The sequence below is a fragment of the Calidifontibacillus oryziterrae genome, assembly GCF_000331575.1.
Taxonomy (GTDB): Bacteria; Bacillota; Bacilli; order Bacillales; family Bacillaceae_J; genus Calidifontibacillus_A; species Calidifontibacillus_A oryziterrae.
This window is the reverse complement of the sequence record NZ_ANOK01000006.1, coordinates 1-183,173: the sequence shown is the minus strand read 5'-3', so window position 1 is coordinate 183,173 and position 183,173 is coordinate 1. Positions and strand designations below refer to the sequence as shown.

Sequence of the window (183,173 nt, the reverse complement as noted above, 5' to 3'; positions counted from 1 at the left end):
AAATCTATCATATCATTTTGTTTCGTGGAAGTCAATAACTTTTTTTAAAGAAACTTTCGCGCTGTCATTTTAGCGACAGTTGTGATCTTACCGTATTATTCGTGGAAGTCAACGACTTTCTTTTTTCACTCTAAAACAGCGACTCATCAAATATATCACCCTAAAGAAATGATGTCAATAACTTATTTTTTTATATTTTTTATTCTTTATTAATTTGTTTGATGATGAATGAATGAATGGGTACTATACATAATTAATTTTTTTGAAGTCAAAATAGAATATATAAATTTAGATTTGGAGGAATCCTGTTATGGATCAAAGAGAGAAACAGTATTCTGATTTTTCGAACGTTGAAATACAAAAAAAGTTCCTTACAGCCGAGGAATTTCCCGAAGGTCCTTATGGTTCACCAATCGGAAAACATGATATAGTAAAAAATAAAGAAACCCCTTGGCAGCATGGTCAACAATTTTACAGTAATTTCACCTACGAAAATCGTAACTTTCATGAAAATCTTCCAAGACAATTCCCAGGTGCCCACCCGACTCATGATGAGAATGGTAAGGATAGTGAGGAGCCCTATAAGGATGCACCTAGTGGAAATCGTTAAACAATCAGACAAACAACAGCGAGTTTTAAATTCCCACATTTAAAAAATCGCCACTTGAAATTAATTGTTAGAGTAACGACAAATTAATCTCAGGTGGACGATTTTTTTATTAGTCTATATGATCACTTTCATTAAAGTCCTTTAAAGAATCCATATTGCTTGCTATCATTGAGATAATTGTGCTGGCTTCTTCTTTACTGAAAATAAAATTTGTTTCATCTTCAATTAGCTCATTATCTGTGGTTACAATTCTGTTTACACGTCTTAAAACACCATCTCCTGTATCCTCAATTACACCAAATTGATAAGCAACCTCTACTTCATCTTTATAAGTGTAAGCTGTTACTTCGTCCGTAGTCCAATAAACATCGATCTCCTCATAATCTTCATTGTCATCAATTTCATATATACCTACTTCTTCATCATTTAAATCATCATCCAGTTCATATAATTCAATTTCCTCGTCTTCATTTAAATAGTCATGCAAGCTTTCATGAACTACATCAACAATTTCTTCAATATCAGTAAGAATTGTCCTTGCTTTTAGCTCCAGATCAAAATCTAACGTTTCAATATAAAACTCCTCATTATGCGGATCGAAAAATAATGTACAAAAATAGTCCCGGCCATTATCATCTGTCTCAACAAAGAATTCTATTCTCGGGTGTTTAGCTCCTCTGTCAATTGTCATATGACCAACTTGGTCATACTTTTCACAAATTGACTCGAGATGGTCTTGTAGCTCACTGCTAATTCGATCATACCATTCCAGTGACATATGATATTCCTCCTATCAACGTAATCAAGCTTATTGTTTCCAACTATTGTTACTAGTTTAATACCATTTAATTCCAATTTATCAAATTCAATTATTAACTCTATCAGGAATATTTTTTTTAGGATGACAGATACTTTATGTTGTAAAAAAGTTTGCAATCAACCGTCAAATGATTAACAGCTCTGTACTACCACTAGTCTAACTCTACTATGTATTCACAGGTTTTAATATGTATTAGGAGAATTTTATGAAATTAACTAAAAGTTTAAGGAGTGTTATTATGGGAATTTTAAGTGGAAATCCTCAAAACGAACCCTTGCATTATGGTGAAGTTTTTACAACATGGTCTTTTTTGCTGGCAGCTAAACATTCCATCGCCGGGTATCAAACAAAGTTAAATCATGCTGGAGATGAAGACCTCCAAAAACTATTGGAAGAGGCTATGCAACAATGTCAGCAAGAAGCTAAACAAATTGAAGCTTTGTTGAAAGAAAATGGTATTGGTTTGCCACCATCACCCCCTGAAAGACCAAAGGCTTGTATTGAAGATATTCCAGCAGGAGCAAGATTTCAAGATCCTGAAATTGCAGCACACTTATCAGCATCAATAGCTGCAGGATTAGTTGCTTGCAGTCAAGCAATTGGCCAATCTATTAGGGAGGATATTGCAATGATGTTTAGTCAATTCCATATACAAAAAGCCACATTGGGTGGTAAGGTATTAAGACTTAACAAAGAAAAAGGATGGTTAATTCCACCACCGCTTCATCATAGTAAAGCAGATGATTGCTAACTGAGACTCCCAAGACTAAAGTCACGAGTGTTCTCAGCTAATTTATAAAAATGGGTGACCCAAAAATGAATAACTTGGGCCACCCGCTTCTTATCATTTTAAAAAACCTTCTCTTTTTGCACAAGGGACACATTTTTCAGCATGTTGATTTACAGTATTATAGCTTTGCTTACATTGGTTACATATCTTCTTATATACTTTGTAATGTTGTATTTCGTAGAGAGAAATTTTTTCTCGTACTGAAATTGCTTGTTCTGGACAAATATCCTCGCATAAACCACATGTTGTACAAGGTTGAGCATTTATAGAAAATTGTGTTTCTGTTATTTCCAAACAATTTTTAGGGCAAAGAACTTGGCAAGCACTACATAACGTACACTTTTCACTATTAAAAGTTATCGCAGCAAATTGGTGGTTTTGATAGTATCTTGCTAGCTCAAGGTCCTCTTGATTAAAACGCCATTTTGCTGGAGCCATTTGTTTAACAAAACCTTGAGCGTCTTTTCGCCAAGTAAAAAATAAATCTCTTCTTGATAGTACTTCCATTCCACGATCGACTTTTTCTACTTTAACCGAAAATGATTTTTCACCAAGCTTTAGCAATATAGAATTGGCTTCATTTAATGAAGTCTGCCAATCCTTGCCTATATCTTGTTCACTGACAACTGATTTGATACCCTTTTTATAATAAATTAGGAGCTCTTTTGTTGTCGGAGGTTTTTCATCATTTGTAATGACTAAATGATTTTGAATAATTGTCCGCTTTGGAAAAATTCCTGCTACAGCTTGGACAGAACAAGCAGAAATACATTTACCACATTGTATGCAAGCTTCACCTTTTATCGATGGAACTCCACGCTTTATTGAAATCGCATCCAATTCACATGCTTCCATGCACTTTGAGCATTTTGAACGGGGACTCAGATGGCGAGTGCACGTTTCGAGAATCTCATATTCGTAATCTAAGCTTTCAATCCACATGCTAACTAACCCCATCTTCCTCACCCTTTCAAATTGGAAATATTTTACGGGGGGGCAGGCACCTCTATGGCACCTAACCTGGCCCCAACTGTTTCATTAAGCTCCTAATACATAGAACACATATCGACTCATGCCTTCTGCGACGATAATAGCAGCTAATGCAACATATGCATAAGAGTAAGAGATCTTTTTACTTGATGTCATGGATAGCACCCCTAGGAGCCCTATACCAACGACTTCGATAATCCATCGTAATGCTACTGTACCTTGATAGCCTTCTAAAGCTGCCATCGCATTCAGGCCATTAATTACATTCACTTCAGGCATAACTGTTGCAGATACTGCCATTCCGACTAACTGAATAGCAACCCCGACGATAGCAATATAAAATGAATATCTCACTAAGCCTTGTGCTTTCCCCTTCATCACAGGCGCAATCAATGTTGCTGCTAATACTGGTCCTAACACAAGTGCAGTTCCGTAAAAAGATGTATAAGTGTTGATTGAATTCCAGCCACTCACTAATGTTGTCGCATAAATTGCTGCCATACAGTATATATCAATCAATCCAATCAATGCTGAAACCAATAACAGTAACGGATTTACCCTTTTTTGAACAAAAGCTAAGCCTGTTGTTATAAAAATCACACCGATAAACAAACCTGTTACTAAAATCTCACGACTCATCCATGAAGAACCTAGATGGAGAATCGTATTGAAAGCATTACTTGGAGTACCTAAGTGTGAAAACGATGCACCTAAGCCAATAATGGATAACACTGAAATGGCAAGCAATGGAACACGCATAGCACTAAAAGTCTTTTCCTCATTATTCCCTGATATTTTCTTGTAGAACAACCATAGCATCAACACTCCACCTATGGCTGCCTGCATACAGACAGTGAATATTAATAACGCCCATTCATGCATTACAAATCCCTCCTTTAATTTGCATATTTATGTGGTGTAATCACGATATTTGGTTTTGTAAGAGCTGCACTAGGCATTGCTTTCACTTCGTTCACATTTCCATATTTCTTTCGTAGCTCATCAATAGGCCCAACCTCTATTGCCCGATAAATACAAGCCGCTTCACAAGCAGGTCTTTCACCTTTTTCCAATAAATCAATACATAGATTACATTTTGTCATCTTACCTAACTCTTCATTATATTGTGGGGCACCATAAGGGCAATTCCATTGGCAATATTTGCAACCTACACATTTGTCAGCATCAACAACAACAACACCATCTTCTTCTCGTTTATACATCGCAGTTGTTGGGCAATTCTTCACACAACCTGGGTCCTCACAATGATTACAAGAGATCGATAAAAAGTATGCTTGAACATTATTTTCAAATGTACCATCACCGTTTTTTGTAAAAGTCCCGCTTTCAAATGGATATACTCGTCGATAATTTACCCCTACAGAAGTATCATTTTTATCTTTACAGGCAATTACGCATGCCTTACACCCTACACACCGAGCCTGATTAATATAAAATCCTAGTTGTTCCATAATTAATGCACCCCTTTCCTAAGCCTTTTCTGCTTGTGCAAGATTTGTATGTTGTGGATTACAATGACCTAATGCCGTTGCTTTATGGGTAGTTAAAACGTTAATAGCTCCCCTAATGTCAACACCATTTTTATCTGGTGTAAACCATCCACCTTGCGGAATTGCAATTACGCCCGGCACTATTCTACTAGTCACTTTTACAGGTATTTTCAAGACACCGCGATCGTTAAATACTTTCACAAGATCGCCATCTTTAATGTTTCGTTCTCCGGCATCGATTGGGTTCATCCACATAATATTTCCTTCAACCTCTTCCATCCAATCACTTGTATCAAATGATGAATGCGTCCGGCGTTTACTATGCCACCCAATTAACTGAAGTGGGTATTTTCCTTTTTCGCTATTTTCTACACCTTCTTCAAGTAATACATGCTTCGGTATCGCTGGAATTTCCTCAGGATTATTCATATCCCATAAGTCTTTTGAGAAAAGTTCAATTTTCCCTGAAGGAGTATCAAATGGATTGGTTTTGATATCCTTGATTTGCTTCTCAAAAGCAACAATTGGATCAAAATCGTACTTATGAATACCTGTCTGTTGCAATTGGTCATAGGTTGGGAACCTTGGATCCTCTTTTCTTGTCTCGTCAATAATCCATTTCACCCATTCATCCTGTGTTCTACCTTCAGTAAATTCGTTTTCAATGCCTAACTCCTTAGCTAACATTGTCATCCATTCATACTCTGTTTTAGAATCAAAAAGTGGATCAATCACTTTCTGTGACAAAATAATGTGTTGCCCATAGCTCCAAGGTGGCACGAAGTCACTTTGTTCAAAGAACGTACATGTCGGTAAAATGATATCAGAGTATTTTGCAGATGGTGTCATATACAAATCTGTCGTCACAATAAATTCTATTAATGATTCATCCTCGAGCATTTTTATCGTGCGATTAATATCTGAATGCTGGTTCACTAAACAGTTACCGGCTATATTGAAAATCATTTTTATATTTGTTGGAAGTGTTTCCCCGTCATTTAGTCCAGTGACACCTTCAGCAGCACCCATTTTTGTTCCTTCGATGATTGCATCTGTAAATTTAAAAACAGGTATTTCTACGTTTGTTGGATTTTTAATAGAAGGGAACTTAACATATTTTGCAATTCCGGCTGCACCTGGCCCTGCCCAACCGCCTTTTATCCCAATATTCCCTGTTAAAGCTGCTATTAAAGAGCCTCCACGAGATAACTGTTCACCGTTCATATGACGATTAATACCGTTACCTTGAATCCAAGCCATCGGCTTTGTTGTTGCAACTTCACGAGCTAACTGACGAATTTTATTTGCTGGTAGACCAGTAATTTTCGCTGCCCATTCCGGTGTTTTTGGAGTACCATCACTAACTCCCATAACATAACTCTTATATGATTCACCTGCTGGTACGCCCTCTGGCATATGCTCCTCGTCATGACCTACACAATATTGATCTAAAAATGCCTGATCATGAAGACTCTCAGTGAACATGACATATGCCATCGCTGCAATCAACGCATTATCAGTCGTTGGTTTAATTGGGAACCATTCATCTGCAAGTCCAATTGCCGTATCTGTATTACGTGGGTCTAGAATGTAAATTTTCGCACCCGCTTTTTTTGCCATTCTTAAATAAACATTAAAATGTCCAAAAATCGTTTCTGCCGGATTAAACCCATTTAAGACAATAAGCTTTGAATCTACTAAAGTGTCCAAACTGCTACTTGCAGATCCAGTCCCAAACGTAATTGGGGTTGCCACTCCATGTTGACCTGAGCTGTAGTTTGAATATCTGCCAAGGTAACCACCATCAGCTGCTAATAGTCTTTGGATTAACGTGTCACCACTACCAACTTGACCTGATTGTCCTGTTGCATAAATTCCATATCTTGATGTTGGGCCATATTTTTCTTTAACACGGGTCATTTCACTTGCTATTTCTTTTATCGCTTCGTCCCAGCTGATTTCCTTGAATTTTCCTTCTCCTCGTTTACCTGTACGTCTTAAAGGAGTTTTGATGCGATCAGGATGATAAACATGGCGACGATAGCCACGGCCACGTACACATGCGCGAATTTGTGGGAACTTTAGTGAATCAGCATTTTTATCTCGTGGATCATCATCAGTAGATAATCTTGTAATTGTACCATCTTTGACATGTGCTTTAATTAAACATTTCCCACCACAATTCAAAGTGCCGCAAGTAGGAATAATTTTGATTTGTTCTTCTGCTTCCGCTGCTACTTCCATGGTAGGCATTAATTTTTTCGTAACAGCTACTCCACCTAATACCGCTGGAGCTGTTACAGCACCAGCCCATTTTAAAAATTTCCGTCGTGGAAGTGTGTGATCTACTATCCTTTTGAACAAATTCTCACTCATGATTGATAACCTCCTTAATATCTAACAAATATTGATAATCTTGATTAATAAAATCTCGTAATAATAAGGCAGAGCCTTTGTATAATGAACTCGTTGTCGCTGACTGGATATCATCTGTAAAAGGGTCAATCCAATTCATAAGATGATCATTTAATAGTAGAAACTGATATTCTAATGCTCTACTAAACTTGTTTTCATCACCCTCCTTAATAGACTTAATAGCTTCGTCGATAAGATAAATCATAAATTCTAATTCGATTGAAATATGATCCTCTGGCTCTTTGCTCTCATTTTGAAAATAAAGATTAAACTCTCTTAATTTTTTCCTCATTTGTAGAGTTGGTTCGCCAAAAAGAATTCGCTCTTTAGTTCTGTAAACAGATTCCCAAGGTGGTGCTGGAATATGCTCGGGTCCAAAAAATAACTGTAAAAAACTCTCTCTTTCTTTTTCCTCAACTTTCTCAATTTCAAGCGAGGATAATTCACTAAAGAAAGCAATTAAATGCTCTTGTGCTTCAAATGGATTAAAATTGCTTTGGTTTTTCCACTCTTTTAGTAATTCAATCGATAATGGGCTACTAAAAACAGTATGGAGAAATTCGTATTGAAAACTTCTTTCTTCCATTGCTTGAATTAATTGTGACGTCATGCTAGCACCTCACTTCTTTAGATATTGTGAATTCATTCACATTTTCTAGCTTACTTTCATTATAGTTTTGGTTGAAATGGTCGGGTACGGCCAGCAAGCACAAAAAAAGAGGTTACTTTTTGTACCTCATGACAAAATTTATAGAGTTTTTACAATCCTGTGACTTTCATTGCCCTTTTAAGTAAGCACCTTTATGATATTAATATAGCAAGATAACAACATAACAACGTTGATTAACTCGAAAGGTATGAGAATATGCGTGACAGTTTTATAATTCCTGACTATATTCAAGATCTACTCGAGGCATCCAATGATGGATTAGATGGAATAACAAGCAAACTATCTCATCTTTTATCTGTTCCAGTAATTATTACTGACCCATTATATAAAATTATTTCTGATTCACTGTCTCATAGTGATAGAAAAACGATTGAAATGAACCGCAGTGAAGCAGTAACACAAAATCGTGACGATCACTACTTTACATGTACTGTTTCCTATTTAAATGAAAAAAAGGAAGCGATAGGTACGATCATTACTACTGACAACCAGGAAAGTGGATATTTATTTGTACTCCTAGGCGAAAAGACTACTGAAGGTTTCGAAATATACCATTCACTCTTGAAATATGCAGCTTTGTTGTGTTCCTGTCATGTGCGAAAAGAGAAGGCGATTAGACAAGAAAGACTCAAATTGAAGGAGGCTTTCTTATTTGACTTACTTTATGGAAATTTCAAAAAGAAAATAGATATTATTCCATACGGAGAAATATGGGGTTGGGAGCTATCACAACCCCACCTAGTTGTCGTGTTTTCGATTATTGATTACGAATATTATTCGACTGATAAACCATTAATCAATACCCTTTTATATGTGATCGAAACGATGTTATTCGAGCGAAATATCAAACCGATCACTTTAATGAAGCGAAATGAAATTATTGCTATTTTGCCCGCAACTGAAGTAACAGAACTCCAAGATAAACAAAAAACAATCCAACTTGTTTCTACTATGCTAAAGCAAACAACAAAAACAAATTTGGCTAATCGTGTAACCTGCGGCATTGGTAAGATCTACGAAAATCCTGAAGAACTTTTTAGAAGCTATCAAGAAGCTAAGGTTGCATACGAATTAGGATTGCTTTTAAATATTCCGATTCCATTTTTTAGTGATTTAGGCTTAGAGCGTGTGCTTTATAAGCACGATCTTCAAGATTTAAAGGAATTTTATGATCATGTATTAGGGAAATTGCTGCAATATGACGAGCAAAATGGTGGCGATTTTATGCATACATTGGAAAATTTCGCACAACACCAATTTGATCTCAAAAAAACCTCCGAAGCATTATTTTTGCATCGAAATACATTAAGATACCGTTTGAACAAAATCGAAGAAATTTTGGAGCAAAAATTAGATGACTTTTATACAAGGTTAAATATTGTTGCTTCTTTAAAAATAAAACAGCTTCACAAATTGTAATCGAAAGGGGAGGATATTTTGGAGCTTTTTCGAAATACATGCCCCCGTAACTGCTATGGTACGTGTAGTATTATTTCCTATGTTGAGAACGGAAAATTGATAAAAGTAACAGGTGACCCGAAGCACGGCTTTACACAAGGCCGCTTATGCCCAAAGGGCTATGCTTACACACAATATGTGTATAATTCTTCCCGCTTAAAATATCCAATTATCCAAACACCACGAGGATCTGGTAATTGGCAAAGAATTTCTTGGGATGAAGCATATTCAATTATTGCCGAAAAAATGATTGAGTTATATAGCCGGTACGGCTCTAACTTGGCTAGTGGCTACAATAAGTTTTCTGGAAATATCGGGCTCCTTCATTATGCTGTCGAGGGCATGTTTAATAGTATTGGACCACATACAAAACCTGTTGGTGATCTCTGCTCCTCATCCGGTGGAGCAGCGTTGAAAAAAACGATTGGCGACGTGATTAGTCCGATACCTGAAAAAATGGCACAGGCAAAATTAATTGTGATTTGGGGCGCAAATCCTGCCGCTACAAATGTCCAGCAAATGAAATATATATTTCAAGCGAAACAAAATGGTGCGACCGTTGTTGTCATCGATCCGATTTTTTCTGAAACAGCCGCTAAGGCAGATATATATATTCAAAATAAACCTGGAACAGATGCATTATTAGCTTACGGCATCGCAAAAATTATGATCGAGAAAGAGTGTTATGAAAAGGAGTATGTCGAAACAAATTCACAAGGTTGGGCTGAATTTAAACATTATTTAATAAATGAGGTCAATTTCCCTGACATTTGTCATGTGACTGGAGTTCAGTTCGAAGTCATGAAGGAGCTTGCTTCTTTATTCTCAACAATTAAACCCGGGGTAACTTGGAGCGGTTTAGGCGTACAACGAAATAAAAACGGTGAAATAGGCATTCAGGCAATACTATCTCTAAGTGCAATGTCTGGGCATTTTTGTGAACAATATAGCGGTACGTATTACACTCATGCAGATATAAGCCACTTTCCATTAACGTTATTAAACCATCCAGAGAAAGAACACTGTTTTGTGAAAAAGTCTCGCTCTGTTAGTCATATAGATTTTGCAGCACAAGCAAAGGCATTAAATGATCCACCTTTGAAACTATTATGGATAGCTTCCCGGAGTCCGTTATCACAGGATCAAAATATCCAAGCTTGGAAGGAACTATTTAATAGTTTGGAATTGATCGTAACCGTTGATTTGTTTATGAATGAAACTACGAAGCACTCTGACATTGTATTACCCGCCGCCAGTCTTTTTGAGGAAGAAGATCTTCATGTTGGCTATTGGCATCATTGGATCTCAATTAACCAAAAAGCGATCGACCCTTTTTTTGAAGCAAAGAGTGATTTACAGATTGCTAGAGAACTAACGAAAAAACTTAATGAGCTTTCCCCGGGTTTTTCGGATTTCCATTATGAACTTGAACCGATAGATTGGATCAAAGCTGAGTTAACGCCCCATATAAAGCAGCTTTATTCACTAGATAGTTACGAGGATTTAGTATCGAGTCCTCATCCAAGAATTGATGATTATGATAAAAGAAAAAGTAAGGAATTTCATTTTATTAAACCAATAAATAAAGCTAATTTATATGATGACCAAACAAATGAAGGTGCAGTATATCCTTTTAGACTACTGTCACCACAGTCATTATTAAAAATTCATTCACAATTCGCGACATTATCATGGCTCCACCCCGAGCGAGAAATAACTGTCATTGAAATTAATGATATCGTTGCCGAAAACTTAGGAATCCATGATGAAACAATGGTTACTGTTTTTAACGACTACGGTTCAATCGAGGCAAAAGCTGTTATAAATGCTGATCTTCCCCAAGAAATAATTGTTGTCAATCAAGCCGGTGAAAAAGGAATTAATCAATTAATTGGAGATACGACAAAAGATTCTGACGAAGAATCTAGCATTAACTTCTATGATACTTATGTTGCCATTAAAAACTAAAAGAATAGTATTGAAAGCACACGTTACCGAAACGATTATTAGTACTTTATGAAAAAATTTAACTGAAATCAGGTGAAAAAATGGCAGTTCAAATGGGATTCGTTTTTAACTCCGATATTTGTATTGGCTGTATGGCATGCGAAATAGCATGTAAAAATGAAAATCAAACAAGTGATGTTGTCAGATGGCGCAGGGTCTCCAATCTTTCAAAGGACTTATATCTATCCAACTCCTGCAATCATTGCAACAGCCCGGAATGCTTCCGTGTTTGCCCTGTGAGAGCATTTACGAAACGCTCAGATGGAATCGTTCTGATCGATTCAAATCTGTGTACTGGATGTATGGTATGTGTAAGTGCATGTCCTTATGGCGCACCACAATATGATTTTGAAACTCAAAAAGTAAGTAAATGTCAAATGTGCTATCCTCGTCAAGATCAAGGCTTACTTCCAGCCTGTGTTGAATCGTGCTCAACAAAAGCATTAAACATTGTCGATTTAGAAGACTTCTATGACGAGGAAGCTTGTTCAACTATTAACGGCTTCCCAGATATTCGATTAACTAGGCCCTCAATCGTTTTTTACCCACCAAAGCCGAAAAAAAGGTATTTTCTACAAAGGTAAAGGTATTCTGAAACAGACTGCCCAATGGGCAGCCTGTTTCATAAACTGTCAAAAATACTGTAATCTGAATCTCTCATGACTAAAGTCACGGGTGTTCTAGACTAGGTCATAAATTATTGGCAACTTCGTGTTTTAGTTAAAACATTGGTAGTGGTGTGCGGCAATGGTTCACATTATTGACTATCGCTCGATATTCAAATATAATATCAACATTAAGTATATTATGGTCTGTTAGCTCAGTGGGAGAGTACTTGCTTGACAGGCAAGGTGTCACTGGTTCGAATCCAGTACAGACCATACTTATTAAGGAGCCTAAATCCATTGGTATCAAAGGGTTTAGGCTTTTTATTTGGTTTAACTAAAACTTCTTCTACTTAGCACTTCAACCTTTTCCTTTATTTCTCATCTTTTAACTAAAATCGGATTTTATTGACTGTTATTCTATAATTACTTGCAAATAAACATTTTACTTATCTAAAACATCCAAACAAATCCATTCCATCGGCTCAACAAAAAAGTTATTGTAGGGATTTGGAAATCTCTTCTTGAAAATAACCTTCTTAATTCCACTTTGGTTTAAGAGTTTTGTACAATTATCACAAGGCTCAAGGGTTACATATGCAGTTGCTCCAACTAGCTCCTCTTTCGTTCCATTCATAATTGCGTTTGTTTCGGCATGGATTTGCCTCATGCATCGTCCGTCTTCACTTAGAACATGCCCTACTTCTTCACAGGGCTTATACCCTTTTACAGCCGCATTTACTCCTGTAGAAATAACGGTTCCTTCCTTCACAATGACACAACCAACATTAACTAGATTACAAGTAGAATGTTTTGCTACCTCTTCAGCCATCTTAATAAAATAAAGATCTTTTTCATTTATCACTCGAACAACACATCCCCTCTTTTATATAGTAATGGTTTCTCCCGGCTCTAAAACGATTACGTTCATGTCAATATTCAATGCTTTTACCTCTTCCACAAAACAGTCTGCATTTCGAAGTAGTAAAGGAAAGGTTTTATAATGAATAGGAATCACATTTTTTGCACCTAACATAGTAGCTGCAATACTTCCATGCTTATAATCCATAGTAAAATGACCACCAATTGGTATAAGCGCATAATCAATACTATATAGTTCACCAAATAATTTTAAATCACCGAATATTCCTGTATCCCCTAAATGGTAAATAGTCTTACCATCAATTTTAATAATATAGCCCGCTGCAACACCGGTATCAGAAGTGTGGAAAGCTTGCACCATTATTGCTTGAAAATTATCCGCAAAAAAAGTGCCACCAATGTTTAATTTAATTCCATTTTCCTGAGGCAACCCATTGTTAACCAATTTTACAATGGTTTCAGGCTGTGCAATCACTTTGGCACCAGTACGTTTTGATAGTTCAATGGTATCACCGGTATGATCAAAATGATCATGGGTAATCAATATAAGATCTACTTTTTCAGGTAATTCCTTATCAGGATTAACCGGATTATCCTTGATCCAAGGATCAATCATTGCAACAAGCCCTTTACACGTTTCTAATTTCACTGTTGAATGACCTACCCAAGATAACTTTGTCATTTTCAACACTCTCCCATCTATATTTCTTGCTAACTAGATCTTGTTAGTCTCAGTTTGAATCCTTATTCTTCAATCTTTATTTTTGTGGATCCCATAATGATGATTCCTCCCACAATGATAAAGACAGAAAAAATACCGATCAAATGCGCTGAAAATCCTAACAATACAGGCGAAGTCATTTGAAAAAAACGGTTTAATGAAAGCCTTAACCCCAAACCCTCACCCCTTCTTTTACTTGGCAGAGAGGAAATGGTGGTTAACACTGATATCGGCTGCCCTATTCCAAGCGTTAATCCTAATAGTATAGATAACGTAACTAGGGCCAAGCCTTTCGTGAAAAATGGAAGCAAACAAAAAAACAGACCCGACATGAACGTTGTTATTAAAACAATCGTATTTTTTGAGAATCTATGAACCAATGAAGGCAAACACCATCTAGCAACAATCCCTGCACCCGCATTGAGTCCAATAATGGTTCCAATATAGGTGTCTGACAATCCGAATTCTTTTCCTAACAGCGGAAAAAAAGCGACATACATATCTTTTCCTAGTAAAATTAATATGCTTAATAATATTGAATACCTTAAATTTTTTACTTCTAATAGCTTCATCGTTTGAAGGAAATGAATCTTACTGTTTTCTTCGCCACTCCCACTATTTTTATCTTCTTCTAGGAAAAATGCAAAAAACACGGATAAAAAACTTACGAAACCTAAAATAAAAAAGGCGATTGGATAGCCACTCTGGTCTGAGCATATCCCACCAATAAAAGGTCCTAGAAAACTCCCAATCGCGACGCCTAAACTAAAAGTAAATACATTTCTTTCCCGTTCCTCGGGGTTAGACTTCCGACCAGAGTATGCTTGTGCCGCAACTACAAAAACTAATTGAGCAAATCCGGCAATTATTTGTGAAAAATAAATAAATAGTAGATTATCAAACCAAAAAGGCAAAATCAGGGCTATCGAACCGAAAATAATACTAACGATCAACGGTCTTTTATATCCAATTTTATCAATAAATATCCCTGCTTTTATTGCAGTGAAGAATGGTAAAAGTGGAAAAAGAGCAACAATAAAACCTACATTAATCGAATTCGCACCTAATTCAACAGCCAGTAAAGGAATAAGCGGTCTAGTTCCCATCATACCAACCATATAAATTAAAGAAATGAATGGAACTAAATAGCCTTTTAAAGTATTATGATAAGTCGAAGTCATTTCAAACACCTAGATATTTTTATTTTAATGAAGAAAAGATAGTTAGTTAAACCCAACTATCTTTTCTATTTAACCTAACTTTTCTTGAGATTTCGGCGCAATATGAAGATCAGAACATTTTCCTGCCTTCAAAATAAAACTATCGGAAAATTGAGGAAATCTTTCTTGTAGTAATTTCCCAATCGTAATAACTTTATCAAGATCTATACCAGTATTTATTCCCATCTCTTCGAAACCATGAATAAGATCTTCTGACGCAATATTTCCACTAGCATTTGGCGCATAAGGACAACCGCCCAAACCCGCTATTGAACTATCAAAATCAGTAATCCCTTCTTCAAGCCCCGCTATTGCATTTGCAAATGCCATCCCTCTTGTATTATGAAGATGCATTGATAATTTCATCTCTGGGAAATGTTCTTTAATTCGACCAACTATCTTTTTTACTTTTGCTGGGTTAGCCATACCAGTTGTATCAGCCAATGAAATATCATAAATACCTAAATCAATATATCTTTTACAAATCTCTGTTATTCTTTCTAAAGGAACATCCCCTTCATATGGACAACCAAAAATAACTGAAATCGAACCCGATACTGCTACTGTTGAATCCTGTGCCCGTACAATAAGTGGTTCAAATTCTTTCATGGCGTCGAAGGTCGTTCGATTTGCGTTACTTATACTATGGGAATCTGTTGCCGATAGCATTAATTTAATCTTATCAACCCTAGCTTCAATAGCTCTCTCTAAACCGCGTAAATTAGGGACAAGTGCGCGTAATTTTACACCATTCTTGCGGCTAATTCCTTGCAAAACTTCTCCTGCATCCTTTAGTTGTGGGATCGCTTTAGGATGAACAAACGAAGTAACTTCTATTTGCTTATAACCACATTCCAGTATTTGATTAATAATTTCAATCTTATCTTCTGTTGGAATAATCTCTGGTAAACTTTGAAATCCGTCACGAGGACAAACCTCTGTAATTGTTACATTTTCCGGAAAAGCCATTGACGAACCCCCCTTATATAACTTCATTTTCTCGTAATTTTGCAATATCTTCTTTACTATATTGTAATAATTCCTCAAGTATTTCATTATTATGTTCGCCTAAATCCGGTCCAATATTTTTGACAGCACCTGGAGTTTCTGAAAATTTCGGTACAATTCCTGGCATTTTAATCTTTCCAAGTCTAGGGTGATCTACCTCAATTATATTTTCTCGTTGTTTATAATGTTCATCTTCAAAAATATCCTTTATACTATAGATTGGGCTAATCGGTACACCAAAGTCGTCTAATAACTTTTGAAGTTCATCACGATTAAAAGTCTTAACCCAATCTGCTACGATTCCATTTGTCAAATCAAAGTGCTGTAGTCTTACAGAATTAGTGTGAAATCTTTCATCTGTTAACATATCCGCTCTATTCATAGCTTGAGCAAGTCGCTCAAACGTCCGATCAGAGCTTGTTACAAGCACGACCCAATGCCCATCTTTCGTCTGGAATGTACCAGCTGGACTTGAATGTCCGCTCAATCCTGGGGAACGCTCTTTAATCGTTCCATTTTGATCGTATTCCGCTACAAGAAATTCCATAAATCTAAATACAGACTCGTAAAGGCCAATGTCAATGTACTGCCCAGTACCCGCATCATTTGTATCACGATAATACAAAGCAGCTACTGATGCAAAAGCAACATATATTCCTGTTATATAATCTGTTAATGAAAATGATGGACTGATTGGCGGGCGGTCCGTAAATCCATGTAAATATGTGAATCCACTATACGCTGTTGCTGGTGTACCGAAACCAGCTTTAGGAGAATTTGGGCCTGTTTGACCATAACCAGTTACACGCGTCATAATTAAGTTTGAGTTTTCTTTTTTTAAATCTTCATACCCAATACCCCACTTTTCCAATGTTCCTGGTCGGAAATTTTCTATTACTATATCAGATTTTTCCACTAATTTTCTCAGTATTTCTTTTCCTTCTTCTTTATGCAAATCTAAAGTTAAAGATTTTTTATTTCTAGCAAGACCTGGCCATCTTAACGGCTCTTGATCATGAAAAGGTCCCATACCCCTTAAGGAATCACCTTTCCCGGGCAACTCGACCTTAATCACCTCAGCACCAAAATCCCCTAATAAAGTTGCTCCAAAGGGTGCTGCAATCATTGTTGATAAGTCTAGTATTCTTACTCCAGCTAATGGGCCAAAACTTTTGTTTGAATTACTCATATAAAAAATCTCCTTTCTCAGAAGTTATTCATTTAGTTCACTTTTTCTCCAATCTAGTCTTTCCAGTTCAAATAAATGGTCAGTTTTTGTATACCATTTTCCACCCATCCTACCAATCGCTTGAAGTGCATTCATTTGAATTCTGCCGTCACTGATCATTTCATCATTAACAGTCACGGCGATAACCTCACCAATTACTAAGCTATGTGGGGATGAGCCAATCTCCATAGTATCGTACAATTTACATTCCATATGAAGTGGGGATTCTAATATTGACGGTACCTTTACATATTTAGAAGGCACCGCTGTTAATCCTGACATTTTTATCTCATCTTCACCAAATTCAAAATCCTTTGATGTTTCATTCATCTGTTCTATATTATTTTCTGTTACAAGATTAATAACAAACTCTTTAGTGTTTTCAATATTAATAACCGTATCCTTTTTTTCACCATTTCTTCTTTCTACGGCAAATAGCACGAGTGGTGGTTCAATTGATATACCTGTAAAATAACTGAATGGTGCTGCATTATAGATCCCATCTTTACTAATTGAAGACACCCATGCAATTGGACGTGGAACTATACAATTGGTTAATAAACGATATTTATCCTTATATTCCAAGTTATTTAGTAAATAATCCATTTGTTATGAATCTCCTTTAACTGTCGTACATAATTGAAATAGTTTACTTATATCCGTTTTATGTTCAATCTCTAAAATAAAATTTATAATTTCATTTTGAATATTTTCAGAATAATAATTATTTGTCAGATTCATAAATTTTTTAATAATCTCTAGTTCTGTTAAATTCTTACCAGGACCACCTTTTGCAATATCAATTCTCTCTTTATAAATATTCCCGTTACAATCTAAAACCTCTACGACAGCAGGCATTGTTTTTGGATAATCCCTTTCTAATTCTTCTGAATTATGCACAAAAACCCTTTTCGCAAATGCTTCTATTTGTCGATCTTCGATATATTCATTTGAAAAAACGGTTTGATCAGCCACATTTTTATAAGCCCATACTGATAATGCATACGGGATACTAAATTTACATGATAGTATATTATTATAATTCTGATTTGCTAGAGTTGCTGCCCGTGAATACGTATATACATTCACCCGCTCAATTTCTTCTGGTTTAAGCTTATATGTCTCAACGATCTTAACAAAAGCATCAATTGGTGCATGAGCATATCTGCAAAATGCATATGGCTTAAAATAATTTAGTTCAATATCCCATGGTTCATTTTCCTTACGAATTAACTCCTGATAATCGAAGTTGGTTCCAATTACTGAAGCAAAAACGTGTGAAATATTATTTTCTGGTGCTAAATGGTTTGATTTTAATAATGAAACTGTTCTAATTCCCATTTCAATAGCATGACCAGCATACACATTGCGAATTAACTTACCTTTCAGTGCAGCTGTCCACATCGTTGGCAATGCAAAAGTTGCGCTTAGTTGCACCCCTTCACAAAAGTCTGAAAGCGATACATTCTCCATCAGTAAAGCTGTTGCAGCAGCACCCATCACACCCCATGTGCCATGAGCGTGAGCATCAGGCAAAAGGGTAGTTGCTCTACCGAATCTTGAACAAGCCTCGTATCCCTTTATTAAAACATCCATAAATGTTTCACCTGATACGGTCTTGCCATATTGCTGATAAAGAGTCAGTAACACAGGCACTACATGTGCGGCTGGATGACCCTTACTAAATTGATTTCCCTCATCCATTTCTGTCCCTACGGCTGCGATTCCATGAACGAAGCCGGCATCGTATAGGTTTGTCTTCAACTCAGTACCAAGCATTCGAAAGGAACCTACATCATTTAATTGTTTTGCCAATTGATAAGATTCCTTTTGATGTATGCCGGCAATCATAGACCCTAATGTATCTAATAAAACTAATTTAGCAGATTTAATTGTTTCCTCACTGTAGTCTGCCCACTTAGTATTCAATAATGAAAAGGACAAATGCTCCAAGCTTTCCATATTTACCTCCTGATAATTAGTTATAGGTAAAACAACCTAAGTGACTACTGATTGATTTCGCACTTTCAATTAACTTTTCAATTAATTCTTTTTCCCGTTTAACTGTTAGTCGTTGGATCGGCCCCGCTATCGTGATACTAGCTAATAATTCACCATTTTGTCCAAAAATTGGAGCCGCAACAGCAAAGCTACCCGGTACCCTCTCCCCTCTAGTAACACAATAACCATTGACTTTAATAGTTTTAAGTTTTTCAGCTAATTCTGAAACTTGTAGACTGTTATTTTCACTTTGTAACAGGCAAAGCATCCTTTTTACTTGATCTTCATTAAGATAAGCTAATAACACTTTTCCAGAAGCACCAAGGTGAAGTGGCTTCTGCTCACCTATCCTGACAAAGTTTCTAACATCGAGTGGACTATCAACCTTTTCAACACAAACCCTGCTTAGTCCGTCGATAATATTTAATTCCACCGTTTCACTTGTTTGTTCTACCAAAGTTTTCATAATCGGCAATGCTACCTTACGGAAATCAAGTTGATTTTGAACGATACTTCCCAATCGAAAGAAATTGAAACCAAGAGAATAACGGTGATTGTCAGGATTCCTCTCAATATAGTCAAATCTTTCCAGTGTATCTAGCATTCGGAAAACGGTACTCTTTGGATAACCTAATTCCGCTTGAATTTCACTAATAGACAAGCTTGTTCTGTCCATAGAAAATAAAGATAGAATGTTAAATAATTTTTCAAAGGACTTCATCTACTCCAAACCTCTCAAACAGTCATATTAAAATCTACTATTATATTTACCATTAGTTAAATTGACTCTCCCTAATTTGCAATACCTAAATATGTTGCTTTCAGTCTTTCATCATTTATTAAGTCATCAGTACTTCCTTGCATTACTATTTCCCCGTTTTCGATAACGTAACCACGATTAGACATTGATAATGCTTGGTGAGCATTTTGTTCAACTAATAACACCGTCACACCTTTCGCTTTTATTTCTTTGATAATATCAAACACTTGTTTTGTTAATAATGGTGATAAACCTGTTGAGGGTTCATCTAATAATAGTAGTTTCGGTTCCGACATTAGAGCCCTACCAATAGCAAGCATTTGTTGTTGTCCACCACTAAAACTTCCGGCCATCTGTTTTTGTCTTTCTTTTAAAATTGGGAAAAGTTCAAAACAATATTCAATACTTTTCTTAAGATTTTTACGTGCTTCCTTTGTATAAGCTCCTAGCTCTAAATTTTCCCGAACGGTCATATCTGTAAATAACATTCGTCCTTCCGGAACTTGAATAAGTCCTGTTTTTACAATTTCTTCAGGGCGCAATTTTTGAATTGGGGTCCCTTGAAATAGGATTTCTCCACTAGTTGCAGATATTAGACCAGATAGTGTCCTTAACAATGTTGTTTTTCCGGCTCCGTTTGTACCAAGAATACTAACTAATTCTCCTGCCTCGACTTCAAAGGAGACATTCCTTAGCACTTGGAGATTTCCATATCCAGCGTTTAGATTTGAAACCTTTAACATGTAATCTCCCCTCCTAAATAAGCCTCAACCACAAATGGGTTTTCCATTACTTCTTTTGGATTTCCATCTGCAATTTTTTCACCCAAATGCATGACTGCTAAACGGTCTGAAAGGGCCATAACAGCAGACATTAGATGTTCAATAAAAAATATTGAAATTCCACTATCTCTGATCTGCTTAATGAGTTCAATAAATTCATTTACTTCTGAAGGATTTAAACCAGACATTACTTCATCCAAAAATAATACCTCTGGTTTTGTTGCAAGCGCTCGTGCAACCTCAACTTTTTTTTGCTCAGGAAAGGTTAAATCTTTCATTCTTGAATAAGCTTGTGAAGACATTCCAATAAACTCTAATTGTTCGATGGCCATTTCTTCTGCTGTTTTAAAAGATTTTACCCGATTGAATGCTCCTACAATTACATTTTCTAATACTGTTAAATTCCCAAAAGGCTGAACGATTTGGAAAGTCCTAGCTATCCCCTTTTTACAAATCAATTCTGGCTTCTGGCCCATTATGTCTTCATCTTTAAATTTCACAGAACCTGATTCTGGTTTATGAAATCCGCAAACAGAATGGAATAATGTAGTTTTTCCTGCACCATTTGGTCCTACCAAGCCTACAATTTCTCCTTTATTTAAACTAAGATCTACTTTGTTTACAGCAACTAAACCAGAAAATCGCTTGGTTAAACCGCTAATTTTTATAAGTTCCAACTTTTTCACCCCCGCCGAAATGTTGCGTCTCAGTTGTAGCTTTCTTTTTTTCTTTGTGCTTATTAAATCTACTTTGGAACCATCCCACTATTCCTTCTGGCAGATACAAAATAACTAAAATTAATATGACACCGTATGCCATCAAATTCAAACCTACAAAATTCCCAAAAAGGGCAGTTGTTATTTCACCAATTGGTATTAGAATAAAGGAACCTACTATGGGACCTAATACAGTACCTGCTCCGCCAATTATTGTTGGTAAAATAATATTTATGGAAACATCATTACCAAATGTTGTCGGTGGTTCGATAAAAAGTATGTACTGAGCATAGAAAGTACCACCAATTGCAGTTACAGCTGAACTTAGGGCTATTGCTATCATTTTATTTTTATAGGTGTTTACACCAAGAGACTGTGCAGCATCTTCATTTTCACGAATTGCAATCAGATTGTAACCTAATCTTGAACGGCTTATCCAATGAACAAGTAAACTAACCAATAGAGTGAAAATTAATATTGTATAGTAGTACCCTACTCTGGACCCAAATTGAAACATCAAAGGATTGGGATTAAGAGGAATTAAAATTCCTAATGTTTTATTAAAAAAAGCAAAATTCTGTACAATGATTCTTAAAATTTCCGCGAAAGCTAAAGTTCCTAATGCGAAAAAAACACCTCTTAGTTTATAACGGAATGATAAAAAACCGATAAACAAACCAATCAATGCGGCAACGATGGCCCCGACGAACATGCCCAGCCAAGGGGTTATACCAAATTTAGTAAGTAGAATACTCGATACATATGCTCCTGTTCCAAAGAAAGCAGCATGGCCAAAAGAAAATTGGCCTGAAAAGCCACTTAAGATATTCCATGCTTGGCTTATAAGTGCTGTATATAAAATTAAAATCCCAATATGCATAAAATATTGATCTTTAACTACGAGAGGGAATGCAGCGAGGATTAAAATAAGCAATAAAAAGATAATATTAGATTTTTTCATCGTGATTTCCCTCCAAACAAACCATTAGGTCTAAACATTAAGACTATTATGAATATTAGATAGGTCATTAATTCCTTTAGGCTTCCGGGTAAGAACGCTCCCCCCATTGCCTCAGAAATTCCAATTAATAATCCACCTACTAAAGCACCTATGAAGTTCCCAAGTCCTCCAAGTACAACAACAACAAATCCTTTAAGAATAAACGTGGCACCTACTGTTGGTGATGTGTAAAAAAACGGAGTAATTAATGAACCCGCAACAGCAGCAAGTGCAGCCCCAAGGCCAAATGCAATATAATTGATTTTGTTTGTATTAATTCCCGACAAAGATGCACCTTGTCGGTTTATTGAGGTTGCACGAATTGCTTTACCAAGCATTGTATGTTTTAAAAACCAAAATAAAGCAAGTGAAAGAATAATTGCAAAAAGGAATGCAATTAATTTAGGAGTATTTACTCCAATAGAGCCTAGTGAAATTGTTTGTTGAAATCCTTCTATTTTTACACTTCGGAAGTCTGGACTCCATAATATAAGTGCTAAGTTTTCAATAATTAACATAATACCCAAAGTAACTAATAATTGATTATGTTCTGGTGCATCTAACATCTTGTTAAGAATAGTTTTTTGTAAAATTGCCCCAATGAAGAATAAAGCAAACGCACTAAGTGGTATTGATAAATAAGGATTGATTCCAAGTAATGTAAATGACCAATAAGTTACATACATCCCTAGCATCAGGAGTGCACCTTGTGCGAAGTTAATAATCTTCATTACACCAAATATTAAGGTAAGACCAATAGCTACTAATCCATATATCCCGCCCATTAGGATGCCATCGACTATGGATTGTGTGATAAGGATTGACATCTCTTTTCCTCCCTGTTGCTATAGTAGAGGAGGAACCAATACATAAGTTTATGGTTCCCCCCCCTGTCAAATTATTGTGCTATCGGATAAACTGGATCAGCATTTTTATAATCCTCCGGATAAACGACCATAGATTGTGCATCAATGATTTGATTTAGAACGGCTTGTGCATTTATATTTTGACCTTTTTCATCAAATACGATTGGTCCTTGAGGTAAAATATGGTCAGCCATATTTGTTTCTGTTAATGCTTTTTGAATATCTGCTCGATTTGTTGAACCTGCTCTCTCAATTGCATCCATTAATACTTTAATAGCCGTATAGGAATAAGCTGCATTTGGACCTAGGTTTCTGTTAAATTTAGTATTAAACTCTTCTTTTACTTTGTTTGCTAGTTCACTTTGAGGGTTAATGGTGTAATTTACATCCATCAAATACTGATTAATCGCTGTATCCTCATTAATAAATTTTGCATTACTAAATGCACCATTTGCTACACCAATGATAGCTTTAGGTTGATAATTTGATTCCTTAAGACCACTTACTAATAAAGTACCATCACGCAGATAGGTAGTTGTAACCACAACGTCAGGCTTTAAAGAATTAATTTTGTTGATAGTTGATGAAAGATCTGCAGTTGATGCTGCATGTGGCATATTAGCAAGAATTTCAATTCCATGGTCTTTTGCCTCTTTTTCAATTAAATCCGCAATACTTGTACCAAAAACTGAATCTTCATGAACAAGAACGACTGTTTTTAATGGTGAATCTACCAATCCATTTAAGTATTCAAAATAGCTTAAAAAGTTTGTAGCCATCGTTGATGCTGGTGGCTGTATTCTGAATGTATATTTAAATCCACGTTCAGTAATTTCATTTGCCGATGCAATATCAGCAACGAATGGAATTTGTGCTCTTTCTGCTTCCTGCGTTGCTGGAAGGGCAACTCCACTTGAATACGTACCAATGATGCCTACCACTCCTTCACGGTCTAGTCTTTGTACTTCGGATACTCCTTTTTCCGGTATACCTTCACTGTCCGCCTCAATTAATTCAACTTTTGCGCCACCAAGAGATTTAATTCCACCTGCTTCATTTATTTCTTCAATAGCTAAACGTGCTGCATCACGCATTTCTTGACCTTCACTAGCAAGTCCACCGCTCAAAGGATGTAGAGCCCCAATTTTCACAACATCTACTGACACTCCATTATCAGATCCACTAGATCCGCTAGATCCGCCTGTTTCCTTAGTTCCTCCACAACCTGCCGCAAATACAACCATTAATGCCATTACTAGAAATAATAACTTCTTCATTCCCTTTCCCCCTCAATTTTTAAATGGTTCTTGTTACAAACTTTCCTCTTCCACTTTCTTTTGTTGGTACTCCGTCTTTAACAATTACTTCCCCTCTACTTAATGTGTAAACAGGCCAGCCATTTGCTTCAAAACCGTCAAATACCGTATAATCTGAGTTTGCATGTAATACACTTGGTGATATGGTCTTCTTATTATTTAAATCAACGATTGCAAAATCGGCATCTGCTCCCACTTCAATTCTACCTTTTTGTGGTAGATTAAATGATTCTGCAACCTGATAAGAAGTAATATCAGCTATCCGTTCCAACGGAATACCACGCTTAATGTAACCCTCTGTGATCATCATAGGCAATAATGCACCCGCACTAGGGAATCCGAATTGAGCATCAAACACCCCTTCACCTTTACCAAACTTTGTAGAAAGTGAATTCGGAACATGGTCGGTACCGATAGCATTGATAAGGCCCTTCTTTATTCCATCCCACAAACGGTCTGAGTCAATTTTACCGTGTATAGGTGGACCAACCTTGGCTTTTAAACCTACTGGGGATTCTTCAGTTAAAGCTAGATAATGTGGACAAGTTTCAACTTTCACCCCTTTTTCAAGGAGCCAAGGCATTTTTTCTAAAACATCCACACTTGCACCCGATGTTAAATGCACAATAAATACATTGCCGCCAACAATATGATTAATGTATAACGTACTTAATAAAGACTCCGCTTCCGCAAATCCCGGACTAGTCAGAGACCAAGATTTCAATCCATCATTTGCACCTTCAGCTTTTAACTTCTGAGTTAAGCCACGATTGATGTCCATATTTTCGCAATGCATTGCTAATAGAAGTTTAGGAGATATAGAGTTGAATTTTTCCAGCAATCTCATCAAATCATAGGAGGATAAATTGATTCCATTTGCAATCTTGAACTTTTCATTTAATTGGCGTTCATAATTCCTAAAAAATTTAAATGATGTCAACCCGAAACGTTTTACAGTTTCTTCTAATTCATCGATATGTTGCTCGGTTAGTATGCCTAAACTATAGGTAAAATCAACATAACTATACTTTTCCCCTATTTCCTGAGCCTTTGGGAAAAACTCTAAATAACTAACTGGCTGCCGATCATAATTTACAACGGTTGTAATCCCACCAACTGCATGTTGTTTTGTATCAATGAAATCCTCTTCGATTGAGTTATAAATACCTAAATGTTGATGGGCATCTATGACACCAGGAAAAACGTGTAGGCCACTGACATCAATAACTTCAGACGCATGTATTTGATCTATCGCATCAAAAAGTCCGACTATTTTCCCATTTTGTACACCAATATGTACTTTCCTAACTCCTACCTTTGGAAATACAACAGAACCGTTTTTAATTAATAAATCAACCTTCAATCTCAGCAACTCCTTCATTATTGAATTTCATGAAATATTCAAGAATCTCATCTGATCGTACAACATCGCAATATTTCATCCATAAGTCCAGTAAACCTGCCTTATGTGAAAGTTCGATACGGTCGTAAACACAGTCTTCAACAACTGCCACGTTAAAGTTACGAGTTACTGCATCTACTGCTGTTGCTCTAACACATCCACTTGTTGATCCTCCTACGATTATCAATGAATCAACACCCATTTTAATTAAGTAACTGATTAATGGTGTGCCGTAAAATGCACTTGCATAGCTTTTATCAACTACAAGGTCATTTTCATTAGGTTTGAGCTCGTCAACGATTTGTGTTTCTGGTCTTCCATCAATATACTTTGAATTATCACGTTGCGTTTTAACTGCAAAACTATCAAAATTAATAGTCTTCTTTTGTACATTGCGTGTATAAAGGGTGGGAATGTTATGTTTGTCTGCAAATTCTTTTAATATTTTAATCTTACGAATTGCTTCCCAAGCATTTTTACCACCACCACTTGGCCATTCATCCAGTTGGTCTTCAATCGGACAGTCTTGACCAACATAGTTATGTTGAATATCAATAATTACCAATAGTGGTTTTTTCCCTAATCCCCTCTTTTTCCCATAACCTCCTTTTTCTATTACAATACGGTCTACTTCAGTTAATGCGTCCTCCCAAACTCTAACCATTAGTTTTTCATCCTTTCATTAATGATTGATTCAGCGGCATGGTCACCTGCTATTTTCCCGAAACCTAAAGCAGCTAGCAATCCATTTCCAGACATGTAACCATAGGAGTGATCGCCTGAAACACCAACAGCAGCTCCACCACCGGCATATAAATTCTTAATAACTTCTAAATTCTCATTTAATACTTGTGCATGTTTATTAATCTTCAATCCACCTTGAGTATGAAAAAGGGCGGGTGCCACTTTTATGCCGTAATAAGTAGGTTTTAGAACTTTTGCAAAATCTTTTCTTCCAAATTCATCACTACCTCTAATTGCTGAATCGTTAAATTGGTCCAATGTTTTTTTGAGATTTTTTTTATTTACCGATAATTGTTCAGCTAAATCTTCTATACTCTCAGCCTTTTTAAACGCTTTCATTTCGGCTAATTTTTTAAAATCTTCAATCGAAATTAATTGGTCGAAAATTTCTTGATCAAAAATGATATAACCATTTTTATTTGGTTGTTTTAATACTTCCACTGCAAATTCAGAATAGCCATGCGGTTCATTTCCAAAGCGGTTACCATTCAAATTGACCATAAAGCCGCCCATCATAATGGTTCCCCAAGTTACAAGAATCCCATGTGACTCAGCAACAGCTGAATGCCCTTGATAACCACTTAGAGAAGCCAATGAGGCATTTACCTTTAACCCCATTTTTATGGCATCACCAGTATTTGCTTCATATCCAAAGTAAAGAGCATCCGCGATTTCTGGTATGTATTTCTTCACAAGGTCTTTATTTGCTCCAAAACCATTTGTAGCTAGTATTACCTTTTCAGCCTTAATCCGTTGTTTACCATCAGATGAAGTTACTTCTACACCGATAATTTCATTTTCTCCATTTGTAATTAGGTCGGTTACTTCGGTCTTCATTACTAGGTAAATATTCTCTTTATTTGCTACTTTATGTTTAAGGTTTTTTATTAATTCCAATCCTGAACGAGACGGTGGTGCATGCATTCTAATATTGCGTTGCCCTGGATATTTAAATTCTTTAACAAGTGATAGTTCAATATTTAAATCGTCAACCATCCAATCAATTAGTTTTCCAGATTCTTTACAAAGAGCAAGTGTAAGTTCAGTATCACTTTCATAATGATTCTTAATTTGAATATCCTCTGCCATTTCTTCTTCTGATTCATATATACCAGCTTCTTTTTGCAATTTCGTGTCCGCTGCTGGAATCATGCCCGCACTAGCTGCGGTATTCCCCAATATAAACTCTGTCTTTTCAAATACTCCAACCTCTAAGCCCTCTTTAGCCGCTGCTAATGCAGCAATTAACCCACAACCACCTGCACCTGCAATAACAATATCCAATTCAGCATCCCACATTATTCGTACCCCCTAAGAATTTAGTAATTGTATTACGGGTCTCATGTCCTGTACTGACTCAAGATCCATAATCTGATTTATAAATACTGCTGTTTTTGAAGGTCCTATAACTGTTTCTAGTAATCTACTGCATTTTTGAATAACTTTCTCTTCAAGGTCTTCTTCGTGGGCATCTCCTCTGGCACCTTCAACCTCTACTATCAATTTTTTATTATCTTTCGTCATAACTTCTAATCTTGAATTCCTTTTGTATGGTAATAATTTTGTTAATTCATCATCTTCAAAAACGAATACTTTTTTCGCAAAACCTAAAATTTCTTCATGTTTACTTTCATTGAAGAACATACTTGATATGGCATATGGAATTGAAAATTTTCCAGCGTATTCATTATTCACTTCCTGATTTGATAGCTTTGCCGCTAAAGAATACGTATACACATTAATTTTTTCTATTGATTGTGGTGAAAATTTCTCATTTCGTAATACCTTTAGGATTCCATCAATCGGTGAATGGCAAAAACGACAGAATGGATAGAATTTAAAATATGTATTCATTAAAGAAAAAGTTTTTCCTAATCCCTCAACGATTTTTTCTTGAGAAAACTTTTCACCAAGAATTCCATTACCATATATCTCTTCGATGCTAGAAGGACTACCCGAAAAACCAGCTCGAACAAGGGATGGTACAATACAGGAATACATATTATTTAATCCAATAAATACGTCCCTTATTCGATGTCCTTCTATTACCGATTTCCACAAAGTAATATTTGGTAATGAGCCACAGAGCGATAAACCTCTTTTATACTCAATTTCAGTAAAATTATGTAATTTACCTATCGCAAACCCAGAACCAATAAGACCCCAATTCCCATGTGGATGTATATTTTCCTTTAGATTAATAGAAGCCCCTGCACGTACTCCAATTTCATAACCAACAATGAAACTTTCTAAAAATCTGTAACCGCTTACTTTATTTTGTTCAGAATAAGTTAAAAGGGATGGTATGAAGTGACAAGCGGGATGGCCTTTTGCAATCGGATTACCTTCATCCATTTCCTCAGTTACCATTGCAATCCCATTTATCATTGCTGCTACATAACTACTGAGCTTAATATTTGTTCCGTAAACACTCGATACTTGTTCACTTAGATAAGAGGAAGTCTTCATAATTTCGTTATGTAATCTTGACAACTGATCAGTTTGATTACCTGCGATAATAGCTGTTAATGAATCTAAAATTATGATTTTTGCTCTTCTCAGGACGTTTGGATTAACTTGACTTAATTTAAAATTAATAGAAAACCTAGTTAGTTCATATTGGTAACCCATTCGCTCAGCCCCTTTGTTCCGCATTACGGAACGCGTTTTGTTTTTTCGGAATTATTTTCTTAATATTAACATTATTAAAAAATATAAGTCAATATAGAAAATTTGTCTTATTTCGTAGTTTTGCCGTTTGTTTACATGTTCGAAAGAAGATACAATAAATTTAATAAACTTTTATATCCAAATGTTGATTTTAAAAAATAACTGTTTTACAATAAAACAAATTCCACTTGGTGAACTATTAGTCCGTATAGCGGAATTAGATAAGGAGACCTACATTATGAAATCAAAAGATAATGTGCAATCTGTAGAACGAGCTATTGATCTTCTATACTGCTTTTCTTTTCAAAAACCCGAATTGTCATTAAATGATTTTGTTATTCAAACAGGATTAAAACGCACAACCGTTTTCCGTTTACTATCATCATTAAAAAACAAAGGCCTAATTATTAAAGATGAACACTCAAGTACTTATAAATTAGGTCTCCCTCTTTTAGAAATGAGTCAAATAGTGAGTGAAAATTTGGACATACGAAAAGAAGCTATTCCAATTATGGAAAATCTGGCCAAAAAGACAAATGAGACCGTTAGCCTTAATCTTATTCAAGACTTGCATCGAATTTGCGTTGAAAAAGTTGAAGGAACTGAGGATATAAGACAATTTATTAGACTAGGGTTCCCATATCCAATTATAAAAGGGGCTTCAGGGAAATTGTTATTAGCCTATTCATCTAGTAATTACGTCGAACGCGTGATTTTAAACCATCAACAAGAAGATATACTTACTGAAGTATTCTTAGAAGAGTTAAAACAAATAAAAAACCAAGGATATGCATTCAGTATGAATGAAAGAGTTAAGGGTGCATATGCAATCTCAACACCAATTCTTGGTGTTAGAGGTGTATTGCATGGTGGACTATCTATTTCAGGATTATCAATTCGTTTAAATAACAAATTAAAAGAAGACTTTATTGAAGATGCAATTATCGCTGCGCAAATGATTTCAAAAAAAATGGGGTTTAACCCATAAAAATTGAAAGGTGGTTATTATGGCACAAACCGTGATTGAAAAAATTATTTCGAGCCATGCCGGAAAAAAAGTCAAACAAAATGAGATTGCTATTGTAAATGTAGATGGTGTAATGGCAACAGACACAACAGCCCCTTTAACAATAAAAGCTTTTCAAGAAATGGGCGGTACAAAAATATGGGATTCAAATAAGATGTTCCTAATTATCGACCATGCTTCTCCTGCGCCAAATGAACGAATTGCAAATCTACATGATTTAATGCGAAAATTTGCTAAAGAACAAAATATTAAGATATATGATGTTGGAGAAGGTATCTGCCATCAATTAATGATCGAAAACCATCATGTTAAACCCGGACAATTATTTTTAGGGGCTGATTCCCATACTTGTACATACGGTGCTATTGGTGCATTCGCTACAGGAGTTGGTTCTACCGACTTAGCAGGTGTTATGTTGACCGGTCAGACCTGGTTAAAAGTTCCTGAAACGATTAAAATTGTCCTGATCGGTACGATAAATGACGGAGTCTCCGCAAAAGATTTAATTCTGTATGTTGTTGGCAAGCTTGGGATAGAAGGCGCAACTTATAAAGCAATTGAATTTACTGGAACAGCAATTGAATCATTGTCCCTAGATAGCCGGATGACCCTGTCTAATATGGCAATTGAAATGGGAGCAAAAGCTTGTTTTGTAGATACAAAGGGTTTAATACTTCCTTACGAATTTGAACATATCCAAGGTGATGCCGGAGCAACCTATGAAAAAGTTCTTGAATTTGATCTATCAAATATTACACCTAATGTATCCATTCCTCACTCACCTGATAGTGTCAAACCAATTTCTGAGATAATTGGTCGACCAATTCAACAAGCTTTTATCGGAAGCTGTACAAATGGAAGATTAGAAGATTTACATGCAGCTGCTAAGGTGCTAAAAAACAAAAAGATTGATCCGAATGTAAGATTAATTATTGCACCTGCATCAAGACAGGTTTTCCTAGATGCACTAAAAGATGGGACTATTGAAATTCTTACAACAGCAGGGGCATCCTTTATCCCATCTGGATGCGGCCCTTGTGTAGGAACTCACCTAGGTATCCCAGGTAATGATGAGAATATTATCTCGTCAACAAATCGAAACTTTCAAGGAAGAATGGGAAACCGAAATTCAAATGTTTATTTAGCTTCCCCTTCAACAGTTGCTGCTTCCGCTTTATTTGGAAAAATAACAGATCCTACTACACTAAGGGAGGAAGCGTAAATGGAACTTAAAGGATTTTCCCATGTATATGGGAACAATATTGATACAGATCGAATTATTCCAGGTAAGTATACGAAAACTCTTAACCTTCAAGATCTGGCAGATCATGTATTAGAAGACTTAGACCCCGAATTTCGAATCCGAATGAAAAAAGGGGATATAGTTGTAGGCGGTGAAAATTTTGGCTGCGGTTCATCAAGAGAGCAAGCACCGCTAGCACTAAAAACTGCAGGTGTTTCAGCAGTAATTGCTCGTTCTTTTGCAAGGATCTTCTTTAGAAACGCAATTAATATTGGTCTACCTGTTATTGAAATAAATAACCATACAATTATCCAAGATGATGAAATTGAAATTAACTTATCAAAAGGTCATGTACAAAATCTAACACAAAATAAAACACATCAAGTTACACAAATGCCTGATGTAATGGTCAAAATACTGAATGAAGGGGGATTAGTAAACTATTTAAAAAAATTTAAAAACTATTAAACAACTACTTTTTTGTTACTAATAACGTACCTTGACTAAAAAATTGATATTGCTAGGTATCTGCAACTGTTAACATTTTGTAGAAGATAAAAAGAGACAGTTGTTTCTAGACATACTCTTTTTGAGTATAATGTATTTCTTTCCTTAAAAGTCGACTAATTTTTTAAAAGAACCTATAACCAAGGGGCTGTCCGTAAAGTGGAAATCTCTTAAATGAAATAATCAAGATTGTTAATATATAAAGGTTTTTAAACATAAAAGGGGCATCCATAAGTCGAAATGAACTGCCCCTTTTTATTCGTCTATTCAATTAAAGCCCCTATTCTCCTGTTTCTGCGAAATGCTTCGTCGACAGGTGCCTAGTACTTGTCGATAGGGTTTGTGTAGTAATAGCATAAATATTGATGTAGTGTTGATTAAAACCTTTATGCAATCCAGCTAAAACCCATTATTGCCTGATCTACAATATGTTCGAAGACAACATTACTTTTCTGTGAAAAAATCTCTCTCTCATAGCTTTCTGGTAAAAAGCTGTTTAACACATTAATAATTTCACTTTTCACTTTTTCTTTTGGCTGAGGATCATTTTCCCAGCCTACCACAAATAGTTCTGACTTCTTCTTTGTCAGTGTTTCATAGAGCATTTTTGCAGCAAGCTTAACCTTCTTTTCTTCTTCTTTTGAAAGCTTATCTTTTCTAAGTAAGTCAAAAATTTCTAGTTCTTCTTCGCTGAGTTCCTCCTTAATATGGCGCTCCTCTTCACGCTTTAAGTCTTCCATGAATTTTAATAGTTTTTCAAAAAAATCGTCATTCGCTGAGCCACCTGCATTATAGTTATCAATGATGTTTTGAAAAACTTCAGCAAAGTTTCCTCTTGTTACATTTCTTCTAAGCATCCTTGCAAGTTTTTCCTCAATGTACTCTCGTAAATTGGCAATTTCAATATTTTTATATTTTGTCCTTTTGATCTGTGCTCGGAGTTCGTCGATGTTAAGCTTTGAAAGATCAATTTCTTTCCCTGTCGTGACAATACTATACGTTGCTGTTTCTTCTGCTACTAACACGCTTTCGTCTAAAAGCTGATCAATTTTCTGCCTAGCAGCATCCAACTTTTCTGGGCGAATTTTTCCTTCAATGATTCCTCGTAAGTATAAAATCGCTTCCTTTAAAGAAGAGTCCCAGTCCATTTTAAAGATGTCGGGTCGCAACGATTCATAGAGCGCTTCAACAGTATTGGCATAAACTTTGAACTCATTTTTCCATTCATCATTACCAAGAATGGTATTAGCAAAGCTTTCAAAATAATCAAGCTTTTTAAACGTATCTGCTTGTCCGATTATAACGTTTAAGTCGACACCAAATGTAGAGCAAAATAAGACAGTTGCTTCTACCGTTTCATTTAACTGTTCCAATAATTTTTCAATATCCTTAACAGGCATTACACCTTCTTCTGTAATCGCATAATCAGCTAGTGCTCGTTTAAGATATTTAAATACGTCCAAATAATCGACAATAATTCCGTTCTTTTTCCCAGGGTATACACGATTTGCCCTTGCAATAGCTTGCATAAGCGTGTGCCCCTTCATTGGTTTATCCAAATACAATGTAGAGACAGCTGGTGCATCAAATCCTGTTAACCACATCGAACAAACAAACACTAGCTGTAGAGGATGCCTATCATCTTTAAAGTGGTCTTCAATATCAAAGCCATTTTCATCTACCATATCCATACGTTCTCGATGCAGTTTCACAGATAACCCTTGTTTATTAAACTTTTCTTCCTCACCATCTTCATAGCTAATGATAACAGCCATTTCCACTCTCCGCATATAATCGACAATCCGCTTAATCTTTAATTTCTCTACTTCATCCTTTAGTTTAGAAATCTCAGCATTTAGCTTTTTGATTTCTTCTTTCCAGTAAAATTGTACCTTATCATACATTTTTACGGTTGTGAACTTATCTACAGATACGACCATTCCTTTACCAAGGAAGCCTCTACGTGGGAAATGATACACGATATCTTTGGCAATCGTATCTAATCGATCATCACGCTTAATGACTTCTAATTCTTTAGCGTAATGATTTTCTAACCGTTTTTGTTCCGCATCAGTTAGATTCTCTTGTTCTAATATTTCTGAAAAATCAGAGTCCAAAAAGTCGTTTTTTAGTTCCACTTCAGGTACTCTCTTTGTGTAGTAAAGTGGTACAGTTGCCTGATCCTCGATTGATTGTGCAAAATTATATTCACTGACATAATCACCAAACCAAGCATTTGTTAGTCGTTTGTTGCCCAGTAGAGGCGTTCCTGTAAAAGCAATAAACTGAGCATTTGGCAAGCCTGTCCGCATATTTTCGCCCAAATCTTTATATTGAGTTCGGTGCGCTTCATCGACAATAACGATAATATCATCGCGGTCTGATAGAATCGGATATTTCTTTCCTTTGTCATATCTGAATTTGTGAATAAGAGTAAATAGGATCGTTTTATTCGTTGTCAGCTCCTCCCGAAGTTTTGCACTATTAGCTGGGCGGACTTCTTCTTCCTTTTTAATGAATTCCGTTCTAAGGAAGTTTTTATAGATTTGATCATCTAAATCCTCGCGGTCTGTGACGACCAAAAAAGTAAAATTGCCGCTGACCTTGTGTTTGATCTTACGCGCAAGCATTACCATTGAATAGCTTTTGCCACTGCCTTGTGTATGCCAAAAAACACCCAATTTCCCGTGTAATTCCTCACGATTTAAAAAGGCATGATAAGCATTATTTACACCTAGAAACTGATGGTTTTTGGCAATGAGCTTTGTCCGTTTCCGGTCAAAGAGAATAAAGTTTTCGATGTAATCTATTAAAGTTTCTTTTTTTAACAGTCCACGAATGAGATATTCTAAGCTAATGCCATTTTCTTTAATTTCCTTGCGGTCAGGTTTTTCTTTTTCATCCTCTACCTTCAGCCATTCAAAAAAATGCTCATAACCAGCTTTAAAGCTACCTAAACGAGTTTCCATACCATTCGACAATACACAGATTTGATTAAAGTTAAATAAATAAGGAATATCCTTTAAGTAGTCAGTGAGATTTTTGTCATAGGCATTCTTTACCAAAATATTTGAATTTTTAAGCTCGATAAATACGAGCGGTAAGCCATTAATAAAAATAATCAAATCTGGACGACGCCAATGAACCTCGCCTTTGATCCACATTTGCGTTGCGACAATGAAGCTATTGTTTAGTGGTTCGTTATAATCAATGATTATTAAGCGACCCTTCGTCTTTTTGCCATTTCGCTCATATTCTACGTTTATCCCTGTGCGGAGCATTTGATAATTTTCATAGTTTGTAAGCATTAAATCAGCCGTATTCGGGGTGGAGACTAACTTTTCTGCCACTTGTTTTACAGTATCGACCGGGATGTTGGGGTTAAGTTGGCACAACTTATTATACAGGACCTTTGGCAAGACAACCTGCTTTTTATTTTCTCGACCTGTCCCATCAGGCAACGTTTCTTTATCTGCTGTGAAGCAATTCATACTTTCGTATTGATTGACATCGACTAACATCTTGATCGCTGATTGTTCAATCATATCCTCTGTAATAATTCGTGCCATAATAAGCCCCCTTTTCTTACACTTCGATTTTCCCGCTCATAAGTCTTGGTAGTAATAGGTCACGTTGTTTGATGAGGTTGCGGTTTTGAGTTTGGAGATTGTTAATTAACAATTTGCTATTCTTAACTTTTTTGTCAAATAATTCTTGTAGATTGCCATTTGGCATCAATACCTTTTTATTCATAAATTCTGTCCAATGTCTTTTATATTCAGTAGTTTCTATAAGGCTGTTAACAAGGTAATATAAAAACAAAATCGGAATCTTATTTTGGGAGATAAAAGGAACAACATTTTCAGATAATGAAAAATCATTTATCATAAGTTGCATTTTGCAAGAATGATCACCAAATATAATAATGGGGTTATCAATACTTGCTTTATGAGATGGTTCATTGTTATGAAATCCAACATATTCTTTTCGTGATTGGTCAATTACTATAACCCTACCCTCTGCTGAGACATTATTTTCTTTGTATAAAGTTCCAAAGGGTAATCTTTTTACAATATTTTTCACCTTCGCAACTTCCCACCCTTTTGGCAAACCATTTTCAAACTTTGTTTGCTTGTAGTTTGGAAAACGGAAACGCACAAACCATTCTTTATATAAATTTTGTGCAGCTTTTTCTAACAGCTCTATTCTGCGGTTGTTGTTTTCGATAAGATCATCATATGCTGATAGAATATCAGCTATTTTTTGTTGGGTAGGAAGTGGCGGAACAAAGGTTTTTATATTTTCTATAGATTTCGGGCTAATATTTGCTTGATTAGCTGCACCATGTGCGATTATTCCAATATATTCTCTAATCCATTGAGTCCTCAAAATATAATAAATAAATTTACCCAATCCTTTATTTTTTTTGCCAATTATCTTACCAGCTCTTTGATTTAAGATGGAAGGAGATTGACTTTTGTATATTGCCGTTCTTCCTACCATAGAGTTTGGTTGAGTAATATGAGATCCTGTTAAGGAAACTAATACATCTCCAAATTTAACAGTATATTTCTCATCTAATGTTGAAACAGATTGGACATCTACATATTGAGTATTATTATCTAAATCGACATAACCGTTCCCGATATTGGAGATTTTAATTACAGGAATTTGTCCTTTACTTTTAAAATCATTACTTTTAAATGCATAACCAGAAATTACATTACATACTTCCCCTAATCTCTTCTCTTCCCAATTACTCACGCCCTTCACCGCCTTGATTAGACTCCTTCAAAAGTCTGTCAAAGTCGCTTTCAAACAGTCTATCCTGCACAATCCGATATTTTTCAAACTCACTTTCTGCAAAGGCTTTTGCTACCTCTGCTGTCACCTTACCAGAGTTATTAAGTAAGTCATATTCATTAAACTGCAAAAAAGCATTTAGCTTTTTTGCCCAATCTTCCATTGTCATCGGTATCTTTCTTTTAGCTTGATTTTCTGCATAGTCAAGGTACATTGTAACAATCCTATTAAGTGAATCTATCTCATCTAATGTTAAATAGTTTTTTGCAACAGAAACATCACTCTTCAATATTTTACCATTAGGTGAACTTTTCCAGCTAGTTAGTCCCATGTTCTCTTTTTCTGCATTTGCTCGATCAACTATAAGCTCAGCCGCTGTTTTACCATGGATTGCAAAATGAAGTTTATTTTGTACTGTTTTAAAAAATGCCTTAGTCGTTAGAGCAGTCGAAGAATAATCCATTGCCGTAGCGTAAATATCAGTTATTTTTTGATAAAACTTTCTCTCACTGGCTCTAATTTCTCTAATTTCTTCAAGCAAATGATCGAAATATTCTTCATTCAAAAATGTACCATTTTTTAGTCTTTCTTTATCAAGCACATAACCACGAATAGAAAAATCCTTTAGAACAGAAGTTGCCCACTGACGAAACTGAATGGCTCGGTTAGAATTCGTTCTAAATCCAACAGCAATTACAGCTTCTAAGTTATAAAATTTAGTATTATATTCTTTCCCGTCAGTTCCAGTTCGTCGGAATTTCCGACGCACTGAATGCTCATCCAATTCACCATCGGAAAAGATATTTTTTAAGTGTTCTGTAATAGTAGAACGACCTTTTTCGTAAAGCGTTGCAATCATATCTTGGGTTAACCATACATTTTCATCAGCAACCATAACTTCAATGGAATCTTCACCTGCTTGAGATGTGAATATTAAAAACTCTGCGGTACTATTACGTATTTGCAACTGATTGCTTTGACTCAATGAATTTTTTTTACTCATTGCCATTCACCAATAACTGCAAATTCTCCGCAATTTTCCTCTCTAATTCTTTTGCGTCATTATTTAGTTGCGCCAATTCTTCATGAAGCGTTAACATTTCTGCTTTAAATTCTTCCTCTGTTAATCCATCTTCCTCAATGACAACACCAACATAGCGCCCTGGATTTAGCGAATAGTCTTGTTCTTTTATTCCATCTTCACCATCGATTGTTGCCACTTTACAAAGACCTGTTATATCTTGATATTTTCCTTCGGGGAATCGTTCTAATAGCCAATCAAGATTACTTTGCCAGTATGCTTTATCCTCAGCAGCTTCCAATTCTGCTTTGTACTCATCTACCAATGCCCAAAATTCTTCTGATTTGCCTTCATATAACCTTGTGATGATTGCAAGATTTTTTATTTGTTCATCAGAAAATTTACGGTGTGCTCGATCAATTTGAGTGAATATATTTCTAGCATCGATAAATAGTATTTCATCTTTCTTTATCTTGGCATTATTAAAAAACCAAAGGGTTGCAGGTAATGTCACCGTACTAAACATATTGGAAGGCAATGTGACCATTTGGCTAATAATACCACTTTCAATCAACTTCATCCGAATCTCTTTTTCACTATGTCCTGCATCTGATGCAGAATTTGCCATAACTAGCGCAGCTCGTCCTTTTTCATTTAACGAAGTTGCAAACATATTAATCCATAAATAGTTTCCATTAGGTACGGTTTCTGATGCATCACCTTTTGCTTTTTTCGATTTATTTTGCGGGACACCGTAAGTATTAAAGCGAGGTTGGTTTTTCACACTGTCCAGCTCAATGCCATCGACATTAAACGGTGGATTTGCCATCACGTAATCAAAATTGCCAAAACAATCATAAGGATCATTATAATAAGAGTTTGCCTCTATAATGGTGCCACGAATATTGTTAAGAGCTAAGTTCATTTTTGCTAATTTGACTGTTGCTCCGGTTTTTTCAACACCGTAAGCACGGAGATTTATGTTATTTCCATTTTTTTTATGCTTCTCAATATAGTGGGCCGTTTGAACAAACATACCACCACTACCACATGCCGGGTCTAATATTTTCCCCTCAGTAGGCGCCAGAACTTCAACCATATAGCGAACAACCGTCGATGGTGTAAAGAATTCTCCACCGCCTTGACCTTCTGCAAGGGCAAAGTTACCAAGAAAATATTCATAAATCTCACCAAAGACATCAATGCTAATATCATCAGGAATATCCTTAAATGTTTTAAGAAGCTTTTTAAGTACAGTTTTATCATCACCGCTACTAATATTGTAATACTCATCTTTTGGCAGAGTATCTGCAAGCTCTGTAGTATATTTTTCTACAGCAACCATCGCTTCCTTTACCTTTTGCGCAAGATTTTCGCTTTCAGGCAGGTTTAATAAATAGTCATACTTTGCCTCACTAGGCAAATAAAAACCGCACTTTTCAATTGCAATTTCCTGAATAGATCTTTCCATTCTTGTTCCTCGATGTTTTTCATATTCTGCATTTATATCTGCTTCATATTGCTTATATTTACTCTCAGCAAATCTTAGAAAAATAAGCCCTAATATTGGCGTTGCATATTCAGTAGATTTAAGTCCAGAATTAGCACGAAGTTGATCTGCTGATGCCCATAGTCTAGCTTTTAGATCTTTTAATTGTTCATTATTCATCTTCTATCCTCCACATCTAGCAAATAATCACCTATATAACCAATATTACAATATAGCTCCTTGCAAATCCGCACAAGAACCTTAAAAGGAGTGACTGATGATATTCGAATTGTATTTCAACCTTATTTTTATTATCATTAGCAGCTTCCACAGATGTGATAAATAGATGTTACATTACCCCACCAAAATGTTTCGCTCGGATAATTATTCTATTGCCATTTTAAACACTAATGTACTATTAATACTCCCTTATGATATTCCATTTAAGAAAGAAACAGTAAAGTATATCACAGAGAAAAACAAGTCTGTAACCCAGCTGGCTGGAGAAGTGGGAGTTTAATGTAATTTGTAATATTCTAGTCTAAGCTAATTTAATTATATCTAATAACAGAAAGTGGGAAAACGTTTTTTACAAAAGTTCCATTATTTATAAACTGTTAAGCTTATAAAGAAATCAGTTATAATATTGAGTTCATTAAGTGAACTACGTCGCCATTAAAATGGCAAGCTTCTGGTTCTACGCAATGAACTGATGTCCATTGAACGTATACACCTTGGGGCGCCCAACACGACTACTGATTGTGCTTGAAGCACGTTCAGATACTTTTTACTAATATTTATGGCACCATTTACATCATCAAGACTACATGGCAGTCTTTACAGTGACCTCTATATTTACGATTAGATTTTTGGACATATTCTTTAGAAGGAAGCGGCTTGAATTGTGAACCGTTTTCCTTCTGTCAATTTCTTTTTCCATTGGCTACTTTTCATAACTTTCTTGCTGCTAAAACAGGAATTAAATTCGATAAATACCAATGTTTTTTCACTTACATATGGTATATAAAATGATAAAAAAATCGGATACTTGAAGTAGTCAAAGCTACTCCGTATCCGACCTTACTTTCATTTCTCCAATAAATTATACAGGATTCTCGTTCGGGTTTCCCATAGGGAGCAATCGCCCAAGTTATTCTCACTGTATTCCACATCTACAAAAGCAATTCTTCTCGCTGCTTCTGGCAATCTATCTTGTACGGGCCATCATTCTTGAAAGTCCGCCGCCATTTTCAAGGTTGGTAAAGCCGTATGTTTTGAGAATCTGCACTGCATAAGCACTTCTTGCGCCAGATTGGCAGTAAAGTATTATTTCTCTATCCTTCTTTCCTAACTTATCTACTTTAGACTGTAATTCATCTAGAGGAATATTTATCGCGCCAGGATATGCACCGAATGCAAACTCCCCAGCAGTACGCACATCAACAATCAAAGGTCCATTTGATTCTTCCTCTTTTATTTCAACTGTATCAACATTATTCTCTTCGACATTACTTTTCTCACCAATTCTTTTTGGTTCTGGTGCTGGCAGTTCTAGTTGGAAATTCGTTGGAGTCACAGCCCTTACATAGCCGGAAAGACTTGCGAATCCACCGCTTACATTAAATACATTCGTAAATCCCGCTCCAACGAGAGTACGCAATGCCTGATGTCCTTTTTTCCCAGTTTGATCATAAACAAAGATTAGTTTATTCTTCGGAAGCTCATCTAGTTTTGATAGAAGAATTTCGAGAGGGATATTAATTGCTCCCTCTACATGGGATTTGTCAAATGCAAATACATCCCTAACATCAACCCAAAGCGCTTCCTTGCCATCTAAATAGCTGTCTATTTCAGAAACTGTCAAAGCGGGTGAGTACCCTGAAATTCGGTTCTCGGCTACATATGCCGCCATATTCATGGCATCATTTGCAGTTCCAAGCGGTGGTGAGTAAGCAAAATCCATATCAGCAAGATCAGAAACTGTGAGTTTTGCTGCGGCAGCGGCTGCTAAAACATCTAGTCTTCTGTCAGCTCCGGCATAACCTGCTGTCTGTCCACCAAGCACCACTCCAGTTTCTCTATCATAAACGACAAGAACAGTAACCTGCTCTGCTCCCGGATAATAAGAAGTGTGGTGTTCTTTATGAATAACAATTGCATCTGCATTAAGCCCTGCAGCTCTAGCACCTTTTAGGGAGAGTCCAGTAGTTCCTGCAACTGCTTCAAAAACTCTGACAATAGATGTACCTATTGAGCCTTTGTATTCATGCCTTTTGCCAAGGGCATTTTCTGCTGCAATTCGTCCTTGACGATTAGCAGGTCCTGCAAGTGGAATACGTACTTTCTTGCCATGCACTCGGTGTTCAAGTTCAACCATATCCCCTGCAGCATAAATATTATCATCACTAGTTTTCAATGTTGAATCAACCAGTAAGCCACCCGCTTCACCAATATCTAGACCTGCCTCCTGAGCAAGTTTAAGGGTAGGACGCACACCTATTGATAAAAGAATCATATCGGCATCAATTGTAGATCCATCCTTAAGAGTCACACTATTTCTACCTATATCAGAAACCGCTTTATTTGTCAGAACATCTACTCCGTATGACACCATTTCTTGCTGGATGAACCCAGCTATTTCGGATTCCATAATAGCCATCACATGAGGCATCATCTCAACTACAGAAACTTTTATTCCCTTCTTAACAAGAGCTTCTACCATTTCAAGACCAATAAATCCACCACCTACAACTACCGCTGTCTTAGGCTTTCTATTTTCTATGAATGAATTGATCTTATCCATGTCTTCAAGAGTCCAAAGCTGGAAGACATGATCTTGTTCTGCTCCAGGTATTGGTGGAGCAATAGGTTTTCCACCTTGAGCAAGAATAAGCTTTGTATATTCATATGTTTTCTTTTCTCCAGTACGTGAATCTACTGCATATACAATTCTGTTTTTTCTATCAATCTCTGTTGCTGTTGTATATATGTGAACTGCTGTCTGGTACTGCTCATTAAAACTTTCAGGGCTTTGTAAAATAAGCTTTGATCTACTATCTATGTCTCCACCGATATAGTACGGAAGTCCGCAATTTGCAAATGAGATATCGGGTCCAGATTCAAGAATTGTAATTTGAGCATCTGCTGATAGTCTTCTGGCTTTTGCTGCAGCTGTAGCACCTGCCGCTACGCCACCAATAATAACAATTTTCTCCATCATTTATTGCCTCCAATAATATAATTTAGTAGGTGTTTTCTCTATACTTTGAAAAATAATCAACTAATATTACTGGGTTTTATTTTCTGAATGAATAAAAGTCATCGAATACTAATGTATTAAAACAAATTATATTTTTTACTAAGAATTTTATATCGATGCGACTACTCATTTAATTTTATACCCATGCAGGTATATATTATAGGTATTCTGTTTAGATGTCAATCCTTTGATATATGCAAATAGCTATGGCAGTGTTGATTCTAGGTGGTTCTGCATTCCGAGCTAAAATAGAGGTGAAGAAAGGGCCCAAGCCCTTGATATTACTACACTTTTCAACCATAGTACAAAATTAAATTATTTCAGATAATAATTGACTGAGAATCATTATCGTCATTTTTTCGACAATTATGGTATTTTTATCTAATTAGTCAAATTAATGGAACTTTACTAACATTATTAACGCAAATCGAAAATACGATAGATATAGAGAAAGGTGAAATGGGGGATTGGATGATACAAATATCAGGGGTTCCGTTTCAAAATAAAATCGAAAAGCTGGAGCTTGGCAATATTGAAAAAACAATCATTCATCATATGCAAGAAGCACCAGTTCATTTTTCATATTATTCCATCAATGAATTATTGTTTGAACTCAAAGTTCGAAAGAACATCATAGAAAGTGCATTAGAGATGAATCAAGGTGAAGCTCGATTTACAAGCTTTGAATATGCCCGTTGCAATCCTAAATATTGGTATTTAACAACAGCCGGTGGATTCCTGTTAAAGCCTAATGTTAAACCTTCTGATGCGATTCTGGATATTTATAAGAACAGTTCACGATATGCATTTGAATGTGCAACTGCATCTGTAATCATCTTTTATTATGCCGTACTGTATAGCATTGGCATCCGATTATTTAATTCTCTGTTTCAAAATCTATATCTTTACAGTTGGCATACTGATCCCGATCTAGCTATATACACCTTTTATTCCAATCATTTTTTACCAGGTGATGTTGTTTACTTTAATAATCCGGACTTTAATCCAAAAACACCATGGTTTCGAGGAGTTAATGCTGTTCTTCTTAACGACGGGAAATATTTTGGACATGGATTTTCAATAAGGACTTCTGAACAAATGATTCAAATTCTTAATGAAAAAAGAAAGCCGTGGGGTAATCAATCATCTTATTTAACAAGTTTAGTGACAAGGCCTTCATTTAACCATTTAGTTAGATTGGCAAATCTAGAGAGAACTTATCGTGTTTTTAAAAATCAGCTTCCTGTTGTGCACCATAACAAATGCTCCATATCCTATGTACAATACATTAATTTTTTATTACAGCCCTTCATTAAGCCCTGACAGTAACCCATTTTTTTTGTAGACGGGCTCTAATTTTCCCTTTGCGAGTATTATATAGTGATAGAAATACTAACACGAAAGGAAGTGTGAAAATGCATGCTAACGTAAACGCACCTCCTACTCTTGGTGCAAACATTCCACCAATGCCTACTTTTACCGCTCCTGCTTTTACTTATGGATATCCTACAAATCGTTACGATGATTTTATCTTGATTGTAGTCTTGTTTATTTTATTAATCATTGTAGGTGCATGTGGCTTTAACTTTTATAAATAATAGTAAATAAAAAAGGCGCAAGCGCCCTGATTCAAAAAAGACGATTCTAGCGCTTCCAAATAAAGCACTAAAATCGTCTCTTAATTACATACCCCTATTCACTTGTGAAACTTCATGCTGCCGTTTCAAAGCAGTCTCCCCTTGCTTCGAAGGAAACATTACAACTGTACCTTTGTTCCCGTGATTTATACTATAGTCTGCTAGTCTCATTTTAAAATCTTGATAACCAAATTCACGAACAATTTGGCAATCGCCATTTTTCTTTTGAACTGCGATAGTTGGTAATGGCATTCCGTTAAAAGTAGTGTTTTTCACCATTGTATAGATTGCCATGTCACCAAAAACAAGGCGATCACCACTCTCCAACGGCTTATCAAACGAATAATCCCCGATTGTATCGCCTGAAAGACACGTTTGTCCACCAAGTCGGTACGTATATGGCTTCTCTCCAGCTTCCCCAGCGCCAATAAGCGGTGGACGATAAGGCATTTCTAGCACATCAGGCATATGACAAGAAGCAGATGTATCAAGAATTGCGATATCCATTCCATTTTGAAGCGTATCTAGTACCGTGGTGACTAAGTAGCCAGCATTTAATGCAATCGCTTCACCTGGTTCAAGATAAACTTCTAACCCGTATTTCTCCTGCATTCGTTTAATACATTTTTCTAGTAATGAAATATCATAATCTTCTCTTGTAATATGATGACCACCACCGAAATTTATCCATTCCAGTTGTGAAAGCCACGGGCCAAACTTCTCTTCAACCTCTTCTAATGTCTTTGCCAAGTCGTCTGAGTTCTGTTGACAAAGCGTGTGGAAGTGAAAGCCAGAAACACCTTTTAGTAAGTCTGGACGGAAATGTCCAACTGTTACACCAAACCTTGATCCTACAGCACATGGGTTATAAATATCATGTCCAACCTGGGTAGAGCATTCAGGATTGATGCGGAGTCCGAACTTTTTCCCCGCTTTTAATACTTTGTCACCAAATTTCTCAATCTGTGAGAAAGAGTTGAAAATGATATGATCACAATAGCCAATAATTTCATCAATTTCATCTTCGCGATAGGCAGGAGCAAACACATGGTTTTCTTTGCCCATCTCCTCATAGCCTAGGCGAGCCTCATATAGCCCGCTTGCTGCTGTGCCACTCAAATATTTCCCTATCAACGGATATAGCGAATACATAGAAAATGCTTTCTGAGCTAAAATAATCTTAGCACCAGTTCGTTTCATAACTCCGTTTAGAATCTTGAGATTCTTTTCCAAAAGACCTTCATCTACGACATAACAGGGCGTTGGTAATTGTTCAAACCGCATCTTAACCCACAAGCTCCGCTTCTAAAGAATCTGAAGAATCTTCATCCTCTGGAAGTTCATCGACAAGCACTGGGTTAAAATCTTCCTTCCATGGAAGTCCCCATTTGTTCAATGCTTCCATGAATGGGTCTGGATCAAATTCTTCAATATTGTAAACGCCTGGTTTGTTCCACTTTCCAGTTAATATCATCATCGCACCAATCATTGCAGGAACGCCTGTAGTATAAGAAATTGCCTGTGAGCCCACTTCTTTGTAGCATTCTTGGTGATCACAAACATTGTAAACATAGTAAGTTTTATCTTGACCGTCTTTTTTACCTTTAAATATACAGCCAATATTTGTTTTTCCCACTGTTCTTGGGCCAAGTGAAGCTGGGTCAGGTAAGACTGCTTTCAAAAACTGAAGCGGAATAATTTGTTTTCCTTCAAATTCAATCGGCTCAATTGAAGTCATGCCCACATTTTCAAGACATTTTAGGTGAGTTAAGTAACTTTGGCCAAAAGTCATGAAGAAACGAATTCGCTTAAGTCCAGGGATGTTTTGAGCAAGTGATTCAAGCTCTTCATGATATAGCAAGTACATATCCTTCTCGCCAACTTCATCGAAGCTATATACACGTTTTATTTCCATTGGCTTTGTTTCGATCCATTCCCCATTCTCCCAATATCTTCCGTTTGCAGAAACTTCACGAATATTGATCTCCGGGTTGAAATTAGTAGCAAACGGATAACCATGATCGCCACCGTTGCAATCAAGAATGTCAATATACTCAATTTCATCAAAATAATGCTTAAGTGCATATGCAGAGAATACACCTGTAACACCAGGATCAAAGCCGCTTCCTAAAAGAGCCGTTATACCAGCCTTTTCAAAACGTTCACGATAGTCCCATTGCCATTTATATTCAAATTTTGCAGTATCTTCTGGCTCATAATTTGCAGTATCTAAATAATGTGTTTTTGTTGCAAGACAAGCATCCATAATCGTTAAATCTTGATACGGTAAAGCAAGATTCATCACGATATCTGGTTTTACTTCTTCAATTAAAGCGATTAACTCGTCTACATTATTTGCATCAACTTGCGCAGTCGTAATTTTTGTTTTTCCACCATCAAGTTTTGCTTTTAGCGCATCACATTTTGATTTTGTCCGACTTGCAATACATATTTCCTCAAAAACCTCACTGTTTTGAACACATTTGTGAATAGCTACAGAAGCAACTCCGCCGCAACCAATAATTAACGCTTTTCCCATTTTTCTCATCTCCCTTTAGATTTTTATATTTTTTCAAACTTATTAAATTTCCGACAAACTTTACATGTTATACCTTTGTTCGTACGTTATTCGGTTGATATTTTGACAAAACAAAAAAGCAAGTGAATAACGCACATTTGCGCACCACTTGCTTTGACATACTTCTACTATTAAGAACAACTAAGTTCACCAAGTCAAAATTCGACAAAATTCGTATGTATTCATTGAACACGATACAAAGTTGTTTGATGGATAGCCCTTAATATTCAAATATATCATTTCAGGTTCAGAGTCTATATAGCAAATAATTACTTTTACCACTCTTATTGACCGTTTCACAAGTTGTGTGCAAATTGCACTGGTTGTAAAGTAACCAACTTATAAAATTTGAGCTTTTAACTCAATCAATAAGGCAACGAAAGTTGCCAATCGGCATTTGACCCGGCACACCGTTGCCTTAACTTTCCTTAAATCAAAGCGGAAAGTGGTCAAAAATTATCTGCTTGGAAAGACTCATGACTTTGAATATCTGCTTTCCATTTGTAATAACTCCATTATAGTATCAACATTTCTTAAAAATATCAAGAGAAAAAAATAAAGTAATAAAAAAAATTTTTTCAAGCCACAATTTAGAACCAATCCAGTTTAAGTGATTGTTCTATTTGCTTTCAAGATCAACGACCAACTCTTCCAGATCACGTTGTTTATGCGCAATTCGAGAGGCAGCACATGCAGCTACACTCGCAACAAGATCATCTAAAAACGTATGAACACCCGCACCACTTTTCGTATCCAGCTTCTTAATAATTCCAATTTTTCGCTTGTCTAAATGTCCATATGTTGTAACAGCGATACTACCATACGTTAAAACAGCGCCTAATCCAATCGTTTCATCAATCCCAAATAACCCTTCATCTGATTCTACAATCGTCTGTAAGGGCTCCGATAAAAGCTTTTTCTCTGCCAATCTATCCAACTCAATTCCTACAAGAATCGCATGTTGAATTTCTCGTTTTGCTAAAACCGCCTCAACTGATTCGGTACAATCTTCTATTGTTAAATTATGATTATACGGTAATTGCATTTCATAAACAATTTCTGCAATTTCTTTCACTGAAACACCGCGCTCCTCAAGAAGGTTTACCGTTGCTTTTTTAACCTCGCGGCTATGAATTCTCGTGTACATTCTTACGTCAATCTCCTCTCTTATGCCAAACATACATTTTATTATAACATGTCGATTTTTGGAAATGTAATAAAAATACTTTTACATAATCTTGAGTAAAAAATGGTAATCATATGAATAACATAAATAATACTAGTGATCATTCTTCACAGTTCACAAAGTATAAAAATATTATAATATTTGTTATAATGAAAAAAATTGTACTAAAGGTCGAAAACCACCAAGGAGGCACAACCTATGAAATATGGTATCGTAATATTTCCGTCAAAAAAGCTCCAAGATTTTGCGAATTCCTATCGGAAGCGCTATGATCCTCATTATTCATTAATACCACCACATGTCACTTTAGTTCCTACCTTTGAAGCAGATGAAGATAAAATTAAACAAACCATTAAAAATCTGCATGAAATAGCAAAAAACAACTCACCATTCACTTTGGAAATTTATAAAGTAAAAACTTTTCATCCTTCAAGTAATAAAATTTATTTAGCTATCAAAAAAGAAGAGAAGCTTACAAACCTAGCTGAAAATCTAAATAAAGAAATTTTTAAAAATAATAACTTTGCAGAAAGCTATGTGCCACATATTACAATTGGACAAAAGCTTTCCAACCCTGAGCATTCCGATATCGTCGGTCAGCTTACGATGATGGACGTTACTCATTCAGATTCAATTGATCGCTTTCATTTACTTTACCAATTAGATAATGACCAATGGACGACATACGAAACATTCCATTTAGGGGAAGACTATTAATATAAATGAGGCGACCTTACGGTCGCTATTTTTGTCTGTCGATTTTATACCTCCCATATTAACTTAAAAAGGTTAGGTTATATTTTTTTCGCAGATGTACATGCTATACAAGTGATTATATCAATTGTAGGTGAATAGCATGGAATATTTGGAATTAGCAACCGAACTGGTTGTAGGTTTTATAGCATTATTTATTCTTACCAAAATCTTAGGGAAAACACAAATTACCCAAATTACCGCCTTCGATTTTATTTCGGCACTAGTATTGGGTGAACTTGTAGGGAATGCCATATATGATGAAAAGATTAATATTACAAAAATCTTGTTTGCAATTGCTTTATGGGGCATTTTAATCTATGTATTAGAAATCATTACGCAGAAATTTAGAAGGTCAAGAAAGTTATTAGAAGGGGAGCCTTCGATCGTTATTCGCAAAGGAAAAATCCAAAGGGATGTATTAAAGAAAAATAAATTAGATATTAATCAACTCCAACACCTTTTACGTGCAAAAAATGCTTTCTCCATACAAGATGTTGAATTTGCCATCCTAGAAACTGATGGCCAAGTTAGTGTTTTAAAAACCTCTGAAGCGGCAAACCCTAGCCGGAAGGATTTGCATTTACCGCAGCAAAATGTCATTCTCCCAGTAACAATAATTACTGACGGAGAGCTAATTAGTGAGAACTTAAAATCGATTGGCCGTAATGAAAACTGGCTTGACCAGCAAATAAAATCCCATGGGGCTGAAAGTATACGTGAAGTTTTGTATGCAGAATACAAACAAGGAGAGTCCCTGTATATTCAAAAATATGAAAAGGCGCGGTAAGCTCCCTACCGCGCCAGTTTATTAGGCAATTGGTGATCCATTTGGTATCTCTATATCAGGCCGAAGTAAAACGACATCTCCTTTTTCTGGAACCCCACCTAGAACTAATACCTCGGAATTAAAGCCCGCAATTCGGCGAGGTGGAAAGTTCACGACTCCAACTACTTGACGACCAATTAACTCATCCGCTTTATACCTTTTTGTAATTTGCGCACTAGTTTGTTTTACGCCAATTTCTGCTCCAAAGTCAATCTTCATCTTAATTGCTGGAATTCTCGCTTCAGGAAAAGGCTCTGCAGTTAAAACTGTCCCAACTCGAATATCTAATTTCAGAAAATCATCAATCGTTGCCATTTAGTAACTCCCTTTTCAAATTACTTCGTTAAAAAGCGTTCCCTTACCAGTCAGCTCTGCTAAATCTTTTTCGTCAAGGTCGTCTCGCTCGAAACCAGTCGTTTCGACCCTTTCAATTTCCTTACTATTACCATCCTGTAGCTGTTTGATTTCCTCATACTTGTCCTCATAGTTCGTTTTACCCTTAAGCTTCGTACGAATGGTAACCCTTTGAACAGGAGCAAGTTTAAAACCAGATGTGTCTTTTCGAATTGTACGATTTGCATATTGAGTATATTGCTCGTGATTTAACGGTAAAATATAGCCCATGACTTCCACCTCCTTGTGGAATAAGAAAAGTTATCTTGACTATAGCATCCTTGCCAAAAGTATCTTTTTATCATGCTGCTACCTATAATCTCTATCTACCCTTTATATCGGCAAAATAAACCAATTATATAGCTAATCCTCATAAAAATAAAAAAATTACAAATCACACCTGAGATAATGTGAAATCATTCCGTTGTTTCAGCCTAAGAATATCGCTCCGTATACGAGTGCGGCTACAATTACATAAGCGGGATGTATTTTTAATTTTTGCAAAAAAACATAACTTAAAATAATTAATAGAACAGTTTGGAATGTTCCCGAACCTTCATAAGACGTGGCAAAAAAACGAAACGACATTAATCCTAACAGTATGGCAATTGTTGGTCGTATTAACACCGTCATCTGCTTAACCTTTTGCGAATCTTTAAATTTATATAATACACTTAAGAGCGCAATCATTAGAATAAGGGATGGTGCTACTGTTGCAAACACTCCAACAATTGCCCCCAAAATACCACCTTCTACATATCCAATATATCCTGCCATTTTTGTTGCAATTGGTCCAGGTAGAGCATTCCCTAACGCTAGTACTTCACTAAATTCGTGAACGGTTAACCATCCATAATGATGGACAACTTCATTTTCAACTAAAGGGATAGAAGCAGGACCGCCACCATAGCCAACGATTCCCGGAATAAAGAAAGCAAGGAAAATTTGCCAGTATATCATACCCGACCTCCACCTTCCTTTTTCTGTTTTTGCTTTTGGTTATGAGAAGGATTAAAAATTGCAAACAGCAATAGTGCTGCGATCACAATACCCGGATGAAGGTGTAAATATTCCAGCAAAAATAGCGTCAAAAGTGTTAACGCAATGGTTCGCATCCAGCCAAGATCGACGGAAGCCTTCGAAAAAAAATCCCATGTTAACACCGCCAACATCACACCTACGACAGGAACAACTGCCTTCGTCATCCCGGCAACCCATGATTGATCTCTCAAAGATGAAAGTGAAGTCAATAAGATAATCATAAGCAAAATAGTAGGTATAATTGATGCACAAACAGCATTTATCATGCCAAAGACGCCTCCAACTCGATATCCAATGTAGCCTGCAATCTTCGTCGCAATTGGTCCGGGCAGCGTATTAGCTAGCGCTATAATGTCTGAAAACTCATCATCAGTAAGCCAACGATATTTTTTTACAACCTCATTATGTACGAGTGGAATTGATGAAGGTCCGCCCCCATAGCCGAGTAGGCCGACACGTGAAAATGCCATAAATAGTTGCCCTTGCACCATTTTACGTTCATCCTCTTTGGAATTATTGTTATCATTTTTTTAGCAGTAACTTAAAGGTTGATACAGAGGGAATTGTATCCGTTTATTATATCATATTTCCATAGCCTAATATGAACATACATAGGGCCACTAACCAAGAAGGCCAGAGCTTGAATTACAAGCCCTGGCCCTGAGCCTTAGATAAAATTTAGTGTACTACTACGATTCCTGCTTCATCAAGTCTTGCGACAACATGTGTCATATCCTTCGTAAACGTATATTTCTTCTTACCAATTTGAACAGTAGTATCAGCTAAAGCATTTTTAATTTTAATGGATTGATCATGCGGAACGCTAATTAAAGTTGGTGTCCCACCCTTACTTCCAACCTCATCAATTTCCGCACCTTGACCAGCAAACACTTGTCCACCGCGAATAAATCCGTGAACCTCTAACGTTCCTTGTGCATAAATATTTGAGTTATAGCACCCTTGTTTATTTACAATTACATCACCAGATGAATAAATTTCACTATTCATTGCAGAAGGTAACACGATAGAAGCACCATGTTCAGCAGGAATGTTCGATGCCTCAATTAATTGTTCAACTTTATGAACTAGCTTTCCATAATCGTCAATTGACAAAAGAGCACTTGGATCCATCATTATAAAGCAATCATGGAGGTCTTTAATAATTGATTGCCAAGCACCATTAAGCATTTCTATATCATCTTTTACAGCAATGATAAATTGGCGTATTTCTTTAACAAGTGCTGAATATTTCGTTTGTATCAGTACCTTTACTAATCGCATAATCCCTGTCTGTAAATCAACATTTGCAAACGAAGGATTTTTACTAATTTGGTGGAGATCATTATTCATTGCTACGAGTTGTTCATGAATGTTCGTTAACTCGTTTATTTTTTCAATGATAATTTTATTGCTATTTCCTGCAATAATTTCACTTGATATAACATTACTATAAAGAAGAACTGACTGCCCTGCATTAATCTTAGCCTTACTAGTAGTCCCTCTAATTTCTATATTACCCGATGCCGTAATGCTCATATTTTCGTCAACATTTCCACTAACAGTAATGTCACCATGGAACTTCAAATTACCAGATGCGAGATTGACGTCACCTTTATGGTCAAATTTCGGAACAACATCAACAATTACACTTGTGCCACGTTTCTCAATAGATGGTCTACCTATTGAGGTTGAAACAAGAGTTTTTTCATCATTCTCTTTAAACGAAGCTCCTGGTCCAAGATTAACTTGAATAGGGTGAACAGGCTTTGGCGGGATTTCTTCTCCAGTAATAGCTTTCCCTGGTGTTCCTTCCTCTGGTTCATGAATGATAGCTATTACAATCCCTTCATCAACTGAAGGAATATCCCTTCCTTCGCGATAATCGATTGTTCCATCCTCACGTTCTTTAAATCTCTTCCCTTCATTTATTTCAACCTTATACTCTAACCATCCATTTTTCCCTTCAATTGGTTTTTCACCTATTGCAATTACAAATTCTGCTTTTTCTCTTGATTTACATGCAGCTTCTATTTGTTCTTCGAGAATGCCAAAAACGATTGATAAATCTTTTAGTTTGGCATGGACTTCTTCACGAGTTAATGTAAGATTAATCTCACGGGATTCGACAGTATCTAAAAATAGTTCCTTTGCAGGTCTTTTATCTTTTAGAGAATAGGTGAGCCTAAAACCAGGTTCTACCTTAATCTTGGCTTCTAACTTATCCTTACTTTGTTCAATCACCCATTTTGTTGGGGTTTCTTCTGTTTTAAATTCAATTGATATTTCATCTTTTTGCAAGATTGAGATTTTTTCCTCTTTAACGAGTTCACTATTTTTATATAGAAGAACTGTTCGCGGAATGTGGATAATAAGTTCACCTTCATCAGGGTCAACACAATGAATCATACCACCTTTTACCCAAACCTTCCCTTTTACATTGTCTGTTGTTTCAATCGTATTCTCGGTTTCTTTCGTTTCAATATTAGTAAATGTATGATCCACGTCAGTTAATTGTGTTTGTGACTCAACCTTTTTTGTAATTCGAACCTCAGCAGGCTTAGAGCCTATTTTTAATAGTCCCTTTCGTCCTTCCTCAAGAACTTCAATTGAAGCATCATCCTTCGTTAAACCAAGTTTTTGTAATCCTATTTCAATTGCTTCTTCAACTGTTTTCCCTGTAAAAATATTGGCATCCATTTTATCTCCACCTCCTGATCAATATTCCTAGTATTTTGTTTGAAATCGTTTGCAGTATATACTTTTTTAAAAGTCAATTTGATTATTAGAGTAGTATAATATTTATATACTACTTTAAATTAATTATATCGTTTAATAGCTTGTCCCTCAATAAATAGTTAGTCCTATATAACAAAAAAAAGCTCAGGGAGCTTTAATTTTACATGTATCATTTTCTTTTCCCACAGCCGCAGCCACTTTTTTTCTTAGCTATGCTTGTTTTTCTTTTCGTTTGCGTTTGTGAGGCTTTTTTCACTTTTTTCAACATATTAAAACCTCCATCTCTATTACTATAAACAGTATATTCTTAACGGGAAAGTATGGTTACGGCTAGCACTGTCTAATTTTCTGAATCGATCATTTTTTGCAGGAGAGCTTCAAAAAACGAAGCACTCCCAGCTATAGCTAAAATTATGATGACTGGTGAACTGTAAATCGGAAGAAAAAAATAGCCACAATATAAAATAATTGCACACCAAATTCCGGTACACCAATAACAACTTAACAATTCCCCGAAGATTTTTCGTAAGCCTTTTCCTCTCACTTCAAAGTATGTTTCAATTGTCCCATCGTCAAGGATAATTTCATATTCGTGATGGAAGGGCTTTCGGATAACGGAAGCAAGCTTGTCGTAAACAAAAAATCTTGTTAATCGAAATGTTGCTAAACAAATTAAAATAAAATCTAGTACACTGCTAATCATTTGAACCTACTCCTTTTATATAGCTTATACCCTATGAAAAGACGGCCATTCATAACTGAATAGCCGCCTTTTATACTACTAATTCGATAGTTAGAAGAAAATTGGGAAATAGAAGCCGCCAATTGTGTAAAAAGGAAAACGACGTCTTCTAAATCGACGGAAACGACGCGGATAACCAAAACCATAGCCACCAAAACCGCCATAGCCTCCAAACCCTGGACCGACTCCAAATCTTTCATCAATTTCATCTTCATCTTCTCTTGTATCTCCATCTGGAACAAGCATATACATATTATCCTCATCTGTTCCTTCTACAATTCCTTCATGTTGCATTCCGTCAGATGTTTGTACTCCTACAAGATGGTGCATATGTCTCTTACAGAAATCCTTCCAGTTTGTTTCTGTCCCCATAGGTACTCCCGGCATTTGACCAGCACCCATCATTCCCGGCTGCATCGCTTGATCATATGGCAGTGGTTGCCCGTAAGACGCCGGCTGCCCGTACATAGGTTGTTGAATATACGGCATTGTTCCAGCATAGGGAGCTTGTTGTCCATAAGGCATTTGTGGGTTCATATAATAATTCATTTTTTCTCCTCCTTGTGCAAATTCAATTCTATGATATTCAAACTAACAAATTTGGTTCATTGTCCATAACAGAAAACATGCTATTAGCCAAATGGAGGGCTCCCTTATTTTCTAGTAATCAATTCGTTACTTGATTGTAGATATTTTCGGTAAAATCTCTTAATTACTAATGCTTCTGCCCATAAGGGTAAACTTGCTTCTATATCCTTTTTCCACTCTTCAGAAGAAAGAAGACCTTCTTGATAGAACCAATCAATATAATCCTTTTTCCACTTAGGTGAATCTATAAATCCCTGGGAGTCTGGTAAACTTGCTCTTCCTGCCTTTACTTGCTCTAAAAACCAATCCTTAGTTATCCCTGTGCCCGGACATGTTTTACTTGAATACTCCCGATGGAAGATAATGTTATCCAACTTTAAATTAAATTTAGAGATGATTAATCTTACAGCCCCGATTATTGCCTCTAATTGTTTGCCCTCTAGCTGTTCCTCTCCTTTATCAAAGTTACCAATAATTTCAAACATAACTCCACCTTTATTATGTCCGCTTATCCCTGCAGGATCACTCTCTAACGAACGCCCGTCCCAAATAAGGCCATCTGGTGCCACGCTAAAATGTTGGCCAATATCATGCCATCCTCGTGTTTGAGTATGATAGCGCCACATCCCAACAATTGTTGCTTCACCACGATAATCAATTTTCCGAGGCTTCCAAGTATGATGAATTTGAATATGGGTAATCTTGCGATTTATACTTATAGATTGAATGAACGACTGAAATTGTAACAACGTATACGATTTAAAGGTTTGTTGATCTTCCATTTTCTGCTCCACCTCTTAATTTTTGAAATAAGCGATTATATACTGCTGCTTGTGCCCATAATGGCAGAGGTTGATCAATTTTTGACTTCCAATTCTCATCAGAGAGTAACCCTTCTGCAAAAAGCCATTCGACCGCACTTTTTTTCCACTCTGCTGTACCAACTGGATAACCAGATTTTTCTGTCATCTTTTTTCTCCTTTCTTATTGTTTCTTCCTCATATTAGAAATATATGATTCTCCCCTAAAAGTGACTGGACAAGCGTAATCATAAAAAAGATGTTGATGTTGATGTTGATTTATTATGGTCATCCTAGAACCACACAAAAAACCTTAGCAGTTCACTTCACTAAGGTTTTGGTGGTTCGATAAAAAGGAATTCAATTGGAAATCGCTAGCATTTTGGTTCAATAATAGGGAGTGGACGGTTGACAAGGATTGGTGAAAGCGGGCTTATGGCACAAAAGCATCGCAAATCAACAACAACACAGCATTTCGTTTTTATTAACGAGTAGATTTTGTCACAGTCTTCAACTTGACACCCATCCATATCAACTGCCTTAAGTAGTGACAAAACTGCACAACACCCTTTAAGATTAAGCTTTTCCAAACGAAAGAAAGAGGTTTTAATACACTCCTCTCCAGTAATACAGAAAGTTGTAAAAGCCTGGCCGCATCCATTATCACCAAATAGCATAAAAGGTATCGTATCTGGTTTAGGTGGCATATGAATAAATTGAAACTCCTTTTCATTCTCTGACATATAGTTTTGTTCCATTAATAGCTTTTCCATTGCCGAACAAATATTCATCTTTTTTTCCATTACTAGCTCACCCCTCCCATTGTAAATGGAAATTGTTACAATATCTTATTTTTATTGTATAGCGGAATGTGTACAATGGTGTGGGTATTTCAATTTTAATTTTGCTACACATCTAAAATGCTTCTAAATAAAATTTTATATGGCGTGCAGCTCTTAAAGCATTTTCCCTTGCCTCTTCGGAAGTTTTTCCAGTTGCCATAACGTACCCATAACGGTGCCCCATTGTCGTCGGCGGTGTCAGCATATCGCCTATGGAAGGCTTTATATAAACCTCTTTTACGCCTATCTCATTAATTGCATGGTTCGTACCTGCAACTTTTAACAACCTACCGGTGGATCCTATTGTAATATAATGGGTAAAAATATGTTTCTCAAACTTTCTTTCCAAATTAGGAGCATTTCCTGTATATAGCTTAATGGTTTCTTCAACCAGATTAATTCCAAAAGCTTCTTCAATCATCCGATTCATTGCTCCACCGGAAATTCTGGGATTTATCTCAATTAACATCCATTTCCCGTTAATATGCCTGAATTCAAAATGGCATCCACCATTTTCAAGCTTTATATCCTCAATAATTGAATGGACAGAATCCTCTAATGTATTGAATAATTCCTTCTCCAACTCCACTCGGATTTCGTACCCGGTAATAATAAACGCTGTCTTTTTCGTAATTTCTTGCTTAACAATTGCGATAATATTTACTTTCCCTTTACTTACTACTACCTCTACTAAGTATTGAGGACCTATTAAATATTCCTCTACTAATATTTTTTCAGTCGGATAGGTTTTCAATAACCGTCGCATCATCTTTTCCATTTCAATTTTATTCTCAGCTAAATAAACATCTCTCGAAGCCTTTGAAAAGGGTGATTTTAATATAATTGGGAAATGATCATGATAGTTGTCTACGAAAGATACTAGTTGCCCTTTCGGATCGTAAATATGAAACTTTGGTGTAGCACTATTATATTTCAGTGTCTCGCGGGTTAATGTTTTATCCTCCATTTTTTCGATTGCTGAAACAGAAAGGTCTGTTCCACAAAATTCGTTGGATAATTTTGCTGCTTTTGAAACAAATGGATCAATTAAACTAATTACTGTTTGGATCACTCTACCTTGTTGTTGAAGCTTCCTTATTTCTTCACTTATTCCTTCTACAGTTATGGTATCTAGATGTATCATTTTATTAACCTCTGGAAATTCCTCCGGTTGAGTAACAAATCTTTTGTTTTCCGTTATTAAGACAGTAAAGAAACATAAACGGTGAGCCGCCTTTAAAGCTTCCCTACTCGAACCTGATTTTGTTGTTTCAACAAAGACAATGGTTTTTGTCATTTGTTTGATCAATCCTCTTAAAATATTTGAGTTCATGAAATCTATAGGTACTCTTTTTATCATTATGCTGAAAGTCTCATTTATGTATGGGCAGTTTAATTAATTGCATCGATAACCTGAACGTTACTTTATTATTTTTACATACCCATATTTATAATGAAGTAGACAACTCCCCATACATGTACGAACTAATTACATATTCTAGTAAGTGACAACAAGTGAAAATGGTCAAATCATTTATAAAGGAGGAACTTAATTTATGAAGAGAAAAAACAGTGATTTTGATCAATTCATTGATGATCACCATCACGATTATTTCTTTGAAGACGACGATCATCATGATCATGAACACGAGCACGAGCACGATCACGAGCATGATGATGATATCCATTGTGTCTGCAAAGTTGTCCGAAAAATCCACAAAGCTCAATTAGCAGCAGAAGAACGACGTAACGATTGTTGTAAAGTAAGCTGCGAAAGATCCATTCAGCAGCTCCTTTCTCCAAAAAAGTTTGCACCAGTAGCAAATACAATCCCTTTTAGTTTAGAATGCGGATGTAAATCATGTAACAATTCACCGTTCCTCGGGAAAGCACCACTATATGGTAAGAACGGAAAGTTTTGTCTTATCTTTAGTCCATTCTTTAAGGTCAAAAAAATAAAGGACGATTGTTGTGCTGTATTGGAATTATTATGGCCTACCTGTAATGGTGAACCCTTTGCAGGCAAATTTACAGGTGATCACAAAAAATCATTCCCATGCTTCGACTTTAATGGTTTTATTGAAACAGGCGCATGCATAACAGTTGACCTTGAATGTTTCTGCGGTATCTCTTGTCACCAACCAACTATGACGGAAAACGCTACAGCTTCACAAATACACGATATTTTAAAAGCTCATAAGTGTACGTCTAAATAAATCACCCGAATCTTATACCCCTTTTTTCTATTATTAAATCGCTCCTTATCCTAATTTAATTGTCAAAAAATTAGACGAATACCCACACAATACATTAACCCACACATATTCTGTTAGAGACGAAAGTCATAAAATATAAATTTATAAAAAGGAGAGATTGAGGGTATGAGTTGTGGAAAAGGGGACCATCATCATCATAGTGGGAATTGCGTTTGTGATGTTGTAAGAGCTATCGCCGATGCACAAAACGAAGTTGTAGAAAATTGTTGCGATGTAAGTTGCGAAAATTCAATTGAAAGCTTATTAGATCCTAGTGCAGCAAACAATTTAAATACAGTTCCATTTATTCTTTATGGAAAGAAATTAAAACCTTTTAAAGGTTTTGGCGTAGATTTCCAAACACCAATGAATTTCAATGAACAAGTATTCCAATGTATTGAAAGCTTTATTTTCCGCGTAAAAACAGTTGATGATGATTGCTGTGCAGTTCTAGAGCTTCTAACCTTTGAGGAAACAAATGGTAATGGTAATGGTGATGCAGAACCAATGGAATTTGACGATCCATGCGAGCAAATTAATAACGAAAATTTAGCTGATCTTACAGCCACTGGAATTTGCCTTACAGTTGATCTAACATGCTTCTGTGCTATTACTTGTTTACCAGCTGTTTCTTTATCGTAAGGATCTGTTATCGATTAATGGTGGGAGTAACAAGCTGTAACACAATGCTAATAAAGGAGACTACCAAACAAACGTAGTCTCCTTTATTGTTTTTCATATATATTTTGATATAAGATCACACCTTTCCAGCTTAAAATTGTAAAAAAAAAGACTACAAATGTAATCCTCGGGAGTTAGTTTCTATTCCTCAGGGTTAAAAACTTTTACGATTGATCGAAATGATATCCTCTATTTTTAAGCTAAGTTTATTTGGCTTTTTCTTTTGAAAAATGTGAACAATCCCGTCAGCATATCCGATAACAATACCATGATACTTCTCTTCTTTTGTCTCGAATTCACATTTGATTTTTGGCACCCCAGGTGGTAAATGAAGCAAATATTCCACTTTTTCTTCCATTGAAAGTTCTTTGAAACGTTTTGTGACTGTTGCTTTTCCTTCCACCACCTCGGCTTGTTGCATATTGGTATTTTGCAAGGATGGTTCCTGTTTTTCATGTTTTTGTATATATTCTTGGTTTTGGTTCGTTTCTTGACGCTCATTTTCAATGGTATCCGAAGCCATAGCTGTTGAATCGTTTGTCTCCTTTACTTTTTTCAAATTGGGGTTTGCAGCTAACAACGCTAAAGGATTGATGCTTTTATGCTTTATCTCTTTACGTTTATTTGAAGCTTTAATTCCTTTTTCAAAACTTGATTTAATACCGTATGCTACAATTTTTTTTCTTTTTGCTTTTTTTTCTTCAACCTTAGCAAGATCATCATTTAGATCATGGTTAGATAATACTTTCGGAGCTATATTGTTTTCGACCTTAATCGGACTTTTACCTATAGGTTCTTCGGCTTGCAACGGTTTTTCAATTTTATTTCCAAAATGCATAGGTTTATCAAAAAAGGCTAGCTTATTTTCGTTAGGCTTTTCATCCATTTTAATCTCAATTGGAGCAATTTTTTCTTCGATTTTATTTTCAATTGGTGCTAACTTTTCTTCGATATTATTTTCAATTGGTGTTAGTTTTTCTTCGATTTGCTTCGGATTTTCGTCCAGCATGCTTTCGATTGATGTTTTTTTTTCACGGTCATTACTTTCAACTTCTGAGACGACAGGCTGTTTTTCAATTACATGTGTCTTTGGCCTTACTATACACATCTCCTGCATTTTTGGTTTTACTTCTCCAAAGACAGGCTGTGATATATACAAAAGTGGACTATTTACAGTAGCAGCAATTTTTTTCTCCATATTCATCCCCTCCCTCCTTCAAGTCATCTCTTACTTATCTTATGCAACACCTTAGGTAATGTGCCTACAAAAAAGGCGCAAGCGCCCCGCTTAGCGACGTATAAACTAAGAGCGCATCGATCGAGATAAAGGAAACACGACTAGGGACGAGTCGATATTGACTTATCGCAAAAGAGATGAGCGAAGTTTACTAGTCGCTGGGCGCTGGAGCTGGATTCCAAAGCGCAAAATTATATACTTTTTTATCTTTTACAAAAAAAACGCTTGAAAAGAAGCGTTTTTGCTCTCCGATCATCGTTCATGATATATAATCCGGATTTTTTGTCCCTCATACAACTATATTTTAATAGCCGATAATATGATACCCTGAATCGACATGAATGTTTTCTCCCGTTACACCTCTTGAAAGGTCGCTAAATAAGTATAGAGCTGTATCCCCAACCTCTTCCTGGGTTGTAGTTCGACGTAAAGGTGCTTTTTCTTCAATTTCTTTCAAGATAACATTAAAATCACTTACACCTTTTGCAGATAACGTCCGGATTGGTCCAGCTGAAATCGAATTGACACGAATGCCATACTTGCCAAGGTCCGATGCCAAGTATTTAACACTTGCATCGAGAGAGGCTTTTGCAACACCCATCACATTATAATTGGTCATCACACGTTCGCCGCCCAAATACGTTAATGTTACGATACTTCTGCCTTCAGTCATTAAATCTTTTGCAACCTTTGCAATAGCTGTTAAAGAATAAGAACTAATGTTGTGTGCTAATAAAAAGCCGTCCCTTGTTGTATTCATGTATTCACCTTTAAGCTCCTCTGTTTTGGCGAATGCAATACAATGAGCGAGACCGTGGATTGTACCTATTTCATCCTTTATTTGCTTGAATGCTCTTTCTATATCTTCATCACTTGTTACGTCACATGGCAATACTATGGAATCTTTTCGATTCAATGTATCTGCTAGCTCCCGCACACTCTTTTCTAGGCGCTCACCTGCATATGTAAAAACTAATCTAGCACCTGCTTTATCTAAGGCCTGAGCAATCCCCCATGCTATACTACGCTTGTTTGCAACACCCATCACCACATATGTACGTTCTTTTAAAGATAACATTTCTAGTTCCCCCTTAAATTAAAATTATTTAATATTTTTTAGTATATGATATTAGTACCTAGTGCTATAATTTGATTATATCATAATTTTTCACTTTTCTAAAGGTTGTGTAAACGTACACTGTTGATTTTTTTAATAGAAAATCGTTTTTTCTATTAGCCCCCTTATTTAGCACCACTCACAATACTCAAATAATTTTCGCAATTGTTCAACATATTCCCTTGATCCTGTTACAATTAAGCGATCATTTAGTTTTAATTCCGTATCACCATGAGGAACAATTGAGTCCTTCCCCCTAAACACACGGACAATAATGACGTCTCCTGTAAACGGAAATTTGCGTAGCATTATACCATGATATTTATGGTTATTCATATTGATTTCATATAGGGCGCTTTCTTCTTTAGTTAGTAGCGTTAATACACTCGGCGATTCGATCAGTGCTTTTAGGAGGATATTTGCAGACAAGATGACTGAAATGACCTCAATGTTATAATTTCGAAGTTGTTTTTCAATATCAGGTGTTTCCGCTCGAGCAATGATCCGTTCAATCCCATGCTGCTCCTTCGCGTAAATCGCAATTGTTGCATTCGTTTGTTCATCACCAGTTGATACAACAAGAATATCTACATTAAAAACTTTTTGTCTTTCTAGATTCTCGACCGCATAGCTGTCAACTTCTTGAATGTGAAACAATGACGTAGATTGTTGCTTATCAATTTTGTCTTGTCTTGTATGATAAATAAAGGTTTCATAATGGTCGTCTTCTAGCTCTCTTGAAACAGATAATGTCAAAGTGTTTGCGCCAATAAACGCTACTTTCTCCCGATGAGTTGTAATCGCATGTTTTGGAAAGATCTTCTTAAAAATGATCGGCGAAATAATACATGAAATTACTGCAACTAAAATTAAAGCACCAGAAACCTCATTAGAAATCATCTCCATCCGTTCACCTATTGTTGCAGCAGCAATAACTAATGATAAAGTGGATGTTAGAATGAAGCCTGATGCAAATACTGTTTTCCAGTCATACCATTTCCTCAAAACTAAAGCGGGAAGTAGCTTAGATAAGTATAATGCAATTAGTAAAAGAGGCATTAACAGCAACACTTTTTCATCTCTAAAGAGTGCCCAGATATCTAACTCTACACCGATCATAACGAAAAATATCGGGATTAAAAACCCATAACCAAATGAATCTAATTTATGTACCATTTCGGGGTTTGGAGATAATAGTGATACTAAAACTCCCGCTAAAAACGCACCTAATATATTTTCCGCACCAACTGATTCAGATAATGCTACTAATAAAATAATCAGTGTAAATATTGCTCTCGTATCAATTTGAATCGTTCCCTTAGACATCGTTTCAATAAAAGATAGCTGTCGGAAACGCTTTCCAAGAAAGTATAAAAAGACACCTACACCAAATAAAACTAATAAAAGCCACATGTTTCCATGTTCTTCACCATATAACGAAACAAAGACTGCAAGAAGCACCATCGTGACTAAGTCTGCAATTACTGCAACTAATAAAATGGTTTGCCCAATGGTAGTTTTCATAATTTGGGCTTCCTTTAATGTGGGAACGACAACACCAAGTGAAATCGTCGAAATAATTAATGTCATTAACATTGCATTATCGATAAAGCCAAACCATACAAATACAAGTGATAAAAGATAAGATATAACTAAAATACCGAAAAAGTAGACTGAGGCAATAAGAAAAGCGTTAGGTGTATGTCCGTTTCTTTTCTTACCGCCTGCAAATGCTGAGAAATCAATTTCAAGGCCACTTAAAAACATGAGGAATATAAAACCTAAAAGGGAAAGAGTTTCAAGCCACATATCAGGTTGTACAAGCTCGAAACCACTTTTCCCTAGTATTAATCCAACAATGATCTCCGCAACGACTACTGGAATAATATTCATCTTAAAGCGATGTAAAAAAATCGGGGTAAGAAATGCTGCTAAAATGACTATAACAAGTGATGTAACTGCAACATGACCTTCCATCAATCGACCCCCTTTATATTGCTTTCATAAAGTTTATCATATTAAATAATTCATGAGGAATGTTGCTAAACCGAAATAAATTAAAATACTAATAATATCATTTATTGTTGTAATAAAAGGGCCGGATGCAACCGCTGGATCGATCTTAAAACGATGCATAACTAATGGTACAACAGCTCCCGCGAATGTTGATACTGTAACAGTAAGAAAAATCGAAATACCAACTAGAAGACCTAAGGCAAAATTATGTTGCCATACATTTACAGTGATCATTACTAATATTCCACATATTAAGCCAACTATGATTCCTGTTCCAATTTCTTTTTTCAATATCCGAAATGTTCCGGTTTGGCCAATATCACCTGTTGCAATCCCACGAACTGCGACTGCTAATGCTTGTGTTCCAGTATTTCCAGCCATGCCAGCAATTAAAGGAATAAAAACTGCCAATATCGATAATTGACTTAAAGCTGACTCGAAACGACCAATTAAACTTGCAGTAAACATCCCTAAAAAAAGTAGGATAATTAGCCATGGTAATCGTTTTCTAGCTGCAGATATAGATGAATAATCAGAGCTATCAATTTCAGGGACACCAGCTAGTTTTGAGTAGTCATCTGATGCTTCTTCTTCCATAACATCAATGATATCATCAACAGTAATAATCCCAAGTAAATGTCTTTGAAAATCAACCACCGGAAGAGCTAGGAAATCGTAATCCTTCATCATTTTCGCAACATTTTCCTGGTCTTCACTAACTGAAACTGAAACCACACGATCATTCATTGCTTCTGAAATAAGTTTATCTTCATCGGATATTATTAAATCACGCAAGGAGATAACACCTACAAGCCGTTCCTCATCATCAGTTACGTATAGATAATAAATGGTTTCTGCATCAGGTGCTTCTGTTTTTAAAATTTTCATCGCATTTCGTACAGTTTGATTTGCAGAAATTGACACGAATTCAGTTGTCATAATACTACCAGCTGTTTTTTCCTCATAATGAAGCAAGTCTTTGATTTCTTGTGCTGCCTCATTATCCATAATTGTTAAATAGCTGACAACCTGATCTTTTTGAAGCTCATTTAAGACATCTACCGCGTCATCCGCATACATTTCTGCAAGCATATCTGCTGCATACGCTGGTTCCATATCATGCAAAATATCCTCTTGCTCTTCTACGTCAATATTATGAAACAATTCAGCCATTTCAGCAGGCGTTAAATAGGAATTAATTAATATCCTAACATCCTTTTCCTGCTTAACATAGAATTTTGCTTGATCATATGGATGGAATTCAAGGAATTCTTGCCGAAAAAGATCAATATCCTTTTTTTGAATTGCATCAAAAACAAAAGCTTCGAATTGCTCATCCATTCTTTTTTTTAGATCTGACATGCGGGTGTCCCCCCTTTAGGGATTTTTTACAGTTTTTATAGTTAAATAGTATATATAAGGCCTTTTTAATCGTAAATTGCCACATATTATTTGTCAAACAGATTCTGGTGGTTTTCAATCGTACAAAATTTCGATAAGATTATATAGGATATGATTTAATCCATTAGGTTATTTTTATCATCTTGAAAGGAATCAAACATATGGAAATGGAAAAGGAAAAAACTCCTTATCAACAAATAGATGTGGCCTTGATTATGATTGTTATTTTGCTAGGTGTTGTTAGCTTAATTGCTATCTATAGTATTCAACCATCTTTGCCGGCGAAATTACAAAATATTAATTTTGTTGCTAAACAAATACAGTGGTATGTAATTGGCTTTGTTGCAATTGTTGTAACAATGATCATTGATTTTGATCGCTTTAAAAATTTCTCCTGGTACCTTTATGGCTTGGGGATTTTACTATTGGTTGGACTTGAAGTGTTTGAGGGTACGGACCTTGCTCCGGTAAAAAATGGCGCTGTAAGCTGGTATGATCTTCCGTTTATTGGTAACTTCCAACCAGCGGAACTCATGAAAATCTTTTTAATAATTTTACTAAGCAAAATTATTGCAAAACATAATGAAATACATCCAACAAATCGAACAGTGAAGGATGATCTTTATTTAGTAGGTAAGCTTCTGGGTGTATCGATCATCCCATTAGCATTAATTCTTCGGCAACCAGATTTGGGGACGTCAATTGTTTTAGCCGCAATTATCGGTTCACTACTTTTAGTTTCTGGGATTCGGTGGCGCGTATTATTCGGCATGGTATCTACCGTTATTGCGTTTATCGGAGTGTTAGTGTTTATTTATTTTAAAAATCCCGACTTTATCTTGACCTATATATTAAAGAAGCACCAAATGGATCGCTTTTACGGCTGGCTTGCTCCCCACGAGTTTGCAAGCAGTTATGGGTTCCAACTTATTAAATCTTTAGTTGCGATCGGTTCCGGTCAACTAGAAGGAAAGGGTTTGATGAACGGCCAAGTTTATTTCCCCGAAGCCCATACTGACTTTATTTTTGCGGTTATTGGAGAACAATTTGGCTTCATCGGAGCAAGCATAGTAATTTCTTTATACTTCTTATTAATATATAGAATGATTCATACGGCACTTGAAAGCCACGATCCGTATGGTAGTTATTTATGTACAGGTGTAATTGGTATGATTACGTTTCAAGTGTTTCAAAATATAGGTATGACTGTACAATTAATGCCGATTACAGGGTTAACTCTCCCATTTATAAGCTATGGGGGAAGTTCGTTGTTAACGAGTATGATCGCCATTGGTATCGTCTTAAATGTTCGTTCTAGAACGAAAAAATATATGTTCAGTGACTAAGAAGAATAACGGAAATTTCCGTTTAACAACTTCTTATGGAATTGAATATGCCGTAGGAGACAAGGGAAATATGGTCGACTTCTGTGAGGTGGTAACATAATATGTTTGACGTAATAGGTGATATTCATGGTTGTTATAATGAATTCATCACTCTGACACAAGAGCTTGGATATAGTTGGACTAATGGATTTCCTGTTCATCCAAAGGGGAGACAGCTTGTGTTTTTGGGTGATTTGACTGATCGAGGACCTGCATCAATTGAAGTTGTAGAAATTGTATATAAGCTTGTAATCGAAGAAAAACAAGCACATTACACACCTGGAAATCATTGCGACAAGCTTTATCGGTTTTTCCTTGGTCGTAACGTTCAACATACACATGGCCTTGAAACAACTGTTGCAGAATATGGAAATCTATCAACAAAAGGTCAAGCAAGAGTTAGGTCCCATTTTATGAAGCTTTTTGAACAGGCACCTTTGTATCTGCAAATGGATAACGGTAATTTAGTGGTTGCTCATGCAGGAATTCGCCATGATTATATTGGCAAAACTAGCAAAAAGGTTAAGACATTCGTCCTATATGGTGATATAACAGGTGAAACAAATCCGGACGGTACCCCTGTAAGACGAGATTGGGCGAAGGATTATAATGGAGATCCTTGTATTGTCTATGGCCATACACCAGTTGAAAAGCCAAGGAAGATCAACAATACATGGAATATTGATACAGGCTGTGTGTTTGGCGGGATGCTCACAGCCCTTCGTTATCCGGAAATGGAGACAATCTCAGTTCCGTCCACAATGCCAAAGGTACCAGAGAAATTCCGATCCTTCAACGATTAACAAAAGCGCCGACACGGCGCTTTTTCCATTTTTTGCCGGGGTCAGGAACCTCTATGGACACCTCTATGGGCACCCCCCTGGCACCTTTATATCGTAAGTAGTTGCATATCCTCAGGTAATGGTGCTGTGAATTGCACGTTCTCCTTCAATAAAGGATGATAAAACTGTAGCGACTTACTATGTAAGGCTTGTCTTGTAATTAATTGTTGGGTCCCGCCGTATAGAACATCTCCTAATAAGGGATATCCTATATGTGCCATATGGACACGTATTTGGTGGGTTCTGCCAGTCTCAAGCTTTAATGCCACCCATGTTCTATTATTAAATGTTCGAACTACTTCATAATGTGTCACAGCCAATTGCCCATCTGCTCGAACCTCTCGCTCAATAATACTTGTTTGTTTTCGGCCAATTGGCGCGTTAATAATCCCATTTTTTTCCTCTATTATTCCGTGTACGATTGCCTCATATTGCCGGTCGATTGTACCTTGTTTTTGCTCTAAAGAGAACAAATGATGAACATGACGATTTTTTGCGACAATTAGCAATCCTGACGTATCTCGGTCAAGACGATTCACAATATGGATGGTTGCCGCTAACCCAATCTCGTCATAATAATATTGTAATCCATTTGCTACCGTTTGATTGGGATGTTCTCTAGAAGGAATCGTCGCCATATAAGGCTCTTTATCAATAACAAGGATATACTCATCCTCATAGACAATATTTAAAGGTATATTTTCTGGTATTATTGATTCATTACGCTGTTCGGGTGGAAATTTCACTGTTACCAAATCGCCCACATTAAGTCGTTCCCGAACCGTGACATGATTATCATTAATAAGAATGTCACCACCAGAAAATTTAATATCTGTTAATGCCCTCCTTGAAATTCCTAGCTCTTTAAACAGGAATTCTCGAATTAGCATACCATTATGTTCCTCTGTAATAACCCGTTGAATTTGAAATAAATTATCCATTTTACACAAACTTTCATTGCGCTTCTTAATTGAGTTTTCATTGCGCTTCTTAATTATGAACTTTTAATTATGATCAGCTATAAACGAATCACGTACTCGTTTCCAAAACGGGAATGGTCGGAATCTCGCAAAACGAATTTTCTGATCGGCAACACGACATTGAATTGATTTTACGTCCTTATGTATAAAAGTTTTGTGATCAACAGTAATTAGCAAGTCTGTTTCTTTCTTTGGTTTTAGCATTAACGTATGATGTCCAGGTAAGATCAAAGGCGAACCAATTGTTCGAAACACACGGTTGTTAATCGATGCCATTTCTGCTACCTGTAATGCTTCTATCGACGGATGGATAATCGCACCGCCTAACGCTTTATTATATGCAGTACTACCCGAAGGAGTAGAGATACATAAGCCGTCTCCACGAAAAGTTTCAAATTTTTGCCCTTTAACTTCAACATCAATCACAAGGGATCCATCGGACGACTTGACTGTGGCTTCATTTAAAGCTAAATAACAAACTTCCTGTCCCCCATCAATATGGCGGACAATTGTTTCAAGAATCGGATACTCGACAACAGAAAATGGAGTTTTGGCAATTTCAATAACTAGTTTCTCTATCTCACTAGGCATCCAATCTGCATAAAACCCAAGATGTCCTGTGTGAACACCAACAAACGCGGTTTTATCTAGTCGGTTTATATATTGATGAAATGCATAAAGTAACGTTCCATCTCCACCGATTGAAATTACAATATCCGGTTCTTGCTCATCATGAACTAAATCAAAATCGAGGAGGTAATTTTTCATTTTCATTTGCAGTGAGTTAGAGATTTGATCTCCCCTAGATATGATCGCAAACTTCATTTTCTATCGACTTCCTATTCTATATAAAATATGTCAGTACATAATTCTATCTTTCATTAGTATACAATAATCATTCGTTTTCTTCTTTATGCAAAAAAATCCTTTGTGCCTCTTGAACCTCTTCACGAATGATAGACATTTCTTCATCAAGCTGTGACGCAGCTTCTGATGCTCGCAGAAGTCGATTCTGGATATCTTTTGGAATTTGTCCATGATATTTATAGTTTAATGAATGCTCAATTGTAGCCCAGAAATTCATCGCAAGCGTTCTAATTTGGATTTCAACGAAAATATGTTTTGTACCATTTATTGTTTCTACCGGATAACGTATGACAATATGATAGGAACGGTAGCCGCTGTCTTTTTTATGGTGGATGTAATCTCGCTCTTCTACAATTTCAAAATCTTTCCTTTTTCGAAGCAAATGAATTACATAGTCAATATCGTCCTTAAACTGGCACACCATGCGAACACCAGCAATATCATATAAGTTTTCTTCTATATCATCAAGTGAAATATTTTTTCTTTTTGCTTTTTCTATAATGCTATGTATTGGTTTTACTCGACCCGTGATATATTCAATCGGAGAGTGGATAGATTGAATTTTATATTGTTCCCTAATCCCTTTTAACTTTATTTTAAGTTCTTCAACCGCTTGTGAATAAGGTGCTAAAAATAGTTTCCAATCTTGCATATACTACCGTCACCACCAAAATATATTCTTCTACTTCCTTTATTTAAATACTAGTTTACCACAGAAATTCCTTCCTTTTTAGTTGATTGATTTTAAAAGCATTTTCCTGCATAATAATAGATGTTATAAATTTCAATTTTTGGGAGTTTTATAAAATATGACTCAAGAAATAGAAATAGAATATAAAAATTTACTTACGAAAGAAGAATTTGAACGCTTAATAAAAGAGTTTCATATTAACCAACGAGATTTTATTACTCATTATAACTATTATTTTGACACATTAAATTTTTCACTAAAAGCTAAAGGTTCTGCTTTGAGAATCAGAAAAAAACAAGGGATTTACACCCTTACATTGAAACAACCACATTCAGCCGGGATACTAGAAACACACCAACAGATGACCGAAAACCAAGCTTTGTCATTAGTAGCTGGAGAATCCCTACAATTATTTAAAGGTGAAGTAACAAATGCTATTAAAAATTTAGGGATTGACTTAGATGATATCGTATATTTAGGTTCATTAAAAACAGATAGAGTAGAACTTGAGCATGAAGATAATCTCCTTATTTTAGATCATAGTTCTTATCTTGGTCATGAAGATTATGAGCTAGAATATGAAGTAAAGGATGCAATTAAAGGAAAACAAAGATTCATTCAGCTTTTAGGCGAATATGATATAATAATAAAATCGACTGATAATAAAATAGCACGGTTCTTTAAACTAAAGAATAATCAATTACCGAGATCCTAAGCCCTATCTTTAATGGGAAAGATATTATTGGGGGACGTATGAATTATGAAATTGACTGCAGATCATCTAAAAACATTAATGGAAATACAAGCATTGCGTAGTTTCAATCAAACTAATAGCTCTTCAAGTTCATCTATTGATGATCCTTTTTCTGAACTATTAGCTTTAGAGATTGCAAAACTGCAAAGTCTCACCACATCCGAACCAACGTCAACACCAGCTAATTTAGCGATAAAGGAACTGCAGGCTTTACAGCCTGGCTTTAATATTACAAAGTATACATTACCAATTCCAAATAAAACAAACCAATCATCAAACTACGATGATATCATTGAATTAGCGGCAAAAAAATATGACGTCGATGCCAATCTTATTCGTGCTGTTATTAAACATGAATCGAATTTTGATCCAAAAGCAAAAAGCCATGCAGGTGCAGCGGGATTAATGCAGTTAATGCCTGCTACAGCAAAATGGCTAGGCGTAGAAGATGTTTACGACCCAAAGGAAAACATTGAAGCCGGAACAAAATATTTAAAAAAAATGTTGGACAAGTATAATGGTGACCTAAAGCTAGCCTTAGCTGCATATAACGCGGGTCCTGGGAATGTAGATAAATATAATGGAATTCCACCATTCAAAGAAACGCAAAACTATGTTAAAAAGGTTACGGATTCCTTTTACGCATAAACTAAATATTTCCGAAGGGCATGCCTTCTAAAAGGGGTATGTTTTTCTTTTTATGTGGAAAAATCTTCATAAGCACTTTATTTGCCCCCCTATTTTAAGGTTGTTAAAATAAATAGTATAATATGCGTCTTTAGAAAGGAGATACTCATGGTTCTGAACGGTTATGATACCGGCAACGAATCTGGGAAGATCGGCTGGAAAAACCTTTTTACAAAACCTATCGAGATTTATGTATTTATAGACCCGCTTTACCCAGACTGTTGGGCATTAGAGCCTATTCTTAAAAAACTATTAATCGAATATGGAGACAAATTTAGCATCCGTCACGTTCTTACTGGTCGATTAACTTCTTTAAACATAACAAAGACTGCTCCATCTGAAATTGCCAAAGTATGGGAACGTACTGCTAGCCGGTCTGGGATGTCTTGTGATGGTGATGTCTGGTTCGAGGATCCTTTATCTACACCTTACGCTGCATCAATTGCCGTAAAAGCAGCTGAACTGCAAGGAAAAAAATCTGGGTTGAAATTTTTAAGGAAACTTCAAGAATGGCTTTTTCTTGATAAACAAAACATAACGAAGGAAGATGTATTAATACAACTTGCAAAAGAAACAATGTTAGATATACATGAATTTAAGAGTGATCTTCACTCGGAAACGGCTGCAAAAGCTTTTCAATGTGATCTAAAAATAACTAGGGAAATGGATGTTGAGGAAAGTCCCACTTTAGTATTTTTTAATAATATTAATGTTGAAGAAGAAGGGATTAAACTTACGGGATCTTATCCGTATGAAATCTATGTTCAAGTTTTATCAGAAATATTACAGAGAAAGCTAAATGCTAACACACCACCCCCGATTGAAGAGTTTTTATCTTATTTTAAATTTGTTGCGACAAAAGAAATTGCCGTGGTCTATAACATATCCTGCCAAGAAGTTGAAAAGCAAATGAAAAAGCTATTATTAAAGCAAAGCGTAGAACGTGTACCTGTAAAATATGGTACGTTTTGGAGATATCTTGGCGAATGAAAAGTAAACTTCTAGTTTTATCAGAGGATACTAGAATAATCAAGAGTTAATAAAAAGAAGGTTAGGCGGGATACCTAACCTTCTTTTTATGTCTCATTCGACAGGGGGGTGGGAGAAAGTTTCACGGTCAAACAAAGGGGTTATGTTTGTTTGTGATTAACTTTACAAACATATATTATCAATATTGCAGTTGTCTGACAATCTCTATGTTACGTTTTTCACAAAACTGTCACTTTCTTCAACATCAATCGACACATTTTGTTCAACATCTTTTTATGTAATAAAAATATATATAGTAATAATTATTTTTCAGGGAAAAAGACTTACTATCTACCTAGGAGGATACTTATATGTACAGATATTTTATTGGTGTTGGAATTATTCTAATCATTTTTTCTTTTGTATTTTACCTACTAGGCCTAATGAGAATTGTTCCACTTATTTTTACAATAATTCCGATGTTTTTATCGATATTATTTACAGTACACAGCTGGAACAATCGTAATCGATTTCGTGGGGCAAAACATAAGGTGGTCAAGCAATAATAGATGGAAAAAGAAGCGAACGCAAGGTTCGCTTCAAAACTTTAAGTTTGCTTCTTTTTTAAATTATGCATTCAACAACTGTTCCATTTCGGTTAACTTTTCTTCAAATACCATCAATGCTTGTTTGATTGGTTCACTAGATGTCATATCGACACCAGCGCGTTTTAAAACTTCAATTGGATAATCGGAGCTTCCAGCTTTCAAGAAATCAATATAACGATCTACAGCTGGCTTTCCTTCTTCTAAAATTTGTTTAGCTAACGCTGCCGCCGCACTAAATCCAGTTGCGTATTGGTAAACATAGTAGTTGTAATAAAAATGTGGAATTCTCGACCATTCCAAACCGATTTCCTCATCAATTATGATATCTTTGCTGCCAAAATACTTTTTATTTAAATCATAATATAGCTTTGTAAGTAGCTCTGCAGTTAAAGGCTCCCCCTCACGTGCTTTTTCATGAATCATATGTTCAAATTCAGCAAACATTGTTTGCCTGAACACTGTGCCACGGAAACCCTCCAAGTAATGATTCAAAATATAAAGTTTCTTTTGCTTATCATCTTCGGTTTTTAACAAGTAATCATTTAATAAAGCCTCATTGCACGTTGAAGCAACTTCAGCAACGAAAATGGAATAATTCGCATACGGATAAGGTTGCGTCTTTCTCGTATAATAGCTATGAACGGAATGACCTAACTCATGCGCTAATGTAAATAAGTTGTTTACATTATCCTGCCAGTTCATCAATACATAAGGATTTGTGCCATATGTCCCAGAAGAATAAGCACCGCTTCGTTTCCCTTGATTTTCATAAACATCAATCCAACGGTTATCGTATGCCTCTTGTAAAATGTTTTGATATTCCTCTCCTAGGGGAGCTAAACCTTTTTTCACGATATGAGTTGCCTGTTCATAAGGAATTTCCATTTTCACGTCTTTAACTAACGGTGTATAAAGGTCGTACATATGTAGTTCTTCAACACCAAGTACTTTTTTCCGTAAAGCCACATAACGCTGCAATAAATGAAGATGGTCGTTTATTGTATCAACTAAAGTATCGTATACACTTTCAGGAATGTTATTACTATCAAGTGCTGCTTCACGAGCTGATTTATATTTACGTACTTTTGCATAGAAATTATCTTTTTTAACTGTACCACTCAACGTGCTTGAGAAAGTATTTTTAAATTTGCCATACGTTTCATAAACCGCTTTAAAAGCGTCTTGACGAACACGGCGATCGTCACTTTCAAGAAAACGAATATATCGGCCATGGGTAATCTCAACCTCTTCACCATTTTCATCCTTGATTGTCGGAAATTTTAGGTCTGCGTTGTTTAGCATTCCAAATGTATTGCTCGAGTTACCTGTAACTTCAGAAACTTGAGCAAGCAATGCTTCTTCATTGGCAGATAAGATGTGTGGTCTGCCGCGATTTAGCTCATCCAAAATATGCTCATAAAGCTTTAAGCCCTCATGTTGTTCAATAAACGATTTAATTTTCTCTTCCTCTGCAGACAAAATCTCGGGATCAATATACGAAAAAGCACTCCCTGCCTCAGTTAATAAATTCGTCGCCCGATCATTTAGACCTTGATAAAAATTATTAGTTGTATCCTGATCATAGCGCATATGTGCATAAGTATATAAAATTCCTAGCCTTCTAGAAATATCATATTGGCTTTCTAATGCCTTATATAGACTATCAGCAGATTCAGTTAGTTTCCCTCTATATTGATCGATAGTTGGAAGCACTGCCTTTACCTCATTAAACTCCTTCTCCCACTCCTCATCAGATGAAAAAACATCTTCTAACCGCCATGTATACTCAGAATCAATTTCACTACGCTTTGGTAAAGACTTCGGCTTTTTCTCTTCCACCATAGAATCAAACCTCCAAATGAAAAATTTACCTCTATCCATAGTATATCATTTGAAAGTAAAAATAAAACTAAAGTGAATGGTTTGGTGCCTTACACTGTTTAGGTGCCAGGGTGGTGTCCATAGAGGTGTCCATAGAGGTTCCTGACCCCTCCATATAGTGGAAAAATCACCTTTATATTAAGGTGATTTTTCTATATTCAACATATTTATTATGCTTCGGATAATGCCAGCATGGCCTTCATATCCTCTTGTGCATTTCCGATTAGTTTTAATCCAAACGTATTCACTAACACATCAAGTACACCTTCCGATATGAACGCAGGTGGTTTTGGTCCGATGCGGATATCCTTAATTCCTAAGCTGAATAATCCAAGTAAGATCGCTACAGCCTTTTGTTCAAACCATGATAGGACAATGCTTACTGGCAAATCATTTACTTCGCAACCAAATGCATCAGCTAAGGCAAGCGCAATTTTTACGGCTGACCCTGAATTGTTACATTGACCTAAATCAATATAACGTGGAATTTCTGTCCCTGGTACGACACCATAGTCGACATCGTTAAAGCGGAATTTACCACATGATGTTGTTAGGATAACTGTTTCTGGTGGCAAGGATGTTGCCAACTCACGGTAATAGTCGTTCCCTTTACCAGGTGCATCACACCCTGCAATCACGAAGAAACGCTTTATCTTTCCATCTTTTACAGCTTGGATAACTTCTGGAGCCAATCCTAGAACAGTTTCATGGTGAAATCCAGTTAATAATGTTTCATCTGATTCTATATTTGCTTCAGGTAATTCCAATGCTCTATTAATTAATGGACTAAAATCATCCTCGCTAATTTTTGCAACACCCTCTAATCCCGCTACTTCATAGGTCCACATCCGGTCTGCATAAGAACCTTTAATTGGCATGACACAATTAGTAGTCGCTAGTATGGCACCAGGGAATTGCTCAAATAATCGACGTTGATCAAACCATGCTTTACCTACATTCCCCTTTAAATGTGAATATTTTTTTAAGTGCGGATAACCATGGGCTGGAAGCATTTCTGAATGTGTATAAATATTAATACCTTTACCTTCTGTTTGTTTTAAAAGTTCCTCTAACGCAAACAAATTGTGGCCTGTTACTAGAATACATTTCCCTTCAATTTTATTTTGGGAAACACGTATAGGCTGTGGGATACCTAACCGTTCTGTATGTGCCTTGTCTAAAACGTCCATGATTCTAACAGCCGCTTGCCCTACTTGCATAGCCATATCAATATGCTGTTGCACATTAAAATTTGAGTTTGTTAATGTCATGTATAAAGCTTCATGTGTTGTCCGATCTACAAACTCATCTGTAAAACCTAATTGTCTTGCATGAGTACGATACGCAGCAATCCCTTTTAACCCAAAGATCATTGTATCCTGTAGACTTGCTATCGTTTCATCCTTCCCACATACCCCAACTACTGTACAGCCGCTTGGAGCGACTTGCATGCATTGATGACAATACATCTTTCCACTCTCCCTTTTCTAATGTTTTTCCACATGTTTCAGATTAAGGGAAATTTAGTAATAGAAGTGTGATTTAAATCACAGTTGGTGGAAAGTTCAAAAAATATCCAAAATTCCGTATAATTACCATAAATATGTTACTTATGATTGTATCCAGTTTTTTTAAAAATTAGAAACATCCCGGAATGGAGCCTAGAACGTGCCTGAGTAGTGTCCAAAGTAGTAGCCATAGTAGTAGCCATAGTGGTAGCCAGTGTGGTAGCCATAGTAGTAGCCATAGAGGAGCCATAGAGGAGCCAGGAACCGAAAAAGGAATCAAAAATGTTATTGTTTCAATCGGTTTACTATTTCTCGATCGAGATCGCAGGCTTCTTCAATATTTTTTGGCAAAACTATAGCGTGTATCTTTCGAAAAACAGGTGGATTACCGGATTTACATAACAGGCCTGCTTTAACTAATTGTAGTAAATATTCCATAACTGCAAAGGAATAATGACTTTTTTCCATAGTGGGAAGCTTCCTTATTTTAAAAATTCCTTTTTCAATCTCAGTTCTAAAACGGTCATATACGTCATGAAAGGTAAATGGCAACCCTTCCTTAATCGGTACAATGAAATTCATTATAATCCAGCCCTGCCAAAGAATTGCATCCGTTTTTATCCATATCAACGATTTAGTCGGAATTCCCGCTTCAGCTGGTAAAAGACATAGTGGCACACCTTGTTCATAAAACAACCTTTTATAAAAATCACTTGTATATACATAAGATTTTTTACGCCATCTTTCTTTCATGAACAGCCAATCATCATAATAATCAGGATTAATGTTATTTATAGACTTCAACATCATTGGGAAAGAAAATTGAGTAGGTTTATAGAAGTGAATTTTGGCAAGGAATTTACTCGTGGAGAATGGTACAAGTAACGAAGCCTGTAAGAAACGATTTGTTGAGGGACAATAGTAGATCATACAAATATCTTTATTTTCGATTGCAAGAGCCATAAGCAAATCAAATGAAGAGAGGGTTATTGTATGGTTTGTATTCCTTTTTAACCGATTACCACCTACAATCCACAAAGGTATAATTTTTGCTTTTTGATAACAACGAGTTCGTTTTAAGAGTAACTCCGTATCAATTGTTGAACACTGATATTCAATTGCATATCTTTTATTTTCAACGTAAACAAGTAAATCCGGTCGTTGTTTAATTTCTGGTATATAAACTTCTATTTCAACCTTATAACCTTGGCGTTTGAACCATTCGTATAGATTTTTCTTTCCACTCATATGGTAATATGATTCATTTTCAATACTATTCAAACACCCTTTCTTAGCAGCATGCGCAAAATGCCATAAACGACATGATCCTAACTTAGGTAAAACAATACTCCCACATACAGGACAAAATAACGGTTCATTGTGAATATAAGACTCAAGCTTACTTTTGTCCCACCCATTAAGCAGAGAAATAACTGTTCCATCCTTCATTTTCGCTGTAAACAAAAAAACCACTCCTTTCATCGAATTGTCTTCGACATATGAAATGGTTTTTCCTCTTTATCTTCCAATCTTTTAAAGTTCATCAATTCGAATATCTTTACAATAATGGCGAAAATAATCGTGCCGTCGATTCGATAATCCGTTGATAAATCGAGCGGGTTTGAAATTCTTCGAAATAAATTTCATTTGAAGCATGAAGATCATTTAAAAAATCAACAACTAGTTTTTCCGTACTATTCGTTTTATACAAGAAAGCATTCACTTCAAAATTCAGATGAAAGCTACGCATATCCATATTAGCCGTTCCAATAGAGGCTAGCTCCTGATCAACAATAATCACCTTGCTATGCAAAAACCCATTCCCGTATTCAAATATTTTAACACCTGCCTCCAATAATTCTATAAAATACGACCTTGAAGCATGAAATACTAACCGCTTATCAGGCTTGTTTGGAACGATAATTCTCACATCTATTCCACTTAATGCAGCGGTCCGTAAAGCAGAAAAAATATCCTCATCCGGGATAAAATATGGCGATTCAATCCAAATACTCTTTTTTGCAGAGATTATCATAGAAAAAAATACATTTTTGATAACATTCCAATTATTATCGGGACCACCCGCTAACAATTGAACTCCACCTGAACCGTCAATATCAACTAATTCAGGGGATAAATAATCAGGAGTTAATAAGGTCTCTCCCGTCATATAATACCAATCTTGTAGAAAGATGATCTGTAAGCTCCTTACAGCTTCCCCCCTTACATAAAGGTGGGTATCACGCCAAAAACCAAAATACTCACTCTTACCTAAATATTCGTCTCCAATATTTAACCCACCAACAAACCCTATATTTCCGTCAACTACGCAAATTTTGCGGTGATTACGAAAATTTATTTGATTATTCATCACCGGAAAACGAACAGGTGAAAATGGTACCATCATAACACCGGCATTGCTTAACTCATCAATGTAGCTGCTTGGTAGCTTCCAGCAACCAACTGCATCAAACAGAAAGCGAACTTCCACCCCAGCTTTTGCTTTTTGGATTAAAATTCCCTTTATTTGGTTGCCAATAACATCATCTCGAACAATGTAATACTCTAAATGGATATGATGCTTTGCATTCTTCATTTCCTTAAGCAAAAATGCAAATTTTTCATCACCATTCGTCAACACTTTTGTTTCAGTAGAAAAAGATATAGGACTATTTCCAATACGATGGGCTAATCGAAAAAGATTTTTCTGATGATCACCCATTTGATTAAGCTCTGGCTCACTTATCTGTCTATTACCTTCAATTTTCAAGAAAGCCTGCTCGTCCAACCAAGCTTTTTTCGCAAATCGCTTCTTCTTTCGAAAGCTTTGCCCAAATAATAAATAAAAAATAAATCCTAAAATTGGAAAAGCCGCTAATACAATCATCCAAGCAATAGTACCAGTAGGGTTTCTATTTTCTAAGAAAATAACAATTCCTATTAGTATAGCCGAGATCGGTATAATAATACTAAATGTACCTAAAATCCAGCCTTCCCAGTAATTGTGGGTTAGAGATAAAATGAGTGTAAGCCCAATGATAAAGACACCTATTTGCAGCCTCTTCTTCATATGTAACTCCTTAAAGTAAATATTAATTGTTTTACAGTTTGTTAATATCTAAATTATAACCGATCATTGAAAGTATTTCATATTTGGAAGAACTTTCGTTAGAAAATCACGTAAATCACTCATCATAACAAAATACGATTGCCCTTTCTTATATTGTTATTAATTGGTCAGAAAAAAACCGATACCACATAATGTGAAATCGGTTATCTATTTAACGGAAAATGTTGTTTAATTTGTTGTAAAGCATTTTCATGAAGTATTTCTTTACCATATTCTTGGACCCTGTGAATTGACAATCTAGATTCAAAACCAAATTCTAGAATTTGACACAATAAATCATCTTCAAATTCCTCTTCAATTTTCTCTTCGTCAAATTGTATATATAAATAGTATTTATCATCAAATGAATATAAGCTGCTAAACAAACCTTCAATTTCAATACTATAACTTAATGTTATTATGTCTTCAAAGTCATGGAATCCGATTAAGATATGAAGATCCTCATAGTCTAAATCTTCTTCAATAATTTGATAATCTTCGTAATGATTACTTTGATCTTTTTCTGAATGGTACGTTTGCTCTAGAAAAGATTCAATCTTTTCACCTACTGGCAAATCAATATGCTTTTCATTACCAATTGGTAGTTCAAGTCTTTGGCCATCTTTTGAGAACTGTGCTTTTGTAACTACTACCTCTAAGCCCTTTTCCAATGCTTGAACTTGAATCCACAGCGGTCCTTCCACCAAGAATTCTCCAGTACTATTGACTTCATCCATCATTTCCCAGAATAACTCTTCGCTACGTTCACGATTATACCAAATCTCGTCTCGGTCAAAACCCCTGTCCTCGATATCACGGTAAGTTACATAAAACTTTACAGTGTGATCATTGATTCTTTCGATTTCCATATTGTTCTCTCCCTTCTATTCCATAGTTATAAATCCGAAGGGACAATACCTACCCCCGAGCATGCGCTCTTTGAACAGTTATTAGTATAAAAACAACATTTCCTAAAATAAATAAAGTAATACCTTGTACTTCTATTCTATGACAAAAGTGAGCATATTGGAAATAAAAAATCCGACCACGAGAAAAAAAGGGCATTTTATTTCCAAAAGTGATTTATTGTCCATCCCTGCATATATATGATACTGACTGATGTTGGATAAGGGAGGCATTTTATTGGATTTTGAACTTATTAGTCAAATACTATTAATTATTGGGATTGACATCATACTTGGTGGCGATAACGCAATTGTTATAGCTCTTGCGTGCCGAAATCTACCGACTTCTAAACGAAATCGAGCCATTATTCTCGGTACACTTCTAGCCATTGTTGTCCGTGTCTTCTTAACTGTTGTTGCCGTTTATTTACTTATGATCCCATATCTTCAATTAATAGGTGGTTTATTTCTATTATGGATTGCCTATAATTTACTGGCTCAAAATGCAGATAACACAACTAAAGTTAGGGGTGGTACAACATTATTTCAGGCGGTCAGAACCATTGTAGTGGCTGATATTGTAATGGGTTTCGATAATGTTTTGGCAGTTGCCGGGGCATCACAAGGAAATATTCTCTTAGTTATGACTGGTTTGCTTATATCCATTCCGATTATTGTATGGGGGAGTAAGATCATTTTGAAATTGATGGAACAATTTTCAATTATAATTTATATTGGAGCTGGAGTTCTTGCCTATACCGCAGGAAAAATGGTGTTAAATGACGACAAAATAAATCCCCTATTAGAAGCGTATCATTACATTAATTATATTATTCCAATAATAGCAATAATTATTGTCCTTTTTTCAGGATGGTTTAAAAAAACTTCTACGGTTTAATCGCAGAAGTTTTTCTTTTTCGTAATGATATTTTCATTAATTTACTAAGCGTTGTGCTTCACGAAGCTGAAATGTACGTACTTTCCTAGGTAAAAAACGACGAATTTCATCTTCGTTATAACCCACCTGTAACCGTTTCTCATCAATCATAATTGGACGTCTTAATAGCCCAGGGTGCTCACTAATTAGCTTGATTAAATCCTGTAATGGCATTGTCTCTAAGTCAACATCTAATTCTTGAAATATTTTTGACCTTGTCGAAATAATTTCATCTGTCCCATTCTCAGTCATTCTCAATATTTGTTTTGCTTCCTCAATTGTTAAAGGTTCCGTAAATATATTTCTTTCCTGATAAGCAATTTCATGTTCTTCAAGCCACGCCTTAGCTTTTCGGCAAGATGTACAGCTTGGAGAGGTAAATAATGTAACCATCAAACGCTCACTCCTATCATCCTTAAAATCTTTATATAAACACTGACTATTACTTTAAAATTATTTTAAATAACTTATTTGCTATAATTATACAATAAAATTAATTAGAAATATATAGTTTTTAAAAATAAATGTTTAAAAAGTTGCATATAATTTCTTCTTGTTTTATGTATGAGATTTAGTCGCCCTTTTTTACCCCCTCGTGAAAATATTTCCACTTATTTAGACGATTATTTCTTGTAAAGGTTGCAAAAAAAAGAATAGGTGTCAAAAAAATTTTCTTTTATAGCTATATACGACTAAAGTATGCGATTGGTTTCATACAACACAATAAAATTTAAAAATTATTTATTTCCATAAAATTTACAAAGAAATCTTTGCTCTTTTCTTTCTGACGATTATTTTATAGAATAGTAGTTAGGAAATAAAACTTGGGGGTTATAACGTGGGAGAATATATCATTGATTTTAGTATAGTTGCTGCCCTAATTATTGGGATTACAGCTTTAAATGGCGTACTGTCAAATGCAATTGGTACTCGAATTTTTGGTAGAGGAAAGCAAAATTTACATGTTGAACAGACAGCGAAAACTCAAGCTGGTTGGAAAGCTGTTGGGGGTAGAAAACAATATTAAGAACAAAATCTATAGGCGCCCTGATTAGCGACGTACAAACTAGAGCGCATCGACTGAGATAAAGGAAACACGTCGAGAGACGAGTCGATGTTGACTTTTCGCAAAAGAGATGAGCGAAGTTTACTAGTCGCTGGGCGCTTGCGCTGGACGACTACTCTCTGTGCTATAGTATTTATCCACAGAATCAAATTTTATAATTTCCTAAACAATAAACAAAAGGTGGCAATTAAGCCACCTTTTATTTTTTTATTTTTGATCAATTCATTTAATTTGACGGTGTGTAATCGACACCTGTAGTATACGTATTTGCTGCATCCCACAATAGAAATTCCTTTATACCATTTTCATTCAATGCGCGAATTTGCGCTTCAACCTCATTTTTCCCATAAGTTAAATAGTTTCCTCTACCTAAATAACTGGCAGTAAAATCTTGAATCCAAGGTCGTGAAATAGGACGGTTTTCTAATTGATTAAGCTTTTCATTTTCAACCTTTGTATATTCTGTAACGAGACGATACGGTTCTAAATCTGGTTTAGCAATTCCAAAATAAGATGTCCAATGGCTTGGATAGATCATCGAAGAAATAACATCAACATTCTCGGAAATTTTAGTAAAATTTTGTCCAATCCCTGGTGCCTCAGGTAATGTTGCCGTATAACCAAAAATATCAACGGAAAGATCGACATCATATGATTGTAGTTGTTCTTTTGCATAGGCGACAAAATCTGTTACTGCTTTTACGCGCTTTTGAATATTATCCATCTCAATATCCTTATAATCCCCCATATTATAAGTTAAAGTAGCATCTCTCTTTTCAAATCCTTCTGGAAAGCGAACATAATCAAATTGGATTTCTTTAAACCCTAGCTTTGCGGCATCAATCGCAATCTGAATGTTATGATCCCATACCTCTTTAAGAAATGGATTTACAAAGGACTCACCACGTCCATTTTCCCAAACAGTTCCATTTTCTAAAAATGATAGGTCTGGTCGTTGTTTTGCCCAAACAGTGTCTTTAAATACGACAATTCTTGCAATTGGATAAACCTGTTTTTCTTCCAACAACTCTAACATTTCTCGCGGGTCTTTTATATATGGTTTACTAATACTTGTAAGTGGAGATCCTTCTTCAGGAACATATGTTAAATTTCCCCAATCATCTTTTATATCTATAACAACAGCATTTAAATCCGTATTGTCCATTAAATTCATAATACCTGCGAAGTTTTTTCCTGAGGAATATAGTGGCACTGTATTATCATTTTGATGATTCATATAGTTTTTGTAGCCACCTGCTGTATGTGCTGTTAAGTAAACGCCTCTAACAGCGTCAGGGTATGTAAACGTTAAGCCAGTATTATATTTAAATCTTGGCATAGCAGAAGGTAATTCAACTTGTTTTAGTTCAATTAATTTTTTTGTATGATATGCAACTAATTTATTATTTTCTGCAGAAACAGAACCGGTGAAGAACATGCTGATTATGACTAAGACAACAATTGTGTTACAGATGACTCTTTTCCTTGTAGTTAAAATTCCCATCGCTGAATACTCCTATCATTTTTTTCTCTCTTTTTTATTATAGGACATTTTCATACAGGAAACAGGCTTTTTTGACATTTTTCATTTTTATTTTATGTAGTAAAAAAAACCAGCTAATAGAAATATTAGCTAAGATTAACTAATTATATTCTAAAGAACACTTATTATACTTTGTTAATATAGGTGACATGCAACCCACTGATCTTCTTTTATATTTAATAATTTTGGTTCGGATGTCTTACAAATATTCATAGCAAGCGGACATCTAGTATGAAAGCGACACCCACTTGGTGGGTTAATTGGGCTTGGAATATCACCTTTTGGAATAATTCGCTCCCTTCTCCGTTCCGTGACAGGATCTGGTTGTGGAATTGCTGATAGCAGCACCTTTGTATAGGGATGCAGTGGTTCTTCATAAAGACGATTGCTTTCAGCTAATTCTACAATACTACCTAAATACATCACACCAATCCGATCACTAATAAACTTCACCATTGATAAATCGTGCGCGATAAATAAATAGGTTATATTCCGTTCTTGCTGTAATTCTTTCATCAGATTTACAACCTGTGCTTGGATTGATACATCCAACGCAGAAATAGGCTCATCAGCAATTATAAAGTCCGGCTCTACAGCAAGTGCCCGTGCGATTCCAATCCGCTGACGTTGTCCGCCGGAGAACTCATGGGGATAACGATTGGCATGCTCACGGTTTAACCCTACCGTCTCTAACAGATTAAATACTTTCTTCAATCGATCATCAAAATTTCTTGCCAAACCATGAATATCTATACCTTCAGCGATTATATCAGAAACTGTCATACGTGGATTCAAGGATGCGTAGGGATCTTGAAATATCATTTGCATTTTACGATAAAGCTCTTTACGATTCCTTTTAGACTTTTTCCCATGTTGTACATCCTTTCCTTCATAAAGAACGTAGCCTGATGTAGCTTCAATAAGACCCATAATCGTACGACCGGTAGTTGATTTTCCACAACCAGATTCCCCCACTAGACCAAATGTCTCTCCTTTATATATTTCAAAGGAAACATTATCAACAGCTTTTAATGTTTGACTATTACCTACATGAAAGTATTTTTTTAAATTTTTCACTTCGATCAATGCTTCACAATTTTTAACCATCACCTGTGCCTCCTCTTGCAATGAAAGGTTGTTCAATCCTCGGTGCTCGATCATCTAGTAACCAACAGGCAACAAGATGTGTATCTGTTAAATTTGAATAATCTGGCATATGATTTATACAAACTTCCATAACATATTGGCAACGCGAAGCAAACGGACATCCTTTTGGTGGGGATATTAAATCTGGTGGTGTTCCAGGTATTGCAACAAGTCTTGTAGACTTTGTTTGTAACGTTGGCATTGAAGTTAATAACCCCCAAGTATATGGATGGTTAGATCGATAGAAAATTTCATCTACGGTTCCTGTTTCAATAATGATTCCTGCATACATTACTGCAACACGATCGGCAACATTAGCCACAACTCCAAGGTCATGTGTAATGATAATAATGGATGTATGCATCTTCACTTGTAAATCCTTCATTAACTCAAGGATCTGAGATTGTATCGTTACATCGAGTGCGGTCGTAGGTTCATCCGCAATTAATATTTTTGGATTACATGCTATCGCCATAGCAATTACAACACGCTGTCTCATACCACCCGAAAATTGATGAGGGTATTGGTTGACTCTTTTTTCAGGATTAGGAAGCCCAACAAGCGTTAACAGCTGTATTGCACGCATCTTAGTTTCTTTTTTACTTAAGTTTTGATGCTTCATTAAACCTTCTGTGATTTGCTTCCCTATTGTCATTGTAGGATTCAAAGATGTCATTGGGTCCTGAAAAATCATTGATATTTCTGAACCACGAACAGTTTGCATTTCTTTTTCCTTCAATTTAATAACATTTTTTCCTTTATAAAGTATTTCACCCTTAGGGATTCGACTTAGTGGAGTAGGAAGAAGCCGCATAATACATTTTGTCATTACCGATTTACCCGAACCCGATTCGCCGACAATAGCTAGCGTTTCCCCCTCTTCCAAGTAGAAATCCACACCACGAACTGCATGTACCTCCCCACTAAAGGTATCAAAACAAACATGTAAATCTCGTACTTCAAGAATCTTTCCCATCCTACCACCACCCTATCTTCGCATTCTTGGATCTAACGCATCGCGGAGACCATCACCTAAAAGGTTAAAGCTAATCATAATTAAACTGATCACAACAGAAGATATGGCCATTAAGTGTGGGTATATTCGCATAGTTTTAAAGCCGTCATTTACAAGGGTTCCTAAGGATGCAGACGGCGGGCGTAGCCCAAGGCCAATAAAGCTCAAAAAAGCTTCTGTAAAAATCGCACTTGGGATTGTAAACATCGCAGTTATGATAATAGGTCCGATCGTATTGGGTATTAGCTGTTTCCAGAGTAAACGACTATCACTAGCACCTAACGTTTTTGATGCTAAAACAAACTCTTGATCTTTTAATTTTAATATTTGTCCCCGTACTACTCTTGCCATTCCAACCCACCCCGTTATTACCATCGCGATTGTTATCGAAATTATGCCAGGCTCAAGCACAAGAATGAATAGTATAACAACAATTAAACTGGGAATACCGACTAGAATTTCAATCATGCGCTGCATAATATTATCAATCCGACCACCATAAAAACCTGAAATTCCTCCATAGACAACCCCGATAACAATGTCTATCACTGCCGCTAAAAAAGCAATGTATAAAGAGATTCGTGTCCCGTGCCACGTTCTTGTCCAAATGTCACGCCCTAAGTCATCTGTTCCAAACCAAAAATATTCGTCTATACTCTTTCTTTCGTACTGATCAATACCACGAGTATCTACTCCATCAAGGCCTAGAAATGGTATATACTCCAAAACAGGTATTTTTGGTGGCAAATTAGCACGTCCCAAATCCTGGTCTTTATAGGAGTATTCACTTAATGAAGGCCCAATAATAGCTAGAATCATTATGATACAAATAATAACAAGTCCGGTAAACGCTGCCCTATTTCTCCTTAATCGCATCCAGGTATCCTGCCAGTACGTAAAGCTTCTCCTATCAATCCCTTCATTAAAACTATTATTTACAAAAACCGGCTTGAATAGCTCAATGCTTTCTCGACTCCTCTGGTCACTCATTGAACCTTCCCCCAGCAATGCGAATTCTTGGATCAATGATCCCATACAAAATATCAATAATAAAAACAATACAAATGAATAATGCACTGTAAAACAATGTTGTCCCCATAATTACAGGGTAGTCATTTGTCATAATCGACATAACAAATTGCTCCCCCAGACCTGGAATTCCAAATATTTTTTCAATTACTAATGAACCAGTCATCACATTCACAGTTAGAGGCCCGAGTATGGTAACTACAGGTATTAACGCATTCCGAATTGTATGTTTAATAACAACGGCTCCTTGACTAATCCCTTTCGCCCTCGCCGTTATAATATAATCTTGTCCTAACACTTCAAGCATTTCTGTTCTCATAAAACGAGCAACAGTTGCGATAACGAAAACAGAAAGTGCTATCGTTGGAAGGATTGTATAAGTATAACCATCCCAAAACGCGACAGGGAACAGCCCCAATCTTACACTAAACCAATATTGCAATAAACCTGCAAATACAAACGATGGAACCGAAACTCCTAAAACAGCTACTACCATCGATCCATAATCAATAAATGTATTATGTTTGAGTGCAGATATAATACCTAGGAATACTCCAATAACAGTTCCAAATAGTAAAGCCTGTCCTCCTAAAAAAGCAGAAGCTGGGATTCTTTCTCCAATAATTTCAGTGACAGGTCGTCCATCAAATTGAAAGGAAACACCTAAGTCGCCATGAAGTAAATTCTTCATATATAAAATATACTGAATCGCTACATGACGATCTAAACCATATTTTTCATTTAACAGCTCTACTTGGGTATCAGTTAATTTTTCGTCATTAAACGGCGACCCTGGTAATGTTTGCATTAAAAAAAATGTTAACGACGCAATAATTAACAATGTTAAAAGCATGTAAAGTAAGCGTGTACCGATATAACGGATCAACTTTACCACTTCCTTCCTTTATTACCGCTCTTCTTTCGATTTGTTTGGAAAGAAAAAAGAGAGGGGCTATCCTCCAATGGAATCGCAACCTCTACAGTCTAGGCTCTGACGTTTATCTTATTCCTTCCCTTCGATATACGCCCACTTGAAGCTATATTCTGGTCCGAACGGATGTACAATTAAGTTTTTTACATAGCTTTTCTGTAGGACCGCACGACCTCGCTGATAAAGAGGTGCAAGTACAGCATCCTGTTCAAGCAAAATTCGTTCTGCGTCCTGTAGATTCTCAAAGCGAGCACCTAAGTCATTAAGATTTACTAAAGCATCTTCAATAATTTTGTCATACTCACGGTTAGAATAATTTGTTTTATTGTTTCCACCATTTGTGATCCATAAATCCATAAAAGTCAATGGATCTTGATAATCAGGTCCCCATCCAGTGAACTGAATATCATAATCTATTTCATCATCTAATGCTAACCTTTGTTTAAAAGGTTGAACATTAATATTAATTGTTAATCCCGGAAGGTTTGTTTCTAACTGGTTTTTTATATACTCAGCAATTCTTTTTATTTCGTCACGATCATTTATTAACAACTCCCAAGTTACAATTGGAGAACCAGCTTCCACCCAATATCTTTTCGCCTCCACAACACTATAGGAAATGATGTTGCCGTGCTTTGCCCGAAAATCTTCTCCCGTATCAGGATGAGTTACAAAATCAGCAGGGTGGAAATAATCAGCAACTAACGAGCCATTGTTTAACATTGTATGAACGAAATCCTCTTTGTTAATAGCTCGTTGTATCGCTTTTCGTTGTGCCAAAGGTACCCGGTCAATATTAAACTTTAAATACCACATCGTTGGTTCGCTATAGGTCATAAAATCAGGATGATCTTGATATAGATCAACTAACTCAGCACTTAAAATGGCACGGTCCGCCTGGCCTCTTTCAAAAAGGTTGGACTCAGTAGCAGCATCTTTAATTACTTTATAATTGATTTGTTCTAGCTTCACAGAATCCTTATCCCAATACTCATTGTTTTTTCTAAATGTCCACCCGCTCGCATTCCATTCAGACATCACAAATGGTCCATTATAAATCATTTTATCTGCATAAAGTGCAAAATCACTTCCTTGGGTTTCAACAAACTCTTGTTTTTGCGGGAAGAAAGTTGCAAATGAGGTTAAGCTTACAAAGTAAGGAACCGGTATTTCAAGGGTCACCTCAAGAGTTTTGTCATCAATTGCTTTCACACCTAGCTCATCAACTTTCCCGAATAAGGGATCATCTTTTGTAATAATTGCCATCGCATTTTTTATCGGTTTCATAAGATGAGCATAAGGAGAAAGTGTTTCAGGATGTAAAGCCTTTTGCCAAGCATAAACAAAATCATTGGCGGTTACTGGTGTACCATCACTCCAGTTTGCATTTTCATTTAATATAAATGTAAGGACTGCTCCACTTTCACTTTTAATTACCTCCTTAGCGACACCAGGGACAGGTGTATTATCAGGGCCAAGACGGTATAATCCTTCAAAAACTTGGTTCATTGCAACAAATGAGGCAGAATCATCAGCTTGGGTTGTATCCATAGTTGGTAGTTCAGCAGCCTCTAACAAGTTAAGAACTTGCTCTTCCGCCGTTGCTTCAGCAGTCTGTCCATCCTCAGTTGCTTTTTCTTTCTTTTCACCGCACCCAGCTAATAGACTGCTCAACAATAGTAATAAAACTAGGAATAACAACTTCATTTTCATAACAACGACCTCCATCATTTTTGCAATACGATAGATTGCAGAACTGAAACAAACACATTAGGCCAATAAGAATTTACTTTTATATCGATCATACTCACGAAATAATTATATAAATATTCTAATTATTATGTATATAAATTATCCTAGTATTCAAAAAATAGTCATAGATAGGTACCATCTTATAATTTATACTATCCCTTCCAGATTAATTTAATTATGCTTAAATAGAAATCAGATACATTTTTCAAGGTGGACTATTTAATGGTATTATTTACAGTTTTAGTTAATTTTATTAAATCGACAAACGCGTTTCTGGCCTTTACTTTTTTATGATTAACAGACTTGCTTTTTAATTGCCCCTTGTCTATAATAAAATTCAAAATTAATTGAATATGTAAATTGCGATGATAAAGATAAGTACATATCAGGAAGCTTTTAGAGAGCTTGTGGTTGGTGAAAACAAGTAGTGAAATGTTATGGAATGGGCTTTAGAGCAAATATATTTAAAGTGATTCCAAGCTTGGAATAACAAGGGTGGCACCGCGGTCCATTCGTCCCTTATTTAGGGGATGAATGGCCTTTTTTGTATGACCTAGTTAAAATTTGGGTAAAGTCGAAAAGAGAGCAGGTTTTAACGGAATTCAAATATTAAGAACTTACAAAGATAAATTGGAGGAATGAACATGGTGAAAATTTTTTCAGGTATTCAACCAAGTGGAACATTAACACTTGGAAACTATTTAGGTGCGATGAAGCAATTTGTCGAACTACAAGACAATAATGAATGTTATTTTTGTATCGTTGATCAGCATGCAATTACAGTCCCACAAGACCCGAAAGAGCTACGAAAAAACATCCGTAGTTTAGCGGCATTATATATTGCGGTCGGCATTGATCCAGTAAAATCAACATTATTTATTCAATCAGAGGTCCCTGCACACGCCCAGCTCGGTTGGATGATGCAATGTGTAAGCTATATTGGTGAATTAGAAAGAATGACTCAATTTAAAGATAAATCTGCTGGTAAAGAAAGTGTATCAGCTGGTTTATTGACTTATCCACCGTTAATGGTTGCAGATATTTTATTATATGGTACTGACATTGTTCCAGTCGGCGAAGACCAAAAGCAACATCTTGAGCTGACACGCGATTTAGCTGAACGATTTAATAAAAAATACAAAGAAATATTTACTATTCCTGAAATCAGCATTCCTAAAGTTGGCGCACGAATCATGTCACTACAAGAGCCTACTAAAAAAATGAGCAAATCGGATGCAAACACAAAGGCATTTGTATCGATGCTTGACTCCGAAAAGCAAATTGAGAAAAAAATAAAAAGTGCCGTTACAGATTCAGATGGGATTGTAAAATACGATCCTGTAAATAAGCCTGGAGTTTCAAATTTATTGACGATTTATTCAAGCTGCTCTGGACAATCTATTGGAGCGTTAGAAGACCAATATGCAGGTAAAGGCTATGGTGAGTTTAAAGCAGATGTTGCCGCAGCTGTTGTCGAAACATTAAAACCAATCCAAGAAAAGTACTTTGACCTTATTGAGTCTGCAAAGCTAGACGACTATCTCAATCTTGGAGCAGAAAAAGCAAATGCCGTTGCAACAAAAATGCTTAAAAAAGCTGAAAATGCAATGGGACTAGGCAGAAAAAGAAGATAATCAAATAAGAGGCTAACTGAGGTAGGGGGCTAGCTACTCCGGAATTGTAACATTTAGCGAAAAATACTTTTTTCTTAGCTAAACGTAGTACCAGAGGTGCTTGTTCCCCCTATGTTTGAGTCAGCCTCTAATTTACTCTCGTTCCATGCTCTAATTCCCACAATTTTTCAAAGAACGGATGCCCTTTGACGAGACGTTCACAAAGATTTTCATGCCTTGGTGACCAGCCGTACATTGTTTCTTCATACAGTTGTTTCCAGACATATTCAAAATCTTGCTTTTGAGTTTCTTGATATTTAGCTGGGTTCCACTCAGTATACCAATAGCGAATTTCAGCAGGATTTCCCGTCGTTTGAAGCTGATCCAATGTCATAAACAATAATTGTTTTAATTGTCGTTCTTTTCTGGTTAACCCCTTCATTACTAGAGGATCTGGTGATAGTATGTGATATTCCTTATTTGTTGGGCTTTCAAAGTCGTATGTAGTTGCTTCGATTCCCTCTGCCATATCGTATACTAATTGTTCCTGTCTTGGAATTAAGCGGCTTTTTCTGATTGGCAGATGATAGCCCAATGTATCTATAGCAATAATTCCAATTCCATCCGTTGCGATAAAGCAATAATCTTGTTGGATTCGTTCGTGGTTTTTGCGAATATAGCTTTTCTGATATACATCCTTTAATAAAGATTGAGGCAGGTCTGCTAAATCATTTTCAATGTAATTGAATAATGGTCTTTCTACCTTTATTAATGGGGCTTGGTCTAAAAGTTCAACAGTATCGTCCTTCCGCCATTCATGAAAATGACAAACGTTATAGCCATTTTCTTCTCCCTCAAACCAATTCACCCAAACATCGTGCAGATATAACATTTCTTAACCCCTCACTTCAAATCTCATTGTTAGGAATCAGTATAGGCAGTTAAAAACTAAATTATTCCAATTCAACTAAATTATTTGGAAGGAAAATAAACGCTCAAGGTGATCAGTAGGATCCCAATTAATAATAGGTAACACTCGATTTTTTTACTTATAAATAAGAAGTACTCTATAAAATTTTGACCGGTTGCTAAAATGTTTAAAAATGCAATGACACTTACCCCACCTACCACAGCAAGTCCAAATCCAATCAAAAAAATAAACAGTCTAAATATCATTGACCGAGTACCCCCTGTTTTGATACAAATTATGATTACTGCTGCTTGTCCGGATCCCTTTCTACCATTAATATGAAATAAAAAAATATTTATGAATAAAAGACAATTTAAAGTGATAATCTTCAAGTAGGAATATAATAAGACTATTCATGTCATGGAAAACACTGTAATTTTCGCTAGAGTTCTATATTTATGTTAATATTGTTTGTAAATAACTGTCGAATCTAGTACTCTATTATTCTGAAGGTTTAACATTTTATCATTTACCCCTTTACGAATTAGTAAAATCGGAGTAAATTAGTTGTTGTGACTTAATGAGAGGTGTCAATATATGTCTAAAACGCGCATTGAGCGTAGAAAAAATATAGAGCAACAAAAAAGAATGATAAAAAGAAGAAGAAAAAGAAGTCCATTTAAAATTGCATTAATTATGTTTACGTTTTTCTTAGCTCTTATTGGCTATGGAGTTTATGAATTTTATTTAGGGTATATAGATACTGATAAAAAGCCGCCAATCATAAATGCTGAAGACAATCATGATGATGATCCGGTATTCAATGGTGTTCAAGACCTTGAGAAAATCAATGTTCTCATATTAGGTGTAGACTCTACCAATTCTGAGAGTGGCAGAACTGACACAATTATGGTTGCTCAATATGATCCGGAAAATGGAAGTGCAAAAATCGCTTCGATTATGAGAGATTCATATGTTTCTATTCCTGGATATGCTGATAATAAAATTAATACAGCCTACTTTCTTGGCGGTCCAGAGTTAGTAAGGGAAACGATTAAAGAGAACTTTGGAATTGATGTGCAATACTATGCAATTGTCGATTTTGATGGATTTTCTGATGTGATCGATACACTCGCCCCAGAAGGTGTCGAAATTGATGTGGAGAAACGTATGTACTATGTAGATAACGCCGGAGGACTTTATATTGATTTTCAGCCTGGTTTACAGAATCTAGATGGTGCTGAGCTTCTAAAATATGCACGTTTTCGCCATGATGCTGAAAGCGACTTTGGTAGAGTAAGAAGACAACAACAAGTAATTTCAGCTGTAAAGGACGAAGTAATCAGTTTAAAAGGAATTATAAAATTGCCTAGATTACTAGGAACAATTCAACCATATATAGATACTAATATTGGATCAAAAACAATTCTCAGTATTGGGTCTAGCTTTCTCATGAATCCAAAGGAGATTGAAACTATTAGAATCCCAGTAGATGGTTCATACCAAAATGGAAGTTATAGCCACGCTGGTTCTGTTCTTGATATGGACCTTGAAGAAAATAAGAAAGCTTTAAAAGATTTCTTTAGCTCAACTGTTCAAATTGCAGAGTTAAATGACTTAAGAACCGAGTAAAAAAAGCTAGCAGGAATTCATTATTCCTTGCTAGCTTTTTTTACTGTTAAATATTTACTACATACAGTCTAAATTTATAGAAACATCAAGACCTACTATTCATATTTTTTGAAAATGAGGGAAACGTTGTGACCACCAAATCCTAATGAGTTACTTAGTACTGTTTTTACTTCCTGCTTTCGAGCTTGATTAGGAACATAATCTAAGTCACATTCCGGATCAGGAGTTTCAAGATTCATTGTTGGTGGAATAACTCCATCTGTAATTGCTTTAACGGAGAAAATTGCCTCTACTGCACCTGCTGCACCTAATAAATGTCCTGTGACTGACTTCGTTGAACTAACAGCCATTTTATAGGCATGCTCACCGAAAACCTCCTTAATAGCCATTGTTTCATATTTATCGTTGTAGTCTGTACTCGTACCATGTGCATTCATGTAATCAATATCTTCAGGCTTAATCCCAGCATCCTGCAATGCCTGCCTCATCGCTCTTACTCCGCCTTCACCACCAGGAGCAGGAGCGGTAATGTGATAAGCATCACCGGTAGCTCCATAGCCAACAATCTCAGCATAAATCTTTGCACCACGACTAAGAGCAGTTTCTAATGATTCTAGTACCAGAATACCTGCCCCTTCCCCCATTACAAAACCATCACGATTTAAATCAAACGGGCGACTAGCTGTCTTTGGATCTGGATTTGTTGACAATGCTTTAGCCATACAAAAGCCAGCAAATGCCATGTTTGTAATCGGTGCTTCAGTTCCACCTGTTATCATATAATCAGCATCGCCACGTTGAATAACTTTAAAGGCATCCCCAACGGAATTTGCGCCCGAAGCACAAGCAGTTACTGTACAAGCATTAATCCCTTTTGCACCTAGCGCAATCGAAACTTGGCCTGCGGCCATATCAGCAATCATCATTGGCACATAGAATGGACTTACGCGACGATAACCTTTTTCTAGGAAATTCCTGTGCTGCTCTTCATGTGTTTCCATGCCGCCGATACCTGAACCTATCCAAACACCTACTCTTGGCGCTATTTCATCGGTGATCTCAAGATTTGCATCTTTTACTGCCATTAATGAAGCAGCCATCGCATATTGAGTAAATTTGTCCATTCTTCTTGCTTCTTTTTTATCAAAAAAATCTTCCGGATTAAAATTCTTTAATTCGCCTGCTACTTTAGCCGGAAACTGATCTTTATCAATTCTCGTTACCTCGCTAACACCGGAAATACCATTTATAACATTGTTCCATGTGGTATCTAAGTTATTTCCACAAGGTGTAACTGCACCTAAACCTGTGATAACAACTCGTCTTTTCTCCATAAATAGGACTCCCCTTTTCTATATTTTAATCACTTATTATATTTGTTTCGAACAAAATATCGTTTTTCCTGCTATTATTTATTTCCCCCATTTTAACGCAATAGCTCCCCAGGTTAATCCGCCACCAAAACCTACCATTACAACTACATCATCATCTTTTATGTTTCCTTTTTCAAGCTCTTCTACAAGAGCAATTGGAATTGAAGATGAGGATGTATTACCGTACTTATCTACTGTTTTGGACATTTTTTCTTCAGGTAGCTCTAGCCTTTGCCGAGATGCCTCCATAATCCTAATATTTGCTTGATGGGGAACTAAAAAGTCAACATCATCTTTTGTTAAACCAGCTTTTTCAATGACACTTACTGCAGATTCCCCCATTTGTCTAACGGCAAACTTAAATACTTCTCTTCCATTCATAATAATATATTCATCTTGGTATAAATGTTTGGCGCCAACACCGTCTGCACCTAGCTCAAACGAAAGAATACCTCTGCCTTTCGATACAGGAGCCATAACAGCAGCTGCTGCACCATCCCCGAATAACACAGCTGTATTACGGTCATTCCAATCGGTAATTTTTGAAAGCTTTTCAACACCTATCACGAGGACATTTTTATAAGTGCCAGTTTGGATAAATTGTTGTGCTGTAACCATCCCGTACATAAACCCTGCACAAGCAGCACCAATATCCATTGCAGCTGCATTGTTAGCACCTAACCTTTCTTGGACTAAACAAGCAACTGATGGAAACGGGGAATCAGGTGTTACAGTAGCTACGATAATTAATTCAATATCAAGAGCTGTTAAACCCGCATTTGATATAGCTTTTTCAGCAGCAAAGAAAGCCATGTCAGATGTATCAATATCATCACTAGCAATTCGTCTTTCCTTAATCCCTGTTCTTGTCTGAATCCACTCGTCAGAAGTATCCACTATTTTCTCTAAATCTGCATTTGTGACTATTTTTTCAGGAAGGTAACGGCCAATTCCTATAATCCCAGCATTCATTTTAGCAACCCCTTTAAATCATATAGTAGTTTACTGATCCATAGTTTATGATCAAATATTATGACTTGGTACTAATTTTAATCTAAAAAAATATTTTTGTCTACTGACAAACGGATAAAAAATATCCAAAAACATTCAAAAAACAGCAAAAGAAGCTATCCAAAAGTCATTGATTATGATTTCAGATAGCCTCGCACATTATTTATTTTGTTCAGCTGCTTCTGTAGCACCTAACTCATATGCATCATTCATGACCTTCAAAAGAACGGTTAACATCGGCTGCATCATTTCCATATCAGCTTCAAAACCCCTTTCCTTCAATAAAGTTTGTGTTTCAGGCAAATACTTCATTGCAATTTGCATAAATTTTAAATTTCTATCTTGTTCCATTTAATTGCACTCCTTATTTATTCATATTCATTTGGTAATTTACCAGTTTTTATATAGATGTCCACTGCTTTTTCAATCTTAGTCTGATAGTCTTGTGGTACCTCAGGACTAAATTCACCTAATGTTATAACACCTTCTGCAAAATCAAATGACTTTGGTACATGCTCAAGCTTACCTGCAATAAATTCGGAAGCAATTAATTCATATAGTTCATCTACATGCTGTACTGTGCTTGTAAGTACCGTTGTTTCTCCTAAATCAGATTGATCAGATACAAATCCTATTGCATAAAGTCCATCTTCTTTTATTTGTTCCACTAAAACCATATTAAATGTATCACCTGCTGGATAATAAACGTCAGCGCCTTTATTTTCCATTCGTTTATAAATTTCCAGCGCTTTTTCGTCGTTACTCCAACTTTTCGTATAATCCACTGTGATTGTAATGGTAGGATCTTCAAAATTTGCGCCTTCAATAAATCCACGAACCTCTGGCTGCCAATCAAAGGCAGCAATAATTCCTAATTTTTTTGTCCCACTCATTTTTGCAGCTACCATACCACCAAAAAAACCCATTGCATAGGAGTTAAATTTAATACTCGTGACATTATCTGCTACAAACTCACCATTAAAATAAATAAATTCAATATGAGGGTACAGACTATGGAATTCCTTGAAAAATAGACCATATTCACTACCATGTCCGAATACAAGTGTGACTCCCTGATCGTCAAATTCAGCTAATGCTTGTTTTACTGCATCCCTAGTTTTTATATTTTCTTTATAGTAAACATCTGCATTTAATTCTGATTGAATTTTTAATAAACCTTTGTAGCCTTTACTTCCCCATACCGGGTCATTGATCGTTTCTGGTAATAGTAAACCTACCTTAATAGGATTAGATTTAAAGGATCCAGATGGTTGTCCACAGGCAACACATACTAAAACTATAGTTATCCATATTAGAAGAAGCTTCTTCATAACGGAGCCCCCCTCAAAAAACCATTTCTACATACGTATAACATTTATATTTTACCCTTCTATAACATAAATGTAAAAGAAAATTCCCATTTAGTTATTTTTATGCTTGTCTTATCTTTTTAGAATCTATGTCAATGCGTTCTTCTCGTTCAATCCAACTTTTTCTTTATTTTTTAAGAAGAGTTATGATAAAATAAGTTAAAATGTGCTTATATCGAGGTGAAAAAAAAATGCGTATTTTCTGGACTCTTTTTTGGTCATTCTTATTAAGTCTAATGCTAGTTTATGTTATCAGCAGCATGACGGGTAGTCCATTTGTATTTATGCAGGGTGTAATTCTTGCTGTTGTATTCTCTCTAGTTATTATTATTGTGGGAGAAGCTGGAGTACCAAATGAACCGAGCGAATCTCACCATTAATATGTAAGAATTAAACGTTCATAATTTATAGTAAGAGGCAAACCGTTAGTGGTTTGCCTCTTTGTTCATAGCCATTTTCTCTTTTAAATATTAATCTACTTCAACATTGATTTCGCCATTTTGAACACCAATCACTATGTTGGATCCATCGGTTATTTTCCCGGCAATAATTTCTCTAGCAACCTTTGTTTCGATGAATCGTTGAATGAAACGTTTTAATGGACGGGCACCATAAACGGGATCAAATCCTTCATTAGCTATAAAATCTTTTGCTTCATCTGTTAGTGTTAATTTAATTTGGCGATCCTCTAACCGCTTCTGTAATTCTTCCGTCAGCTTCATAACAATACCTTTGATTTCATTAACAGTAAGAGGCTTAAATAAGATCGTATCATCTACACGATTTAAAAATTCAGGTCTAAAATGTTGACGGAGTTGACCCATTACTTTTTCTCTTGTAGATTCAGCTATTTCACCAGACGTTGTTATTCCTTCTAACAAGTAGGTTGAACCGATATTAGACGTCATAATAATAACCGTATTTTTAAAATCCACAACAGTTCCCTTAGAGTCGGTTACTCTACCATCATCTAATATTTGTAATAAAATGTTAAACACTTCAGAATGGGCTTTTTCAATTTCATCTAATAATATAACTGAATAAGGCTTTCGCCTGACGGCTTCAGTTAATTGTCCACCTTCTTCATATCCTACATATCCAGGTGGGGCACCAATTAAACGAGAAACCGTATGCTTTTCCATATATTCAGACATATCAATTCGAATAATATGCTCTTCACTATCAAACAAACTTTCCGCTAACGCTTTTGCAAGCTCTGTTTTCCCGACACCAGTCGGTCCTAAAAAAATGAATGATCCGATTGGTCGTTTTGGATCCTTGACGCCAGCTCGTGCTCTAATAACTGCATCGGCAACTAGTTGGACCGCTTCATCCTGACCAATAACACGCTCATGAAGAATATGATCTAAGCGTAGAAGCTTTTCCCATTCACCCTCAACAAGACGAGATACTGGTATTCCTGTCCAACGACCAACGATATCCGCTATTTCGTCTTCGGTTACCTCTTCACGGAGCAATCTACCCTCTTTCTCATTTTGTGTAATATTTTGTTCAGCCTGTTTCAATTGTTTTTCAAGCTCTGGAATTCTACCATGTCTCAGCTCAGCAGCCTTATTTAAATCATATTTTGACTCCGCATCCTCCAATTCTCGACGTGCTTTCTCAATTGCACCTCGCAATTCTTGAAGTTGTAAAATCCCTTTCTTTTCCTCTTCCCATTTTGCCCTCATAAACTGTGCTTTTTCTTTCAAGTTTGCAAGCTCTTTCCTTAATGCTTCTAAGCGTTCAATACTTCCTTGGTCCTTTTCTTTGCTTAATGCCGCTTCTTCAATTTCAAGCTGCATAACACGACGTGTTACTTCATCTAATTCAGATGGCATTGAATCAATTTCAGTTCGAATCATTGCGCATGCTTCATCAACTAAATCAATCGCTTTATCTGGTAAAAACCGATCTGAGATATAGCGATCAGATAAAACAGCTGCAGAAACTAGGGCACGGTCATGAATATTGACACCATGATGAATCTCAAACCGTTCTTTTAATCCTCGTAGAATTGAGATTGTATCCTCAACGGATGGTTCATTAACTAAAACTTGCTGAAAGCGACGTTCAAGGGCCGGATCTTTTTCAATGTACTTCCGATGCTCATCTAAAGTTGTTGCACCTATACAATGTAACTCACCTCGTGCAAGCATAGGCTTTAACATATTTCCTGCGTCCATGGCACCCTCTGTTTTTCCGGCACCAACAATCGTATGAAGCTCATCAATAAATAAAAGAATTTTTCCGTTGCTTTTTTTTACTTCGTTTAAAACAGCCTTTAACCGTTCTTCAAACTCACCTCGATATTTTGCGCCTGCAACTAAGGCACTCATATCGAGTGCAAATATTGTCTTGTCCTTTAATCCCTCGGGTACATCTTTACGGACGATCCTTTGCGCTAAACCTTCAACAATTGCTGTTTTCCCAACACCTGGTTCACCAATTAAAACAGGGTTATTTTTGGTTTTTCTTGATAAAATTCGAATTACACGACGTATTTCAGAATCCCTACCAATGACTGGATCAACTTTCCCTGACCTTACATCGGCAACTAAATCACGACCATATTTAGCTAATGCTTCATATGTCGCCTCAGGAGTTGGAGTTGTAACACGTTGATTCCCACGAATTTCTGTTAACACTTTTAATAAGGTAGAACGATCCATACCAAATTGTTTTAATAGCTTAGCTATGTCTGTAGATGATTTTTCATCTGTTATTGCCAACAATACATGTTCCACTGAAATGTATTCATCTTTTAGCCGTTTTGCCTCGTCCTCAGCCCGAACGAGAAGTGCTTGTAACCGCTGAGTAATATAAACACCGCTAGAATCAACTCCAGAGCCTGTAACTTTAGGTAGTTTATTCAAGAATCCTTCAACCTTTGCTTTGACCATTTCTTTATCAACATTTAATCTTTGTAAAATACTAGCTGTAATACCATCTTGCTGTTCTAATAAAGAATACATAAGATGTTCAACATCAATTTGTTGATGACCTTTGCGAACTGCTAATGATTGCGCATTAACAAGTGCTTCTTGTGTTTTCTCAGTCATTTTATTCATATCCATACGTATACCTCCAATCTTTTTATTGTTTGACCTTGTTTGACCTTTACTTATATTATCCATTTTTAAAAGAAAAAACACAAGTTTTTTAATACATATATTTTTACAGAAAAAGCGTCTTTTTCTTTAATTTACTTCTTAATAGTCTGTTTTTCACGTATTATTGATTTTTTTTGACCTTTTGAATATTAAGAAAGCTGCCCTGAAGGACAGCATAAAGACTTATGGTTTTCTGGCATAGGTCCATTTCCGATTATGATTCGAATTTTCCGGAAAAGTATCTCCAGCTTGAAGCTTTACAGATTGTGGATTCGTAACCATCGATCCCGTTTCTCCGATTTCTACATATATTCCGTTATTAGGAGCTTTTTGGCCTGCTCTAAATTGCCGTGGTTGTCCCATTTTAAAACCTCCCTATGTTATATTCGTTACTATTATTTCCCTTGCATTTACATCTTATTATCAAAAAAACAGTTGCTCTTTACAATAAAAAACATAATACACCAATTAAAATGTATATTATGGTAGTGACAAAAATAGTTATTGATTATTTACATATTTGTTATTATGTTGTTTAATAAAACAGTTAATTCATTTATTAATACATATCGGAGGCATATCAGATGGAACAAGCAGATAAAATTTATCTTTTGATAAAATATTTATTTTTAGGCATATTCCAAGGCTTCACAGAACCAATTCCGGTCTCTTCAAGTGGACACCTTGTATTAGCACAGCATTACCTAGGGCTAGAAATAGAAGGCTTTAGCTTCGAGTTATTAGTAAATTTCGCCTCACTACTTGCTGTCCTACTGATTTATCGGAAAGATTTAATAAGATTAGCGGTCAATGGCTTAAAATATATACAGACTAAAGAGGAAAAATGCAAAGCAGATTTTCACTTTATTATTTATCTTATCGTTGCCACAATTCCAGCTGGTGTAATTGGCGTTCTATTTGATGATGAAATTGGTGCCATTTTTAAAGATGGCGTAAAGCTTATCGGCATAACATTAATTATCACTGGTATTGCACTTTGGGCAATCCGTAATCTTCGCGGTCGAAAAGGTGATGGAGATTTAGCATTTAGGGATGCCATCATAATTGGCTTCGCCCAAGCAATTGCATTAATACCAGGTATTAGCCGTTCAGGAGCAACAATTGTTGCTGCGATGGGACTTGGAATGAAGCCAGAAACAGCATTGCGGTTTTCATTTATGTTATTTATTCCGGTTAGTCTAGGTGGGATGATTTTATCTGCAACAGATATTCTAAATGATCCCAACTTAAATGCACTCATTATTCCATATACATTAGCATTTATCGGTTCATTAGTTGCGTCATATTTTTCCCTTAAATGGTTTATGGGAATTATGGCACGAGGCAATTTAATCTATTTTGCAATATATTGTTTAGTTGCTGGCACAGCAGTTGTCTTATTCAATTAACAAAAGGCGCAAGCGCCCCGCTTAGCGACGTATAAACTAAGAGCGCATCGACTGAGATAAACAAAACACGTCGAGGGACGAGTCGATGTTGACTTATTGCAAAAGAGATGAGCGAAGTTTATTAGTCGCTGGGCGCTCGTGCTGGATTCCAAAGCGCAAAATTATACTTTCTTATCTTTTAAAAATGCGGTCCCGATTATGGCTTATGAAAGCGTTGATTACGAAGTAATCACGACTTTTTAGAAGACAAATCAGGACCGCATCATTCATTTTTAATAATCTAATAACCCTAGAATCAATGCCTTTTGAACATGTAGACGATTTCCTGCTTGTTGAAAAACAACAGAATGTGGACCGTCGATTATTTCCGAGGTGACCTCTTCTTCACGGTGTGCAGGCAGGCAATGTAAGAACGAGTAATCTTCCTTTGCATATGACATTAATTGCTGATTAACTTGAAAAGGCTTTAGCTTTTCCATTCTTTCTTGCTGTTCTGATTCAAAACCCATACTAGTCCATACATCAGTATAGATGAAATCTGCACCTTTTACTGCTTCTATCGGATCATGAGATACTTCGATAATGGCGCCTGTTTCCTTAGCAACCTCTTTCGCAAACTCAACAATTTCCTTCTTCGGTTCATACTCTGCTGGACATGCAACCGTACAATCTACACCAACTTTTGCAGCAGCAATCATTAATGAATGGGCAACATTATTGCCGTCACCAACATACACAAGCTTCTGACCTTCTAAACTTCCCTTTATTTCGTATATTGTCATAAGATCGGCCAAAGCTTGACAAGGATGATAGTCATCAGTAAGTGCATTAATAACAGGGATGGATGCTTTGTCAGCTAATTCTACAACCCTATCATGCTCAAACGTACGAACCATAATAATATCTATATACTCCGACAAAACCATCGCAGTATCCGAAATCGGTTCTCCTCTTCCTAACTGTGAATCCTTCGTACTTAAAAAAATCGCATGACCACCTAACTGTGTCATTCCCGCTTCAAAAGATACACGAGTACGTGTTGATGATTTTTCAAATATCATTCCCATCGTTTTCCCTTTTAAAACATCTAGATGTTGACCTGCTTTATGAAGCTTTTTCAATTCAATACCTGTATGAATTAACTCCATAATTTCATCCTTTGTTAGATCCCTTAACGTTAATAGATCATTTACGTGTAATTTCGGCTTAGAAATATTTATTGTAGCTCCCATGTTACATCACTTCTCTTTCAGCAAAATTTTTTGTTAACCAATCTTGAATCGAATAGACAGTGAAATTTTGATCCTTGTGTCCAATCAAAAATCCTTCAACTGTCTCCCATTCAGTAAAAACGTGTAAACGATATTTTAACGCGATTATCCGTTTTTCTATTTCATCTTCTGTTTTAGCCTTTGATAAACTGATCAGTGCAAGTGCTTCATCTTTTTGAACCCAGTTTGCAAAGTTAACCTCATCCGCCAATGTTAAACCTGCGTTAGTTATCTTTTTATTAATATAATCTAATGTTTCTTTTTCAAGTCCGTTTGTATCTACATAAACTTCATTCTTTCGATGTGATTTCTGTTCGCTCCAGTTATATACTTTGTAAAAAGCTTCCTCTTTGGATGCGGCTATCGCAATCCCTTCCCCAGTTGATTTCATTTCAGGACCTAACAATGGGTCTAAACCAGCAAGTTTAAAAGTTGAAAATACTGGATACTTAATTGTAATGTAATTTCGATCTGGCAAAAGTCCTTTTAGTTCCGTTATTTCATTTAAGTATTTCCCAAGCAATAATTTTGTCGCAATCTGAATAACGGGAACTCCAGTAACCTTACTTAAAATTGGCACAGTTCTACTCGCTCTAGGGTTAACTTCTAAAACATAAACAACCCCATCACATAGAACAAATTGAATATTCATGATTCCTTTAAACCCAAGTTCTACTGCAATTTTTTTAGAATATTCCACCATTTTTTGCTTATCTTCAGCAGAAACAGATATGGATGGCAAAATTGCTGTGCTATCACCTGAATGGACGCCTGCTTTTTCAATATGTTCGATAATAGTCGGAATTAATACATTTTCACCATCTGTTAAAACATCAACCTCTGCTTCTTTGCCAGCCACATATGCATCTAGCAATATTGGAAATACTTTTTCAGTTTGATTCTCAATCAATTGATCTAATTCTGACTTTGAATTTAAAATAATCATTCCTTTACCACCAATGACATAGGAAGGTCGTAAAAGGACTGGAAAACCAATCATTTCCGCTTTTTCTTTTAAATCATCAATGTTATAAGCGGTTTCTCCTGGTATATGGGGAACATTTACTTTTTGCAATAGTTGATAAAAACGATCGCGATCTTCAAGCTGATCAATAACATCCAAAGTTGTTCCAATTATTAATACACCAGCTTTTTCTAGTTCAGCTACTAAATTTATTGCAGTTTGCCCTCCGAATTGAACAATTACTTCGTTTATCCCTTCAACTTCTAGAACATTTAATACTTCTTCTATTGTTAGTGGCTCAAAGTAGAGACGATCAGCTACTTGATAGTCTGTACTCACTGTTTCAGGATTATTATTAATCATAATCGTTTCATAACCTTCATCCTGTAGTGCTAGAACACCATGAACTGAACTATAATCAAATTCAATTCCTTGCCCAATTCGAATCGGTCCAGATCCGATTATACCGACCTTTTTCTTATCTTTTTTTTCAACTTCACATTCCCCGAAATAGCTTGAATAGTAATAAGGAGTATTTGCTGAAAACTCGGCTGCACACGTATCAACCATTTTATAAGCCGGTTTAATATTCATATCCTTTCTGAGCAATCGGATATCGTTTTCCGCCACCTTCCATGCTGACGCTAAATAGGCATCAGAAAACCCGTATTTTTTTACCTTTTTCATAAACGATTGACCCACATTAGCAAAGGAATACGCTTCTATTTCACTTTCCAGCTTAATTAAGCGATAGAAGCAATGAACAAAAAATGAATTGATTTTTGTTTCTTTTTCAACACTTTGGATACTTTCACCACGACGGAGCAATTCCAAAATCGCGAAAAAGCGACGGTCATCAGCATTTATCACAAGCTTCCATAATTGTTCCTTATTCATTTTTTCAATTACAGGTAATTTAAGCCCTATTGCACCTACCTCTAACGAGCGTACGGCTTTTTGCAATGCACTTTCAAGGTTGCGATCAATTGCCATTACTTCCCCTGTTGCTTTCATTTGTGTCCCCAATAATCGATGAGCATTTGGAAATTTATCAAACGGCCAACACGGAAACTTTACAACAACATAATCAATTGCAGGTTCAAAGCTTGCATATGTGTGCCCCGTCACAGGGTTTAACAATTCATCCAGTGTGTATCCTAAGCTTAACTTAGCAGCTATTCGTGCGATCGGATAACCTGTTGCCTTAGAAGCAAGTGCTGACGACCGGCTTACGCGTGGGTTAACTTCAATTAAGTAATAGTTTTTACTAACAGGATCTAACGCAAATTGAATATTGCAACCACCAATAATGCCTAACGCCCGTATAATTTTCACAGATGCACTACGCAGCATCTTATACTCAACATTTGTTAACGTTTGTGATGGGGCAACTACAATTGAATCTCCAGTATGGATACCTACTGGATCAATGTTTTCCATATTACAAATCGTAATACAAGTATCCTTCGCATCACGCATCACTTCATACTCAATCTCTTTATATCCCGCTATACTCCTTTCAATCAAGCACTGTGTAATAGGACTCGCATCAAGTCCGTTTCGGACAAGATCTATAAAACTTTCCATATCCTCAGCAATACCACCACCGAAGCCACCCAAAGTATATGCTGGCCGTACAATGATAGGAAAGCCTATTTCCTTTGCAAAGCTTTTTGCCGCTTCAATATTATCAACAATGTCACTTTCAGGTACGGGCTCCTTTAATTCATGCATAAGGGAACGAAAAGCTTCCCTATCTTCACCTTTTTTTATTGATTCAATTGGAGTCCCTAAAAGCTCTACATTGTACTTTTGCAAAATTCCTTTTTCGTGAAGTGCGAAAGCAAGATTTAATCCTGTTTGCCCACCTAATGTTGCTAATAATCCATCAGGTTTTTCTTTAATAATAATTTTTTCTATGCTTTCAACAGTCAAAGGCTCAAAATAAACAGCATCAGTATTCGCCTCATCGGTCATTATTGTTGCAGGATTATTGTTTACTAGAATAACGCGGCAGCCTTCCTCTTTAAGTGCTAAACAAGCCTGCGTACCTGCATAATCAAATTCAGCAGCTTGCCCAATAATAATAGGACCTGAGCCAATCACTAATACTGATTGTATATGGTTTGATTTAGGCATATACTTTTTCTCTCCTAACGTTATTCATGAGTCCAACAAAATCAGCAAATAACCAACTACTACCAACTGCATCAGGTTGTACTTCTGGATGAAACTGAACTGAAATAATTGGTAATCTATTATGAATTACCCCCTCGATTGAACGATCGTTTACATTTAAATAACGTGGAGAAAGGTCCGTACCTTGTAAGCTTTTTTCAACAACTACAAATGAGTGATTTTGTGATGACATAAAAACTTTTTTCGTTAGTAAATCACTAACAGGCTGGTTAGCACCATAATGTCCATATTTTAGTTTTTTCGTATTAGCGCCAAAAGCTAATGCAACTATTTGATGGCCTAAACCTATTGCTAGAGTTGGATAAGTTTGCAATAGCTTTTTAATAACTGGTAAATGAAAGCTCATTTGTTTTGGATCACCTGGTCCGTTAGAAAGCAAAATACCATCCGGTTGTAGTGATTGAATGGTTTCAAATGTCGTGTTGTATGGGACAACAGTCACTCTGCACCCTAATTGGTTCAAGGTTGTTATGATTGACTTTTTATAACCGAAATCCATTAATACTACATTGAAGGTACCTATACCATACATTTCTATTTTGTCTGTGGATACTTCTTTAATTAGCAATTTTTCTTCAATTACCTGATAATTTTCGAAATTGGCATCTTCTACTTTTGATACTAAAAACCCACCCATTACACCTTGATTCCGTATACGCTTAACGATAGCTCGTGTGTCTACATTTGTTAATGTGGGAACTTGCCACTTATCTAAATATGCAGCAAATGTACTAACCGCTTCGTAATGGTGACTTTCAAAGCTATATTCACAAATAATTACCGCTGAAACTTGAGGCTTATTACTCTCAAGATCAACTTCATTTACGCCACAGTTTCCAATTAAAGGATACGTAAACACAACGATTTGGCCTTTAAATGAAGGATCCGTAACTACCTCCTGATACCCAGTCATACTCGTTACGAATACTACTTCACCTTCAATTGGATGTAACGGTTGTTGACCAACCCAATTCCCTTCAAAATAATCACCATTTTCTAATACGAGAAAACCTTCCATACTCAAGCACCCCCACGACGTATATTTATTAAAAAGAAGGTATTTTTATTCATCGAACTATAAAAAAATAGACTAAACATTTTACAATAGCAATTACTTAATGGCTGCTGCTTTTTTTAGCAGGACATCCTTTATTAAATTCACAGCAATATCAATTTCTTCCTTCGTTACAATCAATGGTGGTAATAAACGTATCACATTAGGGCCTGCCGTTAATACAAGTAGTCCATGAGTTCTAAGTTCTGTTATAATTTCTGTAGCACCTTCACTCCATTCAATACCCAATAACAAACCCTTACCCCTGATAGCTCTAACATTTCCTATATTTTTCAACCCGTTTGTTAACTGGTCCAGAAAATAGTCACCTTTTTCTTGAACATCCTGTAAAAACTTTGAATTAAATATTTCTGTTATCGTTGCTTTAGCTGCCGCCATTGCTAATGGGTTTCCACCAAATGTTGAACCATGTACACCAGCTGAAAATGTTTCACCTAGAAATTTCTTGCCAATCATTGCTCCAACTGGAAACCCGCTCCCTAATCCTTTTGCAACTGTAATAACGTCAGGTGATATTTCTGCATGCTCATATGCAAAAGCTTTCCCTGTTCTGCCAATACCTGTTTGCACTTCGTCTACAATGAATAATGCACCATATTTCTTGCATAACTGTTCACACTTTTGCAAAAATATATACTCACCAGGATGGACGCCACCTTCACCTTGAATAACCTCAACCATAATGGCTGCAACATCATCTCCCATAGCTTTTTCTAGCTCATTTTCATCATTATACGGAAGATAAACAAACTCCTCTAATAAAGGGCCAAAGCCTGTATGAATTTTCTCTTGGCCAGTCGCTGACATTGTCGCAAACGTTCGCCCGTGAAATGACTGTTTAAACGTTATTATTTTTGATTTTTGCGTATGCTTCCTAGCTACTTTGATTGCCGCTTCATTCGCCTCAGCTCCACTATTACAAAAAAACACTAAATCACCAACACTATTGTCAGTAAGAAGCTTCGCTACTTCCACCTGAAGACTTGATTGAAAAAGATTAGACACATGCCAAACTTTGTTCAGCTGTTCCTCAAGTGCCTTTTGCACAACCTGCGGACGATGTCCTAAGTTACACACAGCTATACCAGCGATAAAGTCCAAGTATTCCTTACCATTTTGATCATAAACCTTTGTACCCTCTGCTTTAACAATTTCAAGCTCCCAACGCGCGTATGTTGGAAAAACTGCTTCCATTTTTTCACACCTCTATATTGTTTCTTAATTTTTATTAAATATTAACTGCTGTTTCCTTGATTATCTTTGTACCAATAATTTTTCCATCGTTCACAATTTTTGAATGTTTCCCGTCAACTATCATTACTTCTTGTAGTTCTCCAGTTAATGAATGTAACGCTGCTTTTACCTTCGGAATCATTCCACCATAAATGGTTCCTTCTTCAATAAGTACTTCAATCTCTTTAGGTGTGAGCTCCTCTAAAAGTTCACCGTCTTTTAAAATACCAGGAACATCCGTAACAAATAGTAATTGATCTGCATCTAATGCTTTGGCTACTGCACCTGCTGCTGTATCAGCATTAATATTATAACGGTGGTCATCATCATCTACCCCAATCGGTGCAATTACCGGAACGATATTAAGGGAAAGAATAGCCAATAACAACTCTCTATTTACTGTTTCAACTTCACCAACATATCCGAGTTGTTCGAAATTAACTGGTTTTGCCTTGAGGAGTTTTCCATCAACCCCTGATAAGCCAAGTGCCTCCACACCTGCTTTTTGCAGCTTGCCAACAAGTGTCGTATTTATTTTTCCTGCAATAACCATTTCAACAACTTCCATCACTTCTGTTGTCGTTTTTCTGAGACCATTTACAAATTCAGATTCAATCTTTAATTCAGTCAAGATCCTATTAATCTCTGGGCCTCCACCGTGAACAATTACCGGCCTTTTCCCTAGTTTTATAATATCGGCAATACTTTCAAAAAAGCCATCGCTTAAATTTGATAACGTACTACCACCACATTTTATTAACACAATATCTCCCACGCTAAGCTCCCCCTCTAATTCGTTTCCCCTTATTACTAAGATCGATAGCTCGCGTTAATTCGAACATAATCATATGATAAATCACAACCCCAAGCCTTCCCTGTAGCTTCCCCCATATGAAGATCTACTTTAATTGTAATCTCGTTACCTTTTAAATAAACAGTCGCGTCTTCCTCTGAAAAAGGAATTGGCTGACTATTTTTTAACATTTGAATATCACCAATGAAAACATCCACAGTATCTGGATTGATTTCAACGCCACTATAGCCTACCGCGCAAATGATTCGACCCCAGTTTGCATCTGCACCATGTACAGCTGTTTTAACTAACGATGATCCGACAATCGTTTTAGCGATTATTCCCGCATCATCTTCATTTAAAGCACCTACGACATTTACTTCAACAAGCTTTGTCGCTCCTTCACCATCTCTAGCAATTTCCTTTGCCAAATCTTCACATGCTTTTTCAAGAGCTGCATAAAACAGATTCCAATCAGGATGTTCAGGTGTTAATAAGTCATTTTCGGCCAAACCATTAGCAAGAACAATAACCGTATCATTTGTTGAGGTATCTCCATCTACTGTAATGCGGTTAAACGTTTTATTCGTAATGTCACTTAATGCAGTCTGTAAATTTCCTGAATCAATCGCTGCATCTGTCGTAATAAACCCAAGCATCGTTGCCATATTCGGTTTAATCATCCCCGAACCTTTAGCAGCTCCAGCAACAGTAATCTTCTTATTATTAATCTCAGTTTGATAACATGTTGTTTTTTGCACTAAATCTGTTGTTAAAATCGCCCTACTGAACTGTTCGCCACCTTCAGCAGACGAAGACGGCTCAAGTCTTTCAATACCTGTCACAATTTTGTCCATTGGCATTAGTTCACCGATAACACCTGTTGAAGCTACCGCCACATAATGATTTGGAATCGCAAGTTTTTTCGCTGTTTCGCTTCTCATCTTATGTGCGTCAAGAAGTCCTTGTTCCCCGGTACATGCATTAGCGTTTCCACTATTACATATAATCGCCTGTAGTCTTTGTTCGACAGCAATACTCTCTTTTGTGACCTTTATTGGGGCTGCCTGAAACGTATTTAATGTATAAACGGCCGCACAGCTAGCAGGAACGTCACTAAAAATAACCCCTAGGTCCAGCCTCTCCTTTTTTCTTATATTCGCGCAAATAGCTGCAGCATTAAACCCTATAGGAGTTGTAATTGTACCGTTTTTCATTTTTTTAACAACCCCATTTTCGAAGTTCAGTGTCAATGTTGTTCTCTCCTTTTAATCTTCTTTTCTCTTTTCTTAAGGATATACAGGAACAAACTGCAAGCCTGTTGTTTCATCTAATCCCATCATAATGTTTAAATTTTGAACCGCTTGCCCTGCCGCACCTTTTACTAAATTATCTATAACCGAAACAACCATAATTCTACCTGTTCTTTCATCATAAGCTATACCGATATCACAATAGTTTGAGCCATATACTTCTTTCGTGGCTGGGAAACTGCCTTTTTTACGAATACGAACAAATGGATGATTTACATACGTTCCATTATACAGATCGATTAATTGATCAATTGTTGTGACATCCTTTGGCTTAACATAAATAGTTGACATGATCCCTCTTGTCATTGGTACAAGATGTGTATTAAAGCTAATTGGTTGAATTTCTGGATTCCAAACATTTAGAATTTGCTCTATTTCAGGTATATGCTGATGTTGATTTACTTTATAGATTTTAAAATTATCGTTTATTTCAGTAAAATGTGTTGCCGCAGATGGTGAGCGGCCTGCCCCTGAAACGGCAGATTTAGCATCAACAATAATCGAGTCCTCAACAACTAACTTCTGTTGAATTAATGGTGCTAATCCTATTAACGTTGCTGTTGGATAGCAGCCCGGATTTGCAACAATGGTAGCAGACTGGATATCGTCCTTAAACCATTCAGACAACCCGTATACCGCACTCTTTACCGTCTCTTCTGTAGACGGTTGTTTTCTATACCACTTCTCATAAACTTGTAAATCATTAATTCGCAAATCACCCGATAAGTCAATAACCTTCAAACCTGCTTGATGCAATTTTGGCGTTAAATTCGCCGAAATACCAGATGGTGTTGCCAAAAATACAAGCTCTGCTTTTTCTGCCATTTGTAACGGATCTATATCTTCTAAACTGTAATGAATAATATCTTGCAAGTGTGGATAGCTTTCAACATATGGTAATCCTTGCTGTGATGATGAGTGCAAAGATACTATTTCGACCTCAGGATGATGATTTAATAATCGTATTAATTCAGCACCGCCATATCCCGTTGCACCAACGATTGCTACTTTCATCATTGTCCTCCTATCTATATATCATTTCTACAAATCAATGAAACTACGATTTTATTATATAATTGTTTATTATATAATTGCATAAAAATAAATGCAAATGTATTTTTATAAATTAATTAATTTTTTAAAAAAGTGAATTCTCCATAAATATGATCAAACGTAGAAATTTATTATTTTGTGACTTTTATCACAACTAATAGTTGGCATATAAATTATACTTAAGTATATGTATGTGACATAATTCACACCGACATGTCGAATTGTGAATTATATCTGAAGTTAAAAAGTATTTTACGAATATAATAATACACTGGGAGAGATGCTGACTTATGTATGCAGAATTTTTGCGAAAGATATCTATTTTTAAACCTTTACCTGATCACATAATTGAAATATTAAGTGCAAAGATTAAAACAGCTCAATATCAAAAAGGAGATTTTGTTTTTCATGAATCAGATGAAGCAAAAGCTGTCTTTTTTGTAAAAAGTGGTGCTGTAAAAATAAAAAAGATCAATGCCCAAGGTAAAGAACTAATCGTTTGCATGAAGAGAAGTGGTGATATTTTTGCAGAAGCTTCATTATTTTGCGAATCAGGTTCAATTTATCCTGGAACTGCACAAATGCTTTCAAGTGGAGAGGTGCTCTATTTACTTACGACAGATTTAGAAGAAGCACTATCTATGAATCCTGAGCTTTCCGTAGAAATGATTCGCTTCATGAGTACTCAGTTACGTTCATTCACATCAATTTTGCGAGATATTGCATTGTTAGATGTGTATGGTAAAACAGTAAAAACGATTGAGAGACTAGCACGTGAATTTGGAAGTAAAACAGAAAGTGGAGTTGTAATTGAGTTGCCATTATCTATCCAAGAATTAGCCAATATTGTCGGGTCTACGCGTGAAAGTGTGAGTCGTGTTCTTTCAAAGCTTAGAGAACAAGATCTCATTTCAATAAACGAAAAGAATATTATTATTAACAATTGGTGTGATTTTTGCCATATGTTTGCTGAAACAGTAGAAGCATAACAAAGGCACAAACGCTACTTTAAAATTTATAAGGAGCTGTCAAAAAGTCTTTTTGATTTTGGCAGCTTCTTTTATAATTTTGGCTTTGTTAAATTAAATATGACAGAGCCATTGAAATTAAGTGCTCCATTCTGCGCAAAAAAAATAGAGCACTTCAACGTGCTCCCAAAGAGATAAGGGGGTTAGGAAATAAAACACTAAAAAACTATTCAAAATTAACACACCTTTATCCGCCAATAGCGGACATTACGCGTGTTGTCGGATTACCAAAGTCAAATTGAGCGTCACCCATTTGATGACGTTCTGGTTTTATAAACATTGCCTTTTTAAAAGCATGTAACAACTGATGTTCATCATCTATAATTTGCTTTAACGACACTTCATCTGACCAGAATAAGCATGGTTTCAAGTGCCCATCGGCTGTTAGTCTTAAACGGTTACATGCATCACAAAAGTTACAAGAAATCGGATGAATTAATCCAAATGAACCCTTTGCATTCTCAAATGAAAATTGATCTGCAGGCCCACTTTGTTTATTCCTAGTAATACCAAGATAGGGAGCAATACGTTGTGCAATTTCCTCCACTATGCTTAAAGGCTGATATTGATCACTCCAAATATTGTTTCCTTGCCCAATTGGCATATATTCTATAAAGCGAACATCAATTGGTTCACGAATTGTCCATTTCAAGAAGTCCTCAACTTCATTTACATTGAAATCCTTCATTAAAACTACATTTATTTTAATTGGATTTAATCCCAAATTAATTGCAGTTACAATACCTTCAAGTACTTGCTGTAGATTTCCATCTCTTGTTATATATGAAAATTTCTTCTCATCTAGTGAATCTAAGCTAATATTTACTCTGTCAAGTCCAGCTTCCTTCAGTTCAGCTCCATACTTTTTCAGAAAAACCCCATTTGTAGTTAAAGCAATATCTTCAATCTCATCGATCAATTTTATTTGTTGGATTAATTTTGGCAAATTTTTTCGTAATAGCGGCTCGCCACCTGTTATTCTAATTTTTTTGATGCCTAGCTTTGCTCCAATCTTGACAATTTTGATAATTTCATCGTCTGTTAAAAGCTTTTCAAAATCCATACATTGATGTTCACCATTAGGTACACAATAATGGCAACGCAAGTTACATCGGTCTGTAACTGATATTCTTAAATAATCATGATTTCGTCCATAACGATCAACTAACCCATTGTTGCTGTTCCCCATATGTCCACACTCCTTATAACCTTATCAAAAGGCTATTGTCACTATTGTATAGTTGAATTCCTCAAAACAGTGTGAATTAAATCACGATACCACTTAGTTTCATAAATTGTTCACAAGTGCTATTCGTAAGAAGATTTATTTGGCGTAGCTACCAGTTTATTTCTACTATATTCGTAGTAAAAACCTTGACGATAATGACTTTTTGCTTTTAACTATATATTATAGCAGTAAAATTTTGACGAAATTCGTCGAAGAGGTGGTAAATAGACATGCCTGAATATAATATTTTAAAAAATCGAAAACTTTCGGGAAATCTTAAAGAGTTATTAAATTCTGTTGAGCATACAATAAAAACGAAAAAAGGAACTTTCCTATTTCAAGAGGGTATGCCCGCAACGGAGCTTTATATTGTCCGTTCAGGGAAAATACAAATTAGTAAAATTTCCCCTGACGGCAGAGAGCTTTCACTTCGTATTTGTACAGTAGGCGATATTGTAGGTGAGCTAACGTTATTCACAGACGAAGCAAAATATTTATTAAATGCAAAAGTAATAGAAAGTGGCGAAGTTTCCATATTAAAGAAAGATTTCTTAGAGAAACAACTTATGGAAAATGGTCCCGTTACTTATGAATTTATGAAATATATGAGCGATCACTTCAGAAAAACGCAAACAAAATTTAGAGATCTTGTTCTCCACGGGAAAAAGGGAGCTCTTTATTCAACTTTAATTAGAATGACAAATAGCTATGGCGTAACTCTTGATGATGGCAGTATATTAATTGATCTATCATTAACAAACCAAGATCTCGCAAATTTTTGTGGCACTTCAAGAGAAAGTGTCAATCGTATGCTCAGCGACCTTCGAAAAAATAGTATTATATCTAACCAAAAAGGAAAAATGATCATTCATAATATCAATTTTTTACGAAATGAAATAAATTGTGAAGGCTGCCCAATCGATCTATGTCGCATAGATTAATACGAACAACTACAGTACTATGACCATAATCCCTAAAAAATAAACAGAATTAAATATTTCTAAAATTCCTATTTGCTTAGGTGACATTGTTTTCCCGTAACACCAAATTGCACGTATAACACTAGGTAAATAAGCTAGTGCTAGAAAAGGATAACCTATTGCAATTACAAAAAGAATAACACCTACATGGTAACCCCATGAAATCCAGCGAAATGCTGGATTTTTCTTTTCTCTAATAAGTGTTTTCACAAAAAAAGTACTACCGATAAAAAACATAATTGTAAATAAAAATAGAAAAATGGCTACTTGATCCAATTCACCTTGTCCAACATAATAGCTAGCTACTCCGCCGATACCAAAAGCAGCAATCGCACTAAAATCATTTAGTAGAGCACGGTCATTATTTCTTTTTCCGTAATATATATTAATTAAGAAAAACGGAAACATCGCAAGACCGAAAAATATAAGCTCTGGAACAAGAAAAACAGGTACAACTAATCCAAATAAAGCTATAATGGAATATCTTATTACCCATTTCAAATGAAGTTCTTTTTGTTTATTTTTAAATACCATTATAAGGGGATAAGTTGCTAAATATAACATCAGCCAGGCAATAAATAATGGAATATGAAGCCAGCTAGGAGCACCTATAGCCATACCTAATATAAACGGCAAAATAAGCATGGCCCATGCTCCATGTTGTTTTGGTAATAACAATTTCACCTTCATCACCTCATATTATAGAAGAAGCCGACAGAATTCATCTGCCGGCTATTCTGTTATTGTTGTTCTTGCTTCTTTCTTAATGCTTTCGGAATATAGACGCAGAATGGTTCACTTTCTAAATAATCACCTGTCATCGCATATGCTCGTGATCTTGAACCACCACATACAAATCGAAATTCACAAACACCGCATTTCCCTTTATACATGTCTGGATTTCGTAATGATTTAAAAACTGGTGATTCACGATAAATTTCGGCTAAAGGTGTCTCTCTAACATTTCCAGCCTTTATTGGTAACAACCCGCTTGGATACACGTCTCCTATATGAGAAATAAACACGAAGCCATTTCCATCGTTAACACCCTTTGGAGCTCGGCCTAAACCGTCAATCGTTCCTGTCGCCCCCTTCATTAGGGCATCTTCATAATTAATGCCATCACGATCTGTTAAATTTTCTCTCATTTTATTTTGAATCACTACACGACGGTAATGTTGTGCTGCCGTAGTTTTAATATCAAATTTCACGCGCTTGCTTAAGTTATACAGCCAAGTAAAGACTTGTTCATGCTGAACCGGTGAAATCATATCTGCTTGTTGCCCACGGCCTGTTGGTACTAGGAAAAACACACTCCATAACACACAATCAAGTTCTTCAACTAATTTAGCCATTTCATCTAATACATCAATATTATAACGAGAAATAACCGTATTAATCTGTATAGGAATTTCTAACTCATGTAAATATTTAATTGCCTTCATTGTTAAATCAAAAGAACCCGTTGTTCCTCGAAAATGATCATGAATTTCTGCAGTGGGCCCATCAAGACTGAAAGCCCATCGGGAAAGGCCAACAGCCTTTGCCTTTTCTATTGCTTCCTTCGTAACGTTTGGTGTTGCACTAGGTGTCATTGAAACTCGAACACCTTTTTTTATTGCGTAATCAGCGATGTCATATACATCATTACGCATCAATGGATCTCCACCTGTAAAAACAAGCATTGGACTATCCATTTCATATATATCATCTATTAATTTTTTTCCTTCTTCAAATGAAAGCTCTCGTGGATCTCTTGTAAGCTGTGCCTCTGCACGGCAATGCAAACAATGTAACTGACAAGCCCTTGTCAACTCCCAAATTACAATAAATGGGTCTTTATTATAATCGCGATTAAACACGTGAACCATTCCTCCTCCTGCAAAACTATGTTCTCATTTTACAGGTATTATCGATTCACTTATGTGACTTATATCACAAGTTTTCAATTGTTCACAAAGTTGTTGCACGAAAACACTATATTAATGGTATTTATCTGAATAAACCTTAAATTTTTTATATTTCAAATATTACATTATTTATTTTATAAAAAGTTTATATTTTTTTATTTTGTCGATATTTGCTAAACTTACTATATACAATATGTATGGAAGGTGAAACTGGATGGCAACCTTATCTATAAAACAACTGTTACATAGTGTACCTATATTTAAAGAATTAACAGACGAAGAGTTACAGCCTATTATAGATATTTCCCAGACTAGAGTATTTGACGCAAAATCACATGTATTTATGCAGGGAGATGTACTCGATCGTGTTTTTTTTATTTATAGTGGAAAAGTAAAGATATATAAAACAGATTTTAATGGAAGGGAACAAATTGTCTCAATTTTAACGGCTGGGGATATGTTCCCTCACGCAGGATTTTTTCGTAAAGGAGAATATCCAGCACATGCAGAAATTATTGAGCCTTCTACACTTGTTGTAATCTCGATCGCTAACTTTGAACAAATATTAATCAAATACCCTGATGTAAGTATGAAAGTATTTCGAGTGATGGGTGAAAAAATCATCGATTTACAAAACCGACTTGAGGAACAAATTTTATCTAATACTTATGAACAAATCATTAAGCTCTTATTAAGATTAGCTAAAAATCATGGAAAAATATACAAGGGGGACACCAATAAAATAGTAATTACAACCCAGTTTACAAATCGTGAACTTGCTAACATGATTGGGAGCTCCCGTGAAACAGTAAGCCGAACATTAAATCAACTCAAAAAACGGGGATTAATCGATACAAATTCTGAAGGGCTATATATTATTGAAACAGAAAAATTAGAGGATGAATTATATTAAGGAACAAAAGCTATAGTCGCCCTGATAAGCGACGCATAAACTAAGAGCGCATCGACTGAGATAAACAAAACACGTCGAGGGACGAGTCGATGTTGACCTATCGCAAAAGAGATGAGCGAAGTTTACTAGTCGCTGGGCGCTCGTGCTGGATTCCAAAGCGCAAAATTGTATATTTTCTTAATCTTTCAAAAAAAGACTTAGATGATAGAATCTAAGCTTTTTTTCTATATCCTAAACGCTTATAAAAATTATGATATCCGTGATTTGAATCACTATAATTGCGATTGAAAATGGTTATCATAAAATTATGAGCTAAAGGAGGTAACTCGTTTGAGTATGATGCCGACTCTCTCCAAAACAGAGACGAATATTAAATTGCCTTTTTCGTTTATTTTTTACAGCCTTGTTGCGTTTTCTATATCACAGGTGTTGTTAATATTTAGCGGTAGCTTTGTATCTAATGGTGTATTTCGAATACCCCACTTATGGATGATTGCGCACCTTCTATTGCTAGGATGGGCACTAATGGTAGCAATGGGGGCAATGTATCAGCTTGTTCCAGTAGTTTTTTTAACGCCAATTTGGAATGAAACATTTGGATTTATTCAATTTGTAATAACTGCAGTTGGTATAACAGCATTTGCTTTATCATTGGCATTTTCTCCGGCATTTATAATCGTATCCGGATCACTGACGTTTATCGGCATTTTGATGTTCTTTTTTCAAATGATTATGACCATTCGGAAACAATCAGAAAAGAATATTTTTACGCTTCTTGTTGGCAGTGGATTAGTTTGCTTATTACTAGCTATTTCTTTAGGGATTTTACTTTCTGCAAGTATCGGGGGAAATATCTCACTCGCAAACCATGTTGCAGTTTTAAAAAGTCATATCGTATTAGGTGTGGCAGGATGGTTTACGCTACTTATATTTGGGTTTTCTTATAAAATGGTGCCGATGTTTTCTTTATCACACGGCTTCTCTATGAAATTAAGCAAGCCTGTTTTAATAATCTATTTATTTGGTCTTTCTGTAACCATTGCCTCGTTCTGGCTTGAAAGTAATGGTTGGTTTCAACTAGGTTTGATATTGTTATTTATCGCTTTTTCGATATTTGTCTGGCATATTAAAGAAATTATCGATAAACGATTAAAGAAAAATTTAGACAAACCATTTATGTTTTCCCTACTTGCCATACTGATTGGATGGGGTATTCACCTTGCTTCTGTTATCCTAGCTTTTATATCAGTTTCACAAGTAACTTTTGGAATTATCTTATATTTATACACTTTTGGTTGGATCATATTTAGTATTCTAGGTTATTTATACAAAATTGTTCCTTTTTTATGGTGGACATATCGCTATAGCAAAGAAATGGGTAAACCTGGTGTTCCGACCTTAAAACAGCTTATGAATGAAAAACTAGGTTTGAATTTATTTATTATTTTTTTGGTTTGTTTAATTGGTTTAATAATTGCATTCACATTTCAATTACCGACTTTTTATACACTTGTACAATTTATCATTGCTACAGCATCCATAATCTTTTGCACTGCAATCATTAACGTTGTCAGAAAATAACTAAATACTTGACTATGTTAAACTTTGCTGTTGAATTTCGTTCTAGGGACTTCGCTTTCCGCGGGATCGCGCCATGCAACCTCGCTCACTTCGTTCGCTGTGGGGTCTTGGGCTGTCTCGCTGTCCCGCAGGAGTCTACGTGTCTGGTACGAATATGACCAAAATCAACATTGTGCTATAACACAGCCAAATAATTAATTATTAGGAGGAGAAAAGTATGAATTTAAAGGAAAAGGTCTTAGAGGAATTAAAAGCAGTTATCGATCCTGAGTTAGGAATTAATGTCGTTGATCTAGGATTAATTTACGAAATCAATATTGATGAACAAAATAATGTCGATATTACAATGACATTAACCACACCAGGCTGCCCATTACATGACAGTATTACAAGCGGTGTAAAAATTGCACTTGAAGCAATGGATGAATTGAATAATGTAAATGTAAATCTCGTTTGGGAGCCAGCCTGGTCTCCTGATAAGATGAGTCCGGATGCTAGAAAATTTCTAGGTGCTTAATACTATATAAAAATGGGGTGATATCATGACTAAGGAAGCTGGAAAAGTAATTGAATTAGATGTACGTGAAGATATTGCAGGGAAATTAGACCCGTTTCAAAAAATTATGAATGCAATTGGGCCGTTGGAATCAGGAGATATTTTAATTTTACATGCACCGTTTAAACCAACTCCTTTATTAGGAGTATTGGGATCAAAAGGCTTCTCAAGTGAGGCTGAAGAAATTGATGAAGAACATTGGAAAGTTACATTTGTAAAAAATTAATGAGGAGCTAAACTAAATGATGCTTGATAATCGAGGACTAGAACCACCACAACCAATGATGAGAACTTTAGCTGCCCTTGAAAACCTTGATGAAAATGAAGAATTAGTTATTATAAATGACCGCAGACCAATGTTTCTTTATGAGGAATTAGATGAAAAAGGCTACAGCCATAGCACGATTGAACTCGAGGATGGTAGCTTTCAAATAACAATTAAAAAACGTTAATAGGTTTTTCTAAAAAGTTAAAAGGTAGTTCTTGCAAAAATTTAAGCTAGAACTACCTTTTCAATTTTTCCTTCTTTTATAAAAAAAATTCGATCTCCCAATTTTTTTGCCTCATCAAGGTCATGGGTGACCATCAATACCGGAATATTCCACAAATCGTGGAGACGGATAAGTTCATCCTGACACTGTTGTCTTGTTTCTTGGTCTAAGGCTGAAAACGGCTCATCGAGTAGTAGTATAGAGGGTTCAGTAGCTAACGCTCTTGTCAGGGCAACTCTTTGCTTTTCTCCACCTGAAATTTCTAGGGGATATTTATTTAATAAATGCTTTATCCCTAAAACTTCTATAATTTGCTCCGTTAACTCGTAATTTTTCATTCCATAATAAATATTTTTCTTAACTGTCATATGAGGAAACAAGGCGTAATCCTGAAAAAGATAACCGATCTTCCTTTTTTGAACAGCAAGAGGCTTCTGTTCATGACTAAAATATACGTCGCCATTATTTGCAATAGCGCCTTGGTCCGGGTTAGTTAAACCAGCAAGACAGTTTAAAATTGTTGTTTTACCGGAACCAGACGGTCCAAATAAAATTGCAATTTCATCGTTAATTTCCATATCAACTTCTACTTTGAAATGAGGCAATTTTTTTTCAATTTGAATTGATAACATATATAAATCATCTCCAATATGTACTTCTGTAGAATACTTGTGAAGTACGAGCGTAAGTTGCTGGAAAATTATTATAGGTGAAGCACCATAAATGTTCGTTTATTTTTTTGTTACATATTTCATCATATTGCGTTTACTCCACCAATTTAACCACATAATTGTACTAAACCCTAAAGCAACAATAATGATAACCCAAAATTTCGCAACATCTGTTTGTCCTGTTTCAACTGCAAAGTAAATTGCCATTGGGATCGTATCCGTTTTATTTGGAATATAGCCAGCAATCATTAAAGTGGCACCAAACTCTCCTAACCCTCTTGCAAATGATAATACAAGTCCTGCAAGAAGACCCGGCCACGCTAGCGGGAAAGAAATCGTCCAAAATACTCGCCATTTAGAAGCTCCCATAGTGAGAGCTGCATTTTCTAAGTTATGATCATACTTTTGGAAAGCTGCCGATGCACTTTGATACATAAGTGGAAAGGAAACCACAATTGCAGCGATAACCGCTCCAAGCCATGTAAATACAATTTGGATATCAAATAAGTTAAGTAACAAACTTCCTATTGGTCCATTCTTTCCAAATAACATTAATAATCCGAACCCAACAACTGTTGGCGGAAGAACTAAAGGTAAAAGTATAATCGATTCAATAATCGTCTTTCCGAAGAAATCCCGCCTTGCCAACCATCGTGAGATAAGTAATCCAACAATAAAGACAATAACGGTGGAAATACTTGCTATCTTTAATGAAAGAATTAACGGAGAATAGTTCATATATATTAACACCTACAAGTAAAATGTTATTTTACAAATCCATACTTTTCGAGGATCGCTTGACCTTGTTCACCTTGTAAAAAATTAATAAATTTCTTTGCTTCTTGCTTATTTTTGCTTTCAGCTGTAACGGCAGCTGGATAAATGATAGCTGAGTGCCATTGTGGTTGTGCTTCCGCCTTTATTGTAACTTTATCAGATGTTACAGCATCACTTAAATAAACAATCCCCATATCAGCATTACCTGATTCCACATAAGTTAATACTTGACGAACATCTTGCCCAAATACTAATTTGGATTGAACTCTTTCCCATTTACCAATTGCAATTAACGCTTCTTTTGTATACCTTCCAGCTGGAACACTTGTTGGTTCTCCGACAGCAATGTGCGTTAAGGTAGAACTATCAATATCTTTAAAGGAATTTAAGCCTAATTCATTGTCTTTATTCGTAATAAGAACAATCTTGTTGCCAGTAAAATCGACCCTTGTATTCGTAACAACTAACGATTTGCTTTCTAATTCATCCATCCACTTCGTATCTGCCGATAAAAATATATCAACTGGGGCACCCTGTTCAATTTGTTGCGCTAACTTCCCTGAACCACCAAGATTAAAGGTTAAGGTTACCTCTTTATGTTCTTTTTCATATACATCTTTCATTTCGTTAAGAGCGTCTGTCAAACTAATCGCTGCTGAAATTGTTAACTCTATCTGCTTCACATCGGATTGAACTTCATGCTGTGCTTGTTCAATACCTACGTTTGTATGTTCCTCTACCGCCTTATTTTGACTACATCCAATTACAGCTACAAATAGTAATAGAGCTATTAAACCGACGTGAATTTTTTGAATCATTTTAGCACCTCCGATACTATAATTAGTTATATTTAATTATAAATAGTTATATCTAATATATTTTTAATTATAGTTAGTTATATTTAGGGTGTAAATGTTAGAATATGAACAGACAATGAACTTTATATCCTTGAAATAGGAGAGGATCAAATTGAGAAATGAATCCTTTACAACTGAAGAAATTGCCCGAATTTTGAAAGTGTCAAAGTTGACTGTATATGATCTAATTAAAAAAGGAGAATTACGCTCTTATCGTGTTGGGAGACAAATGAGAGTCGATGCAACAGATCTTGAAAATTATAAAAGAAAAGCTAAAGGTCTCACGTTTATTGAAGAACAAAGAGTAACAGACGTTACAGTGAACTCTCTTCATTCAATACAAACTCCAGCTTCAAATCGGTCGATCATCATTAGTGGACAGGACATGAGTCTTGATATTTTATGCAAGTATATTGAAAAACAGACAAAGCTATACAGACCTCTTCGCTCCTACGTGGGTAGTCTCGAAAGTTTATATTCAATGTATAAAGGCGAAGCGGACATAGTAAGTACACATTTAATTGATGGAGATACGTTCGAATACAATATTCCTTATATTCGTAAGCTTTTCGTTAGCGAACATTTTATTGTTATCAATCTTATTTCACGTTGGGCTGGCTTTTATGTAAAAAGCGGTAATCCATTACACATTCAAACATGGAGAGATCTCGTTAAAAAAGACGTTACATTTGTTAATCGTGAAAAAGGCTCTGGGGCCCGAACCTTCGTGGATGAAATGTTGAGAATTCATAATATTATAGATTCCGAAATTAACGGATATGAAGACGAAGAAACAAGTCACCTTACTGTTGCAGGAAGAATTGCGAAAGGTCTAGCTGACGTGGGAGTAGGAATTGAGAAAGCCGCCCGTATGGTAGAAGTAGATTTCATTCCGTTGACAAAAGAAAGATATGATCTTGTTATTTTGAAAACAGAGGAGAATAAGGAACTAATAAAATTGTTATCAAACATTCTTCAATCAGATGAATTTAAGAAAGAACTCTCATCAATTGGATATGATATCTCGCAAACAGGTATCGTTATTTTTGAACAGTAAAGGATGGATGAAAAATTGAAAAGCCTCAAAATTGACATTGATCCAAACGAATGTTATTCTATATAAGACCGTTTCCTTCATATATAAGTTTGAATCGTAATGAACTATCGTTGGTACACTAGAGTTGTGTTCTGTCTCCGATGATACATACGTTATATTAAATTTATGTAAGTAGTTAATGGTTTAAGATAATAAGCACGAATGAAAGTGCAAGGAATTTAGGAGGCAAGCACATGCAAAATGGTAAAGTAAAATGGTTTAACGCAGAAAAAGGTTTCGGTTTTATCGAAGTTGATGGTGGAGATGATGTATTCGTACACTTCTCAGCAATCCAAGGTGATGGATTCAAAACACTTGAAGAAGGACAAAGCGTAGAATTTGAAATCGTTGAAGGTAACCGTGGACCTCAAGCTGCTAACGTTGTAAAAAGATAATAAGGCAGTTTATTAGAAAAATACGTAATTTGCTCACAACAGCAAATTACGATGTCTTTTCTTATGCTTTAATCTTTAAACAAGGTTAAACTTTCGTAAAGTATAATAAAGGATGTTCCAACTATTTTGGAACATCCTTTTTATATTAATTACATTTTGTATGACAAGAATTTTTCGCAGAACAAGCAGCACATTTACCCTGTTTACTTCTTTTAATATGGCGAAATAGCGCCCAACCTGCATACCCAAAGATTGCCGTTCCAATGGCAATATTGATCAACATGTGTAACCCTTCCTTCTAAAAGAGTTTTTTACGCAAAACCAAGTATCCGGCCGAATTGATAAATGATTAAACATAATATATATGCTAGAGCCAATGCATATCCCATTGAAAATGCCGTCCACTTTGCAGAACGTGTTTCCTTTTGTATCGTTGCAACCGTTGCTAAGCATGGGATATATAACAATACAAATACCATAAATGTAAAAGCAGATAGTGGTGTGTATGCAGATGCCATTAACCCTTGCAAAGATTCCACATCCGGCACATGATAAATGATATTCATTGAGGAAACCACTACTTCCTTAGCCAAAAAGCCTGTTAGAAGTGATGCACCAGCCTGCCATGTACCAAATCCAAGCGGTGCCAACAAAGGAGCCACTATTCCACCTATTAGTGCCAAATAACTTTCATCCATATTTACTGCTATCCCTGTTGGACCAACATATGTTAACAACCATATAATTACTGATCCTGCAAAAATAAATGTACCTGCTTTTCGTACAAAACCTTTTCCTTTTTCCCAAGTGCTTCTTGCTAGTGTTGCAAATTGAGGCACCCGATAAGGGGGTAACTCAATTACAAATACGGATTGCTCACTTTTTAAAATTGTTGCAGAAAATACTTTAGCTAAAACAAATGCCATAACAATTCCCAATACATATAGAGCTAGTACAACAAAGGCTTGATGTGCAGCAAAGAAAGCACCAACAAATAACGCATAAACAGGGAGTCTCGCCGAACAAGACATTAGCGGAGTTAATAATGTTGTAAGGAGACGTTCCTTTGGCTGCTCAATAGTTCTTGCAGCCATAACGCCCGGTACATTACACCCAAAGCCGATTATCATAGGAATAAATGCCTTTCCATTAAGACCTATAGCTTCCATAATTCGATCCATAACGAGCGCTACCCGAGCCATGTATCCTGAATCCTCTAAAAAAGAAATAAAGAAAAACAGAATGAAAATTTGCGGTACAAATACTAGTACCCCACCAACACCAGAGATAATACCATCTAGTATTAGTGACTGGATAAAGTCAGAAGCACCAATACTAACTAGTCCAATAGATATCCATTCTGTAAGAGGTCCTGAGAAAAACGCATCCAGCGCATCTGATAACGGTGAACCCAACCAATCAAAAGTTAACATGAACATAAAAAACATAAACAATAAGAAAATCGGAATACCAAAATATTTATTTGTAACAATAACATCGATCTTTTCAGTTAAAGTCTTTTTGTTAACACTTTTTCGCTCGGCTGCTCCATCCAGTACTTGGTCAATATATTGACGTCTTACTTGATAAATAATTTGGTGAAGGGATTTTTCATTACCTTCTTCAATTAATTTTTCTTCAGCCTTTTTCGCTATATCAGATAATGCTCCGCTATCAACAAAATTCTCTAAATATCGTTGAACCGCTTCATTTCCTTCCAGAAATTGAATTGCCGTCCATCGCAAAGGTGGCAACTCCATAGTAAGTTTTGTTTTGGAGTTAACAATTAGCAGGCTAATTTGATCAATCGCTTTTTCAATAATAGAACCATAAAAAAGTTGAAGCGGTGTCCTCTTTTGGTCTGAAATTGTAACGAGACGATTACTTAACTCCTTACAGCCTTTACCTGTACGTGCGACAATGGGTACAATAGGAACACCAAGCTGTTCAGCTAATAAGTTTTCATCAATCCGAATACCGCGATTATTCGCAACATCAATCATATTTAAGCCGATAATTAAAGGCTTCCCATATTCTAATAGTTGAACCGTTAACTGTAAATTTCGTTCTAGCTGAGAGGCATCCACAATATTTAATACTTCAGAAAAAGATTCATGAAGCAAAAAATTTGTGACAACAGACTCATCTCTTGATAGCGGGTTTAATGAATAAATTCCAGGTAGGTCAATGATGTGTCCTTGTTTATTTCGGAGTAAGCCAATTTTCTTTTCAACTGTAACCCCACTCCAGTTCCCAACATATTCATAAGAACCTGTTAAGGCATTAAAGAGCGAGGTTTTACCTGTATTCGGATTACCAAATAACGCTATTTCAATCATCGCTTCTCCACTCTAATAGTTGCGGCTTCATTTCGACGTAAACCGACACATTGACCTAACGTTTCAATCATACATGGACCACCAAAAGGCATATTACATTTAAGACATATTTCAGAGCCTTCACTTATACCCATATCTATTAATCTACGTTTTACTAACGTACTTACAGTAGAAAAATCTTTAATTTTTGCTTTTTCTCCTTGCTTCAAATCGGATAGTAACAAGGTCATTCCCTCCACATCTGTAAAATGAGTATCATCTATAATATTCTGTTATGTGGCATTTTAAACAATCTTCTATTGATAACTATTATCATTATTAATTATAAATAAAATATCACACTTTTTCCACTGAAAGTGTGACAAATTTCAAAATAATTGATAACATTTATCATCTACAAATCTATTTTACGACGCACTTTATGATAACGCCATGATATTTATCACATTTTTCCGAGCCGTATAATCGAACTTCATAAGGACAAAAAAGACATGAATTTCTCATGTCTTGTCTTTGTATATTCTTACTTTATAATTTCTGTTTCTCATCCACCACTTACTGGGGGAATTAAGGCTACTGTATCGCCTGCCTTCAATTCCATTTCATCCTCTGCATATTCTTCATTAACAGCAACCATAACAGCTTGAAAAGATACGTTATACTTCCCAGAAAGCTTTTGTTTTAGCTCACCAACAGTAATTGGTAGCTCCGACCAATTTATTTTAGAGTCACCGATCGCCTCTTGAAGGTGGGCAAATAATAGGATATCTATCATTTTTCTAGCTCCTCCTTTATCTCATCTAAAAGTTCAGGCTTTCCAGAAGGATAGGCTGTTTTTTCAAGCTGATCACCAATCCACTTTTCTCCATCCTCCCAAAACTCTTTTTTCCATATCGGTACAATTTCCTTAATTCGTTCGATTGCGTAGCGACTGGCTTCAAAAGAGTGAGCCCGATGTGGAGTTGAGACAGCAATAACAACTGCAATATCAGAAATATCAAGATGGCCGATTCGATGAGTAATGGCCACTATAGCTTCAGGCCATTTTTCCTGAATTTCCGTTCCAATTTGCGCCAATTTCTTCTCAGCCATTGGAACATATGCATCATATTCTAGGTGTAGTGTCTTTTTCCCACGTGTTAGTTCACGAACCGTACCAATAAATGTATTAATTGCCCCCGCTTCACGGCGGACAACCTTTTTTGTTACCTCTTCCATTGATATTGGGTCTTTCGTTATTAAAAACATCTGTTCACTCAATTAAATCTTCCTTTCAAATAAGATCCAATCCAAGTTAAGTATTGCTCATCATCATTTATGAAAAAAGTTGGTACTTTATGCAATAAAGTATCAGGCTTATACCAACAAATTGCCAGTACAATATGATCCAATTGACTCAAAAGCTGTTCATCTTCCCTTGACCTTAAAAGAACAATTTTTGGAAATTCAGCTTTTTTAAACCCCTCTACGATAGCTAAATCAATTGGAAGTCTTTCATATAAGGATAGCATATTGTGTAACGTCCATCCTGACGAATTCATTGCAAATAATTGCAATACACCTTCACCTTCTACACCAGTAACAATGGCTCCAGCGTCGCGATGCTTCGCACTATCTTTTCCCTCATCAGAATTTTTTGGGACACCGCCATGACCATGATGCTTAAGAGTTGCTACTTTTATTCCACTTTGACTCAGGCGTTTTACAATTTTTGTCACAAGCGTTGTCTTCCCACTATTTTGATAGCCAACAATTTGTAAAACAGGAATGCTTACGCCCATGGCCACTCGCTGCCTTTTAAGTCCTCCATCAACAATACTTCTACTTCATCGCCTTTTTCAAATCCCCTTGTTCCACCTGGTAAAATCATAAGCGAATCTGCATCAACTAAAGATGTTACAACATTTGATTTATCAAGACCCGATGGCTCTACATATAATTTTCCAGCACGATATACTAATTTACTTCGGACAAATCGAGTAAAAGGATTAGCTTTTGGAAAATCCGCATCTAAAGTAGCAGTTACTTTCTGTAAGTGTGGTGTGCTAGACATATACCAGCTCCGAATAATAGGTCTTGCATATAACTCAAATCCAACAAAACAGGCTGAAGGATTCCCTGATAGTCCAAATAACAGTTTTCCGTTATATTGGGCAACAGTCGTTACACTACCCGGGCGCATCGTAATCTTATTAAACAAAATCTCCGCACCCAATTTCTTATAAATCTCAGGCATATAATCATAATCACCTACCGATACACCACCAGTGGTAATTAACATATCAACTTCATCCAATGCACTTTTTACAGCATTATAGCATGTATCAAAATCATCCTTTAGCTTACCATAATATTTAGCATTTGCACCAACGCGTTTAATTTGCGCTGCAATCATATAAGAATTACTATTACGGATTTTCCCGGGTTCCATTTGTTCATCTACATCTAGTAGCTCTGTCCCCGTAGCATATAATCCAACGATTGGCTTTTTAACAACAGGAACTTTTGCATAACCAAAAGTGGCTAACAGTGCTTTAATTCCAGGGTTTATGACACGACCCTGTTCAACAAGAATCTCTCCTTCCTTTGTTTCAGACCCTTGATAAGACACATTCTCCCCTGGTTTATGTCGTCGCTTTAGCACCATATAAGGCTTTCCATCTTTTTCTATATCTTTTGCAAGCTCTAGCATAACAACAGCATTACATGACTTTGGCATCAATGCTCCAGTCATTATGCGAATTGCTTGAAATGGACCTACTTCTTTTTTCGAAATATGACCTGCACCAATTTCCTCAATAACTTCAAATTCAATTGGATTCTTTTGTGATGCATTTGCTGAATCTTCTGCTCGAATCGCATAGCCATCATACGGCGCACGATCAAACGGAGGTACATCATGACTAGCCTTTACTGGTTCACCTAAATATCTTTGATCACAGTCATTTATAGAAACATATTCTATCGAACCTTGTTTGGCATATTTCATAACACGTTTTACTGCTTCAGATACTGCAATCGGATCTCTTCTATCAAGCACTAATTGTTGCCTCCTTCACTACGGAACAAATTATGATTATTTTTATTGTTTTCATGGTAATAATATACTCATTGTAATTATACACATAATCATTGACTGTGATTAAATTCACATACACCATATTTTGTTTATATGAGAAAACTCCATTTTATGCCCTTATAATCTGATTTGTGGCTTTAAATGGAGTTGTTACAAATTTATGATATTGTTAATACTTCATATTGACGGGTTAATTCATTAAACTTATCCTTATTCCCAATAATTAATCCGGAATTCCTAATGCAATTTTTGCATATCGTGACATTTTATCCTTTGACCAAGGTGGATTCCAGACAATCTCAACTTTTGTTTCTTTTATTTCCGGTAAATCAGATAATACTCTTTTAATACTACCTTCAATTTGTCCAGCTAGAGGACATCCCATGGAGGTTAGCGTCATCGTAACTGTTAAAACGCCATCTTCATTTAGATCAAGTCCATAAACTAGTCCTAAATTAACAATATCCACACCAAGTTCAGGGTCTAATACATCCTCCAAAGCGCCCATAATATTTTCTTCTAAAGCTTTGTCCATTTATATAATCTCCCTTCATTATCGTGGTCTCTTTATCATTATATCGGAAAACTATTACTAGTGTTATTAATATGCAAGAATGTCTACAAATAAGTTTTAACCATTCATGTAATTCTAATGCACAAAATTAATAACATTTGCTAACAAATGGATTAATTTCCCATTAGGGTTTTTTATACTCTTGCATAATCCATCTTCCCCTTTATCACCACTATTAATCCATATCAATCTTCCATTCTCGTATTCTTTTAATGCGAAAAGTGGTATCTCCTCTGTCATCCCATTGTATTTAATCTCGGATACTAATAATTTATGAACTGCTTCATCCCATTCTCCCCAACATACTTCTTGATCTTCCAACAAAAATTTATCAGGTAAGCCTTCAAGAATAGGATGATCCTTATACGTTTCATTTACTTTATAAATAATCGGTTCATCAACAGGTTGGAATTTAGTAATTTTGCAGCCGAAGGCAACTTGAAATTTCTCGTTTTTTGTTCTTCGATATAAAATATCGTGGGTGCCGACAAAGGTTCCACCTTTAGCTACATATGAAAGGATCTTTATTTGGATTTTTTCTCTAATTTTATTGTTACTTGAAAGCTTTGTTACGTCAGATACGAAAAAGTTCACTAAATGTACGTGTTTCGTAAGCAATGGATAGAATAGAATTTCTTCCGGTGCATTCAATGCAATATAATGAAAATTATTATTCCTACTTTTTAATGACGCTATTATATTGTCTGAATAATATTTTTCATCATCATTCCAAATAAAAATTACTTTCTTACTAATAAATTTAAATTTTATGTAATGAATAAATACTAATACATATATTCTAAATTTTGAGCTTAATGCATATATGAATACAATCGCTGATACAATAAAATTTGATATAATGTTAGTTAATATTGTTTCAAACACTTGCTTTCACCACACTCAATTTAAATATAAAGGATTAAATCCTTCAAAAACGACATTTTGACAAACCTTTAATGCTTGTTTATATTTTTCTTCCGATTTAGCCGTCCAACCTAAAATCGGTATTTCTCTTTGGTTTTTATACCTCATTGGTAATTTGTGGAGATAATCTATTTCATAGTTAATAAAATGAGGCTGGCTCACATTGTTTAGTAATAAATTGCTTAATATAATTTTTTTATAAAAGCTTAATCGTTCACCATTAAAACTACCTGATAATTGGCCTCTAGGAATATGAGGAGCATTTTGAACAAACCATCCGACAGAATATGGATTGAACGATTGGATTACAAATTCTCCTTTGTAATGTTTTAATAACTCATACGTATACTTTTCGAAGTTACCTACTTTTCGTTTGTTTTTTAATTCAACCATTAATGGAACTTTTCCATTAACTAACTCCAAAATATCACTAAAAAGGGGAATCATTTCTTCGGTTTCTAATAATTTCAACGTGCTTATTTCACGATAGGTGCACTCTCTAATATTTTTATTTAAACCAGTCATTCGTTCTAAGTTTTCATCATGAAAGACAACTACTTTGTTATCTTTTGTAACCTGTAAGTCCAGTTCTATTGCAAAACCTTCTTTAATTGCACTCTCAAAGGACCCTACTGAATTTTCTGGTGATTCGCCATTATGGAAGCCGCGGTGGGCGATATACATATTTGTTAACCAACCAATTTTTTCGCTCAATATTAGTCAACCCCCTTCTGAAGTAAGATTCAATAATAAATTTATTCCATTTATCCACTATTTTTAAGCTAAAGATATTTTTGATTATAGCATGTTCATAGACAAATGAATAAACAATAATTACACTTGAATTATCTTACAATAAGTTAATTTACGGAAAGGATATTTATATGAAACCACATTTAATTGCTGTTGACCTTGATGGTACATTACTAAAAGATGATAAAACTATTTCTAAACGGACTTTAAATTCTATCAAAAAAGTCCGTGATCTTGGCCATCATGTCATGATTGCTACTGGTAGACCTTTTCGAGCTAGTAATATTTACTATAAGCAATTGGCTTTAGACACACCCATCGTAAATTATAATGGTGCTTATGTACACCATCCAATGGATAACAAATGGAAGATATTCCATTCAACTATTGACTTGCAGGTAGCCAAAAAAATAATTGATACTTGTAACAAACACAATATAAAAAATATAATGGCACAAGTTAAAGATAATGTATTTCTACAAAGCTACGACGAAACGATTATGGAATTTATATCATTTGGAAACCCAACTATTGAAACTGGACATATTAAAGAAAAGCTGAAGGACAAACCTACATCTATACTAATCCATACATCAGACGAAAATGTGGATCACATCCGTGAGCAGTTAACGATGGAGGTTGGAAACTATATAGATCATCGAAAATCTGGTGGGCCTTGGAATGTGATTGAAATTATAAAAACAGGAATTAATAAGGCCGTAGGATTGAAAAAGGTGGCTGACTATTACAATATTCCTACTGAACGTATTATTGCCTTTGGCGATGAAGACAATGATCTAGAAATGCTTCATTTCGCAAATTATGGAATAGCAATGGGAAACGCAATTGACAAAGTAAAATCAATCGCAAATGATGTAACAGAAACTAACGAAAAAGACGGCATAGCACATTACTTAGAACAGTTTTTTAAGTTATAACATTTTTTAAGTCGAGCTAAGAAAGCTAAATTAGTAAAGTATACTACTTAGTTTTCCAAATAGGCCTTTTTTGTAATGCAAACATTATTTGCCAATTGAACAAGTATTTGTTCTTATCCGTTTTACATATCTATAGTAAACCTGATTCACACTAAAACATAAGTCAGTCCATTTCTGACGTTTTGCATAAATCCAGAATTAGGGGGTATATTCGTGAGCAAAAAAAGTAAATCGAAACGCTTTTACCAACAAAGTGCTGATTCGATCCAACGCCATAGTGAGCGAATACCTTATTACACAACCTTAGCAGAAGCTGAGGAGCGACAACGTAAACACGATAGCCAAATTAACAATTCACTTGGGGGATTATAATAATGGGAAATAGACTTTTCCAATTAGCTAAATCTGCCGTTCATAATGTTGAAACTTCCGTTCAATCAGCTAGTTCCAATCCAAATCTTACCGAGGTACAAGCAAAAATTAAAGTTGCAAAAAATGAGCTTTCCTCAGCATTTGCAAATTCTAGCTTTGCTGAAAAACAGCAGCTACAAGAACTTCAGCAAAGACTTGATAAAGCCCAAGAATCATTAACAAATTTTGACAATACCGATTAATTTATTCTCCACTATTAGAAAGACACGGCTTTCTGCCCACAATGGCGGAAGCCGATGTCCTTTCTTATACTTTAATCCTTTAACAAAGTTAAACTTTCTTAAAGTATAAAAATAGGGATCAGACGAGCTGATCCCTTACATCTTTTAGTCGATTAATACCAGCTTCAAGTTTATTATCAACAATTTTAGCGTCGTCGATATGCTTTAATATTGCGGTATTAACTTCCATAAATATATCGTTTGTTAAACTAATTTCCGTTATAACATCTGCACTATATTCCTTTTGTTCCTCTATCGTTTCCATCACATCATTTACTTCTGACTGAACGATTTGAATCACCTTTAAAATATTATCAATTTTCTCAGTTGTCGTCGTACTAAGCTCAATCCCATCATTTACAAACTGAATATTTTTTTCATTCGCCCTTAAAGCTCCATCTATTTCTTGTTGTATTCTTTTCGTTAGTTCGCTTATATTTTTCGTACTATTGGCAGTGTTCTCGGCAAGCTTCCGTACTTCACTTGCAACAACAGCAAAGCCTTTACCATGCTCGCCAGCTCGGGCAGCCTCGATTGATGCGTTCAGTGCTAAAAGGTTTGTTTGTTCAGCAATATCAGTAATAACCTTTACTATATCCTCAATCTCTTTTGAACGTATACCTAATTTTGTCATACTTGAGGAGGTTTCTTTAGATTGTTCACCTAGATGTTTAATTAAAGACTCCACCTTACTTACTGAATCACGACCTTCTTCCGATTGGCAAACCATCTCTTTTGTTGATTTGATTAGTGCTTGTCCCTTTTCTGTCATTGTATAAGAGATTTCTTTTGATTGTTCACTAATTGTAGTAACCTTATCAAAGCGTTGCTTTATCTTCAGAACAAGTTCAGCCAAATCTCCATGCTGACCATTTACAACTTCATGCTGTTCGATTGTAGAAATTAAATCTTTATATAATCCATCCAAAAACATTTTAATATTTCCATCTGTATTTTGATTATTCTTTTTCGCATCTTTAAGTTGTTCTTGAAGATTCGCAATTTCGGCTTTTAATTGATTTATCTCATTTCTTCTTCCGAACATTCAAAACCCTACTTTCTAGTAAAATACATATAATAATACTATAACACGAACTAAAAAAATGTATATAAGAATACTGTTTAAACCATTAATAATTGAAAAAAGCCCTCGTGAATTCACAAGAGCTTATAATAATATTTTTACAAGTTTACTATTTTATGGCTGAAACTGATCAAGCTTTACGTTGTAATAATTTATCTCTGTATTATCTTTCGCACTATGCTCATATAATGTCAACGTTAGCGTGCCATTATTTGGTAGTTGATCTTCAGGAATTGTGATATTTAACTCAAATGGCTCCCATGTTGGGGCACCTTGGGCCACCTCTACTTTAGTTTCTTCAATTAAGTAATTATGACCTTCCTCCACTGCATAGAAAAAAACGCCCTCAAAAACACGTGCTTCTCCTTTTACGACATAGTTCCCTTTTTCCCCGGTTGCTTCAATATTACGGAAGGCATTGTTTTCATCATCGTCTTGATTATCATCCTTAATTTCTTCTTGTTGATTTTCATTATCTCTGTTTTCAACTTGTTCATTTTCAATCGTTTGACGATTTGTTGGATCAGTACTATTTTCGTTATTTTGCGTTGCTGTCCCACAAGCAGCTGTGAAAATTAAGGCAACTAAAACAATATACATATAAAATTTGTTGAGTTTCATCTTTAGGTCACTCCTATTTGAGTTCTTATTAATTAAGTCGTCAATTCCAGAAAAAAGTTTCACTACTATTAATCTTTGCGAAAGACACCTAAAATTCCTGCTGTTTGGACGATATTTGTAAAAGCTTGTGGATCAACTTGTTTAATAATACGCTCTAATTCAAATAACTCATATCTAGTTATAACGATTAACAGCAATTCTTTAGGTTGTTTCGTATATGAACCCGTTGCTTGAACAGTAGTAATTCCTCTCACTAATCGTTCATGAATAGCTTCTTGAAGCTCTTTACCTTTATTAGTAATGATCATTGCAGTTAACTTTTCATGTCGAGTATGGATCACATCGATAATACGTGTTGAAACATATAGCGTAACTAATGTATACAATGCTTTTTCCCATCCATAAAGAAGCCCAGCTGTAATAATAATAACAGAATTTATAATAAAAATATATTTGCCAATTGGCCTATCTTTTTGTCTTGATAATACCAAAGCAATAATATCAACACCGCCAGTTGATGCTCCCCATTTTAAAGTGAATCCCACACCGATAGAAGAAATCACTCCCCCAAACACAGCGTTTAATAAAATGTCATCTGACACTGGATTAATCGGTATTAATTCCAGAAAAAAAGTCGTAACTGCAACACTTATAAAACTATATATTGTAAACGCCTTTCCAACCTTAAGCCACCCTAATACAGCGACTGGAATGTTTAAAATAAATAATATGATCCCCGTTGAAATTGTAAATGTTGTATATTCTGAAAAAATACTCGAGAGCAATTGAGAAATTCCAGTAAAACCACTTGAATATACATTTGCAGGGATTAGAAATAAATTTAAACCAATAGCACTTAACAATGCACCTATAAATACGATTCCAAGTTTTTTTAATTGTAACAAAGCCAAGGGTGTTCCCTCCTTAGTAGCTTTTATAAACACATTATTTGCATTTTTTCATCACAATACTATTTTTACTGTGTTAATTGTCCGAGAACCTTACTACCTTTTAAAACTTAAATTTTTAACGATACATAAATTGAAATTTTTTGAATATAAACGTACAATGTGGGAAAGAAGGTAACATTTTCTTTACTCTTAAATTACGAAGGGGACGATTCGAATGCGTGTTAAAATTATCGCTGATAGTGCTTGTGATTTACCACAGGATATTATTGAATCCTTACATATAGACTTTCTTCCTCTTGTTGTGCAAATTGATGAACAACAATATTATGATGGGGAAACGATCCAACCGAAAGAGTTATATCAAATGATGAGAGAGGGAACAGTTGCAAAAACATCCCAAGTTCCACCCTCTCGTTTTGAGGAAACCTATATTAAATATGCTGAGAGTAAACAACCATGCATTTATATCGCTTTTTCCTCAGAGTTATCTGGTACTTATCAAACCTCAACACTAGTTAAAACTGATATTATTGAAAAATATCCTGATTTTGATCTTACAATTATTGATTCCAAATGTGCCTCTCTTGGTTATGGGCTTGTTGTTAAAAAAGCTGCGGAATTAGCTGAAATAGGGAAATCTAAAGAAGAAATAATAGAGATGGTTACTTTTTATTGCAAGCATATGGAGCACCTTTTTACAGTTGATTCTTTGGAATACCTATATCGCGGGGGCCGTGTTAGTAAAACTTCTGCATTTGTTGGCGGTTTATTAAATATTAAACCTATATTAAACGTTGAAGATGGTAAGCTCATACCTCTTGAAAAATTAAAAGGAAGAAAAAAGGTTTTAAAACGGATCGTCAAACTTTTAAAAGAACGCGGATATAAATTAGATAAGCAATGTATCGCGATTAGCCATGGTGATGACTTAGAAACAGCACAATACGTAAGAGATTTAATTAAAGAAGAAACCGGGTGTAACGACTTCCTTATACATACTATTGGCTGTTCAATTGGCGCACATACTGGTCCTGGAACGATTTCAATTTTCTTTCTGAATCAATTTCCGAGCGAATAAAAAGATTTATTCACTTCCAACTTGTGAAATCCGCAAGCATAATTTGTTATTGACCAACAAAAACTATTGTGGATGATGCAATTAGGAAGGAGCGTTCATATGCAACCGTGGAATTCGATTGATAAGGATAATGATAAAAAGCCAAATGATAACAATGCTAAACGTGCAAAGAAAAACGAAATGCGTGAGGCGAACCGCATAGCTGGTAAACGACAGTTTTCTAAAGAAACAGATCATTTATAAGCATAATAAAGAATCAGTGGAGAATATAAACCCCACTGATTTTTTTATTGTTTAGGAAATTAAAAAAATTTGATCCTGTGGATAAATACTATAGCACAGAGAGTAGTCGTCCAGCGACTAGTAAACATCGCTCATCTCTTTTGCGATAAGTCAACATCGACTCGTCCCTCGACGTGTTTTCTTTATCTCAGTCGATGCGCTCTTAGTTTATACGTCGCTAATCAGGGCGCCTATAGCTTTTGTTCCTTCATTCGCCTTTTTTGAAATATGTCCATCCTTTCTCTTGGTACACCTTTCCTTCTTTCATTAGGCGACCTAATGCCCGTTTAAAAGCCCCTTTGCTCATTCCGAAGCGAGCTTCAATATCGTCAGGATCACTTTTATCCCAATACGGCATCGCCCCATTGCGGGATTCCATATAATCAACAATCTTTTCAGCGTCATCCCCCATTGCTTCATGCTTTCGTGGTAATAATGACACGTTAACGGTACCGTCTTCCTTTACACCAATAATTCTTCCGGATACCTTCTCACCTATACGCGGCTCCTCTTTTCGCTCGCTTTCATGAATAAAACCTAAATATCCATCATCTGTAAATATGAACGAACCCACATATAATGTTCTATATATACGACCTGTCACGTTTTTATTCATTAGCGAATGATCAGCACTGTTTGCTATTTCAAGAAAATCAACTTCTTTTGCAAGTTTTACAAATAGCCGTCCATTATGGCCAATTTCTAGCGTACAATAAACTTCATCATCCACTTTCGGCCACACCGTTTCAAGTGGTGGCAAATCATCCTTTGACAGTAATATTGCTTTGTCAATGCCGATATCAACAAAAACACCAAAGTCAGACTTAACCTCAACGATTTTTGCCCATCCGAATGTATCAAGCGTAATGGTTGGTAGCGTCATCGTGGCAGCTAAACGCCCTTGTCTATCATGATATAAAAACACACTAATCTTCTTGCCCTCGATTACCTCTCCTTCTAATAACCCTTCCTTAATCTCATTATGATGAAGCAATACTTCAGTTTCGCCATCTGTAAGGAAATAACCAAACGGAGCTTCGTGCGAAACATGTAAAGATGTAATTGTTCCTGGTTTTATGTTCGTCATATTTATTCCTTCCCTCTAAGTTTTTAGTCGCGCCCGTCTTCCTAAACCCCTCATGACTAAAATCACGGGTGTGTTGGGCTAATTAAATAATGAAAGTAGCGAGTATTCTGAGACGCTTATTCATCAATTCATCAGTTTATTCTAGTTTTACCATATCTATTATGTTGCATTTTCGCAACAATTAATAGAAAATTAAAGCAAACCGACAAATTTTTGGAGGGATGGAATATGTCGAAGGAAAGTTCATTTGATATTGTTTCAAAAATAGATACACAAGAGGTATCAAATGCAGTCACAATGGCGCTTAAGGAAATTGGAACACGCTATGATTTTAAAGGAAGCAAAAGTGATATCACACTTGAAAAAGAAGAGATTGTACTCATTTCCGATGATGAATTCAAGCTTGAGCAACTCAAAGATGTCCTCGTTAGCAAATTAATAAAAAGAAACGTTCCTACAAAAAACTTGAATTATGGAAGGATTGAACCTGCATCAGGTGGAACTGTACGCCAACGTGCCAAACTTGTTCAAGGAATCGATAAGGATAACGCAAAGAGGATTAATAATATCATTAAAGATTTAAAGCTGAAGGTCAAATCACAAATTCAAGATGACCAAATCCGCGTCACAGGTAAAAGCCGTGATGACCTCCAACAGGTAATCTCAGCAATTAAAGGTGCAGATTTGCCGATTGATGTGCAGTTTATAAATTATCGATAAGTTATCACCCATATGCTTCTTTTTTCACCAAAAAACAACTCTAACCACGAGCTAGAGTTGTTTTTAGTTTTGTTTATGTAACAATTATTACTTTACATTTACATTGACTTGCACTTTATTGAGCTTTTTCTGAGGAACGAAAGAGATAATAAAAATCGCAAAAAATATCAAAGTCACTCCTAACCATGATTGCAACGTAAGTGTTTCGCCGACAATAAATGCGCCAAGCAAAGCGGCTGTAAGCGGCTCAAACAACGAAAGGGTTACTGCTGTAGAAGCTGGAATTTTAACTAAACCTTTTATGAACAATAAATACGCAATCGCAGTTGCAAATACACCAAGATATAAGCTTGTTGCAACCCCATTTAACTCGAGTAACCATGACAAATCAAAAATGAATAATAGCGGGCTTAACAAGCACGCACTAAGTGTAAAGACAACAGCTACAACCGCATCTGGTTCATGTGTCTTTAAAAGTTCTTTGCTTATTAAAGTATAGGATGCAAATGACAGCCCCGCACCTAAAGCCAATAGGATCCCAATTGGCTTAATCTGAACTGCGTTGTCATTTGTGAATAGCAAAAGACAACCTACAATTGCAACACCAGTTGCCAGCCACCATGACTTTTGGGGCATCCTTTTCGTAAATAACCATTCTAGCATTCCTGCTAAAATCGGTGAGCTTCCAATAGCCACGACCGTTCCAACAGCAACTCCTGTCATTTTGACTGCAGAAAAGAAAAATGGCTGATAACAAGCCATACATAAAGCAGCCATAAAAACTGTTTTGAAAGTCCACCCCTTTAAATTTAACTTTCTTCTAATTAGCAAAAACAATAGTAACGTCGTACCACCAAATGCCAACCTCATTGCTCCAAAAGAGATCGGATGAGTGTTTCCGGGGGCAAATGTTTGAGCAGTACCCGTTGTACCCCATAAAATAGCTGCAAATAAAACAAATAATAATGATATTTTATCCTTCATAACGACCCCTTTCCCACCCAAAATTACATGCATATCATAAATTATCTCATGAATGTGTACAATTTTTAAACAAAAAATTGCACCTTCCTTACATGAATATAATATATACGTAAATTATAAGGATAGTACATTTTTGAAGGGATGAAATCATGAGCAAAGATGTTAATGACATTTTACAAGAAGGAATATATGGAGTGAAAGAAATAAATCCGGCTGAAAGGAGAAAATTCTTAGGTACGTTAAGAGAACGGGTTTTAGCAGTTCTATCGACAACACAGGTCAAGGAATCAGGAACATACAAAGAGATTGAGGAATTAATGGCTGAACATCCCAAAGTAAAGCTAATACTGAATGGGGAACTAAGTTATCACCATCTAAGTGATTACATTAAGCTAGCCAACAAACATAACCTCTCCTTTACTATTTCTAGTAATTTAGAACACGAAACGGATATTGGACTTGTACTTGCATATGATTATGCAATTGACCAGGAAGATATTTATATCGATACACAACAAAATTCAAGTGGATGAGGACCATTTATCATTGCTTTCGACAAAATTTTTATATGCCATTTCATGGACAAAGTATATATATATGCACAATTGGAATTCCGATTAAGTTGTTCAAAAGTCAGAATTATTGACTTTTGGGCAGCTTGTTTTTTTGAGTCATTCAAACAGTCTATTTATATTCTGTGACAGATTTCACTGCAACCTTACTTTGGAAAAGGTAAAATTATCATTAATAATACATAGATAGGGGAAAATGTGATGACAGCTACCACAATAACCCAAAGAAAAGAATTGTTAAATACGCAAATTAAAGACATGAGAGCGCAGCTTATTAATGTCGGTCTTCAATATGGGTTTACAAATGCTGCAACAATTCAAATTAGCCAAAAATTAGACAAGCTTATTAATGAGTACCTTCGCTTAGATGCTACATTGACTCAACCCAAAAATCAGACTAATTATTACAACTAAAGTTAGTAGTATTGTAAGACCATTCCCTTTTAATAATTCCTGAGGCTGGCCGCTAAAAGAACGATCAATAGCATCTTTAGCGATACCTGTCGGAGTACTTTTTTGCTCTTCAGTAAGTAGTTTATCATCCCTTTTTTTTATCATGTTCATACCTCTTTCTAAGTTCCTTAAATGAACAACTTACCCCCATTATTATAACATTTTTACAATTTAGATGATTCATCTTGTCAAAGAACCTATATTATAGTAAATTAGGAGAAACTATAATACTACCATAAGTATTAATTCTTATCACGAGAGGTGGAGGGACTGGCCCTTTGAAACCTCAGCAACCAGCTTATATGTCAGGTGCTAATTCCAGGGAGATAAGAAGAAGAATTGTACGCTAAATGTCTTCTTCTATTTGAGGAAGACATTTTTTCTGTGAAAAATTTGCTGAATCCCTTGTGCAGTCAATATCACATTAGTAACGAAATAGTTTTTATCATTCCAGAAACTAGATTGGAACTATATATCCGCAATATTTCAAAGTCAAGTTGAAACTTTAAATAAAGTAGTAGGTGAAAATTATGACACTATTAAAAGCTTTACAAAGTCGAATATTAATAGGTGATGGTGCAATGGGTACCCTCCTTTATTCCTATGGGGTTGATTTTTGTTTTGAGGAACTAAATCTTTTGCAACCTGAACAAATTACCCAAATTCATAAAGCTTATATAAAAGCGGGTTCAGATGTTATTCAAACAAATACATATGGTGCAAATTTCCTAAAGCTTTCTCGATATGGGCTTGAGGATCAAGTTAACAACTTAAATACTGCTGCCGTCAAACTGGCAAGGACAGCAGCTAGTGATACTAAAACTTATGTTTTAGGCTCTTTAGGAGGAATTCGCGGAATAAAAAAGAGTGCCGCAACTATTGAGGACATAAAAAATTCATTTCATGAGCAGCTTGACAGCTTGTTAATAGCTGGTGTCGATGGACTACTTTTGGAGACCTTCTATGACTTAGAGGAAATCAAAACTGTACTTAGCATTGCACGGAAAGAAACTAATCTACCAATTATTGCACAGGTTGCCATTCATGAAGTAGCTGTTATACAGGACGGAACTCCGTTAGCTGATGCACTTTCTCAGCTTGAAGATCTCGGAGCGGATGCTGTTGGTTTGAATTGTCGACTTGGTCCACATCATATGATAAAAGCTCTTGAGGTTGTCCCTATTCCAAAAAAGGCCGTTCTTTCTGTTTATCCAAATGCCAGCTTACCAGATTATGTTGATGGAAGATTGATTTATGAATCAGATGCTGAATATTTTGGAGAATGCGCCCTTAGTCTTCGAAGTCAAGGAGTCCATCTTATAGGTGGCTGTTGTGGAACAACTCCAAAACATATTGCCGCAATTGCAAATAAATTAAAAGGATTAGATCCAATTAGCAAAAAAGAAGTTCAATCATCATCTCAGAATGAACTATTAGTAAAGGTACAACCTGAGCCAAACGAGCCGATTGAACCACATTTACATGAGATTGCAGCTACTAGGCGTTCAGTTATCGTCGAATTAGATACTCCGAAGACATTAGACACCACTAATTTTCTTACTGGTGCAAAAGCTCTCCACGAAGCTGGAATTGATGCCTTAACGATGGCTGATAATTCACTTGCCTCTCCGAGAATATCTAATGTTGCGATGGCTACCCTTGTCAAAAATAAGTTTGGAGTAAGACCACTCGTCCACATTACTTGCCGTGACCGTAATTTAATTGGATTGCAATCTCATTTAATGGGGTTAGACGCTTTAGGAATTAACCAAGTATTAGCTGTTACTGGAGATCCTACAAAAGTAGGAGACTTCCCAGGGGCAACCTCTGTCTATGATCTTTCTTCTTTTGAGTTAATTCAGCTTATTAAGCAGTTTAATACGGGCATTTCTTTTTCCGGAAAACCATTGAAAAAGAAAACCTCCTTCTCAGTGGCTGCAGCTTTTAATCCTAATGTTCGCCACTTAGATAAAGCAGTGAAAAGATTAGAGAAAAAAATTGAGTTCGGTGCTGATTATTTTATAAGCCAACCGATCTATAATGAGGACCAATTCATTAATGTTTATGAACAAACGAAACATCTAAATAAATCAATTTATATTGGGATTATGCCACTAACTAGTAGCCAAAATGCCGAGTTTATTCATAATGAAGTACCAGGTATTAAACTTACCGATGATATTCGATCTAAAATGGCACTTTGCGGAAATGACCGTGAAAAAGCTACTCGAGAAGGGATCGCTATTTCAAAAGCTCTTATAGATGTTGCGTTTGATTTATTTAATGGGATTTATTTAATTACCCCATTTATGCGCTATGATCTTACAATTGAACTTGTGCATTATATAAATAAAAAGGAACAGAAGCTAAAGGAAAAAAAGTTAAAAGTTTAATAACAAAAAAGCTAAATAATACTAACCCGACTAGGGAGGGAGATTAGATTGCCAGAAAATATTTTACAAGAACAAATGAAGAAAAAAATACTTATTATTGACGGTGCGATGGGAACTATGCTACAGCAAGCTAATCTCACAGCAGCTGACTTTGGTGGTGAACAATATGAAGGGTGTAACGAACATTTAAATTTAACTGCACCCCATATTATTGAATGGATTCATCGCTCATATTTTGAGGCAGGAGCAGATATTGTTGAAACAAATACATTCGGTGCGACTAAACTCGTGCTCGATGACTACGACCTTGGCACTAAAGCCTACGAGATTAATAAAATTGCTGCAGAGCTTGCCCGAAAAGTTGCGGTACAGTTTACAACTCGAAACTGGCCGAGATTTGTAGCCGGTTCGATGGGGCCAACAACAAAATCCCTTTCCGTAACGGGTGGAACAACTTTTAATGAGCTTATAGAAAATTTTGAAGAGCAAGCTCGTGGACTACTTGATGGGGGCGTTGATTTATTATTATTAGAAACGAGCCAGGATATGCGTAATGTGAAGGCAGCCTTTATTGGCATTGAAAAAGCCTTTAGTACAACTGGTAGGAAAGTACCCCTTATTATATCGGGAACCATTGAACCAATGGGAACAACCCTTGCTGGACAATCAATAGAATCCTTTTATATTTCCGTTGAGCATATGAAACCTTTAGCGGTTGGTATGAACTGTGCAACAGGACCAGAATTCATGCGTGATCATATCCGCTCACTATCAGATCTAGCAATAACAGCTGTTAGCTGTTATCCAAATGCGGGACTTCCTGATGAAGAAGGACATTATCATGAATCTCCACAGTCATTAGCAGCAAAATTAGCCGGTTTTGCAGAAAAAGGCTGGATTAATATTGCTGGGGGTTGCTGCGGTACGACACCAGAGCATATAAAGGCAATAGCTGATACATTAAAGAAGTACTCACCACGCGAAGTTCCTGAACATACACATGCTCATGTTGTTTCAGGAATTGATCCATTGATTTACGATGAATCTATGCGTCCACTATTTGTTGGAGAACGAACAAATGTAATTGGTTCAAGAAAATTTAAACGTTTGATTTCCGAAGGTCAGTTTGAAGAAGCTGCAGAAATAGCACGTTCGCAGGTTAAAAATGGCGCACATGTCATCGATGTTTGCCTAGCTGATCCAGATCGCGATGAATTAGTGGATATGGAGAACTTTTTATATGTATTAACTAAAAAAATTAAAGCACCGCTAGTGATCGATTCAACCGATGAAGCTGTCATTGAAAAGGCGCTATCCTATTCTCAAGGTAAAGCGATCATTAATTCTATTAATCTTGAAGATGGAGAAGAACGCTTTGAGAAAATTATTCCAATTATCCATCGTTACGGTGCAGCTATTGTTGTTGGAACGATTGACGAGATCGGTATGGCGGTAACGGCAGAGCGTAAATTGGAAATTGCGGAACGTGCATACAAACTATTAGTAAATAAATATGGTCTAAATCCCGAGGATATTATTTTTGATCCACTTGTTTTTCCAGTAGGGACTGGTGATGAACAATATATTGGCTCCGCCAATGAAACGGTTAAAGGAATCCAATTAATTAAAGAAAAGCTCCCTCGAGTCCTAACCATTTTAGGAATTAGTAATATTTCCTTTGGGTTGCCGCCTGTTGGCAGGGAAATATTAAATGCAGTGTTTTTATACCATTGTACCCAAGCAGGCCTAGATTACGCGATCGTCAACACGGAAAAGCTTGAACGGTTTGCACTTATACCAAAAGATGAGATTACACTTGCTGAACAGCTGTTATTTCATACTAGCGATGAAGTGCTTGCGAAGTTTACCGATTTTTATCGTGATAAGAAAAAAGATGAAACAATCACAACAACTGATATGAATTTGGCAGAACGTCTTGCTCATTATGTTGTTGAAGGCACAAAGGAAGGTTTAATTCCTGATCTTGAATTAGCATTGAGCGAATATTCCACTCCTCTTGACATTATAAACGGACCTTTAATGGATGGAATGGCTGAAGTAGGAAAACTTTTTAACGATAATCAACTTATTGTCGCTGAGGTTTTACAAAGTGCAGAAGTGATGAAAGCTGCCGTTACTTTCTTGGAGCCGTATATGGAAAAAAATGAAGGTGATAGCGGTAAAGGGAAGGTTCTTCTGGCAACCGTTAAAGGTGACGTTCATGATATCGGTAAAAACTTAGTTGATATAATTCTTAGTAATAACGGTTTTAAAGTGATTGACCTTGGCATAAAAGTGAACTCATCTGATTTAATTGATGCGATTCGTAAAGAACAGCCTGATATTGTTGGATTATCTGGCTTACTTGTTAAATCAGCGCAACAAATGATGGTAACCGCTCAGGATATGAATCAAGAAAATATAACTGTACCAATCCTAGTAGGTGGAGCTGCGTTGTCAAGAAAATTTACTGAAACGAAGATTGCGCCAGAATATGACGGACTAGTTTTGTATGCTAAAGACGCGATGAATGGATTGGAGCTTGCAAATCGCTTGCAGAATAAAGACGAGCGTGAAAAATTATTTGAATCCTCAAAAGGATTGCTTAGGATAACAAAACAGCCGGTACCATCGATGTTAAACGATATTGGTGACAATGTTCGAACTAAATCAATTGTTTCTACTAATGGCCCTGTTTATATCCCTAGAGACTTGCAACAACATGTGTTAAGAGATTACTCTCTTGATCATCTTGAGCCTTATATAAATATGCAAATGCTACTTGGCCATCACTTAGGGTTAAAGGGAAATGTTTCCCAACTACTTCAAGAAAAAGACGAAAAAGCTGTACTCCTAAAGGATAAAATTGATTCACTATTGGTTGAAGCTAAAGCAACTAACTTGATTCAACCGTCTGGTATATATCAATTTTTCCCTGTGCAGTCAGATGGGAACACAATTATTATATATCATCCAAATGACGCGACAAAAATTCTAGAAACATTTACGTTTCCACGTCAACAGAAGGAACCATATTTGTGCTTAGCGGATTTTGTGCGCCCTGTTGAAAGTGGTGTTATCGATTATGTTGGCTTTTTAGCTGTTACAGCTGGTAAAAATATTCGTAGTCTTGCTCAAAAGCTGAAAGATGATGGTGACTTCTTAAAAAACCATGCTTTACAGTCCCTTGCTTTAGAGACTGCTGAAGCCTTTGCCGAACGGATCCATCAACTTATGCGGGATCATTGGGGAATTGTCGATCCAACAGATCTTACTATTCAGGATTTATTTAAAGCGAAGTACCAAGGTCAACGTTTCTCGTTTGGCTATCCTGCTTGCCCCAATTTAGAGGATCAAGAAAAGCTTTTTAAGTTACTTAAACCGGAGCAAATTGGGATTGAACTGACAGAAGGCTTTATGATGAAGCCTGAAGCTTCAGTTACAGCAATTGTATTTTCTCATCCCGAAGCTAGATATTTTAATGTACTGTAATGTAAAAACTCCGCAATCCCTTGCGGAGTTTTTACCATCTTCTGGAGGGGTCAGGAACCTCTATGGACACCTCTGTGGACACCTCTGTGTCCCTCCATTTATTGTAAAATTGGTTTTAGTTTTTCAATGACTTCTTCTATTTTTCTTGCATTTTTTCCGTACATTTGTTTTGCTTGTTCATTTTCTGTAGCTAGTGCAAAAAGTTCTAGATCTGCTTGGCATTTTTTTATAGTTGAAAACAAAAGCGGTCGTTCAGTAGGGGCAGGTACTTGGATTTTATCATCAAATAAGTCAACGGTTAATTGTCCATAAGAATCAACTTGACCTAAATATACATTTTCAATCGCAACTCCTAATTTATCTAACTCACCCTTTAGCCAGCCCGGGCTTAGACCAAGAGTTGCTAACGGTTCATTTAATGGTTCACCATCCATTATGACTGTCTGCGGTTCTTTTTCATTTGGTGCTTTAATATTTAAGTCCTTCAGAGTGACAGGCTGACGGTCGTGTTTTAATAATACATTTAATTCTCCGGTAGGTTCTAATACAGCAAACTCAACATCAGCAACCTTAAACGCATTTTTCGATCGGAGCTGCTTTAAAAGCATATCTGTTGTAAACTGCTCTTTTTTTAAGTTATCCTCCATTATTTTTCCATCTTTTATTAATACAGTTCCTTTCCCATCAATGAAGTCTCGTAGAACCTTACTTTTAACCGCAATTAAATCCAATACATATGTAATTCCTACCCAAGTAAAAATAGCTAATATTCCATATAAGTAATTAACCCGCAAATCAATGGCACAGACTGCCCCTATTCCTCCAAGAGTAATCCTTGAGACATAATCAAAATAGGAAAGCTGTGCTACTTGCTTTTTTCCGGATATTTTTGCGGCGAAAAATAATAATACTAGCATACCGATGGTTCGTAAAATTATTTCAACCCAATTAACCATTATTACTTAACTCCTTTTTAAGCTAACTAAAATATAAGACTTAATACTCTACATATTCCATTCCATTAATTAAAAGCCCTTATATTGTGGTTCTTCAAATTCCAACTGACCTACCCGTATATTTAGATCTGTAATAACTTCACCTAAAATTGCTGCTGCTTCAATTAAAATTTTTTGCGCATCCTCCTCTTGTGTCCTCACTGAAAGATTTATTAAACCTTGCTCGGCACTTTTGAGACTATAGGAACATTGCTTTACTTGAGAACCAACCGTCACTGGTGAAACACTCCTTTACGAAATGATATTGGTGTTGATGAATCGGTATTTAAAAATTTGATAAAAATAAAAATCAAAGCTTAATGCTTACTATTAACCCTTCGGTTTAAATAAAATGGCACCAATAAATCCAAATACAATTGCTGCAGATATACCTGAGCTAGTTACCTCAAACATACCTGTCAAAACCCCAACTAGTCCATGCTTCTCAGCCTCGGCCATTGCACCATGAACCAAGGAGTTCCCAAAGCTTGTTATTGGCACTGTAGCACCAGCCCCGGCAAATTCGATTAATGGTTCATAAAGTCCAAAACCATCTAGTATTGCTCCAACTACGACAAGTGAGCTTAACGTATGAGCTGGAGTAAGTTTAAAAACATCAAACATAATTTGACCAATCACACAAATCAAACCGCCAACAACAAATGCCCAAAAGTAAATTATCATTTACAAGCCACCTCCAGTGCCAACTTCCGCTTCAATCGATACAGCATGAGCAATACATGGGATCGTTTCTTTTTGCTGATAAGTAAGAGGTGATAACAATGCACCTGTTGCAACAACCAAAATGCGTTTTAGTGTACCTTTTTTCATTTCGTTTAATAAATGGCCATACGTGACAACAGCTGAGCAACCTGCCCCACTTGCACCAGCTAGTACAGGTTGACCTTCTCTATATATCATTAAACCGCAGTCTTTAAACATTTTTTCAGTAATACCAATACCGTGCGTATTAAGCAAATCTAACGCAATCTCTCGACCGATATGAGCAAGATCACCAGTTACTATCAAATCATAATAGGAAGCCGGAACATTTCTTTCTCGTAAATGCGTTTGAATCGTATCTACTGCAGCAGGAGCCATCGCCCCTCCCATATTAAAGGGATCGGAAAGACCCATATCAATCACTTTACCGATAGTTGCAGATGTTACATATGGTCCTTCTCCCACATCAGTAATAATCGCTGTACCTGCTCCTGTTACGGTCCATTGCGCTGTTGGCGGTTTTTGCCCACCATATTCTGTTGGATAGCGAAATTGCTTTTCAGTCGCTGCATTATGACTGACAGCGCCAGTTAACACATATTTAGCACCCTTTGCATTTACAATAAAAGAGGATAATGCCAACCCTTCCATGGAAGTTGAGCATGCCCCAAATAGTCCGAAATATGGTGCTCCTAAAGTCCTTGCTGCAAAGCTAGTTGAAGTTATTTGGGCACTTAAATCTCCACAAAAAAAGAACTGAATATCCTCTTTTGTTAATCCAGCTTTTGAAATCACTGTCTGACATGATTCCTCCAACAGCACTTTCTCAGCTTTTTCAAAGGAATCTTGTTCAAGCCAAAGATCATCATGAACAATATCAAAATCGCCTGTCAAATTACCTTTCCCTTCAAATGGTCCAACAATGGTTGCGGTAGACATAATGACAGGTTTATTTTCAAAAATCCAGGTTCGGTGCCCCACTAACATCTACAAACCACCCCATTGAATTAAGATTGTTTTAATTAAGGCAACGAAAAATGCAGAAACCACACCAAACATAATGACAGAACCTGCCAGTTTAAACATATTACTGCCAGTACCAAGCACCAAGCCTTCTGTACGATGTTCAATTGCCGCAGATATTACAGCATTCCCAAACCCAGTAACAGGGACTGCTGTTCCGGCGCCAGCAAATTGGGCAATTCGATCGTATACACCAAACCCCGTTAGCAACATAGTAATGAAAATAAGCACTGCTACTGTAGGATTCCCAGCCGTTTGCTCTGTAAAATTAAAATACCTCATAAAAAAAGTTTGAATTACTTGTCCAATTAAACAAATAAATCCACCAACTAGAAATGCACGAATACAGTTTTTTACAACAGGTCGTTTCGTTTCCCTTTCTTTTTCAAATTGTTTGTACTGCTGCATGGTTGGTGTTAAATTTTTCATTTTTTTATTAGACATTCACAGCATCCCCTTAAATACGGATTACGGATTACGTTTGTTCCTTCATTAGCTTTTGTAATTTTTTCAACTTTTTTTCAAGTTCTTTATTTGATATTTCATTGTTTTCTATTTTTATTAGTAGTTTCTCTATTTCTAGATAAATTTTATGATCAGTTGTAGCCTCGACTTTTTTGGATGGAATTTCTTTCTCCAGCTTTTTTTTGAATTCCTTTGTTAGTTTCTTTGATTGGAACGTATTCCAATGATTTAATTCAATTGCTGCAATTAGAAGCTTCTTCCCTTCGACAATTCTTACTCTTTTCACTTCCTTTTGACTTAACAGCAAATTTTCTGCTTTCCTAACATTCTCTTGATTACTTCCTTTGTCTTTTTGTCCTGTTGCGTCTGTACTTTCTTCGATCACTTTAGTATTTTGTAAATCATAAGTTTGGTTCGTATTTGTCCGATAAAGATTTGTTTGGCCCTGATTTTGGTTACAGCCTATTAGAAGTATGAGCATAAGTATGAATATCGTTTTTTTCATATAATCATCCTTTAAACAGACATATGTATTGATTCAAGGACTCAAAAGGTTGGCTATAGTAACCAACCTTTTACAAAAAAATTAGCTTTTATATTGTGGTTCTTCGTTTTCAAGTTCTGTCATACGAGCATTTAAAGTGTCAACAATTTGCTGAGTTTGTTGGGTAGCATTTTGATATAACTGCTTTGCTGATTTGTTTTCAGTTTGTAGAGCAAACGTCTCAAAGCTTGCTTGGGCACTCTTTAACCCCGCTAATGTTTGTTTGACCTGTGTAGCTACAGTCATGTTTTTACCTCCTAAATAAAATCAATGTAAAAAATAAATTTACAATTGTAGTATCAGTAAAAACGTGAAGGATATTCATTATACGCATTAGGAATTCGTTACCAAAAAAGGCTATTGCTTGTATTTTTTTTCAAAATAGCGCCATGATAGAAATGAAATAAAATGGAAAAGTTAGGTTAATGAAACAAGTTACTGTTAAAGGGGTTTAACTATGAACATGAATTTTCAAAAACGACTTGAAATCATTCCTCTTCAAGAAAGAGCTTTTATTGAGGGTACAATCGAATACATTGGAAACGAATGGATATTTTTCGATGAAACAAATGAAGAAGCATTTGAACTTGAGGAATTAGGTGATGAAGTAGAAGTATACATAAATGATCAATGGAAAAAGGGAACACTAATTGATAATACAATTATATATATAAAAAATGACATACATTATTTACAAAACGGTGATCGCATTAGATATAATAAAAAGTTAACATATTCATTTAAAACATTAATCGAGGAACTTAATGATCAATCATACTTGAATTTTGTTAAAACTCTAAATGAACTATCATATTCACTTTTTGATTGCATTTATTGTCACAACTATCTTGTCTTTTTACAAAAAAGAGACAAAAAGGAAGGTATGAATGTGATGATTTTTGACAACGAGGAGCAAATATGTGTTGTTCAGCATTACTTCTTTAGAAAAGGCCATGAATTAACTGACCGATTTGAATTTTCGAAGAGTGATGGAAAAAGATTGATCTGTTCATTTTTACAAAGCAACAGTGACGGAAATACTAATGAATGTTAACAAGGCTGCACTCGCAGCCTTGTTAAATAACAACCCATCCCCAAATCATTGCTAGTAAAAGCGATATGACAAATTGAGCCCAAAATATGCCCGTTGGTTTTCCTTTCGCAAGCCTGTCTAAAACAAATTCCATTGCGAAAATAACCCATAAACCAAAAATAGCTTTAATCAAAACATGGGATGTTATGATATTAGCTCCAAGCCTTGTAGCCCACACCCCAAATAAATGGGCACCTGTTGCCAAAATTAGTATGTAGAAAAGACGTAAAATCATCTTCATAATTTTTGCAGGTCGCTCTTTCCCGCTTTTTTGCATCGAATAGCTAACAAAAAATAAGATTACTGCAATAAACCAAGTTGTAACATGAGCATGTGTCAAACTATTCCCTCCTATAATAGTATTAATAATAAACAAGGTTGCAACTATCATTATACACATTAAGGGGATAAACTCAAAAAATAACTACTTTCTATATGAAAATGTTAAAATAAATAAGGAAGAAATTACATAAATAGAACGGAGGGAGAGTTTTGAAAACGACAGAAATCATTAAGTTAACCGAAAAGTTTGGTGCAACTAATTATAATCCACTCCAAATCGTAGTTTCACGGGCAGAAGGCATTTGGGTTGAAGATCCAGAAGGAAGAAAATATATGGATATGCTTAGCGCCTATTCTGCTGTCAACCAAGGACATAGGCACCCAAAAATCATACAAGCTTTAAAAGCTCAAGCCGATCGTGTGACTTTAACTTCTCGTGCTTTTCATAATGACCAGCTTGGTCCTTGGTACGAAAAAGTTGCGACATTAACTACAAAAGAAATGGTTTTACCAATGAATACAGGTGCTGAGGCAGTTGAAACTGCTGTCAAGGCTGCTAGACGGTGGGCATATGATATAAAACGTGTACCAGAAAATCAAGCAGAAATTATTGCCTGCTCAAATAATTTCCATGGCAGAACAATGACCGCCGTTTCATTATCCTCAAATCCAGAATACAAACGAGGATTCGAACCGATGCTTCCCGGAATCAAAATTATTCCCTACGGTGACATTGATGCTTTAAAGTCTTCCATAACAAAAAACACAGCAGCGTTTCTAATTGAACCAATTCAAGGTGAAGCAGGGATCATTATTCCACCTGAAGGCTTCCTAAAAGAAGCTTACATGGTTTGCAAAGAACATAACGTTCTTTTCATGGCGGATGAAATTCAGGCAGGACTCGGTCGCTCAGGAAAGATTTTTGCATGTGATTGGGAGAATGTAACACCTGATGTTTATATTTTAGGTAAAGCACTTGGCGGTGGAGTAATGCCAATCTCCTGTGTAGCAGCAAATAAAGATATACTTGGCGTATTTGAACCTGGTTCTCACGGTTCAACCTTTGGTGGAAATCCACTGGCGTGTGCTGTATCGATTGCAGCAATAGACGTAATAATCGACGAAAACCTTTCGGACCGTTCACTTGAGCTTGGAACATACATGATTTCAGAGCTAAAAAAGATTAACAATCCGATCATAAAAAATGTTCGCGGCAAAGGACTATTCATCGGTGTTGAATTAACGAAATCTGCACGTAGCTATTGTGAAAAACTAAAGGAACAAGGATTATTATGTAAAGAAACACATGATAATGTTATTAGATTTGCCCCACCTTTAATTATCTCGCAAGAAGACTTAGATTGGGCGTTAGAAAAAATTCGTAACGTACTTTCAGTGTAAATACAATAAAACTGAGTGAAGGGGAAAATCCTCACTCAGTTTTTTTCATTTAAGGATACCAACAACCCTATATCAGATTTTTAAACAACAAATGTCAACCACCATAATCATTCTTCAATCGTATTTCTCAATGTCCCTATCCCTTCGATTGTCACTTCAACAACATCTCCAGGTTGTAAATAGCGCGGTGGCTTAAAACCTTTCCCAACCCCAGCAGGCGTTCCTGTTGCAATTATGTCTCCAGGTTCTAAAGTAGTTCCTTGGGAGATGGTAGAAATAATTGTAGGAATATCAAAGATAAATTGCTCTGTATTCGCAGATTGTCTGACCTCTCCATTCACTTTTGTTTCAAGATTTACTTTGCTTGGATTTGGAATGAGCGACTTATGTACAATATATGGTCCCATCGGACAAGATGAATCGAGGCTTTTCCCTAATAAAAATTGCTTATGACGTTCCTGTATATCACGCGCCGTAATGTCATTCACAATCGTATAGCCAAAGACATAATCCATAGCATCCTGCCTCGTAATCCCTTTCCCTTTCTTCCCAATAATGACAGCTAATTCGCCTTCATAGTCTAAGCTATCTGTAACATTTCTGTGATTTAAGACAACATCCTCATGTCCAATAACTGTTGTAGGTGTTTTTGAAAACAGCATAATGTGTTCTGGGATATCCTTTTCACTCCCTAATTCTATTGCATGGGCAGCATAGTTTTTCCCCACACAAAAAATATTTTTCAAAGGACGAGGAATTGGGGCAAGTAGCCTTACATCGTCTAAAGCAAATAAATACCCATTGACATCATGATTTTGCATGCTATCAAATTTACTTAATAAATATTTAACTTCCTTAATAAATTCATCACCGAGGGTGATACAACCAATCAATGTATTTGGCATATTGAAGTCACTGTTTATTGACTGAAAAGCATTCCGTAAATGGATGACTTGGTACGAATCTTCCTGAACAACCCCAACAAAAATTTCTCCATTTGTTTCCGCAGTAACAAATCTCATCATTCCACCCCATTTTCAAATTATTATTCTCTATGTTACATCAAATTTACTCATTAGAAAATTACGTAATTTCCCCCAACAGCTAAAAACGAAAAAAAACTGTCAGCCATAAGGCGGACAGCTATTTTTGATATAAAATCGTTTGAGCTATGCCAATGAAATACTCAGATTCTCGAATAATATGATTGAGTACAACTTTAGCAGTCAAATTATTTTGAATGACATTACTTTCATCCCGTATTTGTCTGCATAACTCAATAAATTTCAAGCTTTGTTGCAAACAAAAGTTTATTAATTGTAGTACATCCTGGTGAAGTGAAGGTGTAACTACATTTCCAGACCTCGTCACCGTTTCAATAAAACGCACGACGTGTTGATGTGTGTCACTTAATGCCTTTTCCCAATTTTTTAATGCATCTACATAAGGTTTCTCCAAATTTTTTACTAATTCACGAATAACAACTGTATGTTCCTCCTCCTGATGCTTCCAAAACTCGGCCTCGTCTAAAAGGCGTAGAGGCATTTGTTGACCATAATAAAATTGCACTCCCGTTCAAGCCCCCATTCCGAATTTAATATTTACCTTGTAAAATATATTCACAGTTTTCGGCAATTATGAGGCTTTTACGTGACTAATCCTGAAACGTCAATAAAAACTCAATTACAGCTGGTCCAAGTAAAACGATAAAAAGACTTGGGAAGATAAACAAGACAAGTGGAAACAACATTTTGATCGGAGCCTTCATTGCTTCTTCTTCAGCACGTTGCTTCCGTTGCTCACGCACTTCAGCAGATTGGATTCGTAACACTTGAACCATACCTATCCCTAGCTTTTCCGCCTGCAAAATGCTACTTATTAAAACACTAATTTCTTCAACCTTTAGGCGCTCACGAACACCTCGTAATGCTTCACGTCTTGTTTTTCCTAAGCGAATTTCTTCTAAACATCGCTGAAATTCACTCGAAAGGACGCCATCTTTTTTGGAAACCACCTTGCCGAGAGCAGAATCAAATCCCAAACCTGCCTCTAGACTTACGGTTAACAAATCAAGAACATCAGGAAGTTCACGTAATGCTAATTTGTTCCTTGCCTTCGTTTTTAATTGAATATAAAAATGTGGAAGGTAAATTGCTGTTATAATCCCTAAAAGAACAAACATTACAATGCCGACAACATTTGCCTTTAGCAAAAACCCATAGCCACCAAACAAAAATGGCATTGTCAAAAATAGTGCTATTTGTAGTAACCGAAACTCAACTGGAGTCATTCCAAATGGATTACCTGCTTGTAATAACTTAATCTCAAGCTTTGCTTCTTTTTCCCCAGGCATTCTCCGTTTAAAGCTGCGCTTAAACTCAAGCCAATAAGGTAAAATTACCCGTTGTGCCAACGTTTCTCCCTGGTGTTTCTCTGCTTTGGTTATTACATTTCCTTCGTCGTTCCCATGATTTAAAAATACAGCAACTCTTCGCCGCAGTTTTTCCCTTACTTCACTTCGTAATACAAACAAAAAGTAAATAAGTAAAGTGATGGTACAAAAAAAGGTAAAATACAACATTGGTTACACCTCAATCGTTGTAAGCTTTTTGATCATGATAAACCCTACAATACCTGAAATAGCCCCACCACCAACCATCAAAAGACCAATAGGATGTTCAAAAAGTGGGCCAATATAGCCTGGCTCAATCAAATAAATAACGAAACCTAGGATGATTGGTAGTAAACCAATCACAATGCCCGATAGCCGGCCTTGTGCTGTTAATGTATGGATTTGCCTTTCGATTCTAGTTCGATCGCGAATAGTTTGAACAATTTTATCTAGTACAGTCGCTAAATTCCCACCCACTTGTCTTTGGATTAAAATTGCTTGAATCATTAAATCCAAGTCCTCACTAGGCATCCGCTCCTTCAAATCTAGAAGAGCATCCTCCATGCTTGTTCCATATTGCATTTCTTTTACCACTTGTTCAATTTCCTCTTTAATCGGTGAATGAGCTTCCTCAACTACAGTTTTTAATGCTTGGGGAAAGCTAAATCCTGCCCGTAATGAACCAACAATAGTTGTAATTGTGTCTGCTAAGCCATCATTAAAGCTGCGAACACGATCACGCTGCTTTTTGTTTAGCCACCAGCGTGGTATCATGAACCCTAAGAAAAAACCAACAATTAAAAATAGTCCCTTCCCTGATAGTAAAAATAATACCCCTCCTATGAGTCCCATCATGATCCATTGAAACATTATATATTCTTCAGGTTTAAGCGGTACTCCAGCTCTTTTTAGCAAAGCCTCTAATTTTTCTGTCTTTCCTTTTGTTAACATTTTCTTTCGCACTTTTTGTTTTGTAAGCTGAAGCTGCAAAATCAAATTGAATTTTTTTGGATCGAGCATTTTTCGATTTGGTACTTCCAAATATCGTTTCATTCTTTTTTCCATTCGTCGATTTGATAAAAAAAGAATCTGCAGGATCGCAATAAAAAATAAAAAAGATGTAAACATAACGAAAACTAGCAAAACCCACTCCATTATGTCCACTCCTCTCGATCAATGAACACACTAGCAGGAATATGAATACCTGAGCTTTCTAATCTTTCATAAAATTTCGGGCGAACGCCTGTCGGAACTAATTTGCCAATGACCTTTCCTTCAGCATCTATACCTTCTTGCTTATACGTAAAAATATCCTGAAGAACAATTACATCACCTTCTAATCCTTGAACTTCAGTAATATTTACAATTTTACGACTCCCATCCTTTAACCTTGATTGCTGAATAATCAAATCAATCGCGCCAGAAATTTGTTCACGAATTGCCCTGATAGGGAGATCAACGCCAGCGAGAAGAACCATTGTTTCAAGGCGAGAAATCATATCACGTGGGCTATTGGAGTGACCTGTTGCAAGTGAACCGTCATGACCAGTATTCATTGCTTGAAGCATATCTAATGCTTCACCACTCCGAACCTCACCGATCACAATACGGTCAGGTCTCATCCTCAGTGAGTTTTTCACTAAGTCACGAATAGTAATCGAACCTTTTCCTTCTATATTGGCTGGTCTCGCTTCCAAGGATATAACATGTTCTTGTCCAAGCTGTAATTCCGCTGAATCCTCAATTGTGATAATACGTTCATCATACGGAATGAAATTTGACAAAACGTTTAGGGTTGTTGTTTTACCAGAACCGGTACCGCCACTAACAAAGATATTTAACCTAGCTTTTACACAAGCCTCTAAAAAAGTCGCCATTTCTTGTGATAACGTTCCAAAATTTATTAAGTCCTCGATATCGAAAGGATCTGGTGAGAATTTCCGTATCGTAATCGTTGGCCCGTTTAAGGCGAGGGGTGGAATAATTGCATTTACCCGCGAGCCATCTGGTAATCTCGCATCTACCATTGGGCTAGATTCATCAATTCTTCTTCCAATCGGGGCAACGATTTTTTCAATTACATTCATAACATGCTCGTCATCTCTAAATACGACTTCTGTTAAGAAGATCTTTCCTTTTTTTTCAACATAAACTTGACTAGCGCCGTTAACCATCACCTCTGTTATATCGGGATCAAGTAAGAGTGGATTAATTGGCCCAAAGCCTGTTAAGTCATTGATTAATTCTTCGACAACCTTCTTACGGTCTATTTTCCCACGGAACGATTCATCATCTTTAATAATTTCGATTGCCATTTCATCTATTTTCGGTACAATTTCTGCTATATCCACTGTTTGGAGATCATTTAATATTTTTTTGTGTAAAAGATTTTTAAGCTCTTGATGTTTATTGACCGGCTTTCTTTCATTTCGTTTTACACTTGGTTTCGCTTCTATTGTACGTGCCTCTCGGAACGACGAAACTAAATCACGCTTATATGGTTTTACATCCTTTACTTCTTCTTCAACTAAACTAGGACTCTTCTCTTCCAGTTCCTTTGATTTTGCTTGAATTTTTTCAAGTAAGCTCATCCTTAGATCCCCTCCTTTGTCCGTTTTGCTTTAGAGAGAAACTTAGTAAAGATTGAAGGGCTTTTGGGTTTAAACATTGTAATTTCCCTTCTGCTTGAAAGCTGTTCTGCCATTTTGTATACAGCCTTGGCAATTTCAGTTTTCCCTTGATTGCTAACAAATGGAACACCGATATTTAATGACTGTGACGCCGTTTGAAAATCATTAGGGATATAGATAGGATTTTCTTCTCCTAAAATATCAGGAACATCTGTTGCCTCTATCACACTTTCCATGGTGGAACGATTGATAACGACCTGAACCTTGTCGCGCATTCCAAGAATGTCAAGGGTCTCTAACATTAACTTTGTATTCTTTAATGTAGTCATCTCCAAATTTGTCACAACGATTATTTGGTCGGCTTTTTCAATAATAGTAAGGCTCTTGTCTTGCAACCCTACACCAGTATCAACAACGACATAATCGTTTTGGATTAATAATAAATCAATGACTTTATTTATGATCGCTGGCGTAATAAGGTCAGCATGCTCAGGGCGTTCTGGAGCAGCTAGTACCTTTACACCACTTTCATGACGATTCAAAAAATTGGCCAAGCTAAATTGATCGAGATGACTGATTTCTTCAATAACATCCTTTATGCTAAAGGTAGTGTGTAAATCCATCGCAATACTTACATCACCAAATTGAAAATCTCCATCGACCAATGTCACTTGTATGTTTTTTTTCGATAACGATACGGCGAGATTTACACTCAATAATGTTTTCCCAACTCCACCTTTTGCACTACAAACTGCGATCATTTCACCTCGTTTAGCTTTGTTAATTTCCGGCTGAAGGTTGTTCACTTCCATTTGTTCCCACCTCCTCTGGTGGTTTTACTCTAGAATGAAGTGTAAATTGTAGCGTTCCCTTTTGAGAGGCGTTCACCACCTTGACTGCATCGTCAGGGGAGAGCTCAAGCGTAACCGAGCTATATTCCACATACTCCTCTCCAGGTACGGACTCAAGCATTCTTCTACCAACAGCAAGTACCCGTGCTTTCTGTAATAATTGTGTCGATACAAACATTTTCTCTTGCTCGCCAGGATTTTTAACCTCTTCAGTGAAAATGACGTCCACATAATCCTCCGGTTCTATTAAGTTTGATACTGATTGGACAAAGTTGGCACCGATCGACACTGCCCGATACCCTTCGGTTACTTTGCGTGACACAAATTGCTGTTCAGTCTTTTGATCCTGCAAACGATGAGAAAGGATAATTTCCCCTTTTTCTATATTTGCCGTAATAAATTTTCCATCTACCTCGGAAATGTCTTTAATAGCCTGGGGATGAAGCCCAGTCTCTGGAACTGCAATATATTCGAACATATCACTTGAGAGCTTTTGATTAACCTTTAACGGTTGAGACGCTATAACAACCTCAACAACGCTTTCATTCATTACAACTTGCTGATCTAGCTTTTTTGTATAGCTGTAAAATAAATATGTTGTAATTAGCCCCATAATAATAGCTAGCGTTAAAATAAGTTTTGATCTCATTATTTTCACCTACCGATTTTTTTCATACCATTCTTATTGTATTTTTATTCTGTTAATCTGATTGCAAATGCACCTTTATTTTTAGCCGTTGGTTCTTCAAATCCTGTTCCAGTTCGTTCAATAAACATTCCGGTTATTGAAGTATCATGTGGATGCATTGGCTCTGTTATATAAAAATAAGCAAATCCTGTAACCTTAACTTCCTTCAATTGCTTATTAGGCTCATGATTATAGGGCGTGTATGTTGGTATCAATATCACCCTTGAACAATCACGATGAGTGTAATCTCCAGGTAATGGGCATGCATTCAACCGATCTTGAATAACCTGGCGTGTTTTTCCGGCAATATTCCCGGTTTGTGTTTCTAATACATCACCAACGTTTATTTCATCTTGATACCCATGTCTTAAATTTTGTTCGTATATATTAGCTCCAGGACCACCTAAGGCCAAAACTCCAAAATAGCCATGGTCAACTTCTGTTTGATCTACCTTTAGCTTGTATTCTCTGAAATATTCAAGTGGAATCGAGTCATCAATCCCTAATGGGGCTGCTCCAATTGCGCGCCCCATTACTCCTAGCTCGGCAGCTGCTTCCGCTTTAACAGGAGTTTGTTCAACACCAAATAACTTTGAAAATGTTAAAGGAACATCTTTTTTTAATTCAACACGAACTTTATCTTCCATCTGTATGTTTAATTCATCTAGACTTGCTTCTTCTTGATGGTCAATAAGCACTTTTTCAACGACACTCCCAACAGCCGCTTCATTATTTGTAAGCTCTTGAGCACCAGATAACGCAGCAGCATTTGCTACCTTTTGCAAATGAGCTCTTGTCATATAAAGCTTGCCACCATCAAGTACTAAGCCTGTCATCGTTAACAGAGCTATCATCGCTAAACTGGCCAAAACCATTGCATTTCCGTTTTGTTCATGAAATCGCTTCATTACTTTTTTAATCATGTATTTACCACCTCGTTTACTCAACTCGAATCGTTGAATTTGCGGTAATTTCAAATGGTGAATGTAAGATATTATCGAGGAAAGGCGTTATAAACGTCATCGGATATGATAATTCGACGGTGACATAGTCACCAGATTTCCGTGATGATTGTCTTGGTATTACAGATACTACCAATTGTGTTGGATCCTGGACATGAACATAATCCTTTGCAAACATAACTATTTCTGAATCATCACGCCCTAAGCCGCCTAAGCGCACCGTTTCCTGTGTAGCCATTTGCAAATGTACTTGAGTATAAAGAATCCTACCAAAATCAAAGATGCCAACTAGTAACAATAAGAGAATTGGTAATAGTAGAGCAGTTTCTACAATTGATTGACCATTTTCATTCTTTATCATAAAATAATCCACCCCTTTGCTAGTAAACTAACAAAAGCACCTCCGGCAATTGCTAAGCCATAAGGATAGGTAGCAGTTAATGCTTCCTTATTTAGCAGTATTGGTGTTTTCAAACCATATCTTCGCGCATGAAGGAAATACAAAATACCTTTTATTCTTTCTATTACGCCCTTACGGAATAGGAGGATAAATAGAGCAATTATACCCCCAATTAGCGCCATATAAATAGCAGTATTCAAGACGAAAACCGTCCCTTTCAGTGCGCCAATTAATGCTAACAGCTTAACATCCCCAGCTCCCATTCCTCCTAGCAGATACGGAATCAAAAGCACTCCGAGGCCTACTAAAAAACCAAAAAAAGCCGATTGTAATCCATTCCAGCCTCCTGTCATTGCCTGATAAAGAAAAGCTAGCAATAGCGCAGGAAAAATTACTTTATTGTAAATTTTTCTTTCTTTTAAATCTGTAACAATACAAATTAGTAGTACGATAATTAAGATTCCATTCACAATCATGGTAATCCCTCGCTCATTCTTCATTGTTTTTAAAAATGGCCCTACACTCTAGTAGCAAGGTGTAAGGCCATTTTCAAACTAGTAACCTAATTCGATTTCATTTTTATCAAAGGCGACATATTTTTAGGCGGAATATTATTAATCCGGCCTGCTTTGAAGATCCGTTAATGCCTTCTGGAACATTTCGATGATTGTAGTGCTTAACGCTCCTAACAATCCGATCACAGCTATCGAAATAATCCCTAAAATTAAGCCGTATTCCGTTGTCCCTTGACCTTGTTCTTCTGTTAGTAGCTTTCTAATGATTTCTGCCATAGGAACCACTCCTAGGTTCGTTAAACCCATCTACTTATTTATTATATAGGTGCTAACGAACAGCTATTAAACTATTACGTTGTTGGTGTGCTATCTCTGTTTGATACAGCATCTTTAACGCCATTAAACATTTCTAAAATTTCTTCTCTTAAAAATGCCAGTACGCCTACAACTGCTACCGCAATTATTCCTAATACTAACCCATATTCTGTCATACCTTGTCCTTGTTCCTCTATTACTAAGCCTTTTAATTTATTTACCACTTCGCTCACTCCTTTTAATATTTCATTTCAACTATTTCAATCGAAAGACAATTAATTAAGTAGTCGGTGTACTATCGCGGTTCGTTACGGCATCCTTGACGCCATTGAACATTTCTAGTATTTCCTCACGTAAAAATGCTAGAACACCAACAACTGCTACCGCAATAATTCCCAATACTAAGCCGTACTCTGTCATACCTTGTCCTTGTTCCTCTACTACTAATCCTTTAAATTTGTTTAACATTTCAATCGCTCCTTTTTAATTTTTAAGTTTGATTACCTGGTTCACTTCTATCTTGGTTGCTCGAATTGTTCCTGCCGGTAATTCGATTACCTGCTTAGCAGTTCTAACAATTTTTCCGATTTTCCCAGGCTTCATTTGTTCTTCAACAGCTACTACTTTTCCCTCTTCATTTACAAACAAGATGTCGAGGGCATAGCTCATGAAAAACGTATGGACCGATTGGCAGGGTTCAATTAATAGAGCTGAACCTTTCTGGAGATCCTTTGTAAACATTAAACCCTTAAATCGCTTCCAGAAAGTTTTTGCCACTTTTACATCCTTAGCAATGATCACTCCATTCGAAAGGTTGACGAGCTCCATTGAATTTCACCTCCATAAACGAAATTAACCCCGCCTTACCGAAAGGCGGGGTTGTCAAATAAACGGATGAACACAGTTCTCCATTTGACATATACAAAAAAACCCTGCTTCCTTCGGTAGCTGGCTGGCATTGATCTTGGAAACAGCAAGACCTTTAGCCCCTGTAGCTTTGCGTCACTGATTTTCATCAAGCTTTGCCTTTATCGAGACTCAGCGGTTGTATTCGCTTGAATCTGATTTATGTCTTTATCATATAACTCAAATCTATTAATTTCTATCCATCGTGATACTCATTTTCTATTAACTAAAACAAGGATAAAAATACCTAATATCCCTCTATTAAATAATTCAAAAGTAATGGTCAAAAGATGATCAGCTAGGCTTATAGTAGCAGAATAAAAAGAATAACCATTGATCCAACACGAATAGAAGGGTACTTGCTAGCTTACTAACACCCTTTATTTCTTTCATTTAAGCAAAAACGATCCCGAAATTCGGAATCGTTTTGATTTCTTTTATATTAGTTTACGAAGCGGCCATTGCTAGCTTTCCCAGCTTCATCCCAAGCTTGGTTACGTAGATGTACTTTTTGAATTTTCCCTGAAGCAGTCTTCGGGAGTTCTTCAACAAAGGTTACACCTGTTACAGCTTTAAAATGAGCTAATTTGCTACGAGAGAATTGGATAACATCTTCTTCTGTTAGTGTTTCTCCCTTTTTCACAACAACAAACGCATGTGGAGTTTCACCCCATTTTTCATGTGGTAACGCTACAACAGCAGCCTCCAAAATCGATGGATGTTCATATAAAACACCCTCTACTTCAATGGAAGAGATATTTTCTCCACCACTAATAATGACATCTTTCTTACGGTCAACAATATCGATTGTACCGAACTCATCAACGGTTCCCATATCACCAGTATGGAGCCAACCGTTTTGAATTGTTTCCATCGTAGCTTGTTCGTTTTTCCAATAGCCTTTCATGACACCATTACTTCTCGTTAACACTTCACCAATTTCTTTGCCGTTCCACGCAACCTCTTCGCCAAAATCATTGACTACCTTGACATCACAAGTAATCATTGGAATTCCAGCTTTAGCTTTAAGACGGTACTTCTGTTCTTTTGGTAATTCATCTAAATGCGGTCGAATAGGTGATACTAAGCTTAATGGTGATGATTCTGTCATTCCATATACTTGAATGAATTCCCAACGCATTTCTTCTTCAACTTTCGCAACAAACGCAGGTGGTGGTGCTGATCCTGCAATAACAATACGAACGTCATGCTCCGTTTGAATTTTCGTAGCTTCGTAATGCTGAATAAGCGAATTTAATACAGTAGGAGCCATATGCATTACAGAAACTTTATGCTTTTGAACTAAAGTAAAGATCGTATCTGGATCTGCTTTACGAAGCATTACTTGTGTTGCTCCATTTGCCGTATAATAGAATGGAGAACCCCAACCATTTACATGGAACATCGGTAAAATATGCAGCAATACATCACGGTCAGAAACGCGAAGATGATGCTGTACAGATAGTGCATGTAAATAGTTGCTTCTATGCGTCAGCATGACACCTTTAGGATTTCCTGTTGTACCGCTCGTATAAAGTAAGCTACAAACATCTTGTTCGTCTAATTCAGGACGGTCAAATGCTTCGCCTGAAAAGCCGTTTAGCCATTCATCATAATGAATACCTTCACAATTTTCATCCGCATAATGGATTAAAACGCTTTCAACTGTTTCAAGCTTCTCTCGAATTGGCGCAATTTGATGGTATAGTTCTTGATCGCAAACAAGCACCTTTGATTCACTATGATTCAAAATAAATAGATAATCTTCAGGTTTCAAACGCGTATTTAAAGGTACCATAATTGCACCTAATTGAAATACACCATAAAATCCTTCTAGCATTTCTAAAGTATTTGGCGCCAAGTAAGCAACACGATCACCTTTTTTAACCCCTAAGTCCTGCAAACCACGCGACAATTGATTTACACGTTGATTTAGTTCCGCATAGGTGAACTCTCTTCCATCTGTATTTATGACAGCTTTTTTTGGTCCATACAATTTAACAGCACGGTCCAGAAATTGATTCAGTAGCAATGGTACGTACATTATCCATCCCCCTATTATAGCTAATATTTTTTTGAAAATTCTAAATTAACTATATCACAAAATGACGAAATCATTCTACAAAATTTTGCTATGTTTTATATAATATCTTGTCGTGGAACACTGATTGGGCAAAACTCATATAATACCTTAAGAATCTTTGTAAACCAAATGTTTTCTTTAAAAAAGGGTGTTTTTCATGCCAGCTTTTGTAGGAGCAATAAATGTTGTTAGTATAGGTTCAAGTGGGGTAATGAATATCGGGGATGTCTATCTAATCGCACCAAATAGTTCTGCTAAAACTTTTGCGGGTGCTGGTTCATTTAATACAGGTGACAATATGAGAGTATATAATCACTATAGCAATACGAATACATTCGACGCTGATTATATCGACCAACCTCAAACAGCAAATAATTAAGGGGGGGTATCATGAATTTCTATGTAAACCAAACGATCATGATTCATTATATAAAAATAGGCGGAATAAGTAATTCGTCTGTTGTCCAAATTGGTAGCGCTGGAATTATTAAACCATTATCAAATCTGTATAATACTGGTGAATTTACAGGAGTTGCCCCGAAAGCAAAAAAACCTATCCCATTACCTTTAGTGCCATTAACGACATGAAAAATCAACTGCTCATTTTCGATAACAAACTAGGCGATTCACCTAACCCCTTCTTTTAGCATAGTATATGTAGCGGAAAGTTGAGGTGGCCAATATGTATGGAACGAATGGGTTTTATTACTATTTAAACCAGTTTGGAGCTCATGTTCGAGATCAACAGGCTCAATTAAAGAACCTGAAAAAGGAAACGAAAGATTTACGTATGCAAATACTATCACTACAAAAACAAATTAACGAAGTCAACGAAAAACCAACTACTACTATTGAAAAAATTGAATATAAATTTGATCAATTAAAAATTGAAACATTAGAAGGAACATTAAATATTGGCTTAGCACCTAACGGTATGACCGACCCTGAAACGTTTGAAAACTTCGCTATTGATCAACCATCACCAAGTATTATGCCGATATTACAAAATCATCCAGAGCTTTATCCTGCAATTCGTAATGATTTAGACCAATTTATGAAGGAACAATGCCCAAGTATAATTGATGAACTAGCAGATAAACACCAGCTCAGGCTTGACGGGTCACAGCAAACTTTTATAATTCAAGATATTGAAAGACAGCTAGATGGACGAATAAAGCATTACTTAAGTAAATTTATTCATCAAGAAAAAAGAATGGATTATTTGGAAGAGTTAAAAATTCAAGTAGTTGGGGCCGTGCAAAAAGATATCGAAAAAGCTATTGAAGCTTTCATTAATCATTTACCTAAGGGAGGGCATTTTTCTCCATGAACTTCACCGTAGTAAACCGAGGTCTTTCAGTTGGAAGTATTGATATTACAGGAATGTCAACGTCTTCTGTTGTTCTAATCGGAGATACTGATACTGTTTCATTGTCCTCAATATTTGATACACCACCTGAATCTCTCGTTATTGCTCCTTTTGTGCCGTTAACACCTGAAAGATGAAAGGATAGTTGGATTTGCAGACGAAAAGATTATCAATTGTTGATAATGTAAATGTACAATCTTTAGCCTATAGCACCGTTTTTGAAATTGGTGATTCCAGCATGATCCTACCGTATTCAAAAGCATTAGCAGTTCAACGTCAATATGAAATCTTCTATGGAAATGAAGGGAATTTTGCTACCTACCAGTTATTCAATACCCCAATTCCACTACCAGTTATAACAGAATCAATTACTGTCCAAAAAACAAATGAATCACCTACCATTTGTGTCGGCTCAGTAAATATTCTTGCTGGTGCCTTTTCAAGTGTCATTCATATCGGATCTACCAATCATATTAAATCTGAAGCAAGAGTCAAACATATCCGCCAGTTAGCAGAAGAAACCTCGTAAAATGTTTACAACATTTTATTGTTTTGGCATAGATTAAAAAGATAGATATACGACATGAACATTTTTTAAATGATTACCATACATTAAAATAAGGATGTTAAAGTCGATTGTAGCACCAAAATCACCATTGTACTTTAACATATTCTAAAATAAAGTAAACTAAAAAAAGGATGTTCATTATGCCTTCAGTTATTGGTGGACCGATCAATATAACTGGTGCAGAAGGAGTCGTGAATTTTGGTGATTCATTTTACATCGCACCAAAAAGTGTAGGTAAAACGTCTTCTGGTTCCGGTGGATTTAATACTGGAAACTTTGTATGGTCGTATAACGGTGTTAGCGCAACAAATACGATAGATCCTGATCTCGTTGATCAGCCGCAAACGGCAAATGCATAACTAGAAACTCTCGAACTGTTCGTCAATAAAATAACTGCGGGTACCGATTGCTCTGATCTTAAGATACTGAGTAAACGGTACCCGCTTCTGTTATTACTTCTTTAAAATTTCACTAGCTTCTTTAAAATTTCTCTAGCTTCACTTGACTACCTTTCCCAGATGGTTCTGCTGCTTCAACAATCAGTTTTCTTGGTAACCTAGCTCTTAATTCTTGAACATGACTGATAACCCCTACAGAAAGACGGTCAGAATGGAGCTTTTCTAAAGATGAAATGACAATATCCAGTAGATCCTGGTCCAATGTTCCAAAGCCTTCATCGAGGAAGAAGAATTCTAAAGGATACTGCCCTCTAAGCTGAATTTGCGCTGATAAGGATAACGCAAGCGCAAGAGACGTTAGAAATGTTTCTCCGCCTGATAACGTTGAAACCGGGCGCTTAACACCGCCATTCGCATCATCCCTTATTACAAACCCACCTTCTGAGTTCACTTCAATTGCATATCGTCCTCTCGTAAGCTGAGCTAATCGTTCTGATGCATCGCGACTAACTGTAATTAACTGCTCCTCAGCAATATATTCAATAAATGCGTTGCCGCGAAATACTGTTTGTAGCTTTCCAACCTTTTCAATTTCCTTTCCTAATTCCTTCTGTAGCGTTTCTAACTCATTATGCCGTGCATGTTTCCTTTCAATTTCACTGAGGAATTCAGCAGATGCACCCTTTCTTTCCCGTGCATCACTAATTTTCTCAAATAGTCTTTGATGTTGAGCTTGCAAATCATCCCATTCGTCTTTCGTAAGCTGTCTTCCTACTAACAAATTATCGAGTCGAGCCTTCTCTACGTTCACTTTCGTTACTTGCTCTTGGTACAATTGGATCTCCCTTTCCCACGTACCTATTTCTTCCTTTGAAGTAAAGGCTTGCTTAACTTCATCGATTGTTACAAATGGTGTTTCCTGTAACATTTGGCTCCATCTTGTCGTTGCTTTTTCGAACCTAACTTTTGCCGATGCTTTTGATTCGCTTGTTACTGCAAAATCCTTTTCGGCGATTTGCAATATTTTTTGTTTTTCATTATAATTTTCCAGTGTTTTTTGTTCTGTTTCTTTTAAAGCTGTTAACTTTGTATTCATTTCTTGTAATAATTCGTCTACATCTGCATCACCAATTTGCTTCATTAATTTCTCTGTTTGTTCGTGAACAATTTTTTCTTTTTCTGCAAAAGATGATTTGTCTGTAGCCAATAAAATTTGCAAATGATGGATCGCTTCTTTTAATTCATTTATTTCTTTTTCTTTCATTTCAATCTGTGGTGAAATTTTATCAAGCTCTTCTGTAATGTTAGTTGCTTCTCTGTCCATCCGTGAAACTTGTTGTTGTTCTTTTTCAACTTCTTCAAATCGCATTGGTGCAAATTGTTTTTCCCAATCATCAATCAAATCTATCACTAGTTTAGATTGTGACTTAAAGCGATCGTCAAGTTCTTGAACGGTCGTTGTTAACACTTGAACACTATGATTTACTTGTAACGATTTTTGTTCAAGATCACGCACACGCAGTACAGTTTGTTTACTTTCTTCTTGTACCTCAAGTACATCTTGAGTTAACCCTTTGCATTCAATTACAAGTTGCTGATAAATTGTTGTTAAGTTAGAAATTGTTGAACTTGATTTTTCATTGAGCTGAAGTTCGTCTAATGCGACAGCAGACTCGGATTGTTCTTCGCTTGGCTCTATCTTCAAAATTTCTGTTAAACCATCTGCAACTGATTGTAACTTGATTTGCTGCGTTTTTAGCTCCTGCCTTTTTTCATTACTATCAGCGATCGTTTGTTCTAATCTTTCTATCGACTGCTTAATAGTATCAGCATTATCCTTAGTTTCAATAACAGGATTTGGATGATCGGTGGAGCCACATACTGGACAGGCCTCACCTGTCTTTAATTGCTCTGCTAAATGTGCTGCCAGTTGCTTCGCTTTTTCATGATCGAGTTCAAGTTTTAGTTCTTTTGTAAGTCGAGCACTAAAGCTCACTAGCATTTCAAACCTTCGATCCAATGCAACGATATGATCATACACCGTTACTGTTTTCGTAAAGAAACGTTCCACCGTCTTTATGAGACGTTGATTTGAATCATCTAGCTGTTTTTTCTCGTTTAATATATCCTTCAGTTGCGATTGTTTAGTTGTAATTTCATGAGCTAACTGGTTATTAGCTTCTACTAATACGGTAATTTTTTGTTTTGCTTCTACCGCAGTTTGGATTTGTTCACGTTGATTTACTGGAACGTGAGCCTTTTTTAAGCTTTCTTTTAACTGGTGTTGCATAGTCAGTGCCTGATCACGAGTGCTTTCCGCTTCATTAAGAGTCACTACTTTAGTTTGTAATTCATTGTTTTTCAAACTAATTTCGTTAGCTAATTGAGCTTTCTCCAATTTCGCCTTCGTTATTTCTCGCTGAATTTCTTGAGCCCGAGTAAATTGTTCAATTTTAATGATAAGAGGATGCTCATCTTTTGCTCTTGCTTGTTTCGCTAGTTCATATTGTTGGACAGCTTTCTCGTATTCAACTTGAGCATTCTCAAGCATTGCTTTTACTTCGTCAAACTTACTGTCGATCCCTTTCACTTCTGCAGCTGCCAATTCAAATTCCTCTAAATACGGCCGTATTGCTTCAGCCTTTTTCGCTCTATCAATGCGCTCTACTAGCATTTCTATTCGTGCTTGGTCCTCGTTAAGCTTCGATAATTTTTCTTTTATTTTCTCGCTTTCGAGCTGCCACTCCCAAATTTGCTTACCTTCAGAATAACGGAGCTCCATTTTTTCAAATTCTTTTAAGGTAGCCTGTAGAAGTATTTCGCTTTCCTCAAGCTTTCGTTTTGCTTCAGCTAAAGCCTCTTTTGACGCATCGCCAAGCCCTGTTTGTTCAGCGATTGTCGCTTCTTTTTGTCTATCTAATAGTTGATAGCGATCTCTCAGCTTTTGATTAAGAATATCACCATATTTTTCAAGGTGAAAAAGTCGTTGGAGCATTTGACGCCTTTCCGAGCCTTTTAATGATAAAAATTCTGCAAATTTACCTTGTGGCAACACAACAGCTCTTGTAAAGTCATCAATTGTAAGACCGATCAATTCTTGAACCACTTGGTTAACATCATTCATCTTATCTGCTAAAACAACAGATTGCTCATCGATTATTTCAATGATCCGACAAGTTGCCGTTCTTAATGAATATTCACCTGAGCGTTTAAAGCTTCTTTCAACCTTATATCGATTCGTACCGTTGGCGTTACCGAGTTCAAACGTGAACGATACATAAACTTCATCTTCGGCATGATTTAATATCCCTTGTGTGTTATTAGATGCCCGCTCAACTTTTCCGTAAAGCGCTAAAGTCATCGCATCTAATAAAGAAGACTTCCCACTTCCAGTTGGACCAAAAATGCCAAATACGCCGCCTTCACACAGCTCCCTGAAATCTACTTCCTGTTTCTCACGAAAACTGTGCAAACCCGCTACTGCTAGTTGTATAGGTCTCATACACTCACCTCTTTCTCATCATCAGCTACAAGTTCTAGAAAGAGTTCTATAAGTTCCGCCTCAGGCTCTGCCCCACCTGTTTGGCGTTCATAAAATTTTTTAAACAATTCATCAATTGGCAGATTGGATGCCTTTCGGTCGTAGTTATTTATTTCAGGCTCTGAAAAAACTGGTCGAATGTTTACAAATCCTTTATGAAGCTTGCGGAGGTTATGAATTTCTTCGATAGATAATGCATGCTTTAAATGAATTTCTAAATCAATCCATGCGTTCAAATCCTTTTTTTCATCAATCCATTTATATACTTGGCTAATTCCTTCTGTCGCTTGCCAACGCACAAGCGGTTTCCCGCTAGTCAAGTAGATTTCCGACATGACTGGTTCGGTGTGCGGTTCGGCGTCGATGATCGTCACAGATTTTGTATAGCCTGATTCAGAAAAACTAAACGCAAGTGGTGAACCAGAATAACGTGCCAACGTCTTTGCTCTTTTGATCGTTTGTGGTCTGTGTAAATGTCCAAGGGCTACATACTGCGCTGCTTCTGGCAGGCTTGTCGCCGCAACTGTGTAGGCGCCACCAACTTCAATAGGTCTTTCCGAATCTGATGAATTACCGCCGGCTACATAAATATGACTCATCGCAATGCGGACTGCATCGTTTGAAAATTGCTCACTCATTTTTTGAAAAATAGCTTGAATCCGTTCGTCATACTTGCTCCGCATTGCTTTTTCATCAGCATCTTCAGACAAAAGCTCCATTAGCCTTGATTCTGAAGGATAAGGAAGTGCCGCTAATTCTAGCATTTGCTCACAGCTTGGGATATATAATTTTTGGAGTTGAGTTGTTGGATACCCTAAAATTTGAATTCGATGCTTTAGTGCTAATGGTGACGCAGCAGATAATCGGTCTGGATTATCATGGTTACCTGCAATAATCACAATCTGTCTGTTACCTTCATTGGAAAGTTTAGCAATACTATCATAAAAAAGCTGTTCCGCACCTGCTGGTGGATTCACAGTATCAAATACATCACCAGCCATTAAAATTACATCTACTTTTTCTTCCTCTACTATTTTTTTAAGCTCGTCCAAAAATTGCGCCTGCTCATCAATTCGGTTTCTTCCTTCCAACGTTCGCCCTAAATGCCAATCAGCAGTATGTAAGATTCGCATAAGACACCCCTCACTTTAAGATCATACGTTCGTTTTTTTTATTATAACATAAAAAATCCTATTAAAACAAAAGTCTTAATAGGATTTTTTATATACTGTTTCTATAATTTCCTTAATCTTCCATTGTTGAAAGATCACCTGTTGGTAAGCCGAGCTCCCATGCTTTTAAGACGCGACGCATAATTTTACCTGAACGAGTTTTTGGAATCGTTTCGCGTATTTCAATCATCCGTGGCGCTGCATGCGCTGCAAGTCTAGTTTTTACGAAATTGCGAATTTCTTCTTTTAACTCATCGCTTTCTGTGAAGCCTGGACGTAACGTAATAAATGCTTTAATGACTTCACCACGAACTGGGTCAGGAACACCAATTACGCCTGCTTCAGCGACTGCTGGATGTTCAACAAGCTTGCTTTCAACTTCAAATGGGCCAACACGCTCACCTGATGTGTTGATAACATCATCAACACGACCTTCAAACCAGAAGTAGCCATCTTCATCCATATATGCTGAATCACCAGATACGAACCAACCTGTTTCAAAGTATTCAGCGTATTTTTCTTTATTATTCCAAATTTGGCGAACCATTGCAGGCCATTTTGGTTTAATTGCTAAGTTGCCCATACGGTTTGGTGGTAATACATTACCCTTATCATCAACGATTGCAAGTGTAATACCAGGAAGTGGCTTACCCATTGAGCCGGGACGAATTGGGTTACAACGGAAATTTGCACAAATACAAGAACCTGTTTCAGTCATCCACCAGTTGTCATGAATACGATGATCGAGTGCTTCTAGACCCCAACGAATAACTTCCGGATTTAAAGGTTCTCCCGCTGAAAGAATGTGGCGCAGTTTTGATAGGTCATATTTCTTTGGTAGTTCATTGCCTGCAGCCATTAATAAACGGAACGCTGTAGGCGCACTAAACCAAACATTAACTCCGAACTTTTCTAAAGTTGCAAACCAATCCTCCGCTTGGAAGCGCCCACCGCGAAGTACAGCAGTTACCCCGTTAAGCCATGGCGACCACATTCCCGCTGAAGTTCCTGTAACCCAACCCGGGTCAGCTGTACACCAATAAACATCACCTTCACGAAGATCATAAGCCCATTTACCGGAAAGATACTGATGGACCATTGCGTCATGAACTTGGAGAACTCCTTTTGGCTTCCCTGTTGAACCAGATGTGTAGTGAAGTAACATGCCTGTTTCGCGATCAACCCACTCGATTGTGTATTCATCAGATTTGCTCATTAATTCATGATAAAGTATTTGATTATCTGCTGTTTTTTCTTCAGCACCTACTAAAATAACATGCTTTAAATTTGGAAGATCTTGAACTGGAATTCGTTCTAACAAAGCAGGTGTTGTCACAACAGCTACTGCACCACTATCACTTAAACGATCCTTGACTGCTTCCTCCATAAATGCTTCAAATAATGGTCCACCGATTGCTCCAATCCGAATAATCCCTAGAAGTGAAATATATAATTCAGGACTCCGTGGCATAAAAATAAAGACACGATCACCTTTTTCAACCCCGTATGAACGCAAACCATTTGCAAATTGGCAGGACAACCTTTGAAGGTCAGCATATGTGTAGGCTTCCTCACGTACCCCATCTGTATATAACAGTGCTTTTTGATCAGCCTTTCCTTCATTCACATGACGATCGATTGCCTCATAAACCATATTTACTTTCCCTGTTTCAAACCATGTAAAATGCTCTTCAATCTTCTTCCAATCCATGTTTGCTACTGCTTCATCATAGTTTTTTAAGTTTGCCGTTTCGTCCATTCGTAAAACCTCTTGAGTTGTTCCGTTCGTTGCCATAATAATTAACCCCCTAATAGAATGACATAGTTTTGTTATATAACACTATCACAAATTCGACATCTTTTGTATAATAATTTCAATGTTCGCAAGATATTATAAAAATATTATAAAAACAGCTAAACCCACGTCACATAAAGGCTTTGACTGTTCAATGACCTTTCATTTGTAACATGGGTATGACTATAAATATTATGTTATACAACAATTTACATTTTCAAAATATGGCCACCATCGAAAAAGTACAGAAACCTTTCAACATTTGGAAGCTTCCATATCTCCTTTAATGCTCTAGAATACAACTCAATTTGCAAGCGATAACGATTTTCTAGGACTGGCTTTGCTTCGTCATAACTGGAAAAACGACCGGTTATCGCGTCTGTCTTATAATCTATTAACACAATTCCGTTTTCGTCTACCAATACACAATCCATTACGCCTTGAACTAATACATTGATGTCATCCTCTTCCTGCCAATCAGGATACGCTTCTTTTACTGGTAAAGCTAAGCTGAACGGAACCTCGCGCCGAACCTTTTTTGCGGCTATTAGTCGTTTTCCTAACGGTAATTCAAAAAAATTCAAAATTCCATCGATGTCGATTACACTTTTCTGTTCTGGTGTTAACAATTCATTCATCACCATTTTATCAAGCAATCCAAGCAGAGATTCCTCAGTAACCGTTGACGTTAAATCGATATGCTGCATCACCATATGCATGGCCGTACCACGTTCTGCGGCTGTCAATGTTTTTTGTTGCATAAATTTAGGACGATCTGTTAATGGAGGACGAAACTTTGTTATAAACTCAGTTGCTGCAAAACCATCGCTAATTTGTTTCCTTGATTTAATTTCCGAAACAGATTGCTTGGAGCGTTTCCGCTCAGCATCAGGATGAGAATACTGCCAAGATAGTAGAGAAAAGACTTGCATTTTTTGTTCACTTTCTACGGGAACCGTTTGCCAGTTTTCAATTGCTACTAAATAACTTTGATTTTGCTGCTCTTTTTGTTTATCGGTACTTGGGAAATTATCTGCATTTAACACCTTGATCTCCCATCTTGATGGATGAGTATATAGTTCACTTGTACTAATGGGTTTATCCGAATCTAACCTTAACACCCCACAATCTTGATGACGGATTAAAGCAGGACCAATCCAATCTAAGTAGCTAGTCGCTTTCGCTCTTGTATAATCAGGCAAAACTACCTTGTTAAGTTCTATTATCTCGCCCCAAGCTTCTAACGTTTTTTCGCTATTTTTCACAGTCCCAACAAGAAATAGCTTTTCCTTTGCCCTTGTTAGAGCTACATAAAGTACACGCATTTCTTCTGCTAAAAGTTCCATTTTCATCCGTCTTTTCATAGCAAGTAATGGCAATGTTGGATAACTAATTCGAAGTTTCGGATTGACTAGCTTCGAACCAAAGCCTAATTCTTTGTGTAAAAGTACTTTATTACTTAAATCCTGCATATTAAACTGTCTGCCTAGACCGGCAACAAACACAACAGGAAATTCAAGCCCTTTACTTTTATGAATCGTCATCATTCTGACCACGTCCTCTTGCTCACCCAACGCTCTAGCTGCTCCAAGATCGTCACCACGATCTTGCATACGCTCGACAAATTTCAAAAATCGAAACAGGCCACGAAAAGAAGTTTCTTCATATTGCTTTGACCGATCATAAAGGGCTCGTAAATTTGCTTGCCGTTGCTTACCACTTACCAATCCACCAACGTAATCATAATAGCCTGTTTCACGATAGATTTGCCATATTAACTCTGATAAACTTCCTTGTCTTGCTCTATCACGCCATTTTTTCAAAATCGTATAAAAATCATTTAATTTTTCTATTAGGATAGAGTTTTCTCCTGATTTTATAAAGCCTTTAACACTTTCAAAATAACTGTTTTGCTTATGATGAATTCGTATCGTTGCAAGCTCTTCTTCTGTAAGTCCAACAATTGGCGATCGGAGCACTGCTACAAGTGGGATATCCTGAAATGGATTGTCAACCACCTTTAATAACGACATCATCACAGATACCTCAACAGCTTCAAAGTAGCCAGTTGAAAGCTCCGCATATACAGGAATTCCTAATTCTCTAAATTCTTCCATAAGCGTTTCTGCCCATGGCATCGAACGCAATAAAATGACGATGTCACGGTAAGTAATATTACGGGTATTGCCATTTTTCTCAGTTATTTTATATTGTTTTTCGATTAATTCTTTTATTTTTAATCCAACGACCCTAGCCTCTAATTGGACGGTCTCTAATTCTGATAAATCAACCTTTTCAAGTTCCTCGTCTTCCGCATTATTCTCCGTGTCCCCCTTCGTATCGTTGCGGTCGATAAGTAACAATTCAGCCTTCGCTTCCGTTGTTTCAGGATAATGAACATTCCCTAATTTTAGCTCGGCATCGTCATCATAGTTTATTTCCCCAACTGTTTCATTCATGATTTGCTTAAAAATATAGTTAGTACCTTCCAACACTTCGGCACGACTCCTGAAATTTTTCGATAAATCTATACGTATACCTAAAGCTCCCGCTTGATCTTCTTTCAAGAACTGTTTATATTTCATCAAGAATAAATGTGGCTCAGCTAGGCGAAAACGATAAATACTCTGCTTAACATCGCCAACCATAAACAAATTATCATTTTTAGATACGAGTTGAATGATCGTTTCTTGGACTAAGTTTGTATCTTGGTATTCATCAACGAGTACTTCAACAAACAATTCTTGGTAGCTAAGAGCAACATCAGATGAGATCACCTCATCGATATTACTAGTTGGATTCATTAGGATTTGCAAACAAAAATGTTCAAGATCAGCAAAATCAACGAGCCCTTTCTCATTCTTAACCTCCTGATAACGTCGTCCGAAGTCTTTAACTAAAGCGACTAATGTTTCAATAATCGGCTTCATTTCCTGTATATCTTGTAAATAGCTTTCAGGTTTCCGGCTAAATAACTCTTCCTTCATGTTTGTAACTTGTTTCTTGGCTTGCTCACGAAGTTTTTTTACTTTATCTTGCAGAACTTTATCATACTCGTCACCTCTACACGCTTTTAATTTCCCAAACATATCACTTTGCATTTCCTCATGTAGTTTTACCCATGATGTGGCGTTGACATGTAAAAGCCGATTAATATCATTAAGGTCTTTTTCGATAGTATCCGCGTAAGGTGAAGGACCACCAGGCTCTTTTGTAAGATGTAACGCTCTATTTAAAACTTCTTGACAACCACTTAGCTGCAGTCTGATATCTTCTCTTAAATCGATCAACCAAAGAATATCATCAATTGGTGTCGTTGCGTCGACATTATATACGTTGACAAGTTGATCAAGCCAATGATTTGGCCAGGGGTGTGAGCGTGAAAAATCGTACAGTTTTCTAATTAAAAATTGCAGTTCAGTGTCACTGCGATCATCACTATAGCGGTCAACGAGATCATAAAATCGTTCATTATCTTCCAAACCAAATTGTTCGTCAAGCAGTTCTTCCATTACCTCATCCATAAGAAGCTCTGCCTCTGTTTCATCAGCAATCCGAAAGCTTGGATCTAAATCAATATGATAATAATACTTTCTTAAAACACTCAAACAAAAAGAATGCAACGTTGAAATCGCTGCACGGTTCAATAATGTCAATTGCCGGCGCAAATGGAGCGAGGATGGATGTTTAGCAATTTCTTTTTCAAGAGCCTCTCCAATTCGTTTACGCATTTCAGCAGCAGCAGCGTTTGTAAAGGTCACAACTAATAAGCGGTCAACATCTATCGGATCCGTCAACGATGTCACTTTTTTTATAATTCTTTCTACCAATACTGCCGTTTTCCCTGAACCCGCTGCAGCCGCAACTAATATATTGTTCCCAGTCGTAACAATGGCTCGCCACTGATCATCTGTCCAAGTACTATTCTCAGGCTTTTGAAATTCATTACTCATGTAATTCCCCTCCTTCCGTTCGAATTTTTTCTAAAATAACATCTGCTTTTTCTGGTTTTAATAGATTATATTTATTTTCCTGTAACGACCGATCAAATTGACATATCGATTGATAAGAACAAAAAGTACAAGGTGTACGATCCTTCAGCTTATACGGTGCAATATCAATCACGCCATTTGTTATCTCCGTACCGATTCCTTTAATTTTATGGCGGACATAATCCCGTAAATGAGTAAAATCCTCACGACTAGCAACAGAAGAACTGCTATATAATTCTCCATCTTTTTTCATGCCGATTGGAATAATATCGGAATAACCCGATTCTAGTGACTTATCCATTAATTGAATCGACTCTTTATCGGCTACCAATAATCCCTTCATTTTAAATTGTTTTAATATATCTTGTTCAATCTGCTCAAACGGCGGTAAAGAAGATTTATTAACCATCGGGTTGTGAACATGAAAATATAGGACACCGGCCGGAATTGCGTCCTTACCGATCCAATTTTTTGAGTTAGAAACAACAACATCCAAGTATGTCAGCATTTGCAGTGATAACCCATAGTAAACTTCAGCTAAATTTAGAGCTTTTTTGCTTGACTTATAGTCAATTATTCGCAAATAAGTACCATTTTCAGTGTCCGATTTATCAACACGGTCGATGCGACCGACGACTTCCATTGAACAGCCATTTGGCAACTTAAATCGAAGCGGAGGTAATGGCCCATTTGCTCCAAAGGCCAATTCAAGACCGATTGGTGCAAAACCACTAATTTTTGCATGCTCACTTAAAACTATTGAGGCTCGTCCCACTACTTGCTGTAGTTTTCTTTTTATATAGTGAAAACGGTTTGAGCTTAATAATATTTCTTTTTGAATATTTGGTGCTAACTGTTCAACCACTTGGAAAGCTAAATGTTCACATTCAGACTTTGACAATGAAGCCCAATCTAGTTTGCGATCAATAATGATGTCTGCCATCATTTTTAATGCTGCATGGAAAAGTTGACCAATATCGGGCGCTTCCAAGCGAAATATTTGTCGTTCTTCCAATCGCAATCCATACGTTAAAAAGTGGGAAAACGGGCATGATTGGAATAATTCCATACGCGAGACACTTGCTTTGATATCGCTCCCATACAATTCTCTACTAGTATTTTCATGTATTGCAGCTGCTTTATTTATATAAAATAGGCTTCTAAGAATTTTTTTTGCGTATGAATTCCAATTATTATTTTCGACAAACCAATTGTATACATCCCACCATATATCACTTATTGGATAACCTCGTTTCCAAGTTTGTAATTGTCCTGATAAATAAGACAATGTCTTTTGCGGATTGGTCACATATAATAGTTGATTTATAAATTGCTCCTCATTAGGCTCATTTATCATAAAATTTTCTTTTGCAAGAGGAAATAAATCCTTCAATCTATTAATCAAAATAGAAGGGACAAGTGACTTTCCTTCCTCGTCAGCAAGTGGATAACTAACCGATAATCGGCTGGACGCGCTAGTTAACGCTAAATAGATAATGAATTGTTCATCCAAAAGCTGTTGTTTTCCACCCGGTGCTAATATAAAACCCGTGTTTACTAGTACTTCTCTTTCTTCTTCTGTGATAACACCCTCTTCGGTCGGTTTTAATGGAATAACCCCATCATTCGCACCAATAATAAACGTGTACTTTATATTTGAAAAACGTGATCTTTCCATATTACCTACTACTACTTGATCAATCGCGGGAGGAACGGAAGCAAAATGCATACTTTCCAATCCAGAATGAATCATTTTTCGAAAGAGTTCAAAAGAAAGTTCTTCCTCACCCATTAATGAAACCATTTGGTCAAGCAATTCAATGACAGAGTTCCATACCTGACTGTGATCACGGGCATCGGTTAATTCACCTTTCCTTTCTGCTTCACAGCTAAGACGGTCCATTTTCTTAGGAACGTCTAAATTCTCCAAAAAGTAATATAATGCCTGACAAAATCCACGGCTTGTCTTAGCGTTTTTTATGCTATTTTCGAACGTGGCAAATGGTTCTGTAATTAAACTTCGTAACTCATTTATTTTTGCTTCGTATTCAATCTCTTTATCCGTTTTTGGATAGTTTTGACCTTCAATTGAATGAAATTTGCGATATGTCCAAGTTTTTTTTTCTTTCCAACGATTGCCTTGAATGCCATATGCTAAAACATAGTTTTCAAATTGATCCATCTCTTCACGGATTTGTCCTGGATTCCATTCAAATGGATACAGTAAATCCGTTTTCACACAGCGAAAGATCGGTTCATAGCGCCAATTACTTTGAACAACGTCTAACGTCGACCTAATTAGTTCAATAAGGGGATGATTTAACATTGATCTTTTTTGATCTAGGTACAAAGGAATATGGTAATCCTCGAAGACTGTTTCCAACAGGCTGTGATAAGAGCCAACATCTCTTAAAAGGATGGCAAAATCGCGCCAACGATAGTTTTCGTTTCTTACAAGGTCCAATATCTCTCTTGCTATCCCCTCTATCTCTGCGCGCCGGTTGACAGCCCCACTGAGCTTAATATTGGTCAATTCGTTTGTACATGAAATGGTAGGCCTGCTATCAAAATATTTTTCAAGGTGAGATAATGATGGTGATTTCTCAAATCTGACCATATTCTCAAAAACATTGTAATCCTCTATCTCAACATGATTTTCTTTGGCAATATTAATGATTGAATGAAGTGTTTTACGGGTCATTTGAAATAAGCTTAACTCATCTATCTCTTTATGAATGACATCGGGATCAACCGTTAGCGCAACCGTAACTCTTTTACAAGCTTTTAAAAGTTGTCCAATTACTTCTAATTCCTGAGGGGTAAAACTATGAAATCCATCAATATAAACCTCTGCATCCTGAAGCTCAGAAGATCTTGCAATATTTTCACTTAATAGTCTAAGATAATCCTCGGCGTCAACATAATGCGATAGTAGATAGTTCTCATAATCCTGAAATATTAACTGAAAATCAAAAAACTTATTAGCCAAACTTTCTTTATTTGGCTGCGTATTTGAGATTTCAACTAGCTCTGAATATTTTTCCTGAAGGAGCTCTGGCGTAATACAGTATCTTTTAAACTCGGCAATCATTTCTTCTAATTGCGTTAAAAAACCATTTTGATCTGCCGCTCTTGTAAAAACCTTAAATTCATCCTTACGATGCTCAACAATTTTTCTTAGCAGCATTTGTAATCCGGTACTGTTTAAATGAAATCTACTAAACCCACCAGTTTCTTGAAGAACCCGCCACGCAAGCCTTGTAAAACTAAACACTTGTAAGCGGATCATACCATTTAGATTGGGCGTATTGATCAGTTGATATTCTATTTGAAATGTCATTTGATCAGGTACTAAAAAGATGAGAGGAGAACCTGTAGGATCTTGTTGAAGTTTATTTCTTACTTCATTTAGTAGAAACGTTGACTTACCACTACCTGATCGTCCTATAACAAAGCGTAAAGACATATCACAAAGACCTCCATTAAAAAATATAGATTTATTATAGCATTAGTAATGTTCCTTATGCTAACGCGCTGGAGTTAGATTAATTTATAAATCTAGTTACAGGTGCAATTTACGTTTTTTATACACCAAAAAAGACCAAGAGAGTAGAAATCTCTTGATCTATTAAATAGTGACCCGTACGGGATTCGAACCCGTGTTACCGCCGTGAAAGGGCGGTGTCTTAACCACTTGACCAACGGGCCATGTATTTAGTTGATTTATTATATAGAATGGCGGAGAAGGAGGGATTTGAACCCTCGCGCCGGTTACCCGACCTACACCCTTAGCAGGGGCGCCTCTTCAGCCTCTTGAGTACTTCTCCACTTGGCTCCACAGGCAGGATTCGAACCTGCGACCGATCGGTTAACAGCCGATAGCTCTACCACTGAGCTACTGTGGAATGAATGGGCCTGAATGGACTTGAACCATCGACCTCACGCTTATCAGGCGTGCGCTCTAACCAGCTGAGCTACAGGCCCATATCTAAATAATTGGAGCGGGTGATGGGAATCGAACCCACGACGTCAGCTTGGGAAGCTGAAGTTTTGCCATTAAACTACACCCGCAACTGAACGTTGAAGGATAACAATGTAGCTGGCTGGGCTAGCTGGATTCGAACCAGCGCATGACGGAGTCAAAGTCCGTTGCCTTACCGCTTGGCTATAGCCCATTGATATGACTTCTTGAATAATCTTCATCAAATATGCTTCTTATAAATACGCGCAGAAATTATTTTGATTATTTCTGAAGAGAATAAGCGAGTTAATTACGACAGGGCTATTTAAACAAAAACAAATGGTGGCTCGAGACAGAATCGAACTGCCGACACGAGGAT

178 protein-coding genes, 7 tRNA genes, 2 riboswitches and 1 other annotated feature are annotated in these 183,173 nt (G+C 36.2%); of the genes, 54 read left to right on the top strand and 131 right to left on the bottom strand.

From position 1 onward, the window contains the following. The first annotated feature begins 310 nt into the window (after positions 1-310). Positions 311-610 (top strand): hypothetical protein, encoded by a 300-nt coding sequence (locus D612_RS0106650; RefSeq protein ID WP_017754715.1) that lies wholly within the window; start codon positions 311-313, stop codon positions 608-610. A 109-nt stretch (positions 611-719) separates the two neighbouring features. On the opposite strand, the gene D612_RS0106645 is transcribed toward D612_RS0106650, so the two are convergent. Further along, the gene (locus D612_RS0106645; RefSeq protein WP_017754714.1) at positions 720-1,388 is read right to left on the bottom strand and encodes a hypothetical protein; all 669 of its coding nucleotides are present in this window, start codon (positions 1,386-1,388) and stop codon (positions 720-722) included. Between the two features lie 280 nt (positions 1,389-1,668). On the opposite strand from D612_RS0106645, the gene D612_RS0106640 reads away from it, so the two are divergent. Further along, the gene (locus D612_RS0106640) at positions 1,669-2,181 is read left to right on the top strand and encodes a DUF3231 family protein (protein WP_017754713.1); all 513 of its coding nucleotides are present in this window, start codon (positions 1,669-1,671) and stop codon (positions 2,179-2,181) included. Positions 2,182-2,274: 93 nt separating this feature from the next. Here D612_RS0106640 and D612_RS0106635 read toward each other — a convergent pair whose 3' ends face one another. From D612_RS0106635 to D612_RS0106615, 5 genes are all read right to left on the bottom strand, one after another. Then, positions 2,275-3,177 carry a 4Fe-4S binding protein gene (locus tag D612_RS0106635; protein ID WP_017754712.1) on the bottom strand — a complete coding sequence of 301 codons (903 nt, stop codon included), beginning with the start codon at positions 3,175-3,177 and terminating at the stop codon, positions 2,275-2,277. A gap of 81 nt (positions 3,178-3,258) precedes the next feature. After that, a complete protein-coding gene (locus tag D612_RS0106630) occupies positions 3,259-4,092 on the bottom strand; it encodes a dimethyl sulfoxide reductase anchor subunit family protein (RefSeq protein WP_017754711.1) in 834 nt (277 codons plus the stop codon). A 14-nt stretch (positions 4,093-4,106) separates the two neighbouring features. Continuing rightward, the gene (locus D612_RS0106625; RefSeq protein ID WP_017754710.1) at positions 4,107-4,682 is read right to left on the bottom strand and encodes a DMSO/selenate family reductase complex B subunit; all 576 of its coding nucleotides are present in this window, start codon (positions 4,680-4,682) and stop codon (positions 4,107-4,109) included. 18 nt (positions 4,683-4,700) lie between these two features. After that, entirely contained in the window at positions 4,701-7,097 is a 2,397-nt protein-coding gene (locus D612_RS0106620) for a DMSO/selenate family reductase complex A subunit (protein WP_017754709.1), read from the bottom strand. Further along, positions 7,090-7,746 carry a TorD/DmsD family molecular chaperone gene (locus tag D612_RS0106615; protein ID WP_017754708.1) on the bottom strand — a complete coding sequence of 219 codons (657 nt, stop codon included), beginning with the start codon at positions 7,744-7,746 and terminating at the stop codon, positions 7,090-7,092. The genes D612_RS0106620 and D612_RS0106615 overlap by 8 nt, the downstream gene beginning before the upstream one ends. 255 nt (positions 7,747-8,001) lie before the next feature. Here D612_RS0106615 and D612_RS0106610 point away from each other — a divergent pair, with 255 nt between their 5' ends. The 4 genes from D612_RS0106610 to D612_RS0106595 all read left to right on the top strand — a co-directional run bounded on the left by D612_RS0106610 (position 8,002) and on the right by D612_RS0106595 (position 12,152). Next, on the top strand, positions 8,002-9,225 hold the full coding sequence (locus D612_RS0106610; protein ID WP_017754707.1) for a PucR family transcriptional regulator: 1,224 nt from the start codon (positions 8,002-8,004) through the stop codon (positions 9,223-9,225). A gap of 18 nt (positions 9,226-9,243) precedes the next feature. Then, the gene (locus D612_RS0106605) at positions 9,244-11,232 is read left to right on the top strand and encodes a molybdopterin-dependent oxidoreductase (protein ID WP_017754706.1); all 1,989 of its coding nucleotides are present in this window, start codon (positions 9,244-9,246) and stop codon (positions 11,230-11,232) included. 80 nt (positions 11,233-11,312) lie between these two features. After that, on the top strand, positions 11,313-11,855 hold the full coding sequence (locus tag D612_RS0106600) for a 4Fe-4S dicluster domain-containing protein (RefSeq protein ID WP_026092420.1): 543 nt from the start codon (positions 11,313-11,315) through the stop codon (positions 11,853-11,855). 225 nt (positions 11,856-12,080) lie between these two features. Next, positions 12,081-12,152: transfer RNA gene (locus D612_RS0106595), tRNA-Val, on the top strand. Between the two features lie 169 nt (positions 12,153-12,321). Here the strand turns inward: D612_RS0106595 and D612_RS0106590 are convergent. The 17 genes from D612_RS0106590 to D612_RS0106510 all read right to left on the bottom strand — a co-directional run bounded on the left by D612_RS0106590 (position 12,322) and on the right by D612_RS0106510 (position 29,153). Continuing rightward, on the bottom strand, positions 12,322-12,741 hold the full coding sequence (locus D612_RS0106590) for a deoxycytidylate deaminase (protein WP_017754704.1): 420 nt from the start codon (positions 12,739-12,741) through the stop codon (positions 12,322-12,324). A 21-nt stretch (positions 12,742-12,762) separates the two neighbouring features. Further along, the gene (locus D612_RS0106585) at positions 12,763-13,440 is read right to left on the bottom strand and encodes a metal-dependent hydrolase (RefSeq protein WP_017754703.1); all 678 of its coding nucleotides are present in this window, start codon (positions 13,438-13,440) and stop codon (positions 12,763-12,765) included. Positions 13,441-13,502: 62 nt separating this feature from the next. Beyond that, positions 13,503-14,660, bottom strand: coding sequence for an MFS transporter (locus tag D612_RS0106580; RefSeq protein WP_017754702.1), 1,158 nt, complete (start codon positions 14,658-14,660; stop codon positions 13,503-13,505). 69 nt (positions 14,661-14,729) lie between these two features. Further along, positions 14,730-15,668, bottom strand: coding sequence for a hydroxymethylglutaryl-CoA lyase (locus D612_RS0106575; protein WP_017754701.1), 939 nt, complete (start codon positions 15,666-15,668; stop codon positions 14,730-14,732). Positions 15,669-15,681: 13 nt separating this feature from the next. Then, positions 15,682-16,896 (bottom strand): CaiB/BaiF CoA transferase family protein, encoded by a 1,215-nt coding sequence (locus D612_RS0106570; protein ID WP_017754700.1) that lies wholly within the window; start codon positions 16,894-16,896, stop codon positions 15,682-15,684. A gap of 24 nt (positions 16,897-16,920) precedes the next feature. Next, complete coding sequence (locus tag D612_RS0106565) at positions 16,921-17,541, bottom strand: flavin reductase family protein (protein WP_017754699.1); 621 nt, start codon at positions 17,539-17,541, stop codon at positions 16,921-16,923. Positions 17,542-17,544: 3 nt separating this feature from the next. Then, a complete protein-coding gene (locus tag D612_RS0106560; RefSeq protein WP_017754698.1) occupies positions 17,545-18,897 on the bottom strand; it encodes an MmgE/PrpD family protein in 1,353 nt (450 codons plus the stop codon). Between the two features lie 16 nt (positions 18,898-18,913). Further along, a complete protein-coding gene (locus D612_RS0106555) occupies positions 18,914-19,657 on the bottom strand; it encodes an IclR family transcriptional regulator (protein ID WP_017754697.1) in 744 nt (247 codons plus the stop codon). A 71-nt stretch (positions 19,658-19,728) separates the two neighbouring features. Beyond that, positions 19,729-20,439, bottom strand: a complete 711-nt coding sequence (locus tag D612_RS0106550; RefSeq protein WP_017754696.1) for an ABC transporter ATP-binding protein — start codon at positions 20,437-20,439, stop codon at positions 19,729-19,731. After that, positions 20,433-21,164, bottom strand: a complete 732-nt coding sequence (locus D612_RS0106545; RefSeq protein WP_407637452.1) for an ABC transporter ATP-binding protein — start codon at positions 21,162-21,164, stop codon at positions 20,433-20,435. The genes D612_RS0106550 and D612_RS0106545 overlap by 7 nt, the downstream gene beginning before the upstream one ends. Continuing rightward, positions 21,136-22,155, bottom strand: a complete 1,020-nt coding sequence (locus tag D612_RS18005; protein WP_017754694.1) for a branched-chain amino acid ABC transporter permease — start codon at positions 22,153-22,155, stop codon at positions 21,136-21,138. The genes D612_RS0106545 and D612_RS18005 overlap by 29 nt, the downstream gene beginning before the upstream one ends. Further along, positions 22,152-23,021, bottom strand: a complete 870-nt coding sequence (locus tag D612_RS0106535) for a branched-chain amino acid ABC transporter permease (protein ID WP_017754693.1) — start codon at positions 23,019-23,021, stop codon at positions 22,152-22,154. The genes D612_RS18005 and D612_RS0106535 overlap by 4 nt, the downstream gene beginning before the upstream one ends. Before the next feature lie 71 nt (positions 23,022-23,092). After that, complete coding sequence (locus D612_RS0106530; protein ID WP_017754692.1) at positions 23,093-24,337, bottom strand: ABC transporter substrate-binding protein; 1,245 nt, start codon at positions 24,335-24,337, stop codon at positions 23,093-23,095. A 19-nt stretch (positions 24,338-24,356) separates the two neighbouring features. Further along, on the bottom strand, positions 24,357-25,739 hold the full coding sequence (locus D612_RS0106525; RefSeq protein WP_017754691.1) for a dihydroorotase: 1,383 nt from the start codon (positions 25,737-25,739) through the stop codon (positions 24,357-24,359). Further along, the gene (locus D612_RS18000) at positions 25,729-26,442 is read right to left on the bottom strand and encodes an isochorismatase family protein (RefSeq protein ID WP_017754690.1); all 714 of its coding nucleotides are present in this window, start codon (positions 26,440-26,442) and stop codon (positions 25,729-25,731) included. Before D612_RS18000 ends, D612_RS0106525 begins: the two co-directional genes overlap by 11 nt. After that, positions 26,442-27,821, bottom strand: coding sequence for an FAD-dependent oxidoreductase (locus D612_RS17995; protein ID WP_017754689.1), 1,380 nt, complete (start codon positions 27,819-27,821; stop codon positions 26,442-26,444). Before D612_RS17995 ends, D612_RS18000 begins: the two co-directional genes overlap by 1 nt. Positions 27,822-27,833: 12 nt before the next feature. Continuing rightward, positions 27,834-29,153, bottom strand: a complete 1,320-nt coding sequence (locus D612_RS0106510; RefSeq protein WP_017754688.1) for an MmgE/PrpD family protein — start codon at positions 29,151-29,153, stop codon at positions 27,834-27,836. A 277-nt stretch (positions 29,154-29,430) separates the two neighbouring features. Here D612_RS0106510 and D612_RS0106505 point away from each other — a divergent pair, with 277 nt between their 5' ends. The 3 genes from D612_RS0106505 to D612_RS0106495 are packed head-to-tail and all read left to right on the top strand — an operon-like array spanning position 29,431 to position 31,930. Continuing rightward, positions 29,431-30,180 (top strand): IclR family transcriptional regulator, encoded by a 750-nt coding sequence (locus D612_RS0106505; RefSeq protein WP_017754687.1) that lies wholly within the window; start codon positions 29,431-29,433, stop codon positions 30,178-30,180. 19 nt (positions 30,181-30,199) lie between these two features. Continuing rightward, entirely contained in the window at positions 30,200-31,441 is a 1,242-nt protein-coding gene (locus tag D612_RS0106500; RefSeq protein WP_017754686.1) for a 3-isopropylmalate dehydratase large subunit, read from the top strand. Next, positions 31,442-31,930: a 3-isopropylmalate dehydratase small subunit gene (locus D612_RS0106495; RefSeq protein WP_017754685.1), complete on the top strand. Its 489-nt coding sequence runs from the start codon at positions 31,442-31,444 to the stop codon at positions 31,928-31,930. 425 nt (positions 31,931-32,355) lie between these two features. Here D612_RS0106495 and D612_RS0106490 read toward each other — a convergent pair whose 3' ends face one another. The 5 genes from D612_RS0106490 to D612_RS0106470 all read right to left on the bottom strand — a co-directional run bounded on the left by D612_RS0106490 (position 32,356) and on the right by D612_RS0106470 (position 42,502). Continuing rightward, entirely contained in the window at positions 32,356-35,538 is a 3,183-nt protein-coding gene (locus tag D612_RS0106490) for a type I restriction endonuclease subunit R (protein ID WP_017754684.1), read from the bottom strand. 16 nt (positions 35,539-35,554) lie between these two features. Further along, positions 35,555-36,733: a restriction endonuclease subunit S gene (locus tag D612_RS0106485; protein ID WP_017754683.1), complete on the bottom strand. Its 1,179-nt coding sequence runs from the start codon at positions 36,731-36,733 to the stop codon at positions 35,555-35,557. After that, entirely contained in the window at positions 36,726-37,775 is a 1,050-nt protein-coding gene (locus D612_RS0106480) for a virulence RhuM family protein (protein ID WP_017754682.1), read from the bottom strand. Before D612_RS0106480 ends, D612_RS0106485 begins: the two co-directional genes overlap by 8 nt. Further along, entirely contained in the window at positions 37,768-39,462 is a 1,695-nt protein-coding gene (locus D612_RS0106475; RefSeq protein WP_017754681.1) for a class I SAM-dependent DNA methyltransferase, read from the bottom strand. Before D612_RS0106475 ends, D612_RS0106480 begins: the two co-directional genes overlap by 8 nt. A gap of 1,027 nt (positions 39,463-40,489) precedes the next feature. After that, positions 40,490-42,502 carry an FAD-dependent oxidoreductase gene (locus tag D612_RS0106470; RefSeq protein ID WP_017754680.1) on the bottom strand — a complete coding sequence of 671 codons (2,013 nt, stop codon included), beginning with the start codon at positions 42,500-42,502 and terminating at the stop codon, positions 40,490-40,492. Positions 42,503-43,012: 510 nt separating this feature from the next. On the opposite strand from D612_RS0106470, the gene D612_RS0106465 reads away from it, so the two are divergent. After that, positions 43,013-43,864: a protein-glutamine gamma-glutamyltransferase gene (locus tag D612_RS0106465; protein WP_017754679.1), complete on the top strand. Its 852-nt coding sequence runs from the start codon at positions 43,013-43,015 to the stop codon at positions 43,862-43,864. Positions 43,865-43,956: 92 nt separating this feature from the next. Further along, on the top strand, positions 43,957-44,139 hold the full coding sequence (locus D612_RS0106460; RefSeq protein WP_017754678.1) for a YjcZ family sporulation protein: 183 nt from the start codon (positions 43,957-43,959) through the stop codon (positions 44,137-44,139). A gap of 84 nt (positions 44,140-44,223) precedes the next feature. Here the strand turns inward: D612_RS0106460 and nspC are convergent, their stop codons facing one another. From nspC to D612_RS0106445, 3 genes are all read right to left on the bottom strand, one after another. Next, complete coding sequence (gene nspC, locus D612_RS17990) at positions 44,224-45,462, bottom strand: carboxynorspermidine decarboxylase (RefSeq protein ID WP_017754677.1); 1,239 nt, start codon at positions 45,460-45,462, stop codon at positions 44,224-44,226. A 1-nt stretch (position 45,463) separates the two neighbouring features. Next, positions 45,464-46,717: a saccharopine dehydrogenase family protein gene (locus D612_RS0106450; protein ID WP_017754676.1), complete on the bottom strand. Its 1,254-nt coding sequence runs from the start codon at positions 46,715-46,717 to the stop codon at positions 45,464-45,466. A gap of 658 nt (positions 46,718-47,375) precedes the next feature. After that, a complete protein-coding gene (locus tag D612_RS0106445; RefSeq protein ID WP_017754675.1) occupies positions 47,376-47,903 on the bottom strand; it encodes a phosphatidylglycerophosphatase A family protein in 528 nt (175 codons plus the stop codon). 237 nt (positions 47,904-48,140) lie between these two features. Here D612_RS0106445 and D612_RS0106440 point away from each other — a divergent pair, with 237 nt between their 5' ends. Beyond that, positions 48,141-48,659 carry a 2'-5' RNA ligase family protein gene (locus D612_RS0106440; protein ID WP_017754674.1) on the top strand — a complete coding sequence of 173 codons (519 nt, stop codon included), beginning with the start codon at positions 48,141-48,143 and terminating at the stop codon, positions 48,657-48,659. 139 nt (positions 48,660-48,798) lie between these two features. After that, positions 48,799-49,485: a DUF421 domain-containing protein gene (locus D612_RS0106435; RefSeq protein WP_017754673.1), complete on the top strand. Its 687-nt coding sequence runs from the start codon at positions 48,799-48,801 to the stop codon at positions 49,483-49,485. Positions 49,486-49,506: 21 nt separating this feature from the next. Here D612_RS0106435 and csaA read toward each other — a convergent pair whose 3' ends face one another. The 11 genes from csaA to D612_RS0106375 form a co-directional block, all read right to left on the bottom strand. Then, positions 49,507-49,839, bottom strand: coding sequence for a chaperone CsaA (csaA, locus tag D612_RS0106430; protein ID WP_017754672.1), 333 nt, complete (start codon positions 49,837-49,839; stop codon positions 49,507-49,509). Between the two features lie 15 nt (positions 49,840-49,854). Continuing rightward, a complete protein-coding gene (locus D612_RS19735) occupies positions 49,855-50,148 on the bottom strand; it encodes a hypothetical protein (RefSeq protein ID WP_017754671.1) in 294 nt (97 codons plus the stop codon). A 198-nt stretch (positions 50,149-50,346) separates the two neighbouring features. After that, entirely contained in the window at positions 50,347-50,877 is a 531-nt protein-coding gene (locus D612_RS0106420; protein WP_017754670.1) for a chromate transporter, read from the bottom strand. Further along, positions 50,874-51,449 (bottom strand): chromate transporter, encoded by a 576-nt coding sequence (locus D612_RS0106415; RefSeq protein WP_017754669.1) that lies wholly within the window; start codon positions 51,447-51,449, stop codon positions 50,874-50,876. The genes D612_RS0106420 and D612_RS0106415 overlap by 4 nt, the downstream gene beginning before the upstream one ends. 187 nt (positions 51,450-51,636) lie before the next feature. Beyond that, positions 51,637-53,655 (bottom strand): FapA family protein, encoded by a 2,019-nt coding sequence (locus tag D612_RS0106410; protein ID WP_017754668.1) that lies wholly within the window; start codon positions 53,653-53,655, stop codon positions 51,637-51,639. 379 nt (positions 53,656-54,034) lie between these two features. Next, positions 54,035-54,397: a DUF1360 domain-containing protein gene (locus D612_RS0106400; protein WP_017754666.1), complete on the bottom strand. Its 363-nt coding sequence runs from the start codon at positions 54,395-54,397 to the stop codon at positions 54,035-54,037. 90 nt (positions 54,398-54,487) lie between these two features. Continuing rightward, positions 54,488-54,985, bottom strand: a complete 498-nt coding sequence (locus tag D612_RS19230) for a hypothetical protein (protein ID WP_017754665.1) — start codon at positions 54,983-54,985, stop codon at positions 54,488-54,490. Positions 54,986-55,089: 104 nt separating this feature from the next. Further along, a complete protein-coding gene (locus D612_RS0106390; RefSeq protein WP_017754664.1) occupies positions 55,090-55,806 on the bottom strand; it encodes a peptidoglycan recognition protein family protein in 717 nt (238 codons plus the stop codon). Then, positions 55,784-55,993, bottom strand: a complete 210-nt coding sequence (locus D612_RS0106385; protein WP_017754663.1) for a hypothetical protein — start codon at positions 55,991-55,993, stop codon at positions 55,784-55,786. The genes D612_RS0106390 and D612_RS0106385 overlap by 23 nt, the downstream gene beginning before the upstream one ends. A gap of 205 nt (positions 55,994-56,198) precedes the next feature. Then, complete coding sequence (locus D612_RS17980; protein WP_017754662.1) at positions 56,199-56,627, bottom strand: CotY/CotZ family spore coat protein; 429 nt, start codon at positions 56,625-56,627, stop codon at positions 56,199-56,201. A gap of 112 nt (positions 56,628-56,739) precedes the next feature. Beyond that, complete coding sequence (locus D612_RS0106375) at positions 56,740-57,963, bottom strand: ATP-grasp domain-containing protein (RefSeq protein ID WP_017754661.1); 1,224 nt, start codon at positions 57,961-57,963, stop codon at positions 56,740-56,742. A gap of 259 nt (positions 57,964-58,222) precedes the next feature. On the opposite strand from D612_RS0106375, the gene D612_RS0106370 reads away from it, so the two are divergent. After that, positions 58,223-58,882, top strand: coding sequence for a CotY/CotZ family spore coat protein (locus tag D612_RS0106370; protein ID WP_017754660.1), 660 nt, complete (start codon positions 58,223-58,225; stop codon positions 58,880-58,882). Between the two features lie 165 nt (positions 58,883-59,047). Next, positions 59,048-59,563 carry a CotY/CotZ family spore coat protein gene (locus tag D612_RS0106365; RefSeq protein WP_017754659.1) on the top strand — a complete coding sequence of 172 codons (516 nt, stop codon included), beginning with the start codon at positions 59,048-59,050 and terminating at the stop codon, positions 59,561-59,563. 193 nt (positions 59,564-59,756) lie between these two features. On the opposite strand, the gene D612_RS18665 is transcribed toward D612_RS0106365, so the two are convergent. From D612_RS18665 to mgtE, 4 genes are all read right to left on the bottom strand, one after another. After that, a complete protein-coding gene (locus D612_RS18665) occupies positions 59,757-60,800 on the bottom strand; it encodes a CotO family spore coat protein (protein ID WP_161603221.1) in 1,044 nt (347 codons plus the stop codon). 343 nt (positions 60,801-61,143) lie between these two features. Continuing rightward, on the bottom strand, positions 61,144-61,917 hold the full coding sequence (gene fabI, locus D612_RS0106355; RefSeq protein ID WP_017754657.1) for an enoyl-ACP reductase FabI: 774 nt from the start codon (positions 61,915-61,917) through the stop codon (positions 61,144-61,146). Positions 61,918-62,085: 168 nt separating this feature from the next. Next, positions 62,086-63,933, bottom strand: a complete 1,848-nt coding sequence (locus D612_RS0106350; RefSeq protein WP_017754656.1) for a monovalent cation:proton antiporter family protein — start codon at positions 63,931-63,933, stop codon at positions 62,086-62,088. A gap of 36 nt (positions 63,934-63,969) precedes the next feature. Further along, positions 63,970-65,334: a magnesium transporter gene (gene mgtE, locus D612_RS0106345; RefSeq protein ID WP_017754655.1), complete on the bottom strand. Its 1,365-nt coding sequence runs from the start codon at positions 65,332-65,334 to the stop codon at positions 63,970-63,972. Positions 65,335-65,540: 206 nt separating this feature from the next. Between mgtE and D612_RS0106340 the strand changes: the two genes are divergently transcribed. Continuing rightward, complete coding sequence (locus tag D612_RS0106340; RefSeq protein ID WP_026092417.1) at positions 65,541-66,719, top strand: FtsW/RodA/SpoVE family cell cycle protein; 1,179 nt, start codon at positions 65,541-65,543, stop codon at positions 66,717-66,719. Positions 66,720-66,820: 101 nt separating this feature from the next. Beyond that, positions 66,821-67,561: a bis(5'-nucleosyl)-tetraphosphatase PrpE gene (gene prpE / locus D612_RS0106335; protein ID WP_017754653.1), complete on the top strand. Its 741-nt coding sequence runs from the start codon at positions 66,821-66,823 to the stop codon at positions 67,559-67,561. Positions 67,562-67,647: 86 nt separating this feature from the next. On the opposite strand, the gene D612_RS0106330 is transcribed toward prpE, so the two are convergent. From D612_RS0106330 to D612_RS0106320, 3 genes are all read right to left on the bottom strand, one after another. Then, positions 67,648-68,541 carry an RluA family pseudouridine synthase gene (locus tag D612_RS0106330; protein ID WP_017754652.1) on the bottom strand — a complete coding sequence of 298 codons (894 nt, stop codon included), beginning with the start codon at positions 68,539-68,541 and terminating at the stop codon, positions 67,648-67,650. A gap of 63 nt (positions 68,542-68,604) precedes the next feature. Beyond that, on the bottom strand, positions 68,605-69,405 hold the full coding sequence (locus tag D612_RS0106325) for an NAD kinase (RefSeq protein WP_017754651.1): 801 nt from the start codon (positions 69,403-69,405) through the stop codon (positions 68,605-68,607). A 70-nt stretch (positions 69,406-69,475) separates the two neighbouring features. Further along, positions 69,476-70,099: a GTP pyrophosphokinase gene (locus D612_RS0106320; RefSeq protein WP_017754650.1), complete on the bottom strand. Its 624-nt coding sequence runs from the start codon at positions 70,097-70,099 to the stop codon at positions 69,476-69,478. A 157-nt stretch (positions 70,100-70,256) separates the two neighbouring features. Here D612_RS0106320 and D612_RS0106315 point away from each other — a divergent pair, with 157 nt between their 5' ends. From D612_RS0106315 to D612_RS0106300, 4 genes are all read left to right on the top strand, one after another. Next, positions 70,257-70,853 (top strand): CYTH domain-containing protein, encoded by a 597-nt coding sequence (locus tag D612_RS0106315; protein WP_017754649.1) that lies wholly within the window; start codon positions 70,257-70,259, stop codon positions 70,851-70,853. Positions 70,854-70,898: 45 nt separating this feature from the next. After that, a complete protein-coding gene (locus D612_RS0106310; RefSeq protein ID WP_017754648.1) occupies positions 70,899-71,540 on the top strand; it encodes a lytic transglycosylase domain-containing protein in 642 nt (213 codons plus the stop codon). A gap of 147 nt (positions 71,541-71,687) precedes the next feature. Beyond that, positions 71,688-72,569, top strand: a complete 882-nt coding sequence (locus tag D612_RS0106305; protein ID WP_017754647.1) for a ClpXP adapter SpxH family protein — start codon at positions 71,688-71,690, stop codon at positions 72,567-72,569. A gap of 350 nt (positions 72,570-72,919) precedes the next feature. Next, complete coding sequence (locus D612_RS0106300; RefSeq protein ID WP_017754646.1) at positions 72,920-73,114, top strand: hypothetical protein; 195 nt, start codon at positions 72,920-72,922, stop codon at positions 73,112-73,114. Positions 73,115-73,177: 63 nt separating this feature from the next. On the opposite strand, the gene pepF is transcribed toward D612_RS0106300, so the two are convergent. The 5 genes from pepF to mecA form a co-directional block, all read right to left on the bottom strand. Then, positions 73,178-74,998 (bottom strand): oligoendopeptidase F, encoded by a 1,821-nt coding sequence (gene pepF / locus D612_RS0106295; protein ID WP_017754645.1) that lies wholly within the window; start codon positions 74,996-74,998, stop codon positions 73,178-73,180. Positions 74,999-75,207: 209 nt separating this feature from the next. Next, entirely contained in the window at positions 75,208-76,506 is a 1,299-nt protein-coding gene (gene hcp, locus D612_RS0106290; RefSeq protein WP_017754644.1) for a hydroxylamine reductase, read from the bottom strand. 324 nt (positions 76,507-76,830) lie between these two features. Further along, a complete protein-coding gene (locus tag D612_RS0106285; protein WP_017754643.1) occupies positions 76,831-78,009 on the bottom strand; it encodes a competence protein CoiA in 1,179 nt (392 codons plus the stop codon). A 94-nt stretch (positions 78,010-78,103) separates the two neighbouring features. Next, on the bottom strand, positions 78,104-79,615 hold the full coding sequence (cls, locus tag D612_RS0106280; protein ID WP_017754642.1) for a cardiolipin synthase: 1,512 nt from the start codon (positions 79,613-79,615) through the stop codon (positions 78,104-78,106). 203 nt (positions 79,616-79,818) lie between these two features. Beyond that, positions 79,819-80,523 (bottom strand): adaptor protein MecA, encoded by a 705-nt coding sequence (gene mecA, locus D612_RS0106275; protein WP_017754641.1) that lies wholly within the window; start codon positions 80,521-80,523, stop codon positions 79,819-79,821. Positions 80,524-80,797: 274 nt separating this feature from the next. Between mecA and D612_RS0106270 the strand changes: the two genes are divergently transcribed. Then, the gene (locus D612_RS0106270; RefSeq protein WP_017754640.1) at positions 80,798-81,457 is read left to right on the top strand and encodes a TerC family protein; all 660 of its coding nucleotides are present in this window, start codon (positions 80,798-80,800) and stop codon (positions 81,455-81,457) included. Between the two features lie 36 nt (positions 81,458-81,493). Here the strand turns inward: D612_RS0106270 and spxA are convergent, their stop codons facing one another. Then, positions 81,494-81,889 carry a transcriptional regulator SpxA gene (gene spxA, locus D612_RS0106265; RefSeq protein ID WP_017754639.1) on the bottom strand — a complete coding sequence of 132 codons (396 nt, stop codon included), beginning with the start codon at positions 81,887-81,889 and terminating at the stop codon, positions 81,494-81,496. Positions 81,890-82,334: 445 nt separating this feature from the next. On the opposite strand from spxA, the gene D612_RS0106260 reads away from it, so the two are divergent. Then, the gene (locus D612_RS0106260; RefSeq protein ID WP_017754638.1) at positions 82,335-82,523 is read left to right on the top strand and encodes a hypothetical protein; all 189 of its coding nucleotides are present in this window, start codon (positions 82,335-82,337) and stop codon (positions 82,521-82,523) included. 265 nt (positions 82,524-82,788) lie between these two features. On the opposite strand, the gene D612_RS0106255 is transcribed toward D612_RS0106260, so the two are convergent. The 6 genes from D612_RS0106255 to D612_RS0106230 all read right to left on the bottom strand — a co-directional run bounded on the left by D612_RS0106255 (position 82,789) and on the right by D612_RS0106230 (position 89,939). Further along, the gene (locus tag D612_RS0106255; RefSeq protein WP_017754637.1) at positions 82,789-84,066 is read right to left on the bottom strand and encodes a putative glycoside hydrolase; all 1,278 of its coding nucleotides are present in this window, start codon (positions 84,064-84,066) and stop codon (positions 82,789-82,791) included. A gap of 174 nt (positions 84,067-84,240) precedes the next feature. After that, entirely contained in the window at positions 84,241-85,212 is a 972-nt protein-coding gene (locus tag D612_RS0106250) for an ABC transporter ATP-binding protein (RefSeq protein WP_017754636.1), read from the bottom strand. Further along, positions 85,205-86,227, bottom strand: a complete 1,023-nt coding sequence (locus D612_RS0106245; RefSeq protein WP_017754635.1) for an ABC transporter ATP-binding protein — start codon at positions 86,225-86,227, stop codon at positions 85,205-85,207. Before D612_RS0106245 ends, D612_RS0106250 begins: the two co-directional genes overlap by 8 nt. Positions 86,228-86,239: 12 nt before the next feature. Beyond that, a complete protein-coding gene (opp3C, locus tag D612_RS0106240) occupies positions 86,240-87,256 on the bottom strand; it encodes an oligopeptide ABC transporter permease (RefSeq protein ID WP_017754634.1) in 1,017 nt (338 codons plus the stop codon). Continuing rightward, positions 87,249-88,181, bottom strand: a complete 933-nt coding sequence (gene opp3b / locus D612_RS0106235; RefSeq protein ID WP_017754633.1) for an oligopeptide ABC transporter permease — start codon at positions 88,179-88,181, stop codon at positions 87,249-87,251. Before opp3b ends, opp3C begins: the two co-directional genes overlap by 8 nt. Positions 88,182-88,298: 117 nt before the next feature. Further along, entirely contained in the window at positions 88,299-89,939 is a 1,641-nt protein-coding gene (locus D612_RS0106230) for a peptide ABC transporter substrate-binding protein (RefSeq protein WP_017754632.1), read from the bottom strand. Positions 89,940-90,334: 395 nt separating this feature from the next. Continuing rightward, positions 90,335-90,501 (top strand) — a binding site (T-box leader). A 121-nt stretch (positions 90,502-90,622) separates the two neighbouring features. Between D612_RS0106230 and trpS the strand changes: the two genes are divergently transcribed. Then, complete coding sequence (gene trpS / locus D612_RS0106225; RefSeq protein ID WP_017754631.1) at positions 90,623-91,612, top strand: tryptophan--tRNA ligase; 990 nt, start codon at positions 90,623-90,625, stop codon at positions 91,610-91,612. Between the two features lie 127 nt (positions 91,613-91,739). Here trpS and D612_RS0106220 read toward each other — a convergent pair whose 3' ends face one another. Further along, a complete protein-coding gene (locus D612_RS0106220; RefSeq protein WP_017754630.1) occupies positions 91,740-92,483 on the bottom strand; it encodes a YjbA family protein in 744 nt (247 codons plus the stop codon). A gap of 615 nt (positions 92,484-93,098) precedes the next feature. On the opposite strand from D612_RS0106220, the gene D612_RS0106210 reads away from it, so the two are divergent. Then, entirely contained in the window at positions 93,099-94,133 is a 1,035-nt protein-coding gene (locus D612_RS0106210; RefSeq protein ID WP_017754628.1) for an LCP family protein, read from the top strand. Positions 94,134-94,228: 95 nt separating this feature from the next. Here D612_RS0106210 and fabF read toward each other — a convergent pair whose 3' ends face one another. From fabF to D612_RS0106190, 4 genes are all read right to left on the bottom strand, one after another. Then, on the bottom strand, positions 94,229-95,467 hold the full coding sequence (gene fabF, locus D612_RS0106205) for a beta-ketoacyl-ACP synthase II (protein ID WP_017754627.1): 1,239 nt from the start codon (positions 95,465-95,467) through the stop codon (positions 94,229-94,231). A 78-nt stretch (positions 95,468-95,545) separates the two neighbouring features. Next, positions 95,546-96,478: a beta-ketoacyl-ACP synthase III gene (locus D612_RS0106200; protein ID WP_017754626.1), complete on the bottom strand. Its 933-nt coding sequence runs from the start codon at positions 96,476-96,478 to the stop codon at positions 95,546-95,548. A gap of 198 nt (positions 96,479-96,676) precedes the next feature. Continuing rightward, complete coding sequence (locus tag D612_RS0106195) at positions 96,677-96,868, bottom strand: ComZ family protein (protein WP_017754625.1); 192 nt, start codon at positions 96,866-96,868, stop codon at positions 96,677-96,679. A 17-nt stretch (positions 96,869-96,885) separates the two neighbouring features. Then, positions 96,886-97,848, bottom strand: coding sequence for a BMP family ABC transporter substrate-binding protein (locus D612_RS0106190; protein WP_017754624.1), 963 nt, complete (start codon positions 97,846-97,848; stop codon positions 96,886-96,888). Positions 97,849-98,078: 230 nt separating this feature from the next. On the opposite strand from D612_RS0106190, the gene D612_RS0106185 reads away from it, so the two are divergent. Further along, entirely contained in the window at positions 98,079-98,267 is a 189-nt protein-coding gene (locus D612_RS0106185) for a YjzD family protein (protein ID WP_017754623.1), read from the top strand. Positions 98,268-98,357: 90 nt separating this feature from the next. On the opposite strand, the gene clpB is transcribed toward D612_RS0106185, so the two are convergent. After that, on the bottom strand, positions 98,358-100,964 hold the full coding sequence (clpB, locus tag D612_RS0106180; RefSeq protein WP_017754622.1) for an ATP-dependent chaperone ClpB: 2,607 nt from the start codon (positions 100,962-100,964) through the stop codon (positions 98,358-98,360). A gap of 219 nt (positions 100,965-101,183) precedes the next feature. Next, on the bottom strand, positions 101,184-101,363 hold the full coding sequence (locus tag D612_RS0106175) for a YjzC family protein (protein ID WP_017754621.1): 180 nt from the start codon (positions 101,361-101,363) through the stop codon (positions 101,184-101,186). 221 nt (positions 101,364-101,584) lie between these two features. Here D612_RS0106175 and D612_RS0106170 point away from each other — a divergent pair, with 221 nt between their 5' ends. Further along, complete coding sequence (locus D612_RS0106170; RefSeq protein ID WP_017754620.1) at positions 101,585-102,409, top strand: undecaprenyl-diphosphate phosphatase; 825 nt, start codon at positions 101,585-101,587, stop codon at positions 102,407-102,409. 272 nt (positions 102,410-102,681) lie between these two features. Here D612_RS0106170 and argF read toward each other — a convergent pair whose 3' ends face one another. The 7 genes from argF to argC form a co-directional block, all read right to left on the bottom strand. Then, positions 102,682-103,641 carry an ornithine carbamoyltransferase gene (gene argF, locus D612_RS0106165; protein WP_017754619.1) on the bottom strand — a complete coding sequence of 320 codons (960 nt, stop codon included), beginning with the start codon at positions 103,639-103,641 and terminating at the stop codon, positions 102,682-102,684. A gap of 1 nt (position 103,642) precedes the next feature. Continuing rightward, on the bottom strand, positions 103,643-106,783 hold the full coding sequence (locus D612_RS0106160; protein WP_017754618.1) for a carbamoyl phosphate synthase large subunit: 3,141 nt from the start codon (positions 106,781-106,783) through the stop codon (positions 103,643-103,645). Next, positions 106,776-107,861, bottom strand: a complete 1,086-nt coding sequence (locus D612_RS0106155; protein WP_017754617.1) for a carbamoyl phosphate synthase small subunit — start codon at positions 107,859-107,861, stop codon at positions 106,776-106,778. The genes D612_RS0106160 and D612_RS0106155 overlap by 8 nt, the downstream gene beginning before the upstream one ends. A 93-nt stretch (positions 107,862-107,954) precedes the next feature. Next, a complete protein-coding gene (locus D612_RS0106150; protein WP_017754616.1) occupies positions 107,955-109,112 on the bottom strand; it encodes an acetylornithine transaminase in 1,158 nt (385 codons plus the stop codon). Between the two features lie 34 nt (positions 109,113-109,146). Beyond that, positions 109,147-109,926, bottom strand: a complete 780-nt coding sequence (argB, locus tag D612_RS0106145) for an acetylglutamate kinase (protein WP_017754615.1) — start codon at positions 109,924-109,926, stop codon at positions 109,147-109,149. 35 nt (positions 109,927-109,961) lie between these two features. After that, positions 109,962-111,197 carry a bifunctional glutamate N-acetyltransferase/amino-acid acetyltransferase ArgJ gene (gene argJ, locus D612_RS0106140; protein ID WP_017754614.1) on the bottom strand — a complete coding sequence of 412 codons (1,236 nt, stop codon included), beginning with the start codon at positions 111,195-111,197 and terminating at the stop codon, positions 109,962-109,964. A 36-nt stretch (positions 111,198-111,233) separates the two neighbouring features. Then, entirely contained in the window at positions 111,234-112,271 is a 1,038-nt protein-coding gene (gene argC / locus D612_RS0106135; RefSeq protein WP_017754613.1) for an N-acetyl-gamma-glutamyl-phosphate reductase, read from the bottom strand. A 329-nt stretch (positions 112,272-112,600) separates the two neighbouring features. Here argC and D612_RS0106130 point away from each other — a divergent pair, with 329 nt between their 5' ends. Beyond that, on the top strand, positions 112,601-113,299 hold the full coding sequence (locus D612_RS0106130; protein WP_017754612.1) for a Crp/Fnr family transcriptional regulator: 699 nt from the start codon (positions 112,601-112,603) through the stop codon (positions 113,297-113,299). Positions 113,300-113,525: 226 nt separating this feature from the next. Here the strand turns inward: D612_RS0106130 and moaA are convergent, their stop codons facing one another. Further along, a complete protein-coding gene (gene moaA / locus D612_RS0106125; RefSeq protein ID WP_017754611.1) occupies positions 113,526-114,527 on the bottom strand; it encodes a GTP 3',8-cyclase MoaA in 1,002 nt (333 codons plus the stop codon). Positions 114,528-114,811: 284 nt separating this feature from the next. On the opposite strand from moaA, the gene D612_RS0106120 reads away from it, so the two are divergent. Further along, positions 114,812-115,507: a Crp/Fnr family transcriptional regulator gene (locus D612_RS0106120; protein WP_026092415.1), complete on the top strand. Its 696-nt coding sequence runs from the start codon at positions 114,812-114,814 to the stop codon at positions 115,505-115,507. A gap of 9 nt (positions 115,508-115,516) precedes the next feature. Here D612_RS0106120 and D612_RS0106115 read toward each other — a convergent pair whose 3' ends face one another. Then, positions 115,517-116,236 (bottom strand): YwiC-like family protein, encoded by a 720-nt coding sequence (locus tag D612_RS0106115; protein ID WP_034726092.1) that lies wholly within the window; start codon positions 116,234-116,236, stop codon positions 115,517-115,519. Positions 116,237-116,286: 50 nt separating this feature from the next. After that, on the bottom strand, positions 116,287-117,417 hold the full coding sequence (locus D612_RS0106110) for a TIGR04053 family radical SAM/SPASM domain-containing protein (RefSeq protein ID WP_034726089.1): 1,131 nt from the start codon (positions 117,415-117,417) through the stop codon (positions 116,287-116,289). Positions 117,418-117,670: 253 nt separating this feature from the next. On the opposite strand from D612_RS0106110, the gene D612_RS0106105 reads away from it, so the two are divergent. The 5 genes from D612_RS0106105 (at position 117,671) to D612_RS0106085 (ending at position 120,958) form a co-directional block, all read left to right on the top strand. Next, complete coding sequence (locus tag D612_RS0106105) at positions 117,671-118,369, top strand: Crp/Fnr family transcriptional regulator (RefSeq protein WP_017754607.1); 699 nt, start codon at positions 117,671-117,673, stop codon at positions 118,367-118,369. A gap of 336 nt (positions 118,370-118,705) precedes the next feature. Beyond that, positions 118,706-119,950, top strand: a complete 1,245-nt coding sequence (locus D612_RS0106100) for a hypothetical protein (protein WP_026092414.1) — start codon at positions 118,706-118,708, stop codon at positions 119,948-119,950. A 217-nt stretch (positions 119,951-120,167) separates the two neighbouring features. Continuing rightward, positions 120,168-120,467 (top strand): metal-sulfur cluster assembly factor, encoded by a 300-nt coding sequence (locus tag D612_RS0106095; RefSeq protein WP_017754605.1) that lies wholly within the window; start codon positions 120,168-120,170, stop codon positions 120,465-120,467. A 25-nt stretch (positions 120,468-120,492) separates the two neighbouring features. Next, positions 120,493-120,732, top strand: coding sequence for a DUF2249 domain-containing protein (locus D612_RS0106090; RefSeq protein WP_017754604.1), 240 nt, complete (start codon positions 120,493-120,495; stop codon positions 120,730-120,732). Positions 120,733-120,748: 16 nt separating this feature from the next. Continuing rightward, complete coding sequence (locus D612_RS0106085; protein WP_017754603.1) at positions 120,749-120,958, top strand: DUF2249 domain-containing protein; 210 nt, start codon at positions 120,749-120,751, stop codon at positions 120,956-120,958. Positions 120,959-120,999: 41 nt separating this feature from the next. On the opposite strand, the gene D612_RS0106080 is transcribed toward D612_RS0106085, so the two are convergent. The 3 genes from D612_RS0106080 to modA form a co-directional block, all read right to left on the bottom strand. Continuing rightward, positions 121,000-121,629, bottom strand: coding sequence for an ATP-binding cassette domain-containing protein (locus D612_RS0106080; protein WP_017754602.1), 630 nt, complete (start codon positions 121,627-121,629; stop codon positions 121,000-121,002). Positions 121,630-121,728: 99 nt separating this feature from the next. Next, a complete protein-coding gene (gene modB, locus D612_RS0106075; RefSeq protein WP_017754601.1) occupies positions 121,729-122,406 on the bottom strand; it encodes a molybdate ABC transporter permease subunit in 678 nt (225 codons plus the stop codon). Positions 122,407-122,432: 26 nt separating this feature from the next. Further along, on the bottom strand, positions 122,433-123,263 hold the full coding sequence (modA, locus tag D612_RS0106070; protein ID WP_017754600.1) for a molybdate ABC transporter substrate-binding protein: 831 nt from the start codon (positions 123,261-123,263) through the stop codon (positions 122,433-122,435). 151 nt (positions 123,264-123,414) lie between these two features. On the opposite strand from modA, the gene D612_RS0106065 reads away from it, so the two are divergent. Further along, positions 123,415-124,359 (top strand): helix-turn-helix transcriptional regulator, encoded by a 945-nt coding sequence (locus D612_RS0106065; RefSeq protein ID WP_017754599.1) that lies wholly within the window; start codon positions 123,415-123,417, stop codon positions 124,357-124,359. Between the two features lie 233 nt (positions 124,360-124,592). Continuing rightward, a complete protein-coding gene (gene cspD, locus D612_RS0106060; protein ID WP_017754598.1) occupies positions 124,593-124,793 on the top strand; it encodes a cold-shock protein CspD in 201 nt (66 codons plus the stop codon). A gap of 145 nt (positions 124,794-124,938) precedes the next feature. On the opposite strand, the gene D612_RS0106055 is transcribed toward cspD, so the two are convergent. The 10 genes from D612_RS0106055 to D612_RS0106010 all read right to left on the bottom strand — a co-directional run bounded on the left by D612_RS0106055 (position 124,939) and on the right by D612_RS0106010 (position 132,423). After that, entirely contained in the window at positions 124,939-125,076 is a 138-nt protein-coding gene (locus tag D612_RS0106055) for a FeoB-associated Cys-rich membrane protein (protein WP_017754597.1), read from the bottom strand. Positions 125,077-125,104: 28 nt separating this feature from the next. Next, entirely contained in the window at positions 125,105-127,132 is a 2,028-nt protein-coding gene (gene feoB / locus D612_RS0106050) for a ferrous iron transport protein B (RefSeq protein WP_017754596.1), read from the bottom strand. Then, positions 127,129-127,362: a FeoA family protein gene (locus D612_RS0106045; RefSeq protein ID WP_034726086.1), complete on the bottom strand. Its 234-nt coding sequence runs from the start codon at positions 127,360-127,362 to the stop codon at positions 127,129-127,131. The genes feoB and D612_RS0106045 overlap by 4 nt, the downstream gene beginning before the upstream one ends. Before the next feature lie 314 nt (positions 127,363-127,676). Beyond that, positions 127,677-127,907 (bottom strand): molybdopterin converting factor subunit 1, encoded by a 231-nt coding sequence (gene moaD, locus D612_RS0106040; RefSeq protein WP_017754594.1) that lies wholly within the window; start codon positions 127,905-127,907, stop codon positions 127,677-127,679. Then, positions 127,904-128,380, bottom strand: coding sequence for a molybdenum cofactor biosynthesis protein MoaE (locus D612_RS0106035; protein ID WP_154649452.1), 477 nt, complete (start codon positions 128,378-128,380; stop codon positions 127,904-127,906). Before D612_RS0106035 ends, moaD begins: the two co-directional genes overlap by 4 nt. An 8-nt stretch (positions 128,381-128,388) precedes the next feature. Then, positions 128,389-128,913, bottom strand: a complete 525-nt coding sequence (gene mobB, locus D612_RS0106030) for a molybdopterin-guanine dinucleotide biosynthesis protein B (RefSeq protein WP_017754592.1) — start codon at positions 128,911-128,913, stop codon at positions 128,389-128,391. After that, positions 128,904-130,172 carry a molybdopterin molybdotransferase MoeA gene (locus D612_RS0106025; protein ID WP_017754591.1) on the bottom strand — a complete coding sequence of 423 codons (1,269 nt, stop codon included), beginning with the start codon at positions 130,170-130,172 and terminating at the stop codon, positions 128,904-128,906. The genes mobB and D612_RS0106025 overlap by 10 nt, the downstream gene beginning before the upstream one ends. A 262-nt stretch (positions 130,173-130,434) precedes the next feature. Further along, positions 130,435-130,746, bottom strand: a complete 312-nt coding sequence (locus D612_RS0106020; protein ID WP_017754590.1) for a metal-sulfur cluster assembly factor — start codon at positions 130,744-130,746, stop codon at positions 130,435-130,437. Positions 130,747-130,860: 114 nt separating this feature from the next. Further along, positions 130,861-131,670 carry a ThuA domain-containing protein gene (locus tag D612_RS0106015; protein WP_017754589.1) on the bottom strand — a complete coding sequence of 270 codons (810 nt, stop codon included), beginning with the start codon at positions 131,668-131,670 and terminating at the stop codon, positions 130,861-130,863. 15 nt (positions 131,671-131,685) lie between these two features. Next, positions 131,686-132,423, bottom strand: coding sequence for a glycerophosphodiester phosphodiesterase family protein (locus D612_RS0106010; protein WP_017754588.1), 738 nt, complete (start codon positions 132,421-132,423; stop codon positions 131,686-131,688). Positions 132,424-132,593: 170 nt separating this feature from the next. On the opposite strand from D612_RS0106010, the gene D612_RS0106005 reads away from it, so the two are divergent. The 3 genes from D612_RS0106005 to D612_RS0105995 all read left to right on the top strand — a co-directional run bounded on the left by D612_RS0106005 (position 132,594) and on the right by D612_RS0105995 (position 134,014). Beyond that, positions 132,594-133,400: a Cof-type HAD-IIB family hydrolase gene (locus D612_RS0106005; protein WP_017754587.1), complete on the top strand. Its 807-nt coding sequence runs from the start codon at positions 132,594-132,596 to the stop codon at positions 133,398-133,400. Between the two features lie 213 nt (positions 133,401-133,613). Then, positions 133,614-133,772, top strand: coding sequence for a hypothetical protein (locus tag D612_RS19730; protein ID WP_017754586.1), 159 nt, complete (start codon positions 133,614-133,616; stop codon positions 133,770-133,772). Positions 133,773-133,774: 2 nt separating this feature from the next. Next, complete coding sequence (locus D612_RS0105995) at positions 133,775-134,014, top strand: DUF3813 domain-containing protein (protein WP_017754585.1); 240 nt, start codon at positions 133,775-133,777, stop codon at positions 134,012-134,014. Positions 134,015-134,132: 118 nt separating this feature from the next. Here D612_RS0105995 and D612_RS19930 read toward each other — a convergent pair whose 3' ends face one another. From D612_RS19930 to D612_RS0105980, 3 genes are all read right to left on the bottom strand, one after another. Continuing rightward, complete coding sequence (locus D612_RS19930; RefSeq protein ID WP_017754584.1) at positions 134,133-135,098, bottom strand: methyl-accepting chemotaxis protein; 966 nt, start codon at positions 135,096-135,098, stop codon at positions 134,133-134,135. Between the two features lie 153 nt (positions 135,099-135,251). After that, the gene (locus D612_RS18660; RefSeq protein WP_017754583.1) at positions 135,252-135,758 is read right to left on the bottom strand and encodes a Gmad2 immunoglobulin-like domain-containing protein; all 507 of its coding nucleotides are present in this window, start codon (positions 135,756-135,758) and stop codon (positions 135,252-135,254) included. 68 nt (positions 135,759-135,826) lie between these two features. Then, positions 135,827-136,669, bottom strand: a complete 843-nt coding sequence (locus tag D612_RS0105980) for a YitT family protein (protein ID WP_017754582.1) — start codon at positions 136,667-136,669, stop codon at positions 135,827-135,829. Between the two features lie 214 nt (positions 136,670-136,883). On the opposite strand from D612_RS0105980, the gene D612_RS0105975 reads away from it, so the two are divergent. Together D612_RS0105975 and D612_RS19395 are read left to right on the top strand one after the other, a co-directional pair. After that, entirely contained in the window at positions 136,884-137,747 is an 864-nt protein-coding gene (locus D612_RS0105975; protein ID WP_017754581.1) for a DegV family protein, read from the top strand. A gap of 99 nt (positions 137,748-137,846) precedes the next feature. Beyond that, on the top strand, positions 137,847-137,990 hold the full coding sequence (locus D612_RS19395; RefSeq protein ID WP_017754580.1) for a DUF3941 domain-containing protein: 144 nt from the start codon (positions 137,847-137,849) through the stop codon (positions 137,988-137,990). A gap of 247 nt (positions 137,991-138,237) precedes the next feature. Here the strand turns inward: D612_RS19395 and D612_RS0105965 are convergent, their stop codons facing one another. Then, on the bottom strand, positions 138,238-139,116 hold the full coding sequence (locus D612_RS0105965; protein ID WP_017754579.1) for a CvfB family protein: 879 nt from the start codon (positions 139,114-139,116) through the stop codon (positions 138,238-138,240). Between the two features lie 228 nt (positions 139,117-139,344). On the opposite strand from D612_RS0105965, the gene D612_RS0105960 reads away from it, so the two are divergent. After that, positions 139,345-139,836: a YajQ family cyclic di-GMP-binding protein gene (locus tag D612_RS0105960; protein WP_017754578.1), complete on the top strand. Its 492-nt coding sequence runs from the start codon at positions 139,345-139,347 to the stop codon at positions 139,834-139,836. Between the two features lie 87 nt (positions 139,837-139,923). Here the strand turns inward: D612_RS0105960 and D612_RS0105955 are convergent, their stop codons facing one another. Further along, on the bottom strand, positions 139,924-140,820 hold the full coding sequence (locus D612_RS0105955; protein WP_026092412.1) for an EamA family transporter: 897 nt from the start codon (positions 140,818-140,820) through the stop codon (positions 139,924-139,926). A 149-nt stretch (positions 140,821-140,969) separates the two neighbouring features. Here D612_RS0105955 and D612_RS0105950 point away from each other — a divergent pair, with 149 nt between their 5' ends. Then, the gene (locus tag D612_RS0105950; protein WP_017754576.1) at positions 140,970-141,353 is read left to right on the top strand and encodes a YueI family protein; all 384 of its coding nucleotides are present in this window, start codon (positions 140,970-140,972) and stop codon (positions 141,351-141,353) included. A 240-nt stretch (positions 141,354-141,593) separates the two neighbouring features. Beyond that, complete coding sequence (locus tag D612_RS17965; RefSeq protein ID WP_017754575.1) at positions 141,594-141,806, top strand: aspartyl-phosphate phosphatase Spo0E family protein; 213 nt, start codon at positions 141,594-141,596, stop codon at positions 141,804-141,806. Here D612_RS17965 and D612_RS20095 read toward each other — a convergent pair. Beyond that, positions 141,756-141,950 (bottom strand): DUF6366 family protein, encoded by a 195-nt coding sequence (locus D612_RS20095; protein ID WP_220095727.1) that lies wholly within the window; start codon positions 141,948-141,950, stop codon positions 141,756-141,758. The two genes, D612_RS17965 and D612_RS20095, sit on opposite strands and share 51 nt — an antisense overlap. Before the next feature lie 141 nt (positions 141,951-142,091). Beyond that, positions 142,092-142,178, top strand: a riboswitch (SAM riboswitch). A gap of 197 nt (positions 142,179-142,375) precedes the next feature. On the opposite strand from D612_RS20095, the gene D612_RS0105940 reads away from it, so the two are divergent. Both D612_RS0105940 and metH read left to right on the top strand, forming a co-directional pair. Beyond that, on the top strand, positions 142,376-144,238 hold the full coding sequence (locus tag D612_RS0105940; RefSeq protein WP_017754574.1) for a bifunctional homocysteine S-methyltransferase/methylenetetrahydrofolate reductase: 1,863 nt from the start codon (positions 142,376-142,378) through the stop codon (positions 144,236-144,238). Between the two features lie 75 nt (positions 144,239-144,313). Then, a complete protein-coding gene (metH, locus tag D612_RS0105935; RefSeq protein ID WP_407637453.1) occupies positions 144,314-147,730 on the top strand; it encodes a methionine synthase in 3,417 nt (1,138 codons plus the stop codon). 98 nt (positions 147,731-147,828) lie between these two features. On the opposite strand, the gene D612_RS0105930 is transcribed toward metH, so the two are convergent. The 7 genes from D612_RS0105930 to D612_RS0105900 all read right to left on the bottom strand — a co-directional run bounded on the left by D612_RS0105930 (position 147,829) and on the right by D612_RS0105900 (position 151,726). Further along, positions 147,829-148,686, bottom strand: coding sequence for a DUF421 domain-containing protein (locus D612_RS0105930; protein ID WP_017754572.1), 858 nt, complete (start codon positions 148,684-148,686; stop codon positions 147,829-147,831). 69 nt (positions 148,687-148,755) lie between these two features. Continuing rightward, on the bottom strand, positions 148,756-148,962 hold the full coding sequence (locus D612_RS0105925; RefSeq protein WP_017754571.1) for a DUF1657 domain-containing protein: 207 nt from the start codon (positions 148,960-148,962) through the stop codon (positions 148,756-148,758). A 93-nt stretch (positions 148,963-149,055) separates the two neighbouring features. Continuing rightward, positions 149,056-149,409: a stage V sporulation protein AE gene (gene spoVAE / locus D612_RS0105920; RefSeq protein WP_017754570.1), complete on the bottom strand. Its 354-nt coding sequence runs from the start codon at positions 149,407-149,409 to the stop codon at positions 149,056-149,058. Next, positions 149,410-150,435 carry a stage V sporulation protein AD gene (gene spoVAD / locus D612_RS0105915; RefSeq protein ID WP_017754569.1) on the bottom strand — a complete coding sequence of 342 codons (1,026 nt, stop codon included), beginning with the start codon at positions 150,433-150,435 and terminating at the stop codon, positions 149,410-149,412. After that, complete coding sequence (gene spoVAC / locus D612_RS0105910; protein ID WP_017754568.1) at positions 150,436-150,915, bottom strand: stage V sporulation protein AC; 480 nt, start codon at positions 150,913-150,915, stop codon at positions 150,436-150,438. Between the two features lie 31 nt (positions 150,916-150,946). After that, complete coding sequence (locus D612_RS0105905; RefSeq protein ID WP_017754567.1) at positions 150,947-151,441, bottom strand: YhcN/YlaJ family sporulation lipoprotein; 495 nt, start codon at positions 151,439-151,441, stop codon at positions 150,947-150,949. A gap of 81 nt (positions 151,442-151,522) precedes the next feature. After that, positions 151,523-151,726 (bottom strand): DUF1657 domain-containing protein, encoded by a 204-nt coding sequence (locus D612_RS0105900; protein ID WP_017754566.1) that lies wholly within the window; start codon positions 151,724-151,726, stop codon positions 151,523-151,525. 211 nt (positions 151,727-151,937) lie between these two features. Between D612_RS0105900 and D612_RS0105895 the strand changes: the two genes are divergently transcribed. Next, on the top strand, positions 151,938-152,534 hold the full coding sequence (locus D612_RS0105895) for a DUF2777 family protein (RefSeq protein ID WP_017754565.1): 597 nt from the start codon (positions 151,938-151,940) through the stop codon (positions 152,532-152,534). Positions 152,535-152,556: 22 nt separating this feature from the next. Here the strand turns inward: D612_RS0105895 and D612_RS0105890 are convergent, their stop codons facing one another. Beyond that, positions 152,557-152,913, bottom strand: a complete 357-nt coding sequence (locus D612_RS0105890) for a YisL family protein (RefSeq protein ID WP_017754564.1) — start codon at positions 152,911-152,913, stop codon at positions 152,557-152,559. A gap of 152 nt (positions 152,914-153,065) precedes the next feature. On the opposite strand from D612_RS0105890, the gene D612_RS0105885 reads away from it, so the two are divergent. Then, positions 153,066-154,256: an ornithine--oxo-acid transaminase gene (locus D612_RS0105885; protein ID WP_017754563.1), complete on the top strand. Its 1,191-nt coding sequence runs from the start codon at positions 153,066-153,068 to the stop codon at positions 154,254-154,256. A 107-nt stretch (positions 154,257-154,363) separates the two neighbouring features. Here the strand turns inward: D612_RS0105885 and D612_RS0105880 are convergent, their stop codons facing one another. The 15 genes from D612_RS0105880 to D612_RS0105810 all read right to left on the bottom strand — a co-directional run bounded on the left by D612_RS0105880 (position 154,364) and on the right by D612_RS0105810 (position 165,959). Continuing rightward, positions 154,364-155,278, bottom strand: coding sequence for a fumarylacetoacetate hydrolase family protein (locus D612_RS0105880; RefSeq protein ID WP_017754562.1), 915 nt, complete (start codon positions 155,276-155,278; stop codon positions 154,364-154,366). A gap of 121 nt (positions 155,279-155,399) precedes the next feature. Further along, positions 155,400-155,825: a DUF2935 domain-containing protein gene (locus D612_RS0105875; protein WP_017754561.1), complete on the bottom strand. Its 426-nt coding sequence runs from the start codon at positions 155,823-155,825 to the stop codon at positions 155,400-155,402. Between the two features lie 85 nt (positions 155,826-155,910). Then, positions 155,911-156,837, bottom strand: coding sequence for a type II secretion system F family protein (locus tag D612_RS0105870; protein ID WP_026092409.1), 927 nt, complete (start codon positions 156,835-156,837; stop codon positions 155,911-155,913). Between the two features lie 3 nt (positions 156,838-156,840). Continuing rightward, complete coding sequence (locus tag D612_RS0105865) at positions 156,841-157,803, bottom strand: type II secretion system F family protein (RefSeq protein ID WP_017754559.1); 963 nt, start codon at positions 157,801-157,803, stop codon at positions 156,841-156,843. After that, positions 157,803-159,239: a CpaF family protein gene (locus D612_RS0105860; RefSeq protein ID WP_017754558.1), complete on the bottom strand. Its 1,437-nt coding sequence runs from the start codon at positions 159,237-159,239 to the stop codon at positions 157,803-157,805. The genes D612_RS0105865 and D612_RS0105860 overlap by 1 nt, the downstream gene beginning before the upstream one ends. A gap of 2 nt (positions 159,240-159,241) precedes the next feature. Next, positions 159,242-160,090, bottom strand: a complete 849-nt coding sequence (locus D612_RS0105855; protein WP_017754557.1) for an AAA family ATPase — start codon at positions 160,088-160,090, stop codon at positions 159,242-159,244. Further along, positions 160,059-160,778: a Flp pilus assembly protein CpaB gene (gene cpaB, locus D612_RS17960; protein ID WP_017754556.1), complete on the bottom strand. Its 720-nt coding sequence runs from the start codon at positions 160,776-160,778 to the stop codon at positions 160,059-160,061. The genes D612_RS0105855 and cpaB overlap by 32 nt, the downstream gene beginning before the upstream one ends. A gap of 44 nt (positions 160,779-160,822) precedes the next feature. Then, positions 160,823-161,740: a Tad domain-containing protein gene (locus tag D612_RS0105845; protein ID WP_017754555.1), complete on the bottom strand. Its 918-nt coding sequence runs from the start codon at positions 161,738-161,740 to the stop codon at positions 160,823-160,825. A gap of 16 nt (positions 161,741-161,756) precedes the next feature. Next, positions 161,757-162,140: a TadE/TadG family type IV pilus assembly protein gene (locus D612_RS0105840; protein ID WP_017754554.1), complete on the bottom strand. Its 384-nt coding sequence runs from the start codon at positions 162,138-162,140 to the stop codon at positions 161,757-161,759. Continuing rightward, the gene (locus D612_RS0105835) at positions 162,137-162,655 is read right to left on the bottom strand and encodes an A24 family peptidase (protein ID WP_017754553.1); all 519 of its coding nucleotides are present in this window, start codon (positions 162,653-162,655) and stop codon (positions 162,137-162,139) included. Before D612_RS0105835 ends, D612_RS0105840 begins: the two co-directional genes overlap by 4 nt. 138 nt (positions 162,656-162,793) lie before the next feature. Then, positions 162,794-162,970, bottom strand: a complete 177-nt coding sequence (locus tag D612_RS0105830; protein WP_017754552.1) for a Flp family type IVb pilin — start codon at positions 162,968-162,970, stop codon at positions 162,794-162,796. A 74-nt stretch (positions 162,971-163,044) separates the two neighbouring features. Beyond that, positions 163,045-163,233, bottom strand: a complete 189-nt coding sequence (locus tag D612_RS0105825) for a Flp family type IVb pilin (protein WP_017754551.1) — start codon at positions 163,231-163,233, stop codon at positions 163,045-163,047. 55 nt (positions 163,234-163,288) lie between these two features. Continuing rightward, entirely contained in the window at positions 163,289-163,477 is a 189-nt protein-coding gene (locus D612_RS0105820) for a Flp family type IVb pilin (protein ID WP_017754550.1), read from the bottom strand. A gap of 15 nt (positions 163,478-163,492) precedes the next feature. Continuing rightward, entirely contained in the window at positions 163,493-163,837 is a 345-nt protein-coding gene (locus D612_RS0105815) for a DUF192 domain-containing protein (RefSeq protein ID WP_017754549.1), read from the bottom strand. A 112-nt stretch (positions 163,838-163,949) separates the two neighbouring features. After that, positions 163,950-164,046, bottom strand: a riboswitch (cyclic di-GMP riboswitch). A 311-nt stretch (positions 164,047-164,357) separates the two neighbouring features. Continuing rightward, positions 164,358-165,959, bottom strand: coding sequence for a long-chain-fatty-acid--CoA ligase (locus tag D612_RS0105810; RefSeq protein WP_017754548.1), 1,602 nt, complete (start codon positions 165,957-165,959; stop codon positions 164,358-164,360). Between the two features lie 196 nt (positions 165,960-166,155). Between D612_RS0105810 and D612_RS0105805 the strand changes: the two genes are divergently transcribed. From D612_RS0105805 to D612_RS0105780, 6 genes are all read left to right on the top strand, one after another. Further along, positions 166,156-166,377: a spore germination protein gene (locus tag D612_RS0105805; RefSeq protein WP_017754547.1), complete on the top strand. Its 222-nt coding sequence runs from the start codon at positions 166,156-166,158 to the stop codon at positions 166,375-166,377. A gap of 11 nt (positions 166,378-166,388) precedes the next feature. Then, on the top strand, positions 166,389-166,586 hold the full coding sequence (locus D612_RS0105800) for a spore germination protein GerPB (RefSeq protein WP_017754546.1): 198 nt from the start codon (positions 166,389-166,391) through the stop codon (positions 166,584-166,586). A 94-nt stretch (positions 166,587-166,680) separates the two neighbouring features. Then, positions 166,681-167,328 (top strand): spore germination protein GerPC, encoded by a 648-nt coding sequence (gene gerPC / locus D612_RS0105795; RefSeq protein ID WP_017754545.1) that lies wholly within the window; start codon positions 166,681-166,683, stop codon positions 167,326-167,328. Further along, entirely contained in the window at positions 167,325-167,504 is a 180-nt protein-coding gene (locus D612_RS0105790) for a germination protein GerPD (protein ID WP_017754544.1), read from the top strand. Before gerPC ends, D612_RS0105790 begins: the two co-directional genes overlap by 4 nt. Positions 167,505-167,518: 14 nt before the next feature. Next, on the top strand, positions 167,519-167,896 hold the full coding sequence (locus tag D612_RS0105785) for a spore germination protein GerPE (protein ID WP_017754543.1): 378 nt from the start codon (positions 167,519-167,521) through the stop codon (positions 167,894-167,896). 179 nt (positions 167,897-168,075) lie between these two features. Next, complete coding sequence (locus D612_RS0105780) at positions 168,076-168,294, top strand: spore germination protein (protein WP_017754542.1); 219 nt, start codon at positions 168,076-168,078, stop codon at positions 168,292-168,294. A gap of 121 nt (positions 168,295-168,415) precedes the next feature. On the opposite strand, the gene D612_RS0105775 is transcribed toward D612_RS0105780, so the two are convergent. The 11 genes from D612_RS0105775 to D612_RS0105725 form a co-directional block, all read right to left on the bottom strand. Next, positions 168,416-171,835 carry an AAA family ATPase gene (locus D612_RS0105775; RefSeq protein WP_017754541.1) on the bottom strand — a complete coding sequence of 1,140 codons (3,420 nt, stop codon included), beginning with the start codon at positions 171,833-171,835 and terminating at the stop codon, positions 168,416-168,418. Next, a complete protein-coding gene (locus D612_RS0105770) occupies positions 171,832-173,007 on the bottom strand; it encodes a metallophosphoesterase family protein (RefSeq protein ID WP_017754540.1) in 1,176 nt (391 codons plus the stop codon). The genes D612_RS0105775 and D612_RS0105770 overlap by 4 nt, the downstream gene beginning before the upstream one ends. 112 nt (positions 173,008-173,119) lie before the next feature. Next, on the bottom strand, positions 173,120-174,841 hold the full coding sequence (gene acsA / locus D612_RS0105765; RefSeq protein WP_017754539.1) for an acetate--CoA ligase: 1,722 nt from the start codon (positions 174,839-174,841) through the stop codon (positions 173,120-173,122). 209 nt (positions 174,842-175,050) lie between these two features. After that, on the bottom strand, positions 175,051-178,794 hold the full coding sequence (addA, locus tag D612_RS0105760) for a helicase-exonuclease AddAB subunit AddA (protein ID WP_017754538.1): 3,744 nt from the start codon (positions 178,792-178,794) through the stop codon (positions 175,051-175,053). After that, positions 178,787-182,299: a helicase-exonuclease AddAB subunit AddB gene (addB, locus tag D612_RS0105755; RefSeq protein WP_017754537.1), complete on the bottom strand. Its 3,513-nt coding sequence runs from the start codon at positions 182,297-182,299 to the stop codon at positions 178,787-178,789. The genes addA and addB overlap by 8 nt, the downstream gene beginning before the upstream one ends. 170 nt (positions 182,300-182,469) lie before the next feature. Beyond that, positions 182,470-182,541 (bottom strand) — tRNA-Glu (locus D612_RS0105750). Positions 182,542-182,569: 28 nt separating this feature from the next. Then, positions 182,570-182,660, bottom strand: a tRNA-Ser gene (locus tag D612_RS0105745). A 3-nt stretch (positions 182,661-182,663) separates the two neighbouring features. Then, a tRNA-Asn gene (locus tag D612_RS0105740) sits at positions 182,664-182,738 on the bottom strand. Positions 182,739-182,743: 5 nt separating this feature from the next. After that, positions 182,744-182,817: transfer RNA gene (locus D612_RS0105735), tRNA-Ile, on the bottom strand. A 13-nt stretch (positions 182,818-182,830) separates the two neighbouring features. Beyond that, positions 182,831-182,904: transfer RNA gene (locus tag D612_RS0105730), tRNA-Gly, on the bottom strand. A 29-nt stretch (positions 182,905-182,933) separates the two neighbouring features. Next, positions 182,934-183,008, bottom strand: a tRNA-Gln gene (locus D612_RS0105725). Positions 183,009-183,173 lie beyond the last annotated feature (165 nt).

Bases quoted from the DNA above. Each gene is read 5' to 3' on its own strand.
- D612_RS0106650 (WP_017754715.1), top strand. From the start codon at position 311: ATGGATCAAAGAGAGAAACAGTATTCTGATTTTTCGAACGTTGAAATA.
- D612_RS0106645 (WP_017754714.1), bottom strand. From the start codon at position 1,388: ATGTCACTGGAATGGTATGATCGAATTAGCAGTGAGCTACAAGACCAT.
- D612_RS0106640 (WP_017754713.1), top strand. From the start codon at position 1,669: ATGGGAATTTTAAGTGGAAATCCTCAAAACGAACCCTTGCATTATGGT.
- D612_RS0106635 (WP_017754712.1), bottom strand. From the start codon at position 3,177: ATGGGGTTAGTTAGCATGTGGATTGAAAGCTTAGATTACGAATATGAG.
- D612_RS0106630 (WP_017754711.1), bottom strand. From the start codon at position 4,092: ATGCATGAATGGGCGTTATTAATATTCACTGTCTGTATGCAGGCAGCC.
- D612_RS0106625 (WP_017754710.1), bottom strand. From the start codon at position 4,682: ATGGAACAACTAGGATTTTATATTAATCAGGCTCGGTGTGTAGGGTGT.
- D612_RS0106620 (WP_017754709.1), bottom strand. From the start codon at position 7,097: ATGAGTGAGAATTTGTTCAAAAGGATAGTAGATCACACACTTCCACGA.
- D612_RS0106615 (WP_017754708.1), bottom strand. From the start codon at position 7,746: ATGACGTCACAATTAATTCAAGCAATGGAAGAAAGAAGTTTTCAATAC.
- D612_RS0106610 (WP_017754707.1), top strand. From the start codon at position 8,002: ATGCGTGACAGTTTTATAATTCCTGACTATATTCAAGATCTACTCGAG.
- D612_RS0106600 (WP_026092420.1), top strand. From the start codon at position 11,313: ATGGCAGTTCAAATGGGATTCGTTTTTAACTCCGATATTTGTATTGGC.
- D612_RS0106585 (WP_017754703.1), bottom strand. From the start codon at position 13,440: ATGACAAAGTTATCTTGGGTAGGTCATTCAACAGTGAAATTAGAAACG.
- D612_RS0106580 (WP_017754702.1), bottom strand. From the start codon at position 14,660: ATGACTTCGACTTATCATAATACTTTAAAAGGCTATTTAGTTCCATTC.
- D612_RS0106575 (WP_017754701.1), bottom strand. From the start codon at position 15,668: ATGGCTTTTCCGGAAAATGTAACAATTACAGAGGTTTGTCCTCGTGAC.
- D612_RS0106570 (WP_017754700.1), bottom strand. From the start codon at position 16,896: ATGAGTAATTCAAACAAAAGTTTTGGCCCATTAGCTGGAGTAAGAATA.
- D612_RS0106565 (WP_017754699.1), bottom strand. From the start codon at position 17,541: ATGGATTATTTACTAAATAACTTGGAATATAAGGATAAATATCGTTTA.
- D612_RS0106560 (WP_017754698.1), bottom strand. From the start codon at position 18,897: ATGGAAAGCTTGGAGCATTTGTCCTTTTCATTATTGAATACTAAGTGG.
- D612_RS0106555 (WP_017754697.1), bottom strand. From the start codon at position 19,657: ATGAAGTCCTTTGAAAAATTATTTAACATTCTATCTTTATTTTCTATG.
- D612_RS0106550 (WP_017754696.1), bottom strand. From the start codon at position 20,439: ATGTTAAAGGTTTCAAATCTAAACGCTGGATATGGAAATCTCCAAGTG.
- D612_RS18005 (WP_017754694.1), bottom strand. From the start codon at position 22,155: ATGAAAAAATCTAATATTATCTTTTTATTGCTTATTTTAATCCTCGCT.
- D612_RS0106535 (WP_017754693.1), bottom strand. From the start codon at position 23,021: ATGTCAATCCTTATCACACAATCCATAGTCGATGGCATCCTAATGGGC.
- D612_RS0106530 (WP_017754692.1), bottom strand. From the start codon at position 24,337: ATGAAGAAGTTATTATTTCTAGTAATGGCATTAATGGTTGTATTTGCG.
- D612_RS18000 (WP_017754690.1), bottom strand. From the start codon at position 26,442: ATGGTTAGAGTTTGGGAGGACGCATTAACTGAAGTAGACCGTATTGTA.
- D612_RS17995 (WP_017754689.1), bottom strand. From the start codon at position 27,821: ATGTGGGATGCTGAATTGGATATTGTTATTGCAGGTGCAGGTGGTTGT.
- D612_RS0106510 (WP_017754688.1), bottom strand. From the start codon at position 29,153: ATGGGTTACCAATATGAACTAACTAGGTTTTCTATTAATTTTAAATTA.
- D612_RS0106505 (WP_017754687.1), top strand. From the start codon at position 29,431: ATGAAATCAAAAGATAATGTGCAATCTGTAGAACGAGCTATTGATCTT.
- D612_RS0106500 (WP_017754686.1), top strand. From the start codon at position 30,200: ATGGCACAAACCGTGATTGAAAAAATTATTTCGAGCCATGCCGGAAAA.
- D612_RS0106495 (WP_017754685.1), top strand. From the start codon at position 31,442: ATGGAACTTAAAGGATTTTCCCATGTATATGGGAACAATATTGATACA.
- D612_RS0106490 (WP_017754684.1), bottom strand. From the start codon at position 35,538: ATGGCACGAATTATTACAGAGGATATGATTGAACAATCAGCGATCAAG.
- D612_RS0106480 (WP_017754682.1), bottom strand. From the start codon at position 37,775: ATGAGTAAAAAAAATTCATTGAGTCAAAGCAATCAGTTGCAAATACGT.
- D612_RS0106475 (WP_017754681.1), bottom strand. From the start codon at position 39,462: ATGAATAATGAACAATTAAAAGATCTAAAAGCTAGACTATGGGCATCA.
- D612_RS0106470 (WP_017754680.1), bottom strand. From the start codon at position 42,502: ATGATGGAGAAAATTGTTATTATTGGTGGCGTAGCGGCAGGTGCTACA.
- D612_RS0106465 (WP_017754679.1), top strand. From the start codon at position 43,013: ATGATACAAATATCAGGGGTTCCGTTTCAAAATAAAATCGAAAAGCTG.
- D612_RS0106460 (WP_017754678.1), top strand. From the start codon at position 43,957: ATGCATGCTAACGTAAACGCACCTCCTACTCTTGGTGCAAACATTCCA.
- nspC (WP_017754677.1), bottom strand. From the start codon at position 45,462: ATGCGGTTTGAACAATTACCAACGCCCTGTTATGTCGTAGATGAAGGT.
- D612_RS0106450 (WP_017754676.1), bottom strand. From the start codon at position 46,717: ATGGGAAAAGCGTTAATTATTGGTTGCGGCGGAGTTGCTTCTGTAGCT.
- D612_RS0106445 (WP_017754675.1), bottom strand. From the start codon at position 47,903: ATGTACACGAGAATTCATAGCCGCGAGGTTAAAAAAGCAACGGTAAAC.
- D612_RS0106440 (WP_017754674.1), top strand. From the start codon at position 48,141: ATGAAATATGGTATCGTAATATTTCCGTCAAAAAAGCTCCAAGATTTT.
- D612_RS0106435 (WP_017754673.1), top strand. From the start codon at position 48,799: ATGGAATATTTGGAATTAGCAACCGAACTGGTTGTAGGTTTTATAGCA.
- csaA (WP_017754672.1), bottom strand. From the start codon at position 49,839: ATGGCAACGATTGATGATTTTCTGAAATTAGATATTCGAGTTGGGACA.
- D612_RS19735 (WP_017754671.1), bottom strand. From the start codon at position 50,148: ATGGGCTATATTTTACCGTTAAATCACGAGCAATATACTCAATATGCA.
- D612_RS0106420 (WP_017754670.1), bottom strand. From the start codon at position 50,877: ATGATATACTGGCAAATTTTCCTTGCTTTCTTTATTCCGGGAATCGTT.
- D612_RS0106415 (WP_017754669.1), bottom strand. From the start codon at position 51,449: ATGGTGCAAGGGCAACTATTTATGGCATTTTCACGTGTCGGCCTACTC.
- D612_RS0106410 (WP_017754668.1), bottom strand. From the start codon at position 53,655: ATGGATGCCAATATTTTTACAGGGAAAACAGTTGAAGAAGCAATTGAA.
- D612_RS0106400 (WP_017754666.1), bottom strand. From the start codon at position 54,397: ATGATTAGCAGTGTACTAGATTTTATTTTAATTTGTTTAGCAACATTT.
- D612_RS19230 (WP_017754665.1), bottom strand. From the start codon at position 54,985: ATGAATTATTATATGAACCCACAAATGCCTTATGGACAACAAGCTCCC.
- D612_RS0106390 (WP_017754664.1), bottom strand. From the start codon at position 55,806: ATGGAAGATCAACAAACCTTTAAATCGTATACGTTGTTACAATTTCAG.
- D612_RS0106385 (WP_017754663.1), bottom strand. From the start codon at position 55,993: ATGACAGAAAAATCTGGTTATCCAGTTGGTACAGCAGAGTGGAAAAAA.
- D612_RS17980 (WP_017754662.1), bottom strand. From the start codon at position 56,627: ATGGAAAAAAAGATGAATATTTGTTCGGCAATGGAAAAGCTATTAATG.
- D612_RS0106375 (WP_017754661.1), bottom strand. From the start codon at position 57,963: ATGACAAAAACCATTGTCTTTGTTGAAACAACAAAATCAGGTTCGAGT.
- D612_RS0106370 (WP_017754660.1), top strand. From the start codon at position 58,223: ATGAAGAGAAAAAACAGTGATTTTGATCAATTCATTGATGATCACCAT.
- D612_RS0106365 (WP_017754659.1), top strand. From the start codon at position 59,048: ATGAGTTGTGGAAAAGGGGACCATCATCATCATAGTGGGAATTGCGTT.
- D612_RS18665 (WP_161603221.1), bottom strand. From the start codon at position 60,800: ATGGAGAAAAAAATTGCTGCTACTGTAAATAGTCCACTTTTGTATATA.
- fabI (WP_017754657.1), bottom strand. From the start codon at position 61,917: ATGTTATCTTTAAAAGAACGTACATATGTGGTGATGGGTGTTGCAAAC.
- D612_RS0106350 (WP_017754656.1), bottom strand. From the start codon at position 63,933: ATGGAAGGTCATGTTGCAGTTACATCACTTGTTATAGTCATTTTAGCA.
- mgtE (WP_017754655.1), bottom strand. From the start codon at position 65,334: ATGTCAGATCTAAAAAAAAGAATGGATGAGCAATTCGAAGCTTTTGTT.
- D612_RS0106340 (WP_026092417.1), top strand. From the start codon at position 65,541: ATGGAAAAGGAAAAAACTCCTTATCAACAAATAGATGTGGCCTTGATT.
- prpE (WP_017754653.1), top strand. From the start codon at position 66,821: ATGTTTGACGTAATAGGTGATATTCATGGTTGTTATAATGAATTCATC.
- D612_RS0106330 (WP_017754652.1), bottom strand. From the start codon at position 68,541: ATGGATAATTTATTTCAAATTCAACGGGTTATTACAGAGGAACATAAT.
- D612_RS0106325 (WP_017754651.1), bottom strand. From the start codon at position 69,405: ATGAAGTTTGCGATCATATCTAGGGGAGATCAAATCTCTAACTCACTG.
- D612_RS0106320 (WP_017754650.1), bottom strand. From the start codon at position 70,099: ATGCAAGATTGGAAACTATTTTTAGCACCTTATTCACAAGCGGTTGAA.
- D612_RS0106315 (WP_017754649.1), top strand. From the start codon at position 70,257: ATGACTCAAGAAATAGAAATAGAATATAAAAATTTACTTACGAAAGAA.
- D612_RS0106310 (WP_017754648.1), top strand. From the start codon at position 70,899: ATGAAATTGACTGCAGATCATCTAAAAACATTAATGGAAATACAAGCA.
- D612_RS0106305 (WP_017754647.1), top strand. From the start codon at position 71,688: ATGGTTCTGAACGGTTATGATACCGGCAACGAATCTGGGAAGATCGGC.
- D612_RS0106300 (WP_017754646.1), top strand. From the start codon at position 72,920: ATGTACAGATATTTTATTGGTGTTGGAATTATTCTAATCATTTTTTCT.
- pepF (WP_017754645.1), bottom strand. From the start codon at position 74,998: ATGGTGGAAGAGAAAAAGCCGAAGTCTTTACCAAAGCGTAGTGAAATT.
- hcp (WP_017754644.1), bottom strand. From the start codon at position 76,506: ATGTATTGTCATCAATGCATGCAAGTCGCTCCAAGCGGCTGTACAGTA.
- cls (WP_017754642.1), bottom strand. From the start codon at position 79,615: ATGAAGAAGAGGCTGCAAATAGGTGTCTTTATCATTGGGCTTACACTC.
- mecA (WP_017754641.1), bottom strand. From the start codon at position 80,523: ATGGAAATCGAAAGAATCAATGATCACACTGTAAAGTTTTATGTAACT.
- spxA (WP_017754639.1), bottom strand. From the start codon at position 81,889: ATGGTTACATTATTTACCTCTCCAAGCTGTACATCTTGCCGAAAAGCT.
- D612_RS0106255 (WP_017754637.1), bottom strand. From the start codon at position 84,066: ATGGGAATTTTAACTACAAGGAAAAGAGTCATCTGTAACACAATTGTT.
- D612_RS0106250 (WP_017754636.1), bottom strand. From the start codon at position 85,212: ATGGTTAAAAATTGTGAAGCATTGATCGAAGTGAAAAATTTAAAAAAA.
- D612_RS0106245 (WP_017754635.1), bottom strand. From the start codon at position 86,227: ATGGGAAAGATTCTTGAAGTACGAGATTTACATGTTTGTTTTGATACC.
- opp3C (WP_017754634.1), bottom strand. From the start codon at position 87,256: ATGAGTGACCAGAGGAGTCGAGAAAGCATTGAGCTATTCAAGCCGGTT.
- D612_RS0106230 (WP_017754632.1), bottom strand. From the start codon at position 89,939: ATGAAAATGAAGTTGTTATTCCTAGTTTTATTACTATTGTTGAGCAGT.
- trpS (WP_017754631.1), top strand. From the start codon at position 90,623: ATGGTGAAAATTTTTTCAGGTATTCAACCAAGTGGAACATTAACACTT.
- D612_RS0106220 (WP_017754630.1), bottom strand. From the start codon at position 92,483: ATGTTATATCTGCACGATGTTTGGGTGAATTGGTTTGAGGGAGAAGAA.
- D612_RS0106210 (WP_017754628.1), top strand. From the start codon at position 93,099: ATGTCTAAAACGCGCATTGAGCGTAGAAAAAATATAGAGCAACAAAAA.
- fabF (WP_017754627.1), bottom strand. From the start codon at position 95,467: ATGGAGAAAAGACGAGTTGTTATCACAGGTTTAGGTGCAGTTACACCT.
- D612_RS0106200 (WP_017754626.1), bottom strand. From the start codon at position 96,478: ATGAATGCTGGGATTATAGGAATTGGCCGTTACCTTCCTGAAAAAATA.
- D612_RS0106195 (WP_017754625.1), bottom strand. From the start codon at position 96,868: ATGGAACAAGATAGAAATTTAAAATTTATGCAAATTGCAATGAAGTAT.
- D612_RS0106190 (WP_017754624.1), bottom strand. From the start codon at position 97,848: ATGAAGAAGCTTCTTCTAATATGGATAACTATAGTTTTAGTATGTGTT.
- D612_RS0106185 (WP_017754623.1), top strand. From the start codon at position 98,079: ATGCGTATTTTCTGGACTCTTTTTTGGTCATTCTTATTAAGTCTAATG.
- clpB (WP_017754622.1), bottom strand. From the start codon at position 100,964: ATGGATATGAATAAAATGACTGAGAAAACACAAGAAGCACTTGTTAAT.
- D612_RS0106175 (WP_017754621.1), bottom strand. From the start codon at position 101,363: ATGGGACAACCACGGCAATTTAGAGCAGGCCAAAAAGCTCCTAATAAC.
- D612_RS0106170 (WP_017754620.1), top strand. From the start codon at position 101,585: ATGGAACAAGCAGATAAAATTTATCTTTTGATAAAATATTTATTTTTA.
- argF (WP_017754619.1), bottom strand. From the start codon at position 103,641: ATGGGAGCTACAATAAATATTTCTAAGCCGAAATTACACGTAAATGAT.
- D612_RS0106160 (WP_017754618.1), bottom strand. From the start codon at position 106,783: ATGCCTAAATCAAACCATATACAATCAGTATTAGTGATTGGCTCAGGT.
- D612_RS0106155 (WP_017754617.1), bottom strand. From the start codon at position 107,861: ATGGAAGGTTTTCTCGTATTAGAAAATGGTGATTATTTTGAAGGGAAT.
- D612_RS0106150 (WP_017754616.1), bottom strand. From the start codon at position 109,112: ATGGAAGCAGTTTTTCCAACATACGCGCGTTGGGAGCTTGAAATTGTT.
- argC (WP_017754613.1), bottom strand. From the start codon at position 112,271: ATGAAAGTAGCAATCGTTGGTGCAACGGGATATGGCGGTGCTGAATTA.
- D612_RS0106130 (WP_017754612.1), top strand. From the start codon at position 112,601: ATGTATGCAGAATTTTTGCGAAAGATATCTATTTTTAAACCTTTACCT.
- moaA (WP_017754611.1), bottom strand. From the start codon at position 114,527: ATGGGGAACAGCAACAATGGGTTAGTTGATCGTTATGGACGAAATCAT.
- D612_RS0106115 (WP_034726092.1), bottom strand. From the start codon at position 116,236: ATGAAGGTGAAATTGTTATTACCAAAACAACATGGAGCATGGGCCATG.
- D612_RS0106110 (WP_034726089.1), bottom strand. From the start codon at position 117,417: ATGGTTCACGTGTTTAATCGCGATTATAATAAAGACCCATTTATTGTA.
- D612_RS0106105 (WP_017754607.1), top strand. From the start codon at position 117,671: ATGGCAACCTTATCTATAAAACAACTGTTACATAGTGTACCTATATTT.
- D612_RS0106100 (WP_026092414.1), top strand. From the start codon at position 118,706: ATGATGCCGACTCTCTCCAAAACAGAGACGAATATTAAATTGCCTTTT.
- D612_RS0106095 (WP_017754605.1), top strand. From the start codon at position 120,168: ATGAATTTAAAGGAAAAGGTCTTAGAGGAATTAAAAGCAGTTATCGAT.
- D612_RS0106090 (WP_017754604.1), top strand. From the start codon at position 120,493: ATGACTAAGGAAGCTGGAAAAGTAATTGAATTAGATGTACGTGAAGAT.
- D612_RS0106085 (WP_017754603.1), top strand. From the start codon at position 120,749: ATGATGCTTGATAATCGAGGACTAGAACCACCACAACCAATGATGAGA.
- D612_RS0106080 (WP_017754602.1), bottom strand. From the start codon at position 121,629: ATGTTATCAATTCAAATTGAAAAAAAATTGCCTCATTTCAAAGTAGAA.
- modB (WP_017754601.1), bottom strand. From the start codon at position 122,406: ATGAACTATTCTCCGTTAATTCTTTCATTAAAGATAGCAAGTATTTCC.
- modA (WP_017754600.1), bottom strand. From the start codon at position 123,263: ATGATTCAAAAAATTCACGTCGGTTTAATAGCTCTATTACTATTTGTA.
- cspD (WP_017754598.1), top strand. From the start codon at position 124,593: ATGCAAAATGGTAAAGTAAAATGGTTTAACGCAGAAAAAGGTTTCGGT.
- D612_RS0106055 (WP_017754597.1), bottom strand. From the start codon at position 125,076: ATGTTGATCAATATTGCCATTGGAACGGCAATCTTTGGGTATGCAGGT.
- feoB (WP_017754596.1), bottom strand. From the start codon at position 127,132: ATGATTGAAATAGCGTTATTTGGTAATCCGAATACAGGTAAAACCTCG.
- D612_RS0106045 (WP_034726086.1), bottom strand. From the start codon at position 127,362: ATGACCTTGTTACTATCCGATTTGAAGCAAGGAGAAAAAGCAAAAATT.
- moaD (WP_017754594.1), bottom strand. From the start codon at position 127,907: ATGATAGATATCCTATTATTTGCCCACCTTCAAGAGGCGATCGGTGAC.
- D612_RS0106035 (WP_154649452.1), bottom strand. From the start codon at position 128,380: ATGTTTTTAATAACGAAAGACCCAATATCAATGGAAGAGGTAACAAAA.
- mobB (WP_017754592.1), bottom strand. From the start codon at position 128,913: ATGGGCGTAAGCATTCCTGTTTTACAAATTGTTGGCTATCAAAATAGT.
- D612_RS0106020 (WP_017754590.1), bottom strand. From the start codon at position 130,746: ATGGACAAAGCTTTAGAAGAAAATATTATGGGCGCTTTGGAGGATGTA.
- D612_RS0106005 (WP_017754587.1), top strand. From the start codon at position 132,594: ATGAAACCACATTTAATTGCTGTTGACCTTGATGGTACATTACTAAAA.
- D612_RS0105995 (WP_017754585.1), top strand. From the start codon at position 133,775: ATGGGAAATAGACTTTTCCAATTAGCTAAATCTGCCGTTCATAATGTT.
- D612_RS19930 (WP_017754584.1), bottom strand. From the start codon at position 135,098: ATGTTCGGAAGAAGAAATGAGATAAATCAATTAAAAGCCGAAATTGCG.
- D612_RS18660 (WP_017754583.1), bottom strand. From the start codon at position 135,758: ATGAAACTCAACAAATTTTATATGTATATTGTTTTAGTTGCCTTAATT.
- D612_RS0105975 (WP_017754581.1), top strand. From the start codon at position 136,884: ATGCGTGTTAAAATTATCGCTGATAGTGCTTGTGATTTACCACAGGAT.
- D612_RS19395 (WP_017754580.1), top strand. From the start codon at position 137,847: ATGCAACCGTGGAATTCGATTGATAAGGATAATGATAAAAAGCCAAAT.
- D612_RS0105965 (WP_017754579.1), bottom strand. From the start codon at position 139,116: ATGACGAACATAAAACCAGGAACAATTACATCTTTACATGTTTCGCAC.
- D612_RS0105960 (WP_017754578.1), top strand. From the start codon at position 139,345: ATGTCGAAGGAAAGTTCATTTGATATTGTTTCAAAAATAGATACACAA.
- D612_RS0105955 (WP_026092412.1), bottom strand. From the start codon at position 140,820: ATGAAGGATAAAATATCATTATTATTTGTTTTATTTGCAGCTATTTTA.
- D612_RS0105950 (WP_017754576.1), top strand. From the start codon at position 140,970: ATGAGCAAAGATGTTAATGACATTTTACAAGAAGGAATATATGGAGTG.
- D612_RS17965 (WP_017754575.1), top strand. From the start codon at position 141,594: ATGACAGCTACCACAATAACCCAAAGAAAAGAATTGTTAAATACGCAA.
- D612_RS20095 (WP_220095727.1), bottom strand. From the start codon at position 141,950: ATGATAAAAAAAAGGGATGATAAACTACTTACTGAAGAGCAAAAAAGT.
- D612_RS0105940 (WP_017754574.1), top strand. From the start codon at position 142,376: ATGACACTATTAAAAGCTTTACAAAGTCGAATATTAATAGGTGATGGT.
- metH (WP_407637453.1), top strand. From the start codon at position 144,314: ATGAAGAAAAAAATACTTATTATTGACGGTGCGATGGGAACTATGCTA.
- D612_RS0105930 (WP_017754572.1), bottom strand. From the start codon at position 148,686: ATGGTTAATTGGGTTGAAATAATTTTACGAACCATCGGTATGCTAGTA.
- spoVAE (WP_017754570.1), bottom strand. From the start codon at position 149,409: ATGATAATTTACTTTTGGGCATTTGTTGTTGGCGGTTTGATTTGTGTG.
- spoVAD (WP_017754569.1), bottom strand. From the start codon at position 150,435: ATGTTAGTGGGGCACCGAACCTGGATTTTTGAAAATAAACCTGTCATT.
- spoVAC (WP_017754568.1), bottom strand. From the start codon at position 150,915: ATGTCTAATAAAAAAATGAAAAATTTAACACCAACCATGCAGCAGTAC.
- D612_RS0105905 (WP_017754567.1), bottom strand. From the start codon at position 151,441: ATGAAAAAAACGATATTCATACTTATGCTCATACTTCTAATAGGCTGT.
- D612_RS0105900 (WP_017754566.1), bottom strand. From the start codon at position 151,726: ATGACTGTAGCTACACAGGTCAAACAAACATTAGCGGGGTTAAAGAGT.
- D612_RS0105895 (WP_017754565.1), top strand. From the start codon at position 151,938: ATGAACATGAATTTTCAAAAACGACTTGAAATCATTCCTCTTCAAGAA.
- D612_RS0105880 (WP_017754562.1), bottom strand. From the start codon at position 155,278: ATGAGATTTGTTACTGCGGAAACAAATGGAGAAATTTTTGTTGGGGTT.
- D612_RS0105870 (WP_026092409.1), bottom strand. From the start codon at position 156,837: ATGTTGTATTTTACCTTTTTTTGTACCATCACTTTACTTATTTACTTT.
- D612_RS0105865 (WP_017754559.1), bottom strand. From the start codon at position 157,803: ATGGAGTGGGTTTTGCTAGTTTTCGTTATGTTTACATCTTTTTTATTT.
- D612_RS0105860 (WP_017754558.1), bottom strand. From the start codon at position 159,239: ATGAGCTTACTTGAAAAAATTCAAGCAAAATCAAAGGAACTGGAAGAG.
- D612_RS0105855 (WP_017754557.1), bottom strand. From the start codon at position 160,090: ATGGAAGTGAACAACCTTCAGCCGGAAATTAACAAAGCTAAACGAGGT.
- cpaB (WP_017754556.1), bottom strand. From the start codon at position 160,778: ATGAGATCAAAACTTATTTTAACGCTAGCTATTATTATGGGGCTAATT.
- D612_RS0105845 (WP_017754555.1), bottom strand. From the start codon at position 161,740: ATGATTAAAAAAGTAATGAAGCGATTTCATGAACAAAACGGAAATGCA.
- D612_RS0105840 (WP_017754554.1), bottom strand. From the start codon at position 162,140: ATGATAAAGAATGAAAATGGTCAATCAATTGTAGAAACTGCTCTACTA.
- D612_RS0105835 (WP_017754553.1), bottom strand. From the start codon at position 162,655: ATGATTGTGAATGGAATCTTAATTATCGTACTACTAATTTGTATTGTT.
- D612_RS0105830 (WP_017754552.1), bottom strand. From the start codon at position 162,970: ATGGCAGAAATCATTAGAAAGCTACTAACAGAAGAACAAGGTCAAGGG.
- D612_RS0105820 (WP_017754550.1), bottom strand. From the start codon at position 163,477: ATGTTAAACAAATTTAAAGGATTAGTAGTAGAGGAACAAGGACAAGGT.
- D612_RS0105815 (WP_017754549.1), bottom strand. From the start codon at position 163,837: ATGGAGCTCGTCAACCTTTCGAATGGAGTGATCATTGCTAAGGATGTA.
- D612_RS0105810 (WP_017754548.1), bottom strand. From the start codon at position 165,959: ATGTACGTACCATTGCTACTGAATCAATTTCTGGACCGTGCTGTTAAA.
- D612_RS0105805 (WP_017754547.1), top strand. From the start codon at position 166,156: ATGCCAGCTTTTGTAGGAGCAATAAATGTTGTTAGTATAGGTTCAAGT.
- D612_RS0105800 (WP_017754546.1), top strand. From the start codon at position 166,389: ATGAATTTCTATGTAAACCAAACGATCATGATTCATTATATAAAAATA.
- gerPC (WP_017754545.1), top strand. From the start codon at position 166,681: ATGTATGGAACGAATGGGTTTTATTACTATTTAAACCAGTTTGGAGCT.
- D612_RS0105790 (WP_017754544.1), top strand. From the start codon at position 167,325: ATGAACTTCACCGTAGTAAACCGAGGTCTTTCAGTTGGAAGTATTGAT.
- D612_RS0105780 (WP_017754542.1), top strand. From the start codon at position 168,076: ATGCCTTCAGTTATTGGTGGACCGATCAATATAACTGGTGCAGAAGGA.
- D612_RS0105775 (WP_017754541.1), bottom strand. From the start codon at position 171,835: ATGAGACCTATACAACTAGCAGTAGCGGGTTTGCACAGTTTTCGTGAG.
- D612_RS0105770 (WP_017754540.1), bottom strand. From the start codon at position 173,007: ATGCGAATCTTACATACTGCTGATTGGCATTTAGGGCGAACGTTGGAA.
- acsA (WP_017754539.1), bottom strand. From the start codon at position 174,841: ATGGCAACGAACGGAACAACTCAAGAGGTTTTACGAATGGACGAAACG.
- addA (WP_017754538.1), bottom strand. From the start codon at position 178,794: ATGAGTAATGAATTTCAAAAGCCTGAGAATAGTACTTGGACAGATGAT.
- addB (WP_017754537.1), bottom strand. From the start codon at position 182,299: ATGTCTTTACGCTTTGTTATAGGACGATCAGGTAGTGGTAAGTCAACG.